At 60.9% G+C, this 224,492-nt stretch carries 222 protein-coding genes and 8 tRNA genes (2 of these 230 running past the window's edge); 129 read left to right on the top strand and 101 right to left on the bottom strand.

Annotated elements, in window-relative coordinates; all coding sequences use genetic code 11:
- Both KI610_RS16490 and KI610_RS16485 read left to right on the top strand, forming a co-directional pair.
- Nucleotides 1-711: the final stretch of a pyrroloquinoline quinone-dependent dehydrogenase gene (locus KI610_RS16490; protein WP_226496041.1), read on the top strand. The gene continues 1,023 nt to the left of window position 1, outside the view; 711 of the gene's 1,734 nt are visible here — the last part of the coding sequence; the start codon falls outside the window, past its left edge; the stop codon is at nt 709-711.
- A 49-nt stretch (nt 712-760) separates the two neighbouring features.
- Complete coding sequence (locus tag KI610_RS16485; RefSeq protein WP_226496040.1) at nt 761-1,810, top strand: YVTN family beta-propeller repeat protein; 1,050 nt, start codon at nt 761-763, stop codon at nt 1,808-1,810.
- 33 nt (nt 1,811-1,843) lie between these two features.
- Here the strand turns inward: KI610_RS16485 and KI610_RS16480 are convergent, their stop codons facing one another.
- From KI610_RS16480 to KI610_RS16470, 3 genes are all read right to left on the bottom strand, one after another.
- Nucleotides 1,844-2,473 carry a response regulator gene (locus KI610_RS16480; protein ID WP_226496039.1) on the bottom strand — a complete coding sequence of 210 codons (630 nt, stop codon included), beginning with the start codon at nt 2,471-2,473 and terminating at the stop codon, nt 1,844-1,846.
- On the bottom strand, nt 2,470-3,975 hold the full coding sequence (locus KI610_RS16475) for a sensor histidine kinase (RefSeq protein WP_226496038.1): 1,506 nt from the start codon (nt 3,973-3,975) through the stop codon (nt 2,470-2,472). Before KI610_RS16475 ends, KI610_RS16480 begins: the two co-directional genes overlap by 4 nt.
- A 403-nt stretch (nt 3,976-4,378) precedes the next feature.
- Entirely contained in the window at nt 4,379-4,924 is a 546-nt protein-coding gene (locus KI610_RS16470; protein WP_226496037.1) for a hypothetical protein, read from the bottom strand.
- Between the two features lie 136 nt (nt 4,925-5,060).
- On the opposite strand from KI610_RS16470, the gene KI610_RS16465 reads away from it, so the two are divergent.
- Complete coding sequence (locus KI610_RS16465; RefSeq protein ID WP_226496036.1) at nt 5,061-6,845, top strand: GspE/PulE family protein; 1,785 nt, start codon at nt 5,061-5,063, stop codon at nt 6,843-6,845.
- Nucleotides 6,846-7,087: 242 nt separating this feature from the next.
- Here the strand turns inward: KI610_RS16465 and KI610_RS16460 are convergent, their stop codons facing one another.
- The 3 genes from KI610_RS16460 to nth are packed head-to-tail and all read right to left on the bottom strand — an operon-like array spanning nt 7,088 to nt 9,157.
- Complete coding sequence (locus KI610_RS16460) at nt 7,088-7,519, bottom strand: DUF1841 family protein (protein ID WP_226496035.1); 432 nt, start codon at nt 7,517-7,519, stop codon at nt 7,088-7,090.
- Nucleotides 7,512-8,528: an FIST C-terminal domain-containing protein gene (locus tag KI610_RS16455; protein ID WP_226496034.1), complete on the bottom strand. Its 1,017-nt coding sequence runs from the start codon at nt 8,526-8,528 to the stop codon at nt 7,512-7,514. Before KI610_RS16455 ends, KI610_RS16460 begins: the two co-directional genes overlap by 8 nt.
- On the bottom strand, nt 8,525-9,157 hold the full coding sequence (gene nth / locus KI610_RS16450; RefSeq protein WP_226496033.1) for an endonuclease III: 633 nt from the start codon (nt 9,155-9,157) through the stop codon (nt 8,525-8,527). Before nth ends, KI610_RS16455 begins: the two co-directional genes overlap by 4 nt.
- A gap of 88 nt (nt 9,158-9,245) precedes the next feature.
- Here nth and KI610_RS16445 point away from each other — a divergent pair, with 88 nt between their 5' ends.
- Entirely contained in the window at nt 9,246-10,646 is a 1,401-nt protein-coding gene (locus KI610_RS16445) for a sensor domain-containing diguanylate cyclase (protein WP_226496032.1), read from the top strand.
- Between the two features lie 27 nt (nt 10,647-10,673).
- On the opposite strand, the gene KI610_RS16440 is transcribed toward KI610_RS16445, so the two are convergent.
- The 8 genes from KI610_RS16440 to KI610_RS16405 form a co-directional block, all read right to left on the bottom strand.
- Entirely contained in the window at nt 10,674-11,717 is a 1,044-nt protein-coding gene (locus KI610_RS16440) for an RNA methyltransferase (RefSeq protein WP_226496031.1), read from the bottom strand.
- Between the two features lie 42 nt (nt 11,718-11,759).
- Nucleotides 11,760-12,449: an electron transport complex subunit E gene (locus KI610_RS16435; protein WP_226496030.1), complete on the bottom strand. Its 690-nt coding sequence runs from the start codon at nt 12,447-12,449 to the stop codon at nt 11,760-11,762.
- Entirely contained in the window at nt 12,446-13,111 is a 666-nt protein-coding gene (gene rsxG / locus KI610_RS16430) for an electron transport complex subunit RsxG (RefSeq protein ID WP_226496029.1), read from the bottom strand. Before rsxG ends, KI610_RS16435 begins: the two co-directional genes overlap by 4 nt.
- The gene (locus KI610_RS16425; RefSeq protein WP_226496028.1) at nt 13,108-14,124 is read right to left on the bottom strand and encodes an RnfABCDGE type electron transport complex subunit D; all 1,017 of its coding nucleotides are present in this window, start codon (nt 14,122-14,124) and stop codon (nt 13,108-13,110) included. The genes rsxG and KI610_RS16425 overlap by 4 nt, the downstream gene beginning before the upstream one ends.
- Complete coding sequence (rsxC, locus tag KI610_RS16420) at nt 14,124-15,875, bottom strand: electron transport complex subunit RsxC (RefSeq protein WP_226496027.1); 1,752 nt, start codon at nt 15,873-15,875, stop codon at nt 14,124-14,126. The genes KI610_RS16425 and rsxC overlap by 1 nt, the downstream gene beginning before the upstream one ends.
- Nucleotides 15,875-16,420: an electron transport complex subunit RsxB gene (rsxB, locus tag KI610_RS16415; RefSeq protein WP_404827418.1), complete on the bottom strand. Its 546-nt coding sequence runs from the start codon at nt 16,418-16,420 to the stop codon at nt 15,875-15,877. The genes rsxC and rsxB overlap by 1 nt, the downstream gene beginning before the upstream one ends.
- Nucleotides 16,420-17,004, bottom strand: coding sequence for an electron transport complex subunit RsxA (gene rsxA, locus KI610_RS16410; protein ID WP_226496026.1), 585 nt, complete (start codon nt 17,002-17,004; stop codon nt 16,420-16,422). The genes rsxB and rsxA overlap by 1 nt, the downstream gene beginning before the upstream one ends.
- 72 nt (nt 17,005-17,076) lie before the next feature.
- Nucleotides 17,077-18,120: a quinone-dependent dihydroorotate dehydrogenase gene (locus KI610_RS16405; protein WP_226496025.1), complete on the bottom strand. Its 1,044-nt coding sequence runs from the start codon at nt 18,118-18,120 to the stop codon at nt 17,077-17,079.
- 798 nt (nt 18,121-18,918) lie between these two features.
- Between KI610_RS16405 and KI610_RS16400 the strand changes: the two genes are divergently transcribed.
- From KI610_RS16400 to KI610_RS16380, 5 genes are all read left to right on the top strand, one after another.
- Entirely contained in the window at nt 18,919-20,304 is a 1,386-nt protein-coding gene (locus KI610_RS16400; protein WP_226496024.1) for a TolC family protein, read from the top strand.
- The gene (locus tag KI610_RS16395) at nt 20,301-21,545 is read left to right on the top strand and encodes an efflux RND transporter periplasmic adaptor subunit (RefSeq protein ID WP_226496023.1); all 1,245 of its coding nucleotides are present in this window, start codon (nt 20,301-20,303) and stop codon (nt 21,543-21,545) included. Before KI610_RS16400 ends, KI610_RS16395 begins: the two co-directional genes overlap by 4 nt.
- Entirely contained in the window at nt 21,545-22,246 is a 702-nt protein-coding gene (locus KI610_RS16390) for an ABC transporter ATP-binding protein (RefSeq protein WP_226496022.1), read from the top strand. Before KI610_RS16395 ends, KI610_RS16390 begins: the two co-directional genes overlap by 1 nt.
- A 97-nt stretch (nt 22,247-22,343) precedes the next feature.
- On the top strand, nt 22,344-23,564 hold the full coding sequence (locus KI610_RS16385; protein WP_226496021.1) for an ABC transporter permease: 1,221 nt from the start codon (nt 22,344-22,346) through the stop codon (nt 23,562-23,564).
- Complete coding sequence (locus KI610_RS16380; protein WP_226496020.1) at nt 23,561-24,820, top strand: FAD-dependent oxidoreductase; 1,260 nt, start codon at nt 23,561-23,563, stop codon at nt 24,818-24,820. The genes KI610_RS16385 and KI610_RS16380 overlap by 4 nt, the downstream gene beginning before the upstream one ends.
- 5 nt (nt 24,821-24,825) lie before the next feature.
- Here the strand turns inward: KI610_RS16380 and KI610_RS16375 are convergent, their stop codons facing one another.
- From KI610_RS16375 to KI610_RS16350, 6 genes are all read right to left on the bottom strand, one after another.
- Nucleotides 24,826-25,113: a hypothetical protein gene (locus KI610_RS16375; RefSeq protein ID WP_226496019.1), complete on the bottom strand. Its 288-nt coding sequence runs from the start codon at nt 25,111-25,113 to the stop codon at nt 24,826-24,828.
- A gap of 128 nt (nt 25,114-25,241) precedes the next feature.
- A complete protein-coding gene (locus KI610_RS16370; protein WP_226496018.1) occupies nt 25,242-25,577 on the bottom strand; it encodes a hypothetical protein in 336 nt (111 codons plus the stop codon).
- Nucleotides 25,578-25,609: 32 nt separating this feature from the next.
- The gene (locus tag KI610_RS16365; protein ID WP_226496017.1) at nt 25,610-28,126 is read right to left on the bottom strand and encodes a hybrid sensor histidine kinase/response regulator; all 2,517 of its coding nucleotides are present in this window, start codon (nt 28,124-28,126) and stop codon (nt 25,610-25,612) included.
- 176 nt (nt 28,127-28,302) lie between these two features.
- Nucleotides 28,303-28,800, bottom strand: coding sequence for a DUF411 domain-containing protein (locus KI610_RS16360; protein ID WP_226496016.1), 498 nt, complete (start codon nt 28,798-28,800; stop codon nt 28,303-28,305).
- Complete coding sequence (locus KI610_RS16355) at nt 28,794-29,267, bottom strand: ankyrin repeat domain-containing protein (RefSeq protein WP_226496015.1); 474 nt, start codon at nt 29,265-29,267, stop codon at nt 28,794-28,796. Before KI610_RS16355 ends, KI610_RS16360 begins: the two co-directional genes overlap by 7 nt.
- 158 nt (nt 29,268-29,425) lie before the next feature.
- Nucleotides 29,426-31,291 carry a potassium transporter Kup gene (locus KI610_RS16350; RefSeq protein WP_226496014.1) on the bottom strand — a complete coding sequence of 622 codons (1,866 nt, stop codon included), beginning with the start codon at nt 31,289-31,291 and terminating at the stop codon, nt 29,426-29,428.
- Between the two features lie 161 nt (nt 31,292-31,452).
- On the opposite strand from KI610_RS16350, the gene KI610_RS16345 reads away from it, so the two are divergent.
- On the top strand, nt 31,453-31,731 hold the full coding sequence (locus KI610_RS16345) for an acylphosphatase (protein WP_226496013.1): 279 nt from the start codon (nt 31,453-31,455) through the stop codon (nt 31,729-31,731).
- Entirely contained in the window at nt 31,731-31,967 is a 237-nt protein-coding gene (locus KI610_RS16340; protein ID WP_226496012.1) for a hypothetical protein, read from the top strand. The genes KI610_RS16345 and KI610_RS16340 overlap by 1 nt, the downstream gene beginning before the upstream one ends.
- Before the next feature lie 74 nt (nt 31,968-32,041).
- Here KI610_RS16340 and KI610_RS16335 read toward each other — a convergent pair whose 3' ends face one another.
- Together KI610_RS16335 and KI610_RS16330 are read right to left on the bottom strand one after the other, a co-directional pair.
- Nucleotides 32,042-32,827 (bottom strand): SDR family NAD(P)-dependent oxidoreductase, encoded by a 786-nt coding sequence (locus KI610_RS16335; protein ID WP_226496011.1) that lies wholly within the window; start codon nt 32,825-32,827, stop codon nt 32,042-32,044.
- An 11-nt stretch (nt 32,828-32,838) separates the two neighbouring features.
- The gene (locus tag KI610_RS16330; protein WP_226496010.1) at nt 32,839-34,323 is read right to left on the bottom strand and encodes an efflux transporter outer membrane subunit; all 1,485 of its coding nucleotides are present in this window, start codon (nt 34,321-34,323) and stop codon (nt 32,839-32,841) included.
- Nucleotides 34,324-34,419: 96 nt separating this feature from the next.
- Between KI610_RS16330 and KI610_RS16325 the strand changes: the two genes are divergently transcribed.
- The 3 genes from KI610_RS16325 to KI610_RS16315 all read left to right on the top strand — a co-directional run bounded on the left by KI610_RS16325 (nt 34,420) and on the right by KI610_RS16315 (nt 39,354).
- The gene (locus KI610_RS16325; RefSeq protein ID WP_226496009.1) at nt 34,420-35,037 is read left to right on the top strand and encodes a TetR/AcrR family transcriptional regulator; all 618 of its coding nucleotides are present in this window, start codon (nt 34,420-34,422) and stop codon (nt 35,035-35,037) included.
- Between the two features lie 82 nt (nt 35,038-35,119).
- Nucleotides 35,120-36,256 carry an efflux RND transporter periplasmic adaptor subunit gene (locus KI610_RS16320; RefSeq protein ID WP_226496008.1) on the top strand — a complete coding sequence of 379 codons (1,137 nt, stop codon included), beginning with the start codon at nt 35,120-35,122 and terminating at the stop codon, nt 36,254-36,256.
- Nucleotides 36,253-39,354, top strand: a complete 3,102-nt coding sequence (locus KI610_RS16315) for an efflux RND transporter permease subunit (protein ID WP_226496007.1) — start codon at nt 36,253-36,255, stop codon at nt 39,352-39,354. Before KI610_RS16320 ends, KI610_RS16315 begins: the two co-directional genes overlap by 4 nt.
- Before the next feature lie 9 nt (nt 39,355-39,363).
- Here KI610_RS16315 and KI610_RS16310 read toward each other — a convergent pair whose 3' ends face one another.
- Nucleotides 39,364-39,774: a winged helix-turn-helix transcriptional regulator gene (locus KI610_RS16310; protein WP_226496006.1), complete on the bottom strand. Its 411-nt coding sequence runs from the start codon at nt 39,772-39,774 to the stop codon at nt 39,364-39,366.
- Nucleotides 39,775-39,864: 90 nt separating this feature from the next.
- On the opposite strand from KI610_RS16310, the gene KI610_RS16305 reads away from it, so the two are divergent.
- A complete protein-coding gene (locus KI610_RS16305; RefSeq protein WP_226496005.1) occupies nt 39,865-40,716 on the top strand; it encodes an SDR family oxidoreductase in 852 nt (283 codons plus the stop codon).
- Nucleotides 40,717-40,911: 195 nt separating this feature from the next.
- On the opposite strand, the gene KI610_RS16300 is transcribed toward KI610_RS16305, so the two are convergent.
- The 10 genes from KI610_RS16300 to KI610_RS16255 all read right to left on the bottom strand — a co-directional run bounded on the left by KI610_RS16300 (nt 40,912) and on the right by KI610_RS16255 (nt 48,297).
- A complete protein-coding gene (locus tag KI610_RS16300) occupies nt 40,912-41,406 on the bottom strand; it encodes a TPM domain-containing protein (protein WP_226496004.1) in 495 nt (164 codons plus the stop codon).
- Nucleotides 41,407-41,410: 4 nt separating this feature from the next.
- The gene (locus KI610_RS16295) at nt 41,411-42,250 is read right to left on the bottom strand and encodes a TPM domain-containing protein (protein ID WP_226496003.1); all 840 of its coding nucleotides are present in this window, start codon (nt 42,248-42,250) and stop codon (nt 41,411-41,413) included.
- Between the two features lie 6 nt (nt 42,251-42,256).
- On the bottom strand, nt 42,257-42,862 hold the full coding sequence (locus KI610_RS16290) for a LemA family protein (protein WP_226496002.1): 606 nt from the start codon (nt 42,860-42,862) through the stop codon (nt 42,257-42,259).
- A 296-nt stretch (nt 42,863-43,158) separates the two neighbouring features.
- Nucleotides 43,159-43,608, bottom strand: coding sequence for a MaoC family dehydratase (locus KI610_RS16285; RefSeq protein WP_226496001.1), 450 nt, complete (start codon nt 43,606-43,608; stop codon nt 43,159-43,161).
- A 30-nt stretch (nt 43,609-43,638) separates the two neighbouring features.
- Nucleotides 43,639-44,583 (bottom strand): CapA family protein, encoded by a 945-nt coding sequence (locus KI610_RS16280; RefSeq protein WP_226496000.1) that lies wholly within the window; start codon nt 44,581-44,583, stop codon nt 43,639-43,641.
- Between the two features lie 20 nt (nt 44,584-44,603).
- Complete coding sequence (locus KI610_RS16275) at nt 44,604-45,017, bottom strand: hypothetical protein (protein ID WP_226495999.1); 414 nt, start codon at nt 45,015-45,017, stop codon at nt 44,604-44,606.
- Nucleotides 45,001-45,684, bottom strand: a complete 684-nt coding sequence (locus tag KI610_RS16270) for a YbaY family lipoprotein (RefSeq protein WP_226495998.1) — start codon at nt 45,682-45,684, stop codon at nt 45,001-45,003. The genes KI610_RS16275 and KI610_RS16270 overlap by 17 nt, the downstream gene beginning before the upstream one ends.
- A complete protein-coding gene (locus KI610_RS16265) occupies nt 45,681-46,424 on the bottom strand; it encodes an arginyltransferase (RefSeq protein WP_226495997.1) in 744 nt (247 codons plus the stop codon). The genes KI610_RS16270 and KI610_RS16265 overlap by 4 nt, the downstream gene beginning before the upstream one ends.
- Before the next feature lie 3 nt (nt 46,425-46,427).
- Entirely contained in the window at nt 46,428-47,132 is a 705-nt protein-coding gene (gene aat / locus KI610_RS16260) for a leucyl/phenylalanyl-tRNA--protein transferase (RefSeq protein WP_226495996.1), read from the bottom strand.
- A gap of 16 nt (nt 47,133-47,148) precedes the next feature.
- Nucleotides 47,149-48,297 carry an ABC transporter ATP-binding protein gene (locus tag KI610_RS16255; protein WP_226495995.1) on the bottom strand — a complete coding sequence of 383 codons (1,149 nt, stop codon included), beginning with the start codon at nt 48,295-48,297 and terminating at the stop codon, nt 47,149-47,151.
- A gap of 31 nt (nt 48,298-48,328) precedes the next feature.
- On the opposite strand from KI610_RS16255, the gene KI610_RS16250 reads away from it, so the two are divergent.
- Nucleotides 48,329-49,966, top strand: coding sequence for an ABC transporter permease (locus KI610_RS16250; RefSeq protein WP_226495994.1), 1,638 nt, complete (start codon nt 48,329-48,331; stop codon nt 49,964-49,966).
- Between the two features lie 39 nt (nt 49,967-50,005).
- Here KI610_RS16250 and KI610_RS16245 read toward each other — a convergent pair whose 3' ends face one another.
- The 3 genes from KI610_RS16245 to KI610_RS16235 form a co-directional block, all read right to left on the bottom strand.
- The gene (locus KI610_RS16245; RefSeq protein ID WP_226495993.1) at nt 50,006-50,647 is read right to left on the bottom strand and encodes an ankyrin repeat domain-containing protein; all 642 of its coding nucleotides are present in this window, start codon (nt 50,645-50,647) and stop codon (nt 50,006-50,008) included.
- Between the two features lie 78 nt (nt 50,648-50,725).
- Nucleotides 50,726-51,742 (bottom strand): Fe(3+) ABC transporter substrate-binding protein, encoded by a 1,017-nt coding sequence (locus KI610_RS16240; RefSeq protein ID WP_226495992.1) that lies wholly within the window; start codon nt 51,740-51,742, stop codon nt 50,726-50,728.
- Nucleotides 51,743-51,858: 116 nt separating this feature from the next.
- Nucleotides 51,859-52,368: a C40 family peptidase gene (locus tag KI610_RS16235; RefSeq protein ID WP_226495991.1), complete on the bottom strand. Its 510-nt coding sequence runs from the start codon at nt 52,366-52,368 to the stop codon at nt 51,859-51,861.
- A 119-nt stretch (nt 52,369-52,487) separates the two neighbouring features.
- On the opposite strand from KI610_RS16235, the gene KI610_RS16230 reads away from it, so the two are divergent.
- The 8 genes from KI610_RS16230 to KI610_RS16195 all read left to right on the top strand — a co-directional run bounded on the left by KI610_RS16230 (nt 52,488) and on the right by KI610_RS16195 (nt 61,626).
- Nucleotides 52,488-53,483: an oxidoreductase gene (locus KI610_RS16230; protein WP_226495990.1), complete on the top strand. Its 996-nt coding sequence runs from the start codon at nt 52,488-52,490 to the stop codon at nt 53,481-53,483.
- A gap of 1 nt (nt 53,484) precedes the next feature.
- A complete protein-coding gene (locus KI610_RS16225) occupies nt 53,485-54,600 on the top strand; it encodes a GGDEF domain-containing response regulator (protein WP_226495989.1) in 1,116 nt (371 codons plus the stop codon).
- Nucleotides 54,601-54,648: 48 nt separating this feature from the next.
- The gene (locus tag KI610_RS16220) at nt 54,649-56,541 is read left to right on the top strand and encodes a propionate--CoA ligase (RefSeq protein ID WP_226495988.1); all 1,893 of its coding nucleotides are present in this window, start codon (nt 54,649-54,651) and stop codon (nt 56,539-56,541) included.
- 196 nt (nt 56,542-56,737) lie between these two features.
- The gene (gene ppx / locus KI610_RS16215; RefSeq protein WP_226495987.1) at nt 56,738-58,240 is read left to right on the top strand and encodes an exopolyphosphatase; all 1,503 of its coding nucleotides are present in this window, start codon (nt 56,738-56,740) and stop codon (nt 58,238-58,240) included.
- A complete protein-coding gene (locus KI610_RS16210) occupies nt 58,237-59,337 on the top strand; it encodes an ABC transporter permease (RefSeq protein WP_226495986.1) in 1,101 nt (366 codons plus the stop codon). Before ppx ends, KI610_RS16210 begins: the two co-directional genes overlap by 4 nt.
- 2 nt (nt 59,338-59,339) lie before the next feature.
- A complete protein-coding gene (locus tag KI610_RS16205) occupies nt 59,340-60,095 on the top strand; it encodes an ABC transporter ATP-binding protein (RefSeq protein ID WP_226495985.1) in 756 nt (251 codons plus the stop codon).
- Between the two features lie 9 nt (nt 60,096-60,104).
- Entirely contained in the window at nt 60,105-61,031 is a 927-nt protein-coding gene (locus KI610_RS16200; protein WP_226495984.1) for an MlaD family protein, read from the top strand.
- Nucleotide 61,032: 1 nt separating this feature from the next.
- Nucleotides 61,033-61,626 carry an ABC-type transport auxiliary lipoprotein family protein gene (locus KI610_RS16195; RefSeq protein ID WP_226495983.1) on the top strand — a complete coding sequence of 198 codons (594 nt, stop codon included), beginning with the start codon at nt 61,033-61,035 and terminating at the stop codon, nt 61,624-61,626.
- Here the strand turns inward: KI610_RS16195 and KI610_RS16190 are convergent.
- Nucleotides 61,623-62,246, bottom strand: a complete 624-nt coding sequence (locus tag KI610_RS16190) for a TetR/AcrR family transcriptional regulator (RefSeq protein WP_226495982.1) — start codon at nt 62,244-62,246, stop codon at nt 61,623-61,625. The two genes, KI610_RS16195 and KI610_RS16190, sit on opposite strands and share 4 nt — an antisense overlap.
- A gap of 113 nt (nt 62,247-62,359) precedes the next feature.
- On the opposite strand from KI610_RS16190, the gene KI610_RS16185 reads away from it, so the two are divergent.
- The 10 genes from KI610_RS16185 to dnaB all read left to right on the top strand — a co-directional run bounded on the left by KI610_RS16185 (nt 62,360) and on the right by dnaB (nt 71,358).
- Nucleotides 62,360-63,112 (top strand): electron transfer flavoprotein subunit beta/FixA family protein, encoded by a 753-nt coding sequence (locus tag KI610_RS16185; RefSeq protein ID WP_226495981.1) that lies wholly within the window; start codon nt 62,360-62,362, stop codon nt 63,110-63,112.
- Nucleotides 63,113-64,045: an electron transfer flavoprotein subunit alpha/FixB family protein gene (locus tag KI610_RS16180; RefSeq protein WP_226495980.1), complete on the top strand. Its 933-nt coding sequence runs from the start codon at nt 63,113-63,115 to the stop codon at nt 64,043-64,045.
- A gap of 9 nt (nt 64,046-64,054) precedes the next feature.
- Nucleotides 64,055-64,720, top strand: coding sequence for an energy-coupling factor ABC transporter permease (locus tag KI610_RS16175; RefSeq protein WP_226495979.1), 666 nt, complete (start codon nt 64,055-64,057; stop codon nt 64,718-64,720).
- Nucleotides 64,692-66,542, top strand: a complete 1,851-nt coding sequence (locus tag KI610_RS16170; protein ID WP_226495978.1) for a type IV pilus assembly protein FimV — start codon at nt 64,692-64,694, stop codon at nt 66,540-66,542. The genes KI610_RS16175 and KI610_RS16170 overlap by 29 nt, the downstream gene beginning before the upstream one ends.
- A complete protein-coding gene (locus tag KI610_RS16165; RefSeq protein WP_226495977.1) occupies nt 66,542-68,323 on the top strand; it encodes an acyl-CoA dehydrogenase in 1,782 nt (593 codons plus the stop codon). Before KI610_RS16170 ends, KI610_RS16165 begins: the two co-directional genes overlap by 1 nt.
- Nucleotides 68,324-68,436: 113 nt before the next feature.
- Complete coding sequence (gene rpsF, locus KI610_RS16160) at nt 68,437-68,820, top strand: 30S ribosomal protein S6 (protein WP_226404443.1); 384 nt, start codon at nt 68,437-68,439, stop codon at nt 68,818-68,820.
- A gap of 66 nt (nt 68,821-68,886) precedes the next feature.
- Nucleotides 68,887-69,171 (top strand): primosomal replication protein N, encoded by a 285-nt coding sequence (priB, locus tag KI610_RS16155; protein ID WP_404827417.1) that lies wholly within the window; start codon nt 68,887-68,889, stop codon nt 69,169-69,171.
- On the top strand, nt 69,143-69,418 hold the full coding sequence (gene rpsR / locus KI610_RS16150; RefSeq protein WP_011286983.1) for a 30S ribosomal protein S18: 276 nt from the start codon (nt 69,143-69,145) through the stop codon (nt 69,416-69,418). Before priB ends, rpsR begins: the two co-directional genes overlap by 29 nt.
- An 18-nt stretch (nt 69,419-69,436) precedes the next feature.
- Nucleotides 69,437-69,883, top strand: coding sequence for a 50S ribosomal protein L9 (rplI, locus tag KI610_RS16145; RefSeq protein WP_226495976.1), 447 nt, complete (start codon nt 69,437-69,439; stop codon nt 69,881-69,883).
- 65 nt (nt 69,884-69,948) lie between these two features.
- Complete coding sequence (dnaB, locus tag KI610_RS16140) at nt 69,949-71,358, top strand: replicative DNA helicase (protein ID WP_226495975.1); 1,410 nt, start codon at nt 69,949-69,951, stop codon at nt 71,356-71,358.
- Nucleotides 71,359-71,365: 7 nt separating this feature from the next.
- On the opposite strand, the gene KI610_RS16135 is transcribed toward dnaB, so the two are convergent.
- The 3 genes from KI610_RS16135 to KI610_RS16125 form a co-directional block, all read right to left on the bottom strand.
- Nucleotides 71,366-72,607, bottom strand: a complete 1,242-nt coding sequence (locus KI610_RS16135; protein ID WP_226495974.1) for a transglutaminase-like domain-containing protein — start codon at nt 72,605-72,607, stop codon at nt 71,366-71,368.
- Nucleotides 72,608-72,687: 80 nt separating this feature from the next.
- Nucleotides 72,688-74,115 (bottom strand): PhoH family protein, encoded by a 1,428-nt coding sequence (locus KI610_RS16130; protein WP_226495973.1) that lies wholly within the window; start codon nt 74,113-74,115, stop codon nt 72,688-72,690.
- 34 nt (nt 74,116-74,149) lie between these two features.
- Nucleotides 74,150-74,605 carry a peroxiredoxin gene (locus KI610_RS16125; RefSeq protein WP_226495972.1) on the bottom strand — a complete coding sequence of 152 codons (456 nt, stop codon included), beginning with the start codon at nt 74,603-74,605 and terminating at the stop codon, nt 74,150-74,152.
- A gap of 94 nt (nt 74,606-74,699) precedes the next feature.
- Here KI610_RS16125 and KI610_RS16120 point away from each other — a divergent pair, with 94 nt between their 5' ends.
- Together KI610_RS16120 and KI610_RS16115 are read left to right on the top strand one after the other, a co-directional pair.
- On the top strand, nt 74,700-76,844 hold the full coding sequence (locus KI610_RS16120) for an ABC transporter substrate-binding protein (protein ID WP_226495971.1): 2,145 nt from the start codon (nt 74,700-74,702) through the stop codon (nt 76,842-76,844).
- Nucleotides 76,841-78,013, top strand: coding sequence for a methyltransferase (locus KI610_RS16115; protein WP_226495970.1), 1,173 nt, complete (start codon nt 76,841-76,843; stop codon nt 78,011-78,013). The genes KI610_RS16120 and KI610_RS16115 overlap by 4 nt, the downstream gene beginning before the upstream one ends.
- Here the strand turns inward: KI610_RS16115 and KI610_RS16110 are convergent.
- The 4 genes from KI610_RS16110 to KI610_RS16095 all read right to left on the bottom strand — a co-directional run bounded on the left by KI610_RS16110 (nt 77,991) and on the right by KI610_RS16095 (nt 81,477).
- Complete coding sequence (locus KI610_RS16110) at nt 77,991-78,659, bottom strand: HAD family hydrolase (RefSeq protein WP_226495969.1); 669 nt, start codon at nt 78,657-78,659, stop codon at nt 77,991-77,993. The two genes, KI610_RS16115 and KI610_RS16110, sit on opposite strands and share 23 nt — an antisense overlap.
- Nucleotides 78,652-79,356 (bottom strand): bifunctional 2-polyprenyl-6-hydroxyphenol methylase/3-demethylubiquinol 3-O-methyltransferase UbiG, encoded by a 705-nt coding sequence (gene ubiG, locus KI610_RS16105; protein WP_226495968.1) that lies wholly within the window; start codon nt 79,354-79,356, stop codon nt 78,652-78,654. The genes KI610_RS16110 and ubiG overlap by 8 nt, the downstream gene beginning before the upstream one ends.
- Nucleotides 79,357-79,427: 71 nt before the next feature.
- Nucleotides 79,428-80,087, bottom strand: a complete 660-nt coding sequence (locus KI610_RS16100) for an OmpA family protein (RefSeq protein ID WP_226495967.1) — start codon at nt 80,085-80,087, stop codon at nt 79,428-79,430.
- A 55-nt stretch (nt 80,088-80,142) separates the two neighbouring features.
- Complete coding sequence (locus KI610_RS16095; RefSeq protein WP_226495966.1) at nt 80,143-81,477, bottom strand: TRZ/ATZ family hydrolase; 1,335 nt, start codon at nt 81,475-81,477, stop codon at nt 80,143-80,145.
- A 98-nt stretch (nt 81,478-81,575) separates the two neighbouring features.
- Here KI610_RS16095 and gyrA point away from each other — a divergent pair, with 98 nt between their 5' ends.
- The 36 genes from gyrA (at nt 81,576) to KI610_RS15915 (ending at nt 121,299) form a co-directional block, all read left to right on the top strand.
- The gene (gene gyrA / locus KI610_RS16090; protein WP_226495965.1) at nt 81,576-84,224 is read left to right on the top strand and encodes a DNA gyrase subunit A; all 2,649 of its coding nucleotides are present in this window, start codon (nt 81,576-81,578) and stop codon (nt 84,222-84,224) included.
- The gene (gene serC / locus KI610_RS16085; protein ID WP_226495964.1) at nt 84,225-85,310 is read left to right on the top strand and encodes a 3-phosphoserine/phosphohydroxythreonine transaminase; all 1,086 of its coding nucleotides are present in this window, start codon (nt 84,225-84,227) and stop codon (nt 85,308-85,310) included. It abuts the gene before it with no gap.
- Nucleotides 85,311-85,338: 28 nt separating this feature from the next.
- The gene (gene pheA / locus KI610_RS16080) at nt 85,339-86,418 is read left to right on the top strand and encodes a prephenate dehydratase (protein ID WP_449757749.1); all 1,080 of its coding nucleotides are present in this window, start codon (nt 85,339-85,341) and stop codon (nt 86,416-86,418) included.
- A gap of 10 nt (nt 86,419-86,428) precedes the next feature.
- The gene (hisC, locus tag KI610_RS16075) at nt 86,429-87,517 is read left to right on the top strand and encodes a histidinol-phosphate transaminase (protein WP_226495962.1); all 1,089 of its coding nucleotides are present in this window, start codon (nt 86,429-86,431) and stop codon (nt 87,515-87,517) included.
- A gap of 4 nt (nt 87,518-87,521) precedes the next feature.
- Nucleotides 87,522-88,391: a prephenate dehydrogenase gene (locus KI610_RS16070; RefSeq protein ID WP_226495961.1), complete on the top strand. Its 870-nt coding sequence runs from the start codon at nt 87,522-87,524 to the stop codon at nt 88,389-88,391.
- A gap of 32 nt (nt 88,392-88,423) precedes the next feature.
- Nucleotides 88,424-89,227, top strand: coding sequence for a DNA ligase (locus KI610_RS16065; protein WP_404827416.1), 804 nt, complete (start codon nt 88,424-88,426; stop codon nt 89,225-89,227).
- A 91-nt stretch (nt 89,228-89,318) separates the two neighbouring features.
- Nucleotides 89,319-90,329, top strand: a complete 1,011-nt coding sequence (gene galE / locus KI610_RS16060; protein WP_226495959.1) for a UDP-glucose 4-epimerase GalE — start codon at nt 89,319-89,321, stop codon at nt 90,327-90,329.
- Between the two features lie 83 nt (nt 90,330-90,412).
- Entirely contained in the window at nt 90,413-91,852 is a 1,440-nt protein-coding gene (locus KI610_RS16055; protein WP_226495958.1) for a flippase, read from the top strand.
- A gap of 30 nt (nt 91,853-91,882) precedes the next feature.
- Nucleotides 91,883-92,833, top strand: a complete 951-nt coding sequence (locus KI610_RS16050; protein WP_264178986.1) for a glycosyltransferase family 2 protein — start codon at nt 91,883-91,885, stop codon at nt 92,831-92,833.
- Nucleotides 92,834-93,109: 276 nt separating this feature from the next.
- Nucleotides 93,110-94,339: a BNR repeat-containing protein gene (locus tag KI610_RS16045; protein WP_226495956.1), complete on the top strand. Its 1,230-nt coding sequence runs from the start codon at nt 93,110-93,112 to the stop codon at nt 94,337-94,339.
- Between the two features lie 11 nt (nt 94,340-94,350).
- Complete coding sequence (locus KI610_RS16040) at nt 94,351-95,487, top strand: glycosyltransferase family 2 protein (RefSeq protein ID WP_226495955.1); 1,137 nt, start codon at nt 94,351-94,353, stop codon at nt 95,485-95,487.
- Nucleotides 95,484-96,581, top strand: a complete 1,098-nt coding sequence (locus KI610_RS16035) for a glycosyltransferase (RefSeq protein ID WP_226495954.1) — start codon at nt 95,484-95,486, stop codon at nt 96,579-96,581. Before KI610_RS16040 ends, KI610_RS16035 begins: the two co-directional genes overlap by 4 nt.
- A gap of 2 nt (nt 96,582-96,583) precedes the next feature.
- The gene (locus KI610_RS16030) at nt 96,584-97,717 is read left to right on the top strand and encodes a glycosyltransferase family 4 protein (protein ID WP_226495953.1); all 1,134 of its coding nucleotides are present in this window, start codon (nt 96,584-96,586) and stop codon (nt 97,715-97,717) included.
- 130 nt (nt 97,718-97,847) lie between these two features.
- On the top strand, nt 97,848-98,990 hold the full coding sequence (locus KI610_RS16025) for a hypothetical protein (RefSeq protein WP_226495952.1): 1,143 nt from the start codon (nt 97,848-97,850) through the stop codon (nt 98,988-98,990).
- Nucleotides 98,991-99,030: 40 nt separating this feature from the next.
- A complete protein-coding gene (locus KI610_RS16020; RefSeq protein WP_226495951.1) occupies nt 99,031-99,915 on the top strand; it encodes a glycosyltransferase family 2 protein in 885 nt (294 codons plus the stop codon).
- Nucleotides 99,866-100,741 carry a hypothetical protein gene (locus KI610_RS16015; RefSeq protein WP_226495950.1) on the top strand — a complete coding sequence of 292 codons (876 nt, stop codon included), beginning with the start codon at nt 99,866-99,868 and terminating at the stop codon, nt 100,739-100,741. The genes KI610_RS16020 and KI610_RS16015 overlap by 50 nt, the downstream gene beginning before the upstream one ends.
- 19 nt (nt 100,742-100,760) lie before the next feature.
- Nucleotides 100,761-101,819 (top strand): glycosyltransferase family protein, encoded by a 1,059-nt coding sequence (locus KI610_RS16010; protein WP_226495949.1) that lies wholly within the window; start codon nt 100,761-100,763, stop codon nt 101,817-101,819.
- Between the two features lie 9 nt (nt 101,820-101,828).
- A complete protein-coding gene (locus KI610_RS16005; protein WP_226495948.1) occupies nt 101,829-102,686 on the top strand; it encodes a hypothetical protein in 858 nt (285 codons plus the stop codon).
- Nucleotides 102,667-103,854, top strand: coding sequence for a hypothetical protein (locus KI610_RS16000; protein ID WP_226495947.1), 1,188 nt, complete (start codon nt 102,667-102,669; stop codon nt 103,852-103,854). Before KI610_RS16005 ends, KI610_RS16000 begins: the two co-directional genes overlap by 20 nt.
- Nucleotides 103,845-104,642, top strand: a complete 798-nt coding sequence (locus KI610_RS15995) for a glycosyltransferase family 2 protein (RefSeq protein ID WP_226495946.1) — start codon at nt 103,845-103,847, stop codon at nt 104,640-104,642. The genes KI610_RS16000 and KI610_RS15995 overlap by 10 nt, the downstream gene beginning before the upstream one ends.
- A gap of 157 nt (nt 104,643-104,799) precedes the next feature.
- Nucleotides 104,800-105,750, top strand: coding sequence for an NAD-dependent epimerase/dehydratase family protein (locus KI610_RS15990; RefSeq protein WP_226495945.1), 951 nt, complete (start codon nt 104,800-104,802; stop codon nt 105,748-105,750).
- Nucleotides 105,747-106,307, top strand: coding sequence for a sugar transferase (locus tag KI610_RS15985; RefSeq protein ID WP_226495944.1), 561 nt, complete (start codon nt 105,747-105,749; stop codon nt 106,305-106,307). The genes KI610_RS15990 and KI610_RS15985 overlap by 4 nt, the downstream gene beginning before the upstream one ends.
- Nucleotides 106,308-106,383: 76 nt before the next feature.
- Nucleotides 106,384-108,198: a polysaccharide biosynthesis protein gene (locus KI610_RS15980; RefSeq protein ID WP_226495943.1), complete on the top strand. Its 1,815-nt coding sequence runs from the start codon at nt 106,384-106,386 to the stop codon at nt 108,196-108,198.
- 30 nt (nt 108,199-108,228) lie between these two features.
- Nucleotides 108,229-110,166: a bifunctional 3-phosphoshikimate 1-carboxyvinyltransferase/cytidylate kinase gene (locus tag KI610_RS15975; protein ID WP_226495942.1), complete on the top strand. Its 1,938-nt coding sequence runs from the start codon at nt 108,229-108,231 to the stop codon at nt 110,164-110,166.
- Between the two features lie 92 nt (nt 110,167-110,258).
- Nucleotides 110,259-111,938, top strand: a complete 1,680-nt coding sequence (rpsA, locus tag KI610_RS15970) for a 30S ribosomal protein S1 (protein ID WP_226404481.1) — start codon at nt 110,259-110,261, stop codon at nt 111,936-111,938.
- A 12-nt stretch (nt 111,939-111,950) separates the two neighbouring features.
- Nucleotides 111,951-112,235 (top strand): integration host factor subunit beta, encoded by a 285-nt coding sequence (locus KI610_RS15965; RefSeq protein ID WP_117609136.1) that lies wholly within the window; start codon nt 111,951-111,953, stop codon nt 112,233-112,235.
- A gap of 70 nt (nt 112,236-112,305) precedes the next feature.
- Nucleotides 112,306-112,587, top strand: a complete 282-nt coding sequence (locus KI610_RS15960) for a LapA family protein (RefSeq protein WP_226495941.1) — start codon at nt 112,306-112,308, stop codon at nt 112,585-112,587.
- The gene (gene lapB / locus KI610_RS15955) at nt 112,584-113,756 is read left to right on the top strand and encodes a lipopolysaccharide assembly protein LapB (protein WP_226495940.1); all 1,173 of its coding nucleotides are present in this window, start codon (nt 112,584-112,586) and stop codon (nt 113,754-113,756) included. Before KI610_RS15960 ends, lapB begins: the two co-directional genes overlap by 4 nt.
- 8 nt (nt 113,757-113,764) lie before the next feature.
- Nucleotides 113,765-115,084, top strand: coding sequence for a UDP-glucose dehydrogenase family protein (locus tag KI610_RS15950; RefSeq protein ID WP_226495939.1), 1,320 nt, complete (start codon nt 113,765-113,767; stop codon nt 115,082-115,084).
- Nucleotides 115,085-115,087: 3 nt separating this feature from the next.
- Complete coding sequence (gene rfaE1 / locus KI610_RS15945; RefSeq protein WP_226495938.1) at nt 115,088-116,023, top strand: D-glycero-beta-D-manno-heptose-7-phosphate kinase; 936 nt, start codon at nt 115,088-115,090, stop codon at nt 116,021-116,023.
- A gap of 9 nt (nt 116,024-116,032) precedes the next feature.
- The gene (rfaD, locus tag KI610_RS15940) at nt 116,033-117,031 is read left to right on the top strand and encodes an ADP-glyceromanno-heptose 6-epimerase (protein ID WP_226495937.1); all 999 of its coding nucleotides are present in this window, start codon (nt 116,033-116,035) and stop codon (nt 117,029-117,031) included.
- Complete coding sequence (gene cysM / locus KI610_RS15935) at nt 117,024-117,923, top strand: cysteine synthase CysM (protein ID WP_226495936.1); 900 nt, start codon at nt 117,024-117,026, stop codon at nt 117,921-117,923. The genes rfaD and cysM overlap by 8 nt, the downstream gene beginning before the upstream one ends.
- Entirely contained in the window at nt 117,920-118,705 is a 786-nt protein-coding gene (locus KI610_RS15930) for a 3'-5' exonuclease (protein WP_226495935.1), read from the top strand. The genes cysM and KI610_RS15930 overlap by 4 nt, the downstream gene beginning before the upstream one ends.
- 60 nt (nt 118,706-118,765) lie before the next feature.
- The gene (gene ppa, locus KI610_RS15925; protein WP_226495934.1) at nt 118,766-119,314 is read left to right on the top strand and encodes an inorganic diphosphatase; all 549 of its coding nucleotides are present in this window, start codon (nt 118,766-118,768) and stop codon (nt 119,312-119,314) included.
- A gap of 5 nt (nt 119,315-119,319) precedes the next feature.
- Complete coding sequence (locus tag KI610_RS15920; protein WP_226495933.1) at nt 119,320-120,936, top strand: NAD+ synthase; 1,617 nt, start codon at nt 119,320-119,322, stop codon at nt 120,934-120,936.
- A gap of 24 nt (nt 120,937-120,960) precedes the next feature.
- Nucleotides 120,961-121,299, top strand: coding sequence for a P-II family nitrogen regulator (locus KI610_RS15915; protein ID WP_226404492.1), 339 nt, complete (start codon nt 120,961-120,963; stop codon nt 121,297-121,299).
- Between the two features lie 87 nt (nt 121,300-121,386).
- Here KI610_RS15915 and KI610_RS15910 read toward each other — a convergent pair whose 3' ends face one another.
- Nucleotides 121,387-122,133, bottom strand: a complete 747-nt coding sequence (locus KI610_RS15910) for a Smr/MutS family protein (protein WP_226495932.1) — start codon at nt 122,131-122,133, stop codon at nt 121,387-121,389.
- A gap of 2 nt (nt 122,134-122,135) precedes the next feature.
- Nucleotides 122,136-123,092, bottom strand: a complete 957-nt coding sequence (trxB, locus tag KI610_RS15905) for a thioredoxin-disulfide reductase (protein WP_226495931.1) — start codon at nt 123,090-123,092, stop codon at nt 122,136-122,138.
- Nucleotides 123,093-123,221: 129 nt separating this feature from the next.
- Between trxB and KI610_RS15900 the strand changes: the two genes are divergently transcribed.
- From KI610_RS15900 to lolA, 3 genes are all read left to right on the top strand, one after another.
- Nucleotides 123,222-123,887 (top strand): Crp/Fnr family transcriptional regulator, encoded by a 666-nt coding sequence (locus KI610_RS15900; RefSeq protein WP_226495930.1) that lies wholly within the window; start codon nt 123,222-123,224, stop codon nt 123,885-123,887.
- Between the two features lie 14 nt (nt 123,888-123,901).
- Complete coding sequence (locus KI610_RS15890; protein ID WP_319004223.1) at nt 123,902-126,196, top strand: DNA translocase FtsK; 2,295 nt, start codon at nt 123,902-123,904, stop codon at nt 126,194-126,196.
- Between the two features lie 65 nt (nt 126,197-126,261).
- Nucleotides 126,262-126,882 (top strand): outer membrane lipoprotein chaperone LolA, encoded by a 621-nt coding sequence (gene lolA, locus KI610_RS15885; RefSeq protein WP_226495929.1) that lies wholly within the window; start codon nt 126,262-126,264, stop codon nt 126,880-126,882.
- Nucleotides 126,883-126,951: 69 nt separating this feature from the next.
- On the opposite strand, the gene KI610_RS15880 is transcribed toward lolA, so the two are convergent.
- From KI610_RS15880 to KI610_RS15870, 3 genes are all read right to left on the bottom strand, one after another.
- Complete coding sequence (locus tag KI610_RS15880; protein ID WP_226495928.1) at nt 126,952-127,323, bottom strand: VOC family protein; 372 nt, start codon at nt 127,321-127,323, stop codon at nt 126,952-126,954.
- 137 nt (nt 127,324-127,460) lie between these two features.
- Entirely contained in the window at nt 127,461-128,192 is a 732-nt protein-coding gene (locus KI610_RS15875) for an RES family NAD+ phosphorylase (RefSeq protein ID WP_226495927.1), read from the bottom strand.
- Entirely contained in the window at nt 128,152-128,535 is a 384-nt protein-coding gene (locus KI610_RS15870) for an MbcA/ParS/Xre antitoxin family protein (protein WP_226495926.1), read from the bottom strand. The genes KI610_RS15875 and KI610_RS15870 overlap by 41 nt, the downstream gene beginning before the upstream one ends.
- Nucleotides 128,536-128,662: 127 nt before the next feature.
- Here KI610_RS15870 and KI610_RS15865 point away from each other — a divergent pair, with 127 nt between their 5' ends.
- On the top strand, nt 128,663-128,875 hold the full coding sequence (locus tag KI610_RS15865) for a hypothetical protein (protein ID WP_226495925.1): 213 nt from the start codon (nt 128,663-128,665) through the stop codon (nt 128,873-128,875).
- A 27-nt stretch (nt 128,876-128,902) separates the two neighbouring features.
- On the opposite strand, the gene KI610_RS15860 is transcribed toward KI610_RS15865, so the two are convergent.
- From KI610_RS15860 to KI610_RS15825, 8 genes are all read right to left on the bottom strand, one after another.
- Nucleotides 128,903-129,469: a hypothetical protein gene (locus KI610_RS15860; RefSeq protein ID WP_226495924.1), complete on the bottom strand. Its 567-nt coding sequence runs from the start codon at nt 129,467-129,469 to the stop codon at nt 128,903-128,905.
- Nucleotides 129,470-129,527: 58 nt separating this feature from the next.
- The gene (locus KI610_RS15855) at nt 129,528-129,959 is read right to left on the bottom strand and encodes a hypothetical protein (RefSeq protein ID WP_226495923.1); all 432 of its coding nucleotides are present in this window, start codon (nt 129,957-129,959) and stop codon (nt 129,528-129,530) included.
- 16 nt (nt 129,960-129,975) lie between these two features.
- On the bottom strand, nt 129,976-130,476 hold the full coding sequence (locus KI610_RS15850) for an HvfX family Cu-binding RiPP maturation protein (protein ID WP_226495922.1): 501 nt from the start codon (nt 130,474-130,476) through the stop codon (nt 129,976-129,978).
- A 113-nt stretch (nt 130,477-130,589) separates the two neighbouring features.
- Nucleotides 130,590-130,910: an HvfA family oxazolone/thioamide-modified RiPP metallophore gene (locus KI610_RS15845; protein ID WP_226495921.1), complete on the bottom strand. Its 321-nt coding sequence runs from the start codon at nt 130,908-130,910 to the stop codon at nt 130,590-130,592.
- Nucleotides 130,911-131,080: 170 nt separating this feature from the next.
- Nucleotides 131,081-132,337 (bottom strand): TolC family protein, encoded by a 1,257-nt coding sequence (locus tag KI610_RS15840; RefSeq protein WP_226495920.1) that lies wholly within the window; start codon nt 132,335-132,337, stop codon nt 131,081-131,083.
- Nucleotides 132,334-132,636, bottom strand: coding sequence for a DUF3240 family protein (locus KI610_RS15835; RefSeq protein ID WP_226495919.1), 303 nt, complete (start codon nt 132,634-132,636; stop codon nt 132,334-132,336). Before KI610_RS15835 ends, KI610_RS15840 begins: the two co-directional genes overlap by 4 nt.
- Nucleotides 132,629-135,718 carry an efflux RND transporter permease subunit gene (locus KI610_RS15830; protein WP_226495918.1) on the bottom strand — a complete coding sequence of 1,030 codons (3,090 nt, stop codon included), beginning with the start codon at nt 135,716-135,718 and terminating at the stop codon, nt 132,629-132,631. The genes KI610_RS15835 and KI610_RS15830 overlap by 8 nt, the downstream gene beginning before the upstream one ends.
- On the bottom strand, nt 135,718-136,800 hold the full coding sequence (locus KI610_RS15825) for an efflux RND transporter periplasmic adaptor subunit (RefSeq protein WP_226495917.1): 1,083 nt from the start codon (nt 136,798-136,800) through the stop codon (nt 135,718-135,720). The genes KI610_RS15830 and KI610_RS15825 overlap by 1 nt, the downstream gene beginning before the upstream one ends.
- 351 nt (nt 136,801-137,151) lie before the next feature.
- Here KI610_RS15825 and KI610_RS15820 point away from each other — a divergent pair, with 351 nt between their 5' ends.
- The 3 genes from KI610_RS15820 (at nt 137,152) to KI610_RS15810 (ending at nt 140,787) form a co-directional block, all read left to right on the top strand.
- Nucleotides 137,152-138,606 carry an alkaline phosphatase PhoX gene (locus tag KI610_RS15820; RefSeq protein ID WP_226495916.1) on the top strand — a complete coding sequence of 485 codons (1,455 nt, stop codon included), beginning with the start codon at nt 137,152-137,154 and terminating at the stop codon, nt 138,604-138,606.
- A 185-nt stretch (nt 138,607-138,791) separates the two neighbouring features.
- Nucleotides 138,792-140,153 (top strand): TIGR03118 family protein, encoded by a 1,362-nt coding sequence (locus KI610_RS15815; RefSeq protein ID WP_226495915.1) that lies wholly within the window; start codon nt 138,792-138,794, stop codon nt 140,151-140,153.
- 112 nt (nt 140,154-140,265) lie between these two features.
- Nucleotides 140,266-140,787 (top strand): hypothetical protein, encoded by a 522-nt coding sequence (locus tag KI610_RS15810; RefSeq protein ID WP_226495914.1) that lies wholly within the window; start codon nt 140,266-140,268, stop codon nt 140,785-140,787.
- A gap of 17 nt (nt 140,788-140,804) precedes the next feature.
- On the opposite strand, the gene KI610_RS15805 is transcribed toward KI610_RS15810, so the two are convergent.
- The 3 genes from KI610_RS15805 to KI610_RS15795 form a co-directional block, all read right to left on the bottom strand.
- Nucleotides 140,805-141,152, bottom strand: coding sequence for a hypothetical protein (locus KI610_RS15805; protein WP_226495913.1), 348 nt, complete (start codon nt 141,150-141,152; stop codon nt 140,805-140,807).
- 209 nt (nt 141,153-141,361) lie between these two features.
- On the bottom strand, nt 141,362-143,026 hold the full coding sequence (locus tag KI610_RS15800) for a methyl-accepting chemotaxis protein (protein WP_226495912.1): 1,665 nt from the start codon (nt 143,024-143,026) through the stop codon (nt 141,362-141,364).
- A gap of 85 nt (nt 143,027-143,111) precedes the next feature.
- Nucleotides 143,112-143,294, bottom strand: a complete 183-nt coding sequence (locus KI610_RS15795; RefSeq protein ID WP_226495911.1) for a hypothetical protein — start codon at nt 143,292-143,294, stop codon at nt 143,112-143,114.
- Nucleotides 143,295-143,332: 38 nt separating this feature from the next.
- Here KI610_RS15795 and KI610_RS15790 point away from each other — a divergent pair, with 38 nt between their 5' ends.
- From KI610_RS15790 to KI610_RS15770, 5 genes are read left to right on the top strand one after another with little or no spacing between them, the layout of a single operon-like run.
- On the top strand, nt 143,333-143,689 hold the full coding sequence (locus KI610_RS15790) for an ArsR/SmtB family transcription factor (RefSeq protein ID WP_226495910.1): 357 nt from the start codon (nt 143,333-143,335) through the stop codon (nt 143,687-143,689).
- Nucleotides 143,689-144,102 carry an arsenate reductase ArsC gene (locus KI610_RS15785; protein ID WP_226495909.1) on the top strand — a complete coding sequence of 138 codons (414 nt, stop codon included), beginning with the start codon at nt 143,689-143,691 and terminating at the stop codon, nt 144,100-144,102. Before KI610_RS15790 ends, KI610_RS15785 begins: the two co-directional genes overlap by 1 nt.
- Nucleotides 144,103-144,111: 9 nt before the next feature.
- Nucleotides 144,112-145,179: an ACR3 family arsenite efflux transporter gene (gene arsB, locus KI610_RS15780; RefSeq protein ID WP_226495908.1), complete on the top strand. Its 1,068-nt coding sequence runs from the start codon at nt 144,112-144,114 to the stop codon at nt 145,177-145,179.
- Nucleotides 145,180-145,233: 54 nt separating this feature from the next.
- Entirely contained in the window at nt 145,234-146,676 is a 1,443-nt protein-coding gene (locus KI610_RS15775; RefSeq protein WP_226495907.1) for a permease, read from the top strand.
- Between the two features lie 3 nt (nt 146,677-146,679).
- Nucleotides 146,680-146,916 (top strand): thioredoxin family protein, encoded by a 237-nt coding sequence (locus KI610_RS15770; protein ID WP_226495906.1) that lies wholly within the window; start codon nt 146,680-146,682, stop codon nt 146,914-146,916.
- Here the strand turns inward: KI610_RS15770 and KI610_RS15765 are convergent, their stop codons facing one another.
- The 6 genes from KI610_RS15765 to KI610_RS15740 all read right to left on the bottom strand — a co-directional run bounded on the left by KI610_RS15765 (nt 146,917) and on the right by KI610_RS15740 (nt 150,195).
- Nucleotides 146,917-147,363, bottom strand: a complete 447-nt coding sequence (locus KI610_RS15765; RefSeq protein ID WP_226495905.1) for an SRPBCC family protein — start codon at nt 147,361-147,363, stop codon at nt 146,917-146,919.
- A gap of 176 nt (nt 147,364-147,539) precedes the next feature.
- Entirely contained in the window at nt 147,540-147,971 is a 432-nt protein-coding gene (locus KI610_RS15760) for a hypothetical protein (RefSeq protein ID WP_226495904.1), read from the bottom strand.
- A 103-nt stretch (nt 147,972-148,074) separates the two neighbouring features.
- Entirely contained in the window at nt 148,075-148,821 is a 747-nt protein-coding gene (locus KI610_RS15755; protein WP_226495903.1) for an SAM-dependent methyltransferase, read from the bottom strand.
- A gap of 139 nt (nt 148,822-148,960) precedes the next feature.
- Nucleotides 148,961-149,308 carry an iron chaperone gene (locus KI610_RS15750; RefSeq protein ID WP_226495902.1) on the bottom strand — a complete coding sequence of 116 codons (348 nt, stop codon included), beginning with the start codon at nt 149,306-149,308 and terminating at the stop codon, nt 148,961-148,963.
- A gap of 43 nt (nt 149,309-149,351) precedes the next feature.
- Nucleotides 149,352-149,708 carry a hypothetical protein gene (locus KI610_RS15745; protein ID WP_226495901.1) on the bottom strand — a complete coding sequence of 119 codons (357 nt, stop codon included), beginning with the start codon at nt 149,706-149,708 and terminating at the stop codon, nt 149,352-149,354.
- Nucleotides 149,709-149,778: 70 nt separating this feature from the next.
- Nucleotides 149,779-150,195: a hypothetical protein gene (locus KI610_RS15740; protein ID WP_226495900.1), complete on the bottom strand. Its 417-nt coding sequence runs from the start codon at nt 150,193-150,195 to the stop codon at nt 149,779-149,781.
- A gap of 156 nt (nt 150,196-150,351) precedes the next feature.
- On the opposite strand from KI610_RS15740, the gene KI610_RS15735 reads away from it, so the two are divergent.
- The 7 genes from KI610_RS15735 (at nt 150,352) to KI610_RS15705 (ending at nt 154,070) form a co-directional block, all read left to right on the top strand.
- Nucleotides 150,352-150,600, top strand: coding sequence for a phage integrase N-terminal SAM-like domain-containing protein (locus KI610_RS15735; protein ID WP_226495899.1), 249 nt, complete (start codon nt 150,352-150,354; stop codon nt 150,598-150,600).
- A gap of 49 nt (nt 150,601-150,649) precedes the next feature.
- Nucleotides 150,650-150,901, top strand: coding sequence for a type II toxin-antitoxin system CcdA family antitoxin (locus KI610_RS15730; RefSeq protein ID WP_226495898.1), 252 nt, complete (start codon nt 150,650-150,652; stop codon nt 150,899-150,901).
- Entirely contained in the window at nt 150,898-151,227 is a 330-nt protein-coding gene (locus KI610_RS15725) for a CcdB family protein (protein ID WP_226495897.1), read from the top strand. Before KI610_RS15730 ends, KI610_RS15725 begins: the two co-directional genes overlap by 4 nt.
- 5 nt (nt 151,228-151,232) lie before the next feature.
- A complete protein-coding gene (locus tag KI610_RS15720; RefSeq protein ID WP_226495896.1) occupies nt 151,233-152,546 on the top strand; it encodes a replication-associated recombination protein A in 1,314 nt (437 codons plus the stop codon).
- Nucleotides 152,547-152,627: 81 nt separating this feature from the next.
- A complete protein-coding gene (locus KI610_RS15715) occupies nt 152,628-153,035 on the top strand; it encodes an endonuclease domain-containing protein (RefSeq protein WP_226495895.1) in 408 nt (135 codons plus the stop codon).
- 136 nt (nt 153,036-153,171) lie between these two features.
- Nucleotides 153,172-153,441: a DUF2442 domain-containing protein gene (locus tag KI610_RS15710; protein WP_226495894.1), complete on the top strand. Its 270-nt coding sequence runs from the start codon at nt 153,172-153,174 to the stop codon at nt 153,439-153,441.
- 38 nt (nt 153,442-153,479) lie between these two features.
- Complete coding sequence (locus KI610_RS15705) at nt 153,480-154,070, top strand: DUF4126 domain-containing protein (RefSeq protein ID WP_226495893.1); 591 nt, start codon at nt 153,480-153,482, stop codon at nt 154,068-154,070.
- Here KI610_RS15705 and KI610_RS15700 read toward each other — a convergent pair.
- Complete coding sequence (locus KI610_RS15700) at nt 154,030-156,192, bottom strand: 4Fe-4S binding protein (RefSeq protein ID WP_226495892.1); 2,163 nt, start codon at nt 156,190-156,192, stop codon at nt 154,030-154,032. The two genes, KI610_RS15705 and KI610_RS15700, sit on opposite strands and share 41 nt — an antisense overlap.
- 202 nt (nt 156,193-156,394) lie before the next feature.
- Between KI610_RS15700 and serS the strand changes: the two genes are divergently transcribed.
- Nucleotides 156,395-157,678, top strand: a complete 1,284-nt coding sequence (gene serS / locus KI610_RS15695) for a serine--tRNA ligase (protein ID WP_226495891.1) — start codon at nt 156,395-156,397, stop codon at nt 157,676-157,678.
- A gap of 42 nt (nt 157,679-157,720) precedes the next feature.
- Here serS and mltF read toward each other — a convergent pair whose 3' ends face one another.
- Nucleotides 157,721-159,166 carry a membrane-bound lytic murein transglycosylase MltF gene (gene mltF / locus KI610_RS15690; RefSeq protein WP_226495890.1) on the bottom strand — a complete coding sequence of 482 codons (1,446 nt, stop codon included), beginning with the start codon at nt 159,164-159,166 and terminating at the stop codon, nt 157,721-157,723.
- A 99-nt stretch (nt 159,167-159,265) separates the two neighbouring features.
- Here mltF and KI610_RS15685 point away from each other — a divergent pair.
- The 5 genes from KI610_RS15685 (at nt 159,266) to KI610_RS15665 (ending at nt 164,163) form a co-directional block, all read left to right on the top strand.
- Nucleotides 159,266-159,353, top strand: a tRNA-Ser gene (locus tag KI610_RS15685).
- A 182-nt stretch (nt 159,354-159,535) separates the two neighbouring features.
- Nucleotides 159,536-159,742: a type II toxin-antitoxin system HicB family antitoxin gene (locus KI610_RS15680; protein ID WP_226495889.1), complete on the top strand. Its 207-nt coding sequence runs from the start codon at nt 159,536-159,538 to the stop codon at nt 159,740-159,742.
- 75 nt (nt 159,743-159,817) lie between these two features.
- Nucleotides 159,818-160,795, top strand: a complete 978-nt coding sequence (locus tag KI610_RS15675) for an ABC transporter permease (protein ID WP_226495888.1) — start codon at nt 159,818-159,820, stop codon at nt 160,793-160,795.
- Nucleotides 160,795-162,174 (top strand): ABC transporter permease, encoded by a 1,380-nt coding sequence (locus KI610_RS15670; protein WP_226498561.1) that lies wholly within the window; start codon nt 160,795-160,797, stop codon nt 162,172-162,174. Before KI610_RS15675 ends, KI610_RS15670 begins: the two co-directional genes overlap by 1 nt.
- Nucleotides 162,175-164,163 (top strand): ABC transporter ATP-binding protein, encoded by a 1,989-nt coding sequence (locus KI610_RS15665; RefSeq protein WP_226495887.1) that lies wholly within the window; start codon nt 162,175-162,177, stop codon nt 164,161-164,163.
- 1 nt (nt 164,164) lies between these two features.
- On the opposite strand, the gene KI610_RS15660 is transcribed toward KI610_RS15665, so the two are convergent.
- From KI610_RS15660 to gltX, 8 genes are all read right to left on the bottom strand, one after another.
- Nucleotides 164,165-165,634, bottom strand: coding sequence for a transglycosylase SLT domain-containing protein (locus tag KI610_RS15660; RefSeq protein ID WP_226495886.1), 1,470 nt, complete (start codon nt 165,632-165,634; stop codon nt 164,165-164,167).
- A gap of 115 nt (nt 165,635-165,749) precedes the next feature.
- A tRNA-Asp gene (locus KI610_RS15655) sits at nt 165,750-165,826 on the bottom strand.
- Between the two features lie 12 nt (nt 165,827-165,838).
- Nucleotides 165,839-165,914, bottom strand: a tRNA-Glu gene (locus tag KI610_RS15650).
- Nucleotides 165,915-165,945: 31 nt separating this feature from the next.
- Nucleotides 165,946-166,021, bottom strand: a tRNA-Ala gene (locus KI610_RS15645).
- Between the two features lie 88 nt (nt 166,022-166,109).
- Nucleotides 166,110-166,186 (bottom strand) — tRNA-Asp (locus KI610_RS15640).
- A 17-nt stretch (nt 166,187-166,203) separates the two neighbouring features.
- Nucleotides 166,204-166,279 (bottom strand) — tRNA-Glu (locus tag KI610_RS15635).
- Between the two features lie 24 nt (nt 166,280-166,303).
- Nucleotides 166,304-166,379 (bottom strand) — tRNA-Ala (locus tag KI610_RS15630).
- Between the two features lie 64 nt (nt 166,380-166,443).
- The gene (gltX, locus tag KI610_RS15625) at nt 166,444-167,838 is read right to left on the bottom strand and encodes a glutamate--tRNA ligase (RefSeq protein ID WP_226495885.1); all 1,395 of its coding nucleotides are present in this window, start codon (nt 167,836-167,838) and stop codon (nt 166,444-166,446) included.
- Nucleotides 167,839-167,934: 96 nt separating this feature from the next.
- Here gltX and KI610_RS15620 point away from each other — a divergent pair.
- A tRNA-Val gene (locus KI610_RS15620) sits at nt 167,935-168,009 on the top strand.
- A gap of 110 nt (nt 168,010-168,119) precedes the next feature.
- On the opposite strand, the gene KI610_RS15615 is transcribed toward KI610_RS15620, so the two are convergent.
- Nucleotides 168,120-168,659 carry an antibiotic biosynthesis monooxygenase gene (locus tag KI610_RS15615; RefSeq protein ID WP_226495884.1) on the bottom strand — a complete coding sequence of 180 codons (540 nt, stop codon included), beginning with the start codon at nt 168,657-168,659 and terminating at the stop codon, nt 168,120-168,122.
- Nucleotides 168,656-170,329 (bottom strand): sigma-54-dependent Fis family transcriptional regulator, encoded by a 1,674-nt coding sequence (locus KI610_RS15610; RefSeq protein WP_226495883.1) that lies wholly within the window; start codon nt 170,327-170,329, stop codon nt 168,656-168,658. Before KI610_RS15610 ends, KI610_RS15615 begins: the two co-directional genes overlap by 4 nt.
- 444 nt (nt 170,330-170,773) lie before the next feature.
- On the opposite strand from KI610_RS15610, the gene KI610_RS15605 reads away from it, so the two are divergent.
- From KI610_RS15605 to KI610_RS15575, 7 genes are all read left to right on the top strand, one after another.
- Nucleotides 170,774-171,049 (top strand): phenol hydroxylase subunit, encoded by a 276-nt coding sequence (locus tag KI610_RS15605; protein ID WP_226495882.1) that lies wholly within the window; start codon nt 170,774-170,776, stop codon nt 171,047-171,049.
- Between the two features lie 35 nt (nt 171,050-171,084).
- Entirely contained in the window at nt 171,085-172,074 is a 990-nt protein-coding gene (locus tag KI610_RS15600; protein ID WP_226495881.1) for an aromatic/alkene monooxygenase hydroxylase subunit beta, read from the top strand.
- Between the two features lie 8 nt (nt 172,075-172,082).
- On the top strand, nt 172,083-172,352 hold the full coding sequence (locus tag KI610_RS15595; protein ID WP_226495880.1) for an MmoB/DmpM family protein: 270 nt from the start codon (nt 172,083-172,085) through the stop codon (nt 172,350-172,352).
- 14 nt (nt 172,353-172,366) lie between these two features.
- Nucleotides 172,367-173,920: an aromatic/alkene/methane monooxygenase hydroxylase/oxygenase subunit alpha gene (locus KI610_RS15590; RefSeq protein WP_226495879.1), complete on the top strand. Its 1,554-nt coding sequence runs from the start codon at nt 172,367-172,369 to the stop codon at nt 173,918-173,920.
- Nucleotides 173,921-173,982: 62 nt separating this feature from the next.
- Nucleotides 173,983-174,342 carry a phenol hydroxylase subunit P4 gene (locus KI610_RS15585; protein WP_226495878.1) on the top strand — a complete coding sequence of 120 codons (360 nt, stop codon included), beginning with the start codon at nt 173,983-173,985 and terminating at the stop codon, nt 174,340-174,342.
- A gap of 12 nt (nt 174,343-174,354) precedes the next feature.
- Nucleotides 174,355-175,416 carry an NADH:ubiquinone reductase (Na(+)-transporting) subunit F gene (locus KI610_RS15580; RefSeq protein WP_226495877.1) on the top strand — a complete coding sequence of 354 codons (1,062 nt, stop codon included), beginning with the start codon at nt 174,355-174,357 and terminating at the stop codon, nt 175,414-175,416.
- A 19-nt stretch (nt 175,417-175,435) separates the two neighbouring features.
- A complete protein-coding gene (locus KI610_RS15575; RefSeq protein WP_226495876.1) occupies nt 175,436-175,777 on the top strand; it encodes a 2Fe-2S iron-sulfur cluster binding domain-containing protein in 342 nt (113 codons plus the stop codon).
- 92 nt (nt 175,778-175,869) lie between these two features.
- On the opposite strand, the gene KI610_RS15570 is transcribed toward KI610_RS15575, so the two are convergent.
- Nucleotides 175,870-176,586: a GntR family transcriptional regulator gene (locus KI610_RS15570; RefSeq protein ID WP_226495875.1), complete on the bottom strand. Its 717-nt coding sequence runs from the start codon at nt 176,584-176,586 to the stop codon at nt 175,870-175,872.
- 187 nt (nt 176,587-176,773) lie between these two features.
- On the opposite strand from KI610_RS15570, the gene KI610_RS15565 reads away from it, so the two are divergent.
- The 14 genes from KI610_RS15565 to KI610_RS15500 all read left to right on the top strand — a co-directional run bounded on the left by KI610_RS15565 (nt 176,774) and on the right by KI610_RS15500 (nt 191,951).
- Nucleotides 176,774-177,700, top strand: coding sequence for a catechol 2,3-dioxygenase (locus tag KI610_RS15565; protein WP_226495874.1), 927 nt, complete (start codon nt 176,774-176,776; stop codon nt 177,698-177,700).
- On the top strand, nt 177,700-178,122 hold the full coding sequence (locus tag KI610_RS15560) for a GlcG/HbpS family heme-binding protein (protein WP_226495873.1): 423 nt from the start codon (nt 177,700-177,702) through the stop codon (nt 178,120-178,122). Before KI610_RS15565 ends, KI610_RS15560 begins: the two co-directional genes overlap by 1 nt.
- A gap of 30 nt (nt 178,123-178,152) precedes the next feature.
- Entirely contained in the window at nt 178,153-179,607 is a 1,455-nt protein-coding gene (locus tag KI610_RS15555; RefSeq protein ID WP_226495872.1) for a 2-hydroxymuconic semialdehyde dehydrogenase, read from the top strand.
- Between the two features lie 10 nt (nt 179,608-179,617).
- A complete protein-coding gene (locus KI610_RS15550; RefSeq protein WP_319004191.1) occupies nt 179,618-180,442 on the top strand; it encodes an alpha/beta fold hydrolase in 825 nt (274 codons plus the stop codon).
- Nucleotides 180,443-180,454: 12 nt separating this feature from the next.
- On the top strand, nt 180,455-181,237 hold the full coding sequence (gene dmpE / locus KI610_RS15545) for a 2-oxopent-4-enoate hydratase (protein ID WP_226495870.1): 783 nt from the start codon (nt 180,455-180,457) through the stop codon (nt 181,235-181,237).
- A 14-nt stretch (nt 181,238-181,251) separates the two neighbouring features.
- Nucleotides 181,252-182,046: an SDR family NAD(P)-dependent oxidoreductase gene (locus KI610_RS15540; RefSeq protein ID WP_226495869.1), complete on the top strand. Its 795-nt coding sequence runs from the start codon at nt 181,252-181,254 to the stop codon at nt 182,044-182,046.
- A gap of 24 nt (nt 182,047-182,070) precedes the next feature.
- A complete protein-coding gene (locus KI610_RS15535; RefSeq protein ID WP_226495868.1) occupies nt 182,071-182,985 on the top strand; it encodes an acetaldehyde dehydrogenase (acetylating) in 915 nt (304 codons plus the stop codon).
- A 16-nt stretch (nt 182,986-183,001) separates the two neighbouring features.
- Nucleotides 183,002-184,033, top strand: a complete 1,032-nt coding sequence (gene dmpG, locus KI610_RS15530; protein ID WP_226495867.1) for a 4-hydroxy-2-oxovalerate aldolase — start codon at nt 183,002-183,004, stop codon at nt 184,031-184,033.
- Nucleotides 184,030-184,818 carry a 2-oxo-3-hexenedioate decarboxylase gene (gene dmpH / locus KI610_RS15525; protein WP_226404597.1) on the top strand — a complete coding sequence of 263 codons (789 nt, stop codon included), beginning with the start codon at nt 184,030-184,032 and terminating at the stop codon, nt 184,816-184,818. Before dmpG ends, dmpH begins: the two co-directional genes overlap by 4 nt.
- Nucleotides 184,819-184,827: 9 nt before the next feature.
- Entirely contained in the window at nt 184,828-185,019 is a 192-nt protein-coding gene (locus tag KI610_RS15520; protein WP_226404599.1) for a 2-hydroxymuconate tautomerase, read from the top strand.
- A 250-nt stretch (nt 185,020-185,269) separates the two neighbouring features.
- On the top strand, nt 185,270-186,235 hold the full coding sequence (locus tag KI610_RS15515) for a WD40/YVTN/BNR-like repeat-containing protein (protein ID WP_226495866.1): 966 nt from the start codon (nt 185,270-185,272) through the stop codon (nt 186,233-186,235).
- A gap of 20 nt (nt 186,236-186,255) precedes the next feature.
- Nucleotides 186,256-188,646, top strand: coding sequence for an efflux RND transporter permease subunit (locus KI610_RS15510; protein WP_226495865.1), 2,391 nt, complete (start codon nt 186,256-186,258; stop codon nt 188,644-188,646).
- A gap of 65 nt (nt 188,647-188,711) precedes the next feature.
- Nucleotides 188,712-190,625, top strand: a complete 1,914-nt coding sequence (locus KI610_RS15505; RefSeq protein WP_226495864.1) for a DUF1302 family protein — start codon at nt 188,712-188,714, stop codon at nt 190,623-190,625.
- A 21-nt stretch (nt 190,626-190,646) separates the two neighbouring features.
- Nucleotides 190,647-191,951 (top strand): DUF1329 domain-containing protein, encoded by a 1,305-nt coding sequence (locus KI610_RS15500; protein WP_226495863.1) that lies wholly within the window; start codon nt 190,647-190,649, stop codon nt 191,949-191,951.
- Nucleotides 191,952-192,103: 152 nt separating this feature from the next.
- Here the strand turns inward: KI610_RS15500 and KI610_RS15495 are convergent, their stop codons facing one another.
- Nucleotides 192,104-193,000: a LysR substrate-binding domain-containing protein gene (locus KI610_RS15495; protein ID WP_226495862.1), complete on the bottom strand. Its 897-nt coding sequence runs from the start codon at nt 192,998-193,000 to the stop codon at nt 192,104-192,106.
- A gap of 336 nt (nt 193,001-193,336) precedes the next feature.
- Between KI610_RS15495 and KI610_RS15490 the strand changes: the two genes are divergently transcribed.
- The 5 genes from KI610_RS15490 (at nt 193,337) to KI610_RS15470 (ending at nt 197,527) form a co-directional block, all read left to right on the top strand.
- Nucleotides 193,337-194,266: a catechol 2,3-dioxygenase gene (locus KI610_RS15490; RefSeq protein ID WP_226495861.1), complete on the top strand. Its 930-nt coding sequence runs from the start codon at nt 193,337-193,339 to the stop codon at nt 194,264-194,266.
- 77 nt (nt 194,267-194,343) lie between these two features.
- On the top strand, nt 194,344-195,336 hold the full coding sequence (locus tag KI610_RS15485; protein ID WP_226495860.1) for an aromatic/alkene monooxygenase hydroxylase subunit beta: 993 nt from the start codon (nt 194,344-194,346) through the stop codon (nt 195,334-195,336).
- A gap of 9 nt (nt 195,337-195,345) precedes the next feature.
- Nucleotides 195,346-195,615 carry an MmoB/DmpM family protein gene (locus KI610_RS15480; protein ID WP_226495859.1) on the top strand — a complete coding sequence of 90 codons (270 nt, stop codon included), beginning with the start codon at nt 195,346-195,348 and terminating at the stop codon, nt 195,613-195,615.
- Nucleotides 195,616-195,633: 18 nt separating this feature from the next.
- Nucleotides 195,634-197,154 (top strand): aromatic/alkene/methane monooxygenase hydroxylase/oxygenase subunit alpha, encoded by a 1,521-nt coding sequence (locus KI610_RS15475; RefSeq protein ID WP_226495858.1) that lies wholly within the window; start codon nt 195,634-195,636, stop codon nt 197,152-197,154.
- A gap of 16 nt (nt 197,155-197,170) precedes the next feature.
- Nucleotides 197,171-197,527: a phenol hydroxylase subunit P4 gene (locus tag KI610_RS15470; RefSeq protein WP_226495857.1), complete on the top strand. Its 357-nt coding sequence runs from the start codon at nt 197,171-197,173 to the stop codon at nt 197,525-197,527.
- 663 nt (nt 197,528-198,190) lie between these two features.
- Here KI610_RS15470 and KI610_RS15465 read toward each other — a convergent pair.
- Nucleotides 198,191-200,509, bottom strand: coding sequence for an acetate/propionate family kinase (locus KI610_RS15465; RefSeq protein WP_226495856.1), 2,319 nt, complete (start codon nt 200,507-200,509; stop codon nt 198,191-198,193).
- 265 nt (nt 200,510-200,774) lie between these two features.
- Nucleotides 200,775-203,813, bottom strand: coding sequence for a transglycosylase domain-containing protein (locus KI610_RS15460; protein ID WP_226495855.1), 3,039 nt, complete (start codon nt 203,811-203,813; stop codon nt 200,775-200,777).
- Nucleotides 203,814-204,375: 562 nt separating this feature from the next.
- Between KI610_RS15460 and KI610_RS15455 the strand changes: the two genes are divergently transcribed.
- Both KI610_RS15455 and KI610_RS15450 read left to right on the top strand, forming a co-directional pair.
- Entirely contained in the window at nt 204,376-204,693 is a 318-nt protein-coding gene (locus KI610_RS15455; protein WP_226495854.1) for a helix-turn-helix domain-containing protein, read from the top strand.
- 9 nt (nt 204,694-204,702) lie between these two features.
- Nucleotides 204,703-206,025: a type II toxin-antitoxin system HipA family toxin gene (locus tag KI610_RS15450; RefSeq protein WP_226495853.1), complete on the top strand. Its 1,323-nt coding sequence runs from the start codon at nt 204,703-204,705 to the stop codon at nt 206,023-206,025.
- 698 nt (nt 206,026-206,723) lie between these two features.
- Here the strand turns inward: KI610_RS15450 and KI610_RS15445 are convergent.
- The 4 genes from KI610_RS15445 to KI610_RS15430 are packed head-to-tail and all read right to left on the bottom strand — an operon-like array spanning nt 206,724 to nt 210,450.
- On the bottom strand, nt 206,724-207,443 hold the full coding sequence (locus tag KI610_RS15445) for a phosphoadenylyl-sulfate reductase (protein ID WP_226495852.1): 720 nt from the start codon (nt 207,441-207,443) through the stop codon (nt 206,724-206,726).
- 8 nt (nt 207,444-207,451) lie between these two features.
- The gene (locus KI610_RS15440) at nt 207,452-207,961 is read right to left on the bottom strand and encodes a DUF934 domain-containing protein (RefSeq protein ID WP_226495851.1); all 510 of its coding nucleotides are present in this window, start codon (nt 207,959-207,961) and stop codon (nt 207,452-207,454) included.
- Nucleotides 207,961-209,652, bottom strand: a complete 1,692-nt coding sequence (locus tag KI610_RS15435; RefSeq protein WP_226495850.1) for a nitrite/sulfite reductase — start codon at nt 209,650-209,652, stop codon at nt 207,961-207,963. The genes KI610_RS15440 and KI610_RS15435 overlap by 1 nt, the downstream gene beginning before the upstream one ends.
- A 21-nt stretch (nt 209,653-209,673) precedes the next feature.
- On the bottom strand, nt 209,674-210,450 hold the full coding sequence (locus tag KI610_RS15430) for a sulfite exporter TauE/SafE family protein (protein WP_226498560.1): 777 nt from the start codon (nt 210,448-210,450) through the stop codon (nt 209,674-209,676).
- Between the two features lie 81 nt (nt 210,451-210,531).
- Here KI610_RS15430 and KI610_RS15425 point away from each other — a divergent pair, with 81 nt between their 5' ends.
- On the top strand, nt 210,532-211,473 hold the full coding sequence (locus KI610_RS15425) for a CysB family HTH-type transcriptional regulator (protein ID WP_226495849.1): 942 nt from the start codon (nt 210,532-210,534) through the stop codon (nt 211,471-211,473).
- Here the strand turns inward: KI610_RS15425 and nosD are convergent.
- The 6 genes from nosD to KI610_RS15395 all read right to left on the bottom strand — a co-directional run bounded on the left by nosD (nt 211,464) and on the right by KI610_RS15395 (nt 216,156).
- Nucleotides 211,464-212,693 carry a nitrous oxide reductase family maturation protein NosD gene (nosD, locus tag KI610_RS15420; protein WP_226495848.1) on the bottom strand — a complete coding sequence of 410 codons (1,230 nt, stop codon included), beginning with the start codon at nt 212,691-212,693 and terminating at the stop codon, nt 211,464-211,466. The two genes, KI610_RS15425 and nosD, sit on opposite strands and share 10 nt — an antisense overlap.
- Nucleotides 212,694-212,772: 79 nt before the next feature.
- The gene (locus KI610_RS15415; RefSeq protein WP_226495847.1) at nt 212,773-214,092 is read right to left on the bottom strand and encodes an EAL and HDOD domain-containing protein; all 1,320 of its coding nucleotides are present in this window, start codon (nt 214,090-214,092) and stop codon (nt 212,773-212,775) included.
- 64 nt (nt 214,093-214,156) lie between these two features.
- Nucleotides 214,157-214,948: a peptidylprolyl isomerase gene (locus KI610_RS15410; protein WP_226495846.1), complete on the bottom strand. Its 792-nt coding sequence runs from the start codon at nt 214,946-214,948 to the stop codon at nt 214,157-214,159.
- 34 nt (nt 214,949-214,982) lie between these two features.
- Nucleotides 214,983-215,249 (bottom strand): BolA family protein, encoded by a 267-nt coding sequence (locus tag KI610_RS15405; protein ID WP_226495845.1) that lies wholly within the window; start codon nt 215,247-215,249, stop codon nt 214,983-214,985.
- Nucleotides 215,246-215,548 (bottom strand): YciI family protein, encoded by a 303-nt coding sequence (locus KI610_RS15400; protein WP_226495844.1) that lies wholly within the window; start codon nt 215,546-215,548, stop codon nt 215,246-215,248. Before KI610_RS15400 ends, KI610_RS15405 begins: the two co-directional genes overlap by 4 nt.
- On the bottom strand, nt 215,548-216,156 hold the full coding sequence (locus tag KI610_RS15395) for a septation protein A (RefSeq protein ID WP_226495843.1): 609 nt from the start codon (nt 216,154-216,156) through the stop codon (nt 215,548-215,550). The genes KI610_RS15400 and KI610_RS15395 overlap by 1 nt, the downstream gene beginning before the upstream one ends.
- Before the next feature lie 52 nt (nt 216,157-216,208).
- Between KI610_RS15395 and KI610_RS15390 the strand changes: the two genes are divergently transcribed.
- Nucleotides 216,209-217,261 (top strand): HD domain-containing phosphohydrolase, encoded by a 1,053-nt coding sequence (locus KI610_RS15390; RefSeq protein ID WP_226495842.1) that lies wholly within the window; start codon nt 216,209-216,211, stop codon nt 217,259-217,261.
- Nucleotides 217,262-217,263: 2 nt separating this feature from the next.
- The gene (locus KI610_RS15385; RefSeq protein WP_226495841.1) at nt 217,264-217,653 is read left to right on the top strand and encodes an Hpt domain-containing protein; all 390 of its coding nucleotides are present in this window, start codon (nt 217,264-217,266) and stop codon (nt 217,651-217,653) included.
- On the opposite strand, the gene bioD is transcribed toward KI610_RS15385, so the two are convergent.
- The 9 genes from bioD to KI610_RS15340 form a co-directional block, all read right to left on the bottom strand.
- Nucleotides 217,639-218,304 (bottom strand): dethiobiotin synthase, encoded by a 666-nt coding sequence (bioD, locus tag KI610_RS15380; protein WP_226495840.1) that lies wholly within the window; start codon nt 218,302-218,304, stop codon nt 217,639-217,641. The genes KI610_RS15385 and bioD overlap by 15 nt on opposite strands.
- Nucleotides 218,305-218,314: 10 nt before the next feature.
- Complete coding sequence (gene bioC, locus KI610_RS15375; RefSeq protein WP_226495839.1) at nt 218,315-219,076, bottom strand: malonyl-ACP O-methyltransferase BioC; 762 nt, start codon at nt 219,074-219,076, stop codon at nt 218,315-218,317.
- Nucleotides 219,069-219,782 (bottom strand): alpha/beta fold hydrolase, encoded by a 714-nt coding sequence (locus KI610_RS15370; RefSeq protein WP_226495838.1) that lies wholly within the window; start codon nt 219,780-219,782, stop codon nt 219,069-219,071. Before KI610_RS15370 ends, bioC begins: the two co-directional genes overlap by 8 nt.
- On the bottom strand, nt 219,779-220,954 hold the full coding sequence (gene bioF / locus KI610_RS15365; RefSeq protein WP_226495837.1) for an 8-amino-7-oxononanoate synthase: 1,176 nt from the start codon (nt 220,952-220,954) through the stop codon (nt 219,779-219,781). Before bioF ends, KI610_RS15370 begins: the two co-directional genes overlap by 4 nt.
- Nucleotides 220,951-221,280 carry a type II toxin-antitoxin system RelE/ParE family toxin gene (locus tag KI610_RS15360; RefSeq protein ID WP_226495836.1) on the bottom strand — a complete coding sequence of 110 codons (330 nt, stop codon included), beginning with the start codon at nt 221,278-221,280 and terminating at the stop codon, nt 220,951-220,953. The genes bioF and KI610_RS15360 overlap by 4 nt, the downstream gene beginning before the upstream one ends.
- Entirely contained in the window at nt 221,277-221,516 is a 240-nt protein-coding gene (locus KI610_RS15355; RefSeq protein WP_226495835.1) for a type II toxin-antitoxin system ParD family antitoxin, read from the bottom strand. The genes KI610_RS15360 and KI610_RS15355 overlap by 4 nt, the downstream gene beginning before the upstream one ends.
- Before the next feature lie 50 nt (nt 221,517-221,566).
- Nucleotides 221,567-221,884 carry a hypothetical protein gene (locus KI610_RS15350; RefSeq protein ID WP_226495834.1) on the bottom strand — a complete coding sequence of 106 codons (318 nt, stop codon included), beginning with the start codon at nt 221,882-221,884 and terminating at the stop codon, nt 221,567-221,569.
- 99 nt (nt 221,885-221,983) lie between these two features.
- Complete coding sequence (gene bioA / locus KI610_RS15345; protein WP_226495833.1) at nt 221,984-223,330, bottom strand: adenosylmethionine--8-amino-7-oxononanoate transaminase; 1,347 nt, start codon at nt 223,328-223,330, stop codon at nt 221,984-221,986.
- Nucleotides 223,330-224,492 carry the 3' portion of a DUF2863 family protein gene (locus tag KI610_RS15340; protein ID WP_226495832.1) on the bottom strand. Its footprint extends 10 nt past the window's final position, so the window shows 1,163 of its 1,173 coding nt (coding positions 11-1,173); its start codon lies off the right edge, out of view; its stop codon occupies nt 223,330-223,332. Before KI610_RS15340 ends, bioA begins: the two co-directional genes overlap by 1 nt.

The following is a 224,492-nucleotide window of genomic DNA, read 5'->3' as shown; positions in this document are numbered from 1 at the left end:
CCGCACGACCAGTGGGGCTATGACGTGGCCAGCCCGGCAGTCCTGTTCGATTACCCTCATAGAGGAAAACTGGTACCGGCTGTAGGCCAGGCCGCCAAGATCGGCTGGTACTATATTCATAACCGCCTGACCGGCGAGTTGCTGCTCAAATCGGAAGAGTTCGTGGCTCACCAAAATACCTTTACCAACCCAACTCCGGAAGGCCAGGTGATCTTGCCAGGCGTGCTTGGTGGGGTTAGTTGGTCGCCGACCTCTGTGGACGCGAAGAAACTGGTTGCGTATGTGCCGGCGATCCACTGGCCGGTCAAATACACCAAGAGGGTTCTTCCCGCCTCGCCAAGCAAGCCAGCAGTGGAATACACGACACTTGAACCACTGATGGATGTCCCGCGTTGGGGCGTGTTGTCGGCGATTGATCTGGCATCGGGGAAGGTCAAGTGGCAACGCAAGACGGCGCAGCCATTGGTGGGCGGCTTGTTGGCGACCGAGGGCAATCTTGTCTTCATGGGCGAGGGCGGGGGGAGATTCAATGCTTATGACGCCACGACTGGCCAAGTGTTGTGGAGCGATCAATTGGACGCTGGGGTAAATGCTCCTCCGATTACTTATCAGATCGATGGTGTTCAGTATGTGGCGGTCGCTGCCGGCGGCAATCAGATTTTTGGATACAAGGCTGGAGATATGTTCCAGGTCTATAAGCTGAATCATTAGAGTGCTTGGATAAATCGGAGTGATTGCGATGAAAATGAAGTCGATCAGAATGCCCAACAAACTCATTTGCGCCACCCTGTTTGCCCTGGGCCTCGCCGCCGCCGCCCAGGCCCAGACGGCCGGCGTGGCTTATATCTCGAACCAGAATGGCGGCATCGGTGTCCTTGATCTGGCGACACTCGAACTGACCGGTTCATTCGAGGTCGGAGCCAAGGGGCCGCGCGGCATCGGCGTCACGGCCGACGGCAAGTATCTGGTTACGGCCAACAAGGATGATGCCAACGTTTCAATCATCGACCTGGCCACCCGCAAGGTCGTCAAGCAGGTCAAGATCGGCAAGAATCCGGAGTTCGTCCGCGTTCTCGGCGACAAGGCCTTTGTCACTTACGAACCCAGTTCCAAGGGCGGTCCGCCACCCAAGCCCGGTGCCGTCGTGGTCGAGGAAGACGACGACGATGACAAGGTGCCGGCCCGCATCGCCATTGTCGATATCAGGAAAGGCAAGCTGCTCAAGGAAATTACCAGCGGCCCGGAAACTGAAGGTATCGAGTTCACACCCGACGGCAAGCGGATGATCGTCACCAACGAGGCCGACAACACCATTACCTTGCATGACATCCGCAGCGGCAAACTGCTCAAGACCGTCCCGACCAGCAAGTACGGCGACCGGCCGCGCGGCATCAAGGTATCGCCGGACGGCAAGCGCTATGTCGCGACGCTGGAGTTTGGCAACAAGTTCCTCATCCTCGACGACAAACTTGACCCGATCAAGACGGTGGAAACCGGCAAGACGCCCTACGGTATTGCCTTTGATCGTACCGGCCAGCGCATTTTCGTCGCCGCGTCGCGGGCAAATACGCTGCAGGTTTTCGATGCAGCGTCACTTGAGAAAATCAAGGAGATTCCGAGTGGCGAGCGTTGCTGGCACTTCACCTTTACCCCGGATGACAAGCAGGTTCTGCTGACTTGCGGTCGCTCCGACGAGGTGATCGTGATCGATACCAAGACGCTGGAAGTGACCAAGAGGATTGCCAACAAGGGCATGCCCTGGGGCATCGTCACTTATCCGAAGGCGTTTGGCAGCCTCGATCAGCCTTGAGGCCACAGGCTCACCGGAATCCCGCTAGTCAGGCTAATCGATCAGTTTGAGCTTCATGGCCAAGCGGGCGAGTTCGATATCCGTCCTGACGCCCAGCTTGGCCTTGATCTGGTAGTGAACGTTCTGCACGGTTTTGGGACTGATACTGAGGATGTTGCCGATTTCCTCGACGCCATGGCCGCCAAGAAGCAGGCGGAGGATTTCGAATTCCCGTGGATTCAGCTCTTCCGCCGGATTGCTCTCACCCTGCAGCAGAATCAAGGCCATCTCCGGCGCGATGTCCGGGCTCAGTACTTTTTCCTTGCGGGCGACCTTGTACACGGCCTGGATGAGCACATCCGGACTGCTGCTCTTGGTCACGTAGCCGAGGGCGCCGGCACGGATGGCCTGTGCCGCGAAAAGTGGGTCGCGATGCATGCTGAAGGCCAGGATACGGGCATCCGGCTGGCGCTGAAGTATACGGCGGGTGAGTTCGATGCCGCCCATGTTCGGTAGTGACAAGTCGAGAATGATCAGGTCGGGCTCGAATTCCCGCAGTCGTTGCAGAGCCTCTTCGGCGGAATCGGCCTCAGCCTCGACGCGCAGGTCGGCGCGGCGTTCGAGGAGCCGGCGATAGCCTTCGCGGACGACGGCATGGTCGTCGACCAGGAGAATGCGGATCATGACGCTTCCTTCCCTGCGGTTTCATCGGCGCCCGCCAAGGGCAGGGAGACGCTGACGAGGGTTCCTCGCGGCGGTGCCGGCAGGATGCTCAGAGTGCCGCCCAAGGCCAGGACCCGTTCTTCCATGCCCAGCCGCCCGAAGCCGCCCGGCTTTCCGGACTTGCCTGAGCTTTCACGGGAAGCACTGCCCTGGCCGTCGTCGCGAATCTCCAGCACCAGGCCTGCTGGCCGGCGCTGCAGTATTACCTCGACCCGATCAGGCTGGCCATGGCGCACGGCATTGGTAATGCTCTCCTGAATAATTCGGTAGAGGCTGACGTTGATGTTGTTCGGCAAGTCGCCAAGCGCTGGGTCAGCGGCGAGCGTGAAACGGGTATCCCGGCAGCGCTGATTCCAGCCCGTGATCAACTGTTCCAGGCTGGGCAGCAGCCCGAATTCTTCGAGGCCGATGGGCCGCAAGCGATGGAGAATCTGTTGCAGGGCTTCCATCATGTGCTCGACGGTCTTAACGATGGAATCTGCGCAGGGACGTAGGGCAGGTACGGCTTCGTCGGCCAGCTCCCGGGCAAAGGCTGCTTCGGCATTGAGGGAAGCCAGATACTGACCAAATTCATCGTGGAGCTCCCGGGCCAGGTGCCGGCGTTCCTCCTCACGGACCGACAGCAATCGGTGCGCCAGGCGTTGCTGGCTGTGGATAGTATTTTCCAGACGGTTGGCCAAATGGTTGAAGCCCTCGCCGATACTGTTCAGTTCAATCAGAGCGGAGTTCGGCATGCGGGCGCTGAGATCACCTTGCTCCATTCGTCTGAGGGTGCCAAGAATGGCCTCCGAAGGTGCCAGGGCATTGCGTACCGGGCGATAGACGAAAAAGCTGAGGAGCAAAATCATCACGCTGACTGCCAGGAGATTGCCAAGCTTCCTAGCCAATTCCTGCACTTCGCTGCAGTAATTGGGTGTGACCACCAGTTGCCCGGCGGTGACGCCTGGATAATGGCCAATGCTGTCCAGATATGCCATATCGCTGCCGATTACCCAGCGCATGAAGTCGTCCACGGGGCCGGGCAGCTTGGTTGCTTCGGCAAAACATTGCCGGTACATGGTATGGCTATGGAAATCGGTCATCTCAATGCAGAAATTGAGTACTTGGCCGATCGCCTTTAAGGCGGCCAAGTCGAGGTTAAGCTCGGCCAGGGGCGCGTTGTAGACCGAGTAATTGCGATTGATCTCGTCGGCGATAAGCAGGCGGATGGCAATGCCAGTGCGCTGAATGTCGCTGCGGATGCGATAGCGGGCCTCGAGCAGCGTCACTGCGGCCCCGACGAAAAGCACGATCAGGGCAAACAGGCTGACGCGAACAAGGAGATGGCGCTTGAGGTCAAGCGGGCGCAATGGGGGAGAGGCGAACATGGTCAGGCGGTAATCGTCGATGTGGACATAGGATGCCTCAAAACTGTCGGGTAAATTGCCCGACGTTAACCCGGACAGGGGCGCGTAATTTTCCACTTTGTGGAGCGCGCCAGAGGGTTCTTTCTTACATTCGGATCGGCAACCCGGAGAAACAGCACACCCTGAGCAAAGGAGCGACCGGGATGATGTGTGATGAGCTTCCCGCAGCAGCGGCATCGGGTGCTTGCAGTTTTAATCAAAATAGACCGATGTGAGGCTACAGCTTGGATGTCGGATTCGCCTTCAGCACAGGATAGATTCCACCAGCAAGCCGAATGTCTCTTCAAGGCACACACCAGACCAACCATCGCTTCTAAATCCCCTCAACAAAAAGGAACCCGAGAGGTTCCTTTTTGTTGGGCAGCTATCCCGCTGATTGTCCCAATCACCACGGTCAACCGGAATATTTGCCCAAAATTGAAATGCCGGTTGCCCGGCATTTCGCGGCTGATTTTCTGGTTTATTTCGCACCGAACTGCTCACGCAGGCAGGCTTTGTGTTCCGGGCCGATTTTGTCCTGACAGGCGGCGCGGGCTTTTTGGTGTTGCTCGCAGCGGGCCTGGTTCGGGGCTTTGCTGCAGTCGACCGGCGGCATTTTCTGTTGCATGCATTGGCGGAAGGCGGGGCCGGTCTGGCCTTGGCATTCCTTGTAGGCCATCTTGCGGGCTTCGCATTGCTGCGGGTTGCCGGCTTTGGTGCAGTCGAAGTTCTGCCGCTGTTCCTGCATGCATTGCCGGCGTTGCGGGCCGGTGGTGTTCTTGCAGGCTTCCCGGGCCTGGGTGCGGGCTTCGCGCTGGGCGGTGCAGGCGGCCGGGTTCTGGGCCTGGCTGCAGTCGCGCGGGGCACGGGCGCGCGGGCCGGCGCCTTGCATCATCCCGCCGCCGGGGCCCATGCCGTTCATGCCGCCGCCCATTCCTCCCGGGCCTTGAGCGGGCTGGGCGCTGGCCGGCAGGCAGATCAGGGAAGCCAGCAGGGCGCTGGCGATCATCATCAGGCGGGTTTTCATTTTTCGCTCCTTGCGAGTGGGGTACAGCTTCATTCTAGGTGCATGAAATGGAATGTTCCCGGCAAGTTGTAAAGGTCTGCAAACAGAGTGCTGTCTGCTTACAAATCGTTACCTGCTGCGTGCTATATTGCCGCGCATGAGTGACAAGAATATCGGCGAACACCGCCTGGCACTGACCGAAGTGCTCGACTGGATGGTGGAGGATGGGCTGGTCAGCCGGGAGGCGGCTGATGCGCTCAAGAGCGAGCGTCGCCTGCATGGCGGCAAGACGCATCCGCTGATCGTCATCGCCGATCAAAAGTGGCGACAGGCTGGTCCGCCCACCCGCCTGCTTACGCTGGAAGTGCTGACCGAATGGCTGGCTGGCCGGGTCGGCCTCGACTACCAGCATATCGACCCGCTCAAGATCGATTTCACCGGCGTTGCCGAAGTCATGTCCAGCGCCTATGCCGCCCGTTTCGGCATCCTGCCCGTGCAGGTGACGACGCGCGAGATTGTCATCGCGACGGCCGAGCCCTTCGTTCGCGAATGGGTCGAGGAGTTGCAGCAGATCCTGCGCAAGCAGATTCGCCGGGTGATGGCCAATCCCGAGGACATCAGCCGTTACCTCGTCGAGTTCTTCAATCTCGCCAAATCGGTCAAGAAGGCCAACGCCCGGGGCGATGTGACTTCCGGCCTGTCGAGCTTCGAGCAACTGGTCGAGCTGGGCAAGGCCAACAAGCAGTTCGACGCCAACGACCAGCACATCGTGCACATCGTCGATTGGCTGTGGCAGTACGCCTTTGACCAGCGCGCTTCCGACATCCACATCGAGCCACGGCGCAATCTCGGCATCGTCCGCTTCCGCATCGACGGTGTGCTGCATCAGGTTTACCAGATTCCGATGGCGGTGATGAACGCGATGACGAGCCGTATCAAGCTGCTCGGCCGCATGGACGTCATCGAAAAACGCCGGCCGCAGGACGGCCGGATCAAGACGCGGACGCCGGCCGGGCAGGAGGTCGAGCTACGTTTGTCGACGCTGCCGACGGCCTTCGGCGAAAAGCTCGTGATGCGGATTTTCGACCCGGAAGTGCTCGTTCGTGACTTCCGCTCGCTGGGCTTTTCGGATGAAGACCAGGCGCGCTGGAAGCAGATGACCTCGTCGCCGAACGGCATCATCCTGGTGACCGGACCGACCGGTTCGGGCAAGACGACGACGCTGTACACCACGCTGAAACAACTGGCGACGCCGGAAGTGAACGTGTGCACCATCGAAGACCCGATCGAAATGGTCGAGGCTTCGTTCAACCAGATGCAGGTCAGCCCGGCCATCGACCTCGGCTTTTCCGACGGCGTGCGCGCGCTTATGCGGCAGGATCCGGACATCGTCATGATCGGCGAAATCCGCGATCTGGAAACGGCCGAGATGGCCATCCAGGCGGCGCTGACCGGTCACCTCGTGTTGTCGACGCTGCACACCAACGACGCACCGTCGGCCATCACCCGCCTGCTCGACCTCGGCGTGCCGGCCTACCTGATCAACTCGACGCTGCTCGGCGTTATGGCCCAGCGCCTCGTCCGTACCCTGTGCCCGCACTGCAAGAAGGCCGTGACGCCGCGCGAAGAGCAGCGCGCCGCCTGGCGGGCGCTGGTCGCCCCGTGGAAATCGGCCGAACCAACCCAGATCTGGCAGCCGGTCGGTTGCCTGGAATGCCGGATGACCGGTTATTCCGGCCGGGTCGGTGTCTATGAAATCCTGGTCAATTCGCCGGAAATTCGCCGCATGATCAAACCGCTCACCGAGATTCCCAAGCTGCGCGAACAGGCCTTCCGCGAAGGCATGCGCCCGCTGCGCATTTCCGGCGCGCTCAAGGTGGCGCAGGGGATCACTTCGCTGGAAGAGGTTATCAAGGTCGCTCCGCCGTCGGATGACAGCTAGGCCGGCATTTCAATTTTGGCCGTTTTTTCCGGTTGACCGTGGGACTGGCGGGCAATCGCATAACTACGGATGGTTTTTCTCCTCCCCCTTCAAGGGGGAGGTCGGGTGGGGGATGGGTCTGAAGGAAGCCGATCGTGACTGCCGCCGAATAACCCATCCCCACCCCGGCCCTCCCCTTGAAGGGGAGGGGGACTAGTCGCGCGATTGCGCGGGGAAGAATTGTTTGGGGGCCAGATTTTTCCCTAAATCAGGCTCGATTTGCGCTTTACCGCGTCGACATAGGCCATCGCATCCATCGGCTGGCCCTGGCTTTGGGCGCGCCAGATCGTTTCGCCCAGGCAGTCGAGCAGCACGTGTTCGGCGTCATGCGGGTCCATGCGGGCGCGCAGTTGCTCGAAGGCCATGCGGATGCCCGGCGGCTGGTCGATGCTGACCTGCTCGTGGATGGCGAGGTGCAGCGAGAGGTGGAGGAAGGGGTTCATGGCCCCGCCTTCCGGCGTCCATTCCTTGTCCACTGCGCCTTTCGGATCGTTGAGCAGCGGGTGGTATTCCGGGTGGCGGGCGGCGATGTCGGCGGCGGTGACTTCGGCGCCGACCAGCGGCAGGCGGTCGACGTGCTTTTTCCAGGCATCGCAAAAGAAGAGGCGGACCTGCTCGCGGGAGGGATTAAACATGAGCGCTTTCGAACATTAAGGTGAGTGCAGTGTTGTGGAACAGGCGGTTGGACCCGGCCAGCGGGGCGATTTGCCCGGTGCCGTAGGCGCCGAGCAGCGGCGTGCCGGGGAAGGTGTCGCGGAAGGCGACGAGGTCGCGGTCGTCGTTGCCGTAGAACAGGGGACCGCGGCCGATGCAGGAAAACATCAAGGCGAAATTTGGCTGTTTTCCCGGGTTGACCGTGGCAGTGAGCACTTCCCGCATGTCCTGCTCGGCGGCGAGCGGCTGGCGGATGGCCCAGGTGATCGTCTCGCCCTCGTTGAGGTTTTCGGCCAGGGTCAGCGAACCGTCGGCATTGGCCGAGAGGATGGCGATACCCGGCGCGTCGGCCTGGCGCAGCGCGACGATGTGGTGCAGCGGCGGGCGTTCGCGCAATTCGGCCGGCAGGGCGCGGCGCAGGCTGTCGACGGCGCTGTGGCCGCCGACCCGGCGCAATTCGTAACCGGCGCATTGCTCGACAGACTGTGCTTCGCTGAGCAGGCGCAGGCCGGATGAGCGGGCGATGCGGGCGTTCACCCCGGGCAAGCGAAACTCGGCACAGGCGTTTTCTGCCGTGCGGCCATGCGACCAGACGGCGGCATCGGTGTCGAGCAGGCCGACTCGCGCGGCGCCTTCCTGCCATTCGAAAGGCAGGCGGCTGTGGCCGCTGAATGAGAGGAGCGGCGATTCTGCCGATAGTTCGCTGGTCGGCGCTGCATAAACGAGGGCCGCTGCCGCCGGTTGATCGAGGCGCCAGCCGCGCTCGGTAAACAGCCCGCTGGCCGTGCCGCCGCTAACCGCAAGGCAGCCGGCAGCGCGCGCCGCGGCGAGTACGGCAGGTTGCGGATTGCGGTTGAAATCGTGGGTCAGAAGCAGGATGACGTTATCGGCGCGTTCCAGCCCGGCGGCGGCCAGCGCTGCCTGGACAGCCTCATGAGCCAGTTCCGCTTCCGGTCGCTGGCCCGAAACGAGGGCGCTGCCAGCTTTCATACGCTCTTGCTCCGGTAGCTGCACAGGTCGAGCACGACGCAGCGGCCACAGTCCGGCTTGCGCGCCTTGCAGACGTAGCGGCCGTGCAGGATCAGCCAGTGGTGGGCGTCCTTCTTGAATTCTTCCGGCGTCACCTTGAGCAGCTTCTTTTCGACTTCTTCGACCGTCTTGCCGGGGGCCAGCCCGGTACGGTTGCCGAGGCGGAAAATGTGCGTGTCGACGGCGATGGTCGGCTGGCCGAAAGCCGTGTTGAGCACGACATTGGCCGTCTTGCGGCCGACGCCGGGCAGGGCTTCGAGGGCCGCGCGGTCGTCCGGCACCTCGCCGTCGTGCAGTTCGAGCAGCATGCGGCAGGTGGCGATGACGTTTTTGGCCTTGGTGCGGTACAGGCCGATGGTTTTTATGTATTCGGTCAGGCCCTCTTCGCCGAGCGCCAGCATGGCGGATGGCGTTGGCGCGACCGGGTAGAGCCGCGCCGTCGCCTTGTTGACGCCGACGTCGGTGGCCTGCGCCGACAAAATGACGGCGATCAGCAACTGGAAGGGCGTGGCGTAGTGCAGCTCGGTCGTCGGCGCCGGATTGGCGTCGCGCAGGCGGCTGTAGAACTGCTCGATATTGGCTTTTTTCACGGAGGGGGGGCGAGAGTGGATTGTCAGGCGCAGCGGGATGCGCCATATTGTCACAAACAATTCTACCCGACAGAGAAGGGAGACTCCCATGCCGCGTGCGACAGATGGCAACGTCATTGCCTTGAAACAGTTGGTCGAAGGCAACCCGGTGGCGACCATCGTCATCGATGCCGAGCACCGGGTCGCGCACTGGAATCGTGCCTGTGCCGTGCTGACTGGCGTCGCGGCCGAGGACATGATCGGGAGCTCCGATCAATGGCGGGCGTTCTACGACACATCGCGGCCGATCCTTGCCGATCTGGTCGTCGATGGCGCGCAGGAAGCTGCCATCGACCGGTTTTATCACGGGAAATTCAGACATTCGGCGCTGATGGACGATGCCTTCGAGGCGGAGGACTTCTTTCCGTCATTCGGCCAGGGTGGCCGCTGGCTGTTTTTTACGGCGGCGGCCATTCGCAACGCGGCCGGCGAAATTATTGGCGCAATCGAAACGCTGCAGGACGTCACGGAAAGGCACCGGGCCGAGGTGGCCTTGCGCGATAGCGAGGCCTATCTGGCGCAGATCGTCGATGGTTCGTCGGTGGCCATGCTGGTCATCGATGCCGGGCACCGCGTCACGCACTGGAACCGCGCCTGCGAGTCGATGACCGGGACGCTGGCGCGCGACGTGATCGGCACCAGTGACCAGTGGAAAGCCTTCTATGCGTCCAAACGTCCGATCATGGCCGACATGGTCCTCGATGACGCCAGTGAAATTGCCGTCGACCGGCTCTATCACGGACGTTTCCGGCCCTCCTTGCTGATTCCCGGGGGCTACGAAGCCGAGGATTTCTTCCCGCATTTCGGTGACCGGGGGCGCTGGTTGTTTTTTACGGCTGCACCGTTGCGCAACGCGGCGGGCGAGGTGATCGGCGCGCTTGAAACGCTGCAGGATGTCAGCGAGCGCCGCCGTGCCGAGGAGGCGCTGCGCGAAAGCGAGGAGCGTTACCGCAGCCTGAGCCAGACCGATTCGCTGACCGGCCTGTACAACTCCCGCTATCTGCGCGAACGCCTGCCCGGCGAGCTCGAGCGGGCGACGCGCTATGGCCGGCCGCTGTCGATGCTGGTTATCGACTGCGACAATTTCAAGAGCATCAACGACTGCTATGGTCACCTTGATGGCGACAAGGTATTGCAAAGCCTGGCCGAGGTGATCCGACATTGCCTGCGCCGTTCGGACAGTGCTTATCGTTACGGCGGCGAGGAATTTGTCGTGCTGCTTCCGGAGGCCGACGCGATGGCGGCCATGACCCTGGCCGAACGTCTGCGCGGCATGTTTGCGGCGCAGGAAACGCTGGCGACGAACGGCGAAATAATCCGCTGCACCATCAGCATCGGCGTTTCCCGGCACTTGCCAACCGACAATGAGATCAGCCTGATCCGGCGGGCTGACGAAGCGAGCTATCGGGCCAAGGAGCGCGGCAAGAACTGCGTCGTGCTCGAAGGTTAAAGAGCCGGAACCCGCGCCCGGCGCATTTCATTTTTGGCCGATTTTTCCGGTTGACCGTAGCAATGGGCGAGCGCTTTCGCGCGCCCGCAACTGGCCGCAGCCACCATCGACATCCTGCCCGGCCGAGTTGCGTACTGTCGTCCGGATGCCTTGGGCGTGCAGGTAGCGCGTCAGTTCGGTAATCCGCTCAAGCGGTGGGCGCTGGTAGGACAGCGCCGCCGTGGCGTTGTACGGGATCAGGTTCATGATCGCGTACTTGCCGGTGAGCAGGCGAACGATGCCGTCCATTTCCTCAAAGCTGTCGTTGATGCCGTCGATGAGCGTCCATTGGTACTGGATCGGATAGCTCGTCGTCCGCGCGTAATGCTCAGCCAGTTCGACCAGTTCGGCCGGGTCGATGCGGGAAGCCTTGGGCAACAACTCGGCGCGCAGTTCGGCGCGGGTCGAGTGCAGTGAAATGGCCAGCGCCGGCTTGACGGTTTCCTGCGGCAGCCGCTCGAAAACGCGCAAATCGCCGACCGTCGAGAACACCAGGTTCTTGTGCCCGATGCCGCCGGCCGTACCGAGCAGATCAATCGCCTCGAGCACGTTGTCGATGTTGTGCGACGGCTCGCCCATGCCCATGAATACAACCCGCGTGACCTTGCGCCGGGCCCGGCCGAGGATGACCTGGGCGACCATCTCGCCGCTGCTTACCTGACGCAGGAGGCCATCGCGGCCGGTCATGCAGAAAGTACAGCCGACGGCGCAGCCGATCTGCGTCGAGATGCACAGGCCGTCGCGCGGCAGCAGCACGCTTTCGACGGTCTGGCCATCGGCCAGTTCGACGAGCAGGCGCGACGAACCATCCTCGCCCGGGTGCTCGGAGCGGACGCGGGCCAGCGCCGAGAGTTCATCGTGCAACCCGGGCAGCGCATTGCGCAGGGCAAGCGGCAGAAAGGTTTCCGGCGGATGGCGGCTTGGCCCGGCATCGAGCGGTTTGCCCTGCGCCCAGGCGCGCATGACGCGGTCGACGTGGCAATCCTTGGCGCCCGTTGCAAACAGGGCTTGGCGGATGGTTTCGATGCGCATGCGGGCGTTTCCGTCAGGCCCGCAACGGGCCGCCGGGAATGATCAGTGGCAACCGGCCGTGGCGACCGGGGCTGGCGGCTTCAGCTTGGCGCGCGCGGCGGCACGGGCTTCGATCCAGTTTTTCCAGGCAATCATGCAGCCAAGCAGGATAAAGGCGCCGGGTGGCAGCAGGGCGAGCAGGAAGCCGGGATAGCTTTCCGGCAGCACCTGGATCGGTTGCAGACTCGGGAAAACCATGTCGATGCCGCCGAGGATGGTGCCGCTACCGAGAAATTCGCGCATGGCGCCCAACAGGCCGAGCGTCCACAGCATGCCGATGCCCATGAAAATGCCGTCAAAACTGGCCTGTGCCGGCGCGTTCTTGGCGGCAAAGGCTTCGACGCGGGCAAGCACGATGCAGTTGGTGACGATGAGCGGAATGAAGATGCCGAGCACGAGGTAAAGCTCATGCAGGTTGGCGTTGAACAGCAGGTCGACGACGGTGACCAGAGCGGCAACGATCAGGATGAAGACCGGGATGCGGATTTCATGCGGTATCAGGTTGCGCAGTGAGGCGACGGCAAAGCCCGAGATGGCCATGACGATGATCGTGGCCAGCGACAGCATGATGCCGTTGACGGCATTGGTGGTGACGGCGAGCAGTGGGCACAGGCCGAGAATCTGGACGATGGAGGTGTTCTGCTTCCAGATGCCGTTGCCGGCGATGGTCTTCAATTCATCACGCGTGATCATTTGGCGGCTCCTTCAGCGAACAGTCGGTCACGATTGGCTTCGGCCCATTGGACAGCCTTGAGCACGGCTTTCGAGACTGCTCGTGGTGTCACGGTGGCGCCGGCGTGATAGTCGATCTGGCCGCCATCCTTCTTGAGCTTCCAGTCCTTGTCGGCGACCTTGGCCAGCGACATGCCGTTGAATTGCGTGATCCACGGCCGGGCCTTGTTCTTGTCCTTCTTGATCTCGACGTAATCGCCGAGTCCGGGCGTTTCCTTGTGCTGGGTCACGCGCACGCCGGCGACTTCGCCATTGGCGCGCATGGCAATGATCAGGCGGATCTTGCCGGCGTAACCATCGGGGGCGACGGCTTCGAAAATCAGCGCGACCGGTTGGCCACCCTGGCGGGCGCGAAACAGCGTAGTCGGGTCTTTCAGGCCGAGCTCAGGCGTTGCCGGCAGGGCGACCGTATCTTCGAGCAATGCGTTGTCGTACTCGGTGCGCGGCAGCACTTCGTCGACCAGTTTCATTTTTTCTTCGGTCGCCGAAGCTTCAATGGCCGGCTTGGTCCACAAATAGGCGGCGGAGAGCAGGCCGGTAAAAATGGCCACGAAAACGAACAGCGTCGCTGCCGTGCGGGCAGCCATGACGGGTGCGGTGTATTCCTTCGGCGCGCTGGTCATGCCTTGTCCTTCATGCCGAAAACCGGGGGCTGGGTGAGCAGGTCGATGACCGGGGCGGACAGGTTCATGAGCAGCACGGCGAAGGCGACGCCGTCCGGATAACCGCCAAAAACGCGAATGATGTAGGCGAGCAGGCCACAGCCGGCGCCGAAGATCAGCTTGCCGCGCGGCGTCGTGCAGCCGGAAACCGGGTCGGTGGCGATGAAGAAAGCGCCGAGCATGGCGCCGCCGGAGAGCAGGTGAAAGAGCGGACTGGCAAACTGGCTCGGGTTGTAGAGCCAGAGTGCGCCGGAAATCAGGCTCAGGGAAGCGACGAAGGCGAGCGGCACGTGCCAGGTGATGAGCTTGCGATGCCAGAGCCACAGGCCGCCGAGCAGGTAACCGGCAGCGACCCATTCCCAGCCGCGACCGGCGAAGTTGCCGTAGATGTCCTGGTTGGCGAGCAGCGTGCTGACATCGAAACTGCCTTCGCCGAGCTTGAGGGCGGTCTTCATCGCATCGAGCGGCGTCGCGCCGGTCAGCGTATCGACGCGTGGTGCCCAGCCCAGAATGATGTTCATCTGGTCAATCAGGCCCAGTTGCAGGCCGACGCTTGGCCACTGCGACATCAGCGCCGGGAAGGCGACGATGCACACGGCGAAGGCGACCATGGCCGGGTTGAACGGGTTCTGGCCGAGTCCGCCGTAGAGGTGCTTGGCGACGACGACGGCAAAGACGGTGCCGGTGACGACCAGCCACCACGGCGCCAGTGGCGGAAAGGTCAGGGCGATCAACCAGGCGGTGACGATGGCCGAGCCGTCGGTCAGGAAGAGGGCCAGCGGTTTGCCGCGCAGCTTGAGCATGATCGCTTCGGCGAGCAGCGCGGCGAGCGTGGCGATGACCAGCTGAACCAGAATGGCCGGGCCGACCAGGCTGGCGTAGGCGGCAATGCCTGGGATCAGCGCGACGCAGACCTGGATCATCACCTGGCTGACGCTGACATCTTTGAGAAGGAAGGGGGCGGGGGCGAACATTACTCGGGTTTCTCGCTGGCCGGGGTTGCCGGCTCGGGCTCTATCAGGTGGGCGGCGATGCGGCGCGCCTCGATGTCGGCGGCAGCCTTCTGCTGGTCCGCCGACAGGTTTTCGGTGTTCTTCGGTTGAACGGCTTCGCGCTGTGCCTTGGCTCGCGCCATGGCGGCCTCAATCGTTGCGCGTTTTGCCTCTTTTTCCGGGTTGACCGTGGCAGCGGGTGCATCGGCAGTGACTGCCGGCGAAGCGGCCGTATCGGCGGCCGGCGCGGCGCCGCTTTCGGCTGCCGCTGCTGCCGCTTCGGCCGCCTTCTTGGCGGCTTGCGCGGCGGCGGCCTTGGCCAGCTTTTCAGCCTTGTCGGCCTTTTCGCGCTCTTCGCGATACTGCTTGAACTCGAAACGCGTCTTGGCCTGGTCGGAGGCATTCTTTTCGCGTTCGCGTGCCCAGATTTCGCTCTTGGCAAAGCGGAAATACTGGACCAGCGGGATGCGCGACGGGCAGACGTAGGAGCAGCAGCCGCATTCGATGCAGTCGAAGATGTTGTATTCCTGCGTCTTGCCGAAATTCTTGGCGCGCGAGAACCAGTACATCTCGAACGGTTGCAGTTCGTGCGGGCAGGCCCGGGCGCAGGCGCCGCAACGGATGCACGGCATCTCCGGGGCCTTGGGCGGGAACAGCCGGTCGTCGTGGGCGATCAGGCAATTGGTCGTCTTGACCACCGGCACCTGCGGGTTGGGCACCAGGAAACCCATCATCGGGCCGCCCATCAGGATGCCGTCGGTGTCCGGGTGCGGCTGGGCGAGGGCGAGCAGTTCGTCCATCGGCGTGCCGATCAGGACTTCGTAATTGCGCGGCGCGTGGACATTGCCGGTAATGGTCAGGATGCGAGAAATCAGCGGCTCGCCGTGGGCGACGGCGCGCCAGGCGCTGTAGGCGGTGCCGACGTTGAAGACCTGGACACCCATGTCGGCCGTCGACCGCATCGAGCCCGGCACTTCCTTGCCAGTCAGCACGCGGATCAACTGCTTGGCACCACCGGCCGGGTAAAGCGTCGGCACGGCAACGACGGAAAATGGTTCTTTTTGGGCGTCGACCGCGGCACGCATGGCGGCGATGGCTTCCGGTTTGTTGTCCTCGATGCCGATCAGCACCTTTTTCGGTTGCAGAAGATCGCGGAAAACAGCGATGCCGCGCACGACTTCATCGGCGCGCTCGCGCATCAGCAGGTCGTCGCAGGTGATGAAGGGTTCGCACTCGGCGCCGTTGATGATCAGCTCATCCATCGGCACGCCCGTGGACGGTGTCAGCTTGCCGTGGGCCGGGAAACCGGCGCCGCCGAGGCCGACGATGCCGCATTGCTGCAGGTGATGGAAGACGTCGGCCGGCGCTGCCGCCTTGTGATCGATCGGCGTGCGGGCGATCCACTCGTCCTTGCCATCGGGTTCAATGACGACGCACAGCGAGTCGAGGCCGGACGGGTGGGGGCGGACATGCATCGCCACCTCGACCACGGTGCCCGATGTCGGGGCATGCACGGCGGCGGAAATCCAGCCGTCAGCCTCGCCGATCATCTGGCCCTTGAGGACATGATCGCCGGCGGCGACGATCGGCCGCGGCGTGCCGCCGATACTCTGGTGCAACGGTACGACCAGCCGCGAAGGCATCGGTGCCTGGGCAATCGGCAGATGGTTCGATTGCAGCTTGTTGCTCGGCGGCTTGACGCCACCCTTGAACTTGAACAGATTCATCAGCATCAGGCTGCTGCCTTGATCTCGACGACCGGGTATTTCCATTTCCAGTTGTCGATGGTTTCGGGGATGACTTCCATGTGGATGCACTCGACCGGGCAGGGCGGCAGGCATAGTTCGCAGCCGGTACATTGCTGGGCGATGATGGTGTGCATCTGCTTGGCGGCGCCGACGATGGCATCGACCGGGCAGGACTGGATGCACAGCGTGCAACCGATGCAGGTGTTCTCGTCGATGATGGCGACCTGCTTGGGCTTTTCTTCGGCGTCGAGCGGCTTGACTTCGCGCCCGAGCAGGTCGGCCAGACGCTGCACGCCTTCGGCACCGCCCGGCGGGCACTTGTTGATTTCCTCACCATTGACGATGGCTTCGGCATAGGGCTTGCAACCGGGAAAGCCGCACTGGCCGCACTGGGTCTGCGGCAGGATGGCCTCGATCTTTTCGACCAGCGGGTCGCCTTCGACCTTGAACTTGATCGCGGCAAAACCGAGCAGGGCGCCCAGCACGATGGCCCCGAGGGCCATGATGGCGATGGCGAGCAGGATGTCCATTATTGGTACTTGTCCAGGCCGGCAAAGCCCATGAAGGCCAGTGCCATCAGGCCGGCGGTGACCATGGCAATGGCGACGCCGCGAAAGTGGGTGGGGACGTCGGCGCCTTCGATTCGTTCGCGGATACCGGCGAAGAGGATCAGGACCAGCGAGAAGCCAACCGCGCTACCGGCTCCGAAGAGCAGCGAGTCAATGAAGTTGTAGCCGTTCGAAACGTTGAGCAGCGGCACGCCGAGCACGGCGCAGTTGGTCGTGATTAGCGGCAGGTAGATGCCCAGCGTCTGCTGCAGCGTCGGCGAAGTCTTGGCGATGACCATTTCGGTCAGCTGGACGATGGCGGCGATGGTGACGATGAAGGACAGCGTGCGCAGGTATTCAAGCCCGAACGGCATCAACAGGTAATGGTCGATGATGTAGCTGGCGCCGGTCGCCATGGTCAGCACGAAAGTCGTGGCGGCGCCCATGCCGTAGGCGGTTTCCAGTTTTTTGGAAACGCCCATGAAGGGGCAAAGACCGAGAATCTTCACCAGCACGACGTTGTTGACCAGCACCGCGCCGACGAGGATGAATAAGTAGTGGCTCATAAATTAGGCAAACTTGAGGCGCGTATTATCGGGCTTTGCTGCAGTGCAAACAACCGCGCGCTGCTTGTGGCTTTAGCTGGTTTTCCGCATGACGTGGGCCAAGGTTTCCGCCACTTCGGCCACCAGGTCGGGGCCGCGGTAGATGAAACCGCTGTAGAACTGCACCAGGCTTGCGCCGGCGCGGATTTTTTCGGCTGCATCTTCGCCGCCCATGATACCGCCGACGCCGATGATCGGCAGTTCGCCAGCCAGGGCAATCGACAGCTTTTTCTGTACGGCGGTCGATTTCTCAAAAACCGGCTTGCCCGACAGGCCGCCGGTTTCGGCGCCATTCGGCAGACCTTCGACGCCGTCACGCGACAATGTCGTGTTGGTGGCGATCACGCCATCGAAACGGTGGCGGCGTAGCGCGTCGGCGATGGCGGTGATCTGCTCGTCGTCGAGATCGGGGGCGATCTTGAGGGCCATCGGGACGTATTTGCCGTGCTGCTCGGCCAGTTGCAGCTGTTTGGCCTTGAGTTGGGACAGCAGGTCGTCGAGTGCTTCATCCTTTTGCAACTCGCGCAGGTTCTTGGTGTTCGGCGACGAGATGTTGACGGTCACGTAGCTGGCGTCGTTGTACACCTTGTCGAGGCAGATCAGGTAGTCGTCGGCGGCTTTCTCGATCGGCGTCGTCGCGTTCTTGCCGATATTGATGCCAAGGATGCCGCCCTTTTTGGGGAATTCGGCGCGGCGGACGTTTTCCAGCAACTTGTCGACGCCGGCGTTGTTGAAGCCCATCCGGTTGATGATGCCCTGCGCTTCCGGGATGCGGAACAGGCGCGGCCTCGGGTTGCCATCCTGCGGGCGCGGCGTGATCGTGCCGATTTCGATGAAGCCGAAGCCGAGCTTGGCCAGCGCATCGATGTGGTCGCCGTTCTTGTCGAGGCCAGCAGCCAAACCGACCGGATTCGGGAACTTGAGGCCCATGACGTCGACCGGACAGGCGGCGACCTTTTTGGCGACCAGGCAGGAGAAGCCGGCGGCGTTGAGAAAATCGATGCCATTCATGCCGATGCCGTGGGCAGTTTCAGCGTCGAGGGCGAAAAAGAACTTGCGGATGAGGGGATAGAGCATAGTGGGGCAGGATTTTACCGCATTGCGGGGGGGGCGTTTGGGTTCCGTGTTCGGAACTATGGGGATAATCCCTGCTCTGTTGGGGCAAATTGGCATGGGGTTCCGCCCTTGCGGGGCGTCTTACTTTTTCTTGCTTCGCCAAGAAAAAGTAAGCAAAAAGAAGGCGACCCTGGGTCGGTGCCGGCTGCGCCGGTTCCCTGCGCTACTCGGCAGGCCGGGCGGCTGCGGAACTCGGGGCTTCGCCCCTCAAACAGTCTTCGCCGAAGGCCCCCGGCCTTCCTGCGTTGCTCGGCACCTCTCAAGGGGCCCGGTGAAACGATCCGTGCTTTAGCTTGGGTGCCTGAATGGCAGATTTCATTTTTGGCCGTTTTTTCCGGTTGACCGTGGAAGTCTGCTTTTTCGGCAAAATGGTTGAGCCCGGACGCCTTTGGGGTCCCCGTGGAAGGCGCTGAGCAACGCAGGCGGGCCGGGAGCCTTCGGCTTGCGTTGTCTGAGCCGCAGGCGAGTTTAGCAAGCCGCCCGGGCTGCCGAGTAGCGCAAGGAACCGGCGTAGCCGGCGCCGCCCCCGGGGTCGCCTTCTTCTTTGGCTACTTTCTTCTTGGCGAAGCAAGAAGAAAGTACGCCCGCCCTCAAGGCGGAACACACGGCTTGAGAAAGCCAGTCGCCGTCCCTCTCGCGACTGGATTTCTTGATCTGTGCCGGTGGCAGCGCCGGGCGGCGCGGCGATAATTGCTCCGAGCCGATTCCTGAAACAATCGGAAACGACTTAATTCCTCCGGCGAGGCTAAACTTCCGTCCATGCGATTTTTACCCTGTTTTTTCCTGTTGACCGTAGCACTGCCCTCTTGGGCCGGCGGCCTGGACGATCCGTTCGGCACCGAGGCCATGGCGCCGCTCAAGGTGTCGCCCAGCCTGGCTGCCCGGGTTGGCGAAGCGCCCTGTGCCACGGCCTTGCCGGCGACAGCGCTGACGGCGCTCGAGGCGGTCGATCTGGCCCTGTGCAACCACCCGCAGACGCGCGAGGTGTGGGCCTCGGCGCGGGTGCAGGCGGCGCTCGTTGGTGTCGCCCGGGCCGGCTGGTTGCCGAACCTCGATGCCAGCGCCAGCGCGACGCGGTTTCAGTATGACGATGGTTCGTACAACCGGCGTTCCGCTGCGCTGACGTTGTCCTGGTTGCTGATCGATTTCGGCCAGCGTTCGGCCAATGTCGAGAATGCCCAGCAATTGCTCAATGCAGCCGCAGCGACGCAGGATGCGACGGTGCAGTCGCTGTTCCTCGCCGCGCTACAGACTTACTACACGGCGCAGGCGACGCAGGCGGCGGTGATTTCGGCGAGCGAGGCCGAGCGTTCGGCGCGCGAGGCTTATCAGGCGGCTGACGCCCGCTACAACGTCGGCGTCGCCACGCCGGCTGATCGCCTGCAGGCGCAGACCGCGTTGTCGCAAGCGACGCTCAATCGCATCAGGGCCGAGGGCGAGGCACGCAACGGGCTCGGTGCGCTGGCCAATGCGCTCGGTTTCGAGGCGCAGCAAAAAATCGTGTTGGCCGAGCTGCCCGCTTTGCCGGCCGAGCTGGCTTTCCAGAAGGAAGTCGACGCCATGATCGCCGAGGCGCAGGCCCGGCGGCCTGATCTCAAGGCGGCCGAGGCGCAGCTCAAGGCCGCTGAGGCGAGTGTTGATCTGGCACGCGCCCAAGGCCGGCCGACCGTCTCGCTGGCGGCCGGGCCGAGCTGGCAGAATTCGGCTGGCGTCGTCACGCAGGGTGGCAGCATCGGCCTGACGCTCAATGTGCCGATCTTCACGGGTTTCGACACGACTTACCGCGTGCGTTCGGCCGCGGCGCAGGCGGATGTTCGCGCCGCGCAGCGCGACCGCATCAAGAACCAGATTGCCCTCGATGTCTGGCGGGCTTATCAAAGCCTGACGACAGCGACGCAAAGCCTGAAGACCTCGGCTGATCTGGTCGCCAGCGCCGAGCAGTCGGAACGCGTCGCGCTCGGCCGCTACAAGGCCGGCGTCGGCACCGTGCTCGATCTGCTGTCGGCGCAGAGCGCCCTGGCCAGTGCCCGGCTGCAACGCATTCAGGCGCAGCTCGACTGGAATGTTTATCGCGCCACGCTGGCTCAGTCCATGGGCGCGCTCGATTACACGCTGCTGCAACCGGCGGCGGAAGGAAGACCATGAAACAAATCGGCAAGATTCTGCTTGGCGTCACCGTGATTGCCGGCCTGATCGGTGGCGGCGTCTGGTACAGCAAGCAGCGCGCGGCGCAAAACCCGGAAACCCGCTACAAGCTGGCGACGGTCGAAAAGGGCGACGTGACGCAGACCGTGTCGGCCAACGGCACGCTCAACCCGGTCGTGCTGATCAGCGTCGGTACGCAGGTGTCGGGCACCGTGCGCAAGCTCTACGTCGATTTCAACGACAAGGTGAAGAAGGGCCAGCCGCTGCTTGAACTCGACGACGCGCTGGTCTCGGCCACCGAGCGGCAGAGCGCGGCGAATGTGATCAATGCCCAGGCGACACTGGAACTGGCGCAGGCCAACGAGGCGCGCATGAAGTCGCTGATCGCCCAGGAGTACGTCTCCAAGCAGGAGTACGACCAGTCCACCCAGGCCCTCAAGTCGGCCCGGGCGCAACTGGCGCTGGCCAGGGCGCAGAACGAGCGCGACCGGGCCAACCTCAATTTCACGGTGATCCGCTCGCCGGTCGACGGCGTCGTCATCGACCGCGTCGTCGATCTCGGCCAGACGGTGGCGGCCAGCTTCCAGACGCCGACGCTGATCAAGATCGCCCAGGATTTGTCGGAAATGCGCATCGACACGAGCTTCGCCGAAGCCGACATCGGTAACATCCGCGAAGGCCAGAAAGCGCGCTTCACGGTCGATGCCTTCCCGAGCCGCAGTTTCGTCGGCGAGGTGCAGCAAATCCGCCTGAACCCGACCAACCAGCAGAACGTTGTGACCTACAACGTCCGCATCAACGTCGCCAACCCGGAGCAGGTGCTGCTGCCGGGCATGACGGCCTACGTCAATATCGGCGTGCAGAAGCGCGAGGGCGTGCTGCTCGTGCCGAATGCCGCGCTGCGTTTCAAGCCGGCCGATGCCGGCGACAAGAAGGCGGAAAATGGCCAGAAACCAGCCGCAGGCCCGTCGAGCGTCGGGCCGGGCATGGGTGCCGGTTCCGATGGCAGCGCTGCCAAGGCCGGTGCCGGCAAGGGCAAGAAGCGCGACGGCCAGAGCGGCACGGTTTATGTGCTGGCGGGCGAAGAACTCAAACCGGTCAGCGTCCAGCTCGGCATCACCGACAACCGCAATACCGAAATCGTCGGCGGCGATCTCAAGGAAGGCGACCGCATCGTGACCGGCGAGAACGGCGGTGGTCAGACCGGCAAGCCGTCCAGCGTCGGCATGCGGATGTTCTGATGACTGATTCAGTCATCCGGGTCGTCGGCCTGGGCAAGTCCTATGAAACGGCGGCGGGTTTGTTTCCGGCGCTCAAGGGCGTCAATCTTGCTATCCAGCCCGGCGAGTACATCGCCATCATGGGGCCGTCCGGCTCGGGCAAATCGACCTTCATGAACCTGCTCGGCTGCCTTGATACGCCGACCATGGGCGACTATTTTCTGACCGGCAAGAATGTCGCGCAAATGGACAAGGACGCCCTGGCCATCCTGCGCAACCGGACGCTGGGCTTCGTTTTTCAGGGCTTCAATCTGCTGCCGCGCATGAGCCTGCAGGACAACGTCGCGCTGCCGCTGGTTTACGCCGGCGCCGACAAGGAAACGCGGCGGGCCAAGGCGCGCGAAATGCTCGCCAAGGTTGGCCTCGGCCAGTACGCCGAATCCCTGCCCAACCGGATCTCCGGTGGTCAGCAGCAACGTGTCGCCATCGCCCGGGCGCTGGTCAATGCGCCGCGTCTGATCCTCGCCGACGAACCGACCGGCAATCTCGACAGCCATACCAGCGAGGAAATCATGCGCCTGTTCGGCGACCTCAATGCCGAGGGGATCACGATTGTGCTCGTCACCCACGAGCCGGACATCGCGGCGCACGCCAAGCGGCAGGTCAAATTTCTCGACGGCGAGATCGTCAGCGATCACCTGACGGAGCACGCACCGGCATGAGCGCGAACATTTCAATTTTGGCCGTTTTTTACGTTTCACGTAGTAAACCCGGTCGACCGTGGAAGTCACCTAAAAGCGGCAATCGTGAGGTTTCGCCATGCTGAAAGCCATGCTCGGCGAAGCCTGGCTGGCCATGGGGGCCAACCGCCTGCGCACTGCCTTGACCATGCTCGGCATGGTCATCGGTGTTGGCGCCGTGGTCATCATGATGGCCATCGGGCAGGGCGCGCAGTACGCCGTGCAGCAGACGATCAGCACCATGGGTTCCAACCTGTTCATCGTCCTTTCCGGTTCCTTCACCACGGCCGGCGTGCGCAGCGGCTCGGCCGGCGGGCCGACGCTCAACGTGGCCGATGGCGAAGCGATTTCCGAACTCGACGGTGTCGCCAACGTGGCGCCGACGCACCAGGGCTCGCGCCAGCTGGTTTATGGCTCGCAGAACTGGAGTTCGCAGGTGGTCGGCTCGACCCCGGCCTATCTTGAGGCGCGGGCGTGGAATATCGTCAACGGCGCCGGCTTCGGCGATTCCGACGTGCGTTCATCGACGCGGGTGGCGGTTATCGGCAAGACTGTGGCCGAGAACCTGTTCGGCGCCGAAGATCCGGTCGGCAAGACCATGCGCATCCAGCAGAACCCTTTCCTGGTCATCGGCGTACTCGGCAGCAAGGGCCAGAACCTCGACGGCCGCGACCAGGACGACACCGTGATCATTCCGCTGAGCACCGCCCAGCGCAAGGTTTTCGGCACGCCCTTCCTCGGTTCGGTGCGGATGATCATGATTCAGGCCGATTCGGCCGAAGCGATGCCGAAAGTCATGGACAGCGTGACCAGCCTCCTGCGTCAGCGCCACCGCCTGCGCGACGGCACGCCGGACGATTTCTTCATGCGCAACCTCTCGGCGGCGGCCGAATCCGAGGCCGAAACGACACGTACGATGTCCATCCTGCTTGGCGCCATCGCCTCGATTTCGCTGCTCGTCGGCGGCATCGGCATCATGAACATCATGCTCGTTTCGGTCACCGAGCGGACGCGCGAAATCGGCATCCGCATGGCCATCGGCGCCCGGCAGAAGGACATCCTGAGCCAGTTCCTGCTCGAAGCCGTGATGATTTCCTTCGCCGGCTGTCTGCTCGGACTGCTCATTGGCCTCGGCGTCGCGCTCGGCATCAACGTCTTCACCGGCATGGTCATCGTCATTTCCGGCAGCGCGGCGCTCATTGCCTTTGCCGTTGCGGCGGGTGTTGGCATCTTCTTCGGCTGGTATCCGGCCCAGAAGGCGGCGCAGCTCGATCCGATCGAGGCGCTGCGCTACCAATGAAAAGCGGTCGCCGCCAGTTTTTGTTCGCTGCCGGCTTGTTGCCGCTGGTCCGGCCGTTGCGCGCGGCAGGCGAGCGCGTGGTCATCGTCGGCGGCGGCTGGGGTGGCCTGTCGGCGGCCAGCCATTTGCGCCGGCTGGCGCCCGACATCGAGGTCACGCTCGTCGACCGCCAGCCGGCCTTCACCTCGTTCGCCCTGAGCAACCGCTGGCTGGTCGACCATGGCGCCGGCAACATCGAACGACAGGACTACGCTGCCCTTGCTGCCGCCAGGGGTTACCGTTTCGTGCAGGCCAGCGTCGACAACATCGATCGCGCCCAGCGCACGGTGCACACGGCTTCCGGCCGCCTGCCTTACGACTGGCTGGTGCTGGCCCCGGGGATTCGTGAAAACTACGCCGCCTGGCAGGTCAATGACCCGCAGGCCGTGGCCGAACTGCGCCAGCGCCATTCCGGCGCCATGCTCAATGCTGCCGATCTGCCAGCGCTCAAGAAACGCCTCGCCGCTTTCAAGGGCGGCGACCTGCTCATGACCATTCCGCCAGCGCCCTACCGTTGCCCGCCGGCGCCCTACGAGCGGGCGATGCTCATCGCCCGGTGGCTCAAAACGCAGAAAATTCCGGGCAAGCTGGTCATCATCGACCCCAATCCGCTGATGCCGGCCTTCAAATCGATTTTGCTCGACCGTTTCAAGGCGCAGATCACCTACCTCGACCACGCCAAGGTCCGCCAGGTCGACTTGGCGCGCAAGACAGTGATGACGGATATCGACGACATCCGCTTCGACGAGGCCTTGCTCTGCCCGCCGCAGGAAGCGGCCGATCTGCTCTGGCAGGCCGGGCTGATTCGCCGCGACGAGGGCGGCCGGGCCACCGGCTGGGCTGATCAGGGCGGCCTGAACTTTCGCAGCGTCGCCGACGAACGGGTTTTCATCATCGGCGATGCGGCCGGTCTGGCCTCGCCGCTATTCGGCCATTATCCGAAGACCGGCCATGTCGCCAACCGCATGGGCGCCATCGTCGCCCGGCAGATCGCAGCAAGCGCCACCGGCCAGACCTTCCCGGCGCTGCTGCCGGAAAGCGTTTGCCACGTTGTGAGTAACGTCGAACCGCTCGAATACACCCGGATCGACACCAGCTACCGGCAGCGTGGCGATGGTTTTCTGCTGCAGCAGGTCAGGCAGACGCGGGAGCCAAACCCGGCCGGCGAGGATGCCGCCTGGGCCGAGACGATGTACCGCGATTTCCTGCGGCCGTGAACTGTTTAGTGCAGAAGCCTGGCTTCGAAAATCGATTCGGTCTGGTCGGGAAAACGGTACAGGGCAAAGACGCGCTGCAATTCAGCCGATAACTTGGCCGATTGCATGCCGGGATTGGCCATGAAGTTGATGCCGATCCTGTCGCCCTGCTTGACCAGCGTCGTGAAGGCGTAGTGCCATTCGCGTGCTTCCTCGAGGCGCTCGATGACTTCGCGCTCATTGCTGATGGCGACACCAGCGCCCTTGAGGGACTGGATGAACAGGGTGGATTCGGTATTCGGGTTGGGGATCATGATCTCTCCGCAGGGTTTGAGGTGCTATGTCTGCTTAACGAGCCAGCCTCTGTTTGCGATGACGATCATCGTGTAGCAGCGTGTAACGCTGCTGTTGCGCTTGATGACGATGCGTATTCCCCGGCGGGTCAGTCCTCGTCCTCGTAGCCGTGTTCTGCCTCCAGCTCCTCGGTGAATTGTCGGGTCAGCTCGGCCCGGCCGGCCTTTGTCTCGATGCGCTGCAGCAGTCGTTCGAAAGCTTCGTCATCGATGTCGCCCGAGGCGCGATTGACCGACAGGACGTAGGTCAGGAACTCGATGTTCTCGAGATCCTCGTCGTTGCCCGGGGCATTGCCGAGCGCTGAGGCAAGGGCGTTGGCCAGCGAGTTGGCCTGGCCCTTCGGCGGTTTTGGGGCAATGTCGCGATGGGCGGCGTGCACGATCCGGATCATGTCGGGGTGGTTTTCCGGGAGCGTCTTTTCCATGGTGCGCAGTCTTCAGGTGAGGGGCGAGCGTTTCAAGCCAAGGGGCGGCAGCTCAGCCATTTGAGCAAGGTGTCGAACAACAGGTCGGGCATGACCGGCTTGCCGATGTGGTCGTTCATTCCAGCCGCGAGGCAGATCTGGCGGTCTTCCTCGAAGGCATTGGCGGTGACCGCCAGAATGGGGGTTTGCGCATAGCCGGGCAGGGCCCGGATGGCCCGCGTTGCATCGACGCCGTTCATCCTGGGCATCTGCATGTCCATCAGGATGAGCGCGTATTGATTCTGGCCGGCCAGGGCGAGGGCCACTTCTCCATCCTCGGCCAGATCGACCGAGAGCCCCGCTTCTTCGAGCAGGCTCATCGATACTTCCTGGTTGATCGGTTCGTCCTCGACGAGCAAGACCCGGGTGCCCGAGTAGCGTTCCCTGAGCATGGTTTCGGACGACATCCGGAGTTGCGTCGCGACGGGCCGGGGATCGTGCTGCGCCTTTTGCAGGCTCAAGGTAAACCAGAAGGTGCTGCCGACATTCGGTACGCTGTCGACACCGATGTCGCCACCCATCATTTTCACGAGCCGCTTGCTGATCGCCAGGCCAAGGCCGGTTCCGCCGTATTTTCGCGACATCGAACCGTCGGCCTGCTCGAAGGCATTGAACAGGTGTTGCTGATCCTCGGCGGCGATGCCGATGCCGCTATCGCTGACCTCGAAGCGCAATACGGCATGGTTGGCGCCACTTTCCGCCTGTTGGATGCGGACGGTGATCGTGCCCTGGTCGGTAAATTTGATCGCATTGGCTGACAGATTGAGCAGGATCTGGCCCAGCCGGAACGGATCGCCCTTCAACGCCAGGCCGCCGATCTCGGCGCTGCTCTCAATCTCCAGTCGCAAACCTTTATCGAGCGCCCGCTGGGCAATCAGGTTGCGCAGATTGGCCAGGATTTCATCGATCCGGAAGTCGATCTGCTCGAGGTGCATGTGCTCGGCCTCGATTTTCGAGATGTCGAGAATGTCGTTGATGACGCCAAGCAGGTGATGGGCCGCAAAGTCGATCTTGCCGAGCTGATTTTGCAGTCCTGGGTCTTCAGCCTTGCGCAGCGCCAGACCGGTCATGCCCAGGATGGCATTCATCGGTGTCCGCAGTTCGTGGCTCATGTTCGACAGGAAGGTGCTCTTGGCCAGGCTCGCAGCCTCGGCCGCCTCCTTGGTCTGTTGCAGTTCTGCCGTACGCTCGGCCACCAGCTGTTCCAGATTGTCGCGGTGCGCCTGCAACTCGGCGTGAGCCTGCTTGAGCTCGGTGACATCTGTGACCGCGCCGATCAGCCCGGCAACTTCGCCATCGATGCGGCGGAAAGTGGCTTTGTGGAAGATGACGTTGTGCGACTCGCAGCCCTTGACGGTCAGCCAGTCGTAGGTCTGGGTGCCGGGCTGGCTGAACAGCTCGTCGTCCTTGTCCTTGTAGCGCTGGGCAATCTCGGGCGGCGCCATGTCAAAAACGGACTTGCCGACAATGTCGTCGCGACGTTTGCCGAGAGATTCCTCGAAGGCCCGGTTGCAACCCAGGTAGATACCCGCCGTGTCCTTGTAAAAGAGGGGCACGGGAACGCTCTCGATCAGTGTGTGGAGAAACAGGGTCTGGTTCTGGATTTTTTGCCAGTAGCGATGCAACAGCCAGGCGCCAAGCACGGTGGTCGTTAAAAATCCGAGAATGAGCAAAATGGCATTGCGCAGCTCGCTGCGCCAGTCTTCCAGGTAGTCGTGAGGCGCCATGCCCACCGTCACGAGAAATGGCGTCTGCGCAACTCGGCGAAAGGCATAGGTTCGTTCGATACCATCCGCCAACTGGGCGCCGTGGAACATGCCGGTTGCCTTTCCGGAATCAAGCAGGGTCTTGAGTTCCGGTTCAAGCTGTTGGTTGCCGGGCTCCCCGGCAGGCCCGTCGACCAAGGGGAAGCGGGCCAGCAAGGCGGTATTCTGGTGGCGGATGATGGCCGATCCATGCTGACCCAGACTGAGTGTGGACAGTAAACCGGTGAAATGTTCGAGATTGACCGCAGCGGTGACGACGCCGGCGAAAGACCCATCGGCGTTGCGATACGAGCGGGTCAGCGCGACAACCCAGATTTTTGAAACGCGCCCCAGAATCGGCTCGGAAACGATCAGGTCTTGCCCCGGCCTGAGCTGATGCTCGGCGAAAAAAGGGCGGTCGGCATAGCTGACCATTGTGTCGGGCGTAACCCCCTTGCCCCGGATGACTTTGCCCTGGCTATCTGCGACCCGGAAGGCATCGACGGCCGGATGGCGCAACAGATGCATGTTGAGCATCGGCTCGATTTGATCGGCATCGAGGCGTCCGTCGTTCAGCCGCCCTTCGAGCGCGTCGACAATGGCCAGAAGCCCGAGATCGACACGGCGGACCGCGTCGGCCACATTCAGTTCGAGCAGGGCCGCCAGGTTGCCGGTGGTGCCGACCACTTGCTCCACCGTACGTTTCTGGTGATTGAGCAGATTGACGACGCTGACCGAAATCATCACGGCGTTGAGGATGAGCACGCCAAATATCAGCCAGCCAAGAAATCGGGAAGCCGATTTCGGTGAATTGATGGGTGTTGGGTTTAAGGAGGCGGGCAGGGACAAATCGAGGCAACCGGGAGTTGGGCGTTGATGAAACGCCGATTATTGCACTCCCGGAGCGTTTGGTGGCGACTGCCGAAGCTGGATGGCGCCGTTCAGTGGCGAGCGAAGCGCGAAGACTTGCCCTTGCGGTCAACGAGAAAAGTCTCGAAAAACTCGCGGCGGACGGGTTGTTCGATGCCCTCCTTGTCGAGCATCGTGCATGCCGTTTCACAGGTCGGATTCGAGAACTCGCGGCCCGGCGCACCCTGCGGCAGGCCGGGAACGGCGAGGCCAAGGGCGCGCGGCTTCTCGATCAGCAACAGCTTGATGTCCTCGGCTGGCACGTGGCCTTCGACGAAATAGCCGGCGACCAGCGCGCTGGGTACCGACTCCATGTCCTTCGGCACCTTGAGGCGGCGTTTCACTGCATCCATGTCGGCGGTTGGCGTTACTTTGACCGGGAAGCCGTTCTGGCGCAGGTGTTCGGCCCATTCGATGCAGGTCAGGCAGACGGTTGGCGTGAATACTTCGACCGAAGGCAGCGGGGCCGTCGGCTCGGCGCCGGCGTTAGCCGCCAGCAGGGCGAGCAGTAGCGGAATGGCTTTCAGCATGGCTTGCCGGCCTGGCAGCCCTTGAGTACCCACAGCGACAGGACGCCGGCGGCTTCGTCGGCCTTGACCTTGCGCGCCATCGAACCGGGGTCGCGGCCGTTGTCGGTCTTGGCGAAGGGATCGGCGCCGGCTTCGAGCAGGATCTGGACATTCTTGGCCCGGCTCGAATAGGCGGCCATATGCAGCGGCGTGGCGCCGTCGTTGTCGCGGGCTGTTACATTGGCGCCGGCGGCGATGAGCGCTTTCATGGCCGTCGTGTCCGGATTGGTGGCGGCCAGATGCAGGGGCGTCGAGCCTTGCGCCGTGCGTACTTCACGCTGTTTCGGGTCGGCCTTGAGCAGGCGGCGAACGTCGTCGCCATTGCCGGCCCGGGCGGCGTCATGGATCGGCTGGTCGTAGCTCTGAACCTCGGCAAATGCCGGAAAGACCAGACTGGCAGCGAAAAACAGGGAGAGCAGGCGCTTCATGCGGGCATCCGGAAATGGTTGATCGGGCGATTGTTGCCGCTTGCCTCTCGGACAACCTTGATCTGCGCTAGTTTCAGTTTTTGCTGATATGGCCGCGCAGTGCCAATGAAAAACGCCCTGCCGGGTCGGGCAGGGCGTCGATGGTGCGAAGATGGCTTTCAGATGACCAGTTGCGTGCCCAGTTCGACGACGCGGTTGGTCGGGATGTGGAAGAAGTCGCTGGCGCTCGTCGCATTCTTCGACATGATGGCGAAGAGCCGGGCGCGGATTGGCAGCATGCCGCGCGACATCGACGGGACGATGGTTTCGCGCGACAGGTAGAAAGTGGTTTCCATCATGTCGAAAGTTTCGCCGAAACGGCTGCATTGCTCCAGCGCACCGGGCACGTCCGGGCTTTCCATGAAACCGTAGCGGATGATCAGGCGCTTGAAACCCTTGCTCATGTCGTGCAGGTAAATGCGGTCCATGTCGTTAACGTGTGGCGTCGGCATTGTTTGCACGGTGACCAGCACGACGCGCTCGTGCAGCACCTGGTTGTGCTTGAGGTTGTGCAACAGGGCTGGCGGCACGCCGTCCTTGGCGCTGGTCATGAAGATGGCCGTGCCGTAGATGCGGTGCACGTCGTCGATGGAGTTCAGGAAATCGTCCATCGGGATGCTTTGCTTGGCCATTTCGTCGGAGACCATGCGCCGTCCGCGCCGCCAGGTAGTCAGCACGGTGAATGAAACGACGCCCATGGCCAGCGGGAACCAGCCACCTTCGGGAATCTTGATCGCATTGGCGGCGAAGAAGGCGATGTCGACAACGAGCAGCGAGCCGGCGACGAGCGCGACGAGCAGCCTGTTCCATTTCCAGAGCAGGACCATGACGAAGGCGACAAGGATGGTGTCGATCAGCATCGTGCCGGTGACCGCGATACCGTAGGCGGCGGCCAGGTTGGACGAACTCTTGAAACCGATGACCAGGGCGACGACGGCCAGGTAAAGCGACCAGTTGGTGAAAGGCACATAGATCTGGCCTTCTTCCATGCCCGAGGTGTGGATGATCTGCATGCGCGGCAGCAGGCCCATCTGGATCGACTGGCGGGCGACCGAGAAGGCGCCGGAAATGACGGCCTGCGAGGCGATGACGGTGGCGGCAGTGGCCAGCCCAACCATCGGGATCAGTGCCCAGTCGGGGGCGAGGTGGAAGAAGGGGCTGGCGATGGCTTGCGGATCGACCAGCAGCAGGGCGCCCTGGCCGAAATAATTGAGGACCAGCGCCGGCATGACGAAGCCGAACCAGGCCAGGCGAATCGGGAAGCGGCCGAAGTGGCCCATGTCGGTGTACAGCGCTTCGCCGCCGGTGACGGCGAGCACCACCGAGCCGAGGGCGAGGAAGGCGAGGCCGGGGTGTTCGGCGATGAAAAAGGTGGCGAACAGCGGATTGAGGGCGAGCAGGACGGCCGGATTATGGGCGATCTGCAGCACGCCGAGCACGGCCAGAATGGCGAACCAGGCGACCATGACCGGCCCGAAGAGTTTGCCGACGGCGCCGGTGCCGTGCTTCTGGATGACGAACAGGCCGGTCAGGATGCCGAGCGTGATCGGGATGACGTAGGGTTTCAGATCCGGCGTGATGATCTCCAGACCTTCGACGGCGGAGAGCACGGAAATGGCCGGCGTGATCATGCTGTCGCCGTAGAACAGCGCGGCGGCGAAGATGCCGAGCAGCGTGACAATCCACGACAGGCGGGGGTTCTTGGCCTTTTCGGTGACCAGCGCGAGCAGCGCCAGCGAGCCGCCCTCGCCACGGTTGTCGGCGCGCATGATGATGAGCACGTACTTGATCGTGACCAGTACGATGATTGCCCAGAAGACCAGTGACAGCACGCCGAGGATGTTTTCCGGGGTAACCGGGATCGGGTGATGGCCGTTGAAGATTTCCTTCAGCGCGTAAAGCGGGCTGGTCCCAATGTCGCCGAAGACGACCCCGATGGCAGCGACCGTGATGGCCGGCAAGGCTTGCTTGTTATGCGACGACATCTATTCCCCTGTTGCGCCTGGGGCGCAGAATTTTGCGATGCTGCTTGCCTAGCCGCGCCTTTCTCTCGGTAGCGCGGTCTGGCAAGCCCGCCAATCTAGCACTTTGCACTGAGCTTTGGTATAGATGCAGGCATGGTCGGCGGTGTAGAAAGGAGCGGAAAGTGGCAGAAATCAGACGGCATCTGGTGGTTGAGGGCAGGGTCCAGGGCGTGGGCTATCGCTGGTCCATGGTCGAGCAGGCGCGGGCACTCGGCGTTGTCGGCTGGGTGCGCAATCTGGCTGACGGCCGGGTCGAGGCGATGGCCGTCGGCGAAGAAATGGCCGTGCTTGAATTGATAAACTGGGCACGGCGCGGGCCGAACCATGCGATCGTTCAGCAGGTCAATATCGCGCTGGGTGACGGAGATTTTCGGAGCTTTGAGCAGGTGGCGAACGGCTGATGGCGAATGCCACGGTCAACCGGAAAAAACGGTCAAAATTGAAATTGGGAATGTGTGTGTTTGCACGACCAAGGCTGGCGAAAGAAGAGATTGCTGGCACTTATTCCATGACGGCAAAGTGCCCACAAGAGACATTCGTCGTCTCGGTCCTCCAGCAGCAGGTTTCTGAGGGAAGCAGTCATACGGAGCGGCGGCTGGCTGAGAATTACTCGGCCATAACGGCCGTTGGCCTGTAGGTCGGAATCGGGTGGTAAGCCGCCCTTTAGCCTCTGATGTCCTTGAACGGCAGCTCCTAACCGGCGCCCTGCGGTCATCCGTTCATCGCGTGCGATAAAAAAGCTTGGTGCAGCCAGCGTGGCGTGGCCCACGTGAGGATCACGAGGGCCTTGTTCGCCCAGCCCGGAACGACGCTGATGCGTCCGGTCTGTAAGGCGCGGATACCGGTGCGCACGACGGGGGCTGGCTGCATCATCAACAGCTTTAACGCGGGCGTGACCTTCTGCTGCGCCGCGGCAGCGAAGCCGGTATCCGACATGCCGGGGCAAAGCGTCGTCACGGTGACGCCATCGCCCTTGAGCTCGCGATGGAGCGCTTCGCCCAGACGCAATACGTAGGCCTTGGCGGCCGCATAGACGGCGAAGTTCTGCACGCCCTGGTAGGCCAGCAGGCTGGCCACCAGCAGGATCTTCCCGCGTCCTCGCGCCCGCATGTCCTGGGCAAAGACATGGGTGACCGCGGTCAGGCTCGCTACATCCAGTTGCACTATTGCCTGCGTCGCGTCCAGCGGACTATCCACGAACGGGCCTTGCAACCCATGTCCGGCGTTATTTATCAGGATGTCGACTGTAATACCTCTCTCGCTTAGACGACGATGCAGTTGGACGATAGCTTCAATGTCCGAGAGATCGACCTGCTCGACCACGATTTCGACGCGGTATTGCCGGCGCAGCGTCTCGGCGAGTGCTTGCAGCCGTTCGAACCGGCGCGCCACGAGGACTAGCGAGTGGCCTTGTTCGGCATATTGGCGGGCGAATTCCTCGCCGAAGCCGCTCGATGCGCCCGTGATGAGTACCCATGAATTATTGGTTGTGATCATTTTGCTTACCTCTAGTCATTGGTGGAGAGTTTGCCGGCGAGGCGGTTGTTGTTTTCCGATGGGGTATCCCAGCCGCCACCCAAGGCCCGGAAGGAAGCGATGGCGGCACGCGCCGCCTCGGTTTGTGCCTGGGCTTTGGCGTCGCGCGCCTGCAGCAGATTGCCGTCGGCATCGAGCACCTCGATCAGGCTGACGACGCCGCCCTGGTAGGCGGCAAACGAGTTCTCGCGCGCCTTGGCAAACGATGACTCACCCCGGGTCAGGATGCCGACCTGGGCCTCGCGGTTGACCAGGGCGGAGAAGGCGTTCTCGACATCCTCGGTCGCCCGCAACACGGCCAGCCGGTAGGCCGCCAGGGCTTCCGCCTCCCGGCCATGGGCCGCGGCGATCTGCGCATCGACGCGACCGAAGTCGAACAGGCGCCAGCGCAACCCGAGAACGCCCTGGGCCTGGCTGGCGGCCCCGGTGAACAGGTTGCCGCTCGCTATCGCGGTGGCGCTGCCAAGCAGCGCGCCGAGCGAGAACTTGGGGTAATACTCGGCGACCGCCACGCCGATGCGCGCGTTGGCGGCAGCCAGGTGCCGTTCGGCGGCAATGAGGTCGGGCCGGCGGCGCAGCAGCTCGGCCGGTGTGCCGGTCTCGGCTAGGGCCGGCGCGGCCGGGATCGGCTTCACCGGCGCCAGTTCGGCGCGGTGGGTTCCTGGCTGCACGCCGAGCAGTACGTCGAGCGCGTTCATCGCCGAATCGAGGCCGGCTTCGAGGACGGGGATCTGTGCCTCGGCCTGGGTCAGCGAACCCTCGGCCTGGTTCTTCTGGAGTTCGGCGGCGATTCCCTTCTCGTATTGGAGCTGGATCATGGCGAGCAAGCGGCGTCGGGTCTCCACCTGCTGTTGGGCAATCGCGAGGCGCGCCTGCAGGCCGCGGATCATGACATACACGTCCGCGGTCTGCGCGGCGATGGCCAGCCGTGTCGCAGCAACGCCAGCTTCGGACGCCTCGTATTCGGCGCGGGCAGTCTCCCGCCCGCGCCGCAGACCGTCGAACAGGTCGATCTCCCAACTCGCCCCGAGATTGGCCTCGTAAGTGCCACCCCAGCGGTCGAAGCCGGGCGAGCTATTGAGCACCTGCCCGAGCGGGGTCTCAACCGACAGGTAGCCTCGCCCGGCGCTCGCACTCACGTTGCCCGCGGGCAGCAAGGCCGCATCGGCGTAGCGCAATGCGCCACGCGATTGGGCTACGCGCGCCGTCGCTTGGGCGATATCGAGGTTCTGCTCGAGCGCCAGGGCGACGTAGCGCGCGAGCAAGGCATCGTCGAAGGCGGCCCACCAGCGTTGCAGGTCTGCCTTGCCTTGCGCCGAACGTTGCTCGACGCCCTTCTGCCCGAGAAAGCTGGATGTCAGCTCGACCAAGGGCGGCCGGTAGTCGGGACCGACAGCGCAGCCCGACAAGACGCCAACGGTCAGAAGAAGGGCGAGAGAGCGGGGATGGGTGAACATGGGAGTCCTTCGGGGTTTGGTTTGGTTTGTTTTGGTGACTATAACCCAATCTGGTCACTGGTTGTCAACCGACAGCAAACGCGGTATTGTTTTCCCATGAGCGAAATCGAATCTTCCACCCCACAGGCCCGCGGCCCCGTCGACCACAGCGTTCGTGATCAGATCGTCGAGGCAGCCGAGGCGCACTTCAGCCATTACGGCTACGACAAGACCACGGTCTCCGATCTGGCCAAGGCAATCGGCTTTTCCAAGGCTTACATCTACAAGTTCTTCGATTCCAAGCAGGCGATCGGCGAGGCCATCTGCAGCAAGACATTGAGCAGCATCGTCGCCGCGGTCGATGAAGCGGTTGCCGGCGCCAGTACGCCAACGGAGAAGTTCCGTCGATTATTCAAGGCCATGGTAACGACGAGCGTGGAACTCTTCTTCAATGATCGCAAGCTGTACGACATTGCCGCGCATTCCGCCGGCGAGGGTTGGCCGTCCGCCGTTGTCTACGGACAGCGTATTCGGCAGACCCTGACAGAGATCGTCCGCGAAGGGCGGGAAGTGGGCGAGTTCGAGCGCAAGACGCCGCTCGACGAGACGGTGCATGCGATCTATCTCGTCATGCTGCCCTTTGCCAATCCGCTGCTGCTCCAGCACAACCTCGACCTCATCGAGGACGCGCCCAGCCAGTTGTCGAATCTGGTGCTGCGTAGCCTGGCCCCCTAGAACGCTGCCTGAGCAAAAGTGACCATTGACAATATTGGTCACTCGATAGAAGATGAAGGCCTTCGCGTTAAAGGAGGTCATCATGTTTCAGCGCCGCTATATTCCCTTCCTCGCCGTCGTCGGTCTGTTGCCTATCGCCTTGGCAGCCTGCAGCGATGCCACGTCTTCAATCGATCCGCGGACCCAGGCGCCACTCGTCCGGGTCGCGCCGGTAGCGACCGCCATCCAGGCCGAGCCTTCGTTCAGCGGCGTCGTCGCGGCACGGGTGCAGAGCGACCTGGGTTTCCGCGTTCCCGGCAAGATGCTGGAGCGCCTGGTCGATGCTGGCCAGACCGTCAAGCGCGGTCAGGCGCTGATGCGCATCGACCCCACCGATTTGAAGCTCGCCACGCGTGCCCACGACGAGGCCGTTGCCGCCGCCACGGCGCGCGCGCGCCAGACCGCGGAGGATGAGTCGAGATACCGCGATCTTGTTTCGGCCGGGGCGGTGTCAGCCTCTGCCTACGACAAGATCAAGGCGTCCGCCGATTCGGCGCGAGCCGAGCTCAAGGCGGCCCAGGCCCAGGCCGACGTTGCCCACAATGAAACGGGCTACGCCGTACTGCTCGCTGATTCGGACGGGGTCGTGGTCGAGACCCTGGGCGAGCCGGGCCAGGTGGTCGGCGCTGGCCAGGTCGTCGTCCGTGTGGCCCATGCCGGGCGCCGCGAAGCGCTCATTGCGCTCCCCGAAAGCCTGCGTCCGGCGATCGGCTCCGCAGGGCGCGCGACCTTGTATGGCAGCGGGCTGACCGGCGCCGCGAAACTGCGTCAGTTGTCGGATGCCGCCAACCCACAGACACGTACCTTCGAGGCGCGCTACGTATTGGAGGGCCGGCTGGCCGACGCGCCACTCGGCTCGACCGTTTCCATCGAAATTCAAAGCGGCCGCGCCACCCCGGCGCTCCAGATTCCTGTCAGCGCGCTCTTCGATCAGGGCAAGGGGCCCGGCGTCTGGCTTGTCAAAGGTCAGGAGGAACAAGGACAGGGGCTTCAGGCAACCTGGCGCGCCGTGCAGGTAGCCGGCCTCAGCAGTGAATCCGCTGCGATCAGCGGTGGGCTGGCGGCGGGTGATCGTGTCGTCGTACTTGGCGCCCATCTGCTGCACGAAGGCGAAGCGGTTCGCTTGGCTGACAGCAGCGCCGCACCTGGCGCAGCGGCGAACGGTGGGGCGCAGAAATGAGTGCGTTCAACCTCTCCGCCCTCGCCGTCCGCGAGCGCTCGGTCACTCTGTTCCTGATGCTGGCGATCTTCATCGCCGGCGTCATCGCCTTCCTGACCCTGGGGCGGGCCGAGGACCCGGCCTTTACCATCAAGCAGATGACCGTGATCACCGCCTGGCCCGGGGCGACCGCCAAGGAGATGGAAGAACTGGTCGCCGAACCGCTGGAAAAGCGCATGCAGGAACTGCGCTGGTATGACCGGACCGAGACCTTTACGCGACCGGGGCTGGCCTTCACCACCGTGTACCTCATCGATAGTACGCCGCCGGCCGACGTCCCCGACCAGTTCTATCAGGCGCGCAAGAAACTCGGCGACGAGGCGCTCAAACTGCCGCGTGGCGTCATCGGCCCGATGGTGAATGACGAATACGCCGACGTGACCTTTGCGCTCTACGCCTTGAAAGCCAAGGGCGAGCCGCATCGTCACCTGGTGCGCGACGCCGAGGTCATGCGTCAGCGTCTGCTACACGTACCCGGGGTCAAGAAGGTGAACATCATCGGCGAGCAGGCCGAACAGATTTTCGTCGAGTTCTCGCATGACCGCCTGGCGACGCTGGGCGTCTCCCCGCGCGACCTCTTCGCCGCGCTCAACAGCCGCAATGTCATGACGCCCGCCGGCTCGATCGAAGCCAAGGGCCCGCAGGTCTTCATCCGGCTGGAGGGTGCGATCGACGATCTGGAAGCGATACGCAATACGCCGGTCGCGGCGCGCGGCAGGACGCTGAAGCTCGGCGACATCGCCGAGGTGAAGCGGGGCTACGAAGATCCGGCCACCTTCCTGATCCGCAACAACGGCGAACCGACCTTGCTGCTCGGCGTGGTCATGCGCGAGGGGTGGAACGGCCTCGATCTGGGCAAGGCGCTGGAGGCGGAAGCGGCGACGATCAACGCCGAAATGCCGCTCGGCATGAGCCTGTCCAAGGTGACGGACCAGTCGGTGAATATCCAATCGGCGGTTGGCGAGTTCATGGTCAAGTTCCTGGTCGCTCTCGGCGTGGTGATCCTGGTCGGCTTTCTCAGCATGGGCTGGCGCGCCGGCGTCGTGGTTGCGGCTGCAGTTCCGCTGACCCTCGCCGCCGTCTTCATCATCATGGCGGCGACCGGCAAGAATTTCGACCGCATCACGCTGGGCTCCTTGATCCTGGCGCTGGGGCTGCTGGTCGACGACGCGATCATCGCCATCGAGATGATGGTCGTGAAGATGGAGGAAGGCTACGACCGCATCCGTGCCGCCGCCTATGCCTGGAGCCACACCGCCGCGCCGATGCTGGCCGGCACCCTGGTAACGGCGATCGGCTTCATGCCCAACGGCTTCGCCAAATCGACCGCTGGCGAGTACACCAGCAACATGTTCTGGATCGTCGGCACGGCCCTGATCGCCTCGTGGATCGTTGCCGTCGTGTTCACGCCCTACCTCGGGGTCAAGCTGCTGCCAAACTACGAGAAGCATGCGGGCGGGCACGGGGCCATCTACGGCACACCGAATTACGAGCGCTTCCGTCGGTTGCTGGGCTGGGTGATCCGGCGCAAATGGCTGGTTGCGGCGAGCGTGATTGGCGCCTTCGTGGTCGCGATTCTCGGCATGGGCGTGGTCAACAAGCAGTTCTTCCCGACCTCCGACCGGCCGGAGGTGCTGGTCGAGGTGCAGATGCCGTATGGCACCTCAATCGCGCAAACCAGCGCCGCGACAGCCAAGGTCGAAGCCTGGCTGGCAGAGCAGCAAGAGGCCAGGGTCGTGACGTCCTACATCGGCCAGGGCGCGCCTCGCTTCTTCCTGGCGATGTCACCTGAATTGCCCGATCCATCGTTTGCCAAGATCGTGGTCCTGACGGGCGATGACAAGGAACGCGAAGCCCTAAAGTTCAGATTGCGCCAGGCGGCAGCCGAAGGCTTGGCGCCCGAGGCGCGGGTGCGCGTGACCCAGATCGTTTTCGGTCCCCCGTCGCCATTTCCCGTGGCCTACCGCGTCATGGGGCCGGACCCGGACAAGCTGCGCGACATAGCGGCAGAAGTGCGTGGCGTAATGCAGGCCTCGGCCCAGATGCGGACGGTCAATACCGACTGGGGCGAGCGCGTACCGGCGCTGCATTTCTCGCTCGACCAGGATCGCCTGCAGAACATCGGCCTGACGTCCAGCGATGTGGCCCAGCAGTTGCAGTTCTTGCTGAGTGGCATCCCGATTACGGAAGTGCGCGAGGACATCCGTTCGGTGCAGGTCACGGCCAGATCGGGCGGCAACACGCGGCTCGATCCGGGCAGGATTGGCGACTTCACCCTGGTCGGCGCGGCCGGCCAAAAGATTCCGCTGTCGCAGGTCGGCAAGGTTGATGTCCGCATGGAAGACCCCATCCTGCGCCGCCGCGACCGCACCCCAACCATCACCGTGCGTGGCGATATCGCCGAGGGCTTGCAGCCGCCGGATGTCTCCAGCGCGGTGTGGCAGGAGCTGCAGCCGATCATTGCCAAACTGCCGGCCGGTTACCGGATCGAAATGGCCGGCGCCATCGAGGAGTCGGGCAAGGCCAATCGGGCCCTGGCGCCGGTCTTCCCGATCATGATCGCGCTGACCCTGATCACCATCATCTTCCAGGTGCGCTCGATCGCCGCGATGATGATGGTATTCGCCACCGCACCGCTCGGCTTGATCGGCGTCGTGCCGACGCTGTTGCTGTTCGGGCAGCCGTTCGGCATCAATGCCCTGGTCGGTCTGATCGCCCTGTCCGGTATCCTGATGCGCAACACGCTGATCCTGATCGGCCAGATCCGCGACAACATCGCGGATGGATTGGCGCCCTTCAACGCCGTCGTCGAGGCCACCGTGCAGCGCGCCCGTCCGGTCATCCTGACCGCACTCGCCGCGATGCTGGCGTTCATTCCGCTGACCCATTCGGTGTTCTGGGGCACGCTGGCCTATACGCTGATCGGCGGCACCTTCGCCGGGACGATTCTGACCCTGGTTTTCCTGCCAGCCTTGTACGCGATCTGGTTCAAGATCAGGCCGGCGTCCGGCGACGCGCAAACCGTCCCTGCGCTGCGAGCAGAATCCGCCGTAGCCTAACAGAAGTAATCAGCGCGCCGGCACTGAAACGGATTGCCGGCGCGTCGCTAAAATCTCTGGCAGCTTCACCTCGATCCAGTCGGCCAGCGCCTCGACCTTCAGGCCAATTTCCTCGCCCAGAGGTGTCAGCCGGTATTCGACATGGGGCGGCACGACGGGGTAGGAGATGCGTTCGACGAAACCGTCACCTTCCAGCCATTGCAGGGTCTGGGCCAGCATTTTTTCGCTGATTCCGTTCACCTTGCGTCGCAGGTCGCTGAAGCGCTGGGTTCCGCCGAGCAGGGCGACGAGCAACAGGACGCCCCAGCGGCTGGTGACGTGTTTCAAGACCTCGCGGGACGGACATTTTTCCGAAAACAGTTCGCCGCGCCGCATGAGGTCGGAGATAGTTGGTGTGGTGGTTTCATCGGCGTTATGCATTTTGTACTTACCTTTAAGTGCGTACTTACTAAAAGTTAGTGCTGTCGTTATTCTGCTGCTTCCCCTCAACGAAATAAAGGAATTTCAATCATGATCGTCGTTACTGGAGCATCCGGCCAACTTGGCAGACTGGTTATCGAAGCCCTGCTGAAAAAACTGCCGGCCGGTGAAATCGTCGCGGCCGTGCGCAATCCCGAGAAAGTGGCCGATCTGGCCGCGCGCGGCGTCCAGGTTCGCCAGGCCGATTACGATCAGCCGGCCAGTCTGGTTGCGGCCTTCAAAGGAGCTGACAAGCTGTTGCTGATTTCGGCCAGCGAGGTTGGCCGCCGCGTGCCGCAACATCGTGCCGTAATCGATGCGGCCAAGGCGGCCGGCGTCGGTCTGCTGGCCTACACCAGCATCCTGCATGCCGACACGTCGCCCTTGCCGCTGGCGGCCGAGCATAAAGAAACGGAAAGCCTGATCCGCGCTTCAGGTCTGCCAGCGGTCATTCTGCGCAACGGCTGGTATACCGAGAACTGCACGGCCGGGATTCCCACAGCGCTGCAATACGGTATGGTGCTCGGTAGCGCGAAGCAGGGGAGGATTGCTTCGGCGGCACGGGCCGATTTCGCCGAAGCAGCAGCCGCCGTGCTGACGCAGGAAAACCAGGCTGGGCGTATTTACGAACTGGCCGGTGACGAGTCTTACACGCTGGGCGAACTGGCTGCCGAAATAGCTGGCCAATCTGGAAAAGTCGTCGCTTATCAGGATTTGCCGGAAAGCGAATTCAAGACCGCCTTGCTCGGTGCCGGCCTGCCGGATTTCCTGGCGACGCTACTGGCCGAATCTGATGTCGGTGCATCAAAGGGGGGATTGTTCGACGACAGTCGGCAATTAAGCGCCTTGATCGACCGTCCGACCACTCCGCTGGCCGAACTGGTCAGGCTGGCCTTGGGGTGATTGATAAATGGCGGGTTGCTGATACATAGCAGCCCGCTAGGTCCGGCCACCCGAACGATTGAAATGGCCGAGTTGTAGGCATAGGCTACCCGGCAGCTTTAGAAGTGGAGCGGCCATTCAAATGATGGGTCGAAGGAAACGATGACAGACCGCAACTGGCCGATGTCAGCCAGTCGCAGATTTCGTATCAAAGACTCAAAGCAGCGTTGGCGCGTCGGCGAGTTCGTTCGGGTTGTCGCCGCTGGCCGGGAAGTGGTGGGCGAGCAGGGCCGTGATGCGCTCGATGGCGTCCACCATGCCGGTTTGGTAGTTGCCGGCAGCGAACGCTGTTTCCATGCGGCGGCAGATGGCGTCCCATTCGGCTGGCGGGACGAGGGCGGAAATGCCGTGGTCGGCGAGGATTTCGACCTGATGGTCGACCAGCTGAACATAAACGAGGATGCCGTTGGCTTCGCGTGTTGCGGCCACGCCGAGCGACAGGAAGAGGCTTGCCGCCCGGTCGCGGCAGGATTCGTTGCGGAGCAGGGCGCGGAGCGGTAGCGGGCCTTCGATGGCGATGCGGATTTCGCCGCGCTGCTTCGATTCTGAAGCCTTTACCGCTGCGCCGATGGCTGCCAGATCGTCGGCGCGGAAGGCGCGTCTGGCCCACCAGCCGGGCGATGAGAGGTGTTTGAGCAGGCGTTTCAGCATGGTTTCACCAGTTCCCCGAGGCGCCGCCGCCACCAAAGCCGCCTCCGCCGCCGGAAAATCCGCCACCACCCGATGAGCCGCCACCAAAACCACCGGGGAAGCCGCCGCCGGATTGCCAGCCGCCGCGGCCGAGGCGGATGAAGGAGAGCGCGAAAGCGAGCAGCGCCGCGCCACCAGCAAGGCCGAGCGAAGTGAAGAGGGTCCACGCCAGCCAGCCAGCCGCGCCGGAAACGGCGAGCGAGCCGAGCAGGCCGAACATGGAGCGGATGACGCCGGCCATGAAGAAGACGATGAGCAGGAAAGTCAGCGCATCGCCGGAATCGGCGCTGCTCGGGGCGGTTTGCACGACAGGCGCCGGTAGCGGCTCGCCGCGAATGACCTTGTCGAGCGTTGCCACGGTGGCCCGCAAGCCGCCGGCAAAATCGCCCTCGCGGAAACGCGGTGCCATCTGTTCGGCCACGATGCGCTTGGCGATGGCGTCGGGAATGGCGCCTTCCAGCCCGTAGCCGACTTCGATGCGCATGCGCCGGTCGTCCTTGGCGACGATGACGATCACGCCATCATCGACGCCCTTGCGACCGATTTTCCACGCCTCGGCCAGTCGGATGCCGAACTGCTCGATGCTTTCCGGCTGCGTCGTCGGCAGCAGCACGATGGCAATCTGCGCGCCCTTGTCCTTTTCCAGCGCCGCCAGGCTGGCCGTCAGCCCGGCTTTATCCTCGGCTGACAGCGTGGCGGTCAGGTCGGTGACGCGCTCGGTCAGCGCCGGCAGCGCCACCTCGTTGGCGCTCCAGCCGAGCAGCGGCAGCAGCGCGAAACAGAGGGCGGCGAGCCAGCGGAACATCAGGGCTTACTTGGCGGCGGCCGGGGTGTCGAACTTGATGACCGGCGGGGCGGAAATCGCCTTCTCGTCGTCGACCGTGAAATTGGCCTTGGGCTTGTAGCCCATGGCCATCGCCGTCAGGTTGTTCGGGAAGGTACGGACCGAAATGTTGTAGACGCGCACCGTGTCGATGTAGCGGTTGCGGGCCACGGTGATGCGGTTTTCGGTGCCTTCGAGCTGGGCCTGAAGGTCGCGGAAATTGGCGTCGGCCTTGAGGTTCGGGTAGTTCTCGGCGACTACCAGCAGGCGGGAGAGGGCGCCGGAGAGTTCGCCCTGGGCCTTCTGGAACTTGGCGAAGGCGGCTTCGTCATTGACCAGTTCCGGCGTGATCTTCATGCCGGCGACGTTGGCGCGCGCTTCGGTGACGCGGGTCAGGACTTCCTTTTCATGCGCGGCATAGCCCTGGACGACGGAAACGAGGTTGGGAATCAGGTCGGCCCGGCGTTTGTACTGGTTGAGCACCTCGGACCAGGCGGCGTTGACGCCTTCGTCGTTGATCTGGATCTGGTTGTAACCGCAGCCGGAAAGCAGGCTGGCGATGAGGACGAGGATGGAGTAGAGACGAATGCGCATGAAGATGACTCCCGAAAAATGGTTCGCGGAACAGCATACCATCGTGATATTTCCGGGCGGGTAAAGTTTGGTTGGGGCTTGCGGACTCCTCCCCCTTCAAGGGGGAGGCTGGGTGGGGGATGGGGGTGAAAAGAGGATATCTAGTCTAATCCATGGCTTGTGGATACCCATCCCCACCCCGGCCCTCCCCTTGAAGGTGAGGGAGTAGGGCCTCATCCGATTCCCTTGGCTTTACCAGCCCGATTCCACGGTCAACCCGAAAAAACGGCCAAAATTGAAATCGTCGCCCGAAGGTCTCAGGCCGGTTTGCGGCGCAGCAGATGCATGACGATGAAACTGAGGACCGCCTCGCCACGCTGGTTCACCGCCTGATACTTGAGACGGGCAATGCCGCGATCCGGCTTCGAGTTCGATGGACGGACTTCAAGTACTTCGATCTCGCTGTGCAGCGTATCGCCTGGCCGCACGGGGGCCAGCCAGCGCAATTCGTCGATGCCCGGCGACCCCAGGCTCGATTCGGCCAGGATGCCGGACTGGATGAACAACCGGAAGCAGATGGCCAGACTCTGGAAACCGCTGGCGATCAGCCCGCCGTAGGGCGAGTCGGCGGCCGCGTTGGCGTCGAGATGGAAGGGCTGCGGGTCGTAGCGCCAGGCGAAGTCGATGATCTCGGCTTCGGTCAGTGTCAGTCCCGGCGAGGTGAAGCGCTGGCCGGGGGTGAGGTCGTCGAGAAAACGGGTATCCATGACGGCAGTCCTTTCTGTGGAAGCAGGGGGTTACGGGTTCCGGCACAACGAAACCCGCGTATCGCCGGCCTTGCCGCAGGGTGTCGTTGCGCCGGCCACGGGGTGCGGTGTGCCGTGGCCGTCCATTTTGGCGGCCAGGGTTTCCCATTCGAGCACGCCGGTTTTGTCGAGCTTGAGGCGGAGCAGCCAGCCGCGCTTGGCTTCCGGGGTCTCGAAGCCGTCGAAGACGAAGTTGCCGAGGCTGTAGATGATGGGCTTGCCCTGATATACGTCGGCACCCTGGGTGACGTGCGGGTGGCTGCCGACGACCATGCTGGCACCTTCGTCAATCATCCGCCGGGCGAAGCTTTGCAGGCGCGGGCTGGGGGCCGGTTCGTATTCCCAGCCCCAGTGCATGAAGGGAATGATGAGGTCGGCGCCGGCGGCCTTGGCGGCGCGGATGTCGCTGATGACGTGATCGTCCTCGCTCCACGCCGTGCCGGGCGTGTTGGTGCCAGCTTCGAAGGCGCGCGGGGCGAATTCGTTGTAGCCGAGGATGGCGATCTTGAGGCCGTGGCGTTCGATCCACAGCGGCTGGTGGGCCTCGATGAGGTTTTTGCCGGCACCGAAGTGGCCGATGCCGGCGGCGTCGAGGCGGCGCAGGGTTTCGAGCAGGGCGGCGTGGCCGTAGTCGCCAACGTGGTTGTTGGCCAGCGTGACGGCATCGAAGCGTCCGCGCAGAACGCGCAGCACGCGTGGGTGGGCGCGGAAGGCGTAGGGCTTGCCGGCGGAGCGCTGGCCACTTCTGGCGACGGGGGTTTCGAGGTTGGCAATGCGGTAGTCGGCGGCCTTGAGGGTTTTGGCGAACGGGGCGAGCGGGTCGCCACCCTTGGCGATGAGCCGGCCGGGGCCGTCATCGAGCATGACGTCGCCGGCAAAAATGAGGGTCAGCGGCTCGGCCTGGACGGTGAGCGCGGCCAAGAGGGCGATTCCCACGGTCAACCGGAAAAAATGCCTCATTTTGAAATCGTCTCGCGCAGTTCGCACCAGTAATCGAGGACGAGGCCGTAGCGCGGCTCGTAGGCATGGTTCAGCCCGGTGAAGCCGTAGCGGCCGGCAGGCACGGGCGGGTAGTCATAGGTCGCCTGGTGGATGAGCGGGCGGCCGATGATGTCTTCGTGCTGGGCGTAGGTGTAGAGCTTGATGCTGGCGAGGTCGGCCGGCTCGCGCCGGAAGACGGCGCGGAAGAGCAGGTAGGAGCCGAACTCGACTGCCTCGACGGTGTAGGGCGAGGCCGTCGGTCGGGCTTCGACGATCTGCGTCTGGCCGGCGTAGTCGACGTGGCAGAAGACGCTTTCCTCGGCGCTGGCGTGGCTGATCAACAGGCCGGCAAACAGGGTGCCGATCAGCGCACTAGCGGGATGTCGCACGCGTGGCCGGTTTGAGCATGATGTTAACCGGCACCGGCTGACCGTTTTTCGTTGCCGGCGTCGGTTTGGCGCTGACAAAAAGCAGTTTGCCGCCAGCTTCGATCCGGGCGCTGACCGTGGCGCTGGCCTTCTTGCCCATGAGGTCGCGGTCGACCGTGGCGCTGAAGGGAATCGGAACCTGGGCGCCGTTGAGTTCGTAGCGCTGATCGGCCAGCGTGCGCCGGCCGGACTGGATGCGGATCTTGAGGATGGCGTTGGCCGGCAGGGCAATGCGGGCGAGGTAGCTGACGCGGCCGGCGATGTCGATGAAGCTGCTGGCCGCCGCTGGCTGCGTTGTGGCCTGCGGCATGACAGGCGCCACACTGCCCCGCGTACAGCGGCGCAGGTTGTTCTTGCCGTCTTCGAAAATGGCGTCGTCGCCCTTGGTCGCCAGGCGGATGTCGCCGCTGCGATAGAGCGCGCCGGAGGCGGCCGGGACTTGCGGCAAAACGACGGCTTGGTCGGCGAAATGCAGCGTCGCCTGCGGTCGACCGGAAATATCGGCCAAAAATGAAATGTCGATGCGGCTGTTGTTGTCGCAGGTGTAGGCGATGCGTTCGTCGCCGGCGAAGGCGCAAAAAGGGACGAGCAATGCCAGCAGTAGCGCCGGCAGGGGGCGGAGGTTCATGGGTTTTCCGGTTTGGGGAGGGGAATCCAGCGCCCGTCGATCAGACCTTCGATGGGCTGGAAGGCCGATTTGTAGGCCATTTTGCGGCTTTCGGCAATCCAGTAGCCGAGGTACAGGTAGGGCAGGCCGAGGGCATTGCACTGGGCGGCCTGCCAGAGGATGTTGTAGGTGCCGAAACTGGCGTTCGGGATGTCCGGATCGTAAAACGTATAGACCGACGACAGGCCGTCGTCGAGCACGTCGATGAGGCTCACCATGCGCACGACGCCGTCTTCCGTGAACTCGATCAGCCGCGTATCGACCCGGCTTTGCAGGAGAAACTGGGCGTACTGGTCGTGGCTGTCCTCGTCCATGCCGCCGCCCGGGTGGCGGGCCTGCTGGTAGCGGTTGTAGAGGGCGTAATGTTCGTCGTAATAAAGCAGGTGCAACTCGCGGGCACGCAGGTTGGCGTGCTGTTTCAGGGCTCGGCGCTGGCTGCGGTTGGGCTGCAACTCGGCGACCGGCAGGCGCACCGGCACGCAGGCCTGGCAGTGGTCGCAATGCGGCCGGTAGGTAAACACCCCGCTGCGCCGGAAACCGGCCCGGACCAGCGCGCTGTAAATTTCGCTGTCGATCAGGTGGGCCGGCGTCGCTACCTGCGAACGCGCCTCGCGGTCGGCCAGGTAACTGCACGGATAGGGCGAGGTGGCGTAGTACTGGAGGAGCGAGAAGGGCAGTTCGGCGTCGTCAGGCTGGGCCATGGTTTACCACGCGAGGTCGAGTTGGTCAGTCGACCAGCGGTCGCGCGCCGATTCGGCTGCGGTCAAGGTCAACAGCCGGGTCAAAAAGGCGTCGCGCGGAATTTCGCGGGCGCCGAGCGAGGCGAGGTGGTCGGTATGCATCTGACAATCAATCATGCCGAATTGGTTGCTCACAAGATAACGCACGAGGTGGGCGAAAGCGACCTTCGATGCGTCAGTCCGCCGGGAGAACATCGATTCGCCGTAAAACATGCGACCGATGGCCAGCCCGTACAGGCCGCCGACCAGCGTGTCTCCCTCGTAACTTTCGACCGAATGCGCCCAGCCGAGTTCATGCAGGCGGCAGTAGGCTTCCTTCATTTCTGGCGTGATCCAGGTGCCATCCTGGCCGTCGCGTGGCGTTGTCGCGCAGGCATCCATGACGCCGGCGAAATCAGTGTCGAAACGCACTTCAAATTTGCCGGCGCGCAGCGTCTTCTTCAGCGAACGGGTCAGCCGGAATTCTTCGGGAAAAAGCACCATGCGCGGATCGGGCGAATACCACAGCGGCAAGCCATCGACCGTCCCCCACGGGAAAATGCCCTGCCGGTAGGCGGCGAGAATACGGTCGGGCTGCAGGCCGCCACCGACGGCAAGCAGGCCGCCCATTTCTTCCCGGGCCATGTCGACCGGCGGAAAAAGGTCGAGCGGGCCGAGAAAAGGGATCATGCGTGATCGTGAAAAACTAGCTGGCGCTGCTATTGGCCAGCCAGGTGATCGGCTTGACCTGCTGTTCGAGCTTGATTTCGCAGGCCGGATCGTCGCATTCCTCATGCTTCATGAAGGCGATGACATGGTCGGCGTCGAGCCGGATGCCGATTTTTTCGCCCAGCGCATGATTGTGGTGCGACGGGACCAGCGACAAGACCTGCGTGCCGCTGGCCAGGCGCAGCGTGTACAGGATGTCGGCGCCGCGGAAAGCCTTGTTCAGCACCTCGGCCTGGACGGCGCTGGTGTCGTCATGAACGATATCGTCCGGCCGCAACAGCACGTCGACCTTGCAGCCGTTGTCGCAGGCGGCGCAGGTTTCGTTGCACTCGACCGGCGTATCGGAAATCAGCGTGCCCAGTTCCATGCGCACGCTGTTGTTGTCGCCGACCGTGCCGGTCACCAGCACGCCCTGACCGATGAAATCGGCGACAAAACGATTGGCCGGCCGGTGATACAGGTTGTACGGGACGTCCCACTGCTGGATGCGACCTTCGTACATGATGCCGATCTCGTCGGCCATGGCGAAAGCCTCATTCTGGTCGTGGGTGACCATGACCGCCGTCGACCCCTCGCGCTTGAGAATTTCGCGCACCTCGGCCGACAGCCGCTCGCGCAGGCCGACGTCAAGGTTGGAAAACGGCTCGTCGAGCAGGATCAGTTCCGGCCGCGGCGCCAGGGCGCGGGCCAGCGCCACGCGTTGCTGCTGGCCGCCGGAGAGTTCATGCGGGAATTTGCTGCCCTGACCATGCAGGCCAACCGTCGCCAGCAATTGACGAACGCGCAGATGAGCGTCCTCGCCCGGGTTGCGACCGAGGCCGAAGGCGACATTCGCTTCGATGGAAAGGTGCGGAAACAGCGCGTAATCCTGAAAAACCATGCCGATCCGCCGCTTCTCGGGCGCAACACGCTGGCCGGCCTGGCTGACGACTTTGCCGTGCAGGCGGATTTCGCCACCGGCGATGTCTTCAAACCCGGCAATGCAGCGCAGCAAGGTCGTCTTGCCGCAGCCGGAGGGACCAAGCAGGCAGGCGATGCTGCCGACTTCGAGCGAGAAGTTAACGCCATCGACGACGGTGTGGTTGCCGTAGCGCTGGACAACGCCATTTAGTTCAAGTTGGGCCATAGGTGGTCGATTATAATTCCCATTCACACACATGCGCACAGCCCTTTATTCCCCCCTGCTGACGGTCGGAATCGTCGTTGCCCTGCTGGCTGGATTGCCGGTGGCCAGCGTTGGCCTCAATCTCTTTGTTGGCGGCACCAGCGCCACCTGGTCGCACCTGGCCGACACCGTACTTTCCGAATACATCGCCAATTCGCTCTGGCTGTGCCTCGGCGTCGGGTGCGGCGTCGGCATCGTCGGCGTGGCGACGGCCTGGCTGACCGCCATGCACGAATTCCCCGGCCGCCGCTTTTTCGAATGGGCCATGGTGCTCCCACTGGCCGTTCCAGCCTATGTCATGGCCTACGTCTACACCGATTTCCTGCAGTTCGTTGGCCCGGTGCAAACCTTCCTGCGCGACACCTTCGGCTGGGAACATGGCGACTACTGGTTCCCGGACATCCGCACGCTACCCGGCGCCATTCTGATGTTCGTCAGCGTGCTCTATCCCTACGTTTACCTGCTCGCCCGCACCGCCTTTCTCGAACGCGCCAGCGGCATGCTGGAAGCCGCGCGAACGCTGGGCATGGGGCCATGGCGGGGCTTCTTCGCGGTCTCGCTACCGCTGGCCCGGCCGGCCATCGTCGCCGGCATTGCCCTGGCACTCATGGAAACGCTGGCCGATTACGGCACGGTGGCCTATTTCGCGGTCAATACATTCACCACCGGTATTTACCGCGCCTGGTTCTCGCTCGGCGACCGCGTCGCTGCCGCGCAACTGGCCGCCATGCTGCTCGCCTTCGTGCTCTTCCTGCTCATGGCCGAGCGCACATCGCGCGGCCGGGCCCGTTATCACAACACAACCGGCCGCAACCGGCCGATGGCTGGCGCGCAGCTACGCGGCCCGGCCGCCTGGCTGGCAACCCTGGCCTGCACCGTACCGTTGTTGCTCGGCTTCGTTCTGCCGGCGATCTTGCTGCTCAAAATGGCCTTGACCGAAGGTGACGCCCAGTTCGGAGAACGTTTCCTCGTGCTCGCTCGCAACAGTTTCGTGCTGGCCGGCGTGACGGCCGCCATTGCCGTCCTGCTCGCCCTGCTCATGGGCTACGGCGCTCGCCTGTCGAAAACGACCTTCGCCAACGGCTTGAATCGTCTCGTCGGTCTGGGCTACGCCGTGCCGGGTGCGGTCATTGCCGTTGGCGTGCTGATTCCCGTGACGCGTCTCGACAACTGGCTGGCCGGGCAATGGACGCAGTGGTTCGGTTACAACCCCGGACTGTTGCTGACCGGCGGCATCGCCGCGCTGATCTACGCCTATCTCGTGCGCTTCCTGGCAGTGGCGCTGCATACGGTTGAATCGAGCCTGGCCAAGATCACGCCGAACATGGATGACGCAGCGCGCAGCCTGGGGTTGGGGCAGGGCGAAACGCTGCGCCGGGTGCATGTGCCGATGCTGCGCGGCAGTCTGTTGACGGCCGGTTTGCTGGTTTTCGTCGATGTGATGAAGGAACTGCCGGCCACGCTGGTCATGCGGCCCTTCAATTTCGATACGCTGGCCACACAGGCCTACACGCTGGCCTCGGATGAGCGCCTGGCCGAAGCATCGACGGCCGCCCTGGCCATCGTCGCGGTGGGTTTGTTGCCGCTGATCGCCTTGTCGCGGCAGATTACGGCCGCGCGCCGGCGCTAACCGGCTTTCTTCAATTCTCGGCTGCAGCCCGGCAGACTGCTAGCGTTTTTTCGGCGCCTGCGGCGAAGGGCCCTGGTTTTCGCTTTCTTCCAGGAAAAGCAGGTCCATGCTCAGAAGGCTGGTATCGGTTCCGAATTGACTCGACGTCTCGGCGTCGTCAGTCGGAGTAAACGTATCTGAAGACGAATACTCGATGAGGTTGCCCGGTTTGCTTTCGTGTAATGGCAGATCAACTGCTTCGGCGGTCGGCGGAGGCATGTTGGAGAGGGTGAACTCGACGGTGTTGTCCGGCTTTGTCTCAGGAGGTGGCGGCGTGACGACCTCGTCGGGTACGGGGGCGTTCGGAGTCACAGGGCTGAGCGCAATGGCCTCGAGCGGTATCGCACCTTTTTGCAGCAGCAGATCGGCGATGTCCTGATGGCCTTTTCTCAGGGCCAGCCGCAGTGGCGCTCCCGGGCCGTCGCTGGCGATGGCGTTTGGATTGGCACCACGATTCAGCAACTCGCGAACGACGGCCAGGTTGCCTTCAAAACAGGCGGCGCGTAGTGGCAGGCCACTACAGCCGTGCATGTCGGGCATCTCGATGTCAGCGCCATCGTCCAGCGCAGTGAGTACGCCAGCCAAGCTGCCTGCGCGGATGGCATCGATCAGTTTATGCGTGGTGAAACTTTTGACGGTCATATTCCAGTTGTTTCGTAGGCCCCGGGAATTGTAGGTAATTGCCGGGGCTTTGGCGAGAACTGGCGTTACTTGCTGGTGTTACTTGAAACCGGCACGGTCGAAAATGATCTGGGCCTTGGTCTGGTACATGGCGAGGTTCTTGACCGGCAATTTGTCGGCCTTGAATTTGCCCATGGCGTCGAGTGCCGGATTCGCCACTTTGACGCTGTTGACCGCAGGCCATTCGTTATTGCCATCGGCGAAATAGCGCTGGGCCTGATCGGAGGCCAGGTATTCGAGGAACTGGACGGCCGCCTCGCGATGCGGCGCAGTCTTCAGCACGCCGCCGCCGGAAACATTGATGTGGGCGCCATTGCCGCCCTGGTCCGGCCAGACGATGCCAACCCGTTCCATCATTTTCAGATCTTCGGCCTTGGTCGAGCGAAGCAGGCGAGCCACGTAGTAGGTATTGGAAATCGCCACGCCACACTCGCCGGCGGCAACCGCCTTGATCTGGTCGGTGTCGCCGCCCTTCGGGGCGCGGGCGAAATTGGCCACCATGCCGCGGGCCAATTCTTCAGCCTTGGCTTCGCCTTGGTGGGCAATGATCGAGGCCATCAGCGAAAGGTTGTAGGGGTGCGAACCGGAGCGTGAGCAGAACTTGCCTTTGAGTTTCGGGTTGGCCAGATCGGCATAGTTCTGGACATCTTCCGGTTTGACCGCGACCTTGTTGTAAACGATCACCCGGGCCCGCGTCGAAAACGAAAACCAGTCTTCGGTGCGCAAGTGGGCCGGGATGCGCGATTCGAGCAGTTTGGAGGAAACCGGAGCAAACAGGCCCAGTTCATGGGCTTTGGCCAGTCTGGCGGCATCGACGGTCAGGAAAATGTCGGCCGGGCTGTTGGCGCCTTCATTTTTGATCCGCTCGAGCAGTTCGTCTTCCTTGCCTTCGATCCGGTTGATCTTGATCCCGGTCTGCTGGGTAAAACTGGTGTAAAGCGCTTCGTCCGTCTGGTAGTGGCGGGCCGAATACAGATTGAGGATTTTTTCTTGAGCAAACGCCGAATTGGATATGGCAAGAGTCGCGACAGCGATCAGGGCGGGCATCAGTTTCATGCGGGAACTCCGGCTGGATATGAGAATTTTTCCAGTCTACTGGCTACAGGCCGCCTTGTAAATGAGAATGATTATCTTCGGTGGGCGTAAAAAAAGCGGCTAGAAGCCGCTTTTGTTCAATTGCCTTCGAGTATTCGTCGCGCTCCGTTGTAGCGGGTCATCCAGTAGCTGTTATCCATGTTCTCGACACGAACTTCGGCGCCCTTGCGCGGTGCATGGAGGAAATGGTTGTCGCCAAGATAGATGCCGACGTGTGAAAAGGTGCGACGCATGGTGTTGAAAAAGACCAGATCGCCCGGTTTCAACTGGTTGGCATCGACCTGCTGGCCGACTTCGCTCATTTCGCGAGCGGTGCGTGGCAACGAGGTGCCAGTGCTGTCCTTGAACACGAGTCGGACAAAGCCGCTGCAGTCCAGGCCGCTCTCTTCGTCATTGCCGCCCCAGCGGTAACGGACGCCAACCAGCTTGAGACCTTGCAGGATGACATCCTGAGCAGCGTTGGTGTAACGTTCAAAAAACGACTGTTGCTCTTCGGGCTTGCGAATCTGCTCGGCCGCCAAGGGCGCACCGATCCCGCTCAGGAGCAGCGAGGAAGCAAGCAGTAGAGAAACCAGTACTTTATGCATAGCGGCGAAATATATTTGAAAAGTAGCCGGCTGTAAAGGCGACGAAAATTCACCGGCTGCAACTATGTTCATCATCCGTAATTATGAATACAATTTCGTTCCCGAGGCGTGAGGCAAACATGGATTCCTTCAAGGCACTGCTGATTGAAGAATGCGATGACAAGGTGAGCAGTGGTTTCGTCCGGATGGGCGAAGGCCAGCTGGATGCCGGAACTGTCACGATCAAGGTTGCCTATTCGAGCATCAATTACAAGGATGCACTGGCGGCGACGGGGGCGGGAAAGATCATTCGGCGTTTCCCTTGCGTCGGTGGCATCGACCTGTCCGGTACGGTCATCGCCAGCGACGACGCGCGCTTCAAACCAGGTGATTCGGTAATTGCCACCAGTTTCGATATCGGTGTCGCCCATCACGGTGGTTATGCCGAAATTGCCCGGGTGCCGGGCGACTGGGTGGTGCCCTTGCCCTCTGGTCTGTCACTCTTCGATGCGATGGCCCTGGGCACGGCGGGGTTTACCGCGGCGCTGGCCATCGTCCGCATGGAAGAAAACGGTTTGCGCCCGAGCAAGGGGCCGGTCATCGTGACTGGTGCTACGGGTGGCGTCGGCAGTCTGGCGGTCGATATGCTGGCCCGGATTGGTTATCACGTGGTCGCGCTGACCGGCAAGGAGAGCGAAGCGGATTACTTGCGCGGCCTCGGTGCCGCCGAAGTCATGCTGCGCCAAAGTCTCGATCTGTCGAAGATCAGGCCACTGGATCGGGCGCGCTGGGCGGGTGCCGTGGACAATCTCGGGGGAGATGTTCTGGCCTGGATCGCCAGCACCATGGAGCAGGGGGGCACTATCGCCAGCATCGGGCTGGCGGCCAGCATGTCGCTGAATACGACGGTGGCGCCTTTTATCCTGCGTGGCGTTTCCTTGCTCGGTGTCGACTCGGGTTATATCCGGGAGCCCTATCGGAGCGGTGTCTGGCAACGACTGGCCAGTGATTTGCGTCCGCCGCATCTGGCCGCCATGTCGCGGCGGATTCCGTTTGACGATCTGCCGGCCACTTTCGGCGAATACATTGCCGGACGAGCCAAGGGGCGAGTCGTGGTGGAAATTGGCGGAGGCTGACGTGGCCGAGTTGCCGCGCATTCTGGTGGTTGATGACTCACGGGTAGTCAGGATATCGCTCATCCAGCATTTGAAGGGGCAATACGAAGTGCGCGAGGAGGGCGACGGCGAGGCGGCGTGGCAGACCTTGGTGCTCGATCACTCCATTCGCGCCGTGATTTCGGATCTCCAGATGCCGAAGCTGAATGGTTACGAGTTGCTGGAGCGTGTGCGCACTTCGAAGCTGCGGCGTCTGCAACAGTTGCCGTTCATTCTGGTTTCCGGTGAGGAAACCGAAGAGGAGCGGGCCAAAGCTAAGGCGATGGGCGTTTCTGATTTTGTTACGAAGGGCGCGGGATGCACAGAGGTGTTGACCCGTCTGAATAACTTGCTGGTCCTGACCGACGCACAGGAACACCTTGATGCCGGCCGCGAGCAGATGGTCCAGGATCCGGTCAGCGGTTTGTTTACCCGAAAATATCTCGAGTTGCAGGCCGCTCAGGCGATGTCGCATGCCAACCGGCATGGCGTTGAGGTCAGCGTGATGGTCCTTGGTTTCGATGGTTTCGCTGGCATGGGTGAGCGGCTCGGGGTGCAGGTTGCCGATGAGGTTGGCAATCGCTTTGCCAGGATGCTGGCGGGCAAGATGCGCCAGGAAGATAGTCTCGGCCACTTCGGCGCCGGGCAGTTTGCGGTTGTTTCGCCGGGAACGGCGCCGGCTTTTTGCGCGACTTTTGCCGAGCGCGTGCGCGAGGCTGTCGAGGTGGCGCGTTTGTCGGTCCAAGGCCAGACCGTGGCCTTGACGGTCAGTATTGGCCTGGCCAGTGTACCTACCGATTTGGTGACTTCGGCCGGGGCGTTGCTCGATCTGGCTGGTGAGCGCATGCATGCGGCCATGCAGGCGGGTGGAAACAGGACCGAGTCGGGCGGCGTGACGCCTGCTTCCCGGCCGATCTCCATCCACCATGCGCTGGAATTGCTGGCCGCCAATCGCCTGTCGCCGGTGATCCCGCACTTGCCTTCGCTGGCTGAGCGCTTGTTGCCGTTGATGAGTTTGATGAATCGTGAATTGGGTTTGGCTTTGCCGGTGGCAGAGATCGAACGTGTTTTGAGTGAACGGAAATCTCAAAAAAATTAGTCCGTTCTGTATTTTGTTGTGCAGGAAAACCTAGCTAGAGGGAGTTTTATGGCGACGTACAAGGAGTTTCACCAGTATTCCATCGAAAAACCGGATGAGTTCTGGACCGAACAGGCCCAACTCGTGGATTGGAAAGAGCCGTTCACGCAGGTGTGCGACTATTCCCGTCCGCCGTTCGCAAAGTGGTTCGTCGGTGGCAAGACCAATCTTTGCCACAACGCAGTTGACCGCCATGCGGCCAAGCGTCCGAACGACAGAGCGCTGATCTTCATTTCGACCGAAACCGATGAAGAAACGGTTTACAGCTTTGCCGAACTGCAGCGCGAAATCGAGCGCATGGCAGCGATTTACCAGAGCCTCGGCGTCAAGAAGGGCGACCGCGTCCTGATTTACATGCCGATGATCGCCCAGGCGACCTTCGCCATTCTGGCCGCAACCCGCATCGGGGCCATTCACTCGGTGGTGTTTGGAGGCTTTGCTTCCGGTTCGCTGGCTACCCGGATCGACGATGCCAAGCCGGTGCTGATCGTTTCTGCCGATGCCGGCATGCGTGGCGGCAAGGCCGTGCCCTACAAGCATCTGCTCGATGAAGCCATTGAGCTGGCCGAACACAAGCCGGCCAAGGTGCTGATGGTCGACCGTGGTCTGGACAAGGCTTTCAACAGGGTTGCCGGTCGCGATGTCGACTACGCCACCGAGCGCGCCAAGTTCATGGATGCCAAGGTGCCGTGCGAATGGCTGGAATCCTCCGAGCCATCCTACATTCTTTACACCTCCGGCACGACCGGCAAGCCGAAGGGCGTGCAGCGCGATACCGGCGGTTATGCCGTGGCGCTGGCTTCGTCGATGAAGCACATCTACTGCGGCGGCGAGGGCGAAACCTTCTTCTCGACCTCGGACATCGGCTGGGTCGTTGGTCACTCCTACATCATCTACGGCCCGCTGATTGCCGGCATGGCCACCGTGATGTACGAAGGCACGCCGCTGCGTCCGGATGCCGGCATCTGGTGGCAGATCGTCGAGAAATACAAGGTCTCCGTGATGTTCTCGGCGCCGACCGCCGCTCGCGTGCTGAAGAAGCAGGATCCGGTCTTCATGCACAAGTACGACCTGTCGTCGCTCAAGCACATCTTCATGGCCGGCGAACCGCTCGACCAGCCGACCCACGAGTGGTTCATGACCGAACTGCAGAAGCCGGTCATCGACAACTACTGGCAGACCGAAACCGGCTGGCCGATGCTGGCTGCCTTGCCGGGCGTTGAAAATACGCCGATCAAGTACGGCTCGCCGTCTTTCCCGGTCTACGGTTACAACCTGCAGATCTTCCGTGAAGACGGCTCGGTCTGCGGAGCCAACGAGAAGGGTATCGCTGCGGTCATTCCACCGCTGCCGCCGGGCTGTTTGTCCACCGTCTGGGGCCAGGACGACCGCTTTGTCAGTACCTATTTCACGCTGTTCAAGGAGCCGCTGGTTTATTCCTCCTACGACTGGGCGATCAAGGACGACGACGGTTACTTCACCATCCTCGGTCGTACCGACGACGTGATTAACGTGGCCGGTCACCGTCTTGGCACCCGTGAAATCGAGGAAGCCATCCAGAACCACCCGGCGATTGCCGAAGTGGCAGTGGTTGGCGTCGAGGACAAGCTCAAGGGTCAGGTGCCGATGGCTTTTGCCGTCGTCAAGGATGCTTCGAAGATTGCTACGCCCGAGTTGGTCAAGGCGCTGGAGAAGGAAGTCTTTGGCACTGTCGACAGCATTCTCGGTGCCATTGGTCGTCCGGCTCGCGTGCATTTCGTGACCGGCTTGCCCAAGACCCGTTCCGGCAAGATGCTGCGCCGTTCGCTGCAGGCGCTGGCTGAAGGCCGTGATCCGGGCGATCTGACGACCATCGACGATCCTTCGACGCTGGAGCAGATCAAGAACGCGCTGGCCAGCTAAGCTTCGTTCTTGCCGCAATAAGCCCGCCGATGCGAATCGGCGGGTTTTTTTTACGTCCTGCATTTCATTTTTGGCCATTTTTTCCGGTTGACCGTGGAGGTCTGCGCTGTGACGGCGTTTGCTCCGGCGTCACAATCCGTCTCGGTGGTGGGTGGTAGAATGCCCGCCAACTGAAGCTTCCTGTGGTTTTTGACAAATGATTTACGAAACCGTCGCCGCCGTTGATCTGGGCTCCAACAGCTTCCGTCTGCAGGTCGGGCGGGTGGTGGATAACCAGATTTACACGCTCGACTCCATGAAGGAGCCGGTTCGTCTGGCCTCCGGCCTGATGCCGGACAAGCGCCTCGATGCGCCGGCCCAGGCTCGTGCATTGGATGCGCTGCGCCGTTTTGGCGAACGATTGGGTGGGCTGGACAAGGGGGCGGTGCGAGCGGTGGCGACCAATACGCTGCGGGTGGCCAAGAACGCCTATGAATTCCTGCCGCTGGCCGAGGAGGCGCTCGGCTTCCCCATCGAAATTATCGCCGGTCGCGAAGAGGCTCGCCTGATCTACATCGGCGCCTCGCACTCCTTGCCGTCGGCGGCGCACAAGCGCCTGATCATCGACATCGGCGGCGGCTCGACCGAATTCATCATCGGCAAGCGCCATGAGCCGCAGCTCATGGAATCGCTGTACATGGGCTGCGTCACCTACACGCTGCGCTTCTTCCCGGACCGCAAGATCGACCGCAAGCGCCTGCGCGAGGCGCAGGTGGCGGCCGCCAAGGAAATCGAGCTGATAGCTGCTGATTATCAGCGGCTGGGCTGGAAGGAGGCTATCGGATCCTCCGGTTCGGCGCGGGCGATTGCCGATGTGCTGGAACTGAACGGCCTGAATCCGAACAACGAAAGCGGCATCACGCGGATCGGGCTGGAAAAGCTGTGCAATCTGCTCATCAAGGCCGGTTCGGCCGAAGCGCTCGATCTGCCCGGGGTCAAGGGCGACCGCCTGCCGGTTTTCCCGGGTGGTGTCGCCATCATGTCGGCGATTTTCGAAGAACTTGATATCGAACGGATGTCCTACGCCGAAGGCGCCTTGCGCCTGGGCGTCCTTTACGACCTGCTCGGCCGCTTTCATCATCACGACATGCGGGATTCGACCGTGGCCCAGTTCCGCCGGCGTTATCAGGTCGAAGGCGACCAGGTCGAACGCGTCGAGGCGACCGCACTGTCGGCGCTGACCCAGTTGTTCGACGGCGTGCCAAGCGAGGCTGACGTCCAGTTCCTGTCGTGGGCCTGCCGCCTGCATGAAATCGGCATTTCCGTGGCGCACAACGCCTATCACAAGCATGGCGCCTACATTCTGACCTATGCCGACATGCCGGGCTTCTCCAAGAAAGATCAGGCGCGGCTGGCCATGGTGGTCCTCGGCCATCGCGGCAAGCTCGAGAAGCTGGGGGCGATTCCTGCGGTCGATAGCGCCTGGGACCTGATTTTTTGCCTGCGCCTGGCTGTGCTACTGCACCGTACGCGCGATGACCGGGCCATCCCAGCCTGGCGTGTCAGCCGGGGTGAAAACGGCTATGTCATCGAAGTGCCCGCCGAATGGCTGGCGGCCAATCCGTGGACAGCCGCCGCCTTCGGCGAAGAAGCCGGCGTCTGGAAACAGCTTGGCCGGGACTACACCCTGCAGTCGAAACCGACGAGGAAAATCGTATGAGCCAATCCCCGAGCTTGCAAGTCGAGCCGGGGAGAGTGGTGCTGTCCGGTTGCTGGACGCTGGCCGAAATGCTGCCTCAGATGTCGACTTTGCAGGTCGATCTGGCAGCTTGTTCAAGCAGCATCGAAGATTGGGATCTGTCGGCCGTAAGGCGACTCGATAGCGCCGCCGCTGTGCTGCTGTGGCGCACCTGGGGGGCGAAGTGGCCGGCCGGCCTGGTTGCCGGCGAACTGCATCGGCAGGTGCTTGAGCGGGTTGCCGAATTGCCCCGCGAGATCCCCGAGCAGGCCCGGCCGAGAGTGCGCCTCCCTGAATGGGTAGGCGCCTTGCTGTTCAAGGCGCTGGGCAACTTGCGCGGCATGATTGCCTTGTTCGGCCAGTTGCTGCTCGACGTGGCCTATCTCTTCCGTCATCCGCAGGATGTGCCATGGAAGGAAATTACCGCCAATGTTTACAAGGCCGGGGCGCAGGCACTGGCGGTTACGGCGCTGGTCGGCTTTCTGATCGGGGTGACGATCAGCTATCTGTCGGCGTTGCAGCTCAAGAGCTTTGGCGCCGACCTGTTCATTGTCAATATTCTCGGCATCTCGATCATTCGCGAACTGGGGCCGGTGCTCGTCGCCGTGCTGGTGGCCGGCCGTTCCGGTTCGGCGATGACGGCGCAAATCGGAGTGATGCGGGTGACCGAGGAAATCGACGTGCTATCCACGATGGGGATTTCGCGCAGCATCCGTGTCGTTTTGCCCAAAATTTTCGGGTTGACCGTAGCAATGCCCTTGTTGGTCCTGTGGACCTCGGCTGTGGCGCTCTTCGGCGGCATGCTGGCGGCGCTCCTTCAGCTCGATCTGTCCCTCGTTTATTTTCTCGACAACTTGCCGCGGGCCGTGCCGGTGTCCAATCTCGTCATCGGCCTGTGCAAAGGCGTTGTCTTCGGTTTCGTCATCGCCGTCGTCGCCTGCCACTTTGGCTTGCACGTCAAACCCAATACCGAGAGCCTGTCGGCCAACACGACCAGCGCCGTGGTGACGGCGATTACCACGGTCATCCTCTTCGATGCAATTTTCGCCGTGTTTACCCGGAATATCGGTGTGCCCTAGCCATGAGCCAGTCACCCGTCATTGAGCTGAATGGCGTCTGTGCCAGTTTTCGTGGCCGGGCGGTTCATCGCGATCTTTCGTTGCGTGTCGAGGAGGGCCAGATCGTCGGTTTGCTCGGCGGATCGGGTAGCGGCAAGACAACCTTGTTGCGCGAAATTCTCGGCCTGTTGCGGCCGGATTCCGGCAGCGTCCGCCTGTTTGGCGTTGATCTCAACGACCCGGATGTCGAAATGCAGCGCAATCTGCGTCGCCGTCTCGGCATGTTGTTCCAGCACGGCGCCTTGTTTTCAGCCCTGTCGGTTTTCGACAACATCGCCTTTCCGCTCCGTGAGCTGCGTTGTCTTGACGCCGACTGGATTCGCCGCCTGGTTCATCTCAAGCTGGCGATGGTCGGGCTGGAACCGGATCACGGCAAACTGATGCCGGCCGAACTCTCCGGCGGCATGGTCAAGCGCGTTGCCCTGGCTCGCGCCCTGGCGCTGGAGCCCGAACTGTTGCTTCTCGACGAGCCGACGGCCGGCCTTGATCCCGATCGCAGCCAGAACTTCGTCGAGCTGGTCGGCGACCTGCAGCGCGAACTCGGCTTGACCGTCGTCATGGTCACCCACGACCTCAATACCCTGGCCGGGCTGGCTACCCATGTCGCTGTGCTGGCCGATCAGCACATCATCGCCTTCGGCCCGAAAGCCGAGGTCATGACGGTCGATCATCCTTTTGTTACCGGCTTTTTTGGCGCAGACCGCCGGAAGCTGCTTTAATTGGCATCCATGGAAAACAAGTCCTACGCCTTCGCTGCCGGTCTCTTTGCCCTACTGCTCGGAGCGGCTGCTCTGCTGGCCGTGTATTGGCTGAGTGACAGCAAGGACTCGGAGCATGAATACATCGTCGTCACCAAGCAGAATATCGGTGGCCTGAACCCGCAGGCGCAGGTGCGTTACCGTGGCATTCGGGTCGGCAAGGTCAGCGACATCCGCCTTGATCCCGAGGATTACAGCAATATTCTGGTGAGCATCTCGGTCAATGACGATGTGCCGCTGACCAAAGGGACCGTGGCCAAACTGAACTATCAGGGGGTGACCGGTCTGGCCCATATCCTCCTGCTGGAAACCGGCAAGGATAATGAGCCGCTGGTGCCTGATGACGAACACCCGCCGCGCATCACGATGATTCCGTCCTTGCTCGAAGAGTTGGGCGAAACCGGTATGGCTACGCTCAAGCAGGCACGCCAACTGATGGCGAGCGCCAACGCCACGCTGGACGAGGAAAATCGCGCTCTCCTGAAGGCTACGCTGGTCAATCTCGAAGCGGCCTCGGGCAACATGAAACCGGTGCTGGAAAACCTCAATACGACGCTGCTGCAGGTTAAAAAACTACTCGACGATCGCAATATCAGGAATCTGTCGCAAGCCGCCGGTGAAGTTCAACCCCTGCTGGCCGATACCCGCGTCCTGATCGGCAAGATGCAGGTGGCGACCGACAAGCTTGATGTGGCCATCGGCGACGCTTCGGCTGGCGGAACCTCGGCGCTGATGCCGCGCCTCAACGAGCTGGCGACCGATTTTTCGCTGACTTCGCGCCAGTTGAGCCGCGTCCTACGCGTTCTCGAAGATACGCCACAGGGCCTGGTCTTCGGTGCGCCGGCCCAGGTGCCCGGTCCGGGCGAGACCGGTTTCAATCCGGCCGGGGAGAAATAAGATGCGCTGGATGCTGACCCTGTTGTTTTGCTGCCTGCTTTCAGCCTGTTTTACGGCTGGCAAGCGCGGCGGCGATAGCGCGCTGGCCGTCTATGATTTTGGTCCGGCGCCAACGAGCCTGTTGGCCACGCCGCGCAAACAGCCTCTGGCGCTCGAGGTTCGGGCGCCGCTGTGGTTCGACTCGCAGGGTATCGATTATCGGCTGGCCTATGTCGACGCCGCCCGCTTGCGCGAGTATGCCCGGGCACGCTGGGCCGGGCCGCCGGCGCAAATGATCCAGCAGCGACTGATGCAGCAACTTGATTATTCAATTTCCGGGCAAGGGCAGGCGCGTTGTGTTGTGCGGGTCGAAATTACCGAGTTCAGCCAGGTATTCATCACCCCGGAAAGCAGCAAGGGCGTCTTGCAAGGCCGCGCCACTCTGCTTGATCGCTCGCGCCGTCAGGTGGCCGAGCTTGATCTTAAAATCGAGAAGTCGGCAGTCAGCCAGGATGCGCGGGGAGGGGTTGGTGCTTTGTCCGGTGCCGTTGAACAATTGGCAGCCGATCTGCTCGCCTGGGAAAAAGGGCTGGGCGCGAGCGCCTGTTCAGGCTAGCTGGAAATGATGCGTTCGGCGATGCGTTGCTTGAGATCGGCCAGATTGTCGTCGAAGTGGGTGTAATGCATCAGCGACAAGCCGAAGACACAGGCGTAGAGCAACAGGCTGCGGCTCTTGGCCTCGGCATCCGACATGCCGGAGGCAACGAAAAGTTTGCGTGTGCATTCGAGTCGATAAAGGTCGACTGACTCGACGACCGCAGCTGCCCGTGGGTCATGCCGTGCCCAGTCGCGAACGGCCAGTTCGATCGACATGCCCTTGCGGTTCCGGCTGGCGCCGTACACCTCGATGGCATAGTGGAGTTGCTGGCTTTCCTGCCCAACAGCTACGGACGTGGTTTTCTCGATATCGCGGATCCGCCCGATTTTCCATTGCTCGAGCACCGCATCGAGTAGTGCCTGCCGGTCCTTGAAGTGCCAGTAGAAACTGCCTTTGGTAACGCCGCAGCGCTTGGCCAGCACTTCGACCCGCAAACCGGTGACGCCTTCTTTTGCCAGCACGTCGATAGCCTCATCCACCCAGCGTTCCGGGTCGAGTTGAGTGCGTGCTTCGGCAGCCCGCTTGCGAGGTTTCACGGATGAGGATTTAATCAAGGGCTTGACAGGTTTGTTTTCCATACGCTACCGTATGCTTTTCCATACGACACAGTATGGTCATTGTGCTGATTGAGTGATCGTCTGTCAAACAGGCGGCAGTAATTCAAAAAAGTTGAACCGAAAAGGAGATGCTGGTGAAGATTCTCGTACCCGTAAAACGAGTCGTTGATTACAACGTCAAAGTCCGCGTCAAGGCAGACGGCACTGGTGTTGATCTGGCCAACGTCAAGATGAGCATGAACCCCTTCGACGAAATCGCCATCGAAGAAGCCGTGCGCCTCAAGGAAGCCGGTATCGCCACCGAAGTCATCGCCGTCTCCTGTGGCGTTGCCGCCTGTCAGGAAACCCTGCGCACCGCCATGGCCATCGGTGCCGACCGCGGCATCCTCGTCGATTGTGGCGACATCGAAATCCAGCCGCTGGCCGTCGCCAAGCTCCTCAAGGCCCTCTGCGACAAAGAACAACCGCAACTCGTCATCTGCGGCAAACAAGCCATCGACGACGACGCCAACCAGACCGGGCAAATGCTCGCCGCCCTGCAAAACTGGCCGCAAGCCACCTTCGCCTCCAAAGTCGTCATCGCTGACGGCAAAGCCACCGTCACCCGCGAAATCGACGGCGGCCTCGAAACCCTGGAGATTTCCCTGCCAGCAGTCGTGTCGACCGACCTGCGCCTCAACGAGCCGCGCTACGCCACCCTGCCCAACATCATGAAAGCCAAGAAAAAGCCGCTCGACACCGTCAAGCCGGCCGACCTTGGCGTCGACGTCACCCCGCGCCTGACCACCCTCAAGGTCGCCGAACCCGCCAAGCGCAGCGCCGGCATCCGCGTCGCCGACGTCGCCGAACTCGTCAACAAACTCAAGAACGAAGCGAAGGTGATCTAAATGGCTATCCTCGTCATCGCCGAACACGACAACACCGCCCTCAAGGCCGCCACCCTCAACACCGTCGCTGCTGCCGCCAAGATTGGCGGCGACATCCACCTCCTCGTTGCTGGATCAGGCTGCAGTGCCGCCGCCCAGGAAGCCGCCACCCTCAACGGTGTCAGCCTGGTAAAAGTCGCCGACGCCGCACACTACCAAAGCCAGACCGCCGAGAACCTCACCGCGCTGGTCATCGCCAACGCTGCGGGCTACAGCCACATCCTTGCCCCCGCCACCACCTTCGGCAAGAACCTCGCTCCGCGCATCGCCGCGCTCCTCGACGTCGCCCAGATCTCCGAAATCACCGGCGTTGAAAGCCCGGACACCTTCGTGCGTCCGATCTACGCCGGCAATGCCCTGGCCACCGTCAAGAGCGCTGACGCCGTCAAAGTCATCACCGTCCGGACCACCGCCTTTGACACGGTCAACCGGGAAAATGCCGCGAAAATCGAAAACATCGCCGCTGCAGCCGACACCGCCCAAAGCACCCTCACGAACCGCGAACTGACCAAGTCCGAGCGTCCCGAACTCGGTGCGGCCAAGATCATCGTCTCCGGTGGTCGTGGCCTGGGCAGTGGCGAGAACTACCACAAGCTCCTCGAGCCGTTGGCCGACAAGCTCGGTGCGGCACTCGGTGCCTCCCGCGCCGCCGTCGATGCCGGCTTCGTGCCGAACGACTACCAGGTTGGCCAGACCGGCAAGATCGTCGCCCCGCAGCTCTACATCGCGGTCGGCATCTCGGGTGCCATCCAGCATCTGGCCGGCATGAAGGAGTCGAAAGTCATCGTCGCCATCAACAAGGATCCCGATGCACCGATCTTTCAGGTGGCGGATTACGGTTTGGTTGGTGATTTGTTCGAAGTGGTGCCGCAACTGGTCGGAGCAGTCGGCTAAAATAGCCATGTGAATCTGACAGATACCTTGATGGGCGAAGGATGGTACTGGGCGGCATGGATCGCCTGGTTACTGTTTTTCGCCCATAGTCTTTGGCGGGCCCCCTGGGCGCGGCTCAAGGACTCCGAGTTGTTCAATGTGTGGCTCGGGATGATTGTTTTGCTAACCCTCGTCTGGAGTCTCAAGGCTGGCGTCAAGCCTGGCCTGACTTACCACTTGCTGGGGGCGACGGTCTTTACGCTGAGTTTCGGTCCGCATCTGGCCTTTGTCGGGCTTTCCCTGGTGACGCTTGGCATAACCCTGAATAGTGCCGCCGGGCCATTTGCCTATGCCGCAAATGCCCTGCTGCTGGCCGGCCTCAGTGTCGTGCTGAGCCAGTTTTTCTTCCGCATATTTCGCCGTGTGCTGCCGAGACATTTCTTTGTCTATATCTTCGTAAATGGCTTTCTCGGTGCTGCGCTGACGATTATTGGTGTTGGCTTCGGTGCAACCGCCCTGTTGGCAATGGCCGGGACCTATGAATGGGACTATCTGATCAGCGAATATTTCCCCTATTTTGTCCTGCTTGCTTTCTCTGAAGCGTGGTTGTCCGGGATGTTGATGACTTTGTTCGTGGTTTACCGCCCTGAATGGGTAGTCAGCTTCGATGATTCAAGTTATCTGGCCGGTAAATAACGGCTACAATTCCAATAATTTAATGTCATTTGGAGCTGTGTCTTTGAATCGCTTTGCTCGTCGCTATTCTTTGCCGGTCTTGATGCTTGCCTTGTCAGGGGGGGTGTCGGCGGTAGGCTTGGGCGATTTGCGCGGTCAGCCAGTTCTGGGTGAGCGGATGCAGTTGGAAATCGATCTTCTGGGAGCAGAAAAACAGAAGCTTGATGCGAGTTGTTTCCGCCTTGTGCAGCCATCCGGGGCCGGTGATCTGCCGTGGCTCAAAAAGGCCGGTTTGAGTGTACGCAAAGGCGCTCAGCCTGTTCTCGAAATTCGCTCAGATGTGCAGTTGCGTGAACCGATCATGCAATTGGCAGTACAACTCGGTTGCGGGCATGAAGTATCCCGCGAATATATCCTTATGGCATCGCCGCAGAGAGCTGACCCGCCCGTGGCGAAGGAGCGCCGCCAGCCCGAAGTGGCATTGCCTGCCGATAGGCCGCAAGTTCGGCCGCCCGCAAAGGTTCGTTCCGTAGCGTCTGCGGTAGTCGATGCGCCGCCCAGATTGCCGACCCGGCGAGCTGAGAAGCGGCCGGTTACCAGCGGAATGCCTGATCGCCTGATGTTGTCGGATGGTGACTTCGCCGCTGAACCGTCATTGCGTTTGGCCACTGGACTATTCCGCGGGGCCACCGAGGTGAAGGAGACGCAGCGCGAGATCTTGCGTCTTGAGTATCGGATGCTGATGGCCATGCATGAGCAGGCCACCTCTCAATTGGCCACAGCCGAGAAGTTGCGCAACATGGAAGCTACGTTGGGCGAGCTTCAGCAGCGTGCCGCCGAATTTGCCAAGCGCGTAGAGACGAACGATGCTGCGCCGGTTGCCGGATCTTCTGAGCAAACAGCCTCGAGTGCTCAGCAGCCAACTTCCACCGAACCATTGTCTTCCGGCAGTGATGTTGCCAAGCGGCAGCCAGCACCGCAGCCTCCTGTGGCCGAAGAGACCTCTGGCTTGTCTGAGTGGACGTTGTACGGGATATTGCTTGGGTCGGTGCTCGGGCTGGCTGGTTGGCTGGGCTGGAGAAATTATCGTCCGAAGAGTCCGGGGAGTACGGACAGCGAGCCTTCGATCGATATCCCAGAGTTGACGGTTGACCCGAAGCGTGCCGATGAGCGGGAGGAGCTTGGTGGTGTCGACCTCCACTTCGAGCCGGTAGCCATGGGTATGCCGATGCAAGTGGATGTCGAGCTTGATGCCGGAAGCGAAAGCCTCGCCAGGCGCTCGGAAATCCCGGCAAAGGTGCCAGAGCGCGGCCACGACTCCCTGATGTCGATCAATGCTACGACGCTGGATGAACATTTCGAAGCCAATCCCGTCATGGAACTGGCCGAGATCATGCTCTCCTTTGGTCGCGTCAAGGGCGCTGCTCAGGCTTTGCAGGAATACATCGATCACAATCCACAGGAAGCACTGCAGCCGTGGATCCGCTTGATGGATGTGTACCGGATGGCTGGTATGCGTACCGAGTTTGAGAACGTCGCCCGCAATCTGAATCTGCATTTCAATGTCGAGGTTCAGAGTTGGGATGGGGCTCAAGCAGGGGAGGGCGCGTCTGCGGAAAACGAGCGCCCGCTTGCGCCTCGACCGCAGACTCTGGAAGACCTGCCGCGTCTGGCCAACACGATTGTCGATCTTTGGACATCCGGGGATGTCGTGGGCTACATGTACCAATTGTTGCGTGACAACCGCGGGGGGCAACGCACGGGGTTTACATTGCCGGTCGTCGAGGATGTGCTGTTCCTGATAGAACTTAAAGAAACCGCTAACCGTATGGATACCGTCTGATGAGTGAATATCTCGCCCCGCTGAAAGAAATGCGTTTTGTCATGCAGGAACTGGCAGGCCTTGATCAGGTGGTTGCTCTGCCAGGTTGTGAAGAGGCTTCGCCAGATGTCGTCGATGCCATTTTGGAAGAGGCTGCCCGCTTTGCCGGTGAGGTTTTGTCACCCCTTAACCGGGTTGGCGACAGGGATGGCGCCAAGTGGAAAGATACCGTCGTAACGACTTCCCCCGGCTTCAAGGAAGCCTATCGCCAGTTTGTTGATAATGGCTGGAACGGTCTGGGTTGCGATCCCGAGTTCGGCGGGCAGGGCCTGCCCAAACTTCTGTCGACGGCCGTCAGTGAAATGTGGAAGGCCGCCAATCATGCCTTCTCGCTTTGTCCGATGTTGACGCAAGGCGCCATCGAGGCCTTGATGATTGCCGGGACCGACAAGCAGAAGGCAGCTTATCTGCCAAACCTGGTTTCAGGAGACTGGACCGGCACGATGAACCTGACCGAGCCCTCGGCGGGTTCTGATCTGGCAGCAGTGCGTTCGCGCGCTGAGCCGGTCGGTGACGGAACGTACAGGATTTTTGGTCAGAAAATTTTCATCACCTACGGCGAGCACGACATGACGGATAACATCGTCCATCTCGTGCTGGCGCGGACGCCCAATGCGCCCGAAGGCGTCAAGGGCATTTCGCTGTTCGTCGTACCCAAGTTCCTCCTCAATGCCGACGGTACGCCGGGCGAGCGCAATGACGTTTATTGCGTGTCCATCGAACACAAGCTGGGCATTCACGGGAGCCCCACGGCTGTGCTGGCCTTCGGCGACAATGGTGGGGCCATCGGCACGCTGGTTGGCGAGGAAAATCGTGGTCTCGAGTACATGTTCATCATGATGAACGCAGCCCGCTTCAATGTCGGCCTCGAAGGGCTGGGTGATGCCGAGCGCGCCTATCAGCGTGCAGTGGCATATGCCAGGGATCGCGTTCAGGGGACGGAAGTCGGTGTTCGTGGTGGGCCGAAGGTGCCGATCATCAAGCACCCGGATGTACGCCGCATGCTCCTCTCCATGCGCGCCCGTATTGAAGCCATGCGGGCGCTGGCCTATGTCACCGCCTCCGCTCAGGACAATGCACACGCCAATCAGGATGGCGCTGTTCGTGAAAAAGCGCGGGCTTTTGCCGATCTGTTGATTCCGGTCGTCAAGGGCTGGAGTACCGAGAGTGCTATCGATATTGCCTCGCTGGGCGTGCAAGTCCATGGCGGCATGGGCTACATCGAGGAAACCGGTGCCGCCCAGCATCTGCGCGATGCACGGATTACCGCCATCTACGAGGGCACGACTGCGATCCAGGCGAATGATCTGATTGGTCGCAAGATCGCCCGCGAAAAAGGGGCGACGATCATGGCAGTCATCGCCGACATGCGGGCCGTAGCAACGCAGCTCGATGGCGATCTGGCGGTCATCGGCGCTCGGCAGAGTGCTGCGGTCGATGCGCTGGAAAGGGCTGTTTCCTGGCTTGTGGCCAATTTCTCCACCGATCCGAAGGCTGCTCATGCCGGGGCCGTGCCTTTTCTCCATCTCTTTGGCATCGTGGCCGGCGGCTGGCAGATGGGGCGCGCCGCAGTCATTGCCCGTAGCAAGATTGCGGCTGGAGAAACCGATCCTTTCTGGGCAGCAAAACTGGCGACAACCCGGTTTTATGCCGATCATTTCCTGACCCAGGCATCGGGCCTGGCTGAGTCCGTAGTGGCCGGCGCAACTGGTTCGCTGGAACTCGCCGAAGACAGTTTCTGACAATCAGTCTCCTGATTCCCCCAAAAGCCCGCGATTTCTGATATAGTCGCGGGCTTTTCAACCTTGCCCTACCGCACTCGCATGGCGGAGGGTTTATCCCAAAAGGAGATTGCATGCGCCATTACGAAATCTGCTTTATCGTCCATCCGGACCAAAGCGAACAGGTGCCCGGCATGGTCGAGCGCTATCGCGCCATTGTTGCCGCCAAGAACGGCACCATTCATCGTCTGGAAGACTGGGGCCGCCGTCAACTGGCTTACCCGATCCAGAAAATCCACAAGGCTCACTACGTTCTGATGAACATCGAGTGCGACGGCGAAACGCTGAACGAACTCGAACATTCGTTCAAGTTCAACGACGCCGTGCTGCGCCACCTGACCGTCAAGATGAAAGCGGCTGTGACGACTCCTTCCCCGATGATGAAGGAAGAGAAGTCCAAGTCGATGATGCCTGGCGACGCAGCTCCGGCTGCTCCGGTTGAAGCGGCTGCTGCCTAAGACTCTGTACGGGAATTACGGCTGAACTGCATCACACTCTCGGGAAAACTGGTCGAGCGCAAAGCATTGCGCTATACACCGGCCGGTGTCCCGGTTAGCGAAGGATGGCTGCAACACAGCTCCTCGCAAACTGAAAGTGGTGCAGTGCGCTTGGTGGAAGTGGAAATTGCTGTCGTGGCCCTGGGCGAAACTGCCCGCTGGCTGGAGGCAGCGCCCCTTGGAGGGGTGGTCAAACTGACCGGATTTCTGGCTGCCAAGAGCCGCAACAGCAAAGCTCCCGTGCTGCATGTGAATACACTCGAATTTTTGGAAGGAAATGAAAATGGCTCGGTTCTTCAAGAAGAAGGATGACGACAAGAAAAAGAAGCGCGGTGGCGGCCTGTTCAAGCGTCGCAAGTTCTGCCGCTTCACGGCTGAAAAGGTCGAACAGATCGACTACAAGGATGTGGATGTCCTCAAGGAATTCATCCAGGAAAACGCCAAGATCATGCCGGCTCGTCTGACCGGCACCAAGGCCGGCTATCAGCGCCAGCTGGGCACCGCGATCAAGCGCGCCCGCTTCATGGCCCTGCTGCCTTACACCGACAACCATCAATAATTTTCGAGGAGACGAAACATGCAAATCATTCTGCTCGAAAAGGTTGTCAACCTCGGTAATCTTGGTGACGTCGTCAAGGTCAAGGACGGCTACGCCCGTAATTTCCTGATTCCGCAACGTATGGCCAAGCGTGCTACGCCGGCTGCCATGGCTGAATTTGAAGTTCGCCGTGCCGAACTGGAAAAGCTGGCTGCTGAAAAGCTCGCCGCCGCCCAAGCTGTTGCCGACAAGATGAACGGTACTGCTGTCTCCGTCGCCCGCAAGGCCGGCATGGACGGTCGCCTGTTCGGTTCCGTTGGTAACGTTGATATCGCCGAAGCTCTCAAGGCAGCCGGTTTCGATGTCGACAAGGCCTCCATCCGCATGCCGGACGGTCCGCTCAAGGCAATCGGCGAGTTTCCGCTCGACGTGGCTCTGCACACCGATGTGCTGGCCAACATTACCGTGGCTGTGGTCGCCGAGTAATTCCGGACATCACCCACCAAAAAGGCCTCGCGATTGCGAGGCCTTTTTAATTTAAACTTGCCGCCATGAATCAACGTCCGCCAAAGCCAAGAATCTCCGATTCCACCCTCGATCATCTGCGTGTTCCCCCTCACTCCATTGAGGCCGAGCAGTCGGTTCTTGGCGGCTTGCTGCTGGATAACCAGGCTTGGGATCGAATCGGCGATCAGGTAGCAGAAACCGACTTTTATCGGGATGAACACCGGCGGATTTTCCGGCAGATTCGCAAGTTGCTGGATAATGCCAAACCGGCCGATGTGGTTACGGTTGCCGAGGCGCTTGATGCAGCCGGGGAGGGTGATCAGACCGGTGGGCTGGCCTACCTTGGCGAGTTGGCCGCCAATACGCCATCTGCGGCCAACATCAAACGCTACGCCGAAATCGTTCGCGAGCGTTCGGTATTGCGCAAGCTGGTCGCCACTGCCGACGAAATTGCTGCCGATGCGCTGAATCCGCTGGGGCGGGATGCCGAGACACTGCTTGATGAAGCGGAGTCAAAAATCTTCAGGATTGCCGAAGCGGGTGCCGGGCACAGCGAAGGTTTCGTCCACATCAATCCCTTGCTGACTCAGGTGGTTGAGCGGATCCAGGAGTTGCATGACCGTGACAATCCTTCCGATATTACGGGCGTGCCGACCGGTTTCATCGATCTCGACCAGAAAACTTCGGGTTTCCAGCCGGGTGACCTGATTATTGTTGCGGGTCGTCCGTCGATGGGAAAGACGGCGTTTGCGCTGAATATTGCGGAGAATGTGGCGGTCGAAAGTGGTTTGCCGGTTGGCGTCTTTTCGATGGAAATGGGTGGAGCCCAGTTGGCCATGCGGATGCTGGCTTCGATTGGACGCCTCAATTCGCAAAGCCTGCGTACAGGCAGGATGAACGACGAGGAATGGTCCAAGCTGTCCTTCGCGCTCGGCAAATTGCACGAAGCGCCGATTTATATCGACGAAACGGGGGGGCTGAGCCCGGCCAATCTGCGTGCCCGCGCCCGCCGTCTGGCGCGTCAATATGGCGGGAAGTTGGGGCTGATTGTCATCGACTACATCCAGCTCATGAGCGGCAACCGGCAAGGGGAGAATCGGGCGACCGAGGTTTCGGAAATCTCCCGCTCGATCAAATCCCTAGCCAAAGAGCTTCAGGTGCCCATCGTTGCCCTATCGCAGTTGTCGCGGAAGGTTGAGGAGCGCACCGACAAGCGACCGATGATGTCCGACTTGCGTGAATCAGGCGCTATCGAACAGGATGCCGACGTGATCCTGATGATGTACCGCGACGAGTATTACAACAAGGAAAGCCAGGATAACAAGGGCTTGGCTGAAGTCATCATCGGCAAGCAGCGTAACGGCCCGACCGGTACAGTGCGCCTGAACTTCGTTGGCGAATTCACCCGCTTCCAGAATCTGGCTAGCGGCGGTTTCATCGATTCGCAGAACTGAGGTTCGTTTACAGAACGACCTGCCGGGTGCGGATGGTGTACTGGAGGGCTGCGTCGGAGCGGCTACCCGATGACTCCAGTTGCGGCATGAGGAGAAATGGAACGGCAGAACTCTTTCCTGGCAAGACGACATCAGTCCCCAGGTTGAAGGCAATCCAGTTCATTTCCCACACGCCGAACAGGATTTTTTTCAGCGAGATCAGCTTGCTGTCGCGATCGGAAAGTACTTCCATGGATATCGCACGGCGCACATCGCTGGGATCAACGGGGATCCATCCGTAGCCCGGCACGTAGAATTCGGCACGAACATGATGGCCACGGGTTGCGTCGTCGCTGCTCAGTCCAAGGCTTCTGAAAAGTCGTGACGATCCGGTTCGCATACCATAAACGCAGCGCGCCGGGATGCCGATGGCCCGGCAGATCGAGACAAAGAGACCGTTGATGTCAGCCGAGCGCCCACCATACTGTCCCTGAATCAGCTGTCGGCGTACGTCGCCAGTGCCACAGCCGGGCAGAGTCGGATCGTAGATCGTGTTATCGACAACCCATTCGTAAACGGCCTTGGCTTGGGCAACCGGGTCCTTGATGCGTCCGAGGATGCGTTCACCAAGCTGGAAGGCCAGGCCGTCGTTGGGAATCAATTGCGAGGCCTGCAGGTTGCGCCGCAGAATGTCTTCGCGCTCCGGGGCGACCGTCCGTTTGGTGACGTCGAAATGGCGGTCGGCCGTGGTGACGTGCGTGGTTAGCTGGAGGCGGGCATCGCTGCTGTCGGGCCATTCGCAATGGAAAACCTCAAGGTCGCCGTCGGGCAGGCGGCGCATACTGGCGTTGGCCTGGTTGCCAGCCCATGTGTGTCCGAGGGTACGCTGGAAAAGGGTGTCCTGGTTGAGCGGCAGGGGCAGCCAGAGCTTGGCCGGGCCGCTCCTGTTCTTGAGGTTGACCGTCGTCGTGATTTCAAAGGTGCGCCATTCAGTTGGCGGTTCCGGGGCCTTGACCGGCGGCAGGCGGGATGCGGAGGTGCCTAGCGGTGGGCGCTCGATGACCGAATCTTCGGCGGTATGGACCACCGGCTGCTGAGGCCTGTAGCTGACTTTGCCTTTTCGCTGGCCAGGTTTGACGGCTGGTTTTTTTGCCGGCTTGCCCGTGCGTGCCTTGGTTGAACCGGCTTTGGCCTGCTTCTTTGCTGCCCAGGCGTCGGTGACGAATAGCGAGAGTGCTGCGGCTGATGCCAGAAAATCGCGACGTTTCAAGAAACTCCTCCGGCGGAAATAATCCGTGGTTGAAACGAAAAGGCCGTGTCACTGACACGGCCCCTTTATTGGAGAAACGATTATAGCACTTCGGCCGCGTGGTCAGCCAAGCGGGAACGTTCGCCGCGTTGTAACGTTATGTGACCGGAGTGTGGCCAGCCCTTGAAGCGGTCGACGACGTAGGTCAGGCCGGAGCTGCCTTCGGTCAGGTAAGGCGTGTCGATCTGGGCGATGTTGCCCAGGCAGACGACCTTGGTGCCGGGGCCGGCGCGGGTGACCAGCGTTTTCATCTGCTTCGGCGTCAGATTCTGCGCTTCGTCGATGATCAGGAACTTCTTGAGGAAAGTCCGGCCGCGCATGAAGTTCATCGATTTGATCTTGATCCGCGAGCGGACGATGTCGTTGGTCGCTGCCTTGCCCCAGTCGCCGCCATAGGGGCTGTTGCTGTCGTCGGTATGAGTCAGGACATCGAGGTTGTCTTCAAGGGCGCCCATCCACGGCGCCATTTTTTCTTCTTCGGTGCCGGGCAGGAAGCCAATATCTTCACCAACCGGAACGGTGGCCCGTGTCATGATAATTTCGGCGAACAGCTTGGTTTCGAGCACCTGAGTCAGGCCGGCGGCCAGGGTCAGCAGGGTCTTGCCGGTACCGGCCTGGCCGAGCAGGGTGACGAAATCGATGTCCGGATTCATGAGCAGGTTCATCGCGAAGTTTTGTTCGCGATTGCGCGCCATGATGCCCCATACGGCATTTTTCGGATGGCTGTAGTCGATCAGCGTTTCAAGGACGGCAGTCTTGCCCGCGGTTTCCTTGACGATGGCCGTGAAGCCGTCCTTCTCGAGCCAGATACACTCATTGATCAACATCTGCGGGCAGAGGGGGCCGGTGACCTTGTAGTAGGTGCGGCTGTCCTTCTTCCACGATTCCATGCCTTTGCCGTGCTTGTCCCAGAAGTTGTCGGGCAGGGCGCGGGTGCCGGAGTAGAGGATGTCGGTATCCTCGAGCACCTTGTCGTTGAAGTAGTCCTCGGCGAGCAGGTTGAGGGCGCGCGACTTGATGCGCATGTTGATGTCTTTCGACACCAGGATGACCGGGCGCTTGGGGAATTTCTTCTGGAGGTGGATGACCACCGAGAGGATCTGGTTGTCGACCTTGGAGGTCGGCAGGCCTTGCGGCAGATCGGCGCTGATCGCTTCGGTCTGCAGGAAGAGGCGACCGCTGGCCAGCTTTTTCGACGGGCCGTAGAGATCGATGCCTTCGTCGATGTCGTCCTCGCCATTGGCGGCCAGCAATTCGTCCAGCATGCGTGATGTCTGGCGGGCATTGCGGGCTATTTCGGACATGCCCTTCTTGTGGTTGTCGAGTTCTTCCAGCGTCATGATGGGCAGGAAGACATCGTGTTCTTCGAATCTGAAAAGACTGCTGGGATCGTGCATGAGCACGTTGGTATCGAGGACGAAAATCTTGGTAACGGCGGGCTTTTTTGTGGCTGCGGGCTTGCGCGGCATGGATTGGGCCTTGGGTTAGGTTGATTGAGGGTGGTTAAAGGGTTTTGACAAAATCGAGCACTTCCTGAACGTGGCCGGGGACTTTGACGCCACGCCATTCCCGGCGCAGAACGCCGTTGCGGTCGATGACGAAGGTGCTGCGTTCGATGCCCCGCACCTGTTTCCCATACATGTTTTTCATTTTCATGACAGCGAACAAGGTGCAGATGGCTTCATCGGCATCGGAACCCAGTTCGAAGGGGAAACTTTGTTTGGCCTTGAAGTTCTCATGCGACTTCAGGCTGTCGCGTGAAATGCCGAGAACGACGGCGTTGGCGGCGACGAACTGATCGTGCAGGTCGCGGAAGTTCTGGCCCTGCGTGGTGCAGCCCGGGGTGCTGTCCTTCGGGTAGAAATAGATCACCACCACCTTGCCGGCCTGGGCGGCCAGGTTGAAAGTGGCGCCGCTGGTCGCTGGCAGTGAGAAGTCGGGGATTGGGGTATCGAGCATGGCAATGCCTCTGTGTTGTGGTGTTTGAGGCATTGTGGGCAATTCACTGCAGGCAGGTCAAGCGGCGCGGCGGGCATTTGTTAAACTTCTGCCCATGCGAAAAATCTGTGCGAGCCTCGTTGTCGTCATTGCCCTGTCCGGTTGTGGGCAGGCCTGGAACGATCCATACCCAGTCGCCGATGCCGGTCGCAACATTCTCTACACGGCCTTTACCGACCGCCCCAAGCATCTCGACCCGGCGCAGTCCTATGCCGAAGACGAGATTACCTTCACCGGGCAAATCTACGAACCGCCGCTGCAATACCACTACCTGAAGCGGCCGTACGAGTTGATTCCGGCTACCGTCGAGCAGGTGCCGGTGCCGCGCTTCTACGACGTCGCCGGGCGCGAGTTGCCCCACGATGCACCGGTCGAACGCATCGCCGAGAGTGTTTACGAGCTGAAACTCAAGCCGGGCATCCGTTTTCAGCCGCATCCGGCCTTCGCACTCGATTCCCACGGTCAACCGGAAATTTTGGCCAAAAATGAAATCGCCAAACGGCAGACCATGGCCGATTTCACCAAGGTCGGCACGCGCGAACTAACGGCCGACGACTACATCTACCAGATCAAGCGCCTGGCCCACCCACGCCTGCACTCGCCGATTTTCGGCATGATGGCCGACAAGATCGTCGGCCTCAAGACGCTCGGTGACAGCCTGCAGAAAGTAGCCAAAGACAAGCCGGCGAACGAATGGCTCGATCTCGATGCCTACCCGCTGAGCGGCGTCGAGAAGGTTGATGCGCTGACCTGGCGCATCCGCATCAAGGGCAAGTACCCGCAGTTTCTCTACTGGCTGGCCATGCCCTTCTTTGCGCCGGTGCCGCGCGAGGTCGACCGCTTCTTCAGCCAGCCGGGCATGGCGGAAAAGAACTTGACGCTGGACTGGTGGCCGGTCGGTACCGGCCCGTTCATGCTCAGCGAAAACGATCCGAACCGCCGCATGGTTCTCTCGCGCAACCCAAATTTTCACGGCCAGACCTACCCCTGCGAAGGCGAGCCGGGCGACCGTGCCGCCGGCTTGCTCGACGATTGCGGCAAGCCGCTACCCTTCCTCGATCAGGCCATCTTCACGCGCGAGAAGGAAGCGATCCCGTACTGGAACAAGTTTCTGCAGGGCTACTACGATGCGTCCGGGATTTCCTCGGACAGCTTCGATCAAGCCGTGCGCGTCAATGTTGGCGGTGATGTGGCGCTCAGTGACGAAATGCGCGACAAGGGCATCCGCCTGCTCACCTCGGTCAAATCGTCGACCTTCTACATGGGCTTCAACATGCTCGACCCGGTCATCGGCGGCCTTTCGCCACGGGCGACCAAGTTGCGCCAGGCCATTTCGATAGCCATCGACCAGGAAGAGTACATCTCCATCTTCCAGAACGGCCGTGGCATCGCCGCGCAAAGTCCGCTGCCGCCGGGGATCTTCGGTTTCGAAGCGGGCGAGCAGGGGATCGACAGCACGGTTTACGACTGGGTCGATGGCAAGCCGAAACGCAAGCCGGTCGAGGTCGCCAAAAAACTGGTCGCCGAAGCCGGTTACCCGAATGGCCGCGATGAAAAAACTGGCGAACCGCTGGTTGTCAATCTCGATACCACGGGCGGTGGCATGGGCGAGAAATCCCGCCTCGATTGGCTGACCCGGCAATTCGCTAAGATCGACGTGCAGCTGGTCGTCCGCTCGACTGACTTCAACCGCTTCCAGGACAAGATCCGCAAAGGCAACGTCCAGCTTTATTACTTTGGCTGGAACGCCGATTATCCGGACCCGGAAAACTTTTTCTTCCTGCTCGACGGCAACGAAAGCAAGGTCGCCAAGGGAGGCGAGAACGCCTCGAACTACGCCAACCCGGAATTCGACCGCCTGTTCCTGCGCATGAAGAACATGGACAACACGCCCGAGCGCTTGGGCATCGTCCGCCAGATGAACCGCATCCTGCACCACGACGCGCCCTGGGTTTTCGGCCTGCACCCGAAAAGCTACACCCTGAGCCATCGCTGGCTCAAAAACCGCAAACCGAGCGACGTTGGCAACAACACGCTGAAATACCAGCGCATCGACAGCGCTGATCGCGCTGCGGCTCGGCGCGAATGGAATAGCCCCGTGCTCTGGCCGCTCGGACTCGGCCTGCTGGTGCTGGTGCTGGCCATCATCCCGGCCGTTGTCGGCTATCGTCGCCGCGAGCGTCGGGCTGCGCTCAAGTGAAGCTGGTCGAGCGCCAGCAAGGGCTGGATGCCGAGCTGCTCAATTTTCACGACCTGTGGCATCCGCAGCCGTTTCGTGAGCCTCGCCCGCAGTGGTGCGAGCGCTGGCCGTCGTTGTTCGATGAACTCATGGGGTTGCCCGAAGCCGACATTGCGTACTTGAACGACAATGTATCGGTGGCGCAGGCGTTGCTTGCTCGCCACATTCCGGCCATCTCCTCGTTTGCCCGATTGGCCGATTTGCCGGTGCTGCAAGGAACATCGTTGCCCGCCCGCAGTGCCCACTGGGCTTGGGAAATTCCCGGGCGCAAGCGCGAGCAGATCGAAGCCTTCGCCGCCGCGGCCGGTCAGGGCCGGCAACCGGTACTCGACTGGTGCGGCGGCAAAGGCCACCTTGGCCGCCTGCTGGCACTGACCTGGCAGACGCCAGTACATACCCTCGAAATCGATGCCGGTTTGTGTGAGGCGGGGGAGGGTCTGGCCCAACGCGCCGGGGTACGGCAGCAATTTGTCGTTTCTGATGCGTTGACCGCAACAGACTGGCCGCAGGCCGGCCAGCATGCCGTCGCCCTGCACGCCTGCGGCGAACTGCATCGTCGCTTGATCCGCGATGGGGTCGATAAAGGCGTCGGCAGTTTCGATGTCGCGCCATGCTGTTACTACCGTGGCGTGGCCGAAAACTATCAGGCGCTGTCGGCCAATCTGCAATTGCAATTGTCGCGCGACGATACCCGTCTGGCCGTGACCGAAACCGTCACCTCGTCGCCCAGGGAAACGCGGCAACGGGATCGGGCCATCGCCTGGAAACTCGGGTTCGACGCCTATCGCCGGACGGCGACGGGCGATGCTTACCGCAGTTTCAAGCCGGTGCCCGAAGCCTGGATACGCGCCGAATTTGCCGATTTTCTGGCCAGGATGGCGGAACGGGAGCGCTTGCCACTGCCATCGACTTCAGTTGCCGCAGAATTCGAAGTCCACGGCTGGCTGCGGCGTAACGAAGTCATGCGGCTATCCATCGTCCGCCATGCCTTTCGGCGGGCCATCGAAGTCTGGCTTGCCCTCGATCTGGCCTGTTTTCTCAACGAACGCGGCTATGAGGTCGGCCTGGGCAGCTTCTGCGACCGGCGCCTGACGCCGCGCAACCTGCTTATTTCGGCCCGACTAGCCTAGCCAGATACTCGGCCAGTTCGAGCGGATGGTCGATGATCAGGTCGGCGCCCCAGGCATGCAGCGGCCCGCTGTCGCCAAGATAACCGTAGGAGACGGCCACCGTTTTACAGCCTGCGGTATTGCCAGCGACGATATCGCGCCGGTCGTCACCGACGTAAAGCGTCCGTTCCGGTCGGCAGCGGAGCAGTTGGCAGGCGTGCAGGATAGGCAAGGGCGAAGGCTTCGCCTCGGCCGTGGTGTCGCCACTGACGACGCAGTTGGTGCGTGGTGTCAGTTGCAGTAGCCCGACGAGCGGATCGGTGAAGCGCATCCGCTTGTTGGTGACGATGCCCCAGCCCAGATTCAGGGCTTCCAACGCATCGAGCAACTCCGGAATGCCGTCGAACAGACGGGTCGCGTCACAGAGACGCCCGGCGTAAATCTCAAGAAAGCGCTGTGACAGAGGCTCGTAGCTCGGATGCGAGTTATCGATACCAAAGCCCGCTTTGAGCAGCCCCCGAACGCCCTGCGAGGTATATGGCCTGAGCATCGTCAGCGATTGCTGCTGTCGACCTTCCTCCAGAAGCAAAATATTGACCGTTTCTCCCAGGTCGGGCGCTGTATCGGCCAGTGTCCCGTCCAGGTCGAAAAGAACGGCATCAAACATGCCGCGTCGCGCGCATCAGGTAATTGACGCTGGTGTCTGATCCCAGCGAATAGATTTTGCTTAGCGGGTTGTAGCTCATGCCGACGACTTCGTCCGGTTCAAGTCCGGACAGCTTGGCCCAGCGCGCCAGTTCGGACGGTTTGACGAACTTGGCGTAGTCATGCGTGCCTCTCGGCAGCATGTTCATGATGTATTCAGCACCAATCACCGCGAAAAGGTAGGACTTCGGGTTGCGGTTCAGCGTGGACAGGAATACCTGGCCGCCCGGCTTGACCAAACGCGCACAAGCGGCGATGACGCTTGACGGGTTGGGCACGTGTTCGAGCATTTCGAGGCAGGTCACCGCGTCGAAAGCGCCAGGCATTTCATCCGCCAGATGTTCGACGGAAATCTTGCGGTAATCGACCTTCTGGCCGCTTTCCAGCAAATGCAGTTTGGCGACACCGAGCGGCTTTTCCGAGAGGTCAATACCGGTCACATTGGCGCCACGTACCGCCATGCCTTCCGAGAGTAAGCCGCCACCACAGCCGACATCGAGGATGCGCTTGCCGGCAAGGCCGATGGCCTGGTCAATCCAGTCCAGTCGAAGCGGATTGATATCGTGCAGCGGCTTGAATTCGCTGTTCGGATCCCACCAGTGGTGGGCGAGATCACCAAACTTTTCCAGTTCGGCGGGGTCGGCGTTGAGCATGGTCATGGGGGCGAGAAAATTTGATCGGAAAAGAAAAAGCCCTGCCGAGGCAGGGCTTTCATTGAAGAGTCGGCCGATTACTTGGTGCCGATGACTTCAATATCAACGCGACGGTCCGGCTGCAGGCAGTCGATCAGGGCCTTGGTCTTGGCATTGCCCTTGCACTTGTCGCCGGTAACCGGCTGCTTCTCGCCCTTGCCTTCGGTGTAAACACGGTTGGCTTCGATGCCCTTGGCGACCAGGTATTCCTTGACAGCGGCAGCGCGCTTCTCGGACAGCTTCTGGTTGTAGGCGTCACCACCGATGCGGTCGGTGTGGCCAACGGCCAAGATCACTTCGAGCTTGATGGCCTTGGCCTTGGAAACCAGCTCGTCGAGCTTGGCTTTGCCGGCCGGACGCAGGACAGCCTTGTTAAAGTCAAACAGGGCGTCAGCAGCGACGGTGATCTTCTCGCCGGACGGCTTGACGCCGGTGGCAGCGGCAGCGGCCGGAGCGGCAGCAACCTTCGGGGCGCAGGCTTCTGCCGGCAGCAGGTCCTTGTCGCACTCGCAACCGGCCTTGTCGGCGGCAGCAGCGGCCGGGGTCCAGTAGCCATCGCGCCAGCACAGGCCGAAACCGGACTTGGCGACGACGTCACGGCCGTCGATCAGGTAAACGCGTTCTTGGGCAACAGCGGTAAAACCGATACCGGCCAGCAGGGCCAGAACCAGAGATTTCTTGGCGATATTTTTGATCATTGTTTTCCCTCGTTGAAGAAAATTTGAAAATCTTTAACCCGCGTTATGGCGAAGCTCAAGGCTGCCGGCGGACTTCCAGAGCATTCTGCCATAGTGCAATGACCGATTCCAAGTGCTTTTGGTCATTGTTGAGTAAAGTTTTGTGTTCTACGCAACACTTTCCGGCCACCCATACATGACTGACGCATTCTCGCCCGGCAACATTGACGAGATGTGACAGCGGATCGAAACATGGGCGCATTTCAAGGGCGCCGAGGTCGACGGCACAAAGGTCGGCGGACTTGCCGGGGGAAATCGAGCCGATTTCCTTGCCCAGGCCCAAAGCGTTGGCTGCGTTGAGGGTTGCCATGCGCAGGATGTCGCGGGCCGGCAGGGCGCTGGCATCTCCTGTCAGGCCTTTGGCGAGGAGGGAGGCCAGGCGCATTTCGCCGAACAGGTCGAGGCGGTTGTTGCTGGCTGCGCCGTCGGTACCCAGTCCGACATTGATACCAAGTTGTCGCATCCGCGCCACAGGCGCAAAGCCGCTGGCCAGCTTGAGATTGGAGGTCGGGCAGTGGGTGATGCTGCAGCCGGTGGACGCCAGTAGCTGCAATTCGTCTTCGTCAAGGTGGACGGCGTGCACGCCGATGAAATTGGGGCCAAGCTGGCCGAGTTGGTGCAGGCGCTCAAGCGGTCGGCGTTGGTGCTGCTTCAGGCTCTCCTCAATTTCCTGTCGCGTTTCGTGAATATGGCAATGAACCGGCAGGTTCATCTGCTCGGAAAGCGTCAGGATTCTGTCGAAAGTGCTGTCGGCGACGGTGTAGGGGGCGTGTGGGGCAAGGCAGAAGCCGATCAGCGGGTCGTTCAGCCATGTTTCGCGAACAGCCAGGCCCTTGTTCAGGTAGTCGTCGGCATCGCTGGCGTAGGGCGTGGGGAATTCCAGAGCGATGATGCCGAGCATGGCGCGCATGCCGGCTTCGGAGGCGGCGGCCGCGGCGGCCTCGGGATAAAAGTACATGTCGTTGAAGCAGGTGATGCCGCCCTTGAGCATTTCGGCGCAGGCGAGGCGGGTGCCGTCGTAGACGAACTGGGGCGACATGTGGGCGGTTTCGGCCGGCCAGATGTGTTTTTGCAGCCAGTCCATGAGCGGCAGGTCGTCGGCCAGGCCGCGCATCAGTGTCATTGCGGCATGGGTGTGCAGGTTGATTAGGCCTGGGATCAGGATGTGATCCGGCAAATTGACATGCTTGCCCGGCGCAAAGCGGGCATGTGCTTCGCCACTGGGCAAAACAGCCAAAATGCGACCGGCGTCAACGGCGACGGCATGGTTGGTTAGGACGAGATCGGATTCGACCGTCGCAATCCAGCGGGCGTCGATGAGCAGGTCGATAACTTGGGGTGTTGTTGTCATGTAAAACGGGGTCTGTACGGTTAAGTTGGCGTGTTAAAATAGCAAATTACGCTTGAATCAACTAATAAGGCATCGCGCAAGCGGTGCGAATGTGAGACATGGACCAATTCGCCAAAGAAACATTGCCGATCAGCCTCGAAGACGAGATGCGGCGTTCTTATCTCGATTACGCCATGAGCGTGATCGTTGGCCGGGCGTTGCCGGATGCGCGCGATGGCCTGAAGCCGGTGCATCGCCGGGTGCTGTTCGCGATGCACGAGCTGAACAACGACTGGAACAAGGCGTACAAGAAATCGGCGCGTATCGTCGGTGACGTGATCGGTAAGTACCACCCGCACGGCGATACCGCGGTCTATGACACCATCGTCCGCATGGCGCAGGATTTCTCGCTGCGCTACATGCTGGTCGATGGCCAGGGCAACTTCGGTTCGGTGGACGGCGACAACGCCGCGGCAATGCGTTACACCGAAGTCCGCATGGCCAAGATTGGCCATCAGTTGCTCGAGGACCTCGACAAGGAAACCGTCGATTTCGGGCCGAACTACGACGGTTCGGAAAACGAACCGCTGGTCATGCCGGCGCGCATTCCCAATCTGCTGATCAACGGTTCGTCCGGTATCGCGGTGGGCATGGCGACCAACATTCCGCCGCACAACCTGAATGAAGTCATCGCCGGTTGTCTGGCCATGCTGGAAAACCCGGCGATCAGCATCGAGGAATTGATTGCCTACATTCCAGCACCGGACTTCCCGACGGCTGGCCTGATCTACGGCATGACGGGCGTCCGTGAGGGTTACCAGACGGGCCGTGGCCGCGTCATCATGCGCGCCCGCACGCACTTTGAGGATATGGAGAAGAGCAATGGCCGTCAGGCCTTGATCGTCGACGAGATTCCTTATCAAGTTAACAAAAAATCGCTGATCGAGAAGATCGCCGAGCTGGTTAACGAGAAGAAGATTGACGGTATTTCCGATATCCGTGACGAATCCGACAAGTCGGGCATGCGCATTGTCATCGAACTGAAGCGCGGCGAAGTTGGCGAGGTCATCCTCAACAACTTGTACAAGCAGACGCAGTTGCAGGACACCTTCGGCATGAACATGGTGGCGCTGGTCGATGGCCAGCCGCGCTTGCTCAACCTGAAGCAGATGCTCGAATGCTTCCTGTCGCACCGTCGTGAAGTCATTACGCGGCGCACGGTTTACGAACTGCGCAAGGCGCGCGAACGCGGTCACATCCTCGAAGGTCTGGCTGTTGCGTTGTCCAACGTCGATGAAATCATCGCGCTGATCAAGGCGGCGCCGACGCCGGCCGACGCCAAGCGTGGCTTGATGGATCGTCACTGGCGCAGTCCGGTGGTCGAGGAAATGCTGGTGCGTGCGGCTTCCGACGCTTCGCGTCCGGATGGTCTGGCGCCGGAGTTCGGTCTGTCGAGTCAAGGTTATCTGCTCTCGGAAGCCCAGGCGCAGCGCATTCTTGAAATGCAATTGCAGCGCCTGACCGGCCTCGAGCAGGACAAAATTGTTGGCGAGTACAAGGATGTCATGGCCAAGATCCTCGATCTGCTCGACATCCTGGCCAAGCCGGAACGCATCACCGAAATCATCGTCACCGAACTGGTGGCGATCCGCGAGCAGTTCGGCGACGAGCGCCGCTCGGAAATCATCCTGCAGACGCACGAGCTTAGCCTCGAAGACCTGATTACGCCGCAGGACATGGTCGTCACGCTGTCGCACGGCGGCTATATCAAGGCTCAGCCGCTGGCCGACTATCGCGCCCAGAAGCGCGGTGGTCGCGGCAAGCAGGCGGCGGCGATCAAGGACGAGGATTTCGTCGATCATCTGTTTGTTGCCAACACCCACGATTACATCCTGTGCTTCTCGAATCGCGGCCGTTGTTATTGGCTCAAGGTTTACGAAGCGCCGCAGGGTAGCCGGGTCAGCCGCGGCAAGCCGATCGTCAATCTCTTCCCGCTCGAAGAGGGCGAACGGATCAACGCCGTGCTGCCGGTCAAGGAATTCTCCGACGACCAGTACGTGTTCATGGCCACCGTCATGGGCACCGTCAAGAAGACGCCGCTGTCCGACTACTCGAACCCGCGCAAGGCCGGCATCATTGCCGTGGCGCTGGACGAAGGCGATTACCTGATCGGCGTCGAACTGACCAGCGGGACGAGCGATATCGTGCTCGTGTCCAACGCCGGCAAGGCCGTCTGGTTCGACGAAGAAGACGTCCGTCCGATGGGTCGTGGCGCCCGCGGCGTGCGCGGCATGCGCCTGATGGAAGGCCAGTCGGTGATTTCGCTGCTGGTCGCCGAGAGCGATCAGCAGACCGTACTGGTCGCTACCGAGAACGGTTTCGGCAAGCGCACCGTGCTGGCTGATTTCCGCCACTCTGGTCGCGGCACGCAGGGGGTCCGTGCCATTGCCGACAGCGAGCGCAACGGCATCGTCGTTGGCGCCAAGCTGGTCAATGACGAAGATGAAATCATGCTGATCACCACCGGCGGCGTGCTGATCCGGACCCGCGTCGCGGAAATCCGCGGCATGGGCCGGGCGACGCAGGGCGTCACGCTGATTTCGCTGGATGACGGCGAGAAGCTGGCCGGCCTGGAAAAGGTCGCTGAGTCGGTGGCCGAGGTCGATGCTGAAGTCGAAGTTGACACTGAATCGGTGAATCCCACGGTCAACCCGGAAAACGAGCAAAATCCGGAATCGTCCGAACCCAACGAAGGTGGAGAAGCATAAATGAGCCGCATCTGGAATTTCAGCGCCGGTCCGGCTGCTCTTCCCGAGGAAGTCCTGCGCCAGGCGCAGGAAGAACTGCTTGACTGGCATGGCGCAGGTTGCAGCGTCATGGAAATGAGCCATCGCGGCAAGGAATTCGGCAGCATTCTCGGCCAGGCCGAAGCCGACCTGCGCGAACTGATGGGGATTCCCGAGCAGTACAAGGTGCTTTTCCTGCAGGGCGGGGCGACGCAGCAGTTCGCGCAGATTCCGATGAACCTGCTGGCCGGTCGCTCGGCCGACTACATCGTGACCGGCTCGTGGTCGAAGAAGGCCTTCAAGGAAGCGCAGCGCATTGGCAACGTCCGTTGTGCCGCGACGACCGAGAGCAGCGGTTTCACCCGCCTGCCGGTGGCCGAGGAGATCAAGCTCGACCCGTTCGCCGCCTACCTGCATGTGTGCACCAACGAAACGATCCACGGCGTTGAAGTTCCGGCCGAGCGTATCGCTGACACCGGCGTGCCGCTGGTTGCCGACATGTCGTCGCATATCCTCTCGCGGCCAGTCAATGTCGAGAAATTCGGCCTGATCTACGCTGGCGCGCAGAAGAACATCGGCCCGTCCGGACTGACGCTGGTCGTCGTTCATCGCGACCTGCTTGGCATGGCGCCGCTGAATATCCCGACGGTCATGGACTACGCGGTCATGGCCGAAAACGGTTCGATGCTCAACACGCCGCCGACCTTCGGCATCTACTTCGCCGGCCTGGTTTTCCAGTGGCTCAAGCGGCAGGGCGGTTTGTCAGGGATTGCTACGGTCAACGCCGAAAAAGCGCGAATTTTGTATTCCGCCATCGACGATTCCGAGGGCTTCTACACCAACCCGGTCGATCCGGACTGCCGCTCGGCCATGAATGTGCCGTTCATTCTGGCCAATGCCGATCTTGATGCCGCTTTCCTGGCCGAAGCCAAGGCGGCTGGCGTGCTTGGCCTCAAGGGGCACAAGTCGGTGGGCGGCATGCGTGCCTCGATCTACAACGCCGTGTCGCTGGAGGCCGTGCAGGCGCTGGTGGCCTTCATGAACGATTTCGCCAAACGTAACGGTTGAGTTTATGAGCGACCCGCAGCAGACCGACTTGCAGAAAGCCCTGGCCGGCGTGCGCGCCGAAATCGACGGTATCGACAGCGAATTGCTGCGCCTCCTCAACCAGCGCGCCCGTTGCGCCCAGAAGGTCGGCGAGATCAAGGCCGAGCATGGCGAAGCCGGGCATATCTACCGTCCCGAGCGTGAAGCTCAGGTCTTGCGCCGCTTGCAGGATGCCAACCCTGGCCCGCTGCCCAACGAAAACATCACCTTCTTCTTCCGCGAAGTGATGTCGGCCTGCCTGTCGCTTGAAGAGCCGCTCGGCATCGCCTTCCTCGGGCCGCTCGGCACCTTTTCCGAATCGGCAGCAACCAAGCATTTCGGCCATGCGGCGCATCTGCTGCCGCAGGCTTCGATTGACGATGTCTTCCGCGAAGTCGAAGCCGGGCACGCGCACTACGCCGTGGTGCCGGTCGAGAATTCGACCGAAGGCGCCATCGGCCGGACCATGGATCTGCTGCTGACAACGCCGCTGAAAATCTGCGGCGAAGTCGTCGTCCGTGTGCACCAGAACCTGATGTCCAATGAATCCAGCCTGGACACCATTACCAAGGTCTATTCGCACGCCCAATCGCTGGCGCAGTGCCACGAATGGCTCAACCGCATGCTGCCCGGGGTGCAACGCATCTCGGTCGGCAGCAATGCCCAGGCGGCCCAATTCGCCGCGGCCGAAGTAGGTACCGCAGCGATCGCCGGCGAAGCGGCGGCGGCCCGCTACCAGCTGCCCAAGCTGGCCGAGAACATCGAGGACGAGCCGAACAACACAACGCGCTTCCTGATTCTCGGCAAGCACGATGCGGCGGTTTCCGGTCGCGACAAGACTTCGCTGATCATGTCGGCACCGAACCGCACGGGCGCGCTTCACGAGCTACTTCGGCCGCTGTCGCAGGCCGGTGTCTCGATGTGTCGGCTGGAATCGCGGCCGGCCAAGAATGCCCTGTGGGAATACGTTTTCTACGTCGATATCGAAGGTCATCATGATGACCCGGCGATCAAGACTGCCTTGGAAGAACTGGCTGCCTACGCCGCCTATCTCAAAATTCTCGGGTCCTACCCGGTAGCCGTTTATTAAGGAAAGCTCGATGAGCCTTGCCGACCAGGCGCTGCCTTACGTCCGCGCCATTTCGCCCTACCAGCCGGGCAAGCCGATCACTGAACTGGCCCGTGAAACGGGCATTCCGGTCGACCAGATCGTCAAGCTGGCATCCAACGAAAATCCGCTGGGCATGAGCCCGAAGGCGAAAAAGGCGGTTGAGGCGGCGATCAGCGGTGTCGAGCGCTATCCCGATCAGTTCGACCTGATCGCCAAAGTGGCCGAGCGATGTGGTCTGGCGCAAAATCAGGTGGTCCTTGGCAACGGCTCGAACGACGTGCTCGACCTTATCGCCCGCGTTTTCCTGGCACCCGGCCGCTCGGCCGTTTTCGCGCAACACGCCTTTGCCGTTTATCCGCTGGCCACCTTGTCGATCGGTGGCGAACTGATCGCGACTCCGGCCAAGAACTATGGCCACGACCTCGATGCCATGCGCGCCGCCATCCGACCCGATACCCGCATTGTGTGGATCGCCAACCCGAACAATCCGACCGGTAATTTCGTGCCCTATCCGGAAGTCCGCGCCTTCCTCGAGGCGGTGCCCAAGGATGTCGTTGTTGTCCTCGACGAGGCCTATAACGACTACCTGCCGCCTGCCGAACGGGTCGATGTTGCCGGCTGGATCAAGGATTTTCCCAACCTCGTCGTCTGCCGAACGATGTCGAAGATCTACGGCCTGGCCGGGCTACGCATCGGTTATGCGCTGGCTTCGGCCGAGGTGGCCGACCTCATGAACCGCGTTCGCCAGCCGTTCAACGTTAACAACCTGGCGCTGGCCGGGGCGCTGGCGGCGCTCGATGACGACGAATTCCTGCAGGCGAGCTACGAGCTGAATCGGCTTGGCATGGCGCAGATCGTCGCCGGCCTTGAGAAATTGGGCCTCGAATACATCAAGCCGCACGGTAATTTCGTCACCTTCAAGGTGGGCGATGGTGCCGGGGTTAATCAGAAGCTCCTCAAGCAGGGCGTCATCGTCCGGCCGATCGGCGGCTACGGCCTGCCGGAATGGTTGCGCGTCACCATCGGTGCCGAGCCGGAAAATACCCGCTTCCTCGAAGCGCTGGAGCAGGCGCTCTAAGACCATGGCCGAATTCGGCAAAGTCGTCGTCTTTGGCACCGGCCTGATCGGCGGCTCGTTCTCGCTGGCCCTCAAGGAAGCCGATGCCGTCGAGGAAGTCGTCGGTTTCGGCCGCACCCCGGCCACTTTGCGCAAGGCACAGGAACTCGGCGTCATCGACCGGGCCGGGATCAACCCGACCCACGAAATCGAGGATGCCGACATCGTCCTGGTGGCAACGCCAGTGGCGCAGATGGCTGACATTTTCGAACGTATCGGACCGTATCTTGGCCCGAATACCATCGTTACCGACGGCGGGTCGACCAAGGGCGACGTGGTCGCGGCGGCACGTGCTGCGCTCGGCGACCGCATCGGCCAGTTCGTGCCGGCCCACCCGATTGCCGGTGCTGAAAACAGTGGCCCGGCAGCGGCGCGCTGGGATCTTTACCAGGGCAAGAAGGTCGTCGTCACGCCCTTGGCGGAAAACAGCGACGATGCCCTCGACCACATCAAGCGCGCCTGGTCGCTGTGCGGCGCCGACATCTACGAACTGACGCCGGAAATGCACGATCGCGTGTTCGCTGCGGTCAGCCATCTGCCGCATCTGCTGTCCTACGCCCTGGTGCATCAACTGGCCGTGCGCGACGACGCCGACCTGTTCTTCACCTTCGCCGCTTCCGGTTTCCGCGACTTCACGCGTATCGCCGCCAGCCACCCGGAAATGTGGCGCGATATCTGCCTCGCCAACCGCGAAGCACTGCTCGGCGAACTGGATTGCTATCGGGCGCAGCTCGACGAACTGCGTACGGCGCTGGCTCGCAATGACGGCGAGCGCCTTGAAGAAGTCTTCGGCATCGCCCGTCGCGCCCGTCGCGACTGGGCCGGCGAGGGCTGATGTCCTGGCTGCTTCAGGCGCTGCTCATCGGGTTGGCGCTGACGCTGCCGATCCTCGCTGTAGCTGAAGCGCCGGCTATTCTGCTGGCCAATGTCTATCGCGAGCAGATCGACGTCTCCCGCTACCTGGCCAGTGAAAAGCTCGACGGCGTGCGCGCGATCTGGGATGGGCAGGTGCTGCACTTTCGTAGCGGAAAAACCATTAACGCACCAGACTGGTTTCTCGCCGGTTTGCCGAAACAGCCGCTCGACGGCGAACTGTGGATCGCCCGCGGCCAGTTCGAGCGCGTTTCCGGCATAGTCCGGCGTGAGATTCCCGATGATGGCGCCTGGCGCGACGTGCGCTACATGATTTTCGAATTGCCGGGCGCGCCGGGCACATTCAGCGAGCGGGCCGAGCAGATACGGCAGGTGGTTCGCCAAGCCAACGTCCCGTGGTTATTTGAAATTAAGCAGTTTTTTCCGGTTGACCGTAAGACTCTGAAAAAACGCCTCGATGAGGTTGTTCGGGCGGGCGGCGAAGGGCTGATGCTGCATCTGGCCGATGCGCCTTACGAAACCGGGCGCAGCGATGCGTTGCTCAAAGTCAAACCATGGCAGGACGCCGAAGCGGTCGTGATCGGTCATCAGCCGGGCAAGGGCCGTTTTGCCGGCATGCTGGGGGCCTTGAAAGTACGTACGCTGGAAGGGAAAGAATTCCTGTTGGGCACGGGTTTTTCGGCGGCACAAAGACGCGAGCCGCCTGCGTCGGGCGCGACGGTGACCTACCGCTACCGTGATCTGACTGGTGGCGGCCTGCCCCGGTTTGCCAGTTTCCTGCGCATTCGGGACGAATAACCCAGGCCAGCCCGACGCCAATTCTTTACCTTGGTTGTAATGCGCCACGGGGCCCGAGCGGGTAAAATCCAACCTTTATTTTCCACGGCGAATGACGATGATTTTCGTGACTGGCGGAGCCGGCTATATCGGCTCGCATACCTGCGTCGAACTTCTCCAATCCGGTCAGGAAGTGGTCGTTTTCGACAACTTTTCCAATAGCCATCGGGAATCGTTGAAACGCGTCGAGGCCATCACCGGGAAGAAAGTCACTTGCGTTGAGGGAGACATTCGCGACCAGGCCGCCGTGGCTGCCGCCTTGCGCCAGTTTGATTGCCAGGCGGTCATCCATTTTGCCGGACTCAAGGCAGTCGGCGAATCCGTCGAAAAACCACTTGAATACTACGACAACAATGTCATCGGCACGCATCGCCTGCTCAGCGCCATGGGCGAGTGCGGTGTCAAGACCCTCGTTTTCAGTTCCTCAGCCACCGTCTACGGCGAACCGCAGTTCCTGCCACTGACCGAAGATCACCCGCTCTCGGCCACCAACCCCTACGGCCGGACCAAGCTCGTCATCGAAGACATGCTGCGCGACTTCTATCGCTCCGATCCAACCTGGCGAGTCGGCATCCTGCGCTATTTCAACCCGGTTGGCGCGCACGAAAGCGGCCTGATCGGCGAAGACCCCCAAGGTATCCCGAACAACCTGATGCCCTTCGTCGCCCAAGTCGCCGTCGGCCGGCGTGAGCAACTGAAGGTCTGGGGAAACGACTACCCGACCCCCGACGGCACCGGCGTGCGCGACTACATCCATGTCGTCGACCTGGCTCTCGGCCATCTCAAGGCGCTTGAGCGCCTGAACGAGGCGCAATGTTTCGAGGTAAACCTTGGTACGGGTACCGGTTACAGCGTGCTCGACGTGGTCAAAGCATTCGAAAAAGCGAGTAGCCGCCCGATACCTTATGAGCTGGCACCGCGCAGGTCTGGCGACGTGGCCTCCTGCTACGCCGATCCGGCTTTTGCTGCCGAACTCCTCGGCTGGCGCGCAGAAAGAAATATGGATGCAATGTGTGTCGATGCCTGGCGTTGGCAGAGCAATAATCCGAATGGGTTTCGGTAATCCAGTTTGAGTCAGGGAAGATCAATGCTCTTCCTCGTCACCGCTGCCACGGGGTGCATTCGTAGTAATTTTGGTTACGACTGATGGCCATGCTCAGAAATGCTGCCTGGGTCATGCTGGGAAGTGGTTTCCCGATGCTAGTCGGTGTCGGCGCCTTTCCTCTGTTGATCAACGAACTGGGTACCGAGCGCTTTGGCTTGCTCAGCATTGTCTGGGCGATTGCCGGATATTTCAGTCTTTTTGATCTCGGTTTGGGGCGCACCCTAACCCAGATGGTTTCTGACCATCTGGGTCAGGAAAAAGGTGGTGTGCCAGTCCGGCTCATCTGGACGGCGCTCTGTTTGATGCTTGGACTGGGTGTCTTGGGTGGATTGATTCTTCTCGCAGTCGTTCCTTTTGTTGTGCCCATGTTGCATCTGATGCCAAACCTCGATGCCGAGGCTCGCCACGCCTTCTGTTTCCTGGCACTGAGTATTCCTGTCGTCGTCGTTTCATCGGGACTGGTCGGTGTTCTGGAAGCGCACCTCCGCTTTCGGGATGTCGCCAGGGTCAGGATGTTTGTCGGTTCCCTGAACTTTCTGTTGCCTGTCCTGTTGACCCAGATATGGCCGAGTCTGCCTGTATTGACAGCGGGGATCATAGGTCTGCGGGTCCTGTCATTGTTTTTTTTCTGGCGCCTGGCCCGGAAGGTCGAAGCGGCGCTGAGTTCCCCCTGTCTTCCCGATTCTGTGTGGTTACGTCCTTTATTGAGTTTTGCTGGCTGGCTTTCGGTTTCGAATGTCGTCAGTCCGCTGATGATGTATTTTGACCGATTCGCCATTGGCGCGGTGGCAGGTGCTTCGGCGGTTGCATACTACGTTCCCCCGTTCGAGGTGATGTCGCGTTTGCAGATATTGCCGCAGTCGCTGATGACTGCTGTTTTTCCCATCTTGACGTCTTCCCATCAGAGGAAAGGCGAACACGGGGTGCATCTGCTTGTTTTTGCTGGTCAAATGGGATTCCTGCTGCTGCTGCCGCCATTAGCTGTGATTTTCCTGTTTCCCCATGAATTGCTCAGTCTCTGGTTGGGATCCGAATTTGCCGAGAATTCCGCCGACATGGTACGTTGGATGGTTGTCGGCTGGCTGGTCAACGTGCTGGCCCGTCCTTCCTTTAACTGGATGCAGAGCCTCGGGCGCGCCGATCTGCCGGCAAAGCTGCACTGCGTTGAACTTCCCGTGTTTGGGTTGCTGCTTTATTTTGGCATCATGCTTTTCGGCATCGAGGGGGCGGCAGCTGCATGGTCGTGTCGCTGCGTGATCGATTCGCTTCTTCTGAACGGGCTTGCCCGTCGTTGTTCGCCGCAACTAGGCAAGGCTATTACCCGCGTTCATCTGACAATTTTTCTGATTCTGCTTGGCTCACTCGCATTTTCCCAATTGACGAATTTTGTTGGGCGCTTGGTGCTTTTGTCGAGCCTTTGGTTGCTTGCCGGTTTTGCTGGATTTTTTGCCATTCGTTACTGGCGTACCCAGCCTCAATAGAAATCCGAGACCATGAAGATATCGATAGCCATGGCGACGTACAACGGTGCGCCCTATATCCGCGAGCAACTGGATAGTATTGCCAGTCAGGGGCGATTGCCTGACGAATTGGTGGTGTGCGACGACGGTTCGTCCGACGAGACTTTGTCCATCGTTGAACAGTTTTCGCGCGAAATCCCGTTCGCTGTACACATATATCGCAATGAATCCAGGCTCGGCTATGTCAGGAATTTCCAGCGGGCGATCGGTTTGTGTACCGGGGACATCATTTTTCTCAGTGATCAGGATGATGTCTGGTTTCCGGAAAAGCTGCAGCGGGTAGAGGTATGGTTCCATATGCATCCGCAAAGCCTGCTGTTCATGAACGATGCTGAGATTGTTCTTGCCGACGGCACGCGAACTGGCCTGACAAAGCTTGAGCAAACTCGAGCCTTGGGTTTGAGCGACGACTATTTCGTCATGGGCTGTTGCATGGCTGTGCGCTCCAGCGTCTTGCCGCTTTTCATGCCATTTCTGGACAATTCGTTATCGCATGATGGCTGGATCAGCCAGGTGGCTGTATGCCTTGGTGCCAAGAAAATATTCCCGCTTGTCTTGCAGTATTATCGTCGGCACGGGACAAATGTATCGGTTTCGATTTCAAGCAGTATCAGGAAGCTTGGCTGGCTTGATCTGTTCATTGATTTGCGTGGCAAGGATTCGCTGCCATCGTGCCTTGAGCGAATTCAACGTCTCGATCTATTCGAATCGCGTCTGAGGCAACTTGGCCCTAAAGTTCTGCTGCCTCTTGGCTTTGGCGCCGCGCTAGCTACCGGCTTTGACAATATTGCAATGGAGAGTAGCGCCCTGAGGGCAAGAGTAAATGTGTTGAGCCAGGCTCGATGGCGCCGCTTTTGGCCGGCCACCTTGCTATTCATGCGCGGGCAATACCGGTTTTTCAGTGGCTGGAAAAGTTATGTCAAGGATTTGCTTCGGGCGTGATTTGTGCGGGCATCTGAGCCGAAGAGTATTGTCCATTTCAGCAACTTATGAGTCCTCCTGCCGATGATGGCTGACTGTGTAGTCCGTTATGTATTTCGAAGCCAGACAGTCAATGTCTGCCGAGTGCTCGTGTGTTCCGTACTTCTGGCATTCTCCATGTACTGGGAGCAGTCTCATGCTGGGCCCAAAAAAGACCCTCAGCGTAAATGTCAGTCCTTGCCGGGAACGCTTCTGGTTGATCAGGTATGGGGCGGAGTGCAGGTGGACTTTGACTCCATGGAAACGGACGACTTCGTATATCTAGCCTACTACGATGCCGAACGGTGGCTGACGATCAGCCGGGTCAACAAGTGCTTCGGAAAAATTGAAAAGGTTCGCCTGCCATCCCGTTTCCTTGGTTGGGATTCGCATAACTTCATCGCACTGGCGCTGGATGATGACGGATTGCTCCACGTTTCAGGCAATATGCATGCCTCGCAACTGGTCTATGCGCGCATGGCCAGGCGGGATGACTTGGCATCGCTTGGTCGCTTGCAGACTATGGTGGGGCGAGAGGAAGAGCGTGCAACTTATCCCAACTTCTTTCGCTTTCCAGATGGGAGCCTGGGCTATTCATACCGGTTCGGAAGCAGCGGCGATGGGACGGAAATAGTTAACCGTTTTGAAGCGGGACATTGGATTCGCTGGCTTGATCAGCCCCTGTTCGCCCCGGCCCACCCAAATCGACCGGTAAATGCCTATCACACCGGCTTCGTACGGGGAAATGACGGTTTTTTTCATGTGGCTTGGGTGTGGCGGGAAAACTTCCGGGTCGAGACCAATTTCCATGTTGCTTACGCCCGGAGTCGTGACCTGAAATCCTGGCAGGACAGTCGTGGAAAGGCTCTGTTACTGCCGATAACGCCTCAAAATGCCGAAGTCGTGGATGCCGTGCCCAAGGGGAGCGGCTTGTTCAACAATGTCCGCCTCGGTTTTGACGGGCGAGGGAAAGTCGTTATTTCCTATCTGAAATTCGATGCTCGGGGATTCTCGCAGCTGTTTCACGCACGGCGCGAAGAACGGGCCTGGCAAATCGCCCAGTCAAGCAACTGGACTTATCGCTGGGATCCCCGCGGAGGCGGGACCATCCAGCGTGAAATTACTTTTTCTGGTGTCGAGGTTCGAGGAAGCGACTTGTTCGAGCGTGTTTCCCAGCCAGAAATTGGAAACGCAGTTCTGAAATACGAGCCGAATACCTTGAAGGAGGTTGCGCAAGTCAAGGAAGAGAGGATCCTGGCGCCTGTTAGCTTGCGGCAATCCTCCGTGCCGGGGGGAATGCTCAATCGTCGCTTGCTGCGCCGGGCAGACGGGCATATATCCGAACGCCTGGCCATTTCGTGGCTGTCCTTGCCGCCAGATAACAGGGATATGGCAAGGGAGTGCGCTTCTGTTGGGGGAAGTTGCCATTTCGTTTCCGAACTCCTGCTGCTGTCGCTGCCAGCTAGGACTACCAAGTTCCGGAAATAGGCGGTCGATCGATGCGTCCAGGAAATTTACCGACTCCGGTTCTATTAGTGGAGCCTGCAGGCGACCGGACGAATGTCGGGAAATGCACGCAGCAGCCCGATGCGGGGGGGGGGCTCGATAGTCGCCGCGTTACACCGCTGGTTTCGGTGGTTATCCCTGCGTACAACAGTTCTGACTATCTGCAAAAGGCTTTGCAGTCGATATCCGTGGCGGCGGGCGAGTTCGTCTGTGAAATTATTGTCGTTGATGACTGTTCTGAAGATGTCGAGCAGTTGCGGGCTTTGCTTGCAACTCGAGACAATGCCACTCTGATCGAGAAGGCGGCAAAGAGTAATGCAGCGGATTCGAGGAATATGGGATTCAGGGCGGCTGTCGGGGATTTTGTGTTTTTCCTCGATAGTGACGACTTTTTTGCCGATGACCATATAAGACATCGTATTGATCTGCACATGAAAATGTCATGTGGTGTGATTTTTGGAAATTTTTCCATCGTAGAAAATGATTTCGTCATTCAGTCTGACATCGTGGCATATTCGGGGCAGAATATGAGGGACTATATATTCGGCGATAATGGCGATGTTAGAAGTTCGACACTGAGTCTGTTCAGACAAAATCATAAAGGTACGCTTTTCGATTCGCAGCAGGGAAAACATCAGGACTGGGGATTTGCCATACGCTGTTTCGATGCCGGAGAAACAATGTATTTCGATGCTGCTCACGGAGTATTCATTTGTTATTGTTCAAACATTGCGCGAATGAGCAGCAGGATGAACATCGAAGCGAGCAGGTATTTTGTTTGCCAATATTTGTCGAGCCGAGCCCAGCTTGCCACGTTTGTGCGCCGTCACGTCGTGTTGGTCATCCATTCTGGTGATCTTGGGGGGAGGGATTTTCTCCGCGAGTTGCTGCTTGATTCCCACACGAGATTTGGGAGGGGCGCACGCTTCAGGATATTTTTCCTGTGTCTGCTCCTGATGCCGAAGCCTTCGCCGGCATATGCCCGGCTTGTCGACGCGGGCATGTTTGGGCTGCGTACCTGGCGATTTTTTTGCAAGCCTTTGTTGCGGGCATTTTCACGTGATTCCGCTGTGTTATGCCGGTCTGCCTGGCAAGGAGCCGACAGGGTTTCGGGAGGCGGACCAAAATGAGGATTCTCATGCTCATCACTGGGCTTGGTGTTGGCGGGGCAGAAAGGCAGCTTGCCGATCTGGCCGATGCCTTGCACCGCCTCGGGCATGAAGTCGCGATTGCCTATTTGACGGGGAGTGTCCGGGTGCGACCCAAATCCCCCGGTGTTGTGCTGCATGATCTGGAAGCGGACAAATCGGTATTTGGCTTGCTCCGGGTCCTAAGGCGCCTGCGTAGCGTGATCGGCGAGTTTAGGCCCAATGTCGTGCATAGCCATATGTTTCATGCCAATATCCTGGCTCGTATTGCGCGTTTGTCGGTGGCTGTTCCCCGTTTGGTCTGTACTGCGCATAGCACGCATGAAGGTGGGCGGCTGCGGATGCTGGCCTATCGGCTGACGCACAGGCTGGCTGATGTTACGACGAATGTTAGCCGGGAAGCGGTGGTGGCTTTTGAGGCAAAGAGAGCAATTCCCAAGGGGGGAATGTTGGTTGTACCCAACGGTATCGATACGACTAGGTTTTGTGCTAACACCATCAATCGTCAGGCCACCCGGCAGCAGGAAGGGATTGGTGATGACGAGCGCGTGGTGATCGCAGTCGGCCGTCTTGTCGAAGCGAAGGATTTTTCAAATCTCCTGCATGCCTGGCAGGAAGTCACATGGAATCGGACCCGGATCAAGCTCTGGATAGTTGGTGATGGGGCTCTACGCGGGCAACTGGAAAGCTTGGCTGCTCACCTGGGGATAGAGCAGACGGTTTCCTTCCTGGGGATTCGAGAAAACATTCCTGATTTGCTGAACGCCGTCGACTTGTTTGTCCTTTCTTCGGCATGGGAGGGATTTGCTATTGTTGCAGCCGAGGCCATGGCCTGCGGCAAGGTGGCTGTGGTTACCGATGCCGGCGGCACCAGAGAGTTGCTTGGTGAGGTTGGCTTTCTTGTTGGGGTAAGGGATTCAAAGGCCCTTGCTGCAGTGCTTGATCATGCCCTGAGTCTGCCTAAGGAGGAACTCGATCGCCTTGGCGGGCTGGCCCGTGAGCGGGTTATTGACCATTTTTCCCTGTCCAGGGCGGTGGACAAGTGGCTTGATCTCTATGCGCAGAGAGCTGGTTAGGGATGAAGACGGTCGCCATAGTTTCCAGCCAGGCATTTTCCCTGGTCAATTTCCGCGGTCCACTGATTCGCCAACTAGTCGAGGAAAATTTCCGTGTTCTTGCGCTCGCTCCGGATTATGACGAAGATTTGAGAGGCGAGGTCAGTGCGCTTGGCGCGCAGCCTGTGGACTTTAGTTTGCAGCGTACGGGGATGAGTCCATGGCGCGATCTGCTGGATACCATACGCCTGACTGTTTTGTTACGCCGACTGCGTCCGGACGTTGCTCTCGCTTATTTCATCAAGCCTGTGATTTTCGGGACTCTGGCTGCGTGGTTGGCAGGAGTGCCGCATCGGATTGCGATGATCGAGGGTTTGGGATACGTTTTTTCGGTATCGGATAAAGGTGAATCGTTCAAACGACGCATGTTGCGTTTCGTCGTGAGCCGTTTGTACAAATTGGCTCTGTCGCGAGCGGGGACTATCGTATTCCTTAATGACGATGACCGGGATGAGTTTTCTCGTCTCGGGATGGTCCGCCACGAAAGTTCATTCGTGCTTGGTGGCATCGGGGTTGATCTTGATGAGTGGAGCGCGGAGCCACCGGTTTTTTCCCCTCTGACATTTCTGCTCGCTGCGCGTCTGTTGCGGGAAAAGGGCATCGCAGAATTTGCTTCTGCGGCAAGGCTGCTCAAACAGCTTGTTCCTGAGGCCCGGTTTGTCTTGCTCGGCGGCCTAGAGTCGAGTCCCGGCGGAATAGGCCTTTCGGAGGTTGAGCACTGGGTTGCAGAGGGGGTGCTCGAATGGCCTGGGCATGTTCATGTTCAGCCATGGCTGAGGCAGGCAAGCGTTTTTGTGCTGCCCTCCTATTACCGTGAGGGCGTGCCGCGCAGTACCCAGGAGGCGATGGCCATGGGGCGGCCTGTTATCACGACGGATGCCCCCGGGTGTCGGGAAACGGTCGTTGACGGCGAGAACGGGTTTCTAGTGCCGGTTCGGGATGTACCAGCCTTGGTCGAGGCGATGCTGAAATTTATAGAGCAGCCCAAGCTGGTCGAAAGTATGGGGCGTTGCAGTCGGCACATGGCGGAGGTGCGCTTCGATGTACGCCGGGCCAACCGGCGGCTGCTGGATATAATCGGGGTTATTCCCGCGTGAGAGGAAAGGATCTGTCTGGGGCAGGCTTCGCTTTGCTGGGGTGGCCTTCCGTAACGCTGGAGTGCATGCTCCCGTACATGGCTCCCCATTGGGGCCCAGAGATACATCGCAATCTGGACTCGTTAATGTCATGAAACTGATACTTCACATAGGTATGCCCAAGACCGGGACGACCGCACTACAGGCACAGCTGTCGGCCGACCGCGCGAGTTTGTTACGTCATGGGGTGCTGTATCCGCAAGTCAATATTCATCCGACCAATCATAATTTCCTGGCCTTACTGATGCGCCACGGCGATGCCATGGCGCCACGTTTTCGTGCGATGTACGGGAAACAGACGGACTTGCTGTGGAAGGACTTTGAAAGCAACTGGCAGCAGATAAAGCGCCAGATTGCCAAACATCAGCCGCATACCGTGATTCTTTCCGGCGAGGGGATGTTTTTTGCCATCGGTTCGACAGATACCGAAAAATTTAGGGCGCGCATCCTCGAGCTGACCGATGACGTGCAGGTCGTGGCCTATGTCAGGCAACCGTCCAGGCATTACCTGTCGGCAGTGCAGCAACGCCTGAAGTCTGCAGCGAAATTCAATCCGCCGGGCGCTCCCCCAATGCGCAAGACGATTGAGGCGGCCTGGGAAATGTTTGGCCGCAAGCCCATGGTGATTCCCTATGAGCGCGATTTGCTGCTGGATGGCGACATTACCAGCGATTTCCTGCATCGCTGCGTTCCCGAGGTATCCTCTTTCGCTGGCCGGATTGTTTCCGCCGAGTTGAACGAGTCACTGAGTGCCGAGGTCATGGCGATACTGCAGGAGTATCGCCAGACCAAGCACAAGGATGCCGACGGGGATATTCCGGTCGACTGTGTTCGCCTGCAGCGCCTGCTGCAGCATATCGAACACCGCCACGGCCTTTACCGGCGACCGGTACTTGTTGCCGAGGTCGCGCGCCATATCGATGACACCAGTGTCGATCTGCTGTGGCTGGAAGAGCAATACGGCTTCCGCTTTTCGGGCATCGATTACGCGGCAATCAGGGGCGAATCGAATCCCATCTGGAATACTTTCAGCCAGATTTCCGATATCTGCGTGGTCGATGCCGAAAAAAAGCGCCAATTGTTGATGCTGGCGAGCCGGCAACCATTGAGGCCTCGTTTGGTCATACCGAGAAGGCTGATGCGCTGGGCCGAACGAAATGCCGGCGGGCGGGTGGTGGCGTGGGTGCGCACGGCATTTCGCTGGTGCGGACGTAAAAGTTCGGTGACGCGCTAGCTTGCCAGTGCCTTCGCCACTCCCCACCGAAAGCGTATTGTTGGCGGAAGGTGTTCAGCCGCGTGTCTCGGTTATCGTCCCTGTCTATAACCACTGGCATCTGGTGCCGGCACTCCTTGACTGCCTGGCCGCGCAATCGCTGAAGCCACCGGCCTTTGAACTGCTGCTCGTCGACAATGCTTCGGACTGTTTTCCCGAAGCCTTGCCCCTGCCGCCCTGGGCGTTCTTGCTGCGCTGTACTACCCCGGGTTCCTATGCCGCACGGAACGAGGCCGTCAGGCAGGCGCGCGGTGAAATTCTGGTATTCACCGATGCCGATTGCCGCCCCATGGAGCAATGGCTAGAGTCGGGAGTCGGTGCCTTTCAAGCTGGCGGAGGTTGTCTCGCCATCGTTGCAGGCGGCGTTTCGGTCGAGCCGGAGGACTGGCAGTGCATGACGCCCAGCGAAATTTACGATGTCGCTCTGGGGCTGCCTCAGGCGCGCTATGTGCGTCGTGGATATGCCATAACGGCGAATCTATTCATACCTGTCCAGGTTTTCGAAAAAGTGGGGATGTTTGACCAGAGTCGTTTTTCCGGCGGGGATGCCGATTTTTGCCGACGCGCGCAGCGGCAGGGAATAAAAATCACGTACTGCGCTCCCGCCCGGGTTATTCATCCAGCGCGCTGCAACTGGCTGGAACTGGAAACCAAAAAGCGGCGGGTCAAAGGCGGACAGGTTGCAGCGGGAAGTCGCCAGAGGCGTGCTTTTTACCTGCTGCGGACATTGCTTCCGCCTTTTGACCTGTGGTGGCGTATCATTCGGGCGCCCCGGCTCTCCTTGCCGCAGCGTCTGCAAGCCTGCATCCTGCAGGGCCGGCTCTGGGGCGTCGAACTTGCCGAAGTTTACCGCCTGCTGCGCGGTGAGCTCCCCATCAGAAACTGAGATCGTGACTTCACTTGCCCCGTCATCACTGGTAATTGCGCATCTGGCATGGCAATGGCGATTGTTTCGCTATTTTCTCAGGCATGTCGGCTCGATGACCATCGTGGCCGGCTTGTGCCGGGCGATATCCCAGTTCTCGCAATTGTTCGCGCTGTTCATTCCGCTGAAGATCATGCTGATACTGGGTTCCGGGAGCTTGCCAACGCTCATGCAGCTCAGTCCGGCAAAGGTCTCCCGGGGCGCCTGGGTGATCGGGCTCAGTATTGCGACGATAGTTCTCTATGTTGCAGCCATCGGCTTCGAGCTTGCCTCCAATCGGATTGTCGGGCGCGGTGGTACCCGGCTGGCGCAATCGCTGACCGAATCCGAGCATCTGTCGAGCGAGCAGCGCCGGCAGATCCGCGAAGTATTCGGAACGGCCTGTCGTTGTTATGCAAATGGCCTGGTGTTTGCTGCGGGATTCATCGGCTTGCTGTTGATCAGCCCGGTGGTCTTTGCCTTGATGATGCTGATCCTGGCGTTGCAGGCGCTGATGACCAATCGCCTGTGCGCCGCTCGCGGCGCCGGATTGGCCTGGCTGGCTCGGGCCATCGCGCGGAATCCTGCCGAATATCTCAAGTATCTGGCCTCCATGAATTTTCTCGTCGTCTTCGGCTTGCTGTTGCTGGAGTATGTGATTGCCGGGGGGCTCAATTCAGTTGTCGCCATCCTGACCTTGCTGCTGGCTCGCCGGATGTTCCAGTCGATTGGTCAGTTCGGGGTGCAGGCCGTCCAGCTGGAGCGCATGCATCCGGATGTCGTCGTGGTGTTCTTTAAATATGTTTGATTGATCTGGAGCGCAAGTCATGAAACGAATCCTGGTTATCGGTCGCGCCTATCCGCATGCGGCGCACAATTACCTCAACAGCGAAGTGGATTACCTGTCGTCTCGCGCCCAGGTGCTTGTGTTGTCGCCGAATCAGCCGCGGGCGCCGTTTTACTCACCGGTCGATTTCAACTATTTCGACAATGTGGGCGAACTGGTCGCCCTGGCCCGACAGTTCAAGCCGGATTTCATCATTTCCTGGTTGCTGCCCAATCACTGCTATGCCCGACAGGTGGCCGATGCGCTCGATGTTCCATTTGTTCTCAAGCTGCATACGCCGGATCGCATCATCATCGATCCGGCCAGGTTGCCGCTGAAGAAGCGTTTGGCCACCTACCTGCTGAGTGAGCAGTTTGTGAGTCGGCATTATCTAGTTTCTTCCAGCTCAATCAGGAAAACTGCCGCTTCGCGGAACTTCAAGGGGGTCTATTGCATCCCGCTTCTCAAAGAGGAAATCTCGCGGTTTTTCCCGCCTGAAAAAGTATTCGACCTGCAGTCGAGGCTCTTCTTCGACAGGTTCCATGACGAAAGTCCCAATGGCGATGGTGTGATGGTGCTGGGTTCCCTGCTTGACCGGCGCGAAGGGGATGCCGCCTTTGCCCGCATCATTTCGGCGATCAAGGGGCCGGTCGACTGGTATCCGATGCCGACGCCCGGATGCCTGTGGATCAACCTGCCTAACCTGCCCGCCAACCTGCGGGTCATGAAATATGTTCCGCCATCCGAAATGCCGGCCCTTTACAAGAAATACAAGGCCTTGATCCAGATTGGCCGTGGTTATTACTCTCGCGGAATTTCGATGTCGGTCATCGAGGCACAAGCGTCCGGCGTGGCCGTCGTGGCGCCCTCGTTGCGGCCGGATTACGATGCCTGGGTGGAAAATGGCGGCGGGCATGTTTTCCATGATGAGTCCGAGATTCCGGGGATCCTGGAGAGAATTCCGGATCCGGCGATGCGCCAGAAAGGCTTCAACAGCGCCAGTCAGCACGACATGGCCGGTGTCGAGATGGATCTTGCACAAGCCGGTTTGGTGCTCTAGAGGGTTTCAATGAAGTCGAAACGCCTAGTCGTGCTGCTCGATGACAATAAACGTTTCGGGAATTTCCGTTATGTCTTGTCACTACTCATTGCCAGTTGGGAGCAGCAAGGCTGGCGCATCCTGTTCTGCGATGATTTCGGTATGTTGCCGGAGGCCGAACTGGCCTTGCTGCATGTCAATCGGACGGTAATACCGGAGAGCATCGTCGACAACTGTCTGGCACGCTATCAGATAGTTATCAACCACGGTGCTCTTGATATTTCAAAGCGCGTCGTAAGCCGGCAGCTGCTGTTGCCAGATAGTCAGGATGGTGGTCCAGTCATCGTCAAGACCGATGCCAACTGCGGCGGACGTCGCGAGCGCTATGAGCATGAAGTATTCGGACCGTTGCTGAAAATAAAGGATCGATTGCTGCCGTGGACGATGGCCGCCCGATTGGCTGGCGGTTGCTATCCGATCTATCGGAATGTGGCCGAGGTGCCCGAAGATGTGTGGAAAAATCCGGCGCTGGTGGTTGAACGCCTTTGCTGCGAGCGGGTTGGCGAGCTGTTTGCCCTGCGCCAGTGGGTCTTCTTCGGAAATGAGGAAATGCACAGGATTTCCTATTCGCCGGAAGCACTTCTCAAATCGCATAACATCATCCGGTCGGAAATGCTTTCGGAAGTGCCACCATTCCTGCGTCAGCGACGTGAGGAGTTAGGCTTCGACTACGGTAAGTTTGATTATGTGATGTTCGAAGGCGAAGCGATTCTGCTCGACGCCAATCGAACGCCGACTTACGGCATGAACATCGGTCCGGAGGTCAGGGATATTGCCGGCAGATTGGCGTGGGGGATAAGTTTTTTCCATGCTCAAGCCAGCAATTGATCTAGCTCGCCTGTATGGCGAGGGGCATGTCTATTCCGGGCTGGCCCACCCGGAATTGGGCCGCTGGTTGCCAAGAGATCCTGATGTGGTAAAGAGTCTGACCGGTACGCAACTGGGTGTTCTCGGGCGCATGCCGGTGGTCTGTGCCGAGGGAGTGGCCGATGAGCGGGGGCTCGATTTGCTTGGCGAGGCCGGCCTCGAAGTGGCGGGCGAACGTCTGGTCTTCCGCAGTGTGCCGGAGTACGAAGGCATACTGCGCGACCTCGAGCGGCAAAAGGTCCGGCTGGTCTTGCAGCATCGCCATCCGGAATGGCTGTTGGCGCCTGAAAGCTATTGGTTTGCCCCCGATCTGCTGTCATCGCTCAATGACAAAGGCAATCTCGAGCGCTTCGTGTCGTCCCGGTATTTGCCACAGCGACGGGTTTTTGATTCATCCATGGTCGAGGCATGGGGGCATTCCGGTCATGATTTCCCGTGCGTACTCAAGGCGGGGACTCCTCAGAGCACGGGCGGGGGCTGCGGCGATGTCTTCATTTGTCGAGGGGCGGACGATCTTGTTCGTGCCAGATCCGGGTTGGCAGAAAGCGAGCGAGTGATTGTCGAGGAATGGTTGTCGGCCGATAGCATGTATTGTCTCAATTACGCGGTTGCAGAGGGCATGGAAGTGCAGTATCTCGGCGGGGCTGAAATGGTTTGTGCCGAGGATGGCGCATATCGCGGAAACTGGCTGGGCCCGGGATGTGAGCCAGGTCCGGCTTCGATAGAAGCCGGCATGGAGACTGCCAGAATAGCCGCGCACCTGGGTTACCGGGGGATTTTTGGCCTTGATCTTGCCGAAAGTGAGGGCAAGGTATCGAAAATATTCGATCTCAATTTCCGGTTCTGTGGATCGACAGTGGGCCTGCTTCTGATGCCGGCCATTCAGTCGCGTTTTGGAAATTGCGTCGGGCGTTTCTGTGGTTTTTCGTTCAAAGGCTCTTATCCGGAGGCAATCACGTCAGCCAGGCGGGCTTGCCGCGATGGTTACTTCTTGCCCTTTTCCACCTATCGACCGGATGTCGACATTGGAAGGGGCGGGTTGCCCAGAGTCAATGGGCTGATATTGGGAAACGACCGTAAAGAAGTGAAGGCTACGGAAGCATTGATGCGTAATAATGGGTGGCAGTAGATGATTTTCATTGGCTCGGGGGGGGGCGATTGAGTTCAACACCAGTGGTATCTGTGATCATGCCCTGCCGGAATTCAGCGCAATGGCTTGGCTTGGCAATACAGTCCGTACAGGCGCAGGATTTCACCAATTGGGAATTGTTGCTGGTCGACGACGCGTCGACCGATGATTCAGTAAGTATTGTTGAAGGCTATGCCAGGGGCGATCAACGGATCAGGCTTTTTCGGCTAGCCACATCCATGGGCGGGGCCGGGGCACGTAATCACGCCATTCAACAGGCGAGAGGACGTTATATTGCCTTTCTGGATGCGGATGATTTGTGGCGCAAGGAGAAGCTTTCGATTCAGCTCGACTTGATGACGAGCCGGGGTTTGCCATTCTCCTATTCGGCCTACGAAAAGACGGATGCAGATGGATGTCTGCAGGGGCGCGTCTATCGCCCGCCGCTCGAAGTCAGCTATTTCTCGCTCCTTCGTTCCTGCGCGATTGGCTGCTCGACGGTGATGCTCGACAGCGCTCTCCTTGGCCAACGACTTTTTCCTGCCCTGAAGCGTTCTCACGATTATGCCCTGTGGCTCGACATCCTGCGTGAAGGGTATCCGGCGCACGGAATCGACATGCCACTGACGATTTATCGTGAGCGTAGCGGTTCGCTGTCTTCGAACAAGGTTTCGAAACTGCATATGGCCTGGCATATCTACAGGCAACGCGAACGCCTCGGTCGGCTGAACAGCGCCTTGTTGCTGCTGAGTTATATTTATAACGGCGTGAAGAAGAGGAATATCTAGTTGGGGAGATGTGCCAGGCGGCAGGTGCCCTCAGCGCGACAGGATTGGGTAATTGTGCTTTCCGGCTTGAGGCAAGCCTGTTATGTCCGACCGGGCAAGAACGCCTGGCAAAAGCCTAGTCTTGTGACTTGAGGTGTTTCTTGCAAGGGATTGCGTAGTGGAATTGATCACCGGGGCCAATGGATTCATTGGTCGGCATTTATTGACGAGTTTGCAGCGTGATGGCATCGCATACCGTGCATTGGCGCGCCATCCCTCATCCGGTGTCAGTACTGTTCAGGCCGATCTTCTTGACAAGGAAGCGCTGGCCGAAGCTTGCGCCGGTATCGACTGCATTTTCCATTGTGCCGGTTACGCCCACGCCTTTGCTTCCCGCTTTGCCGACGATGCCGTCCGCCACTGGCAAGTCAATTTCGAGGGAACACGCAATCTGCTGGAGGCGGCTGGGCAGGCCGGGGTCAAGCGCTTTGTCTTCCTGTCGAGTGTGAAGGCCATGGCCGAGCCCGGCGAGGACTGCATCGACGAGGACTTTCCCGGCCAGCCAGAGACGGCGTATGGCCAATCCAAGCGCGCCGCCGAACAGGCTGTTTTGGCGGCTGGACAGGCTACGGGCATGCATGTTGTCAACTTGCGGCTGAGCATGGTTTATGGCGCGGGTGGCCGGGGAAATCTTGAACGCATGGGAAATCTTGTCGGGCGAGGGCTGTTTCCGCCCTTGCCGGAAACCGGAAATCGGCGCTCGCTGGTCCATGTCGATGATGTCGTTTCGGCCATGCGCCTGGTGGCCGGCAACGCTGCTGCGAACGGGCGTACCTACATCGTGGCGGCTCCGGAAGCCCACTCAGGGCGAGCCTTGTTCGATGCCCTGCGGGCTGCGCATGGGCTGTCGCCCTGTACCTGGTCAATACCAGTGTCCATTCTGGATCTTGCCGCGCGCTTCGGGGATGCCGCTGGGAAAATCCTGGGGCGCCGTGTTCCTCTCGACAGTGAGGTTGTGGCGCGCCTGCTTGGTTCGGCCTACTATTCAGCTGGGCGGATTGAGCGGGAGTTGGGTTGGCGTGCCAAAATTTCTCTGGCCGAGGGTTTGTCGGGGATGATCCGGAAATGAAGCGGCTGTTCGATCTTGGCTTGGTCTGTGGGCTGGCGGTGCTGCTGGTCTTGCCCATTCTCGCAGTGGCTCTGCTGGTCAGGTTGAGTTCGCCGGGGCCTGCACTCTACTGGTCGGATCGGGTTGGCCGGCATAACCGCATTTTCAGCATGCCGAAATTTCGCAGCATGCGCATTGGTACGCCGGCTCTGGCGACCCATCTGCTGCGGGATCCGGCGAGCTGGCTGACGCCGGTAGGGGGCTTCCTGCGTCGCTCCAGCCTGGATGAACTGCCGCAACTGTGGAGCATCCTGGTTGGTGACATGAGTTTTGTCGGACCCCGCCCCGCCTTGTTCAACCAGGACGATCTGGTTGCCTTGCGCACTTCCCGCGGGGTTCATGAACTAGTGCCGGGGCTGACCGGCTGGGCGCAGATCAATGGCCGGGACGAGTTGCCGATCCCGGAAAAGGTCGAGCTGGATGCCGAATATCTGCAGCGCCGTTCCTTGTGGTTCGATATCCGGATTCTCTGGCTGACTTTCATCAAGGTGTTGCGGCGCGACGGTGTGTCGCATTGATCGCGGCGCGCCGGGTTAGAATCGCTGGTTTGAAGCGCGAGGCGAGTGTTCGCCGTTCCTCCCTGACATGAGTTGCATGACGAATCCGCGTACCCTGGCTGCTTTCCTTCACGATCTGGTGGCGGCGGCAGTGTCCTGGATGCTGGCTTTCTGGCTGCGTTTCAATTTTGATATGCCATTGAATTTCCAGCTGGCGGCTCTGCATGCCCTGGTTTGGGTGCTGCCGCTGTTCGCCGTGCTGTTTTACGCCTTCGGCCTCTATCGCGGCTTATGGCGATTCGCCAGTCTTTCCGATATGCAGCACATCGGTGCAGCAGTTGTCGTCGGAGCCTTGCTGACGACTAGTCTTATTGTCTTTTTCAGCGTGGCGTTGATCCCACGCTCGGTGCTCATCCTGCATCCCTTGTTGCTGGCCTTGATCATGGGCGGGAGTCGTTTCGTCTATCGTAGCTGGAAAGAGCATCGCCTGTATGGGCCGGCTAAAATGCGTGGGCAGCCGGTGTTGATTATCGGGACGGATGAAGCCGCCGACTCTCTCCTGCGTGAGCTGGCCCGTAGCGGCCTCTGGTATCCGGTTGCCTTGGTCGACGAACAGGCGGGGAAGATGGGGCGGCGCCTGCGTGGGTTGCCGGTTTTCGGGCCATTCTCCCGCATTGCCGAAGTGGCTGAACAATATGGCGTCAAGCATGCCATCATGGCCATGCCCCATGCGAAAAGCTCGGTTCGACGACATGCGGTGGAATTATCCTCGGCAGCCGGGCTGGAGGTGATGACAATACCTTCTTATGACGACATCTTGGCCGGCCGGCTATCGGTTTCCAACATGCGGCGGGTGGAGCTGGAAGATCTTCTCGGCCGCGACTCCGTTTCACTCGACGCAGCTGCCCTGCATGAGCAGCTGACAGGGCGCGTCGTACTGGTGAGCGGGGCTGGTGGCTCGATCGGCTCGGAACTGTGCCGACAGATTGCTGCCTTTTCTCCGTCGCGCCTCCTCCTGCTCGACTCTTCCGAGTTTGCACTGTACCGCATGGATGAGGAACTGGCGCACGCCTTTCCTGAATTGCCGCGTGCGTGCTGGGCGGCTGATGTGCGGGATGCCGAGCGCATCGAAGAGATTTTTGCGGCGGAGCGGCCGGCCGTTGTTTTTCATGCTGCTGCTTACAAGCACGTGCCCTTAATGGAGAAGGTCAATGCCTGGCAGGCGGTGCGTACCAATGCGCTGGGTACTCTGATTACGGCCCAGGCTGCACGGATGTTTGGAGTCGATAAATTTGTCCTGGTGTCCACCGACAAGGCGGTCAATCCGACCAATGTTATGGGGTGCAGCAAGCGACTGGCTGAGCGCTTGTGTCGGGCCCTCCAAGAGCCCGGCGGTACTCGTTTTGTGACGGTGCGCTTCGGCAACGTATTGGGCAGCAATGGTAGCGTCATCCCCAAGTTCCGCGAGCAGATTGCCCGTGGCGGGCCGCTTACTGTGACGCATCCTGATATCGTTCGGTATTTCATGACCATTCCCGAGGCTGCGCAGCTCGTGTTGCATGCGGGGTGGCTGGGGCAGGGCGGCGAGATTTTTGTGCTTGATATGGGGGAGCCGGTGAAGATCGTCGATCTTGCGCGTGACATGATCCTGCTTTCTGGCTTCTCGGAAGGCGATATCCCTATCCACTTCACCGGTTTGCGGTCCGGGGAAAAACTGTATGAGGAATTGCTCGCCGATGACGAGAAGACTTTGCCGACGCCGCATCCCAAACTGCGAATTGCTAAGCTAGCTGATGACATGAGCGAAACAGAGTTCGCTGAACTGCTCGCTTGGTTGTCGCCGGCAGTGCGGGATGTGGCTGTTGTCAAGGCAGACCTTCAGTATTTCGTTCCTGAATACACAACAAACTGACTGATGCCCTTATTGCTAACGGAGTTTTCATTGGCTGCTGAGTTCCTTGATCTTCCTCAACTGCTTTTTGCCGCCGGTACGGTGCGTCTGCCTGGCTCGAAAAGTATTTCTAACCGTGTCCTGTTGCTTGCCGCATTGGCTGAGGGCGAGACCGAAGTCCGCGACCTGCTCGCTTCGGATGACACCGAGCGGATGCTCGATGCGCTGAAAGTGCTTGGCGTCGGCACTACCCATTTAGGTGGCGAGAACTGGCTGATCAAGGGTTGTGGTGGCCAGGTTCCGATAAAACAGGCAGAGCTTTTCCTCGGAAATGCCGGGACGGCGTTTCGCCCTTTGACAGCTGCGTTGGCGCTGGCTGGTGGCAATTACGTGCTGAAGGGCGTCGCCCGGATGCACGAGCGCCCGATTGGCGATTTGGTTGATGGCTTGAGGCAACTTGGCGCGGATATCAGCTATCTGGGGAATGATGGTTATCCGCCACTTCATCTCAAGCCGGCGAACCTTGTCCTTGGTGACTCGGTGAAGGTGCGTGGTGACGTCTCCAGTCAATTTCTGACAGGTTTATTGATGGCCCTTCCCCTTATTGGGCAGACTGCTACGGTCGACGTCGTTGGTGAGCTGATTTCCAAACCCTATATCGAGATCACGCTGGCAACCATGGCGCGTTTTGGTGTTCAGGTTCAACGTGAAGGGTGGCAGCGGTTTACGGTGCCAGGGGGCAGTCGATATGTTTCGCCGGGAACGATTTATGTCGAGGGCGATGCTTCGTCGGCCTCGTATTTTCTCGCTCTGGGGGCCATAGGTGGCGGGCCGGTGAGGATTGAAGGCGTCGGCAGTGATTCGATTCAGGGCGACGTCAAGTTTGCCGAGGCGCTAGCTAAAATGGGTGCCCAGGTGGAGATGGGGCCAAACTGGATGGAAGCACGGGCGCCGCAATCTGGCCTGGTTGCGGTCAACCTCGATTGCAACCACATTCCCGATGCGGCGATGACGCTGGCAACGACGGCGCTGTTTGCCAAAGGCACAACGACGTTGCGTAACATAGCTAGTTGGCGGGTCAAGGAGACAGACCGGATCGCAGCTATGGCGACCGAGTTGCGCAAATTGGGAGCGGAGGTTGAGGAGGGGGACGATTTCATCCGTGTCACGCCGTCCACCCTCAAGCCGGCGGCTATCGATACCTATGACGATCATCGCATGGCAATGTGTTTCTCTTTGGCCGCCTTCGGAACGCCTTTGCGTATCAATGACCAGAAATGCGTGGCCAAGACTTTTCCGGATTATTTTGAACGTTTTGCGGCGGTTACCAAGGCGGCGCTAGTCATTGCCATCGATGGCCCCTCTGCTTCAGGCAAGGGAACAGTAGCGGCTAAAGTGGCAGCGGCACTCGGTTACGCCTATCTCGATTCCGGTGCTCTTTACCGGTTGACCGCGTTGGCCGCTAAGCGGGCTGCCGTTGATTGGGCGGATGAGGTAGCTGTTGCCACCATAGCTGCCGAGCTTGATGTGGAGTTTTCGGGCAGCGATATCCGCCTTAATGGTGAACTTGTCGGTGACGTCATTCGTACGGAAGAAATCTCGGTCGGTGCCTCGAAGGTCGCGGCCCTGCCTGCTGTACGGGAGGCGCTTCTTTTTCGCCAACGGGCCTTCAACAAGGCGCCTGGCCTGATTGGCGACGGGCGTGATATGGGCTCGGTGGTTTTTCCTCGCGCGGCGCTCAAAGTGTTCCTGACAGCGAGTGCCGAAGCGCGCGCTGAACGTCGTTATAAGCAGTTGATCGAAAAAGGATTCTCTGCTAATCTCGCGGACCTTCTGTTGGACTTGAAGCAACGTGACGAGCGCGATTCACAGCGCAGCGTTGCTCCTCTTCGGCAAGAGGCCGACGCAAAGCTGCTCGACACCACGCATCTCACCATCGAACAGGCGGTGAATCAGGTGCTGGTCTGGAGCAGGGAAGCGTTGCAGTAAGGTGTTGCCGGCCACCCTGGCCAGTAGCTTGTTTTAACCCTAACCCGCTGTGGATCTAACAGTCCGCGGCAGCATGAAAGCTCTCTCCGTCAATGGAATCTTTTGCTCAACTATTTGAAGAATCCCTGGCTCGCCAGGAAATGCGTCAAGGCGAAGTCATCACTGCAGAAGTGGTGCTCATCGATCACAATTTCGTTGTGGTCAATGCCGGCCTGAAATCGGAATCCTATGTTCCGCTCGAAGAATTCCTGAATGATCAGGGCGAACTCGAAGTCAAGGTGGGCGATTTCGTCCAAGTGGCTATCGAAATGCTGGAAGACGGCTACGGTGCCACGCGCCTGTCCCGCGATCGCGCCAAGCGCATCGCTGCCTGGAACTTCCTGGAAGAAGCCCTGAACAACAACTCCCTGGTTACCGGCACCATCACCGGCAAGGTCAAGGGCGGTCTGACCGTCATGTCCAACGGTGTCCGCGCCTTCCTGCCGGGTTCCCTCGTCGACATGCGTCCGGTCAAGGACACCACGCCGTACGAAGGCAAGACCATGGAGTTCAAGGTCATCAAGCTTGACCGCAAGCGCAACAACGTCGTGATGTCCCGCCGTGCCGTGCTCGAAGCCACCGCTGACAAAGATCGCGAAAAGCTGCTTGAGAACCTCAAGGAAGGCACCACCGTCAAGGGTATCGTCAAGAACATCACCGACTACGGCGCATTCGTCGACCTCGGCGGTATCGATGGCCTGCTGCACATCACCGACCTGGCCTGGCGCCGTGTTCGTCACCCGAGCGAAGTGCTCAACGTTGGTGACGAAGTTACCGCCAAGATCCTCAAGTTCGATGCCGAGAAGAACCGCGTCTCTCTGGGTATGAAGCAGCTGGGCGACGATCCGTGGGTTGGTATTGCCCGTCGTTACCCGGCTGGCACCCGCCTGTTCGGCAAGGTCACCAACCTGACCGACTACGGTTCTTTCGTTGAAATCGAACAGGGCATCGAAGGCCTGGTTCACGTTTCCGAAATGGACTGGACCAACAAGAACGTTCATCCGTCCAAGGTTGTCCAGCTCGGCGACGAAGTCGAAGTCATGATCCTCGAAATCGACGAAGAGCGTCGTCGTATCTCCTTGGGCATGAAGCAGTGCCAAGCCAATCCTTGGGACGACTTCGCCATGAACCACAAGAAGGGCGACAAGGTTAAGGGCGCCATCAAGTCGATCACCGACTTCGGCATCTTCATCGGTCTGCCTGGTGGCATCGATGGCCTGGTTCACCTGTCCGACCTGTCCTGGTCTGCGACTGGCGAAGAAGCCATCCGCAACTTCAAGAAGGGCGACGAAGTTGAGGCTCTGGTTCTTGGCATCGACGTCGAGAAGGAGCGTATCTCCCTCGGTATCAAGCAGATGGAAGGTGATCCGTACACCAACTTCATCGCCACCCACGAGAAGAACAGCATCGTGAACTGCACCGTGAAGACGGTCGACGCCCGCGGCGCCGTGCTGACCCTGGATGGCGAGAACGAAGGTTACCTGCGTGCTTCCGAATTCTCGCGTGATCGTATCGACGACCTGTCGCAACACCTCAAGGTGGGCGATACCGTTGAAGCCATGATCATCAACGTGGATCGCAAGACCCGTGGTATCAACCTTTCCATCAAGGCCAAGGACAATGCCGAACAGCACGAAGCCATGCAGAAACTTTCTGCAGAATCTTCCGCCGCTGCTTCCGGCACGACCAACCTGGGTGCCCTGTTGAAGGCCAAGCTTAACCAGCAAGGCTGATAAGGCAATAGCATGACCAAATCTGAGCTCATCGCCCGGCTGGCGGAGCGGTTTCCCCAGTTGGTGGCGAAAGATGCTGATTTTGCGGTCAAGATGATTCTCGATGCGATGTCCGAAGCACTTGTGCGAGGAGATCGTATCGAGATCCGCGGATTCGGCAGCTTTGCGCTCAACTATCGGCCACCGCGTACTGGCCGTAACCCCAAGTCTGGGGAAAAGGTTGGCGTCCCGGCCAAGTGGGTTCCCCACTTCAAGGCTGGAAAAGAATTGCGCGAAAGGGTCGATCAGGCGATCTGACCTCGGGCTTGGCCCAATGTGGTAGATTCAGGGCAGTGAATGATTTCACTGCCCTTTTTTATTGAATGTCATGACAGCACTGACTTGGGCCATACGGGCCATTATTTTTGTCTTTCTGGTTGTATTCGCGACCCAGAACACCGATCCGGTAAGCCTTCGCCTTCTACCAGGAACAGTCTGGCAGACGCCGTTGGTGATCGCCTTGCTGGCTTTCTTTATCGGTGGCGTGATACTTGGCGCGCTGTCGCTGCTTGGGGTTATATTCCGGCAGCGTCGTGAAATCTCGTGCCTGAAGCGCGAGGCGTTGCCAACGCCAGCTTCCCTGACTCCGGAAGTGCCGCCAAGCGCATGAACGAATTATTCGAATACTGGCAGCTACTGCTGATACCGGCCTTTTTTGCTCTGGGCTGGATCGCTGCCCGCGTCGATATGCAGCAGGTCGTGCATGAGTCGCGCACCTTGCCTCGGTCCTATTTTCAGGGTTTGAATTTTCTGCTCAACGAGCAGCCGGACAAGGCAATCGATTCCTTTCTCGAGGTTGCAAAGGTTGATTCGCAGACCGTTGAGCTGCATTTTGCACTCGGTAATCTGTTTCGCCGGCGTGGCGAGACGGAGCGTGCCATACGCATGCACCAGAACCTCATCGACTTGCCTGACCTCGATGACAAGGTGCGGTTGCAGGCGCTGTCGGAGCTGGGACAGGATTACCTGAAGGCAGGCCTGCTTGATCGGGCTGAAGAAATTTTCAACAAATTGCTGGGAACCGACTTTGAGGAAGAGGCCAAGCGCAATCTGCTGGAAATCTATCAGGTCGAGAAAGAGTGGCTGAAGGCCATTGAAATTGCACGCGAATTGCCGGATGTTGCCTCGCATCGCGATATCGCCGAGTACTACTGTGAGCTGGCGGCCAACGAAATCATGCGTTCTCGCCCGGATTCGGCGCGTGAGTATTTGGATGTTGCCACTCAAGAGAATCGGAAGTGCGTGCGTGCCAGTCTCCTGCAAGGGGATTTGTTGATGCAGGAGATCGATCTCAATGGCGCTATCGAAGCCTGGCAGCGTATTGAGCAACAGGATCCCGCTTACCTGGCGCTGGTTGCCCAGCGACTGCTTGAAGCCTACCGCAAGCTCGAACGGCCGGCCGAAGGTATCGCCCTGTTGAGTGGTTATCTCGAGCGTTATCCCTCCCTCGATTTGCTCGAAGTGGTCTATCAACTGGTATTGGAAAGCGAAGGTGTCGAAGCGGCGTATCGCCTGGTGCGGGCCGAACTGCAGCGCAATCCCACCTTGCTTGGCTTGGAAAAACTGATGAGTGCGCGTTTGCCGCTGGTGGCGCCGGAAGTTCGTCCGGATGTCGAGTTGGCGAGGACCATTATCCAGGGCTACACGAAACGCCTGTCGCGCTATCGATGCGATAATTGTGGTTTCAAGGCCCGCCAATTTTATTGGCGTTGTCCGGCCTGCGGTGGTTGGGAAACCTATCCGCCGCGTCGCAGTGAAGAATTCGATCAATCCTTGTAGGAAGCCTTATGAAAATCACCGTTGTCGGCACCGGCTATGTCGGTCTGGTCAGTGGCACCTGTCTGGCTGAAGTAGGTAACGATGTCCTTTGTCTGGACGTTGATCCCGAGAAAATTTGTATTCTCGAAGAAGGCGGCATCCCGATCTTCGAACCTGGTTTGCAGGAGATGGTCCGCCGCAATGTCGCCGCCGGCCGCCTGCACTTCACCACTGACGTGGAAAAAGCCGTGCAGCACGGCACCATCCAGTTCATTGCGGTTGGTACGCCGCCTGACGAAGACGGCTCGGCCGACCTCCAGTATGTACTCGGTGCGGCCCGTAGCATCGGTCGCCTGATGACCGACTACAAGGTCGTGGTCGACAAGAGCACCGTGCCGGTCGGTACCGGTGCCAAGGTCAAGGCCGCCATCGCTGACGAACTGACCAAGCGCGGCGTCGATATCCCTTACAGCGTTGTTTCCAATCCCGAGTTTCTCAAGGAAGGGGCTGCTGTCGAAGACTTCATGCGTCCTGATCGCATTGTTGTCGGCGCCGAAGAAGAGCAGGCCATCCACCTGATGCGTGCCCTTTACGCACCGTTCCAGCGCAATCACGAGCGCCTGATCATCACCGATGTGAAGAGCGCCGAACTGACCAAGTACGCCGCCAACGCCATGCTGGCGACGCGCATCAGTTTCATGAACGAACTGGCCAATCTGGCTGAAGTGCTGGGTGCCGACATTGAAATGGTTCGTCAGGGCATTGGCTCTGATCCGCGCATTGGCTACCACTTCCTTTACCCCGGTTGTGGCTACGGTGGCTCCTGCTTCCCCAAGGACGTCAAGGCGCTTATCGCGACAGCCAAGGACGATGCCGACATCACCCTCAAAGTGCTGACTGCCGTCGAGGAAGCCAACGATGCGCAGAAGCACGTGCTGACCCGGAAGCTCAAGGCGCGCTTCGGCGATCTCAAGGGCAAGCATTTCGCCCTGTGGGGCCTGGCCTTCAAGCCGAATACCGACGACATGCGCGAAGCGCCCAGCCGTGAACTGATTGCCGACTTGTTCGCCGCTGGTGCAACGGTGACGGCCTACGATCCTGTCGCCATCGACGAAACCCGACGCATCTACGGTGATGACAGCCGTCTGCAATACGCCGAAAACCCGATGGGGGCTCTCACAAACGCCGATGCGTTGCTGATCGTTACCGAATGGAAGGAATTCCGGAGTCCGGATTTTGAGTCCATCAAGGCAACGCTCAGAAGTCCGGTGATTTTCGACGGCCGTAACCTGTATGACCCGAAATTCGTGCGTGCTACGGGCATCGAGTATTTTGCAATCGGACGCTGATCAATGAGCAGCAGCATGCTGGAAAAGATTTCGCAGGTTCGCCTGCTGGTTGTTGGCGACGTGATGCTCGACCGCTATTGGTTCGGCGAGGTCAGCCGGATTTCCCCCGAGGCGCCGGTGCCGGTGGTCAAGGTTCAGCGCATGGAAGAGCGTCTCGGCGGGGCGGCCAACGTTGCCCGCAATGCCGCTTCGCTCGGGGCCGTATCAGCCCTGCTGTCGGTGGTTGGTGACGACGAGGCGGGGCGCACCCTCGGGCGCCTGCTCGAAGAAGGTCAAATTGATGCGAATTTGCACGTTGACCGTGAAATCGACACCACTGTGAAGTTGCGCGTCATTGGTCGTCAGCAGCAACTGCTGCGCATCGATTTCGAGACGACACCTTCGCACGAAGTGCTGCAGGCCAAGCTGGCCGATTTTGAAACCCGGGTCGTCCAGTCCGATGTGGTTGTCCTTTCCGACTACGGCAAGGGTGGACTGACGCATATCGCTGAGATGATCCGCATCGCGCGCGCCCACGACAAACCTGTTCTCGTCGATCCCAAGGGTGATGAGTGGGGCAAGTATGCTGGTGCTACCGTGATTACGCCGAATCGCTCCGAGCTGAAAGAAGTCGTCGGGCGCTGGTCGTCGGATGAGGAACTGGCTACCAAGGCGCGCAAGTTGCGTGGCGAGCTCGGCCTCGAAGCCTTGCTGGTCACCCGCAGCGAAGAGGGGATGACCCTGTTCGCCGATGATACTCACCATCAGCCAGCCCTGGCGCGCGAAGTATTCGATGTTTCCGGAGCCGGGGATACCGTGATTGCCACGCTGGCCGTCATGATCGCCGCCGGAGCTGATTGGGCCGAAGCCATTCGTGTGGCCAATATCGCCGCCGGCATCGTTGTCGGCAAGCTTGGTACTGCCGTTGTCAGCCGTGAAGAACTTGCCGCAGCCCTGTAAGGAATAATCATGTACATAGTCGTTACCGGCGCTGCCGGCTTCATTGGTTCCAATATCGTCAAGGCGCTCAACGAGCGCGGTGTGACGAAGATCATCGCAGTCGACAACCTGACCAAGGCCGACAAGTTCAAGAACCTGATCGATTGCGAAATTGCCGATTACATCGACAAGAATGATTTCATCGCACGTATTCAGGCTGGGCATTTCGATGGCGAGATTGATGCCATTTTCCATGAGGGCGCCTGTTCGGACACCATGGAAACCGACGGTCGCTACATGATGGAGAACAACTTCCGTTACTCCTCCATTCTACTCGACTGGTGTCTCGATCAGGACGTCCAGTTCCTCTACGCCTCGAGCGCGGCGACCTATGGCGCCAGTAATGTCTTCAAGGAAGAGCGCCAGTACGAGGGGCCGCTCAACGTTTACGGCTACTCAAAGTTCCTGTTCGACCAGATTGTTCGCCAGAAACTGGCGCAGAATCCGTCGTCACAGATCGTCGGCTTCCGTTATTTCAACGTCTACGGCCCGCGTGAGACGCATAAGGGGCGCATGGCTTCGGTCGCCTTCCACAACTACAACCAGTTCAAGGCCGATGGCAAGGTCAAGCTGTTCGAGGGTTCGCACGGCTACCCGGACGGCGGTCAGCAGCGCGATTTCGTTTTCGTCGGCGATGTCGCCAAGGTCAATCTGTACTTCCTGGATCACCCGGAAAAGTCCGGTATCTTCAACCTCGGTTCCGGCCGGGCGCAGAGTTTCAACGACGTCGCGGTTGCTGCGGTCAACGGCTGCCGGAAGGCAAAAAGCGAAGCGCCGCTATCGCTTGACGAATTGCGGGCACAGGGTTTGCTCGAATACGTCGCCTTCCCCGAGGCACTGAAGGGCAAGTATCAGGCATTCACCCAGGCCGACCTGACGCGCCTGCGCGACGCCGGTTACGCTGCACCGATGGCCACGGTTGAGGAGGGCGTCTCCCAATACATCGAGTGGCTCCATAAAAATGTATAAAACCCTGCAGGATTTTGTTGGAAACACGCCGCTGGTGCGCCTAGTGCGCATCCCGGGTGCCGATAACGACAAACGCAACAACGTCATTCTCGCCAAGCTTGAAGGCAACAACCCGGCTGGCTCAGTCAAGGACCGCCCGGCCCTGTCGATGATTGTCCACGCCGAAGCGCGCGGCGACATCAAGCCGGGCGACACGCTGATCGAGGCGACTTCCGGCAACACCGGCATTGCGCTGGCCATGGCGGCGGCGATCAAGGGCTACAAGATGATTCTGGTCATGCCCGAAAACCAGAGCATCGAACGCCGCCAGAGCATGCGCGCCTATGGCGCCGAGCTCGTGCTGACGCCCAAGGATGGTGGCATGGAGCTGTGCCGCGACGTCGCCGAAAAAATGCGCGACGAAGGCAAGGGGATCATCCTCGACCAGTTTGGCAACCCGGATAATCCGCTGGCGCATATCGAAGGCACCGGCCCCGAAATCTGGCGCGATACGGAAGGCAAGATCACGCACTTCGTTTCCAGCATGGGGACGACGGGCACGATTATGGGCACGTCAGCTTTCCTCAAGACGCAGAATCCAGCCATCCAGATCGTCGGTTGCCAGCCGGAAGACGGCAGTCAGATACCCGGCATCCGTAAATGGCCGGAAGCTTATCTACCTAAAATTTTCGATAAAAATCGGGTTGACCGTGTGGAAAGCGTCAGTCAAGCCGATGCCGAGGTCATGACGCGCCGATTGGCGATGGAAGAGGGTATCTTCGCCGGTATTTCCTCCGGTGGCGCCTTGGCGGTGGCCTTGCGCCTGTCGCAGGAACTGGAAAATGCCGTGATCGTCACCATCGTCTGCGACCGTGGCGATCGCTACCTGTCGACGGGTGTTTTCCCGGCATGAAGCCTGTTCTCGTCTTTGACATCGAGACCATCCCCGACGTCGCCGGCCTGCGCCGCCTGAACGATCTGCCGGCCGGGCTTTCCGACGATGAAGTCGCCGAGCTCGCCTTTCAGCAGCGGCGCGCCAAGACGGGCAATGACTTCCTGCAATTGCATCTGCAGCGCATCGTCACCATTTCCTGTGTCCTTCGTACCAGCGAGGGCCTGAAAGTCTGGTCCTTGTCCGAGCCTGACCTCAACGAAGGCGCCATCATCCAGCGTTTCTTTGACGGCATCGAGAAATTCACGCCGCAGATTGTTTCATGGAATGGCAGCGGCTTCGACCTGCCGGTCCTGCACTACCGTGGCATGCTGCACGGTGTCGCGGCGCCGCGCTACTGGGATCTCGGCGATGGCGACTACGCCGATTCGCGCGATTTCAAGTGGAACAACTACATCAGTCGCTACCACATGCGCCATCTCGACCTGATGGATCTGCTGGCGCTCTACAACGCTCGTGCCAACGCGCCGCTCGACGATTTGGCCAAGCTTTACGGTTTTCCCGGCAAGCTCGGCATGGATGGCGGCAAGGTCTGGGAAGCCTGGCAGGCTGGCAAGAGCGCCGAGATTCGCGATTACTGCGAGACTGATGTGATCAATACCTACCTGGTCTATAACCGCTTCAGGCGCATGCGCGGCGAGCTCACTGCCACCGAAGAGCTGGCCGAATGCGATTTCGTCAAAGCCCAGCTCGCCCGGATAGGCGCCCCGCACTGGCAAGAGTTTCTCGCCGCCTGGCAGTAAATAAGCGCTGCCTCAACGGTATAATTACAAGTTCTCAAACCCAACCGCAGAGAGATAACGATGGCTCTAAACAACGTTCCTTCCGGCAAGTCCCTGCCCGACGATTTCAACGTCATCATCGAAATCACGGCCCATTCCGAACCCGTCAAATATGAAGTCGACAAGGAAAGCGGCGCGATCTTCGTCGATCGTTTCATGTCCACCTCGATGCACTATCCCTGCAACTACGGCTATATCCCGCACACCATCGCCGGTGATGGTGATCCGGTCGACGTGCTGGTGGTCAGCCCGTTCTCCCTGCCGCCGGGTGTTGTTGTCCGTTGCCGTCCGCTCGGTCAGCTGTCGATGACCGACGAAGGTGGTGAAGATGCCAAGCTGCTGGCCGTGCCGGTCGACAAGCTGACCCCGCTCTACAAGGACGTCAAGACCTACGAAGACATGCCGGAACTGCTGCGCAAGCAGATCGCCCACTTCTTCGAGCACTACAAGGATCTCGAGCCGGGCAAGTGGGTCAAGGTCAATGGCTGGGAAGGCATTGAAGCTGCCCGCAACGAAATTCTGACCGGCATCCAGCGTTACAACGACGCGAAAGACAAGCCGGCTTACTAAGCGTCATGTTGCGTGTCGCCGTTGCCCAGTTCAATGCCACTGTCGGTGACCTGACGGGCAACGTCGAACGCATCATCCAGTGCGCCGTCGAGGCGAAAGCCCGCGGCGCCCAGGTGCTCCTGACGCCTGAACTGGCGCTATGCGGCTACCCGCCGGAAGACCTGTTGCTGCGCCCGGATTTCTACCGGGCCTGCATTCGGGCGCTTGATGATCTGGCCAGGCGAATCGATGGCATTGCCATCATTGTCGGCCATCCGGAAGAAGACGAAGGACGCTGTTACAACGCGGCAACGGTCATCGAAAATGGCCGGAAAATCGCGGGTTACCGCAAGATTCGTCTCCCGAATTACGAAGTTTTCGACGAAAAACGCTATTTTGAGGCGGGCAGCGAAGCCTGCGTCGTGACGCTGGGCGGTGTCCGTTGCGGCATCAACATCTGCGCCGACATCTGGGAAGAGGGCGCCGCCGAGGCGGCCTACCGGGCGGGGGCCGAACTGCTGCTCGTTCTCAATGCCTCGCCCTGCCATCTCGAAAAACACCAGCAACGCGCCCAGGTGCTCGGTGAGCGCATCGACGCCACGGGCATTCCGGCCATTTACTGCAATCTGGTCGGTGGTCAGGACGAACTGGTTTTCGATGGTGCCTCGTTTGCGCTCGATGCCTGGAAAAATTGTTGCATGCGCCTGCCTTCGTTCGAGGAGGCGCTGGGCATCGTCGATTTCGATGCCGGATGCCTGCATTCCGAGCAGCTGGCCGAGGAACTGTCGGTCGAGGCCGAGGCCTACCAGGCACTCGTGCTCGGGGTCCGTGACTATATCGGCAAGACCGGGTTCAAGGGCGCCATCATCGGCCTGTCCGGCGGCATCGACTCGGCGCTGACGCTCTGTGTCGCGGTCGATGCGCTGGGTGCCGACAAGGTGCGGGCGGTCATGATGCCGTCGCCCTACACGGCGCAGATGAGCCTCGATGATTCGCGCGAGATGATCCGTGTTCTTGGCGTGCGCTACGACGAGATAGCCATCGCGCCAGCGATGGACGTGTACGGCAGAATGCTCGATCCGTTGTTCGTTGGCCTGCCGGCCGATACGACTGAAGAAAACATCCAGGCGCGCATCCGCGGCAATATCCTGATGGCCCTCTCCAACAAGACCGGCTCGCTGGTGCTGACCACCGGTAACAAGTCGGAAATGGCGGTTGGCTACTGCACGCTCTACGGCGACATGGCCGGCGGTTTTGCGGTGATCAAGGACGTCTACAAAACGCTGGTCTATCGCCTGTCGCGCTACCGCAATACGCTATGCCAGGGCGACCCGGTGATTCCGGAAAACATCATTGTCCGGCCCCCTTCGGCGGAACTGAAACCCGATCAAACTGACCAAGATTCATTGCCACCGTACGAGGTGCTCGATGCCATCGTCCGCGCCTACATGGAAGAGGACCGCAGCCCGCGCGAAATCATCGCGGCCGGTTTGCCCGAGGATGCCGTGCGCCGGGTCGTTCGCCTGCTGCATATCGCCGAATACAAGCGCCGCCAGGCGCCGATCGGCATCCGCATCACGCCGCGTGGTTTTGGCAAGGATTGGCGGTATCCTATTACCAATCGATATTCCGACGAATTTTAAGAACCTGCATAGAGGAATCAGCCCATGAAAAAAATCGAAGCTGTCATCAAACCGTTCAAGCTCGACGAAGTGCGCGAGGCGCTGTCCGAAATCGGCATCGCCGGCCTGACCGTCACCGAGGTCAAGGGCTTCGGTCGCCAGAAGGGGCACACCGAGCTGTATCGTGGCGCCGAATACGTGGTCGATTTCTTGCCCAAGATCAAGATCGAGATTGTCGTCAATTCCGATCACGTTGACGCCGCCATCGAGGCCATCATCAAGGCAGCGCGTACCGGCAAGATCGGCGACGGCAAGATTTTCGTCACGACGGTCGAGCAAGTGGTGCGCATTCGTACCGGCGAAACCAACGAAGCAGCGATCTGATCGTTTCGTTTTGGCCGGGAACCGGACTTCCACGGTCAACCGGAAAAATCGGCCAAAAATGAAAAGGGCAGCTACGGCTGCCCTTGGTCATTTCTGGTTGCGCAGTAGCACGATCAGCGCACCTTCGCCACCATCGGGCGGCTTGGCCTGGCAATAGGCCAGCACTTCCTGCCGTTGGGCCAGCCAGCCGCGCACGAGTTGGCGCAGGATTGAGGTTTTCTGCGGCGAACCCAGACCCTTGCCATGCACGACCCGGACGCAACGCTTGCCGTGATGCAGGCACTCGGCCAGAAAGCCGGCGAGCAGATGCCGGGCTTCGTCGCGATTCAGACCGTGCAGGTCGATTTCGTCCTGGATTACCCAGCGTCCGCGCCGCAAATCGCGCAGGACATTCTGGGCCAGTCCGGTGCGCAAATAATGCGGCTCGTCACCGCCCTCGAGGCGATCCTGCAGGCTGATGAAGCCGTGCAGGCTTTCATGCAGGGCAGCCTGTTCATCGGCAAGATGCTGGAGCGGGCGGGGCGGCGGTGGCCGTTTGCCGTGCTCGACGAGATTGGGCGGGGGGAGCGGCTGGACACCGCTCATCGCGGCCCGGAATTCGGCCTGGACCGGATCGAGCGTGGCTGGCGGCTTCGCTTCGGCGGGAGTATTCCAGTGCGCCGGCAAAGCTTCCTGGCGCGGCTTTTTGCGCTCAACCGGCTTTTTTTCGCTGACAGATGGCCGGGATGGAGCTGCCGGCTTCGGCTTGTTCAACTGAACGCGATTGACCGGCGGCAGTGGCTTGATATCTGCCACTTCCGCCTGGAAGGCAGCAATGTCTTCCGGATCGATCAAATTCAGGCGAGCGCGTCGAGGTAACGCTCGGCGTCGAGCGCCGCCATGCAGCCGGTGCCGGCCGAGGTGCAGGCCTGCTTGTAGATCTGGTCCTGCACGTCGCCGGCCGCGAAGACACCGGTGATGCTGGTCTGCGTCGCGTTGCCGTTGCGGCCGGCTTCGGTGACCAGATAGCCGTTGTCCATGTCGAGTTGGCCGGCAAAGATGTCGGTGTTCGGCTTGTGACCGATGGCGATGAAGACGCCGTGCACCGCTACATCCTGAGTCGCGTCGGTGATCTTGTTCTTGACGCGCAGGCCGGTGACACCGGAGTCGTCGCCAAGTATTTCATCGAGCGTCGAGTTGTAGAGGATGGTGATCTTGCCTTCGGCTTCCTTCTTGAACAACTTGTCCTGCATGATCTTTTCAGCCTTGAATTTTTCGCGGCGATGGATCAGTGTCACATGGCTGGCAATATTGGCGAGGTAAAGTGCTTCCTCGACGGCCGTGTTGCCGCCGCCGACAACGGCGACCGGCTTGTTGCGGTAAAAGAAACCGTCGCAGGTAGCGCAGGCAGAAACACCCTTGCCCATGAACTTTTCTTCAGAAGGCAGACCCAAGTATTGGGCCGAGGCGCCAGTCGAGATGATCAGGGCATCGCAGGTGTAGGTGCCGGAGTCGCCGATCAGCGTGAAGGGCTTTTCGGTCAGTTTGGCGGTATGGATGTGGTCGAAGACGATATCGGTTTCGAAGCGGCGGGCGTGGGCTTCGAAACGGGCCATCAGGTCGGGTCCCTGGACGCCGTCGGCATCGGCCGGCCAGTTATCGACTTCGGTCGTCGTCATGAGCTGGCCACCCTGGGCCATGCCGGTGATCAGCACTGGCTTGAGGTTGGCGCGGGCGGCATAGACGGCGGCGGTGTAGCCGGCGGGTCCGGAGCCGAGAATGATGAGGGGATTGTGGCGGGCGTTCTGGGACATGGTCATCCTCTTGGGTGATTAATGGGAAAATTATAGCGTTCTCTGAGCCTGCAAATTTTTCGAAGTTCCTATGTAATTTGGGAAAGCGGTTTATAATCATTTCGTAACTCTATGAACGGAAACTGATTTATGTCAGCAACTCCATGTGGTTTGAGCTTGGTGGTCTTGCGCAATGTCCCCCTGTTTTCCGGGCTGGAAGAGCATGAACTGGAAAAACTCTCCAGGGTTGCCGGGCGCAAGCGGGCTGAACGTGGCGCTTCGGTCGTGCGGGCCGGCGACAGTACGGATTCCCTGTATGTCCTGATCAGCGGGCGGGCGAAAGTCACCAATACCGACGAAGAAGGTCGCGAGATCATTCTCGCCTGGCTTGGCCCCGGCGAGTTTTTCGGCGAAATGGGTCTGATCGACGGCAGTCCGCGTTCGGCCAATGTGGTCGCGGCCGAAGCCTGCGAACTGCTGTTCCTCGACAAGGATTCGCTGCAGCGCTGCATGCAGGACAATTTCCAGGTCGCGCAGAAGCTCATGAAGATTCTTGTCCTGCGTTTGCGCGAGGCTGATCGCAAGATCGAAAGCCTGGCCCTGCTCGACGTTTATGGCCGTGTAGCCCGTCTCCTGCTCGATATGTCGGAGATCGTGGACGGCAATCGTATTGTGAAGAAAAAGATGTCGAAGCAGGATATGGCGAAAATGATTGGTGCCTCGCGCGAGATGGTCAGCAAGGTCATGCGCGATCTGGAATTGAGCGGTTACATCCGTTACGAGAATGACATTCTGGTCATTCCCGGAGTCGCCTGACGGTGGGTGCTCGGATGGTGAATCGGGCAGCGGCACCTAGCCCGCTGCCGGAAAAAATCGGCTCGTTGCTGCAGGAGTCGCGCTGGTTGGGCGTTGGCGCGGTTGCGTTGTTTCTGACCATGGCGCTGTGGGGATTCAGCAAGGAAGACCCGGGCTGGTCGCATGCCGTCGGCTCGGCCACCCTGCACAATCCGGCCGGTCGGGCCGGTGCCTGGATCGCCGACCTCATGCTCTATATTTTCGGGCTGTCCGCCTGGTGGTGGATCGTGCTGCTCGGCATGTTCGTGTGGTGGGGCTTCCGCAAATACCATTCGCCTGAAGACCACAAGCAGCACCCGCTGTTCATTGCGCTGGGGGGGTTTTCGTTTCTGCTGGTGGCCAGTTCATCGCTTGAAGCCCTGCGTTTTTATTCGCTGAAGGCGGCGTTGCCGCTGGCGCCGGGCGGCATGCTCGGCATCGAGCTTGGCCGCCTGCTATCCACCCAGTTGGGTTACACCGGCTCGACGCTGTTCCTGCTCGCCGCGATGGCCGCTGGCTGGAGCATCTTCTCGGGCATGTCCTGGGTCTGGGCTTTCGAGCAACTTGGCGTCTTTCTCGAAACTTTCCTCGGCTTTTTTTACGGCCGCGTCGATGCCTGGCGTGACCGGCAGATTGGCAAGGAAGTCGCGCAGAAGCGCGAAGTCGTCGTCAAGGAAGAAAAACAGCGCGTCGAACTGCACGATCCGATCATTATCGAAACACCGCCGCCAGATGTGCCGGTGTCGAAAAAGGCTGAAGCGCGCGTTGAGCGTGAGAAGCAGGCGGCGCTCTTTCCCGAGGCGATCTTTGGCGGGCAACTGCCGCCGCTGCATCTGCTCGACCCGGCGCCGCCGGCGACCGAAACGGTCAGCGCCGAAACGCTGGAATACACCTCGCGCCTGATTGAGCGCAAGCTGGCCGACTTCGGCGTTCAGGTCAAAGTGCTGGCCGCCATGCCCGGTCCGGTGATTACCCGTTACGAAATCGAGCCGGCGGTCGGCGTCAAGGGCGCCCAGATCGTCAACCTGGCCCGCGATCTGGCCCGTGCCCTGGCCATGGTGTCGATCCGCGTCGTCGAGACGGTGCCCGGCAAGTCGTGCATGGCCCTCGAACTGCCCAATCCGAAGCGGCAGATGGTCAAGCTGTCCGAGATCATCTCGAGCAAGCCGTACAACGACATGAGCAGCCCGCTGACCGTCTGCCTCGGCAAGGACATCGGCGGCCTGCCAGTGGTTGCCGACCTGGCCAAGACGCCACACTTGCTGGTTGCCGGGACGACCGGTTCCGGCAAATCGGTGGGCGTCAATGGGATGATTCTGTCGATGCTCTACAAGGCCGAGCCGGACCAGGTCCGCCTCATCATGGTCGACCCCAAGATGCTCGAATTGTCCATCTACGAAGGCATTCCGCATCTGCTGGCGCCCGTCGTCACCGACATGAAGCAGGCGGCCAACGCGCTGCACTGGTGCGTGACCGAGATGGAAAAGCGCTACAAACTCATGTCGGCGATGGGCGTGCGCAACATTGCCGGCCTCAACACCAAGATCCGCGACGCCGAGAAGCGCGGCGAGCACATCCCGAATCCGCTGACCCTGACGCCGGAAACGCCGGAGCCTCTGAAGACCATGCCCTTCATCGTTGTCATCATCGACGAACTGGCCGACCTCATGATGGTCGTCGGCAAGAAGGTCGAGGAGCAGATCGCCCGCTTGGCCCAGAAGGCGCGGGCTTCCGGCATCCACCTCGTGCTGGCGACGCAGCGCCCGAGCGTGGACGTGATCACCGGCCTGATCAAGGCCAACATCCCGACCCGCTTGTCCTTCCAGGTGTCGAGCAAGATCGATTCGCGGACCATCCTCGACCAGATGGGCGCCGAAGCACTGCTCGGCCAGGGCGACATGCTTTATCTGGCACCGGGTACCGGTTATCCGACCCGCGTTCATGGCGCTTTCGTCTCCGATGACGAAGTGCATCGCGTCGTCGAACATTTGAAGGCGACCGGGGCGCCGGAGTACATCGAAGACATCCTGACCGGTTCCGGCGGTGATGACGAAGAGGGCGGTGGCGAAGGTGGCGAGAGCGGCGATGCCGAGAGCGATCCACTCTACGATCAGGCTGTCGATATCGTGCTCAAGAACCAGCGGGCCTCGATTTCGCTGGTCCAGCGCCATTTGCGCATCGGCTACAACCGCTCGGCGCGGCTCATTGAAGCGATGGAAAAGGCCGGGCTGGTATCGACCATGGATGGCCGTGGCGGGCGCGAAGTGCTTATGAAAAAGCCGGCGGAGTAATTTTCCCGAGCAATTTGTTACACCCTGAAACAGCGCGCCACGCGCCAAACCGCTAAGCTTCAAATATGAAACTTGCCCAAAAATTCCGGTTGACCGTAGCGTTGGCCCTGTTCCCGCTGCTGGCCCACGCTGGCGCCATCGATCAGTTGCATGATTTCCTGAAAAGCACGCGCACGCTGAAAGCCGACTTTTCGCAGATGGTCATCGGCAAGAATGGCCGCAAGCCGCAGCAGTCGTCGGGGACCGTCGCCATCTCGCGGCCCGGCAAGCTGCGCTGGGAAATCCTCAAACCGTACCCGCAACTGGTCGTCGGTGATGGCGAAAAAGTCTGGATTCACGATCCCGATCTGCAGCAGGTCACCGTCCGCAAGGCCGGCCAGGCCATCGGCGGCTCGCCGGCGGCGTTGCTCTCCGGCAGCAACGAACTGGAAAAGAATTTCACGCTCAAGGAAGCCGGCGAGGCCGAAGGCCTGGCCTGGGTCGAAGCCATCCCGAAGGCGGGCGACAGCGGCTTCGAGGCGGTTCGTCTCGGTTTTGCCGGCAACGACCTGAAAGCCATGGAGTTGCAGGACAGCTTCGGCCAGACGACGCACATTCGCTTCAACAAGATCGAACGCAACCCCGCTTTGCCGGCCAGCACCTTCAAGTTCACCCCGCCGGCAGGTGCTGATGTGGTCGGTGAGTAAGCCAGCCGAAAAATACGGTTCCCACGGTCAACCGTAAAAAACCGCCAAAATTGAAAGCCTGCTGATCGCTTACTGCATTGAATGCAGGCCGATCATCGTCCCTTCCGTGTCGACGACCAGCGCGATAAAGCCGTATTGCCCGATGGCCATTTTTTCCTTGTGGATCTTGCCACCAGCCTTGACGGCTTTTGCCGCCTGCACGGCACAATCGGCACAACTGAAATAAACCAGGACGCTGTTGTCGCCTGAGCCGCAGCCCTCCATTTTGACCAGTGCGCCGGGCGCGCCGTAGCTGTCCGGTTGCATGGGAAACGCCCACATCTCCAAGCCAGGCGGGCTTTCCAGCCGGGTTAGCTGAACGTCGAAAACTGCTTGATAGAACGCCTTCGCGCGTTCCATATCCTGTATGTAGATTTCAAACCAGCCGACGGGATTGTTCATGATCGTCCTTTCACGCAAGTGATGAGAGCGACGCCTGATTACTGCCAGAAAGCGCCGTAAATCCTATTTGGATTGCATAACGCGCTGCGGGTTCTGTATCGGACGATTCTTTATCGGATCGAGCTTCCAATCGTTGATCAGGCGAAACGAAAAACGTGGCTTTCCGGCGTCAGCTCGCGTTGCCAGACGGTCAGGCCCGGCGGCTTGAGCCATAGCGTCCAGCCGTGCTGGACATTGCGGAAGGCCTCGTCGACGCCCTTGAATACCTGCGGCGTCAGGATGGCCAGGCAGTTGCCTTCAGGATGGCGCACCGACTGGTAGCGGATTAACTGGATGCCGGCTTGCCGTGCTGTACCGGCGATCTTCTGGGTGGCGCTGTAATCGGCCGGGTCGGTCCAGATGGCATGGTCGGCGACCAGTGGCGGCCGGGTCAGGTCGAGCATGTGCGGCGTGGCGCCGTGGAATTCGAAGAGGGTGATCGGGATCGACGCTTCGCGCCCGGCCAGGCCTTCGCTGTCGAGCCAGAAACGCAGGCGCCAGTAGCCGCATTCGGCGCAGGCGGTTTTTTCCTCATCGGCGCCGTAGAAAACGCCGGCATCGGTACGTGCCCGGAAACGCGAGCCGGATGGCGGTTTCGGCCAGTAGCGGAAGGGTGTGGCGAGCAGCCAGTGCAGGCCGTTGGCTTCACGCGGCAGGACGGGCTTGGCTTCTTCCAGAATGTCTTCGAGCAGCGACTGGTCGCCGAGGTCGCCGTGCACCAGCGTCATCGTCGCCACCCGGTGCAGCGCCTCGACGGCGCGCCAGCCCTTGCCCGACCAGGGCCGGGCTTCAGACGCGAGCGCGGTGGGCGTCCAGGTATTCGCAGACATGGAGCAGGCCTTCGACGCGTTTCACGACGTCCAGCGGATGGCGGTTGTCGAAAGCCTGATTGCCGGATTTGAGCCAGCTCCGGGCCAGATCGTCGTTGCCGCCGACCAGCGAGGAAATCGAGCGGTAGAGACGGACAAAATGGGCCGACAGCTCCCAGGTCTTGCTGCCTTCCGGGATGAAATATTTGCCGTTGAGCAGGCGCGAGGCCGAAGGCTGGCTGGTGCCGATGATGGCGTTGAGGTCGGTGGAACCCAGCCCGAGGCGTCTGGCGGCTTCAACCACGGCCGTCGACAACACGCGGGAGCGTTCGGAGAGCGGATTGGCTTGCAGGGCAGTCGGCATGATGGCGTTTCCTGATGGACTTGTATTTATTCTATAGAATAAATCACAAATTAAAAGTTGTTTTTGAATAAAAAACTGCCGGCGGTAGCGAGGCTGGCATTGCGATGATCGGCGTAGAATTTGCGCCATGAAATTACTGATGATTGCCTTCATTGGCCTGGCGGGCTGTTCGTCGTGGCACTGGGAAAAGCGCGGGGCGCTCGACGGTGAGTACTCACGCGACGAAATCTTCTGCAAGCAGCAGGTCTACACCACCGCCGACGGCGTGGTCACCAACGCCAGCGTGCGCCGGATGCACGCCTGCATGCAGGCGAAGGGCTGGCAGAAAGTCGATAACTGAGCGTTTCCGCTCAGGGTTGAGGTGGCCCTACTCGATGCTCAGACTACGAATCCAGCGCGAGTCACGCGGAATTTCGCTGCGATCGCCCGGACCGTAAGGCGGAATCGACGTGTCGGCCGGCGGGGCGCCGATCTGGACGAGATCGACGGCTTGCGGCGTGCCGACGATGCCTTTTTCCGTCAGGACCATCTCGTAGTAAAGGCCGTTCCACAGGCGGGCGCCGAAATCCTTGGGCTGCTTGTAGAGAAAGAGCAGTGAATGCTCCAGCCAGCGCAGGTCATTGCGGCTCACCGTGCCCGGATTGGGGTATGGGTAGGGCACGTGGCAATGAATTTCCTCGCCTTCCAGGCATTTGAATTCCTTCATGGAGAGGAAGAAATCCTTCAGTTTGGCGTGGTCGAGATGCAGTGCGAAGGTGGTGGATTCGCCTTTCGGCGTGAATTCGACAGACCCCAGCACGATGCTTTGTCCATCCCGTGTTTGCAGCCGGATTGTCTTGTTGCCGGACAGTTCCCAAGCTGCTGCCGGCAGCGACAGGACGACAGCGGAAATTCCCAAGAACAGACTGGCGAGTTGGCGCAGATTCAAGGGCATCGTATTGCCTCATGGGTAGGAATCATTTGCTCATGATACGTCCGGTACTGCACGTTGTTCACCGTAAATCGGAAAGGGTGCGCAAGGTCTCAAGGCGCAATGATTCGACCGAACGGCTTATTGCTGCGTTAGCCGCTTCGCTCGATTCCAGTCGGCCGACCTCGCTTTCCCATTGCTGACGCAAGCTCTTTGCCCCGGCATCCACCTTGGGCGAGGTCAGGCTGGCGAGGTCGCCGATGAATACGATGCGGGTCCACCCTTCTATGGTGTCGCCGCGCTGTCGTTTATCGTCGTAGGTCAGGTGGTCCACCAGCAGTTGCAGCTTGGCGAGTTCCTGCAGCACGGCAAAACCCGCTGCCCGCTGATTCCGGTTCAGTTCCGATACATCGTTGCGCCAGGTGTTGTACGACAGGCTGGCGACGGCAATCAGCACGCTGATGATAGCCAGCAGGTTGGCCTGCAGCAGTTGTCGAAAGGACGCGGTGGTCATGACCGGGAAGCCTGCTTCAATGAAACTTGCGGCGGATCAGATGATCGATCGACAGCTTGCCCGGGCCCATCAGCATCAAGGGAAGCAGCATGCCGATGAACAGCACCGGCAGCTTGAAATTGCCAAAGCCGTTGTCGGTAAAGCCATAGCCTTGCAGCAATTCGCTGTAGCTCGACCACGCTTCCGGCCAATGCACGCTGGCGATGGCAACGATGGTCAGGATGAGCAGCGAAACCGAAAAGAAGCGGGTGCCGAGCCCGATGACCAGCGCAATGCCACCGAGCAGTTCAAACCAGGTCGCCATCTGCCAGCTGATTTCCGGCGGGACGAGATTGAAGGGGAAAGGGAAACGGTCCTGGATATCAGTGAACCAGTTGGTGCCATGGAATTTTTCCAGGCCCGACTCGTAGAAGTCCCAGCCCAGCAGCAGGCGCAGACTGAGCAAGCCGAGCCACAGTCCCAGCAGGTCAAGATGGGAGAAGGTAAAACCAAGATAGCGAGTGAGCGTGTTTTTCATTTTTTATGCCGTCTGGTGCGCAACCCGGGCCGGGCGCGATGTTGGGGGGGGGCTGGGGTTCTTGTTGTCGCATTCCGGAAGTCTGGCAGCCGGAATGCGTTCAGATGGGCCGGTTATTTCTTTTTGTCGGCGCCGCACTTGGCTTCGCCGCACTTGCCGTCCTTCTTTTTGTCAGCGCCCTTCTTGTCGGCACCGCACTTGGCTTCGCCACATTTTCCGTCCTTCATTTTTTCGCCTGCCTTCTTGTCGGCGCCACACTTGGCCTCACCGCACTTGCCATCCTTCATCTTGGTGTCGGCCTGTGCCAACTGATAGCCGGCTTCCAGCTTGCTGGCGCTGAACGGGTTGTCACCGGCTGCGTGGGCCAGCGGGGAGAGGGTGGCGGCAGCGAAAGCGGAACCGATGGCGAGGGAAAGGATTTTGGTCGTTTTCATTTTGAATCTCCGTTGAAGTTGAATTTGTCATCAAGCAGCGCCAATGAGCTACTTGAACAATTAGTCGGAGACTTCTGAAAACCCTTACAAAATGTTTCGACGCATGCGGTCAGCCCGCGGCAGTTGGCTGGCGCGGGCTATCCGGGAGCTGATCAATCGGGGATGCGCGGCTAATCCATGTCCCAAAGCCGGTGGGCATCGAGCAGAAGGCGGTAGCGCAGCTCAAGTGCGTCGAGCTGGACCAGGCGGGCCGCTAGCTGGGCTTCGTTGGCCAGGCGGCGGGCGGCAAGCAGGTCGTTGAGGCTGCCTTCGCCGAGCTGGTAGGCGCGGGCTGTCATGTCGGCCGCCTGGACCTGGCGTTCGGCGGCGCTGCGGCTGGCCTGCCAGGTCGAGAAGGCGGCAGTGGCCGACTGGTAGAGCATGGCCGATTCGGCGGTGATCTTTTGCGTCGTGAATGCTTCGCGCCGACCGGCCACATCGGCCTGGGCCAGCGCCGCATCGGAGCCGGCGCGGCGGGCGCCACCGGGCAGCGGGATGCTGATGTAGGCGCCGAAAATCTGGTCCTCGCCGGCCCGTTCGCGGGAGACATGCAGGCCGATGGTCGGGTCGGGCATCCGGTCGCGGCTGGCGCGGCCGGCGACGATCTGGGCGCGCTGGGTTTCGCCACGGGCGAATTCAAGTTCGTGGCTATGTTCGAGGATGGCGTTGATCCAGTCGGTTTCATTGCCGTCGACGGGCGTCGGCTCGGCAATCGTGTTGTCGGCAACGAGCGGAAGGCCGGGGTAGCGGCGGCGCAGGTCTTCGCCGGCCGTCTGCTGGCGCATCTTGGCCTGGGCCAAGGCGGCTTCGGCCTGGGCCAGCGCGGCTGCGGCCTGGATGGACTCGAGACGGGCGGCGTCGCCGAGTTGCTGGCGGCGTTGGATGCCTTTGGACTGCTTGTCGAGCAGAGCGAATTGTTCGCTCCATTGCGCCGCCGAGGCGCTTTCCTTGAGCCAGACGAACCACGATTTGAGCAGATTGCGGCTGGCTTCGTGCAGGGCGTCGCCGTGAGCGGTTTCGGCCAGCGCCACGCCGGCCGCGCCGAGTTCGCCATCGAGTCGGCCTTTGCCGGGCAGGCGCAGCGGGCGCTCGATGGCGGCGTTCCATTCGTTGAAACGTTCATCGGTGCCGGTGGCCGGCTTGCTCCGCCGTTGCTGGCCGCCGAGGCGGACGTTCCATTCGTACTGGCCGGCTTCGAGACGGCTGCGGTTGGCTTCTTCGACGCGCACCTGGCCGGCGGCGGCCTGCACCGACAGGTTGGTCTGCAGGACGCGCGTGACGATTTCGGCCGGCGGCAGGTTGGGCATGGCTTCGGCGGCGAAACCGGTGCCGCCGATGCCGCCGATGCACAATCCCACGGTCAACCGGAAAAAAAGGCCAATTTTCATAAACGCCCCATCTCGATGATCGGCACCAGCCAGAAGAAAATATTGGCTCTGGGCAGTTCGGCCTTGATCAGAGCCAGAACTGCGCGCATGGCTTCCTCCGTCCCGGCCATACGAATCTGTAGACGCGGCGAGTGGCCGCTGACCAGCTCGGCCGGCTCGACCAGCGGCACGACGGCGCCATGACCTTCGGCCATCGTGGCGGTGAAGCCGCGGACGAGATCGGGCCGTGAGAGCAGCAAGTCCTCGATGTGCTGGGCAACATCGTTGGGCATGGTGAGCGAAAGCAGGACATCAGCCATGGCGGCGGCCCTCGGTAAAGGAGACGGTGGTTTTGACGCCGAAGCGGCGGAACAGGATGGGCAGCAGAACGAGCGTCAGCGCCGTCGAGGTGAGCAGGCCGCCGATGACGACGATGGCCAGCGGGCGCTGCACTTCCGAACCCGGGCCGCTGGCGAAAAGCATGGGGACGAGGCCGAAGGCGGCGATGCTGGCGGTCATCAGCACCGGTCGCAGCCGGCGTTTGGCGCCCTCGACGACGACCTCGCCGACTGCCATGCCGCGAGCCAGCAGCTGGTTGAAGTAGGTGACCATGACGACGCCGTTGAGCACGGCAATGCCGAGCAGGGCGATGAAGCCGACCGAGGCCGGCACCGACAGGTATTCGCCCGAGATGAGCAGGCCGAAAACGCCGCCGATCATGGCAAACGGCACGTTGGAGAGGACGAGCAGGGCCTGGCGCACCGAGCGGAAGGTCGAGAAGAGCAGGAAGAAGATCAGTGCCAGGGCAACCGGCACGACGACCATGAGGCGGGCGGCCGCCCGTTGCTGGTTCTCGAACTGGCCGCCCCAGGCCAGCCGGTAGCCGGCCGGCAGCTTGATGTCGCGGCCGACGGCCGCCTTGGCATCGTCGACGAAGCCGACCAGGTCGCGGCCCCGGACATTGGACTGGACGACGACGTAACGCTGGGCGTTTTCGCGGTCGACCTTGACCGGGCCGTCGATGCGGCCGATTTTGGCGACGCTGGCCAGCGGCACGCTGCCGCCGTTCGGCAGGCTCAGGCGCAATGCTTCGAAATCGGCCGGCGAATTGAGCAGGCTGGCCGGGCCGCGCAGGACGACCGGGACGCGCCGGCCCTGTTCGATGACGACGCCGACATTGCGCCCTTCGAGCAGGGATTTGAGGTCGTTCTGGATGTCATCGACGTTGAGCCCGAAGCGGCCGGCGGCCAGTCGGTCGACGGCAATCTTGAGGTACTGCACGCCGTCGTTCTTGAGCGTGAAGGTGTCTTCGGCGCCGGGGACTTTCTTGATTACCGCGACGATTTGGTTGGACAGATGGTTCAGCGTCGCGAGGTCGGGGCCAAAAATCTTGATGGCCAGATCACCGCGCACGCCGGTCAGCATTTCGGAAACGCGCATGTCGATCGGCTGCGTGAAGGCGTAGCCGACGCCCGGGAATTTTTCCATGACAGCGCGCAACTGGTCGGCCAGCCAGACGGGGTCCGGATTGCGCCAGGTGTCGCGCGGCTGAAGGACCAGGAAGGTATCGGTCTGGTTGAGGCCCATCGGGTCGAGGCCCAGTTCGTCCGAGCCGGCGCGGGCGACGATGTCCCTGATTTCCGGGACTTCGGCCAGGATCGCCCGCTGTACTGCGCTGTCGATGACGATGGTTTGGTCGATACTGATCGACGGCAGCTTTTCGAGCTGCAGGATCATGTCGCCTTCGTCCATGGTCGGCATGAAGCTTTTGCCTAGCAGCAGGAAGGCGCCGGCGGCAGCGGCCAGCGCGATGGTGGCGGCGATCATGAAAGTGCGGCTGTTGTTGAGGGCGGTGCTCAGCGTGCGGTCGTAGAGGGCGGCCAGCTTCTTGACCAGCCACGGCTCGTGATGCACGCCGCGCTTGATCAGGTAGGAGGCGAGCACCGGCACGACGGTCAGCGACAGCAGCAACGACGAGGCCAGGGCGAAGACGATGGTCAGCGCCACCGGCCCGAACATCTTGCCCTCCAGCCCCTGTAGCGTGAGCAGCGGCAGGAAAACGATGATGATGATGACGATGCCCGAGGTCACCGGCGAGGCCACTTCGCGTGCTGCCCGGTAGATCAGGTGCAGCGTCGGCAGGTTTTCCTGCGCCTCGGCGAGCTGGCTTTCGACGTTTTCGACGACGACGACTGCCGCATCAACCAGCATGCCGATGGCGATGGCCAAGCCGCCCAGGCTCATGAGGTTGGCCGACAGACCATACATGCGCATCAAAATGAAGGTGGCGAGCGCCGACAGCGGCAACATGAGCGCAACGACCAGCGCGGCGCGCAGGTTGCCGAGGAAGGCGAGCAGGAGCAGCACGACGAGGACGATGGCTTCGAGCAGTGCCTTGGAGACGGTGCCGACGGCGCGGCCGACCAGATTGCTGCGGTCGTAGAAGGCTTCGACGGTGACGCCGGTGGGCAGCGTCGGCGCGATTTCGGCCAGCCGCGCCTTGACGCCAGCCACGACCTGTTGCGCATTGGCGCCGCGCAGGCCGAGGACCAGGCCCTGCACCGCCTCGCCCTGGCCGCTCTTGGTTACCGCGCCGTAGCGGGTCAGAGCGCCGAGGCGGACTTCGGCGACGTCGGAGATGCGTACCACGGTGCCGTCTTTGGCTTGCAAAACAATCGATTTGACATCGTCGAGCGTGGCAATCGCCCCTTCGGCGCGAACGAGCAGCGATTCCTCGCCGTCGTTGAGACGGCCGGCGCCGTCGTTGCGGTTGTTGGCTTCGAGGACGGCCTGCAGGTCCTTGAGCGCCAGGCCGCGGGCAGCCAGACTTTGCGGATTGGGCACGACTTCGAAGGTCCGCACTTCGCCGCCAAGACTATTGACGTCGGCAACGCCGGGCACCGTGCGCAGCTGCGGGCGGATCACCCAGTCGAGCAGGGCGCGCTTGTCGGCCAGCGAGAGGTCGCCCTCGATGGTGAACATGAACATTTCGCCAAGCGGCGTGGTGATCGGCGCCATGCCTCCGGTTGCGCCCGGAGGAAGGTTGCCCATCGCCGCGGCCAGGCGTTCGCCGACCTGCTGGCGGGCCCAGTAGATGTCGGTGCCGTCCTCGAAATCGAGGGTGATGTCGGTCAGCGCGTACTTGGACACCGAGCGCAGCAGCTTCTGGTGCGGGATGCCAAGCAGTTCCTGCTCGACCGGCACGGCGAGGCGCATTTCAACTTCTTCCGGCGTCATGCCGGGGGCTTTCAGGATGATCTTGACCTGCGTCGTCGACACGTCGGGAAAGGCGTCGATGGGCAGGCCGAGGAAGGCCTGCACGCCAGCCCCGATGAGCATGACGGTAAGGACCAGCACCAGCAGGCGCTGAGTCAGCGAAAAACGGATCAGGGCGTCGAGCATTATTCGGCGCCAACGCCGGTCAGCAGGGCCTTGAGGCCGGAGACGCCCTTGATGGCGACCTTCTCGCCGGCCTTGACGCCGTCGACCGTGACGCTGTCGCCGCCCTGGCTGACAACGCGGACCGGGCGGGCTTCAAAGACGACACCCTTGTCATCGCTGGAAGTCTGGACGAAGGCGAAGGTCTTGCCCACATTGCGGGCCAGCGCTGCGGCGGGTAGTCGCTGCTGCTGGCCGGCCGGGGCGGCGACTTCGACTTCGATGACCTGGCCGGGGCGCAGCGTGTCGGCGCCCTTGCCGACTTCGGCGCGGAGCAGCACGGTCTGGCTGGCCGGATCGACGGCGCGGCCGATGGCGATCAGCTTGCCCGTTACCTCGCTGTTGGCGATCTTCACCGCGCTGCCTTCGCGCAGCCTCGCAGCGATGGCAACCGGGGCCTGGATTTCCAGCCACAGCGGGCTGAGTTTGGCGATGCGGTAGATCAGCGCCGAGGTTTCGACGCGCTGGCCGAGCTGGGCGCCCTGTTCGAGCACGACGCCGTCGATGGGGGCGGTCAGCGCCAGTTTGCCGCCCAGCTTGCCCGGCGCGGCGCCGGCCAGGGCCAGACCCTGACGGCGTTCGCTGGCCTGTGCGCCGGCCTGGACGGCAGCGGCGCGGGTGGCCTGCAACCGGCTTTCGGCGATCAGGCCTTCAGAGAACAGTTGTTCATCGCGCTTGAGATTTTGTTGCATCAGCGAGGACTGGCTGCCGGCCTGCAGCGCATCGCGTTGCAGTTCCAGCGCCTGCTGGCTGCTCAGATGGGCGACGACCTGACCGCGCTTGACGGTGGAACCAGGCGCCACGGCGAGCATTTCGACCATGCCGCCAACCGGCGCGGCGACGACGCGCATCTGTTCATTGGGTACGCGCACCTGGGCCGGGAAACTGCCATTGCGACCGCCCGGCATCTCGCCGGCGACGGCCGTTTCAATGCCCAGCGACTTGAGTTGCGCCGGCTGCAGTGTCAGGCGGTTTTCCTGAGCCTGAAGCTGGCTTGCTACGGTCAACAGGAAAAATAGGCCAAAAATGAAAGGTCGACGCGACATGGAATTTTTCCGTAACAGGTTTCTGGCAGTCTATTCAACGCAGCTTAAGCCATGCTTAAGTCGTGCCCCGGTATGGCACATAAGCACAAGCCGCCGCCCCGGGCCAGAAAATAATGAGCAAAAATCTTCCGGGCTGCTTCGTGGATAGTCCGAAAGTACTAGGTGTCAGGTAGCTTGAGGTGCATCTACCTGTAATAAACGGACGTCATCATGGGCGGGCAGGGGGAAACGATCAGGTCGTCGTGTCGGGCATGCGCGGGGTGTGTATGGCGTTGCCCGCCACAAGCCGGATCGTTACCCCTTGAAACATTGACCCTACCTCGTACTCTCGCCAGCCAGGAGCATCATAAAATGCAAAAGAAGTATCTCAATATTGCCGTAGCCAGCGCCCTTGCCGCCATGTCTGTCGGCGCTCACGCCGCTGATACCTATTTCGACAATATCACCCCGCTGGCCGCCTCGGCCGGTGTGACCGCTACCCCGGCGACGCCGCTGACGCTGTCCAGCCCGAACTTCACCCAGGTCACCATCGCTGACCGCGCTACCCAGAACGCTCTGGTCCCGGGCAGCAACTCCGGTAACTGGGACATGATCACCGCCAACGAAACCGGTCCGAATGCCGGCCGTTACCTGTTCATGCCGTTCGAAACCGGCACCGGTGGTGTCCAGCGCGTCGACCTGCAGGACAGCAACTACAACACCCGTACCGTAACCATCGTCGCACCGGGCACCCAAGGCTTCACCTCGGGCGACGCCTCGCGCTGGACCCCGTGGGGCAGCTACCTGACCGCCGAAGAATCCTGGGGCACGGGCAGCACCAAGGGCCGTCTGTTTGAAGTCACCAACGCCACGACGGCCGCTGCCAATGGCGGCACCTTCGTCCAGCGCAGCGTGATTCCGCGTGTTTCCCACGAAGGTCTGGCTTTCGACCAGCAGAAGTCGATGTACTTCATCGACGAACTGAACGGTGGTTCGATCTACAAGTACGTCTCCGCCAACTCGAACGCCACCACCGGTGACAGCTATTTCGCTGCCGGCCAGACCTTTGCGTTGAAGGTGGGTGCAGGTGGCCAGTTCGAAGGCAACAACGGTCCGGCCATCACCGGTGGCGCCACCTGGGTTGCTATCAGCGACGCCAACGGCGGAGCGCTTGCCGGCGTTTCCGTGATGGCCAGCGATGGCCTAACGATCGACGGTCGTGCCACAGCCGATGTCGCTTCCGTGGCTGCTACCGGCTACAACCGTCCGGAAGACCTGGAAGTGAAGACCCTGGCCAACGGCCATGAGGCAATCTATTTCACCACCACCGACTCCGATACCAACAACAACCAGACCGATGGCCGCAGCCGCGTCTATCTGTTCGACACCGTTTCCAGCGAAGTCAAGCTGTTCGCCGACTCCAGCACGATCGACCTGGCCACCGGCCTGGCCGTCGGCGGTGGTCTGCGCAATGCCGACAACCTGGCCATCGATGCTGCCGGCAACATGTACCTCATCGAAGACCGTGACGGCGCTGTCGATGACGACGTTTGGCTGGCCGTGGACAAGAACCACGACGGTGACCTGCTCGACGCTGGCGAAGGCCTGGCTCGCTGGGTTTCCAACGGTACCCCGGGTTCGGAAATCACCGGCCTGTACTTTGACAAGACCAACCCGAACGTCGCCTTCCTGAACATCCAGCATCCGAGTACCGGTGTCGATCGCCTTATCCAGATCACCGCTGTTCCGGAGCCGGAAACCTACGCCATGTTCCTGGCCGGCCTGGGCCTGATCGGCTTTGCCGCCCGTCGCCGCGCTGCCAAGTAAGCCCTGACCGGGAGGGCGGCGACGCTCTCCCGGAAAGTGCTGCCGCCCTGGTGGCGGTTGTCGTATCAGCGCCGCTCGCACCCCCTGCAACGGGTCAGCGAGCGGCCATTTCACTGTTTATTTGCATGTTCTGACCCAGCCAGCCGAGGTTTGCCAGCCACGTCGTCAAACTGGAGCCTATCGTCATGAACAAGTTCGCTTCCCGCTACTGCACGGTACTCGCGCTGGCCGTCAGCAGCCTGATCGCCCACAGCGCGTACGCGGCAGGCAGCAATGCCTACCAGCAAACCAACCTCGTCGCCAACGACGCCAAATACAGCCCGACCGTCATGGTCGACCCCAATCTGGTCAATCCCTGGGGTATTGCCCTGCGCCCGCCCGGCGCCGGCGGCCATTTCTGGACCAGCAATGCCGGCACCGGCACAACCACCACCTACATCGGTGACGTACCCGGCCTGCCGCTCTATCAGGACGGCCTCAAGGTCGTTTCCATCGCCACCAGCGCCTACGACAAGATACCCTATGAAACAGGCGCCGACGGTATCGCCCAGGTTACTGGCCAAGTTTACAACGCGGCCAGCGATTACGCCGGACAACCCGTCGAATTCTTTGTCAGCGGCCCGGCTATCAACTATTCGAACGGCAGCAACTACGGGACTGATTCCGGTTCGGCCAAATTCATCTTCGTCACCCAGGACGGCACCATCAATGCCTGGCGTACCAAGACCGATCCCGGCATGCTCGAAGCCGTCGTCGTCAAGGACTACTCGATGGCCAGCAGCATTATCCCCGGGACGCAGGCGCCCGGTCAGCGCCGCCCCGGCTTCAACGGCGTGGCGCTGACTACCGACCGCTGGACGCTCGATGCCAACGGCAACAAGGTGGCGGACAACCGGCTTTATGTCGCCGATTTCGCCAATGGAAACATCATGACCTTCGACAACAAGTGGAACGACATCTCGGCGTCGACACCCTTCGCCCGTCCGGCCGATCTCTCCGAGGTCTGGATGCCGTTCAATGTGCAGCAGCTTTCCGATGGCCGGATTTACGTCGCCTGGGCAGAGAATTCGCTGGAAATCGACGAGCCGACCGAAGAAGTTCCCGGCGCCGGCATCGGCCGCATCGTCGCCTATGATCGCGACGGCAACATGTTGCAGGACTACACGGACCACAGCCTGCTCAACGATCCGTGGGGCATGGTCATTGCACCGGAAGGTTTCGGTGCCTTCAGCGGCGCCCTGCTGGTTGCCAACTTCGGCGACGGCACCATCGCCGCCTACGACCGCGTCAGCGGCGCTTCGCTCGGTTATCTCCGTGACGCCAACGGCAACGTCATCAGCATCGATGGCATCTGGGGCCTGACCTTCGGCAACGGTGTGCATCTCGGTGAGGCGACGAGCCTTTACTTCACCGCCGGCCCCGACGAGGAACGTGACGGCATCTTCGGCAAACTGACCGTCGCCGCCGTGCCGGAACCGGAAAGCTACGCCATGTTGCTGGCCGGTCTCGGCCTGATTGGCCTGGTCTCCCGGCGCCAGCGCACTTAACCGCCAGCTACGGCCAGTTCGACACCCGGGCGGTTCTCCGCCCGGGCTTTTCCGTGCACCCGGCTGGCCGTCCCGCATCCCCTCGATTGCCTACCGGATCGGAGCAACGCTCATGCTCGAAGTTCTCAAAACCCTCACCTCGCTGTGGCACGTCGTCGCCTTTTCCTGCGGCTTCCTGTTCGTCTTCCAGAGCTATCTGGCGCTGTTCGGCCGTGTCCAGTACGACCGCAGCCACAATCACACCATTCGTCATGCCGACCGCCATCTCTGGCTATCCGGCTTTGCCATCATCGGGATGGGCCTGTTGATCAACGGCCCGGAAACCTACCTGGCCAACCCCAAGCTGTGGACCAAGGTAACGTTAATCACGATCTGGGCGATCTCGACCGAAACCATGCGGGCCTATGCGCTTCCCCGCTTCCGCGAGGGGCAGCGCACACCCATGATCGTCGCCGGAACAGTCAGCCTGGCCTGCTGGATCTATGGCGCCTTCCTCGGCCTCGCCCATGGTCTGGCCTACGGCAAGGCACCGTTATGGGCCCTGATGTCGGGCTATCTGGTCGTTTTGCTCGGCTTGTCGGTGCTGGTCCTCAAATTGAAGAGCACGCCGCCGATGCGGCTCAACAATTCCTGAGTAAAGCCGTGTCCGGTTCAGCGGTTGCGGTTGCGCAGGTCGCGGTCGATTTCGAGCAGCGCGTCGAGCTTCTTTTGCAGGTCGTCGAGCTTCTTCTGCAATTCTTCGTTCTGCTTCTGCGATTCCTTGAGCGACAGATCCAGCCGGCGTTTTTCGGCGAGGCACTGGCGCTGCTCCTTGATCAACTGGCGCTCGAGATCGGCAATTTTCTGGATATCGCCGGCCGCTCGAGGCGCAGCAGTCGGCTCGGCTTCGACAACCACTTCCGGCTCGGCGGCAGTTTTGTCCTGGCTCGTTGTTGCACAGCCGGCAAGGCCGGCGGTAATGGCCGCAACAATGAGGAGCTTGATAAGGTGTTTCAACATGGTGCGGACTCGGTCATTCGGTTGTTGTCTCAGGTCAGGGACTGGCGACGGCAGGATACGACGAAAGTGCGTGTCGGCCGAAGATGAGCTCATTTTAGTTCGCCGTGCGGGTGCACGAAAAGTTTCGGAGCAACGGGCAGCCCGGGTGGCGATACCGTTTGGTCAAGAAAATTGCTTGGTAAATTCGTCGTTCTGCCCGGGCACCAATCTCAGACGCTGAACTGCAGCGTCGCCCTGCGCAGGCCTTCGGCCGACGAGGCTACTTCCTTTGCAGTGGTGGACGATTTGGCGGCGGCACCGGCGCCTTGTTCGATCATCTGGGCGACACGCTCGGTGTTCCGGGCGATCTGCTCGGCAGCTTGACGCTGCTCGGCGAGGACATCGACGATGTCGTTGGTGGCGTGCATCGTGCGCTCGCAGTTGTCCTTGATGGTCGAGATTGCAGCGCTGGCATTTGACGCGAGCTGGGTTCCATGCTCGGCGAGACGGGCTGTCGTGGCGACCGCTTCGGCGGTTTCCCGGGCCGCGCCGTCGAGCAGTTTGACCAGATTTTCGATCTTGTGCGTGGTGTCGGCAGTGTGGTTGGCGAGCTTGCGGACTTCGTCAGCGACCACGGCAAAGCCGCGCCCGGCTTCCCCGGCGCGCGCTGCCTCGATGGCGGCGTTGAGCGAGAGCAGGTTGGTCTGGTCGGAAATTTCCTTGATTTCCTGGGCAAATCGGGCGATTTCGTGAGTGTGCTGCTTGAGGTCGCCCATTGTCCGGGTCGATAGCTGTGCCTGGGTTGCGATGTTGCCGATTTCGCTGATTGCTTCAAGAATGATGCTGCCGCTTTCGCTCGCCTTGTCGCGGGTCAGGCGTCCTGCATCGGCGGCGGCGCCGGCGCTGTCGGCCATGGCGGAGATGGCTACGGTCAGTTCCTGGATGGCGGCCGTGATCAGGGCTGCGGCTTCGCTTTGGGCGCTGGCCGCCTGGGCGACATCGTCCGCCGAGGTGCTCAGTGCCTGAGCGTTGCCCGAGGTCTTTTCCGCATCCAGCTTGACTTGCCCGATCAGGTTGCGCAGGCGTTTCTGCATGGCCTCGACGGAGGCGACCAATGAGTCGGCGGCAGCCTTGCCGGACTGGATGGTGCCGGTCAGGTCGCCTTCGGCAACGCGACGGGTGGCGGCAACGACCGGTTCGAGATCGCCGCCCAGCCGCGCCAGGATGCGTCCGCCCAGCATCGCGGCGAGCAACAGCGAGGCCGCCGAACCACCCAGGCCGACGACGAGGACGAGGATCAGGCTGGCCATGAAGCGCCGGTCGGCAAGCTGCGAGGCTTCACTGACCAGAGCGGTCGTGGCGGTGCTGATGGCCTGGTAGGCGATGGCCAGTTGTTCAATGAGTTGGTGCTCGGTGCCGCGCAGGGCGGCGTCCACCATGACAGTATATTTGGGCATGCCGGCTTCGTTCTCGGCGATTACATCGTCGTAGAGCTTGTTCAGTTCCAGTGCCTGCTGGCGGATTGCGGGCAGGTTCCCGGTTCCCTTGATCGTTCCTGCAGCGTCGATCTTTTCCAGTTCCTCGATCTGTCGCCAGAATTTGGCGCGCTCGGCGAGAAATTCTTTTTGGGCTTTCTCGAATTCTTCGGGCATGAAATTGCGAATGACCATGTCCTTCAGGCCGCGCAACTGGGCCTGAAAGGCGTTCTGGGCGCCACTGACGAGGGTGAGGGCGTGGGTCGAGCGCTCAACATCGTGAGCCACCAACTGGGTGTCGTTACGAAAGGTGTTGAGCGAATAGAGTGCGGTCGACAGCAAAATCAGGCCAAAAATGGCGCCGATGCCAACCATGACGAGCAGCCGCAGGCGAATGGAGAGTTTGTCGAACAAGATCATGGGGAAGTCCCGAGTGCCGGATGGACTGCAGCGTAACGTTGCAATATTTCATATTGATGTCGATTAATAGGCCATTCAGTGCTTGTTATGAAATTGGAATGTAATAATTATTGTTTTTATCGTATTTAGTTTTTGTGGTTTGGCGATGACAGGTGCTTTTGAGCGCCACGATGGCCGGCGCATTTTGTTCGCGTGGCCGGCCATCAAGCCATTTCATTTTTTGCGATATTTTCCGGTTGACCGTAGCAATGGCCTCGCCAGGCATCACGTGTGGACTTCTCTTTATAATTCGACGATACTCGAACTATGGAAACGTTAAACGCCGCCGAACTCCTCGCCGCCCTCGGCCACGAATCCCGTCTGGCCATCTTTCGCCTGCTTGTCGAAGCCGGGCCGACTGGCGTCAACGCCAGTGCCATTGGCGAACAACTGGGCATGGCGCCGGCCACGCTGTCCTTTCACTTGGCGCATCTGAGCCGGGTCGGGCTGATCGCTGGCGAACGCGAAAGCCGCTTCATCCACTACTCGGCCAACTTCGCCACGATGGATGACCTGATCGCCTTCCTGACGAGCAACTGCTGCCAGGGCGAAGCCTGCCTGCCGAAAACCACCTGCTGCGACACCACCGAAAAGCGTCGCGCCAAAACCGGAAAGACCGCCTGATGTCGAATCTCAAAACTGTCCTCGTGCTGTGCACCGGCAACTCCTGTCGCTCGCAGATGGGCGAAGCGATCATCAACCACGATCTGGCCGGCCTGGTGCGCGGCATTTCGGCCGGCACCAAGCCGCAGCCCAAGGTGGCCGATGGCGCCATCGAGGCGCTCAAGCTGGCCGGCCTGCCGACCGAGGGGCTTTACGCCAAGGATGTCGAAGCCGTCATGGACGAGCCCATCGACCTCGTGGTCAGCGTCTGCGACAACGCCAAGGAAACCTGCCCGATCTTCCCGCGTCCGGTACCGCGCATTCACCTGCCGTTCCACGACCCGCATGGCGAACCGCTGGAAAGTTTCATCACCGTCCGGGATGACATCAGCGCCCGCCTGATCCCCGCCGTGCGCGCCGCGCTGGGCCTCTAAGGAGCCGCCATGTCAGTCCAATGTGAAATCACCGCCAAAGCCGCCGCCGGCGCGCCGATGAGCTTCTTCGAGCGTTACCTGACCATCTGGGTCTTCCTCTGCATCGTCACCGGCATCGTCGTCGGCCAGTTCGCGCCGACCCTCTTCCAGGCCATCGGCCGCATGGAGGTCGCCCAGGTCAATCTGCCGGTCGGGCTGCTCATCTGGGTCATGATCATCCCGATGCTGGTCAAGGTCGATTTCGGCGCCATGGCCGAAATGAAGCAGCACGTTCGCGGCATCGGCGTCACGCTGTTCGTGAACTGGCTGGTCAAGCCGTTCTCGATGGCCTTCCTCGGCTGGCTGTTCATCCGCAACCTGTTCGCACCGATGCTGCCGGCCGATCAGCTCGACAGCTACATCGCCGGCCTCATCCTGCTTGCCGCAGCGCCATGTACGGCCATGGTTTTCGTCTGGAGCCGGCTGACCAACGGCCATCCGCTATTCACGCTGTCGCAGGTCGCCCTCAACGACACCATCATGGTCTTCGCCTTTGCCCCGCTCGTCGCTTTCCTGCTCGGCATCTCGGCGATTACCGTGCCCTGGGACACATTGCTGACCTCGGTCGTGCTGTACATTGTCATTCCGGTCGTGATCGCCCAACTCTGGCGCAAAGCCTTGCTCGCCAAGGGGCAGGGCGCCTTCGACGCCGCCATGGAGAAAATCGGCCCGTGGTCCATAACCGCCTTGCTCGCCACGCTGGTGCTGCTCTTCGCCTTCCAGGGCGAAGCCATCCTGCGTCAGCCGCTGATCATTGGCCTGCTCGCCGTGCCCATCCTGATCCAGGTTTTCTTCAACTCGGCGCTGGCCTACTGGCTCAACCGCAAGGTCGGCGAGAAACACAATGTCGCCTGCCCGTCGGCCTTGATCGGCGCCAGCAATTTCTTCGAACTGGCCGTCGCGGCCGCCATCAGCCTGTTCGGCTTCGAGTCGGGGGCGGCGCTGGCTACCGTGGTCGGCGTGCTGATCGAGGTGCCGGCCATGCTGCTCGTCGTCAAGGTCGTCAATTCGACCAAGGGGTGGTACGAAGCAGGTTAGGGAGCCTTCGCCGCGAGGCGAAGCAACAAAAGTTCTGAAAAAGAGGCTCACAAAATGGAATGGATGATCACCGCATTACAGGGCGGCCTGGCCAGCCTGGCCTCCTATCTCGCGGCCCACGTCCTGCTCTGCCTGGTGCCGGCCTTCTTCATCGCCGGCGCCCTGTCCGCACTGGTGCCGCAGCAATCGATCGTTCGTTTTCTCGGGCCGAATACCTCGAAATGGGTGTCGTATCCGGCCGCGGCCGGGGCAGGCAGCCTGCTTGCCGTCTGCTCGTGCACCATCCAGCCGCTGTTCGCCGGCATCTACAAAAAGGGCGCCGGGCTCGGGCCGGCCATCACCTTCCTGTTCTTCGCCCCGGCCGCCAACATCCTGGCCCTGGCCTACACCGGCGTGGCGCTTGGCGCCGACTTTGCCATTGCCCGCATCGTGCTCGCCTTATCCTTCGGCATTGGCATCGGGATGATCATGGCGGCGCTGTTCCGTGAGGGCGATCTCGCCCGTCTGGCCGAAGTCGAGACTTTCTCGGCTGGCGAAGGCATTCCAAAACGCACGCTGCTTTTCCTTGGCGCCCTCGTCGCCTTGCTGATTGCCGGCACGCTGAAGCTTGATTTTCTGACCGCTGGCCTGCTGCACGTCGAAATGCCTTGGGCTGGCGCCGCCGCCGTTCAGGCCGGGCTTGACCAACTGGTGCCGGTCAACGAGGCGGCCGGGGCCGAAGGACTGAGCCTGCAAGGCCTGATCCTGATCGCCTTGCTCGGCGCCATCGGTGTTTTTGCCTGGAAAGGGCTGGGCCAGGTCGACAACGGTTTCAATCGCCTGACCCCGGTCGCCCTGGCACTCACCGCGCTGACCCTGGCCTTCGCCGCGCTCGGCATGCGCGTCACCGAAACCGGCGTGCTGCTCACCGTGACCGGCAGAACGCTCGCCGTGTCCGCCCTTTGTCTCGCCATCTGGCCGCTGGCCCGGCGTTTCGATGGGTGGGACGTGCAGCAATGGCTGTGGGAAACCTGGCGTTTCGTGAAGCAGATTTTCCCGCTGCTTGTCGTTGGCGTTTTTCTCGTCGGCATCATCCGCGTCTTCATCCAGCCCGAGTGGATACGCAGCATCGCCGGCGCCAATACCGTTCTGGCCAATCTGGCCGGCGTCGTTTTCGGCGTCTTCATGTACTTCCCGACCCTGGTCGAAGTGCCCATCGCCAAGATGTTCCTGTCGCTCGGCATGCACCCCGGGCCGCTCATCGCCTACCTGATGGCCGACCCCGAGCTGTCGCTGCAGAGCATTTTGATTACCACCGCCATCATCGGCAAGCTCAAGGCGTGGACTTACGTTGGCCTGGTCGCGCTGTTCTCGACCCTGGCCGGGCTGACCTACGGTGCCTGGGTCGATGGCACATCCTTGCTCATACTGGCACCGGGCGTGATCGGCTTCGTCGCGCTGATCGTCACCTCGCTGCACCTGATCGAACGTGGCCGCCAGGCCACAAAAAAGGAGTGAATCATGCTGATCAAGATTCTCGGCAGCGGTTGCGCCAAGTGCAACCGCCTCGAACAACTGACCCGCGAAGCGGTGGCCGAACTTGGCGTTGAGGCGAGCTTCGAACACGTAACCGAGATGGACAAGATCATGGCCTATCCGATCATGACCACGCCGGCACTCGTCGTCGATGAAGTGGTCAAGGTCTCCGGCCGCATGCCGAGCAAGGATGAACTGCTCGGCTGGCTGAAAGCAGGCTAGTCAGTCCGGAATGTTCGGCTCGACCAGCCTGGCCAGCTGTTCGAGCGATTCCTGCCAGCCGAGGTAGCACATCTCGGTCGGGATGACCGCCGGGATGCCTTCCTGCACGATGCTCAACTCGGTGCCGCAGGAGACGGCTTTCAGGCTGACCGTCGTCTGCATTTCGCCGGGCAGGTTCGGGTCGTCGAATTTGTCGGTGTAGCGGATTTTCTCGTTGGGCAGCAGTTCAAGGTAATCACCGCCAAACGAATGGCCGTTGCCTGTCGTAAAGTTGGTGAACGACATCCGGAAAGAGCCGCCGACAGAGGCGTCCAGATGGTGCACCTTGCACGTAAAACCGTAGGGCGGCAGCCATTTGGCCATGGCATCGGCATCGAGAAAAGCCCGATAAATGCGCTCCGGATCCGCCCGCAGAACGCGGTGAAGCTTGACCGTTCCTGTAGTCATTGTCCCTTCTCCTTTTTATTGATGATCTGGCATGGACCGCGGTTAATTCAGAAGGTTGCCGCCAAAGCCGATTTCAAAATTGGCTATTTTTTCCGGTTGACCGTGGCAACGTCAAAACCGCAACCTGGCCAGCCAGACGGCAAGATATTTCCGGATTCTGCACATCGGCGCAGGCCTCACAGCCGCTCCCAGACTGCGTAGGTGCCGAGCGCGTACAGGCTGCCGATGAGCAGGCAAATACCGGAGGTGGTCAGCCAGAACAACGGGCTGTTGTCCGGAAAGATCGGCTTCAGCCACGGAAATGCGATTCCGCGCAGCAGGAAAACGGCAGCGATGGCCGGAAGTATCGGCCTTTGCAGCGGCAACGGAGCGATCGCGCCCGCCGCCGACAAGGCGTATGCAGCCCAAACCACGAGTACCGTGCCGATCACGATCGAAATAAAAGTGGGATACCAGTGCCCGCGCTCGGCCATTTGCGCCATCGGCTCGCCCGCGCCAAGAAAGCGGAAACCGGGCGCCCCCCACGCGATGCAGGCGTAATGCAGCAAGGCCGCGACGAAGGTCAGGGCGGACGCAAGATACAGCGCGTAAACGGCGATGGAATTCATCGGCAGCCAGCTATTCGCGCACGCCCAGGCAGCGTAGCTGGCTGACGGTCGGCTGGAGGGTATGAACGGTGGTCTGCCACCCGTTGTTTTTAGACACCACGACTCACCGCGGCATCAGCGCAAACACACCCCAGCCCAAGTATTCACGCGTGTAAGCCGCGTGGCGCTTGGGTTCCGAGGTCAGCTGGGCGCGAACCTCGTTGGCCAACTCGTCGTCGGGATTGGCATCAAGCCACCGGCGCATGGTGAGCCATTTGGCTGCTTCGTATCTGTCCCAACCGTCCTGGTTAGCCAGAACCATTTCAACCACGTCGTAGCCGAGCGGGCCAAAAGACGAGATAAGGTCAGGAAGCACGAGGAAATCAGAAATTGAGTTGGCAAGACACCCCTTGGCAATATCCTCAGAAGGTGGCAATTGCCGCCAGTACGGCTCGCCAATGAGGATGATCCCTCCGCTACGCAGGCTTCGCGCCAGTAGTTCAATAGTGCCAGCCACACCTCCAGCGATCCAGGTAGCGCCAATGCAGGCAGCCACGTCGACCTTCTCGTCAGAGACATAACCCGCCGCATCGGCATGAATGAACTTGACTTGATGTGTAACGCCGAGTTCTTCCGCACGAAGTTTCGCTTGCTCGGAAAACAACTGGCTCATGTCGATGCCAGTGCCGGAGACCCCATGATCGCGCGCCCAGGTGCACAGCATCTCCCCCGAACCGCTTCCGAGGTCGAGCACCCGTGCCCCAGGCTCCAGACGCAACGCCGCGCCGAGCGTGGCGAACTTGTCGGGTGTGAACGGGTTATGGATGCGGTGAGCGCTTTCAGTGATGTTGAATATTCGGGGGATGTCCATTGTGAAAAGCTTCCTGAAGGAGAGTGGATTTTGTCAGGGACTAACGTAGAGGTGACCGGCGCTGCGCGGCTTTATCGCGCAGCGTCCAGAGAGCGAACGGGGTCGACCGAAGGGTTAGACGGCGCGTGACGCATAGACCTCACTTTGAGCAATACTCGCGGTGAAGAGCCAGCGCCACGCGGCCAATGAGTTCGATTGGCAGCGGTTTGCTGAGCGGAAACGATAGATTGCCCTTCTCGCCGCGGTACGGGGCGAGCTCACGAATGAGTGCGGCGTCTTTGGTGATGGGTGGATAGACGCCGATGTGCTTCTTGAAGGCTGCAAAGTAGAAGAAGACCCGCTTGGCTCTGAATGCGGGCATGTTGTAGCTAATGCACCGCGCGGCTTCGGGCAGCAGAGACGCCACGGTTGTTTGGATAGAGACGAGCAACTGGCGAGCCTCGGGGGCAACACCTGCGAAGTAGGCCTCATGCGATGCGAAAGGCACGTATTTCCTCCAGCCGTCTAACGTTTGAATTTAGGGGCGCGCTTTAGCGCGTCCCGCTTGAATGATTTGTTAGGGCGAAACCAGCCAAGGACAGGATGAACGCCAAGAATGGTAAAGAAAAAACACCCCAAACATAGGCATCAGCAAAGGATGCCCAACCGCGCGCCATGCCAAAGGTGCCTGTGTTCACAACCAAGATGCCAATGATGGCGAAAATTAACAAGCTGACAAAACAGCACAGCGCCACAGTAATTGACACGGAAAATACGCTCCACGTTTTAGCTCTCAGCTTGATGAAACTCAGGTAGCCCCCCAAACCTGCAACGATTAAGGCAGCAATAAAACCTGGAGCATGGATTGGTGGAGACTCTAGCCACAAATCATGCAAGACGCTCAGCATCGCGAGGCCCTAACGTGGAGCTAACCGGCGCTGCGCGGCTTTATCGCGCAGCGTCCGGTGGACCGCAGTGTTATGCCTTGCCATCAGTTTCGGTAAGTTCAAGAACGCGTCGGCGAAAAGATTCTGGCTCAAAGAATGGTTCATTCCCCCGCAGGAGAAGCGGTTCCATTGCGGCAGCCTCAAAGACGGATTCGCCGACCATGTGCGAGCCATCGGGAGCTTGCGGCAACACTCCGAGAGGCAATGTGTTCTTGGCGATGAGTGCGGACATTGCTGTAAGCCGGTAGTCCGCTGCCATTGCACGGTAGTGCTGCCTGGGGAAGCGTTTGGCAAGAAAAAACATTCTTCCTTCCCAATCTCGGCGATCTTCCGGAATGTCGTGGACAGCATCGGAAATCTCCAGCAGATCGTCAGCGGAAAAGCGCTCGGAGTTAAGGCGAGCGACCATATCTAGCTCGGTTTGGGTGATCGGCATTTTCTTGGGCATCAGGTCAAATTCCTAAGGCATAACTAGTAGTAGACGACAAAACTGTCGCCTAATCCGGAAACCTGTCCAATAAGCTGGCGGACAGGACAGCAATTTCCCCTTGCTTGGCAATGGTTTTTGGCATATAACTGTTTATCCATACAGTTGTTTGTCGCCATGAAACCGGATACTTCCATTTCTTCCTCCGAGCGCGCCCCAAAGCTGCTGGCGCAAGTTGTCGATGCGATACGCATCCGGCATTGCAGCATACGTACCGAGACGGCTTATGTCCATTGGGTGAAGGCTTACATCCGCTTTCACAGATTGCGCCATCCGCGGGACATGAGGGCATGCCAGATGACAAAGTTCCTTTCGTATTTGGCTATCGAGTGCGGTGTCGTTTCGCCGGTCGATGCGGTGCGCTGACTGGCTTTTTTGAAATGCTGCGCATACCATGCGCAGAGGAGGCCTTGCCATGAAACCCGTCACCCAAACCCAGCCGGCCAAGCGCCCGGTGAATTTGCTGCTCAATGAAGCTACCGTCCAGCAGGCGCGGGTTTTTACCCGAAATTTGTCGTTGACCGTGGATGGCTTGCTGGCCGAGTTCGTGGCGCGTGAGCGGCAACTGCGCCAGGATCAGCAGCAGCATTACGCCGAGGTTGCCGGGGCCTGGAACCGCTTTGAAGAGGCGCACGGTTCGTTTGCCGACGAGCATTCGACGCTATGAGCCAGTTCGACGTGCATCGCAATATCGGGCGGCAGGCGGCGCAGGTGCCTTACGTTGTGGTCGTGCAGTCGGCGGCGTTCGATGCGCGGCGGCGGCGGGTGGTCGTGCCGCTGGTGGCCGGTGATCTGCTGGCGCGCGAGGTCGATTTGCCGGCCTCGCCGGTCAATCCGTCCTTCACGGTCGAGGGGCGGCGGGTTGTGCTCAATCCGCTCGATATCGTTTCGGTATCGCTCGAAGCACTTGGGCCGAAGGTTGGCTCGCTGGCGGAAGAGGGTGACTGCGTTGTCGCGGCACTCGACGAAGTGTTTTCGCGGGTTTGGGGATAAGGGCGATGAGCGATCTGTTTGCCAAAGCCGGCCCGGATGCCGGCGCTCCGCTGGCCGAGCAACTGCGCCCGCAAACGCCGGATGACGTGATCGGCCAGCAGCACTTGCTAGGCGCCGGCAAGCCGCTGCGTCTGGCTTTCGAATCCGGCCAGCCGCATTCGATGATCCTCTGGGGGCCGCCGGGGGTGGGCAAGACGACGCTGGCGCGGATGATGGCAACGCAGTTTCAATGCGAGTTCATTGCGCTGTCGGCCGTCTTTTCCGGCATCAAGGAGGTGCGCGAGGCGGTGGCGCAGGCCGAAATGTGGCGCACGCAGGGGCGGCGCACCATCTTGTTTGTCGATGAAATACACCGTTTCAACAAGGCGCAGCAGGATGGCTTCCTGCCTTTTGTCGAATCTGGCCTTCTCACCTTCATCGGCGCCACCACCGAGAACCCCTCGTTCGAACTGAACTCGGCCTTGCTGTCGCGGGCTTCGGTCTATGTCCTCAAGTCGCTCGACGAAGCCGAAATGGGCCAGCTTTTCGACCGTGCCTGCGCTCAGGCGCTGGCCGATCTGAGCTTCGAAGCTGCTGCCCGCGAGCGCCTGATTGGCCTGGCCGACGGCGATGCGCGGCGTTTGCTCAATCTGCTCGAACAGGTGCGCACTGCAGCCCGAACGGCGGGCATTCCCACGGTCGACGGCGAATTTATCGAAAAAACGATGGCGCAAAGCCTGCGCCGTTTCGACAAGGGCGGCGATGCGTTCTACGACCAGATCTCGGCCCTGCACAAATCGGTACGCGGCTCGAACCCGGACGGCGCGCTCTACTGGCTGACCCGCATGCTCGACGGCGGTGCCGACGCCCGCTACCTCGCCCGGCGCATCGTCCGCATGGCCTGGGAAGACATCGGCCTGGCCGACCCGCGCGCCATGCAGATCGCCAACGACGCAGCCGAAACCTACGAGCGCCTCGGCTCGCCCGAGGGCGAACTGGCGCTCGCCCAGGCAGTCATTTATCTGGCCGTCGCCGCCAAATCCAACGCCGGCTACATGGCCTACAACGCCGCTCGCGCCTACGTGAAGCAGGACGGCTCGCGCCCGGTGCCCAACCACCTGCGCAACGCGCCGACCAAGCTCATGAAAGACCTCGGCCACGGCCACGCCTACCGCTACGCCCACGACGAGCCGGAAGCCTACGCCGCCGGCGAAACCTACCTGCCGGACGGCATGCCAGAACCGGGCTGGTACGAGCCGACGCCGCGCGGGCTGGAAGGCCAGATCGGCCAGAAGCTGGCGCACTTGCGGGACCTGGATCGGAAGGCGAAGGGGAAATAGCGAACCTGAACGTACCCCCCTCCCCTTCAAGGGGAGGGCCGGGGAGGGGATGGGGTGCCAAAACAGGAAGGACATCAACGCGTGAAAGGCCAGACGAACCGTTGGATCATCGACAATTCGCTCCAGAAAGAACTGCGTACCCACATGACCGACGCTGAAAATTGCTTATGGAGACATCTGCGCGGTCGAAAGATCGCAGGCTTCAAATTCCGCCGTCAGCATCCATTTCTGGATTATGTACTCGACTTTGTGTGCCTGGAAAAGCGGCTGATTGTGGAAGTGGACGGAGGCCAACATCAAGATTGCGAGCAAGATCAGGTGCGTGATCGACGACTGCATGAGGCCGGTTTTCGTGTCGTGCGGTTCTGGAACAACCAGGTGTTACAGGAGACTGAGGTCGTGGTTGAGGCCATTTGGACGGCGTTGCACAGAGAGTTTGGGGAGGCTGGTTCGCTGATTACACCATCCCCACCCCATCCCTCCCCTTGAAGGGGAGGGGGCGTTGCACCGACCGGCACGATTGATTGCACCCGACTGGCACGCAGTCATCGCGTAGATGGGGTTGAGTTGCGTAGAATTGAAACGACAGTTTTTGAGTACGAAACGTTTTTTCTGGAGAAATGGCATGAATTCTTTGGACGTTGAGCGCGAATACCACGCCATTCGTGCCTGGGTGAGCGGCAAGATGGTCTTCGTTGAACTGAGCGACGGCCGCCAGATTGGCTTTCCGGCTGCGCGTTTCCGTTTGTTGCGCGATGCCAGCGAAGCGCAGTTGGCCGAGGTCAGCTTGCGTCTGGATGGCACGGCCCTGCGCTGGGAGTCCATTGACGAAGACTTGACCGTGCGCGGGATCGTCGAAGGACATTTCCAGTTACCGTTGCCCAAGGCAGCATAAGTTTCTGGCGCTTTGTCATTTGACTCGCTGAATCGGGCATGGACCTGATCCAGACCATCGCCCTGTCCGCCGGCCTGGCCTGGGCGAGCGGTTTGCGTTTGTATCTGGTGGTTTTTTTGGCCGGCCTGTTGAGCAATTTCGGCTACCTGCATCTGCCGGAAACGCTTTCAGTGCTGCAAAACCCGCTGGTCATCGGCGTGGCGGGCATCATGGCTTTTGCCGAACTGATCGCCGACAAGATTCCCGCCTTCGATTCGCTGTGGGACAGCTTCCAGACTTTCATCCGCATCCCCGCTGGCGCCTTGCTCGCGGCGTTTGCCATGGGCGAGGTCGATCCGGCGTGGGCGGTGGCGGCCGGGTTGATCGGCGGCACGATCACGGCCGGCACCCATTTCGCCAAGGCCGGCAGCCGGCTGGCCATCAACACTTCGCCCGAGCCGTTCTCGAACTGGATCGCCTCGTTCGGCGAGGAGGGCATGGTGCTCGGCGGGCTGTGGGCCATGCTCGCGTCACCGCTGCTATTCCTTGGCCTGCTTGTCGTTTTTCTGGTGCTCGCCGGCTGGTTGCTGACGCGCTTCTGGTCCCTGCTCAGCCGTCTGATCCGGCGGCCATCACGCCCTTCGGCGTGAGAACCAAACCTTTCTTTTCGTAGAGCAGCACCGGGCAGCGCTTGGCATCGTGGTAGATGCCGACGCAGTCGAGGCACTGGAAGCAGGCGTCGTAGCGGATTTCGCCGGTCGGTTCAATGGCGTCGTAGGCGCATTTGGCCTTGCAGCTCTGGCAGGGCTTGCCGCACTCGACGCGGCGCGTCAGCCAGTCGAAACGGCGCAGCCGCCCGCCGAGCGACATGACTGCGCCGAGCGGGCAGATGAAGCGGCAGAAAAATTTGTAATAGAAGGCGCCGGCGACGAGCAGCGCGACGGCGTAGGCGACGAACGGCCAGCTGCGGTCGAAACCGACGGTGATCGCCGTCTTGAACGGTTCGAGTTCGTTGAGGCTTTCGCCCTGACGCGGCACGAACAGCGCGGCCCCGACCAGCACGGCGAGGGCGACATAGCGGCCCCATTCGAGCTTTTTGGCGACGGCCAGGGGAATGTGCAGACGTGGCAGCCGCAACTTGCGGCCGAGCATGCCTACAAACTCCTGCAGCGCACCGAACGGGCAAAGCCAGCCGCAGAAGGTGCCGCGGCCCCAAATCACAAAGCTGACTAGCGTGAAAGCGATGAGCAGCAGCGAAATCGGGTCGTAGAGGAAACTCGACAGGCCCTGGCCGGATTTCAGGGATTTGAGGGCGCCGGTGACTTGGACGATGGATAGCTGGCCCTGAATGGTCCAGCCGACGTAGAGCAGCGTGAAGGCGAGAAAACCGAGGCGGAAAATCTTCAGGCGGCGGGCGTCGACGGAAATCCAGCGCGGGCGGGCGAGGGCGATGCTGAGCAGGATCAGCGCAGCACCCAGGATGCTCAGGTCGAGCCAGCGCTGTTGCCAGGCCAGCACCCATTCCGGCAGCGGTTCGGGCGGGTAGCTGAACAGGCGGCTGGGCGGCGCGTATTTGAGCGTCACCGTCTTGTGCGTGAGGGTGGGCAGGATCATGCCCTTGGCGCGCGTGATGGTCAGCGTCAGGTCAAGCGGGCGGCCGGGGTCGAGGCCGGCTTCGGCATAGATGCCGAAGAGGCGCGAGGTGTTGAGTTCGGGCGGCCCGGCGATGTCCTTGGGCTCGAAACCCTGGTCGCGCAGTTCGAGAAACAGGCCGTCCTGCGCCATGCTCAGGCGCGAAGACTGGCCGCCCGGGACGAAGTTGTCGTCGACGATGGGGTAGCGTCCGGCCGAGGCGATCCACCACAGGTGCCGGTTCTCGAAATTGCGTTCCATGGCCTCCTTGTACTGGGCGTCGCCGAGAATGGCGCGGCCGATGCTCGGGGTGTTGAGGTAGGCGATGTAGATGTCGGTGAACACGGCCGTCGGCTGGGCCAGACCTTCTTCGTCGACCTCGGCGCCATCGGTCCCGGCGAACAGCTTTTCGACCTCGGCATTGCTCAGGCGCAGGCGGCCGACCATGCCGTTCCTGAGCATGTCGGCAAAGGACTCCGGGGCGTCAACGTCGGTGCGCACCTGCGCCGCCGGGCCGTGCTTGCTGCGGTCGGCAAAACCCAGTTTGGCGCGGGCGACTTCAAGGGCGGCGCCGAGCACGCTCTGGTTGACGATGCGTACCGAGGCGGTGGCTTTCGAAACGCCGTCCAGTGTTGTCTGACCGCTGCGCGTGTCGGCCGGGCCGGTGCGATTGCGCGCCGCGTTCAGGGCGATCAGGAACTGTTGCTTGATGTTGCGACCGGCGTACTGGGTGACGAACTCGCGCAGGGGCGCTTCGCCGAGGCCGCCGAGAAAGACCGGCTCGTGCTGGCGCAGCAGCTCGACATTCATGAAATTGCCTTTGCGGTCGATGGAGACCAGGAAATTCATCGGCGTGCCCTCGAAACCGGGGACCGGCGCGAGGTCGATCGATTCGAACACATAGCCGACCGGGCCGGCCTCCGGCTCCAGTTCGCTGGTCAGCGGCCAGGCGGGAATCTGGGTGAGTTTTTCCTGGACATGCAGTGGCGGCTCGAAACGGCGTTCGATATCGGCCTTGCTGAGGTCGCCGGCGTGGGCAGCCGGGAAGAGGCCGGCGCTGGCGATCAGGCAGGCAGCGGCAATACGGCAAAAGAACAAGGCGGCTCTGCTGGGCAAATGCCGTGCAACGGGGTTTTCCATTGCGCTCTCCGAAAATGCGCGGGCAAGGTCGGATATGTTTTCTTATGGAGTCGATGGTACCGAAATTTGGCTGGACGGGGGATCAAATGCGAAGGCAGGCCCGGCCCGGCTTGCCCTATCCCTCGCGTATAATTTCATTTTTGGCCGATTTTTCCGGTTGACCGTAGCAAAGCCGGTCCGCCGCCGCGATTCAGGAATAAACATGCTCGATATCCAACAACTCCGCTCCAACCTTGATGCCGTGGCCGAAGGCCTGGCCAAGCGCGGCAAGCCCATCGATTTCACCGAATTCAAGACGCTTGAAGCCGAGCGCAAGACGCTGCAGAGCCGCACGCAGGAGCTGCAGGCCCAGCGCAATTCGCTGTCCAAGCAGATCGGCATGTTGAAGGGCAAGGGCGAGGATGCCTCCGCGGTGATGGCCGAGGTTGGCGCGCTGGGCGACGAGTTGAAGGCTTCCGAAGCCCGCCTCGGCGAGTTGCTCGAACAGTTCAACGCCATTCTCGCCGCGCTGCCGAACATTCCCGACGAGTCCGTGCCGGTTGGTTCCGATGAAACCGGCAACGTCGAAATCAAGCGCTGGGGCACGCCGCGCACGTTCGATTTTCCGGTCAAGGACCACACCGATGTCGGCGAACAGCTCGGCCAGCTCGATTTCACCACAGCCGCCAAGATCGCCGGCTCGCGTTTCTCGCTGCTCAAGGGCGGCCTGGCCCGCCTGCATCGCGCACTTGCCCAGTTCATGCTCGACACGCACACGGCCGACCACGGCTACACCGAGCTCTACGCGCCCTACCTCGTCAATGCCGCCAGCCTCTACGGCACCGGCCAGTTGCCGAAGTTCGAGGAAGATCTGTTCAAGGTGCTGCGCGGCGACCAGGACCCGCTCTACCTGATCCCGACCGCCGAAGTGCCGGTGACCAACATCGTGCGCGACGAAATCCTCGCCGCCGAGGCGCTGCCGCTCAAGTTCGTCTGCCACACGCCGTGCTTCCGTTCCGAAGCCGGTTCCGGCGGGCGCGACGTGCGCGGCATGATTCGCCAGCACCAGTTCGACAAGGTCGAGTTGGTTCAGGTCGTGCATCCAGAAAAATCAGCCGAGGCGCACGAAGAACTGACGCGTCAGGCCGAAGTCATCCTCGAAAAACTGGAGCTGCCGTATCGCCGCATGGCGCTCTGTTCCGGCGACATGGGGTTCTCCGCCGCCAAGACCTACGACCTCGAAGTCTGGTTGCCGGCGCAGAATACCTACCGCGAAATTTCCTCCTGCTCCAACTTCGGCGCCTTCCAGGCCCGCCGTATGCAGGCTCGCTTCCGCAACGACAAGAACAAGCCCGAACTGTGCCACACGCTGAACGGTTCAGGTCTGGCCGTCGGCCGCACGCTGGTCGCCATCCTCGAGAATTACCAGCAGGCCGATGGCAGTGTCACCGTTCCGGTCGTCCTGCGTCCGTACATGGGCGGGCTGGAAGTTCTCTCAGCCAGCTAAGCTGACGGGGATCAGCCTCCCTCCCCGGAGAAGGGGAGGGGGTCAGTCCTTGACTTCCTGCCCAATGGTCGGCAGGCGCAGCGTAGTCTCCCCCGTCTCGTCCTGTTCCGTCGCCGAGATCGTCTTGGCGGCGGCAATCCGTTTGACGTAGGCCTTGCGCCGTTCTTCGATTTCAAGCACCAGCCGGGTCAGGCTGGCGGCGGCTGAGGGCGTCGGGGCGAAGGGCGCAGCGTTGCGCAACAGGATGTCGTAATAGCTGCGGATGTTCTCGACCAGAATGACCGCTTCGCCACCGCGCGCCCGGCCCGTCTTGACCATGCTGGCATATTTTGGCTGGGCCAGTTTGGGCAGGACGCGCTTCATGTCGTACCACGAGTCCGGGTCGGCTTTCAGGTGTTTGGCCAGCGCCCGGGCACCGTTGAAGTGTCCGGGGCCGATGTTGTAGGCGGCGAGCGCCAGCCAGGTGCGATCCGGCTCGTTGACTTCATCCGGGAGCGCTTCCTTGAGCATGTTGATGTAACGCGCCCCGGCCAGGATGCTTTCGCTCGGATCAAGACGGTTGCTGACTTGCAGGTGATCGGCCGTTTCTTCGGTCAGCATCATGATGCCGCGCACATTGGTGTAGCTGGTCGCGTTCGGGTCCCAGTTCGACTCGTGGTAGGCGACGGCGGCGAGCAGTCGCCAGTCGATACCGGTCAATGCCTGGGCAGCCTGAAAGGACTTGCGGAACTTGGGCAGCGTGGTCTCGACTTCGCCGAGGAACTTGATCACATCGGCCTGGGTCAGGCGCCGGACATGGCCAAGATAGCGATCCTCCAGCCGGGCCAGCGTGCCGTCGTGCTGGACGCGCTCGATAAATGCGTTGAGCTTGACGCGCAGTTCCGGGTTGGGGTGCCGACCCAGTTGCCAGACGACTGGCTGCGTGTCGCTCAACATCAGCGTTGTGCGCATATTCGGCACGTACTGGTTGGCAATTTCCTCGAAGCTTTCGTCGATGGCGACGAACTCGATTTTTCGCTCGCCGAGCTTTTCCAGCAGATCAAGGCTGGTGCCTTGGCCGACCGTGACAACCGTAAGCCCCGGGATCTCGCTAGCCAGCCTGGTCAGGGTTTCCGCCTGCCGCGAGCCGGCCATGGCGTGGACGGTTTTGCCGGAAAGCTGGGCGAGTTCCGAGAGCGGGAGCGAAGCCTCGTTCTGCGCCAGCACGTCCCGCGTCAGGGTGATGGCCGGCGTCGACTGCATGGTCTCGTCGGTGCTCGGCGAAAGCCAGGCAGCGGCAAGGTGATAACGGCTGCCGACGAGGTGGGCTTCCAGTTCCTCGGGCTGGACGACGACGTATTTCACCTCGACGCCAAGTTCCTGGGCAAAGGCCTGGGTCAGATCGTATTCGAGCCCGCTCGGATTACCGTTGTCGTCGGTCCCGTAGGTCAGCAGGCCGGGACGGATCAGGACGACCAATTCGTGCTGCGCCGGGGTCGGAAAAGGCAATGACCCGACGTCGCCGCAACTGGCGGCGAAAAGCGAAACTGCAATCAGTAATAGTCGTTTTATCCAGTGCATCTGTTGTGCTATTATGCCGGCCGCTGCGGAGAGGTGGCAGAGTGGTCGAATGTACCTGACTCGAAATCAGGCGTACTGCAAGGTACCGTGGGTTCGAATCCCACCCTCTCCGCCAGCACCTAAAATCAAGCGCCTTTCGGGGCGCTTTTTTGTTGTGCCCAACTTTTGGAAAGGTGCCTGCTTGAATTCGGAGGTGCGCACTTTACCTTTGTGCGGCGGTTTGAAGCATTAATAAATGTAAAACGCATGCCGTATCAATAGGCGCCTGCATCCGGAAACCATTTCAGAATCTGACCCATGGCTGAAAAACTGAATTTTACTGTCGATCTTGAGGACGGCGTTTTCGTCGCCCGCTGCATCGAACTGGACATCGTGACCGATGGCCTGACCAAGGCTGAGGCCGTCGAAAACCTCAAGGAAGCGCTGGATTGCTACTTCGCCAATCCTGACGAGCGGCTCGATCGGCGTCTGCAGGGCGCTGACGATGAGGATGACGCCCGGTAGCCGGCCACGTCGGGCGATTTGCCCGGCCCTGCTTTGTCTTAGCACTTCTCGCCGGCTCTTGGCATAATCGGGCCAATGCTTGCCTACATCGTCCGCCGCCTGCTTTACGCGCTGCCCATCCTGATCGGGGTGAACCTCGTTACTTTCGCGCTGTTTTTCGTCGTCAATACGCCGGACGACATGGCGCGCATGCAGCTTGGCGTCAAGCGCGTGACGCCCGAGGCGATCCAGAAATGGAAGGTCGAGCGCGGTTACGACAAGCCGCTGCTGATCAACGCCGAAGCTGGCGGTTTGGCCAGCGTGACCAACACGATCTTCTTCGAGAAATCGGCCCGCATGTTTGTTGGCGATTTCGGCCGGGCCGAGGATGGCCGCGACATCGCCCGCGAAATCGGTAACCGGATGCTGCCGTCGCTGGCCATTGCTTTGCCGACCTTCATTCTCGGCCTGTTCGTGACTATCACCTTTGCGCTGACGCTGGCCTTCTTCCGCGCCACGGCCTTCGATTTCTGGGGTGTTGTTTTGTGCGTGGCGGCGATGTCGATTTCCGGGCTGTTCTACATCATCGGCGGGCAATACCTGATCAGCAAGGTGTGGCGGCTGGTGCCGATTTCCGGCTTTGGCGACGGGCTGGAGGCGTGGCGGTTTCTGATCTTGCCGGTGCTGATCGGCGTCGTGTCGGGCATCGGTTCCTCGACACGCTGGTACCGGACGATCTTTCTCGAAGAGGTCAGCAAGGATTACGTGCGCACCGCCCGCGCCAAGGGCCTGCCGGAAACGCTGGTCTTTTTCCGCCACATTTTGCGCAATGCGCTGATCCCTATCCTGACCGGCGTCGTTGTCGTCATTCCGCTGCTTTTCATGGGCTCGCTGCTGACTGAATCCTTCTTTGGCATCCCCGGCCTGGGCAGTTACACGATTGATGCGATCAACGCGCAGGACTTCTCGGTTGTCCGTTCCATGGTCTTCATCGGCTCGGTGCTCTACATCGTCGGCCTGATCCTGACCGACATTTCCTACACGCTGGTCGACCCGCGGATACGCTTCGAATGATGGGCTTCCAGGTCGTCGTGCTGTGGTCGGATATCCTGATCTGGTTGCTCGTCGCGGCCGGCGTCGGTGTCGGTGTGTTGATCGCCAAGAATCCGCCCCTGCTCGCCGCCTGGCGTCGGGTCGGGGCCAATCGGGTCGGCATGGCATCGGCGACGGTGCTGCTCGCCTTCATCCTGATCGGCCTGCTCGATTCGCTGCATTACCGGGCGCAGCTCGAAAGCAAGCCGGGGCAGAAAGCGGTTTACGCAATCGAGGTGTTGTCGGTCCTCGATGCGCTGGCCGCACCGCTGCGTTCGCGCAACGAGAAAACCTACTCGGCCCCGTTCGCCACCCGGCTCTACGCCAAGGAAACCATCGACGTGCCGGGGCAGGGTACGGTGCGCGACTACCCGCGCCTCAAGCACGGCGGCAAGCATCTCGGCGAGCGCGAGGACGAGGTGGCCGAGGATGCTGCTTTCACGGCCTTCAAGGCTGGCCTGCTGGGTTTTGTGGGGTGGCTGGGGGTGTTTGGCGCCGTTGCCACGGTCAACCGGAAAAAAAGCCCAAAATTGAAATTGCGTGAAGCCGCTTTCGCCTGGGATGCCGTGCTGCTCACGCTGCTGCTCATCCTGGTTTTTGCCGTCCCACTGTTCTGGCTGTCCGGTTACTACCACGTCTTCGGCACCGACAAGGTCGGCCAGGACGTGCTCTATCAAATCCTCAAAAGCGTCCGCACCGGGCTGATCATCGGCCTCGTCACGACGCTCGTCATGCTCCCCATGGCAGTGCTGCTCGGCATCGTTGCCGGCTATTTCCGTGGCTGGGTCGATGACCTGATCCAGTACATCTACACCGTGCTCAACTCGATTCCCGGCGTGCTGCTCATCGCCGCCGCCGTGCTCATGATGCAGGTCGTCATCGACACCCATCCGCAATGGTTCTCGACCGCCGCCGAACGCGCCGACCTGCGCTTGCTCGCCCTCTGCTTCATCCTCGGCATCACGAGCTGGACGGGGCTGTGCCGGCTGCTCCGCGGCGAGACGCTCAAGCTGCGCGAACTTGAATACATCCAGGCGGCGCAGGCCTTCGGCGTGTCGAGCTGGCGCATCATCGTCCGCCACATCCTGCCCAACCTCATGCACATCGTCATCATCGCGCTGGTCATGGATTTCTCCGGCCTCGTGCTGGCCGAAGCCGTGCTGTCCTACGTCGGCATCGGCGTCGATCCGACGATGACCAGCTTCGGCACGATGATCAACAACGCCCGCATGGAACTCGGCCGCGAGCCGGTCGTCTGGTGGTCACTGGTCGCCGCCTTCGCGGCCATGTTCATCCTCGTGCTGGCGGCCAACCTGTTCGCCGACGCCGTGCGCGATGCATTCGACCCGAGGGCTGCGTAAATGTTGAAGGTCGACAACCTCCGCCTCGGCTTCACTGCTGGCAAGAAAACGCTGGCTGCGGTCGACGGCATTTCCTTCGCGATTTCCAAAGGCGAAACCTTCGCCCTGCTCGGCGAATCGGGCTGCGGCAAGTCGGCCACGGCGCAGGGCATCATGCGCCTGCTGCCCGCTGCCGGCCGCATTCTCGAAGGCCGCGTTGCCCTCGAAGGCGAGCCACTGCTCAGCCTCTCCGAAGCCGACATGCGCGCCTACCGCGGCGGCCGCATGGCGATGATCTTCCAGGAACCGGCGACCAGCCTCAACCCGGTGCTCACCGTCGGCCGCCAGATCGGCGAAGTGCTCGAACGCCATCTCGACCTGCGCGGCAATGCGGCGACCGAACGCATGGTTGATCTGCTGCGTCAGGTCGGCATCGCCGACCCCGAACGCCGGCTGACCGAATACCCCTTCCAGCTTTCCGGCGGCATGAAGCAGCGCGTCATGATCGCCATCGCCCTGGCCGGCGAACCTGAGCTGCTCATCGCCGACGAACCGACGACCGCCCTCGACGTCACCGTCCAGGCCCAGATTCTCGATTTATTGGCCAAAATTCAGGTTGACCGTGGCATGGGCATGCTGCTTATCACCCATGATCTCGGCGTCGTCGCCCGCATGGCCCACCGCATCGGCGTCATGTACGCCGGCGAACTGGTCGAAGTAGCCAGCCGCCAGGATTTCTTCACCAAGCCGCGCCACCCGTACACGCAAGCCTTGTTCGAGGCATTGCCGGACATTTCGCGGCGCGGCCTCCGGCTGACCACCATCCCTGGCCAGGTGCCATCGCTCGCCGCCATGCCCGCCGGCTGCCGTTTCGCCGACCGCTGCGCCCACGTCATGCCGGTGTGTCGCGACGTTTCGCCACCGTGGCGCGAGGTTGCTGACGGCCACACCGTCCGCTGTCACTGGCAAGGCGAGGCGGCTGTGGACGATGGAACCCGCCATGCCATCACCGAACTCGGCATCGATCCCGGCATCGATCCCGGCAAGCCCTTCCTGCAGGTTTCCGGCCTCAAGGTCCATTTCCCGATCCGCAAGGGCTTCCTGCAGCGCACCGTCGGCCATGTCCGTGCCGTCGACGGCGTTTCGCTGGCCATTTCCGCCGGGCGTACGCTGGCCCTGGTCGGCGAGTCCGGCTGCGGCAAGACGACGGTCGGCAAGGCGTTGTTGCAACTGATCAAGCCGACGGCCGGCAGCGTCAAGCTCGGCGGCAGCGAACTGGTTGGCCTCAAGGGCCGCAAGCTCCGCGACGCGCGCCGGCACATGCAAATGATTTTCCAGGACCCGTTCGCTTCGCTCAATCCCCGTCTGCGCGTCGGCGAAATCATCGCCGAAGGGATGGGGGCGCTCGGTGTCGAGACCGACCCGCAGGCCAGAACAACGGCTGTCGCCGCGCTGCTCCAGCAGGTCGGCCTGTCGGATGAGGCCATCGACCGTTACCCACACGAATTCTCCGGCGGCCAGCGCCAGCGCATCGCCATCGCCCGTGCTCTCGCCGTGCAGCCGGAACTGCTCATCTGCGACGAGCCGACCTCGGCGCTCGATGTCTCGGTGCAGGCGCAAATCCTCAACCTGCTCAAAAAACTGCAGGCTGACCTCGGCGTTGCCTACCTGTTCATCACGCACAACTTCGCCGTAGTCGAATATCTGGCCCACGACGTTGCCGTCATGTACCTCGGCCGCATCGTCGAGCAGGGCAGGGCGGAAGAGGTCCTGCGTTCGCCGCGGCACCCCTACACGCAAGCCTTGTTGTCAGCCATTCCGGCGCCGCATCTGGATGGTCACACCGAGGTTATCCGGCTACCCGGCGAAACGCCGTCACCGGCCAATCCGCCGAGTGGTTGCCATTTCCACCCGCGTTGCCCGCAGGCGATGGACGTTTGCCGGCTGAGTTATCCGGCCGTGACCGGGCTTTCAGGAACGCACACCGTCAGCTGCCATCTGGTCGGCTGAGTTAACGGCGTTTGCCTTTGGCTGGCTTGGTGGCACTAGCTTTGGCTGATTTGGCCGCGCCAGCTTTTGGTTTGCTGTTGCCTGCAGCCTTGGCCGTTGATTTTCCCGCCTTGCCCTGTTTGGCGCCAAGCTTGTTTCCGTCGGGTTCGGCCTTGCCGCACTTCTTCGCTGCGCGCTTGCCCTTGCCTGTCTTGCCGCAGCGCGCCGAGGGCTCCGGTTCGATGATGTGCTGCGGGGCTGAGGTATTCAGCATGGCGTTCAGGCTGGCCGAACTACCGCTACCGGGTACCAGCAGGGTCGAACCGGCTCCGAGGCGGACCCTTTCCGAAAGACCGTTGGCCCGGGCCAGTTCGCCGGGCGTTGTGTCGAAATTGGCGGCGATGCGGTCCAGTCGTTCCGGTGCGGTCAGGGTGTAGGCTTGCCATTGCGTCAGCGGTGCCTCGGCATTCTGCAGGTTGCTGCGGAACGCATCGAGTTTGTCGGTCGGAATCACGATGGGGGTGGAAGCCTTGATGACCGGGCGGTTATGTGAGGGGTTGAGGCGCTGGAATTCCTCGATTGTCATGTTGGCCATGCGGGCAGCTGTCTTGACGTCCATCGGGCGCCGCGTTTCCAGCGTCGCGAAATAGGGTTCGTTGGGGATCATCGGCAAATCAAGGTGGGCGACCAGCGCCGGGTTGCCGAGAATGTTCTTGAGCGCCTGCAGCTTGGGGACGTAATGCCGGGTTTCGTTCGGCATGGTCAGATTCGGGTAGTCGGTCGGCAGGCCGCGCGACTCGTTCTTGCCAATGGCCCGCTTGACCGCGCCCTCGCCCCAGTTGTACGAGGCCAGCGCCAGATGCCAGTCGCCATGCATTTCATAGATGGCCTGTAGATAATCGAGTGCTGCATTGGTCGATGACACGACGTCGCGCCGCTCGTCGCGCCACCAGTTCTGTTCGAGATTGAAGCGCTTGCCGGTGGCCGGGATGAACTGCCACAGGCCGGCGGCGTGCGCCGGTGAGTAGGCGTTCGGGTTGAACGAACTCTCGACCATAGGCAACAGCGCCAGTTCGGTTGGCATGCCGCGAGCCTCAAGCTCTTCAACGATGTGATGCAGATAGGGCCTGCTGCGCGCAAGCATGCGGCGCAGTGCGTCGGGACGGTTCTGGTACCACTGCTGGTAGTGCAGGACCAGGTCGTCGTTGAGGTCGGTCATCGCGAATCCGTTGCGGATGCGCTCCCACAGGTTGGTCGAATGCAGCGTAAGGTCGATGGTGGCCGGCAACTGTGGCGTCGAGTGCATTTCGTGGACGGTCAGCACGTCGTCGGCAAGCAGACCCGGTTCGGCCAGCGATGGCATGTTCAGCGACGGGAAGCTCGTTCCGTCCACCTCGTCGGCCAGCGAAGGAGTGGAAAGCGTCAATAAAGCTGCGCCAAGAATTGCGGCAATGATTTGGCGGACAGGCGACAGGACGCTGCGATGCTGCATGAATTGGGCTCCTGGCACTGACGAATCGACTAAGCCGGCGATTATACCCCGGTGAGGAAAGTCCATTTTTCGCAGGTGAACTAAAAAGACCAGCCTGGGCTGGTCTTCAAGTAGTTGGCGGAGTGGACGGGACTCGAACCCGCGACCCCCGGCGTGACAGGCCGGTATTCTAACCAACTGAACTACCACTCCGCGCTAAAACCTTGGCGTCCCCACGGGGATTCGAACCCCGGTTACCGCCGTGAAAGGGCGGTGTCCTAGGCCTCTAGACGATGGGGACCCGGACTTTCAGTACTGCCTAGTTCGGCGCTTGGTGGAGGTACGCGGGATCGAACCGCGGACCTCTTGCATGCCATGCAAGCGCTCTCCCAGCTGAGCTATACCCCCACATTCGAGAGACAGCCGAACTATCTGGATACGAGGCATTTGCCTCCTACCCGAAAAAAAACCGGACGGGTCCGGTTTTCTTAAACGTTGGCGGAGTGGACGGGACTCGAACCCGCGACCCCCGGCGTGACAGGCCGGTATTCTAACCAACTGAACTACCACTCCATTTACTACCAAAACCTTGGCGTCCCCACGGGGATTCGAACCCCGGTTACCGCCGTGAAAGGGCGGTGTCCTAGGCCTCTAGACGATGGGGACCCGGACTGTTTTCTTTCGCACTTTTGGTGGAGGTACGCGGGATCGAACCGCGGACCTCTTGCATGCCATGCAAGCGCTCTCCCAGCTGAGCTATACCCCCGCCGCGAAAGAAGGCCGCATTATAGGGACCTGCTTGGTCCTTGTAAAGGGCCTTTCGCGATTTTTCAGAGATGTTTCGACAGAGCCACGACAACGTGGTCGCGACCGATCATCTCGACCAGAGCGTCAACCGAGGGCGCCTGCGCCGTTCCGGTCAGGATGATGCGCAGCGGCATGGCCAGCTTGGGCATTTTCAAGCCGTGCTTGCCAATGACTTCCTTGACCAGCGCATTGATCGCCGGTGTTTCCCAGGCGACGGTGGCGAGGCCGGAAACAAAATCTGCCAGGGCCGGAAGGGCTTCTGCTGAGAGGTGCTGGGCGAGCAATTCCGGATTGGCTTCGGCCTTGGTGTAGAACACCTCGACGGCATCGGCCAGCACATTTAACGTATTGCTGCGGTCGACATATAAAACGACTGCTTTTTCCAGATCAGGGCCGGCGCTGGTGTCGACGCCGCGTGCAGTCAGAATGGCCTTGATCCGTGCGGTGAGTTCGGCCGGAGGTGTCAGCTTCATGTAGTGCTGGTTCAGCCACAACAACTTCTCGGTGTTGAACTGGGCGGCTGAGGCGGTGATGTGGTCGAGATCGAACCATTCGACGAACTGCTGGCGCGAGAACACTTCTTCATCGCCGTGCGACCAGCCGAGGCGGGCGAGGTAGTTGATCACGGCCTCGGGCAGGAAGCCGTCTTCGTCATACTGCATGACTGAAACCGCGCCATGGCGCTTCGACAGCTTGGCACCATCGTCACCGAGGATCATCGACAGGTGGGCGTAGGTCGGCACTTCGGCGCCTAAAGCGGCGAGGATGTTGATCTGGCGTGGCGTGTTGTTGACGTGGTCGTCGCCACGGATGACGTGGGTGATGCCCATGTCCCAGTCGTCGACGCAGACGCAGAAATTGTAGGTCGGCGTGCCGTCGGCGCGGGCGATGATCAGGTCATCCAGTTCGGTGTTGGCAAATTCGATGCGACCCTTGACCTGGTCATCCCAGGCGACGACGCCGCCCTGCGGATTCTTGAAGCGAACGACTGGCGGGATGTCGGCCGGTGCTGCAGGCAACGTCTTGCCTGCTTCAGGGCGCCAGCGGCCGTCGTAGCGCGGCTTTTCTTTCTTCGCTTCCTGCTCGGCGCGCAGGGCATCGAGTTCTTCGCGGCTGGTGTAGCAGTAATAGGCGCTGCCGTTGGCCAGCATCTGCTGGATCACTTCCTTGTAACGCTCCATCCGCTGCATCTGGTAGAACGGACCTTCATCGTGCTCCAGACCCAGCCACTGCATACCGTCGAGAATGGCCTGGACGGCTTCCGGCGTCGAACGGGCAACATCGGTGTCCTCGATGCGCAGGATGAAAGTCCCGCCATGGCGTCGGGCATAGGCCCAAGAAAACAGTGCGGTGCGGGCGCCACCGATATGAAGATAACCGGTGGGGCTGGGAGCAAAACGGGTGCGGACAGGCTTCATGGGATGCGTAATCTATGCAGAAACAAAGAGTGCTATTCTAGCCGACCCGCGTTTGACCGGCTTGGCGACTTATGGTTAAATGCGCCCCTCTCAAGTGGGCGGTTAGCTCAGCGGTAGAGCACTGCCTTCACACGGCAGGGGTCACTGGTTCGATCCCAGTACCGCCCACCATTCAAGAGAAAACAGAAACCCGCTCAGCGCAAAGCTTGGCGGGTTTTTTGTTTTTAGGTTCCTACGGTCAACCGGAAAAAACGGCTAAAAATGAAATCGTCGAAGCGCGCCTATTTTTTGACCAGCCACCACGACATCCAGCGCGATAGTCGTGGCATCACCAGGTAGGACATCGCCAGCGCGACCAGGGAGGTAAAAACGGCGGTTCTGAGCAGGAAAGGCCAGCTGGCTAGGAGTGGCGAGACCAGCCAGAGCAGGAGCGAGACGGTCGGGAATATGCCCAGCCAGCTGACAAAGGTCATTCGCCATTTCGCTGGCGGGCGGCTGGCCGGAATGGCGGTGGGTGCGAACCAGGCGTCGAGGCCGGTGAGCAGGCGGTATTCCGGATCGCCTTCGGCGACGGCGCGCAGTCGTTCTTGCCAGAGGGCGCGCTGGGGCGAGCCGTTCCAGCGGTCGAGGTCGGCTTCGGTGGCGAAACGCTGGAGTATCTGGTATTCGCCGCCGGCGTCTTCCGGCGGGATGAGCTGGGCGGCAAGATAGCCGGGAAAGCCGCTGGCATCGGCAAACATGGCGCGGATCAGCGCTTCGTAGGCCTCTTCGCAGCCCGGCTTTGCCTTGCGGCGGACGACGCGAACCAGTGGTTCGCTCATGGCGTGTTGCGCTTCAGTCGGTATTGCAGTTGGGGGCGGGTAATGCCGAGAACGCGGGCGGCGCCGGCCAGATTGCCATCGGAGCGTTTGACGGCTTCGGTCAGCAGTTCCTCTTCGAGTTGTTCGAGTGACATGCCACTCGAAATGATCGAGTCGAGCAGGCTGGAACTGCACTTTTTGGCTTTGCCCTGTTCCAGCGAGCCCGATGCGGAAATGGCGGATTCCCACGATTTCGCTTCGCTGACGTGCGTGAACAGGTGTTCCAGTTCGATCCAGCCGCCTTGCGGGGCGAGGATGACGCCGCGCTCGATCATGTTTTCCAGCTCCCGGACATTGCCCGGCCACGGGTAACCTTTCATCGCCTGCAGCGTCTTGTCGGTGACGCCGAGCAGGCGTTTTTCATGCAGCGTCGAGAAGCGGCCGAGCATCGCTTCGACCAGCGGCTGAATGTCGGCGACCCGCTCGCGCAGCGGCGGAATGGTGACCGGATAGACGTTCAGACGATAGTAAAGGTCGGAGCGGAAACGACCTTCCTTGACGGCATTGGCCAGATCGACATTGGTCGCCGCAACCAGCCGGATATTGACCTTGCGCGTCCGGTCGTCGCCGAGGCGCTCGATTTCACCTTCCTGCAGCACACGCAGCAGTTTGGCCTGGGCGGCCAGCGGCAATTCGCCGATTTCGTCGAGAAACAGCGTGCCGCCATCGGCCCGTTCGAACTTGCCCATACGCGAGCTTTGCGCGCCCGTGAATGCCCCTTTTTCGACGCCGAACAGTTCTGATTCGATCAGGTCGTGGGGCAGGGCGGCACAGTTGATGGCGACGAAGGGGCCTTGCCGGCGTGAACTTTCCTGATGCAGGGCGCGGGCAAAGCGTTCCTTGCCGACGCCGGTTTCGCCAAGAAGCAGGACGGTGACCGAGGTGCGCGATGCCTTGGAAACGAGTTCCTGGGCTTGCTTGAAACCGTTCGAGATGCCGACCAGTTGTGGCGTTTGCACGTTTTGCGTGATCGTCGTGCGGAGGTACTCGACCTGGGTGCGCAGCTCCATCAAGTGGTTGAGCATGGGGTCGGACTGGAAGTAACTGGCGTGTTCTTCCGCATCCTCCCATTCCTCGAGCGGCTTGCCGACGATCCGGCAGTGGTTGTCACCGCAGGCGACGCACTCGACTTCCTTGAACAGGATGAATTTGCCGACGAAGGCCGAGGTGTAACCCGAGGCGTAGCCGATTTGCGACCAGCAGACCGGCTCGCTCGAACGGCCGAATTCCTTCATGTGGACGTCCTGTTCCCAGGAGTTTTCCCAGAGAAATTCACCCTCGAAACTGCCGGTTTCGATGTCCATTTTGAGGTTGACCGGGGTAACCCGGACGATGCCTTCGAGCATGTGCAACTGCGGGCCCGTGAAAAACGCGTCCTGCAGCGACTGATGGGCGCGGATCCGCTTGGCCAGCTCGGCATCGCGCACGCCGGAGGCGTAGCCCATGCGGGTCAGGATGCGGCGCGTCTGGGCCTGCCCGACCGAATCCATGAGTTCCCTGCGCAGCGTGCCCAGGGCGGCCGTGTGCATGAGGATCATCCGGCTTTCGCCGAGCCAGATCGTGCCGTCGTTTTCGCAAAACTTGACCAGCGTTCGCAGGTCGTTGGATTCCGGGTAACGGATCGTACTCATCTTGTCTCTCTACCGTTGCGTGTCCTGGTTGCGGACGGCAATCGTTTTTATGTCAGCGACGCCGCTGGGCGACGTCGGCCGGTACTGCTTTCGGCAATGTGGTGCACCAAAATAATTCTCGAGATTATTTCATGGTTCTGAGATTTTGTGGGAGCACCGGGCGTTGCCTATCACCTTTGTCAAGTATAGGCGGGTCACACCCTCAACAGCGTCGCCCGGGTGACATGCGCGCGCGGAATTGACGTCATTGGCGTCTTGCTGCAATTGATCATTTGATTAACTGACAGTAAATCATTTGATCAAAACGTAATTATCGGCAAATCAAAAAATTCTCGATAATTTGCATATTGCAATAAAAACAGTACGTTGCATCTCTGGCACGCTCCTTGAGTAAGAGATGGTCTCGACGCAGTAGCGAAAGCGTCGTCATCAGGAGAAAGCAGCATGGGGCAAGAGAACGGTTTTCAGGCGGGCGTCACCTTCGATCCGAAGCGTCGCTACGTCCGCGTTTGCGAGCAGCGGCCGGACGGTTTCATCGAATTCGAGTTTGCCATCGGCGACCCGGCGCTCTGTGTCGAACTCATGCTGCCGGAAGCGGCTTTCCATGAGTTCTGCCTGGCCAATGCCGTCATCGTCCTTGATCCGGCCACGCCCGGTCAGGGCGATTGGGCGGCACGTTTGAATTCGGCGTCGCAACAGCAAATAGCCGACGCCGGCTAACCATCCCGATAGAGGGAATATAAGAGGAGACATCTATGGAAATTGATCTGCGTACAGTCGCCATCAAGCCGTTGCGACACACCTTCGATCACATCGCGCGGCGCTTCGGCGACAAGCCGGCCAGCCGCTACCAAGAAGGCACCTACGATATCCAGCAGACGGATATCTTCCACTACCGCCCGATGTGGGAGCCGGACAAGATCCTGTTCGACAAGAGCCGCACCAAGGTTCAGATGAAGGACTGGTACGCGCTCAAAGACCCGCGCCAGTTCTACTACGGCGCCTGGACGATTGCCCGTTCGCGTCAGCAGGACGCCGCTGAGTCGAGCTTCGACATGATCGAAGAGCGCGGCCTGGCCGACATCGTTCCGGATGAAATCAAGCAAACCGCCCTGGCCGTTCTGGTCCCGCTGCGCCACGTCGAGTGGGGCGGCAACATGGGCAATTCCTATATTTCCGCCTACGGTTACGGCACGGCAATTACCCAGCCCTGCCTCTACCACGCCATGGATCACCTCGCCGTGGCCCAGTACCTGACCCGTATCGGTCTGGTCCTGGATGGCCCGGAAGCGCTCGACATGGCCAAGGATGCCTGGATGGAAGCCGCGATGTGGCAGCCGATGCGCCAGCACGTGGAAAACGTCCTCGTCGTTCAGGACTGGTTCGAGATTTTCGTTGCCCAGAACCTCGTGCTCGAAGGCCTGACCTATCCGCTCATTTACGACTACCTCGACGGTGATTTCTCGGCCAATGGCGGCACGGTCATTTCGATGATGACCCGCTTCATGGGCGAGTGGTCTACCGAAACTGCCAAGTGGGTTGATGCCCAGATCAAGGTGGCGGCTGCCGAGTCGGCCGAGAACAAGGCTCTGATCAGCGACTGGGTCAAACAGTATCGCCCGCTCGTGCTCGCCGCGCTGGCCCCCATCGCCCAGCGCGCCTTTGGCGACCAGGCCGAAACGGTGCTCGCCGAAGTGACTGCCCAGTTCAACGCCCGCTGCACCAAATCCGGCCTCGCCGTCTAGGAATCCCCATGTCCAAAGTATTTATCGCTTTTCAAACGAATGAAGACACCCGCCCGATCATCGAGGCGGTGCTAGCCGACAACCCGCATGCCGTGGCCAACGAATCGCCGGCCATGGTCAAGATCGATGCCGAAGGTGAGCTGGTCATCAAGCGCGCCAGCATCGAAGAGCTGATCGGCCGCGATTTCGACCTGCAGGAACTGCAGATCAACCTCATCACCATTTCTGGCCACCTCGACGAAGACGACGACGAATTCAAGTTGTCCTGGCTGAACTGATTTAGGAGACGAACATGGATATGAACGTTAAAAAGAAGAAGCTGGGCCTCAAGGAAAAATACGCCCACATGACCCGCGGCCTCGACTGGCAGACCAGCTACCAGCCGATGGACAAGGTCTTCCCGCAGGCGACCTTCGAAGGCATCAAGATTCACGACTGGGACAAGTGGGAAGACCCGTTCCGCCTGACCATGGATGCCTACTGGAAATATCAGGCCGAGAAGGAGCGCAAGCTGTACGCCGTGCTCGACGCCTTTGCCCAGAACAACGGTCACCTTGGCATCACCGATGCGCGCTACCTCAATGCCGTCAAACTATTCCTGACCGGTATTTCACCGCTCGAATATGTCGCGCACCGTGGTTTCGCTGCCGCCGGCCGCAACTTCCCGGGCGTCGGTCCGCGTGTCGCCTGCCTGATGCAGTCGGTCGATGAAATCCGCCACGCCCAGACGCAGATCCACGCCATCTCGAATTACAACAAGCACTACGACGGTTTCCATGACTTCAAGCACATGCTTGAGCGCGTCTGGTATCTCTCGGTGCCCAAGTCCTTCTTCGACGATGCCTTCAGTGCCGGGCCGTTCGAGTGGATGATCGCCATCGGCTTCAGCTTCGAATATGTGCTGACCAACCTGCTCTTCGTGCCCTTCATGTCCGGTGCCGCCTACAACGGCGACATGGCGACGGTGACCTTCGGTTTCTCGGCCCAGTCCGACGAAGCGCGGCACATGACGCTCGGCCTCGAGTGCATCAAGTTCATGCTCGAGCAGGACCCGGACAATCTGCCCATCGTCCAGAAGTGGATCGACAAATGGGCCTGGCGCGGCATCCGCGTGCTGTCGCTGGTCGGCATGATGATGGACTACATGCTGCCGAAGCGCGTCATGAGCTGGAAGGAAGCCTGGGAAATCTATTTCGAGCAGAACGGTGGCGCACTATTCGCCGACCTGGCGCGCTACGGCATCAAGGTGCCGGAATGCCTGACCCAGTGCACCGAGGACAAGGAACACATCTCCCATCAAGCCTGGGCGACCTTCTACCAGTACGGCGGCGCTGCCGCTTTCCACACCTGGATGCCGAACGACGAGGAAATGGACTGGCTGTCGGCCAAGTACCCGAACACCTTCGACAAGTACTACCGCGCCCGCTTCACCCACTGGCGTGACGAGGCCGAGAAGGGCAACCGTTTCTACAGCAACACGCTGCCCATGCTCTGCCAGGTCTGCCAGATCCCGATGCTGTTCACCGAGCCAGGCGACCCGACCAAGATCTGCTATCGCGAATCCGAGTACGAAGGCGAGAAGTACCACACCTGTTCGGACGGCTGTAAGCACATCTTCGACGACGAGCCGGAGAAGTACACCCAGGCCTGGCTGCCGGTGCACCAGATTTATCAGGGCAACTGCTTCCCGGAAGGCACCGACCCGACCGCCGAAGGTTTCGACCCGCTGGCTGCCGTGCTCGACTGGTACCACTTCAACAATGGCCACGACAACCTCGATTTCGAGGGCTCGCGTGACCAGGCCAACTTTGCCGCCTGGCGCGGCATGGCGACCAAAAACACCTGATCGTTCTAGATGAAGGGAAGGCGGCGATGACCGTCGCCTTCCCTGATAAAAAGGAGACAAACATGGCTGTACAAGCTCTGAAAGACTACAAATTTCCCCCGGCTGACTCAGTCGACAAGTTCCATGGCGCCCAGTTGCTCTACGTCGGTTGGGACGACCACCTGATGTTCTGCGCCCCGTTCGCCTATTGCCTGCCGCCGAACACCCCGTTCAGCGACCTGTGCCAAAAATTCATGGCGCATTCCTTCGGCTATCACCCGGACTGGAAAAGCGTTGATTTCAGCAAGGTGACCTGGCTGAAATCTGGTCAGCCGTGGCAGCCGGACATGAGCAAGACGCTGGCCGAGCTGGGGCTCAAGCACAAGGACGTGCTGCGTTTCCAGACGCCGGGCCTCAAGGGCATCAACGGCAGCTGTTCCTGAGCCGGGGGCGTCATGAGTTACGAACTGACCATTGAGCCGCTCGGCCAGACCATCGAAGTCGAGGATGGTCAAACCATTCTCGACGCTGCCCTGCGCGCCGGTATATACCTGCCGCACGCCTGTTGTCACGGCCTGTGTGCCACCTGCAAGGTGCAGGTGCTGGACGGCGAAATCGATCACGGTGAAGCCTCGACCTTTGCCCTGATGGATTTCGAGCGGGAAGAGGGCAAGACGCTGGCCTGCTGCTGCCGGCTGGAGTCCGATACGGTGATCGAAGCTGAGATCGAGGAAGATCCCGATTCGCGCAACCTGCCGGTGCAGGACTATGAAGGCGAAGTGGTCCGCATCGAGGCTCTGACGCCGACCATCCGCGGCATCTGGCTAAAGCTGGACCGGCCCATGGAGTTCCAGGCCGGGCAATATATCAATCTCGAGGTGCCTTCGCTTGACGGGCAGTCCCGCGCTTTTTCGCTGGCCAATTCGCCGCAGAGCGGCGACATCATCGAACTGAACGTGCGCATCGTGCCGGGCGGCCAGGTCACGACCTGGCTGCACGAGAAGCTGGAAGTCGGCGAAAAGCTCAAGCTGACCGGTCCTTACGGCCGTTTCTTCGTCAAGAAGTCGGCCAATCTGCCGCTGGTTTTCATGGCCGGTGGCTCCGGTTTATCGAGCCCGAAATCGATGATCGAGGACTTGCTGGCCGAAGGCTTCGATCTGCCGATGACCCTGGTGTACGGTCAGCGCAGCCGCGACGAGCTGTATTACGACGCCGAGTTCCGCGACCTGGCCGAAAAGCACGCCAACTTCACCTATGTTCCTGCGTTGTCCAGTGAGCCGGAAGGTTCCGACTGGAGCGGTGCTCGCGGCTTCGTGCATGAGGCGGCGAAGGCGCACTTCAACAACGATTTTCGGGGCCAAAAGGCTTACCTGTGTGGGCCGCCGGCGATGATCGAAGCCTGTATCAGCACGCTGATGCAGGGCCGGCTGTTCGAGCGCGACATCTACATGGAGAAATTCTTCTCTGCGGCAGATGCCTCCCAGCAACTCAAAAGCCCCTTGTTCAAGAACATCTGAACGGGGCCGGGAGCGATCAATGATCTATTACAACGTGCTGATCGAGGAAACCGGCGAGAGCTTTCGTTGCTCGCCGACCGAATCGCTACTCGTCGGGATGGAACGCCTCGGCAAGAAGGGCATTCCGGTCGGTTGTCGGGGCGGTGGTTGCGGCGTCTGCAAGGTCGAGATCACAGCCGGCACTTACCTCAAGCGGGTGATGAGCCGCGAATACGTCAGTGTCGAGGACGAGGCGGCAGATCGCGTGCTGGCCTGCCGGGTGCGGCCGACCAGCGACATCAGCCTGAAGGTGATCGGCAAGATGGCTAAAAACGTCTATCGGTCGCCGCTCCAGGCGGCACCGACGACGCTCACGGCTTAGACAGCAGCTGGCGCCGACCAGCCCGGTCGGCGCCACTCATTTCTACGGTCAACCGTAAAAAATAGCCAATTTTGAAATGTGGCCAGCAGCGTTCAGGCCGCCAGTTTTTCGTTCAACTGGTCTTTCGGAATCTGCTCGATGGAGCGGAAGGTGAGCCGGATGTGCTCGCCGAGGATCGCGGTGGCCTTGTCGGCATCGCGGGCCATGGCCGCCTGCATCAGGGCTTCGTGTTCGGCATGGATGTCGCGCGGAATCGGCTTCAGGTAAAGCGACAGGCGGCGATAGCGTTCGGCCTGCTGATAGAGGATGGAGAGGAAATGCTTGAGCCAGCGCGAAGGACAAGCCGAAATCAGCACCTCATGGAAGATCCGGTTGCGTTCTTCCCACTCTTCCCGGTCATCGCTGCCGATGCGTTTTTCTTCGGCCTTGGTGAGGCGGTGGAAGGCAGCGAGCAGGTCACCTTCCCAGGCATCGTCGCCCATGGTGATCGACTGGCGCAGGGCCTCGCATTCGAGCATGACGCGGGTTTGGGTGATATCGCCGAAGTCTTCGAGGGACACCGGCGCGACGCGGAAGCCGCGCTGGCCCTGGCTGACGACGAGGGCATCGGAAATGAGCAGCGAAAGCGCTTCGCGCAGGGTGCCGGCACCGACGCCGTAGTCATCCTTGAGGTGCTCGACCCGGAGTTTTTCTCCGGGGGCGAGGTGGCCTTCGATGATGTCGCGACGCAGGGCGCGGTAGGCAGATTCGACCAGTGTTTTCGGTTCGGCCATGAGGCTGTCGCCGGTTGATGTGTTGTTGTTAGCCATGACGTGTGGGTTCGGTTCAGTGGTTTGACCAGATGGTGAAATTCTACCCTGATCGAAAGAATTTTCATGGTTTTTAAAAATCTCGAGAAAAAGTATTGACTTCGAGATTCGTTGTAAATATCGTAATGGTAAATCGATTGCGCAGATTTTTGTGTGATCGACAAACTCAAAAAACAGGAGAAGACAAATGGCAATGACTGGTGTTTTACGTCCCGGACACGCTCAGATGCGGGTGCTCGACATTGAAGAAAGCGTTGATTTCTACTCGAAGGTGCTGGGCTTGATCGAAACCGGTCGTGATGCCCAAGGCCGTGTTTATTTCAAGACCTGGGAAGAGCGCGATCACAACAGCGTGATCCTGCGTCAGGCCGATACCGCCGGCATCGACTTCTTCGCCTTCAAGGTCGATAGCGATGCGACGCTGGCCAAGTTCGAGAAGGATCTGAACGCCTACGGCGTTCCCACACGGCGCATTGAGGCCGGCGAGCTGCTCGAAACCGGCGAGCGCGTGCGCTTCACGCTGCCGACCGGCCACGACATCGAGCTGTATTCGCAAAAGACGGCCATTGGCAACGACATGGGCGAACTCAATCCGGAAGCCTGGTGTGCCTCCGCCGAAAAGGGCATCGCCCCGATCCGCCTCGACCACTGCCTGCTTTACGGTCCGGACATTGAAAAGGCCCAGGCCATCTTCCAGGACGTCCTCGGCTTCTATCTGGTCGAACACATCGCGCTCGACGACAGCCAGGATCTGGCGATCTGGCTGTCGTGCTCGACCAAGGCCCATGACATCGCTTTCGTCCGTCATCCGGAACCGGGCAAGCTGCACCACGTTTCCTTCCTGCTCGAAACCTGGGAACAGGTGCTGCGCGCCGCCGACCTGATGTCGATGAACCGCGTCTCCATCGACATCGGCCCGACACGTCACGGCGTCACCCGCGGCACGACGATTTACGCCTTCGACCCGAACGGCAATCGCTTCGAAACCTTCTGCGGCGGCAACTATGCCTACCCCGATCAGAAGGCAACGAAGTGGACCATGGATGAAGTCGGCGCTGCCGTGTTCTATCACGACCGCAAGCTCAATGACCGCTTCCTGACCGTCGTGACCTGATGCAAGTCGCCGTCAGCCAAGCCGGGATTTCAGCCGAGGCGGCTGCGGCCGCCTGTTCGGCGGCCGTGGCCCACGCCACGGCCAACGGCTGGAAGATCAATGTCGCCGTGGTTGATCGCGGCGGCAACCTGATGGCCTTCCTGCGCATGCCCGGCGCCTTCATCCACTCGATCGATATCGCCATTGACAAGGCCTTTACCTCGGCCAGCTTTGGCTTTCCGACCAAGGCCTGGATGGGGGCAATCGGTCACGACGAAGGGATGAAGCTGGGCTTTTCGGCCCAGCCGCGGTTGATCGTTTTTGGTGGCGGTTTGCCGGTGGGTTCGGGCGATTGGCTCGGCGGCATCGGCGTTTCCGGTGCTTCTGAAGCACAGGACGAAGAATGTGCGCGGGCCGGGCTAGCCGCCATCGGTCTGGCTTAAGAACAGCAAACAAAAAAGGAAAACAAGGGAATGAAGCAAATCCTGAATTTCATCAACGGCGAATTCGTCTCGACGGCAAAGCAGTTCGAGAAGCGTACGCCGCTCGATAACTCGATCATCGGCATGGTGCACGAAGCCGGCAAGCTTGAAGTCGATGCCGCCGTCCAGGCCGCCCACGATGCCCTGCGCGGCCCGTGGGGCAAGATGACCGTCGTCGAGCGCACCGACATCCTGAACAAGGTGGCCGACGAAATTACCCGCCGCTTCGACGAGTTCCTCGACGCCGAATGCGCCGATACCGGCAAGCCGAAGAGCCTCGCTTCGCACATCGACATCCCGCGCGGCGCCGCCAACTTCAAGATATTCGCCGACGTCATCAAAAATGCGCCGACCGAATTCTTCGAAATGGCGACGCCGGATGGCAAGGGCGCGCTGAACTACGCGATTCGCCGCCCGGTTGGCGTCGTCGGTGTGGTTTGTCCGTGGAACCTGCCGCTGCTGCTCATGACCTGGAAGGTCGGCCCGGCGCTGGCCTGTGGCAACACCGTTGTCGTCAAGCCGTCGGAAGAAACACCGTCGACTGCCACGCTGCTCGGCGAAGTGATGAATGCCTGTGGCGTGCCCAAGGGTGTCTATAACGTTGTGCATGGTTTCGGCCCGAATTCGGCCGGCGAATTCCTGACCACCAACCAGAATGTCAACGCCATCACCTTCACCGGCGAAACGCGTACCGGCGAGATCATCAACAAGGCAGCGGCGCATGGCTCGCGCCCGGTGTCGCTCGAAATGGGCGGCAAGAATCCGGGTATCGTTTTCGCCGATGCCGACCTCGATGTCGCCATCGAAGCCACCCTGCGCTCCTGCTTCGCCAACTGCGGCCAGGTTTGTCTGGGAACCGAGCGGGTCTATGTCGAGCGTCCGATTTTCGACGAGTTCGTCGCCCGCATGAAGGTCGGCGCTGAGAAGCTCAAGCTCGGCGTGCCGAGCGATCCGGCCACCAATATGGGGCCGCTGGTCAGCCAGGAACATCGCGACAAGGTGTTGTCGTATTACAAGAAGGCCGTCGACGAAGGTGCGACGGTCGTTACCGGCGGCGGTATTCCGAAAATGCCGGGCGAACTGGCCAATGGCGCCTGGGTGCAGCCGACCATCTGGACCGGTCTGGATGACAACGCCACGGTTGTCCGCGAGGAAATCTTCGGACCCTGTACGACGATCATGCCCTTCGACAGCGAAGACGAAGTCATCAAGCGCGCCAACAACACGACCTACGGTCTGGCCGCCTCGGTGTTCACGCAGAACATCAACCGTGCTCACCGCGTCGCCGCGCAGATGGAAGTTGGTCTGGTCTGGGTCAACAGCTGGTTCCTGCGCGACTTGCGCACACCGTTCGGCGGCGCCAAGCAGTCCGGCATAGGCCGCGAAGGCGGCGTCCATTCGCTTGAGTTCTACACCGAACTCAAGAACGTCTGCATCAAGCTGTAAGGTGTCGAGCGTGTCCGCAAACTCCCCTGAAATCGGTCGCCGAATCTTGGCGGGCGGCATTGAAACCAACTACCACGATGTCGGTAGCGGGGCGCCGGTGCTGCTCATCCACGGTTCCGGGCCGGGGGTGACGGCGTGGGCCAACTGGCGCCTGGTTCTGCCGGAACTAGCCAAGACCTGCCGCGCCATCGCGCCGGACATGGTCGGCTTCGGCTATACCGAGCGGCCGGCCGGCATTCAGTACAGCACCGATGGCTGGGTCGATCACGCCATTGGCCTGCTCGATGCGCTGGGTATCGAACAAACCGACCTGATCGGCAATTCCTTCGGTGGCGCGATAGCGCTGGCGCTGGCCATTCGCTATCCGCAGCGCGTGCGCCGGCTGGTGCTGATGGGCAGCGTTGGTGTGCCCTTCGACATTACGCCGGAACTCGACGCGGTGTGGGGTTACGAGCCGTCGCTCGCTGCGATGCGCGGCCTGCTCGACATCTTCGCCCACGACCGCAGCCTGGTTAACGACGAACTCGCCGAGTTGCGCTATCAGGCCAGCATCCGGCCCGGTTTCCAGGAATCCTTTTCGGCCATGTTCCCGGCCCCGCGTCAGCGTTGGGTCGATGCCATGGCCAGTGCCGAGGCGGACATCCGGGCGATCAAACACAAGACGCTGGTCATTCACGGCCGCGACGACCGAGTCATTCCGCTGAGCAATTCCCTGACCCTGAACTGCTGGATCGACGACTCGCAGCTGCATGTTTTCGGGCGCTGCGGGCATTGGGTCCAGATCGAACACAACCGCGAATTTAACCAGCTGGTCAGCAACTTCCTGGCCGAATAAAGAGAAAACATCATGGAACAATCGCAAATCACCCAACTCGGCGACGAACTCTACGCAGCCCTGGTCGCTGGCAAGACGGTCAGCCCGCTGACCTCGCGCGGCTTCGACATCACCATCGAGGACGCCTACCACATCCAGCAGCAGATGCTGTCGCGCCGTCTAGCCAAGGGTGAACGCGTCATCGGCAAGAAGATCGGCGTCACCAGCAAGCCGGTCATGAATATGCTCGGCGTCCATCAACCCGACTTCGGCTACCTGCTCGACGGCATGGTCTACAACGAAGGCGAATCCATCGAAATGAGCACGCTGATCCAGCCCAAGGCCGAAGGTGAAATCGCCTTCCTGCTCAAGAAGGATCTGCAAGGCCCGGGCGTCACTGCAGCCGACGTGCTGGCCGCCACCGAAGGCGTCATGGCCTGCTTCGAAATCGTTGATTCGCGCATCACCGACTGGAAAATCAAGATCCAGGACACCGTCGCCGACAACGCCTCCTGCGGCGTCTTCGTGCTCGGCGACCAGCTCGTTGATATCAGCAACATCGACCTCGGTCTGTGCGGCATGGTCCTCGAAAAGAACGGCGAAATCGTCGTTACCGGCGCCGGCGCCGCCACCATGGGTCATCCGGTCAATGCCATGGTCTGGCTCGCCAATACGCTGGGCAAGCTGGGCATTGCCCTCAAGGCTGGCGACATCGTGCTGTCCGGCGCGATGGGTGCCATGGTGCCGGTGGTCAAGGGCGACAACCTGCGCATGACCATCGGCGGCCTCGGCGGCTGCTCGGTGCGTTTCATCTAAGCCGGCGGCCCGAAATGGACCTCCAGATACATTCCAAAATTGCCGTAATTTCCGGGTCGACCGTGGGAATCGGCTTTGCTATTGCCATCGAGCTGGCTCGGGAAGGCGCCCGGGTGGTGATCAACGGTCGCAGCCAGAAAAGTGTCGATGCAGCGGTTTCCCGGCTGCGTTCGCTGGTGGCCGGTGCTGACGTAAAGGGCGTGGCGGCAGATCTGTCCACGGCTGAAGGTTGCCAGCTTCTGTTCGCTGCCTGTCCGCAGGCCGACATTCTGGTCAACAACCTCGGCATCTTCGACCCGGTACCTTTCGACGCCATTCCCGACAGCGAATGGCAACGCTTCTTCGACATCAATGTGATGAGCGGCGTTCGTCTGGCCCGCCATTATCTGCCGGCCATGAAGGCGGCCAACTGGGGACGTATCGTTTTCATCTCCAGCGAGTCGGGCGTGAACACGCCCGGTGAGATGGTCCATTACGGCATGACCAAGTCGGCCCAGTTGGCGGTGTCGCGCGGTCTGGCCCAGAGCTGCGCCGGTACGGGCGTTACGGTCAATGCCGTGCTGCCCGGTCCGACACGCTCCGAAGGCGTCGGCGAGTTCTTCGCCAAGCTGGCCGCCGAGGCGGGTATCGGCCTCGATGAGATGGAGCGCCGTTTCTTCGCCGAAGGCCGTCCGACCTCAATTATCAAACGCATGATCGATCCGGCCGAAGTGGCTGCGCTGGTCGCCTACGTCTGCAGCGCGAGAGCGGCTGCGACGACAGGCGCCGCGCTGCGCGTCGAAGGCGGGATCGTTTCCACAATTTGCTGAACAACGATCAATAAGGAAATATTGATGACCCAAAAAATCAAATGCGCCCTGATCGGCCCGGGCAATATCGGGACCGACCTGCTTTACAAACTAAAGCGCAGCCCCTTCCTCGACCCGGTCTGGATGATCGGTATTGACCCGGAATCCGAAGGTCTCAAGCGTGCTGCCGAGATGGGCCTGAAAACCTGCTCGACGGGCGTGGACGGCTTCCTCCCCCATGTCCTCGCTGACAACGTCCAGATCGCCTTCGACGCCACCTCGGCCTACGTCCACGCCGAGAACAGCCGCAAGCTCAATGCCCTCGGTGTTCTCATGATCGACCTGACGCCGGCCGCCATCGGCCCGTTCTGTGTGCCGCCGGTCAACCTCAAGGAACACGTCGGTCGCCGTGAAATGAACGTCAATATGGTCACCTGCGGTGGCCAGGCTACGATCCCGATGGTCGCTGCCGTCTCCCGCGTTCAACCGGTGGCCTACGGTGAAATCGTCGCCACGGTTTCTTCCAAGAGCGCCGGTCCCGGTACCCGCAAGAACATCGACGAATTCACCCGCACCACTGCCGGGGCTGTCGAAAAGGTCGGTGGCGCCAAGAAAGGCAAGGCCATCATCATCATCAACCCGGCCGAACCACCGCTCGTCATGCGCGACACCGTGCACTGCCTGACCGAAACAGCCCCGGATCAAGCGGCGATCACCGAATCCATCCACGCCATGATCAAGGAAGTCCAGAAGTATGTGCCTGGCTACCGCCTGGTCAACGGTCCAGTCTTCGACGGCAACCGCGTCTCCGTCTACATGGAAGTCACCGGCCTCGGCGACTTCCTGCCGACCTACGCCGGCAACCTCGACATCATGACCGCCGCCGGTGCCCGCACCGCCGAAATGTTCGCCGAAGAAATGATCAAGGGCACGCTCAAGCTTGAGCCCGTCGTTGCCTAAGGAACTGGAGAAAACAATGACCCTACGCGGCAAAAAAGTAACCGTCCACGACATGACCCTGCGGGATGGCATGCATCCCAAGCGTCACCTGATGACCCTCGACCAGATGATCAGCATCGCCACCGGCCTCGATGAAGCCGGCGTGCCGCTCATCGAAGTCACCCACGGCGACGGCCTCGGTGGTTCCTCGGTCAACTACGGCTTCCCGGCCCACACCGACGAGGAATACCTCGGCGCCGTCATCCCCAAGATGAAGAAGGCCAAGATCTCGGCCCTGCTACTGCCCGGAATCGGCACCGTCGACCACCTCAAAATGGCGCGCGATCTAGGCGTCAACACCATTCGCGTCGCCACCCACTGCACCGAAGCCGACGTTTCCGAGCAGCACATCACCATGGCGAGAAAGCTCAACATGGACACCGTCGGCTTCCTGATGATGGCTCACATGAACAGCGCCGAAGGCTTGGTCAAGCAAGCCAAGCTCATGGAAAGCTACGGCGCCAACTGCATCTACGTCACCGACTCCGCCGGTCATCTGCTGCCGGAAGGCGTCAAGGAACGTCTGTCGGCCGTGCGTGCGGCATTGAAACCGGAAACCGAACTTGGTTTCCACGGCCACCACAACCTGGCCATGGGCGTCGCCAACTCCATCGCCGCCATCGAAGTCGGTGCCAACCGCGTCGATGCGGCTGCTGCTGGCCTCGGTGCCGGGGCCGGCAACACGCCGATGGAAGTGCTGATCGCCGTGTGCAGCCTGATGGGCATCGAAACCGGTGTCGATGTCGCCAAGATCACCGACGTCGCCGAAGACCTCGTCGTGCCGATGATGGACTTCCCGATCCGCATCGACCGCGATGCATTGACGCTCGGTTATGCCGGCGTCTATGGCTCCTTCCTGCTGTTTGCCAAGCGTGCCTCCGTCAAATACGGCGTGCCGGCCCGCGACATCCTGGTTGAGTTGGGCCGGCGCGGCATGGTCGGCGGACAGGAAGACATGATTGAAGACACCGCCATGAGCATGGCACGCGAACGGGGACTGATGGCATGAAACTGAACCAGCAAACGATTGGCCAATTGGCCGAACTGCTCGAAAACGCCGAACTGCAGGCGCACGATGTCGTCAAGATTACCGATGCCAATCCGGAAATGGATTGGGATGACGCCTACGCCATCCAGAACGAAATCCTGCGCCGCAAGCTGGCCCGTGGCAATCGCGTCGTCGGCCTGAAGGCCGGCCTGACCTCGCACGCCAAGATGAAGCAGATGGGCGTTGAAACCCCGTGTTTCGGCTTCCTGGTCGATTATTTCAGCGTGCCGGATGGCGGCGAAATCAAGATCGAACAACTGATCCACCCGAAGGTCGAGCCGGAAATTGTCTTCGTGCTGAAAAAGGCCCTGAAAGGCCCGGGCTGCCACATCGGCGCCGTGTTGGCAGCGACCGATTTCATCATGCCGGGCATCGAGATCATCGATTCGCGTTACCGCGATTTCAAGTTCGATCTCAAGAGCGTCATTGCCGACAACTGCTCGTCGTCGCGCTTTGTCCTTGGCGGCCAGATGACGCCGGTCGCTGGTCTCGACCTGCGCACGCTGGGCGTGGTCATGGAAAAGAACGGCGAACCCGTCGCCATCGGTGCCGGTGCCGCCGTACTCGGCCATCCGGCAGCGGCGATTGCCATGCTGGCCAACCATCTTGGCGCCCGCGGCGAGGAGATTCCGGCCGGTACGATGATCCTGTCTGGCGGTGTGACCGAGGCTGTTGCGGTCAAGGCCGGCGATCACGTCAATCTGCGTATCCAGTCGCTGGGTGGCGTCAGCTGCCGTTTCGTTTAAGGAGACACCATGCCATTCGCGCAAATCTATTTGATCGAAGGCCGGACCGAAGAGCAGAAGAGGGCGGTCATCGAAAAAGTCAGTGCCGCCCTGGTCGAAGCGCTCGGTGCGCCGATCGAGAACGTCCGTGTCTGGATTCACGACGTGCCCAAGGCGCAATGGGGAATTGGCGGCAAGACGGCCAAAGATCTCGGGCGCTAGAAATCGAGTAGCCGGAGCGGGAAATGTCTTCCCGCACCGGCAAAACATAACGAATTGAACGTTTGCAGGGCTAATTTCCAGTGCGGAATTATCCATACCTTGTCGGTATTTAATGCTGTGTTAATTGGTATTGGACGGTATTGGTTGGGGCAATGCATAGTCTGAATAAGCCGAATTTTTAGCGGCTGTTTCAACGAAAAACGATTGAAAAAAGTGCCACCAAAAAAGGCACGGATAACCGGAGGAATAGATGGGCTGGGTGAAGAAAATATCGTGGCTGCCATTCGGCACCACCATTGCCTGCGGAGTGCTTTCCGCTTGCTCGCAAGGTCCGGACATGTCCGGGATTGCAGCGGAGCGTGAACGTTCGGTGCATCGCTATGACATCAGCCAAGCGATGGCCAGTAATGGCAAGGTGGTCGTGGTTGGTACGCAAAGCGGTGTCGTCCTGACCTCGGAAGATCAGGGCAAGAGCTGGAAACGCACGCCCCTTGGCAACACCTCGCTGGTCGACATGACCGTCTGCGGCGATCAGGGCTTCGTCGCCATCGATCATTACCACAAGGTCTGGTCGGCCGATGCCGAAGGCAAGAGCTGGAAATCGGTTCCCCTCGAAATGCCGCGTACGCCATTGGCTGTCACTTGCGACAAGCAGGGCGGCTGGTGGGTTGTTGGCGTCAATGCCGTCATTGCCGGCAGCACCGATCAGGGCAAGACCTGGAAAACCACCGATCTGGGCGAAGACACGCAGATCACCACCATTCAGTTTCTCGACGAAAAAAATGGCATCGCCCTCGGCGAGTTCGGCCTGACGGTGATGACTGACGATGGCGGCGCCACCTGGAAAAAAGGCCCGAAGATGCCGGGCGAGTTCTATCCCTACGCGGCGCTTTTCGCCAGCCGTAACGAAGGCTGGGTGTCCGGTCTGGCCGGGCAGATGCTGCACACCGCCGATGGCGGCAAGTCGTGGAGCAAGCAGGCCAATGCCACGCAGGCATCGCTCAATCGGCTGTTCATGCATGAAGGCCAGCCCTTCGGCGTCGGTGCCAGCGGCGTCATTGCCCGCCTCGAAGGCGATAGCTGGCGCGCCGTGCCGTATACCGACCCCGTGCCGGTCTTCCTGGGCGGAGGCGCTTCCCTGCCGGGACAGTCGGCCGTCGTGATCGGTGGCCCCGGTGGCCTGCTCCGTGCGGTCAGTACGCACGCCAAACAATAAGCCACGGAGAACTCAACACCATGGTTGCACAAACACGTCACGCCATTACCCACGCCCTGCATCAGGGCGAGGAATGGATTTTCCGCAATCCGAAGATCGTCCTGTCGCTGGTTCTGGCCGTCACCATCCTGTTCAGCATGGCGCTGCCCAGCCTGCGCGTGTTCACCGACTTTGCCGATCTGCTGCCGCAGAACCACGGCTACATCAAGGTCTACAACCGCCTGAAAGAAAACTTCGGCGGTGCCAACATGATCGTCATGTCGGTCGAAGTCGACAAGGGCACCATCTTCAACGATGAAACCCTGCAACTCATTCACGAGGCCACCCAAGGCGTCGACAACCTGCCGAGCGTCAACCACAACCTCGTCAGCAGCCTGACGCACCGTACGGCGCGCAAGGTCTTCCTCGACGATCAGGGCGGTTTCGCCTCCGAGTCCTACTACGATCCGCTCAAGCCGAAGCGGACGGTGGCCGAACTCGAGCAACTCAGAAACGACGTCATCGCCAACCCGACCATCTACGGCCTGCTCGTTTCGCCGGACATGAAGGCGGCGCTGATCAAGGCCCAGATGAACGAGGGCTCGATCGACTACCCGACCACCTTCGCCGCCTTGCAGAAAGTCCGCGAGACGCTGGCCCGGCCGGGGCATCAAATCTATGTGACGGGGAATCCGGTACTGACCGGCTGGGTCTATACCTATCTCAACCAGATCGTCGAGATCATGATGTGGACGCTGCTCCTGCTGTCCGCCCTGCTGATTCTCTACTTCCGGCGCTTCTACGGCGTTGCGCTGCCACTACTTGGTATCGCCCTGTCCTCGATCTGGGGCCTTGGCTTCATGGCGGCGATGGGTATCAACCTTGAGCCGCTGTCCCTGCCGATTCCCTTCCTGATCGCCGCCCGCGCAACCTCGCACGGCGTGCAACTGGTCGTGCGCTACTACGAGGAACTGGCCATCGTCCATGATGGCAAGAAGGCCGCCCGCAACGCGCTGGATGCCTTGTTCCGTCCCGGTTCGCTAGCCATCATCGTCGATGCGGTGGGTATCGCCGTGCTTGTGCTGGGCGCTGCCCCTTTCAACCACAAGCTCGGTCTGGCCGCCGGCTTCTGGGGCTTCTCGGTGATCTTCACGGTGCACTTCATGGTCCCGCTGGCTCTGACCATCCTGCCGGCGCCGAAGAACCACAAGAACGGCAACGAAGGTATTCGCGCCTTCCTCGGCAAAGCCATGTCCCTGACCGGTGGTACCGATGGCGGTGCCCGCTCGATCCTGATCCTGACCCTGATCGGCGCCATCGGCGGCACCTACTTCGTAAGCAAGGTGCAACTCGGTGAATCAGAGCCGGGCTCGCCGCTGCTCCACCTTAGTCACGACTTCAACGTGTCGACCAAGGCCATCAACACGCGCTTCCCGGGCTCCGAGGAGCTGCATGTCGCGGCGCGGACCGACGAAAAAGGCGGCATCAAGCGACCCGAAGTGATGGCGGCCATCGAACGCTTCCAGGCGCACATGCTGTCCGATCCGACACTGGGCGGTACCAAGGCCATGCCGGGCGTGCTGCGCGTGGTCAACAAGCTGACCCACAACGACGACCCGCGCTGGATGCAACTGCCCGATACGGCCGACGAAATCGGCGGCCTGATGTTCGCCTACATGGCTTCCAGCCCGATCCCCGGTGCCTTGAAGGAATTCGTCACCTCCGACGAAAACGAAGCCAACATGGTCTTCTACTACAAGGACCACCAGGCGGAAACGATCAACCGCATCGTCGCGCTGGCCGAGGAAGGCATTAAGAAGATCGAGGCCGAAGTGCCCGGCCTGCACATCGAACTGGGGGGCGGCATCATCGGCGTCACGGCGGCTGGCAACCAGGCGCTGCATACCGACCACATGATCATCATCCCGGCCGTCATGCTGCTCGCCTTCTTCATCGTCATGATCTACTACAGCTCGCTGCACGCCGGCTGGCTGATGGTCCTGCCGATGCTGTTCTCGACCCTGATGACTTACGCCTACATGGGCGCGCTCAACATCGGGATCAGCGTCAATACGGTGCCGGTCATTGCTGTCGGTGTCGGTGTCGGCATCGACTACGCCGTGTATTTCATGGACCGCATCCGCGAAGAATATGCCGTGATGCGTGACATGAAAAAGGCCGTCATCACCGCCGTCGCCACCACCGGCTACGCCGTCAGTTTTACGGCGGTGACGCTGATTGCCGGCGTCGTCATGTGGATCTTCATGTCCGATCTGCGCTTCCAGTCAGATGCCGCGATCCTTCTTTCTTTCATGCTCATCGTCAACGCGATCGCCGCCGTACTGATCGTGCCGTCATGGTGCGTCGTCTTCAAACCGAAGTTTGTGACGGCAGTGCATTACGACGAAGACGGTGTTCTGGAAAACGACTAACAACACTCCGGAAGACCGGGGGAACAGCAACCATTCTTTCAACAAAACCATTGGGGGTTTGATCCATGGAGACAAAACTGAATACTGGAAGGCGCCTGACGCTCATCGCGGCAGCGCTCTCCGCCTCTTTCGCGACACAGGCGTGGGGTGATGACCTTCCGTCCATGGGCGAGGAGTCTTCGCCCTGGCAGATCGATGTGACTTACGAGAACCATACGGCACATCGTGAGCATGCTGGCCTGGCCAAGTTCCGCAACACCATGCAGGCCGAGTTCGACAAAAAGGCCGGCAATGGCTGGGGTATCCACGGCATCCTGCGTGGTAGCTGGGACGGCGTTTATCGCATGAACAGCGGTGAGTATGGCAAGGACGCGGGTGGTCCAATCATGCTGGAAAGTGTGGGCGGGAGCGGCAGTGTTGCGCACGGCTTCGGTGACGTTCAATTATTCGGCGGTAGTACAGCCCAAATTCTGGCCAATAATCCAAACGCTGGAATGCGCGTGCTTGGTGATCGTTGGCATAACGCAGAAGGCGGGGTTACTTTTGGTGTGCCAGTCCGTCCCTGTGATGTCGATAGTCGCGGATGTCGTGATTTCGGTGGATACGGCGATCAGGGAATTTCGGAACTCGAGGCTCCGGAATTCAATAAGCGACTCGATTTCGTCCGCGAGTTGTATGTCAAGAAAACCTTCAATCTGGCCGAGGGCAAGGATCTTTTCCTGAAGCTTGGTAAGCAACAGGTTGTTTGGGGACGTACGGACCTCTTCCGTGTTCTCGATGTGATCAATCCGGTCGACTATTCGCGCAACAACATCTACGACGAGCTGTCCGATATTCGCATCCCAATGTGGATTGCCCAGGCGGAATACCGCATGGGGGCTAGCGACATGATGCAGGACCGCAACTTCCAGCTGGTTTGGAACTTCGATCAGTTTCGTGCCAACAATCTCGGCCAGTGCGGGTCACCAAACGTGATTCTGGACGCTGGTTGCTTCTTCCGTGGTATGGCCAACCTTTGGGACAACGGTGGCACCGTTTCGAATTTTGCTGGTGGAGTTTTGGCAACTAATTTTGGCCCTGGCCAGATTGGTATCCGTAACGTTCACCTTCCTGAGTGGTCATTGGCCAACACTCAACTTGGCGGGAAGTTTGAGGGTGTTACGGCAAATGGCCTCTCGTTCTCTCTCAATGCCTTGCACTATCGTTCCCAGCTGCCCAGCCTGCATGCCTTCGGTAACACAACGGCGACAGTAAACCCGGCAACCGGGGTGTCGGAAACTTCGAAGAAGCTGATCGCTTTCGATATGCATTTCCCGCGTGTCAATTTGCTCGGCGGTTCGATGGACTTCCAGTTGCCAGCTATTGGCGCTGCGGTTCGGATGGAAGGTGCCATGACTTGGGGTGAGGAGTTCGCCAACTCTACGCGTGATGAGTTGTATTCCAAGAACAAGGTGTTCCGGAGTGTGATCGGGATTGATCGTCCTACCTTCATTCCTTTCATCAGCGAAACATCGGCAACGTTGATTTCAGCCCAGTTGTTCTATCAGCATATTTTCAATCACGAACTTCGGGACGCGCCGCTGGGCAAAATCGGCATGGTGGACTGGGAGGATAACTTTATTGCCACCCTGCTCATCAAGGGTTTCCTGAAAAATGGAACGGTCAGCCCGCAAGTCATCTTTGCCCATGATTTCCAGGCACAAGCGACAGCCATGGCGCCGCAGGTCGAGTGGAATGTTACGAACGATCTCAAGGTGACCATCGGTGCCAACTACAAGCTGGCGGAAGGGCGTGGGCGCTGGAAGTTCGATGACTGCCGTACTTGTGCTCCGTTTGTTCAATTTGCGGCACCTGGCCAAGCAGTTGGTGAGAACTACGGCCTCGGCGGCATGGAACCCCTCGGCCGCTTCCGCGCTGGCCCGATTGGTGCCGCGTACAAGGAAAACGACATTTTTGTTCGCCTGAACTACAAGTTCTAATTTAAGTCTGGAGACATACCCATGAAAAAAACCATGATTCCTCTGCTCTTGGCGGGCTTGGTCGGTTCGGCATTCGCTGCTACGGAAGCCGATGTCGAAAATACCTTCAATCCCTACAAGGCTGGCATGCCCAGCGCGCCGGGTGTGACACCCGGTACGGTGATCACCAAGGCCAATGCCGACCAGTTCAAGGACGTCCTGTCGGTTGGTCTGTACAAACTGCTCAAGGATGGCGCTTTTGAAATGAAAGTGGGTCCTACCACCCAGTTCATGATCAACAGCAGCTACATCAACGCGACCAAGGCCAATCTGAACAAGACCAAGCTGGGCTCCAAGGCCGGCGAGAATCTGACGGGTTACGTAGCCGGTCGTCCATTCCCCGAGGAACCGGATGCGAAGGATCCGCGTGCGGGCGAAAAGCTGGCCTGGAACTACAAGTACGGTGTGAACTGGGGCGACGGTGCGGTCATTTCTCCGTTCTACTGGCGTTACCGCAACATGACCACCGGGCAGATCGAGAAGACCATCAAGTATGACTTCCACTTCCTGAACTTCATGCATCGCACCAAGGATGCGCCGATTCCGGAATTCACGCCGAATCCGTCCGGTCTGTACCGTGCGATTTACGTCAAGGCCAACGAGCCGCAGGATCTGAAGAATACGCAGTTGCTGATCCAGCGTTTCGAAGACGACAGCAAGCTCGACGACGCCTACCTGTATCTGGGCTTCCAGCGTCGCGTCCGTCGTCTGGCCCAGGGGCAGGTGACCGATTCCTTCCTCGGCTCCGATCTGATGATCGAAGACTTCGAAGGCTACAACGGCCGCGTTTCCGACATGAAGTGGAACTACAAGGGCACCAAGAACATGCTGTTGCCGATGTGGAACCACAACGAACTCAAGCTTTCCGATGAGTTCAAGGAAGCCGATGGCTACAAGTTCGTGAACTACGGCGGCCAGGGCGGCTGCTTCCCGGATGGCACCTGGCAGTTGCGCAAGGTCTATGTTCTGGAAGCCGTGCCGGTCAACCCGAATCACCCGATCAGCAAGCGGACTTTCTACATGGATGCCCAGTTGCAGAACCTGAACGGTGCCATCGACATTTACGACCGCAAGGGCGAACTGTGGAAGGCTTTCAGCGTTGGCAAGTCGCATCCTGACCATCACCTGCCGGTCAACAAGGGCTCGGGTATCGGTATCGATGACGGCGTGATCATGGTTGACGTCCAGGCCAAGCACTGCACGACCGCCCAGTTCAAGGGCCAGGTCGATCCGAAGAAGGCGCCTCCGGGCCTCTTCCAGGTTCAGAACCTGCGCGGCGGGGATTAACCACGCCTTAAGTATTTCACTGTCTCTGCGGGCGAGGGTTTCTGTATGGAAACCCCTTTCTCCCTCATTCGGGGGGCCTTTAGGCCCCCCATTTTTTTGTCCCGGATTTCAATTTTGATCAATTTTTCCGGTTGACCGTGGGACTCTCAAATCTAGTCGCTGGGCGCTTCCCGGAACTTCTGCACGCTGGCCAGGAAGGCCTGCAGGATCGGTGAGTGATCGTCGGTGCGGTAAATGCAGCTGAGGTCCACGGTGGCCGAAATGGCGTCGCGGAATGGCCGGCAGACGACGCCGGGCAGGCTGATGGTGGTGGCCGACTTGGGCACGATGGTCATGCCGAAGCCGCCGGCGACGAGCGCCATGCCGGTCACGGCGTCGCCGACCACCTGGGAAATCTGCGGCGTGACGCCCATGTTCCCGCACAGCTGGACGATGCGATCGACGAAGTTGGGGCGGGCGCCCGACGGGAACAAAACCAGCGGGTACTTGGCGACTTCCATGAACGGCACCGAGTCGAGCCGGGCCAGCGGGTGGTCCGCGCTGATCACGAGGTAGAGCGGCTCGCGCATGATCAGTTCGGTCGTGATGTCGGGCAGCGGCACGAGCATGCGGTTGAAGCCGATGGTGATGCGGCGCTGGCGCAGCGCTTCGATCTGTTCCGATTTCGACAGGGTGTGCAGCGAGACGACGACATCCGGGTTGGTGTCCTTGAACAGCTGCAGCAGCCTGGGAATGGTGCCCAGGATGCCGGTGCCGAAAATGCCGATGTCGAGCCGCCCGAGCTTGCCCTGGCCGGCCCGCTTGGTGCGCTCGATGGCCTGCTCGACGAGGGCGCGGATATTGGTCGCCTCCTCGTAGAACATCTCGCCGGCCTGGGTCAGCTCGACGCCGCGTGGCGTGCGTATGAACAGCTGGACGCCGAGTTCCTCTTCCAGTTGCTGAATCTGCCGGGTCAGCGGCGGCTGCGAGATGCACAGGCGCAGCGCGGCACGTCCGATATTCAGTTCCTCGGCAACGGCGATGAAATATTTGAGGTGGCGCAGGTCCATGGGCTGTTCCTTGGTGCTTGCTCGAAAAGGTATGGCTGTGTGCAAAATCTGGTATTGGACAGTATAGCTCAGGCTTCCTAATCTGCTCTCAGCGACGAGGCAATCGCTTACGTAGTCGGTTGATAAATTTCTTCATTTTCTAAAAACAGCTTGATCAAGAATGTTCAATCAAGTTTCGGTTAAATGAATCAATTTACGATTGGTTAATGTAAACAAGGCTTTGCCAATTTGGCATGCATCCTGCGATTAGCCTCTCGACAAAAGACATTCGCTAAAAAATGGATGTCGTTGAAATGGGTTATTTCAAGTCATTAACGAAAAAGAGGAGACAAGATTATGGCAATGACAGGCGTACTTCGCCCGGGGCATGCACAGGTTCGCGTGCTGGATCTGGAAGAGGCAGTGACTTTTTATCGCGACGTTCTAGGTCTGGTCGAAACCGGCCGTGACACCCAGGGGCGCGTCTATTTCAAATGCTGGGACGAGCGCGACCACAACAGCTATGTGATCCGTCAGGCCGACCGGGCCGGCCTCGATTTCTTCGGCTTCCGCGTGCTCGACAAGGCAACGCTCGACAAGCTCGATGCCGACCTGCAGGCCTACGGCCTCAAGACCGAGCGCATCCCGGCCGGTGAAATGCTGGAAACCGGCGAGCGCGTCCGCTTCACGCTGCCTTCCGGCCATGTCATGGAGCTGTATGCCGAGAAGTCCAAGATCGGCAATGGCATTCCCCTGGTCAATCCGGCGCCGTGGAGCAAGGCGCGCGATAACGGCATCGCGCCGACGCGCCTCGACCACTGCCTGCTCTACGGCCCGAATGTCGCCGAAGTGCAGAAGATTTTCACCGAAGTGCTCGGTTTCTATCTGGTCGAACGCGTCCTGACGCCGGATGGCAATGGCAATGCGGCGATCTGGCTGTCCTGCGGCCAAAAGGTGCACGACATCGCTTTCGCCGAGTATCCGGAACCCGGCAAACTGCACCACTGCTCATTCCTCATGGAAAGCTGGGAGCAGGTCCTGCGCGGCGGCGACATCATGTCGATGAATGCCGTACCGGTCGATATCGGCCCGACCCGCCACGGCGTGACCCGTGGCTGCACCATCTACGCTTGGGACCCGTCCGGCAACCGTTTCGAAACCTTCTTTGGCGGCCACCTACCGTACCCCGACTACGAGCCGATGACCTGGACTTTCGACAACTTCGGCCAGGGGCTCGATTACCCGCAACGCAAGCTGCACGAGACTTTCCTGACTGTCGTCAGCTGAAAGCGCCGGCACGAATCGGGACGGCTGCCGCGCGCCGCGGCAGTCGCATCACATAATTCCAAAAGGAGACAGGACGAATGCAAATCGATCTTCGCACCGTCAGCATCAAGCAGCAGCGCAACACCTTTGATCATCTGGCGCGCCGCTTCGGCGACAAGCCGGCCTCGCGCTACCAGGAGGCCAGCTACGACATCCAGGCGACCGAAAACCTGCACTACCGGCCGACCTGGGATCCCGATCAGCTGATCTACGATGCCTCGATCACCAAAATCGTCATGGCCGACTGGTATGCGCTGAAGGATCCGCGCCAGTACTTTTACAACAACTACACGCTGGCCCGCGCCCGCCAGCAGGAAACGGCCGAAGCAAATTTCAGCTTCGTCGAAAGCCGTGCTCTGGCCGACATGTTGCCGGACGAGTTGAAACAGATTGCGCTGGATGTGCTGGTTCCCCTGCGCCATGCCGCCTGGGGCGCCAACATGAACAATTCCTTCATCTCGGGCTATGGCTACGCCGCCATCTTTACCCAGGCGTGCATGTTCCACGCCATGGACAACCTCGGCATCGCCCAGTACCTGTCGCGCCTCGGTTTGCTGCTCGGCGATCAGGAGGCGCTGACCGAAGGCAAGACCGCCTGGCTGGACGATGAAGCCTGGCAGCCGATGCGCCGCTATATCGAGGATTGCCTGGTCGTGCGCGATCCCTTCGAATTGTTCGTCGCCCAGAACGTGGCGCTCGACGGCCTGCTCTATCCGCTGGTCTATGAGCGCATCGTCGATGGCCACCTGTCATCCCAAGGCGCGTCGGCCGTGGCCATGCTCTGCCAGTTCATGAACGACTGGTTCGATGAAACCCGCAAGTGGGTCGATGCCGTCATGAAAGTGGCCGCCGCCGAGTCGGAGCACAACCGCGCCATCCTGCAGGAGTGGACGGAAAAGTGGAGCACCCGGGCCGCTGCCGCCATGTTGCCGGTTGTCCGCAAAGCGTTGGGGGCGGATGCCGAAGAAGTCGTCGGCGAAGAAGTCGCCGCCTTCAAGGCGCGCCTGAAAAAAGTCGGCGTGGAAATCTGAGGAAAAACCATGTCGACCGTATTCATTGCCCTGCAAGCCAACGAAGACACGCGTCCGATCATCGACGCCATCGTGCAAGACAACCCGACTGCCATCGTCAATCGCCAGCCGGCCATGGTCAAGATCGACGTTCCCGGTTCGATGACCATCCGTCGCGAAACCATCGAGGAACACATAGGCCGCGCCTACGACCTGCAGGAACTGCAGATCAACCTGATCACCCTCTCCGGCAATGTCGACGAGGACGAAGACAGCTTCACCCTGCGCTGGAATGCCTGAGAGTAGAAGGAGATAAAAATGGACATGCAAGTTGCCAAGAAGAAACTCAGCCTGAAAGAAAAATACAAGCTGCTGACCCGCGACCTCGGCTGGGACACGACCTATCACACCAAGGACGAAGTCTTTCCCTACGTTCAGTACGAAGGCATCAAGATTCACGATTGGGATAAGTGGGAAGACCCCTTCCGCCTGACCATGGATTCGTACTGGAAATACCAGGCCGAGAAGGAGCGCAAGTTCTACGCGATCATCGATGCTCACGCCCAGAACAACGGTCACCTGAACATCACCGATGCCCGCTACCTGAGCGCCCTGAAGATTTTCCTGCAGGCCATCAGCCCGGGCGAATACGCCGCCGGCAAGGGCTTTGCCCGGATGGGTCGGGAATTCCCGGGCGTCGGCACGCAGGTCGCCTGCCAGATGCAGTCGATCGACGAGATCCGTCACGCCCAGACGCAGATTCACGCGCTGTCGAACTACAACAAGTTCTACAACGGCTTCCACGCCTTCGCCGACGCCCGTGACCGCATGTGGTACTGCACGCTGCCGCGCTCCTTCTTCGACGACGCGCTGTCGTCCGGGCCGTTCGAATTCATGATCGCCATCGGCTTCAGCTTCGAATACGTGCTGACCAACCTGCTCTTCGTTCCCTTCATGTCCGGTGCTGCCTACAACGGTGACATGGCGACGGTGACCTTCGGTTTCTCGGCGCAATCCGACGAAGCCCGTCACATGACGCTCGGCCTCGAGTGCATCAAGTTCATGCTCGAGCAGGACCCGGCCAATCTGCCGATCGTCCAGGGCTGGATCGACAAATGGTTCTGGCGCGGCTTCCGCCTGCTCGGCGTGGTCGGCACGATGATGGACTACATGCTGCCGAAGCGCGTCATGTCCTGGCGCGAGGCGTGGAATATCTACGGCGTCGAGAACGGCGGCGCCCTGTTCCGCGATCTGGCGCGCTACGGCATTCGCCCGCCCAAGGGCTGGGACGACGCCGAGAAGGGCATCGATCACATGTCGCACCAGTTCATGCTGGCGCTTTATCAATACAACTTTGGCACGGCTTTCCATAGCTGGATTCCGTCCGAGGACGAAATGGAATGGCTGTCGAAGAAGTATCCCGACACCTTCGACAAGTACTACCGTCCGCGCTGGGCCCACCTCAGCAAGCTCAAGGCCGCCGGCACGCCGTTCGCCAACATGGGCCTGGCCAAGCTGTGCCAGACCTGCCAGATCCCGACCGTGTTCACCGAGCCGGACGATCCGACCTCGCTGTGCCAGCGCGAAACCGAATACAAGGGCGAGAAATACCACTTCTGCTCGGACGGTTGCCAGCACATCTTCGAGAACGAGCCGGAAAAGTACATCCAGGCCTGGCTACCCATGCAGCAGCTCTTCCAGGCGCCGATCAACGGCGATCTCGGGGCGTGGATGAACTGGGTCAGCCTGGTTCCGGGCAAGGACAACGGGGATTTCGACGGCTCCGAGGACGAGCGCAATTTCGCAGCCTGGCGCCAGCAGACGACCAGCAATCAGTGAATATCGGGAGAGATAAATGGCATTGACTTCAACCAAGCCCTACGTCGGCGTTCCGCGTGACGTGGTGCAAAACTTCAATGGCAAGCAGATCGTTTATGTTTGCTGGGATCACCACATGTTGTTCGCGACGCCGCTGCTGCTCGTTGTCGAGCCGGGGATGAGCTTTGGCGATCTGCTGGAGAATGTCGTCAGGCCGCTGATTGGGGCTGATCCGGATGCGGCGGTGGTGGATCTGGCTTCGGTCGCATGGCTGAAGGCCGGCCAGCCGTGGAAGCCTGATCCGGCTGCCAGTTTGGCGGCTAATGGGATTGTTCATAAGGAGCAATTGCGTTTCAGTACGCCGGGGGTTAATTCGCTGCTGGCGGCGGCTTAAAGACTGTAGCCCGGGGTTCGGGCTTGGGTTTCCGCCTTGCTGGCGGGCGTACTTTCTTTTGCTTCGCCAAAAGAAAGTAGCCAAAGAAAAGGCGACCCCGAGGGCGGCGCCGGCGTTGCCGGTCCCTTGCGCTACTCGGCAGGCCGGGCGGCTGCGGAACTCGGGCTTCGCCCTCAAACAGTCCTCGCCGACTGCCCCCGGCCTACCTGCGTTGCTCAGCGCCTTCCACGGGGGGCCCAAAGGCGTCCATGCTCAACCGTTGTGCCGAAAAAAGCGGGTTTCCACGGTCAACCGGAAAAAACGGCCAAAAATGAAATCGGCCATTCTGGCACCCAAGCTCAACTACAGGTCGTTTCACCGGGCCCCTTGAGAGGTGCCGAGCAACGCAGGAAGGCCGGGGGCCTTCGGCGAGGACTGTCTGAGGGGCGTAGCCCCGAGTTCCGCAGCCGCCCGGCTTTCCTAGTAGCGCAGGGAACCGGCGCAGCCGGCACCGACCCAGGGTCGCCTTCTTCTTTGGCTACTTTCTTCTTGGCGAAGCAAGAAGAAAGTACGCCCGCCAGCAAGGCGGAACCCCAAGCTAATTTAATGCGCCCCAGCAGCAACATCCGGAAATCCGGCTCAAAAAAATGGCCGGACAAGCCGGCCATTATCAGCAGTGTCGGATCAATGCCGGCTCTGAATTTCCTCAATGTACCCCAGCATCCCGGTCTGGATATTGCCCGCATTGCCTTCATCGGTATCGATATGCATGGCCAGGCGGAAGGCCGGATTGACCCGGACGACCACGTCGCCGAAGATCAGCTGGCGTTCGCCTTCGATGCGCACGCGGACGACGTAGTTGTCGCGCACATGGAAGCGCATGGCGTCTTCCGGCGTCATGTGGATGTGACGCTGGGCGCAGACGACGCCGCGTTCGATGACCGAGCTGCCGTACGGGCCTTCGAGCGTCACGCCGGGCGTGCCGGCGAGGTCGCCGGACTGGCGGATGGGGGGCTGGATGCCGAGCTTGAACTGCTCGGTCATGGCGATCTCGACCTGGGTTTCCTTGCGCGTCGGGCCGAGGACGCGGACCTTGGCGATCCGCCCCTTGGGGCCGACGAGATGGACTTGTTCTTCACAGGCGAACTGGCCGGGCTGCGACAGTTCGTGCATGGGCGTTAGCTGGTGGCCGGGGCCGAACAGTTTTTCGACGTCGGCCTGCGAGAGGTGGGCGTGGTGGGCAGAGATTTCGACCGGAATCGGTAGTTCTTCGGCGTTGGCCGCCAGCAGCAAGGCATTGCGCTCGATGGAGCGCAGCGTTTCCCAGGCAACCAGGCGCTCGTCGTCATTGGCGACGACGAGGATGGTGACCGGCGAATCGTCGGCCGAGATGATGGCGAAATTGTCGACGCTGCCGACATTGCGGTTCTTTTCCTCGTCGAGCTTGATGCCCATGAATTCAAGGCCCTGGCAGGCCAGGCTGCGCACCGTGGCGCTCGTTTCACCGACATCGCCGGTAAAGGCCAGAACGTCGATGCCGCCCATCGCCGCGACGTAGGCGCCAATGTTCTTGCGCACCTGGTAGCAGTAAGCCTTGTGGGCGAGCAGGGCGCGGTGGTGGCCGTCGGCAGCGGCGGCCTCGATGTCGTGGATGTCGCTGGAAATGCCGGAGATGCCCTTGAGGCCACTTTCGCTATTGATCAGCGTCGATAGCTGCTCGGGCGACATGTGGTGCTTTTCCATGAGGTGAATCATCACCGCCGGGTCGATACTGCCCGAACGGCTCGGCATGATCAGGCCGTCGCTCGGTGTCATGCCCATCGTCGTGTCGATCGAACGGCCGTGGTCGATGGCGCACAGCGAGGCGCCGATGCCGAGGTGGCAGGAGACGATTTCCAGTTCGCCGAGCGGGCGCTTGAGGACTTCAGCCGATTTCAGCGAGACGTAGCGGTGCGAGGTGCCGTGGAAACCGTAACGGCGGATGCCGTGCTGCTTGTAGAGGTCGTAGGGCAGGCCGTAAAGGTAGGCGTAGGGGGCCAGCGTCTGGTGGAAGGCGGTGTCGAAAACGGCGACTTGCGGCACGTTCGGGAACAGCTTCATGGCGACGCGGATGCCGGCGACATTGACCGGGTTATGCAGCGGGGCGAAGACGGACAGCTCTTCGATGTCGGCGATGACGGCCGGGGTGATGACGACCGAACTCGAGAACTTGTTGCCGCCATGGACGACGCGATGGCCGATGGCGCTGACGTCTTCGGGGTGGAAGGTGAAGGCCTCGCCGAGCAGGGCGGTGGTTTCCTGCATGACCGCGAACAGGTCGGAGAGCTTGAACGGCGCGTGGTCGATACTCTTCTGCTGGGTGCCGACCTTGACGGTGATCCGCGTCACCTGCTGGTCGGCGTGGTCGATGATGCCGTGCACATCGGCGCCACTCTCTTCGGTGTCGTAAATGCCGAAATGAATCTGGCTGATGCCGACATTGAGGACGACGACCTTGCCCGGCTCATTGGTGGTCAGCGACAGCGCGTACGGGTCGCGCGAGCGGACGATGGCATTGGCCTGGGCGGTGACCAGATCGACCGACATGGCGCGGGTGCGGTCGGCGAGCAGGCGCGAAAGATAGCCGACGGCCTTGGGGTTGGTCAGGATGTGCGTGTTGAAGACTTCCTGCGGGATCATCAGCACGAAGCAACGGTTGCCGGCGATGACATCGGCGACGATGCGGTCGCCGGTGAGCAGCGACATGACGCCGAAGACATCACCGACGCCAAGCTGGGTGATGACGGCGCGGGTGCCGGTGTTGTCGGTCATCGAGATCTCGGCGTGGCCGCTGATCATGACGCCGATGAAACGGCCGTCGTCGCCGGTTTCGAGGATGGCTTCGTTGCCTTCGTAGGTGGCCAGGCGGGACTTGATGACGATTTCCTCGACCTTGTCGGCCGGAAAGTTCTCGAACAGGCGCACCTGCTCAAGGAAGAATCGTTTCAGATCAATTTCGCTCATGCTGTTTTCCCTTGCCTTGAAGGCTATATCTTATGGCCACAAGACTACCATTTTGTTGCGATGCAGCAAAGCGTGGATAACCGCAGCTTGATTTAATTTGTGCCGATGTTTTCGCGCTTTCCTGCTGGCGGGATTTTGCGCAAATACTGGGGGATGGCACATTTGATTTTTTGCTGTTTTTTCCGGTTGACCGTGGCAATCGGCAGCGTTCGGATAGCCATGAAAAACCCGGCCGCAGCCGGGTTTCATTGACAGGACGTCAGCCTCAGCCCTTGCACTTGCCTTCGGCCGCCGGGCGATCGGCGATCAAAGGACGCAGGGCCGGTTCCATTTCCTTCATGATCTGCACCGGCAGCGCGGAGGTGAAGTCGTAGCCGGCCGCCTTGGAGCCGGGAACGAAGGCAGTGACGACGCCGTAGAAACGCTCGCCGATGTAGAAGGCGAAGGTGGCGGCGCGGTTCATGACCTTGGCGCTGCGCACACCGCCGTCGGCGCCGATGACCTTGGAACGGTGGTCGCCGGTGCCGGTCTTGCCGCCCATGGCCAGCGGCTGTTCCTCGTGGTCGCGGTAGGTATCCTTGATGCGCCGGGCCGTGCCGCTATTGACGACGCGGAGCAGGGCGCGCCGCGTGACCTGGGCGACTTCGGCCGGCATGACGCGCTGGCCAGCGGCGGTCTGGTGCTGCAGGCGGGTTTCGAATGGGGTATTGGTGGCGAAGTGGAGTTCGTCGATGCGCACCGTCGGCCGGCGGATACCATCATTGACGACGATGCCCATGAGCTCGGCCAGCGCGGCCGGGCGGTCGGCCGAACTGCCGATCGAGGTGGCCAGCGAGGGCACCAGATGCTCGAAAGGGTAACCCAGGCGGCGCCACTCTTCGGCGATGCGCTCGAAGGCGGCGACTTCGACGACGATGTCGATGCGCACCTGCTGGGCATGCTTGAAACGCGGGGCGAACAGCCATTTCGAGGCGTCGCGGCGGGCTTCGACGCTGGCCGGGACGATATCCTTGAGCGTCGCTTTGGGATCGCTCTGGAGGTGGCGGACCAGCCACAGCTCGAGCGGATGGACGCGGGCCAGATAGCCCTGGTCGGCCAGGTTGTACTGGCGCGTGGCGTGCATGTCGAACAGGCGGCGCAGCCCGGCGTCGGTGCCGGCCCGCTCGCCAAGCTGCTTGCGCATGAAGGCGGCAAAGCTGTCGAAATCACTCTTCGGCAGCACGCTCAGGTAGGCGGCGGCCTGCGGGGTCGGGCGGGACGGGACTGAATCGCTGAGAACTTCGAGGCGATCGGCCGGGGCGACGTCGCGGTATTTGTGCCAGTAGGTGCGCAGGAAGCCGAGGCCTTCGCGCTCGGCGAAGCGGTTGAGGAAGGCCTGACGGGTCTCGTCGTCATCCTTGTCGCGCAGGCCGCGGGCCGGGGCGTCGACGGCCTCGTAGGCGTGGTAGTGGACGACGTCGTGCATGATGCGCACGAAGGAGAGATTGACCGACTGTTCGAGCGCTTCGGCGACGCTCGGCACCTTGCCGTCGTCTTCGTGCTTGAAATTGCCGAAACGGTGGATGCCGCCGCCGGTGAAGAAGGTGGCGCCGGGATCGGCCGAGTAGCGGCGTTCCATGGCGGCTTCGAGCAGTTCTTCCAGCGTCGTTTCCGGTTTGGCGCGCAGGATGTCGATGGCCCAGTTGCTCAGGCGGTCGGCCGGATGTTGCTTGAGCTTGGCCAGTTCTTCCGGCGGCGTCTGGCTGTAGCGTTTGTGCAGGTCGGCGACGACCAGCAGGTAGGACACCAGGGTGCGGAACTTGGCGCTGGAGCCGAGATCGAGCTTGGTGCCGGCGTTGATGTCGAGCGGCTGGTCGAGGTTGTCGGCCTGGATGCGCAGGACGTTGGCGGTCGGCGTGCGCTCGTAGAGCGTCAGGCTGTAATTGACCTGTTTCGGATCGCCCTTGGCCAGCAGCCGGCCTTCCTTGAGGCCGGCGCAGGCCAGGAAAGCCGGGTCGGCCAGGCGGTTGAGGACGCGCGTCACGGCCTGCTGGCTCGGGCCGTCGAGGGTGCTGTGCACGGTCAGGTCGTAGCGGTCGAGGGCGTAGAGGTTTTCGACGTTGAGCAGATCGCCCAGCGTGCCGCGGATTTCATTGACCGCCTTGCGCTCGACGAAGGACACCTCTTCGGCCGGCCGGGCCTGGCGGGCTGGGCTGATCTGCACGAGCAGGGCGGCTTCGCGCAGGTCGGTAGGGATCAGATGGTCGTCGGCGAGCAGGCGGATATAGCTGTCGGTGAGCGTGTTGAGGCGCCCCGTGGTGTCGCCGAGCAAGCCGGACGGCCGGCGCTGGGCGACGAAGAGCGAGAGCGCCTGCTTGAAGGCCTTGGCGCGTTGCGTCAGATCAGCCTTGGGGTCGGCCAGCAGCTGGTTGATCTGGCTGAAATCCTGGCCGTACCAGGCCCACAGGCCATCGCCCAGGCCATTGACCTCGCCGTAGCCGGGGATGCCGCCGAGCGGCACGGAATTGACGAAATCGAGCACGATGCGGCGGCGGGCCGGCAGGTTTTCCTCGCCGTCCTGGTAGGCGCGCAGGGCGGCCGACATCATCTGGTGATATTTGTCCTTGCTGTCATGCGTGCGGCCGCCGGGCGAGTGGCGGAATTTCTCGATCTGTGTGGCCAGCGTGCTGCCGCCGGCCCGACCACCGCCGAGACCAACCTGGCGGGCGGCCTGGCCGGCCGCGACGCGGGTCAGCCGGCCCCAATCGACTGCCGGATTGTGTTTCGGCGAATTGGCATCGAGCAGATCGCGGTTTTCGATGAACAACAGCGCTTCGACCAGCACCGGCGGGATCGCCTCGAAGCTGGCGTACTGGACGCGCGGATACTGGCTGTCGTAGAGCGGCTGGTCGTGGCGGTCAAGGATGCTCAGGCCGGCCCGCGATTTCTCGCGGTAAATGGGGAAGTGGCCGCGCCCGACAATGGCGCGGAAGCCTTTGGATTGCCGGGCCTGTGCGGCAACAGTGAAACCGGCACCGGTCAGGCGCGGCAGGAAGGTATTGAGCTGCGCATAGCCCAGGCGCTGTTCGTAGGGGCCGGTGCTGGGCAGCCAGATGTCCTTGTCGGCGCCGGGCTCGACGGTCCATGTTGACGTTCTCGCCCGTTCGGCGAAATGGCTGGCCTGGATGAAGGACTCCTCCAGCTCGACCCAGGCGACGCCGGCAACTGCGGCGCCGACGACGATGAGGCCAAGGAGAAGCTGGAATTTCCAGCGTGGCGGGTGGGGCTGGAGCAGGAAGCTTTGTTGCGGGTCGAAGCGGGCCATGAGTCGGGGGCAGGGGGTTCGGAAGCGTGATGGGCGAAAGCGTGGGCGCGCCCGGCGTTTCTGTTTTTATGTGAGGTACGGCGGAGTCAAAATCCGTTACGAAGTTTGCATGATAAGTCAGTCCGGGTAATTCTACGCGCTCCCGAAACGCTTCATTGTCTGCGCTTCCTCCGGCGGCTCGCCGGTATCCAGTCCGACGGGCGTCGGGATCAGCGGTCGGGAGCGAAAGCGGCTTCAGGGATTTCAATTTTGGCCGTTTTTTCGGGTTGACCGTGGCAATCACGTTTATGGCCGAGAACCAGCGCTCAGGCGGCGATTCGGTCTTGCTGCAGGGGGAACTGAGGGCTTGATGCCAGGTTCGCTGCACGGGCTGTGCTAATTAATATGTAATAAACTTTTGAAAAGCGCAATATGGTGCGCGTTATAGAAAATAATATTTAATTAGCGCAATATTATGCGCGTTACAGAATATTGTATTTATGATATGGTGCGTCAAAAGATGCGCTTAGTTGTCTAATATTCAAACTAAGCGTGTAATAGTGCGTCTTGTGGAGAATGTGACATGCAAACCAGTCGTACGCTCGCCGAACTCGAAGCGGTCCTGGGCGAGCAGGTAAAAAAGCTCCGGCTGAGCCGAAACATCGACCAGACCCTGCTCGCCGAACGCGCCGGGATCAGTCGCCGGGCCCTGCAGAATCTCGAGGCGGGCACGGGGTCGAGTACCGCCAGCCTGCTCTCCGTGGTGCGCGCGCTTGATCGTGAAGACTGGCTGACGCTCCTGGCGCCGACCGCCACGATCAATCCGTTGAACATGGTTCGCGCCCGTCGGGAGCGGCAGCGGGCAACGTCTACCCGCGTCAAGTCGTCGCCGGCCAAATAGCGCGCAGCCATGGCTACTCTTCCCAAGCCCCGTCGTACCCGCGCTGCGCCGTACAAGCACGTCGACCGTGTCGAAGTCCATCTCTGGGGCCAACTCATGGGCGCCGTTGCCCTCGACCCGAGCTATGGCTTCTACGCCTTTGCCTACGACCCGAAGTTCATCGCCAAAGGGATCGAGCCCTCGCCCCTGCGCATGCCGCTGCGCGAAGAGCCCTACATCTTTACCGATCTGCCGCGCGAAACCTACAAGGCGCTGCCGGCACTGCTCAGCGACGCCCTGCCGGACGATTTCGGCAACGCCCTGATCAACAAATACATGGCTGACCGCGGTATCCCGGCCAGCCAGGTTTCTGAAATCGACCGGCTGGCCTACATGGGCAACCGCGCCATGGGCGCCATGATTTTCAAGCCGGGCCGCGGCCCCATTCGCCAGAAACCGACGCCCATCGAACTGAGCGACCTGGTCAGCGAAGCGCGCAAGGCCGTTGCCGGGACGATTGAAGACGACGAGCAGACCGACGCCGCCCTGCGCAGCATCATCGACGTCGGCACCTCGGCCGGCGGGGCGCGCGCCAAGGCGGTCATCGCCTGGAACCGGACGACCAACGAGGTGCGCTCCGGGCAGTTCGAGGCCGGCGAGGGCTTCGAACACTGGCTGCTCAAATTCGACGGCATCGGCAAAGACCTCGAACTCGGCGCCTCGGGGGGCTACGGCCGTATCGAGCAGGCCTATTACCTGATGGCCAGGGCGGCCGGCATCGAGATGATGGAATGCCGGTTGCTCGAAGAAAACGGCCGGGCGCACTTCATGACGCGCCGTTTCGACCGCGAAGACGGCGCCGTCCGCCACCACATGCAAACCCTGTGCGCCATGGACCACCTGGACTACAAGAGAAAGGGCACCAACGCCTACTCGCAGCTTTTCCTGGTCATGGACAAACTCGGGCTGCCCTACGAGCAGAAGGAAGAGGCGTTCCGGCGCATGACCTTCAACGTCATGGCGCGCAACTGCGACGACCACACCAAGAACATCTCGTTCCGCCTGAAAGCCAACGAAACCTGGGCCCTGTCCCCCGCCTACGACATCACCTTCGCCCACAACCCGGCTGGAGAGTGGACCAACCAGCACCTCATGTCGGTCAATGGGAAATTCAAGAACTTCAGCGAAGCCGACCTGCTGGCCGAAGCCGACCGCTTCAAGATCGGCACGGCACCGAGGGTGATCAGGAAGGTCAGGGAAACCATCAGGAACTGGCCTGAGTTTGCGCGGGAAACCGGGGTGCCTGATGCGGAGATTGAAAGCATCGGCGGCCAGCATTTGCTGCTGGGCTAGGCTTGGTTCGAGCCTGGCCCCTATGGCACTGATGAGCTTCCTGAGAGCAGAGATGATGCTTTCTGCATGGGGAGCAAGCGTAACCTAATTTAGACCGCGATTGATTAGGCCAAAGTGCTCATTAAGTAAATTGCATGCCTTTTTCGCCTCTCCTGCACCCACACACGAGAGCAGTGTTACAGACTCGCCAATGCTATTTGATACGGCGACGTAGTACGTTACGCCAGGCCTTCGTGTCGCAGTATATACGCTCGAAAACTCACGAATTTGGATAGGGATACGATTGGTCCGCACCAACCAGCGCGGCGCCTGAAAGGTGGCCAGCCCAGTTTTTAAATCAACATGAACAACACGTGGTGTGGTCAAGAATTTCCAGCATAGAGCTGCTGCCATAGCGATAAACACTCCACCTACTATGACCGCCATAGGCTTATTCAACTGAACCAACAAGCCGCCACAGCCCGCAGATAGTGGTGCTAGTAGTGCGAAATACAGCAGGTTGCCCGGAGAATATCGAAAATCGACTGAGTTCATGGGTAAGAGAGTCAAAGGTTCGGAGTCATTTCATTTTCGCCCATTTTTTCCGGTTGACCGTGGAAATCATGCTTATGGCGTAAATTCACTATTCGCCCGACATTTTAGCGTCAGCCAACAAAAAACCCGGCTCGAAGCCGGGTTTTTGATGGTCTTGAACGGGGTCAGCCTTTGACGTGCAGCCCGCATTCCTTGGTTTCCGGATTCTCCCACCACCACCGCCCGGCGCGGACGTCCTCGCCCGGCGAGATGGCGCGGGTGCAGGGGGCGCAGCCGATGCTGGGGTAGAACTTGTCGTGCAGGGCGTTGTAGGGCACGGCGTGTTGCTTGATGTAGGCCCAGACTTCCTTTTCGCTCCAGTCCGACAGGGGATTGAATTTTTCCAGGCCGTTGCCTTCGTCGTATTCGCGGAAGGGCAGGCCGGTGCGCGTGGTGGCTTGCTGGGCGCGCAGGCCGGTGATCCAGGCGCGCTTGCCAGCCAGGGCGCGTTTGAGCGGCTCGACCTTGCGGGCGTGGCAGCAGGCTTTGCGCAGGGTGACGGAGTCGTAGAAGCCGTTGATGCCGTGGTTGCGGACGAAGGCTTCGACTTCTTCGGCTTGCGGGAAGTAGATTTTCAGCTTGAGGCCGTAGTGCTTGCGCAGGGCATCCATCAGGTCATAGGTTTCGAGCGGCAGACGGCCGGTGTCGAGGCTGAAGATTTCGATGGGCAGCTTGGCCTTGACGATGAGGTCGGTCAGCACCATGTCTTCGGCGCCCAGGCTGTTGGCGAAGGCGGCGGTCGACCAGTTGACGGCGATGTCGGCGAGCAGGGCTTGCACGGCCTTGGTCTTGGTGGCGACGCTGGCGGTCAGTTCGGGCGTGATGTTGAGCAGGCTGGGGGACATGGATGTTCCTAGGCGCGACGGCGGAAATGGGGTTGCGGCTGGGTGGTCGAGGCCTGGTAAGCGTCGCTGAAGGTGCTGAAGCCGGCTTCGATGGCGACCACGACGTTCTTCCCGTCCTTCAGTGCGTAGCTGTCGAAACCAACCCGCTGCATGTAGAACAGCTGGTCGTGCAGCACGTCGCCGACAGCGCGCAGTTCGCCTTGGTACTGGTAGCGCTGGCGCAGCAGGCTGGCTGTCGAGTAGCCGCGGCCATCGACGAATTTCGGGAAGTTGACGGCGATGACGATGAAGTAGTCGAGATCGGCTGCAATGTCTTCGACGCGCTCATCGGGCTGGATGAGCAGGCCGATGCGCTTGTGGCAGGAGATGATCTCGGCCTTGCGCGCCTGCCAGACGGCAAGCGGGAAGATGACGTCGCCAGCCGGCAGGGCGACCGTTTCCGGCGTTTCGCCTTCAGCGATTTCGAGCGTTTTCCAGGTGTCGACCGTAGCCGTCCCGTGCTTGATCAGTTGCGCCATTATGCGGCCTCCTTTTGTGCTGCCTTGGCCTTGCCGTGGGCGCGGCCTTCGTAAACGCGGTTCTTGAACGGGTCGATGCCGATGCGATCGAAAGTGTCGAGGAAACGCTCGTCGGGGTGACGGCTTTCGATGTAAACCTTGATGATCTTGTCGACAACGTCGGGCATTTCATCGGCCGCGAACGACGGGCCGATCACCTTGCCGAGTTTGGCGTCGTTGCCCTGACGGCCGCCCAGCGTGACCTGGTAGAACTCGGAATCGTTCTTGTCGACGCCGAGCACGCCGATGTGGCCGACGTGATGGTGGCCGCAGGCGTTCATGCAGCCGGAGATGTTGAGGTCGATTTCGCCGATGTCGAACAGGTAATCGAGATCGTCGAAGCGGGCCTGAATGGCGGTGGCGATGGGGATGGACTTGGCGTTGGCCAGATCGCAGAAATCGCCGCCCGGGCAGCAGATGATGCCGGTCAGCAGGCCGATGTTCGGCGTGGCGAGGCCGGCGGCTTTGGCCTTCTGCCAGACGTCGTAAAGGTCGGCCAGCTTGACGTCGGCCAGGATGATGTTTTGCTCGTGGCTGATGCGCAGTTCACCAAAACTGTACTGGTCGGCGAGGTCGGCAACGACGGCCATCTGCTCGGAAGTGATGTCGCCTGGCGCAACGCCGTGCTTCTTGAGCGACAGCGTGACGGCGGTGTAGCCCGGCACCTTGTGCGGGTGGGTGCTACGGTCAACCCAGTTTTTGAACGATTTTTCAAATGCCAGCTTTTCGCTCAGGCCGGCATCGTCGGCGCTCACTTTTTCGTAGGCCGGGGCGCTGAAGTGGGCGGCGACGCGGTCAAATTCGGCTTGCGTCAAGGTGGCCGGGCCGTTCTTGCCGTGCGCCCATTCTTCTTCGACCAGTTGGGCGAAGGCTTCGACGCCGAGCGCCTGGACGAGAATCTTGATGCGCGCCTTGTAGGCGTTGTCGCGGCGGCCTTGACGGTTATAGACGCGCAGGATCGCTTCGCAATAGGTCAGGATGTGTTGCCAGGGCAGGAATTCGCGGACGATCTGGCCGCGGATCGGCGTCCGGCCGAGGCCGCCACCGACGATGACGCGGAAGCCGACTTCGCCGTTTTGCTGCTGAAGTTGCAGGCCGATATCGTGGAACCACGTCACGGCGCGGTCCTCCTTCGTCCCGGAAATGGCGATCTTGAACTTGCGCGGCAGGAAGGCGAATTCCGGGTGGAAGGTCGTCCACTGGCGGAGGATTTCGGCCAGCGGGCGCGGGTCGATCACTTCATCGGCAGCAACGCCAGCGAACTGGTCGGTGGTGATGTTGCGCAGGCAGTTGCCCGAGGTCTGGATGGCGTGCATTTCGACTTCGGCCAGCTCGGCCAGAATCTCCGGCACGTCCTCGATCTTCGGCCAGTTCAGTTGCAGATTGTGGCGCGTTGTGAAGTGGCCGTAGCCGCGGTCATACTTGCTGGCAACGTGCCCGAGCGTGCGCAGCTGGGCCGAATTGAGCATGGCGTAAGGCACGGCAATGCGGAACATCGGCGCATGGCGCTGGATGTAGAGGCCGTTCTGCAGGCGCAGCGGGCGGAACTCGTCGTCGCTCAGTTCGCCGGCTTTCCAGCGGCGGACTTGATCGCGAAATTGGTCGACGCGCTCGTTGATGAGCTGGCGGTCGATGGCATCGTATTTGTACATGAAACGTCCTTGGGGAAAACGTCAGGCAAAAACCAGCTTGGTGCCGATGAGCACCAGCATGGCAGCCAGAAGGCGGCGCAGGATGTGCTCCGGCACCTTGGCGGAAACTTGTGTCCCAACCCAGATACCGGGCAGAGAGCCAAGCAGCAGCGCACCGAGCAGCGGCCAGTCAACTCCGCCGAGCATCCAGTGGCCGAGGCCGGCAACCAGCGTCAGCGGCACGGCGTGGGCAACATCCGATCCGACAATGCGGACCGGAGAAAGTTTGGGGTAGAGGAAAAACAGCGCAGCAACGCCAAGCGCGCCAGCGCCGACCGACGAAATGGTGACCAGCACGCCGAGAATGACGCCGACGGCGACCGTGATCTTGCCCAGGCAGCACTGGCGCAGCGGCGAATCTTCGTGCTTCGATGCGTAGTCGCGCAACTTGCGGCCGAACAGGATGGCAACGGCGGTCAGCATCAGGGCAAAACCGAGGCCGTGCGAAATGATCTGGCCGATGACATTGCTACCCTTCGGCAGCTGCGACAGGATATAGACCGTAATGGCGGCAGCCGGGATGCTGCCGAGCGCCAGCCGGCCGGTGACGGCCCAGTCGATATGGCCTTTCCTGCCGTGCGCCACGGTGCCGCCGGCCTTGGTCATCGCCGCATAAAGCAGATCGGTGCCGACGGCGGTGGCTGGTGGCACGCCGAACAGCAGCACGAGCAGCGGCGTCATCAGCGAGCCGCCGCCGACGCCGGTCAGCCCGACAATGGCGCCAACGGCAAAGCCGGAAAGGGTGTAGAGATAATCCATGGTGAGCATGTTAACCGCGGCCAATTGAATCAAAAAGAATATTGAGTTAGATTGTTATATCGATAAGTTATTAAGTCTGCCATGAAACTCCAACAACTGCGTTACATCGTCGAAATCCAGCGCCAGGGACTCAATGTCTCCGAGGCTGCGGAATCGCTCTACACCTCGCAGCCCGGCATCTCCAAGCAGGTCAAGCTGCTCGAGGACGAACTCGGCATCGCCATCTTCGAGCGCAGCGGCAAGCGTTTCACCGGCGTCACCGAGCCGGGCAAGGTGGTGCTGACCATCGCCGAACGCATCCTGCGCGAGGCGGAAAACCTCAAACGTGCGAGCAGCGAGTTCGCCACGGGAAATTCCGGCCGGCTGATCCTGGCCGCGACGCACACCCAGGCGCGCTATGCCTTGCCGGTGGTGGTCCGTGATTTCGTCGCGCAGCACCCCGACGTCAAGCTCGAAATGCACCAAGGCAGCCCGATCCAGATCGCCGAATGGGTGGTCGCCGGCGCCGCCGATATCGGGATTGCCACCGAATCTCTCGACCAGTATCCGCAACTGATCACCCTGCCAGTGCGCCAGTGGACGCATTGCGTGATCGCCCCGGAGGGCCACCCCATCCTCAAATCGCAGCCATTGTCACTGAACGAACTGGCGAAATGGCCGCTGATTACCTACGACACGGCGTTTACCGGCCGTTCGCGCATCAACCGCGCCTTCGAGCGCATCGGGGCGCAGCCGAATGTGGCGCTGACCGCCCTCGATGCCGACGTGATCAAGACCTACGTCAGCCTCGGCCTGGGGTTGGGCATCATTTCCGCGCTGGCTTTCGACGCCCAGCGCGATAGCGGCTTGGTGGCGATTGATGCCGCCCATTTGTTCGAATCGAACACGACGCGGCTCGCCCTGCGCCGCGGCACCTATCTGCGCCGCTACGACTACGACCTGATTTCGCTATTTGCCCCGCATCTGTCCAAACGGGTGGTCGAAATGGCCATGCAGGGCGGCGGCGACGAATATCAGTTGTAGGCTTTGGCCGGCTGCATGCGCGGCGCCGTGTCGCGCAGGATGAGCGAAGGCGCCGAAAATGGCGCCAACCGTTCAAGGAAATCGAGCAGTTCAAGCACCGGCGAATTGCGGAAAAAAGTGACGCTCGGCGTCTCGATCCACAGGCGGTCGGCGTAAGCGTGCAGTTCGTGCGGCTTGTCGCCGAAACCGTCGCCATCGAGGTCGAAACCCTCGTAGGTATCCCAGGTATTGCCCCACCAGGTGTCGTTCATCGGGTCGCCATCGCCGATGGCCGTGACTGGCCACAAATTGCTGCGGAAGGTGTTGTTGATGGCAATGTGGCCGCCCTTGGCGCCATAAAAATAGATGCCGGTGATGTTGTGGGCGATGACATTGTTGATGAAAACGATGCGGTTGATGGCGTCCATCGGCGAATCGGCCATGATGCCGTGGGCGCAGTGCACGATTTCGTTGTCGATGACCAGCGCCGCCGAGGTTTCCTTGAGCGCGATGCCGGCGCCGGAGGCGTCCATGGCGTGCAGGATTCGGTTGCCACGGATGATCAGGCCATCGGAGTTGAGGGCGATGATGCCGGTCGAGTTCTTGTCGAGAATGTTACGGTCAACCAGACTTCGGTGCGAAAAAAGGAAATTGAAGGCCCGCCTGCTGTCGCGGATGGTGTTGCCGGTGTAGCGGTTGTGCGGCGAATTGCTCACCGTGATGTCGCGGATCTGCGCGATGTCGTTGTTCTCGATGCGGTTGCCCGTGCTGTACCAGAGGCGCAGGCCGTCGCCACGGTCGGCCGAATCGACCGGGCGCGAGCGGATGCGGTTGTGGCGAATGATGCTGTCGGTCGTCCGGTGCAGCGAAATGCCGAACAACACGTCCTCGATCACATTGTTTTCGATGAGCAGTCCGCTGCCTTCGGTCACCATGATGGCGCCGTCGATGGCGTCATGCGAATCGCCGCTGGCGCGCAGGGTCAGGCCACGAATGGTCACTCGGTCGGCCTTGATGGTCAGCACCGTCCCCTTGCCACCACCATCGACGATGACCTTGCCGTTGCCTTCCAGTGTCAGCGGCTTGGTGATGCTGGCCGGGCCGCGGTAGATGCCGGGCGGCAGGCGCAGGATGGTGCCCGGCAGCGCCGTATCGATCCAGGCCTGCAGGGATTGGTCGGCGGCGTGGGCCGGCAGCAACAGGCTTAGGCAGAGGGCAGCGAAGAAAAGACGGTTGGCCATTGCAGCGGATTTAGCCACCGCCGACAAATTCCGGCCTCAACCTGCATCAAGTTTTCCGGCGAAATTCAGGCTGGCCGGCTTATTCCCAGTATTCGGTGACTTCGCTGGCCCAGGCCGTGGCGGCGAGCAGGGCGCGGTTGACCGTGGCCGGGTCGACGCCGGCTTCCTGCGCCGTAGTTTTCATGCGTGGCAGATCGAAATCCTCACACGCTTCGGCCACCGCCAGCAGTGGGGCATAAGGGCCGCTGCGTTCAAGCAGCGCGTTCCTGATGTCATCGGCGAGCAGCATGTCGTTGAGTGTTTCGGCCAGCGGCCGATGCAGCAATTCGCCGAGGCAGGAAAAAATTCCGGTCAGGAACAGCGGGTCATGCGCGACGCCCGGCATCGACTGTTCGCCGAGTACCTCCATCAATCGGCCACGGGTCAGTGCATTCTCGACCAGCAGCCAGTCGCCGAAATGCGGGTCACGCACCGAAAAAAGCAGCACCGAGAGCCAGCGGGTCAGGCGCTGGCGGCCGAGAATGACCAGTGCCTGCGCCAGCGAGTCGATACGATTGCTCAGGCCGAGGGCCGGGGAGTTCAGGTAGCGCAGGATGCGGAAACTGAGCAGCGGGTCCTGCTTCATCGCCGCTGCAATCTCGGCCGTCTCGGCATCGCCCTGGACCAGGCGCATGATGTTGAGCAGTAGCGCCTTGTGCGGATCGCCGCTGTTATCCGAACGAACGCCCGAATCCGAGCTGGCGAATTTTCCGTGGAAATTGTCGAAATGCCACTGCTGGCAGAAGCGCAGGTCGTCGAGCGTTTCGACATTGCAGGCCAGCAGCTTCTTGGGGCGTTCTCCCGCACTGGCCCGGACCGCAGCGGAAAAGTCGCGGGCGGTATCGGCTTCGTTGGCGCCGATATCGATGGCTGCATAGTCGGCCAGATGGATGACCTTGGCGAACGCCGGGTTCTTCGGCTGGCGGAATACGCCGATCTGGATGCCGCGCTCGTGCAGCCGGTCGATTGCCTCGCCTACGATGTCCGCTTCGGCATCGGCGGCCAACTGGAGGACAAGGACGATATTCGTCGTTTTCAGGCGGTCGACCGCAGCCAGATCGAGGCTGGCGGAACTGAGCGGAATGAAGGCGAGGCTGGTATTCCAGGCGTCGGTGCTGGTGTTCAGCGTATCGAGCAGAGTTTCGTCAAAGCTGCGCTGGCGGGCATCGTCAGCCTCGGCCAGCATTGTCGATTCCTGCAGCGTGAAAACGTGACCGGACAGGCGATTGTTGCGGTCAAAAACGGCTTCGCGGCGAAGAAACTGGGTCGCGGCGGCGGTCGTTTGCGCTACCGGGGTGGGCTGGGTCGCGTCGGCTGGCCCGGATTTTCCGCTGAACAGTTTTTTCAGGCTGTTGAACACACTCGTCTCCCACAAACAAAAATGCCCACCGCAGGGTGGGCATTTTCGCATGCTCGGCGAAGGTTTAGTCGACCTTGGCCTTGCCGCGTAGTTCCTTGACCAGGTTTTCAACCTGCTGCTGGCCGGCGCGCTGCTGCAGTTGCGGCTTGACCTGATCGAACGGAGGCGGGGTCATCGGACGCGAGTCGTCGAGCTGGATGACGTGGTAGCCGAAGTCGGACTTGACCGGTGCCTTGGTGTATTCGCCCTTCTTGAGCTTACCCAGCGCTTCGCCAAACGGCTTGACGTAGGCGTTCGGGGAGCTCCAGCCGAGTTCGCCGCCCTTGTCCTTGGAACCCGGATCCTTGGATACCTTGGCCAGCTCGGAGAATTTCTCGCCCTTCTCCAGCTTGGCGATGATCGCCTTGGCGTCGTCTTCCTTCTCGACCAGCACGTGACGGGCCTTGTATTCGGTGGCGCCGAGGTTGGTCTTGATCAGTTCGTACTCGGCCTTGAGCTGGGCTTCGCTGATCGGGTTGGCCTTGACGTAGTCGGTCAGGTAGGCGCGGATCAACACGGCTTGCTTGGCGAGTTCGATCTGGCCCTGGATGTTGGCCGACTTGTCGAGGCCTTTCTTCTTGGCTTCCTGGGCGAGGATTTCGCGACGCACAAGCTCTTCCTTGACGGCGTTTTTCAGTTCCGGCGAATCCGGAGCGCCCTGGGCCTTCTGTTCGGTGACGAAAGCGTCATAGACGCTTTGGGAAATCGGCTGGCCGTTGACGGTGGCAAAGGCCTTGCCCTTCTCGGCAGCAAAAGCCGGGGCAGAAACGATGGCGCCGGCGATAAGCAGAGCGGCCAGACGGGAGAGCTTGAGCATGTATCTATCCTTGGGTGAAGGGAATATCGAAAAATTATACTTCGCCGGGTACTTCGGCGCGAATGCTGAGCGCATGAATCCTGCCGCGCATCAAGTCACCAGCAGCATCATAAATCATGCGATGACGGGCCATGGTACTTTTACCGGCGAATGCCTGTGCAACAATTTGTAACTGGTAGTGTCCGCCGTCGCGCGCACCGGCATGGCCGGCGTGGCGGTGCGAATTGTCGATGATGGCGATGGAATCCGGTTGCAGCACGGCCAGTCTCTGGCGCAGCAACTCAACAGTCCCGGCACTCACGCCGGCAAAACCTTCTTGAACGGCTTGATGACAACCTTTTCATAGACGCCGGCGGCGATGTAGGGGTCGACATCGGCCCAGGTCCGGGCAGCTTCAAGCGAGGCGAACTCGGCGATGATGATGCTTCCCGAAAAGCCGGCCGGGCCAGGGTCCGGCGAGTCGATGGCCGGGCAGGGACCGGCCAGGATCAGGCGACCTTCGGCCTGCAAGGCCTGCAGGCGCTCGACGTGGGCGGGGCGGGCGGCCATGCGCTGGTCGAGCGTACCGGCTTTGTCTTCAGCGATGATGGCGTAGAGCATTACTTTTCTTCCTCAACATATTTTGAAAGCAGCATCCCCTGGCCGAGGACGAAGACGAGCATCAGGCCCATGCCGCCGAACAGTTTGAAATTGACCCAAGTATCGGTCGAGAAATTGAAGGCGACGATCAAATTGACGGCGCCCATGACCAGGAAAAAGGCGATCCACGACAGATTGACCTTGGCCCAGACCGGCTCTGGCAGCGTCAGCTGCTCGCCGAGCATGGCCTTGATGGCGTTTTTCTTGAGCACATAGGCGCTGAAAGCCATGCTGCCGGCGAATACCCAGTACAGGATGGTCGGCTTCCACTTGATGAATGCTTCGTTCTGGAAGGCCAGGGTCATGCCGCCGAAGACGACGACGAGAACGAGGCTGACCCAGAGCATCTTGTCGACTTTGCCGTGGCGGAAATGCACCCAGATGATCTGGGCGACGGTGGCCGCGATGACGACAACGGTGGCGAGCAGGATCGGCGCCAGCTTGACGTCGTCGGGGACGAAGCCGAGCAGCGAGCCCATCCAGCTGGCCGCGAGTTCAGGGCTCTTTTCCGCATATTTGAAAGTGGCGAAAAAGAGAATGACGGGGAAGAGGTCGAAGAGCAGTTTCATGGCGGGGCATTATATACTGCGGAAAACAACTATCCGGCAAGCAGGGGAGTTCATGCACAACGTCCTGATCATCGATGACAGCGACATCAACCTGACGCTGATCAAGGCGCTGGTTCTCAAACTGGGCGACTGCAGCCCGACCTTGTTCGATCATCCCCTGGCGGCGCTCGAGTGGTGCCGCAGCAACGTGCCGGATCTGGTCATTGTCGATTACATGATGCCGGACATGGACGGCCTCAAGTTCATCAGTGCTTTCCGTGCGCTGCATGGTCGCACCGAGATTCCGGTGCTGATGATTACCGCCAACGACCAGAAGGACATTCGTTACGATGCGCTCCTTGGCGGTGCCAACGATTTCCTGACCAAGCCGATCGACCGTGTCGAATTTTCAGCTCGCGTCCGCAACATGCTGGCGCTGCGAACCGGGCAGAAGTACCTTGCCGACCGCGCCGAGCATCTGAGTTCGCTGGTCGAGGAGCGTACTGCTGAAATCCGCGATCGCGAGAAGGAACTCATTTTCCGCATCTCGCGGGCGGCCGAATTCCGCGATCCGGAAACCGGTGCCCACATCCAGCGCATGGCGCATTATTCGCAGATCATCGCCCTCGGCCTTGATCTGAGCCTTGCCCAGCAGAAGCTCATCCTCGAAGCGGCGCCGATGCACGACGTCGGCAAGATTGGCATTCCCGACTACATCCTGCTCAAGCCCGGCAAGCTGACGCCAGAAGAGTTCGAGGTCATGAAGGGGCATTCGCGGCTGGGCCAGGAGCTGCTCAAGGACAGTCGTTCGGAAGTCATTCAGGCCGGGGCCGAGGTGGCGATCTCGCATCACGAGAAATACGATGGCACGGGCTACCCGTATGGCCTCAAAGGGCACCAGATTCCCCTGTTCGGCCGCATCGTGGCGGTGGCCGACGTATTCGACGCGCTGACTTCGGAGCGTCCCTACAAGCGGGCGTGGTCGCTGGACGATGCCTGCAAGTTTCTTGAAGACGGGCGCGGCAAGCATTTCGATCCGATGTGTGTCGAGGCTTTCCTGGCCGGTTGGGAGCATGTGCTCGATATCCGCCAGCGCTTCCGCGACGAAGAGATGCCGCAGATCTGAATTTGATTTCAGCCGATTTCCTGTTTCGGCAGGCGGCCTGCATGGAGAAGAATATGGCAGGGGCTTTCGTGTTGGACAAGGCGTCGATTCTCGACCGTCTGGGCGGTGACGAAGAAATTTTCACGATGATGGTCGACATGTTCGTGCAGGATGTCGACAACAATTGCGCGGCCTTGGCCACTGCCCTGGCGTCCGGCGATCCTGCCGTGCTGCGCCGCGAGGCCCACACGGTCAAAGGCTTGCTGGCAACGTTTTCCGATGAGACCGGAGCGGCCGAGGCCTGTGTTGTCGAACTGCGGGCGCGGGATGGGCTGATCGCCGATCAGGCCGAGGCAGTGGCCGGACTGCAGCAGCGCCTGCGGGAAATTGCGGCGGTTTTAAGCGCCGGGTAGTTTGAGGAAGGCGGCGGCGCCATGGGCTCCGCCTTGCGGCCCGTGCGGCACGACGCCGAGCAAGGGGGCCGGCAGCAAGGTTTGCAGCGTTGCCAAATTTTCTTCAAAGCGGGACATCATCGGGTCGATACGGTTGGCGACCCAGCCAGCCAGCTTCAGGCCGCGGGCGGTGATGGCTTCGGCCGTGAGCAGCGCGTGGTTGATGCAGCCGAGACGCATGCCGACGACGAGGATGACCGGCAAGCCGAGGTTGACGGCGAGGTCGGCGGTGCTCTGCTCGCCGCTTAACGGCACACAAAATCCACCGACGCCTTCGACGATGACCAGATCGGCCTGCTGCCGGGCCGCGTCGCAACTCGCCCTGATTGGCCCGAACTCGATGCTCACGCCGGCTTCTGCCGCGGCGATGTGCGGGGCGACGGCGGGCTTGAAGCAATAGGGGTTGATGATCTGGCGCGGCAGTTCGACGTTGCTGGCGGCACGGATCGCTTCGACATCGTCATTGAGCCCGGCGCCATCGGTGCCGGCGGCGATGGGCTTGAGTCCTACGGCTTTGAGGCCGTCCAGCCCGGCCCGGTGGAGCAGGGCGCAGGTGATGAAGGTCTTGCCGATTTCGGTGTCGGTGCCGGTCAGGAAATAGGCGGGGCTCATTTTCGGGCGCTCATTTGCTGGCGTAAAGATAGATCACGTCGTAGGTCAGCGGCAGGCCGGCCGGGGTGCGCAGCTGCTCGTAGGCGGCTTCGGCGCGCTGGAAGGTGGCGCGGCTCATCAGACTGGTCCGCCGGCCGTTGCCGAGCTGGTTGGCGCCGATGGCCTTGACGGCGCGAAGCAGGGTTTTGAAGTCCGGGTAGTGCGCGATTTTTGTGCTTTTTTTCGGGTTGACCGTAGCAAAGCCGAGATTGACGGCGATTTTGCGGATTTCCTCGGGGCTGTGAAAACTCAACGTGTGGCGGTAGTGGTCGACGTCGGCGAAGGCGTGGCGCAGCTCGTGGAAGGTGGCCGGGCCGAGGCTGGCGAGGGCGACCAGGCCATTCGGGCGCAGCGTGCGGTGGGCTTCACGCAGTGCGGTGGCCAGATCGCACCACTGGACGGCGAGGCTGGACCAGTAAAGATCGAGGCTGGCATCTGACAGCGGCAGGTGTTCGAGATCGCCGGCGATGCGGCAGCATGGCGCAGCGACCCGGTCGAGCATGGCCGGCGAGAGGTCGAGGGCGACGGCATGGGCATCGGGAAAACGGGCGAGCAGGTCGACCTGGGCAAAACCGGTGCCGCAGCCGGCATCGAGCAGGCGGGCCGGGGCGATGGCCGGCAGGCCTTCGGCGAGCTGGGTGCAGATGCGGCGCTGGATGTCGGCGGCGCTGTCGTAGGTCGGGGCGGCGCGCTCGAAGGATTCGCGGATGCGCGCCTTGGAGGGCCTAGTCATTCAGGAATTGGTGCACGGTGGCGACGAAATCGTCAGGCCTGGACATGAAGGGAGCGTGGGCGCAGTCGTCGAAGACGGCTAGCTTGGCGCCGGGAATCAGGGCGGCGAGGGCTTCGGCGGCGCCCAGCGGCATGAGCGGATCGGCGGCGCCGTGGATGAGCAGGGTTGGCGCCTTGACCTGCGGCGCGAGGTCGCGCAGGTCGATGTCGCGCAGCCAGTTCAGCCCGGTCGCCAGGACTTCGCCGGACGGGCGCGGGTCGGCGAGTTTGAGGAGTTCGAGCGTGACCGCCTTGGCGCGGGCGTCGCCACGGTTGAAGCCGCCAACGAAGCGCGGCAGCATGGCTTCGACATCGGCCGCGACGCCAGCCGCGAACTCGGCCAGGGTGGCCGGCGGCATGGCGTGCGGCCAGCCATCGCGCTGGACGAAGGAAGTCGTGCCGGCGACGAGCACGAGCTTGCCGACCTTGGCCGGATGACGGGCGGCGACGGCCAGCGCGAGTTGCGCGCCGAGCGACCAGCCGGCCAGCGTCGTGCCGGCTTGCAGGCGGGCGGCGATGTCGTCGGCGGCGGCATCAAAATCGCTGATCAGCGGCGCGTTGCCGTAGCCGGGCAAATCGAAAATCTGCCCATTTATCCGGTTGACCGTAGCATTGAGCGGGCCGCGGCCGACGCACCAGCCGGGCAGGAAAATGAGGGGAGCGGTCATGCCAGTTCCTTGAGGGCGGTGACGAGTTGGTTGATATCGGCTTCGGTGTGAGCGGCGGAGACCGAAATGCGCAGGCGCGCCGTGCCTTTCGGCACTGTCGGCGGGCGAATGGCTGGCACCCACAGGCCGCGCTCCCACAAGGCTTTTGCGAGGGCGACGGCGGCGTCGTTTTCGCCGACGATGAGCGGCTGGATGGCGGTCAGCGACGGCAGCAATTTGAGCGGCAGGCCGGCCAGCCCGTCGCGCAACTGGCTGATGCGGGCCATTAGGTTGGCGCGCAAGGCGTCGCCGTTTTCGATCAATTGCAGGCTCTTGCTCAGCGCGCAGGCGATAGCCGGCGGCTGGGCCGTCGTGAAAATGTAGCTGCGGCCTTTTTGCAGCAGGTATTCGATGGCGGTTTCTGAACCTGCCACGAAGGCGCCGCCGACACCGGCCGCCTTGCCCAACGTGCCCATAAGCAAAATGCGCGGCGAGGCGGGCAGGTTGAAATGGGCGAGGCTGCCCTTGCCTTCGCGACCGAGAACGCCAAAGCCGTGCGCGTCGTCGATTACCAGCCAGGCGTCGTAGCGCTCGGCCAGCGCGAAGATGAGCGGCAGCGGGGCGAGGTCGCCGTCCATGCTGAACACGGCGTCAGTGACGATGACCTTGGTGGCTGCTGTGCTAGCTGCCAGCAACTTTTCGAGCGCCGCGACATCGTTGTGCGCGTAGCGGTGGACCTCGGCGCCGTTGGCCTTGGCCTGCTGCATGGCATCGATCAGCGAGGCGTGGTTGAGCTTGTCGGCGAAAACCGCGTCGCCGCGCCCGGCCAGGGTCGGCGTCACGGCGAGGTTGGCCAGGTAGCCGGTGGAGAAGGTCAGGGCGCGCGGAAAGCCGGTGAAGGCGGCGATTTCCTTTTCCAGCGCTTCGTGCGGCGCGAGGTGGCCGCTGACCAGATGCGAGGCACCGCTGCCGGCGCCCCATTGCAGCGCGCCATCGGCCAGCGCCCGGGCAATCTCGGTATTGCCGGCCAGCCCGAGGTAATCGTTGGCGGCGAAATTCAGCACATTTTTGCCGTTCACCGTGGCAATGCGCCCGCAGGAGCTTTCCAGGACGCGGCGACGACGGGTCAGGCCGGCTGTTTCGATGTCAGCGAGTTCGGCGTTCAGGTGGTCTTCAAGTGGGGAGGTGGTCATGGGGCGTTATTTTCCTGGAGCCAGGCGGGAATGTCGCGTCTGGCGTTGAGAACCCGCCAGACGTCAATATGCGTTTCGTGCTCGACGTAGAAAACGAGGTGGGGATAGCGTTTAAGCGGCCAGAAACGCAGGCCGGGTAAATTCAGTTCGTGGGCGTAATGAGACGATCCCGTGGCCGGGTGGCGGGAAATGTGCGCGTAAGCCTGTTCCAGCGTATCGATGAAACCGAGGGCCGCATTCTCCGATCCCTCGTTCAGGTAATAGGCCAGTGTTTCGTCAATGTCCCGATTGGCTTGCTCGCGCGGGATGACCGGCTTCGTCTTCACCGCCCGGCTTGCTGAGCAACGCGCGCCCGCAAAGCCGCAAAATAGGCCGCGTCGGCCGGTGCTGCCGGGGCCGAAGCCGCGCCAGCCAGCAACAGGCCGCGCAACTGCAGGCGATCCTGATCCTTGCGAATCAGCTCGCGCACATACTCGCTGCTTGTGCCATAACCGCGCTGACTGACCTGATCGTCCACGAAGGACTTCAGCGCATCGGGCAGGGAAATGTTCATCGTGCTCATGGGTTTATCGTAGAGGGCTTGGCAAAAATTGGCAAGGATGGCGGTGAGGGTTACGGGGAATGCAACACCACCGGTTTGTCGGCAATATCGGTTTCGTGCCCTGAGCTGTCATTGATGCCCAGCATTATTAGCAGTAATGTGGCGGCGCCAGCTGCGGCTGAAAATCTTGCAACATGTATCGCCTTTAACGCGTATGTCAGCTGGCGTGGCAACCCTTTGTAGCGCTCGACTTTCTCACGATGTAGAACAGAAAACACTTGTTTCCAGCTTCTTGAGTGGGCGTACAGGTATGTGCCCACCCCAACACTGAGAACGAGATAGGCAATAGCTGCATATTTTGTAAAAGAGATAGCGCTGATCCAAAGCACGGAAAGGGTTTCCTGAAACGCCTGCCTTCATTAAACCATATCGCATATCGACTGGCCGCTGTTGGCCAGATTGAGACAAACCCATCTGGCGCTGGTCGATTATTCGATTAGCGCGTCGTTCAATGCACCGCTGATCGCAGTTCCAAGATGCTCGATTTCCTCGTCGCTGACGATGTACGGTGGCATCAGGTAGACCGTGTTGCCGATGGGGCGGATCAGCGCTTCGCGTTCCAGCGCGGCACGGTAGAACTTGCGGGAGAAGTGCGGGTCGGCTGTTTCGACGTCGAAGGCGGCGATCATGCCGCGCTGGCGCAGGTTTTTGACTTGCGGGTGGTCGGTCTGCGGGGCGAGGGCGGATTCCATTTTTTGCGCTTTTTTCCGGTTGACCGTGAGAACGTCGTCGGACAGGAAAATATCGAGCGTGGCGAGCGCGGCGCGGCAGGCCAGCGGGTTGCCGGTGTAGGAATGGGAGTGGAGGAAGGCGCGGGTCACTGAATCGTCGAGGAAGGCGTTGTAGATGGTGTCGCTGGACAGGACGATGGAGAGCGGCAGGTAGCCGCCGGAGATGCCTTTTGACAGGCACATCAGGTCGGGCCGGATTTCAGCCTGTTCGTGGGCGAAGAAGGTGCCGGTGCGGCCGCAGCCGACGGCGATTTCGTCGCAGATCAGGTGTACTTCGTAGCGATCGCACAGTTGGCGGGCGAGGCGCAGGTATTCGGGGTCGTACATCGCCATGCCGGCAGCGCCCTGGACGAGCGGTTCGACGATCAGGGCGGCGATGTTTTCGCCATGCTTCTCGAGGTGGGTTTCCAATGCGGCGGCGGCGCGGCGGGCGACGTCGGCCGGTGATTCGCCGGCTTCGGCCTGGCGGAAGTCGGGCGATGGGATGACGGTGGCGGCGCGGACGAGCGGCGCGTAGGCATCCTTGAAAATGGCGACATCGGTGACGGCCAGGGCGCCGACCGTTTCGCCGTGGTAACTGCCTTGCAGGCAGAGGAATTCAGCCTTCTCCGGCCGACCGATATTGCGCCAGTAGTGAAAGCTCATCTTGAGCGCGATTTCGGTGGCCGAGGCGCCGTCCGAGGCGTAGAAGGCGTGGCCGAGGGCGCCGCCGGTCAACGCCGATAAACGCTCGGAAAGCTCGACCACCGGCTGGTGCGTGAAGCCGGCCAGCATGACGTGTTCGAGCGTTTCGAGCTGGTCGCGCAGCGCCGCATTGATGCGCGGGTTGGCGTGGCCGAACAGGTTGGTCCACCACGAACTGATGCCGTCGAGGTAGCGCTTGTCGTCGAAGTCGTAAAGCCAGGCGCCCTGACCACGGGCGATGGGCACCAGCGGCAGGTGGCCGGGCGTGCCGGTCTGCGCGTGGTGCTGCATCTGCGTGCACGGGTGCCAGACGGCCGACTGGCTACGGGCCAGCCAGTCGGCGTTCGACGGCTTGGCCATCAATGCAGGACTTGTGACGTCGCCGCCGGTTGTTCCGGCATTTCGGCGTGCACCAGTTCGGCTTCGCGGTTGGGGAAGAGCGGGGCGCCGCAGTCGTCGCAGAATTCCATCGGGAAGTGATGGTCGAGGAAGAGCACGTCCTTGACGCCGGCTTCACGCAGCACGGCTTCAATTTCGCCGGCCGCATCGGTTGCTTCGTCTTCGGCGCCGAGCAGCGGCCAGACGATGCCGTGATAGACCTCGTCACCGGTCGTCGGGCCGAGGCCGACGCGGTATTCCTCCATGCGGCGGTCGTAGCAGGGACCGACGACGGCGCGGATGTCGGCCGGCATGAGGGCGAGCATGCTTTGCAGGAAGGCGACGGAGGCCTTGAGCGAATACGGCCGCGACAGGCGGTCGGCGTTGCGGCAGGAGGCGTGATAGGAGTCCGGCAGCAGTGGTTGCCAGGCGCAGCCGGTGAGCAGCGGTTCAATATTCGGGCTGCCCTGCTTGATCCATTCCTTGAGCGCCGTTTCCTTGTTGCCGTCCTTTTCGTTCCAGCGGAACAGCGGCTTGCCGCGCGGCACGGCGACGGTACCGACGATGTAGCGGACGTCGGAGAGGAAACGGTTGGTTTCGGCCATGCTGGCGCTGTCGACGGTCAGATGGTTGCCGGCCAGCGCAGCTTCGCCAAGTTGTTTGGTCAGTTGCCAGGTTTCGCAGAAGCTGCGCGGCAACTGGTCCGGGCTGAACAGGAAGTCGGCCAGCGCAATACGCGCGTCGCCGCCAAAGACATGGGCGCCGAGATGCACGTGCAGGGCCTGCAGCGTGCTCTTGGGGAGCGGGCTGGCGGGGATGGAAAAGCGTGACCAGGCAAGGACGGGCGCGGCGAAGAGCTGGATGTCGTATGCCTGACCCTGGACTTCGACGCGGTTGGTTTCGGCCCGCGACTCGATCATGTCGGCCAGTTCGTCGTGGGCGCGCGGGTTGGCCTCGAACAGGCGGTCGAGCGCGGTGTTGATGTCATCCTCGTCACCGTTTTTGAGCAGGCTGTCGACGACTTCGGCGAGTTGCGCTTCCCAGTAGGCGTCTTCCAGCTTGCCGCCGGATTCGGAAAGGCCAGTGGCCAGACGTTGCAGTTCGGCCGCGTCGCGGGAAAGACGGTCGCGAGAGCCAAAGCGGG

This window comes from Ferribacterium limneticum (genome assembly GCF_020510565.1).
GTDB lineage: Bacteria > Pseudomonadota > Gammaproteobacteria > Burkholderiales > Rhodocyclaceae > Azonexus > Azonexus limneticus_B.
This window is presented reverse-complemented; position numbering and strand designations above follow the sequence as displayed.

What these genes read in the sequence shown, in the direction of transcription:
- KI610_RS16330 (WP_226496010.1), bottom strand. Translation starts at nt 34,323, where the DNA reads ATGTTCACCCATCCCCGCTCTCTCGCCCTTCTTCTGACCGTTGGCGTC.
- dmpG (WP_226495867.1), top strand. Translation starts at nt 183,002, where the DNA reads ATGACCCTACGCGGCAAAAAAGTAACCGTCCACGACATGACCCTGCGG.
- KI610_RS15495 (WP_226495862.1), bottom strand. Translation starts at nt 193,000, where the DNA reads ATGGACCTGCGCCACCTCAAATATTTCATCGCCGTTGCCGAGGAACTG.
- KI610_RS15490 (WP_226495861.1), top strand. Translation starts at nt 193,337, where the DNA reads ATGGCAATGACAGGCGTACTTCGCCCGGGGCATGCACAGGTTCGCGTG.
- KI610_RS16375 (WP_226496019.1), bottom strand. Translation starts at nt 25,113, where the DNA reads ATGATCCCCAACCCGAATACCGAATCCACCCTGTTCATCCAGTCCCTC.
- KI610_RS16095 (WP_226495966.1), bottom strand. Translation starts at nt 81,477, where the DNA reads ATGACAACAACACCCCAAGTTATCGACCTGCTCATCGACGCCCGCTGG.
- KI610_RS15610 (WP_226495883.1), bottom strand. Translation starts at nt 170,329, where the DNA reads ATGAGTACGATCCGTTACCCGGAATCCAACGACCTGCGAACGCTGGTC.
- KI610_RS15960 (WP_226495941.1), top strand. Translation starts at nt 112,306, where the DNA reads ATGACAGCACTGACTTGGGCCATACGGGCCATTATTTTTGTCTTTCTG.
- KI610_RS16285 (WP_226496001.1), bottom strand. Translation starts at nt 43,608, where the DNA reads ATGGATACCCGTTTTCTCGACGACCTCACCCCCGGCCAGCGCTTCACC.
- KI610_RS15505 (WP_226495864.1), top strand. Translation starts at nt 188,712, where the DNA reads ATGGAGACAAAACTGAATACTGGAAGGCGCCTGACGCTCATCGCGGCA.
- rsxC (WP_226496027.1), bottom strand. Translation starts at nt 15,875, where the DNA reads ATGCTGATGAATCTGTTCAAGTTCAAGGGTGGCGTCAAGCCGCCGAGC.
- KI610_RS15370 (WP_226495838.1), bottom strand. Translation starts at nt 219,782, where the DNA reads ATGACCGCTCCCCTCATTTTCCTGCCCGGCTGGTGCGTCGGCCGCGGC.
- KI610_RS15600 (WP_226495881.1), top strand. Translation starts at nt 171,085, where the DNA reads ATGGAAATTGATCTGCGTACAGTCGCCATCAAGCCGTTGCGACACACC.
- bioC (WP_226495839.1), bottom strand. Translation starts at nt 219,076, where the DNA reads ATGACTAGGCCCTCCAAGGCGCGCATCCGCGAATCCTTCGAGCGCGCC.
- KI610_RS15665 (WP_226495887.1), top strand. Translation starts at nt 162,175, where the DNA reads ATGTTGAAGGTCGACAACCTCCGCCTCGGCTTCACTGCTGGCAAGAAA.
- KI610_RS16125 (WP_226495972.1), bottom strand. Translation starts at nt 74,605, where the DNA reads ATGCTCGATACCCCAATCCCCGACTTCTCACTGCCAGCGACCAGCGGC.
- KI610_RS16380 (WP_226496020.1), top strand. Translation starts at nt 23,561, where the DNA reads ATGAAAAGCGGTCGCCGCCAGTTTTTGTTCGCTGCCGGCTTGTTGCCG.
- bioA (WP_226495833.1), bottom strand. Translation starts at nt 223,330, where the DNA reads ATGGCCAAGCCGTCGAACGCCGACTGGCTGGCCCGTAGCCAGTCGGCC.
- KI610_RS16235 (WP_226495991.1), bottom strand. Translation starts at nt 52,368, where the DNA reads ATGCATAAAGTACTGGTTTCTCTACTGCTTGCTTCCTCGCTGCTCCTG.
- KI610_RS16400 (WP_226496024.1), top strand. Translation starts at nt 18,919, where the DNA reads ATGCGATTTTTACCCTGTTTTTTCCTGTTGACCGTAGCACTGCCCTCT.
- KI610_RS16315 (WP_226496007.1), top strand. Translation starts at nt 36,253, where the DNA reads ATGAGTGCGTTCAACCTCTCCGCCCTCGCCGTCCGCGAGCGCTCGGTC.
- KI610_RS15865 (WP_226495925.1), top strand. Translation starts at nt 128,663, where the DNA reads ATGAAATTACTGATGATTGCCTTCATTGGCCTGGCGGGCTGTTCGTCG.
- KI610_RS16025 (WP_226495952.1), top strand. Translation starts at nt 97,848, where the DNA reads ATGAAACTGATACTTCACATAGGTATGCCCAAGACCGGGACGACCGCA.
- galE (WP_226495959.1), top strand. Translation starts at nt 89,319, where the DNA reads ATGACGATGATTTTCGTGACTGGCGGAGCCGGCTATATCGGCTCGCAT.
- KI610_RS15575 (WP_226495876.1), top strand. Translation starts at nt 175,436, where the DNA reads ATGATCTATTACAACGTGCTGATCGAGGAAACCGGCGAGAGCTTTCGT.
- KI610_RS16350 (WP_226496014.1), bottom strand. Translation starts at nt 31,291, where the DNA reads ATGTCGTCGCATAACAAGCAAGCCTTGCCGGCCATCACGGTCGCTGCC.
- KI610_RS16480 (WP_226496039.1), bottom strand. Translation starts at nt 2,473, where the DNA reads ATGATCCGCATTCTCCTGGTCGACGACCATGCCGTCGTCCGCGAAGGC.
- KI610_RS16180 (WP_226495980.1), top strand. Translation starts at nt 63,113, where the DNA reads ATGGCTATCCTCGTCATCGCCGAACACGACAACACCGCCCTCAAGGCC.
- KI610_RS15950 (WP_226495939.1), top strand. Translation starts at nt 113,765, where the DNA reads ATGAAAATCACCGTTGTCGGCACCGGCTATGTCGGTCTGGTCAGTGGC.
- KI610_RS15775 (WP_226495907.1), top strand. Translation starts at nt 145,234, where the DNA reads ATGGAATGGATGATCACCGCATTACAGGGCGGCCTGGCCAGCCTGGCC.
- rfaD (WP_226495937.1), top strand. Translation starts at nt 116,033, where the DNA reads ATGTACATAGTCGTTACCGGCGCTGCCGGCTTCATTGGTTCCAATATC.
- KI610_RS16250 (WP_226495994.1), top strand. Translation starts at nt 48,329, where the DNA reads ATGCGCACAGCCCTTTATTCCCCCCTGCTGACGGTCGGAATCGTCGTT.
- KI610_RS15900 (WP_226495930.1), top strand. Translation starts at nt 123,222, where the DNA reads ATGTCAGCAACTCCATGTGGTTTGAGCTTGGTGGTCTTGCGCAATGTC.
- KI610_RS15700 (WP_226495892.1), bottom strand. Translation starts at nt 156,192, where the DNA reads ATGGAAAACCCCGTTGCACGGCATTTGCCCAGCAGAGCCGCCTTGTTC.
- KI610_RS15510 (WP_226495865.1), top strand. Translation starts at nt 186,256, where the DNA reads ATGGTTGCACAAACACGTCACGCCATTACCCACGCCCTGCATCAGGGC.
- KI610_RS15660 (WP_226495886.1), bottom strand. Translation starts at nt 165,634, where the DNA reads ATGCAGCATCGCAGCGTCCTGTCGCCTGTCCGCCAAATCATTGCCGCA.
- KI610_RS15825 (WP_226495917.1), bottom strand. Translation starts at nt 136,800, where the DNA reads ATGTCGCGTCGACCTTTCATTTTTGGCCTATTTTTCCTGTTGACCGTA.
- KI610_RS15820 (WP_226495916.1), top strand. Translation starts at nt 137,152, where the DNA reads ATGCAAAAGAAGTATCTCAATATTGCCGTAGCCAGCGCCCTTGCCGCC.
- KI610_RS15915 (WP_226404492.1), top strand. Translation starts at nt 120,961, where the DNA reads ATGAAAAAAATCGAAGCTGTCATCAAACCGTTCAAGCTCGACGAAGTG.
- cysM (WP_226495936.1), top strand. Translation starts at nt 117,024, where the DNA reads ATGTATAAAACCCTGCAGGATTTTGTTGGAAACACGCCGCTGGTGCGC.
- KI610_RS15570 (WP_226495875.1), bottom strand. Translation starts at nt 176,586, where the DNA reads ATGGCTAACAACAACACATCAACCGGCGACAGCCTCATGGCCGAACCG.
- rsxB (WP_404827418.1), bottom strand. Translation starts at nt 16,420, where the DNA reads ATGGACATCCTGCTCGCCATCGCCATCATGGCCCTCGGGGCCATCGTG.
- rfaE1 (WP_226495938.1), top strand. Translation starts at nt 115,088, where the DNA reads ATGAGCAGCAGCATGCTGGAAAAGATTTCGCAGGTTCGCCTGCTGGTT.
- KI610_RS15855 (WP_226495923.1), bottom strand. Translation starts at nt 129,959, where the DNA reads ATGACCACCGCGTCCTTTCGACAACTGCTGCAGGCCAACCTGCTGGCT.
- KI610_RS15565 (WP_226495874.1), top strand. Translation starts at nt 176,774, where the DNA reads ATGGCAATGACTGGTGTTTTACGTCCCGGACACGCTCAGATGCGGGTG.
- KI610_RS15555 (WP_226495872.1), top strand. Translation starts at nt 178,153, where the DNA reads ATGAAGCAAATCCTGAATTTCATCAACGGCGAATTCGTCTCGACGGCA.
- KI610_RS16110 (WP_226495969.1), bottom strand. Translation starts at nt 78,659, where the DNA reads ATGTTTGATGCCGTTCTTTTCGACCTGGACGGGACACTGGCCGATACA.
- KI610_RS16445 (WP_226496032.1), top strand. Translation starts at nt 9,246, where the DNA reads ATGCCGCGTGCGACAGATGGCAACGTCATTGCCTTGAAACAGTTGGTC.
- rsxG (WP_226496029.1), bottom strand. Translation starts at nt 13,111, where the DNA reads ATGACCAGCGCGCCGAAGGAATACACCGCACCCGTCATGGCTGCCCGC.
- KI610_RS15425 (WP_226495849.1), top strand. Translation starts at nt 210,532, where the DNA reads ATGAAACTCCAACAACTGCGTTACATCGTCGAAATCCAGCGCCAGGGA.
- KI610_RS16130 (WP_226495973.1), bottom strand. Translation starts at nt 74,115, where the DNA reads ATGCCGCGCAAGCCCGCAGCCACAAAAAAGCCCGCCGTTACCAAGATT.
- lolA (WP_226495929.1), top strand. Translation starts at nt 126,262, where the DNA reads ATGAAACTTGCCCAAAAATTCCGGTTGACCGTAGCGTTGGCCCTGTTC.
- KI610_RS15790 (WP_226495910.1), top strand. Translation starts at nt 143,333, where the DNA reads ATGGAAACGTTAAACGCCGCCGAACTCCTCGCCGCCCTCGGCCACGAA.
- rplI (WP_226495976.1), top strand. Translation starts at nt 69,437, where the DNA reads ATGCAAATCATTCTGCTCGAAAAGGTTGTCAACCTCGGTAATCTTGGT.
- KI610_RS15500 (WP_226495863.1), top strand. Translation starts at nt 190,647, where the DNA reads ATGAAAAAAACCATGATTCCTCTGCTCTTGGCGGGCTTGGTCGGTTCG.
- KI610_RS15870 (WP_226495926.1), bottom strand. Translation starts at nt 128,535, where the DNA reads ATGCCGACTGCCCTGCAAGCCAATCCGCTCTCCGAACGCTCCCGCGTG.
- KI610_RS15400 (WP_226495844.1), bottom strand. Translation starts at nt 215,548, where the DNA reads ATGCTCTACGCCATCATCGCTGAAGACAAAGCCGGTACGCTCGACCAG.
- KI610_RS15470 (WP_226495857.1), top strand. Translation starts at nt 197,171, where the DNA reads ATGGCATTGACTTCAACCAAGCCCTACGTCGGCGTTCCGCGTGACGTG.
- KI610_RS15430 (WP_226498560.1), bottom strand. Translation starts at nt 210,450, where the DNA reads ATGGATTATCTCTACACCCTTTCCGGCTTTGCCGTTGGCGCCATTGTC.
- hisC (WP_226495962.1), top strand. Translation starts at nt 86,429, where the DNA reads ATGAGCCTTGCCGACCAGGCGCTGCCTTACGTCCGCGCCATTTCGCCC.
- KI610_RS16440 (WP_226496031.1), bottom strand. Translation starts at nt 11,717, where the DNA reads ATGCGCATCGAAACCATCCGCCAAGCCCTGTTTGCAACGGGCGCCAAG.
- dmpH (WP_226404597.1), top strand. Translation starts at nt 184,030, where the DNA reads ATGAAACTGAACCAGCAAACGATTGGCCAATTGGCCGAACTGCTCGAA.
- serC (WP_226495964.1), top strand. Translation starts at nt 84,225, where the DNA reads ATGAGCCGCATCTGGAATTTCAGCGCCGGTCCGGCTGCTCTTCCCGAG.
- KI610_RS15740 (WP_226495900.1), bottom strand. Translation starts at nt 150,195, where the DNA reads ATGCCCAAGAAAATGCCGATCACCCAAACCGAGCTAGATATGGTCGCT.
- KI610_RS15605 (WP_226495882.1), top strand. Translation starts at nt 170,774, where the DNA reads ATGGGGCAAGAGAACGGTTTTCAGGCGGGCGTCACCTTCGATCCGAAG.
- KI610_RS16190 (WP_226495982.1), bottom strand. Translation starts at nt 62,246, where the DNA reads ATGGAAAACAAACCTGTCAAGCCCTTGATTAAATCCTCATCCGTGAAA.
- KI610_RS15770 (WP_226495906.1), top strand. Translation starts at nt 146,680, where the DNA reads ATGCTGATCAAGATTCTCGGCAGCGGTTGCGCCAAGTGCAACCGCCTC.
- KI610_RS15840 (WP_226495920.1), bottom strand. Translation starts at nt 132,337, where the DNA reads ATGAAAATTGGCCTTTTTTTCCGGTTGACCGTGGGATTGTGCATCGGC.
- KI610_RS16470 (WP_226496037.1), bottom strand. Translation starts at nt 4,924, where the DNA reads ATGAAAACCCGCCTGATGATGATCGCCAGCGCCCTGCTGGCTTCCCTG.
- KI610_RS15985 (WP_226495944.1), top strand. Translation starts at nt 105,747, where the DNA reads ATGAAGCGGCTGTTCGATCTTGGCTTGGTCTGTGGGCTGGCGGTGCTG.
- serS (WP_226495891.1), top strand. Translation starts at nt 156,395, where the DNA reads ATGCTCGATATCCAACAACTCCGCTCCAACCTTGATGCCGTGGCCGAA.
- KI610_RS15440 (WP_226495851.1), bottom strand. Translation starts at nt 207,961, where the DNA reads ATGGCGCAACTGATCAAGCACGGGACGGCTACGGTCGACACCTGGAAA.
- trxB (WP_226495931.1), bottom strand. Translation starts at nt 123,092, where the DNA reads ATGTCCCAGAACGCCCGCCACAATCCCCTCATCATTCTCGGCTCCGGA.
- KI610_RS15680 (WP_226495889.1), top strand. Translation starts at nt 159,536, where the DNA reads ATGGCTGAAAAACTGAATTTTACTGTCGATCTTGAGGACGGCGTTTTC.
- lapB (WP_226495940.1), top strand. Translation starts at nt 112,584, where the DNA reads ATGAACGAATTATTCGAATACTGGCAGCTACTGCTGATACCGGCCTTT.
- KI610_RS15930 (WP_226495935.1), top strand. Translation starts at nt 117,920, where the DNA reads ATGAAGCCTGTTCTCGTCTTTGACATCGAGACCATCCCCGACGTCGCC.
- KI610_RS15355 (WP_226495835.1), bottom strand. Translation starts at nt 221,516, where the DNA reads ATGAGCACGATGAACATTTCCCTGCCCGATGCGCTGAAGTCCTTCGTG.
- KI610_RS16195 (WP_226495983.1), top strand. Translation starts at nt 61,033, where the DNA reads ATGCGCTGGATGCTGACCCTGTTGTTTTGCTGCCTGCTTTCAGCCTGT.
- KI610_RS15390 (WP_226495842.1), top strand. Translation starts at nt 216,209, where the DNA reads ATGCACAACGTCCTGATCATCGATGACAGCGACATCAACCTGACGCTG.
- KI610_RS16485 (WP_226496040.1), top strand. Translation starts at nt 761, where the DNA reads ATGCCCAACAAACTCATTTGCGCCACCCTGTTTGCCCTGGGCCTCGCC.
- KI610_RS15815 (WP_226495915.1), top strand. Translation starts at nt 138,792, where the DNA reads ATGAACAAGTTCGCTTCCCGCTACTGCACGGTACTCGCGCTGGCCGTC.
- KI610_RS15890 (WP_319004223.1), top strand. Translation starts at nt 123,902, where the DNA reads ATGGTGAATCGGGCAGCGGCACCTAGCCCGCTGCCGGAAAAAATCGGC.
- KI610_RS15920 (WP_226495933.1), top strand. Translation starts at nt 119,320, where the DNA reads ATGTTGCGTGTCGCCGTTGCCCAGTTCAATGCCACTGTCGGTGACCTG.
- KI610_RS15590 (WP_226495879.1), top strand. Translation starts at nt 172,367, where the DNA reads ATGGATATGAACGTTAAAAAGAAGAAGCTGGGCCTCAAGGAAAAATAC.
- KI610_RS16010 (WP_226495949.1), top strand. Translation starts at nt 100,761, where the DNA reads ATGAAACGAATCCTGGTTATCGGTCGCGCCTATCCGCATGCGGCGCAC.
- dnaB (WP_226495975.1), top strand. Translation starts at nt 69,949, where the DNA reads ATGAATCAACGTCCGCCAAAGCCAAGAATCTCCGATTCCACCCTCGAT.
- KI610_RS16045 (WP_226495956.1), top strand. Translation starts at nt 93,110, where the DNA reads ATGGAAACGGACGACTTCGTATATCTAGCCTACTACGATGCCGAACGG.
- KI610_RS16240 (WP_226495992.1), bottom strand. Translation starts at nt 51,742, where the DNA reads ATGAAACTGATGCCCGCCCTGATCGCTGTCGCGACTCTTGCCATATCC.
- bioF (WP_226495837.1), bottom strand. Translation starts at nt 220,954, where the DNA reads ATGACCACCTCCCCACTTGAAGACCACCTGAACGCCGAACTCGCTGAC.
- bioD (WP_226495840.1), bottom strand. Translation starts at nt 218,304, where the DNA reads ATGAGCCCCGCCTATTTCCTGACCGGCACCGACACCGAAATCGGCAAG.
- KI610_RS15800 (WP_226495912.1), bottom strand. Translation starts at nt 143,026, where the DNA reads ATGATCTTGTTCGACAAACTCTCCATTCGCCTGCGGCTGCTCGTCATG.
- KI610_RS15830 (WP_226495918.1), bottom strand. Translation starts at nt 135,718, where the DNA reads ATGCTCGACGCCCTGATCCGTTTTTCGCTGACTCAGCGCCTGCTGGTG.
- KI610_RS16360 (WP_226496016.1), bottom strand. Translation starts at nt 28,800, where the DNA reads ATGCTGAAAGCCATTCCGCTACTGCTCGCCCTGCTGGCGGCTAACGCC.
- KI610_RS16465 (WP_226496036.1), top strand. Translation starts at nt 5,061, where the DNA reads ATGAGTGACAAGAATATCGGCGAACACCGCCTGGCACTGACCGAAGTG.
- KI610_RS15765 (WP_226495905.1), bottom strand. Translation starts at nt 147,363, where the DNA reads ATGACTACAGGAACGGTCAAGCTTCACCGCGTTCTGCGGGCGGATCCG.
- ppx (WP_226495987.1), top strand. Translation starts at nt 56,738, where the DNA reads ATGATTTACGAAACCGTCGCCGCCGTTGATCTGGGCTCCAACAGCTTC.
- KI610_RS16255 (WP_226495995.1), bottom strand. Translation starts at nt 48,297, where the DNA reads ATGGCCCAACTTGAACTAAATGGCGTTGTCCAGCGCTACGGCAACCAC.
- KI610_RS16005 (WP_226495948.1), top strand. Translation starts at nt 101,829, where the DNA reads ATGAAGTCGAAACGCCTAGTCGTGCTGCTCGATGACAATAAACGTTTC.
- KI610_RS15540 (WP_226495869.1), top strand. Translation starts at nt 181,252, where the DNA reads ATGGACCTCCAGATACATTCCAAAATTGCCGTAATTTCCGGGTCGACC.
- KI610_RS16295 (WP_226496003.1), bottom strand. Translation starts at nt 42,250, where the DNA reads ATGTTCCGCTGGCTCGCCGCCCTCTGTTTCGCGCTGCTGCCGCTGCTC.
- KI610_RS15860 (WP_226495924.1), bottom strand. Translation starts at nt 129,469, where the DNA reads ATGCCCTTGAATCTGCGCCAACTCGCCAGTCTGTTCTTGGGAATTTCC.
- nosD (WP_226495848.1), bottom strand. Translation starts at nt 212,693, where the DNA reads ATGGCCAACCGTCTTTTCTTCGCTGCCCTCTGCCTAAGCCTGTTGCTG.
- KI610_RS15560 (WP_226495873.1), top strand. Translation starts at nt 177,700, where the DNA reads ATGCAAGTCGCCGTCAGCCAAGCCGGGATTTCAGCCGAGGCGGCTGCG.
- KI610_RS15810 (WP_226495914.1), top strand. Translation starts at nt 140,266, where the DNA reads ATGCTCGAAGTTCTCAAAACCCTCACCTCGCTGTGGCACGTCGTCGCC.
- KI610_RS15720 (WP_226495896.1), top strand. Translation starts at nt 151,233, where the DNA reads ATGAGCGATCTGTTTGCCAAAGCCGGCCCGGATGCCGGCGCTCCGCTG.
- KI610_RS16355 (WP_226496015.1), bottom strand. Translation starts at nt 29,267, where the DNA reads ATGAAGCGCCTGCTCTCCCTGTTTTTCGCTGCCAGTCTGGTCTTTCCG.
- KI610_RS15725 (WP_226495897.1), top strand. Translation starts at nt 150,898, where the DNA reads ATGAGCCAGTTCGACGTGCATCGCAATATCGGGCGGCAGGCGGCGCAG.
- KI610_RS15435 (WP_226495850.1), bottom strand. Translation starts at nt 209,652, where the DNA reads ATGTACAAATACGATGCCATCGACCGCCAGCTCATCAACGAGCGCGTC.
- KI610_RS16335 (WP_226496011.1), bottom strand. Translation starts at nt 32,827, where the DNA reads ATGATCACAACCAATAATTCATGGGTACTCATCACGGGCGCATCGAGC.
- KI610_RS16300 (WP_226496004.1), bottom strand. Translation starts at nt 41,406, where the DNA reads ATGCTGAAACGCCTGCTCAAACACCTCTCATCGCCCGGCTGGTGGGCC.
- KI610_RS16405 (WP_226496025.1), bottom strand. Translation starts at nt 18,120, where the DNA reads ATGCTCTATCCCCTCATCCGCAAGTTCTTTTTCGCCCTCGACGCTGAA.
- KI610_RS15535 (WP_226495868.1), top strand. Translation starts at nt 182,071, where the DNA reads ATGACCCAAAAAATCAAATGCGCCCTGATCGGCCCGGGCAATATCGGG.
- KI610_RS15755 (WP_226495903.1), bottom strand. Translation starts at nt 148,821, where the DNA reads ATGGACATCCCCCGAATATTCAACATCACTGAAAGCGCTCACCGCATC.
- gyrA (WP_226495965.1), top strand. Translation starts at nt 81,576, where the DNA reads ATGGACCAATTCGCCAAAGAAACATTGCCGATCAGCCTCGAAGACGAG.
- KI610_RS15705 (WP_226495893.1), top strand. Translation starts at nt 153,480, where the DNA reads ATGGACCTGATCCAGACCATCGCCCTGTCCGCCGGCCTGGCCTGGGCG.
- ppa (WP_226495934.1), top strand. Translation starts at nt 118,766, where the DNA reads ATGGCTCTAAACAACGTTCCTTCCGGCAAGTCCCTGCCCGACGATTTC.
- KI610_RS15735 (WP_226495899.1), top strand. Translation starts at nt 150,352, where the DNA reads ATGAAACCGGATACTTCCATTTCTTCCTCCGAGCGCGCCCCAAAGCTG.
- KI610_RS16310 (WP_226496006.1), bottom strand. Translation starts at nt 39,774, where the DNA reads ATGCATAACGCCGATGAAACCACCACACCAACTATCTCCGACCTCATG.
- KI610_RS15805 (WP_226495913.1), bottom strand. Translation starts at nt 141,152, where the DNA reads ATGTTGAAACACCTTATCAAGCTCCTCATTGTTGCGGCCATTACCGCC.
- gltX (WP_226495885.1), bottom strand. Translation starts at nt 167,838, where the DNA reads ATGAAGCCTGTCCGCACCCGTTTTGCTCCCAGCCCCACCGGTTATCTT.
- KI610_RS15585 (WP_226495878.1), top strand. Translation starts at nt 173,983, where the DNA reads ATGGCTGTACAAGCTCTGAAAGACTACAAATTTCCCCCGGCTGACTCA.
- KI610_RS15615 (WP_226495884.1), bottom strand. Translation starts at nt 168,659, where the DNA reads ATGAGCGAACCACTGGTTCGCGTCGTCCGCCGCAAGGCAAAGCCGGGC.
- KI610_RS16170 (WP_226495978.1), top strand. Translation starts at nt 64,692, where the DNA reads ATGATTCAAGTTATCTGGCCGGTAAATAACGGCTACAATTCCAATAAT.
- KI610_RS15395 (WP_226495843.1), bottom strand. Translation starts at nt 216,156, where the DNA reads ATGAAACTGCTCTTCGACCTCTTCCCCGTCATTCTCTTTTTCGCCACT.
- KI610_RS16340 (WP_226496012.1), top strand. Translation starts at nt 31,731, where the DNA reads ATGGCGAATGCCACGGTCAACCGGAAAAAACGGTCAAAATTGAAATTG.
- KI610_RS15595 (WP_226495880.1), top strand. Translation starts at nt 172,083, where the DNA reads ATGTCCAAAGTATTTATCGCTTTTCAAACGAATGAAGACACCCGCCCG.
- KI610_RS15760 (WP_226495904.1), bottom strand. Translation starts at nt 147,971, where the DNA reads ATGAATTCCATCGCCGTTTACGCGCTGTATCTTGCGTCCGCCCTGACC.
- KI610_RS15515 (WP_226495866.1), top strand. Translation starts at nt 185,270, where the DNA reads ATGGGCTGGGTGAAGAAAATATCGTGGCTGCCATTCGGCACCACCATT.
- KI610_RS16385 (WP_226496021.1), top strand. Translation starts at nt 22,344, where the DNA reads ATGCTGAAAGCCATGCTCGGCGAAGCCTGGCTGGCCATGGGGGCCAAC.
- KI610_RS16325 (WP_226496009.1), top strand. Translation starts at nt 34,420, where the DNA reads ATGAGCGAAATCGAATCTTCCACCCCACAGGCCCGCGGCCCCGTCGAC.
- ubiG (WP_226495968.1), bottom strand. Translation starts at nt 79,356, where the DNA reads ATGACCATGCTCAACGCCGACCCCGCCGAACTGGAAAAGTTTGGTGAT.
- KI610_RS15675 (WP_226495888.1), top strand. Translation starts at nt 159,818, where the DNA reads ATGCTTGCCTACATCGTCCGCCGCCTGCTTTACGCGCTGCCCATCCTG.
- dmpE (WP_226495870.1), top strand. Translation starts at nt 180,455, where the DNA reads ATGGAACAATCGCAAATCACCCAACTCGGCGACGAACTCTACGCAGCC.
- KI610_RS15880 (WP_226495928.1), bottom strand. Translation starts at nt 127,323, where the DNA reads ATGAACAATCCCGTCGGCTGGTTTGAAATCTACATACAGGATATGGAA.
- KI610_RS16055 (WP_226495958.1), top strand. Translation starts at nt 90,413, where the DNA reads ATGGCCATGCTCAGAAATGCTGCCTGGGTCATGCTGGGAAGTGGTTTC.
- KI610_RS16395 (WP_226496023.1), top strand. Translation starts at nt 20,301, where the DNA reads ATGAAACAAATCGGCAAGATTCTGCTTGGCGTCACCGTGATTGCCGGC.
- KI610_RS16220 (WP_226495988.1), top strand. Translation starts at nt 54,649, where the DNA reads ATGGCGACGTACAAGGAGTTTCACCAGTATTCCATCGAAAAACCGGAT.
- rpsA (WP_226404481.1), top strand. Translation starts at nt 110,259, where the DNA reads ATGGAATCTTTTGCTCAACTATTTGAAGAATCCCTGGCTCGCCAGGAA.
- KI610_RS15785 (WP_226495909.1), top strand. Translation starts at nt 143,689, where the DNA reads ATGTCGAATCTCAAAACTGTCCTCGTGCTGTGCACCGGCAACTCCTGT.
- KI610_RS15580 (WP_226495877.1), top strand. Translation starts at nt 174,355, where the DNA reads ATGAGTTACGAACTGACCATTGAGCCGCTCGGCCAGACCATCGAAGTC.
- KI610_RS16390 (WP_226496022.1), top strand. Translation starts at nt 21,545, where the DNA reads ATGACTGATTCAGTCATCCGGGTCGTCGGCCTGGGCAAGTCCTATGAA.
- KI610_RS16455 (WP_226496034.1), bottom strand. Translation starts at nt 8,528, where the DNA reads ATGAAAGCTGGCAGCGCCCTCGTTTCGGGCCAGCGACCGGAAGCGGAA.
- KI610_RS16305 (WP_226496005.1), top strand. Translation starts at nt 39,865, where the DNA reads ATGATCGTCGTTACTGGAGCATCCGGCCAACTTGGCAGACTGGTTATC.
- KI610_RS15445 (WP_226495852.1), bottom strand. Translation starts at nt 207,443, where the DNA reads ATGTCCCCCAGCCTGCTCAACATCACGCCCGAACTGACCGCCAGCGTC.
- KI610_RS15455 (WP_226495854.1), top strand. Translation starts at nt 204,376, where the DNA reads ATGCAAACCAGTCGTACGCTCGCCGAACTCGAAGCGGTCCTGGGCGAG.
- KI610_RS16320 (WP_226496008.1), top strand. Translation starts at nt 35,120, where the DNA reads ATGTTTCAGCGCCGCTATATTCCCTTCCTCGCCGTCGTCGGTCTGTTG.
- KI610_RS15980 (WP_226495943.1), top strand. Translation starts at nt 106,384, where the DNA reads ATGACGAATCCGCGTACCCTGGCTGCTTTCCTTCACGATCTGGTGGCG.
- KI610_RS16245 (WP_226495993.1), bottom strand. Translation starts at nt 50,647, where the DNA reads ATGACCGTCAAAAGTTTCACCACGCATAAACTGATCGATGCCATCCGC.
- KI610_RS16370 (WP_226496018.1), bottom strand. Translation starts at nt 25,577, where the DNA reads ATGGAAAAGACGCTCCCGGAAAACCACCCCGACATGATCCGGATCGTG.
- KI610_RS16050 (WP_264178986.1), top strand. Translation starts at nt 91,883, where the DNA reads ATGGCGACGTACAACGGTGCGCCCTATATCCGCGAGCAACTGGATAGT.
- KI610_RS15670 (WP_226498561.1), top strand. Translation starts at nt 160,795, where the DNA reads ATGGGCTTCCAGGTCGTCGTGCTGTGGTCGGATATCCTGATCTGGTTG.
- KI610_RS16435 (WP_226496030.1), bottom strand. Translation starts at nt 12,449, where the DNA reads ATGATCACGCGTGATGAATTGAAGACCATCGCCGGCAACGGCATCTGG.
- KI610_RS15480 (WP_226495859.1), top strand. Translation starts at nt 195,346, where the DNA reads ATGTCGACCGTATTCATTGCCCTGCAAGCCAACGAAGACACGCGTCCG.
- KI610_RS15850 (WP_226495922.1), bottom strand. Translation starts at nt 130,476, where the DNA reads ATGAAAAACACGCTCACTCGCTATCTTGGTTTTACCTTCTCCCATCTT.
- KI610_RS15450 (WP_226495853.1), top strand. Translation starts at nt 204,703, where the DNA reads ATGGCTACTCTTCCCAAGCCCCGTCGTACCCGCGCTGCGCCGTACAAG.
- KI610_RS16120 (WP_226495971.1), top strand. Translation starts at nt 74,700, where the DNA reads ATGCGAAAAATCTGTGCGAGCCTCGTTGTCGTCATTGCCCTGTCCGGT.
- KI610_RS15745 (WP_226495901.1), bottom strand. Translation starts at nt 149,708, where the DNA reads ATGCTGAGCGTCTTGCATGATTTGTGGCTAGAGTCTCCACCAATCCAT.
- KI610_RS16230 (WP_226495990.1), top strand. Translation starts at nt 52,488, where the DNA reads ATGGATTCCTTCAAGGCACTGCTGATTGAAGAATGCGATGACAAGGTG.
- KI610_RS16035 (WP_226495954.1), top strand. Translation starts at nt 95,484, where the DNA reads ATGAGGATTCTCATGCTCATCACTGGGCTTGGTGTTGGCGGGGCAGAA.
- KI610_RS15710 (WP_226495894.1), top strand. Translation starts at nt 153,172, where the DNA reads ATGAATTCTTTGGACGTTGAGCGCGAATACCACGCCATTCGTGCCTGG.
- rpsR (WP_011286983.1), top strand. Translation starts at nt 69,143, where the DNA reads ATGGCTCGGTTCTTCAAGAAGAAGGATGACGACAAGAAAAAGAAGCGC.
- rpsF (WP_226404443.1), top strand. Translation starts at nt 68,437, where the DNA reads ATGCGCCATTACGAAATCTGCTTTATCGTCCATCCGGACCAAAGCGAA.
- KI610_RS16165 (WP_226495977.1), top strand. Translation starts at nt 66,542, where the DNA reads ATGAGTGAATATCTCGCCCCGCTGAAAGAAATGCGTTTTGTCATGCAG.
- KI610_RS15875 (WP_226495927.1), bottom strand. Translation starts at nt 128,192, where the DNA reads ATGTCTGCGAATACCTGGACGCCCACCGCGCTCGCGTCTGAAGCCCGG.
- KI610_RS15410 (WP_226495846.1), bottom strand. Translation starts at nt 214,948, where the DNA reads ATGCTCAAGCTCTCCCGTCTGGCCGCTCTGCTTATCGCCGGCGCCATC.
- KI610_RS15730 (WP_226495898.1), top strand. Translation starts at nt 150,650, where the DNA reads ATGAAACCCGTCACCCAAACCCAGCCGGCCAAGCGCCCGGTGAATTTG.
- KI610_RS16460 (WP_226496035.1), bottom strand. Translation starts at nt 7,519, where the DNA reads ATGTTTAATCCCTCCCGCGAGCAGGTCCGCCTCTTCTTTTGCGATGCC.
- KI610_RS16040 (WP_226495955.1), top strand. Translation starts at nt 94,351, where the DNA reads ATGCGTCCAGGAAATTTACCGACTCCGGTTCTATTAGTGGAGCCTGCA.
- KI610_RS16425 (WP_226496028.1), bottom strand. Translation starts at nt 14,124, where the DNA reads ATGTTCGCCCCCGCCCCCTTCCTTCTCAAAGATGTCAGCGTCAGCCAG.
- KI610_RS15465 (WP_226495856.1), bottom strand. Translation starts at nt 200,509, where the DNA reads ATGAGCGAAATTGATCTGAAACGATTCTTCCTTGAGCAGGTGCGCCTG.
- aat (WP_226495996.1), bottom strand. Translation starts at nt 47,132, where the DNA reads ATGATCCCTTTTCTCGGCCCGCTCGACCTTTTTCCGCCGGTCGACATG.
- KI610_RS16070 (WP_226495961.1), top strand. Translation starts at nt 87,522, where the DNA reads ATGGCCGAATTCGGCAAAGTCGTCGTCTTTGGCACCGGCCTGATCGGC.
- KI610_RS16030 (WP_226495953.1), top strand. Translation starts at nt 96,584, where the DNA reads ATGAAGACGGTCGCCATAGTTTCCAGCCAGGCATTTTCCCTGGTCAAT.
- KI610_RS15460 (WP_226495855.1), bottom strand. Translation starts at nt 203,813, where the DNA reads ATGGCCCGCTTCGACCCGCAACAAAGCTTCCTGCTCCAGCCCCACCCG.
- rsxA (WP_226496026.1), bottom strand. Translation starts at nt 17,004, where the DNA reads ATGAGCCACTACTTATTCATCCTCGTCGGCGCGGTGCTGGTCAACAAC.
- KI610_RS15965 (WP_117609136.1), top strand. Translation starts at nt 111,951, where the DNA reads ATGACCAAATCTGAGCTCATCGCCCGGCTGGCGGAGCGGTTTCCCCAG.
- KI610_RS16100 (WP_226495967.1), bottom strand. Translation starts at nt 80,087, where the DNA reads ATGATCAAAAATATCGCCAAGAAATCTCTGGTTCTGGCCCTGCTGGCC.
- KI610_RS16290 (WP_226496002.1), bottom strand. Translation starts at nt 42,862, where the DNA reads ATGCGCATTCGTCTCTACTCCATCCTCGTCCTCATCGCCAGCCTGCTT.
- KI610_RS15475 (WP_226495858.1), top strand. Translation starts at nt 195,634, where the DNA reads ATGGACATGCAAGTTGCCAAGAAGAAACTCAGCCTGAAAGAAAAATAC.
- KI610_RS15845 (WP_226495921.1), bottom strand. Translation starts at nt 130,910, where the DNA reads ATGAAAACGACCAAAATCCTTTCCCTCGCCATCGGTTCCGCTTTCGCT.
- KI610_RS15485 (WP_226495860.1), top strand. Translation starts at nt 194,344, where the DNA reads ATGCAAATCGATCTTCGCACCGTCAGCATCAAGCAGCAGCGCAACACC.
- KI610_RS15835 (WP_226495919.1), bottom strand. Translation starts at nt 132,636, where the DNA reads ATGGCTGATGTCCTGCTTTCGCTCACCATGCCCAACGATGTTGCCCAG.
- KI610_RS16205 (WP_226495985.1), top strand. Translation starts at nt 59,340, where the DNA reads ATGAGCCAGTCACCCGTCATTGAGCTGAATGGCGTCTGTGCCAGTTTT.
- KI610_RS16000 (WP_226495947.1), top strand. Translation starts at nt 102,667, where the DNA reads ATGCTCAAGCCAGCAATTGATCTAGCTCGCCTGTATGGCGAGGGGCAT.
- KI610_RS16265 (WP_226495997.1), bottom strand. Translation starts at nt 46,424, where the DNA reads ATGGCCCAGCCTGACGACGCCGAACTGCCCTTCTCGCTCCTCCAGTAC.
- KI610_RS16210 (WP_226495986.1), top strand. Translation starts at nt 58,237, where the DNA reads ATGAGCCAATCCCCGAGCTTGCAAGTCGAGCCGGGGAGAGTGGTGCTG.
- arsB (WP_226495908.1), top strand. Translation starts at nt 144,112, where the DNA reads ATGTCAGTCCAATGTGAAATCACCGCCAAAGCCGCCGCCGGCGCGCCG.
- KI610_RS16270 (WP_226495998.1), bottom strand. Translation starts at nt 45,684, where the DNA reads ATGAACCTCCGCCCCCTGCCGGCGCTACTGCTGGCATTGCTCGTCCCT.
- KI610_RS16200 (WP_226495984.1), top strand. Translation starts at nt 60,105, where the DNA reads ATGGAAAACAAGTCCTACGCCTTCGCTGCCGGTCTCTTTGCCCTACTG.
- KI610_RS15520 (WP_226404599.1), top strand. Translation starts at nt 184,828, where the DNA reads ATGCCATTCGCGCAAATCTATTTGATCGAAGGCCGGACCGAAGAGCAG.